This window comes from Leptothermofonsia sp. ETS-13, assembly GCF_049200465.1.
Classification (GTDB): Bacteria; Cyanobacteriota; Cyanobacteriia; order Leptolyngbyales; family Leptolyngbyaceae; genus Leptothermofonsia.
In genome coordinates this window covers 2,360,793-2,591,478 of record NZ_CP120836.1, presented here as the reverse complement: position 1 = coordinate 2,591,478, position 230,686 = coordinate 2,360,793, and the positions used below count along the sequence as shown (strand labels likewise).

Genomic DNA, 230,686 nt, shown 5'->3' with positions numbered 1-230,686 from the left:
TCCCCCTATCACCCCGTCACCTAATACACTGAGACTGGGGATCAACGGCCAGCATATGCCTGAATTGGTTCTTTAATAAATCGGATATACAGGTGCTTGAAGGTAGACCGAAAGATGCGAGGAAGCCCAAAATCGATAGGTACTAAGTTTGTGGGAAGCTGCCAGTCACTGATTTGCAATTCTGACGGGTGCAAATGGGGGAAGTGAATATGATTTAGTTCAGGACATAAGCCCATTCGCTGAGAGGCCATCACCGTAGGAACGATTGTGGGATCGACATTGAGGATGTCTAAAACGGCTCGATCCAGGGCAAAAACATTAGCAGAAGCAGCCAGCAAGCTAAGTTGACGGGGATAGCCACCACTCGGCCCATTTCCTTCGTGTCCCACAATGCCATCTAGAATCGTCAAGTCTGGATCAATGGCCCGTGCTGTTTCAACCAGCATGGTGCCAAAGCGATCGCGGTCTTTCCCTGCCTCTAGGTGCCACCAAGCTTTCATCTTACCGGGTACACAACCAAACAGATTTTTCACACCTAGAGTCATTGTTAGCTGCACGTGGGATTTCACCTTTGGCAGGTTAATCACCACATCAGCATCCATTGCTTCCTTCGACAACAGTAGATGGTTAAACTCGTCGCTAACCGTTTCATAGCGTTTGCCGTGAAACTCAACAATGGGTAGATTCAAAGCTTCTGTCAGGGGTAGATAGCCATTAGCCTTTGCCACTCCCCGGGCACTCCCAAACGCAGGACCGTCTCCCAGGAATGGTTTTCCTCCCGCTTCTTGCACCATCTGGGCGACGCAGTAAACAATTTCCGGCCGGGTTACGCATTCCTTTCCGGGACGTGCCCCCGTCAGCAGGTTAGGCTTCAGCAACACGCGATCGCCCGGTTTCACAAAGGCTACCATCCCTCCTAATGGCTCTAATAGAGTTTCCAGAGATTCGCGGAGGGAGGCGCGATCGTAGGATTGCGCACGGAGCAGGCTGACAGAGGGCTGGTTCATGAAAACTCCAGTTTCTTAGATTTCTTTTTAGATTTCCTTGAAGAGATTAGTTTAAGAGCGTAGATAGACTTTAGGGTAGTCCTGCAAGGAAAGGATGGAAAGAGTGGGAGGCTAAGAAATGCTCACCATCCCGTCATCTCATCATCCCCCGATGATTCTTCATTCCCTCCAAATAGAACTACCGACTTTAGATTAACGGATCTTTACTTTCTCTGGAAAGAAGGCATGAAGTGAAACTCGCTTTGATATAGCGATCCTTCTTGAAATTTGAACGGGGTGCAAGGGTGGAACCCCTGCGTGGGGGCGAAGCCCCCCTTGTTCACAAACTATGTTCACAAACTATTTGTGAACGCTATAGCAATCCTATTTGGATTGAAGGAGATCCGCAGGAACTCCTTCTCACAAAGCCTCTCCATCTCACAACTGATTTATGACTGCTATAGCGGTAGTCATTATAGTTAGGACGGGGTGCAGGGGTAGAACCCCTGGCTGGGGGCAAAACCCCCACTCCCTCTCTAATTCCAATGTCCTAACGCACCCGCGTAGAGCTATATAATTCGTGGCAAACCGCCGTTCGCTCCTACGTGCAATGTGATGGTTATTTAACCGGATTTGGGTATACATTTACTGTTTCAATTTTTATTGCCCACACAATAAACACAAAATCCCCAACTCCTTTCAACAGTCGGGGGACTTGTGCCAAAACCGCCTCAGACTTTGCGGCTCTAATCAGAACACTTCTGAATTAGTCCATTCTGTGACCAGGCGCTCCCATGGCATCTCGCTTTTAGTTTCTGGCAAAGCACCTTATCCCTACAGAAGGCGGCATGGGAATCATTGGGTATAATTGCCAGTGAGTCAATCCCACTAACCTGTCCTTTAGTTTGACAAATTCCTTTTGTGCCTTGCGGGTTTGAGGGTTTGTAGTCATACCCGGCATCTCCACAGGCCGCTTTTAATCTTTTACAGCCCTTTGCTGTAGTACGCCAACCTACACTGTAGTACACCAACCTACAGTTTTAGGTTTTGCCTGGTCTGGTTTTTGAGGTGTGCCAATAATCGTTGAAGGATTGGGATTGGTCGGCCCTGGGGAAGAGGGATTGGGGGAGGGCTTTGCACTCCCCACTCCTGCGCCGACGGTAAAGGCCAAACTGAGGCTAAGCAACCTGGCGATAGCTATAGTTGTTAGCTGAGTGAAGGGTGAGGGGATGGGCGGATGGGTGGAGGGGGGCTCATCCACTCATCCACGCTCCCACTCATCTATCCATCCACTCATCCACCTTGCTGAATCATGTCCAGTAGTACATTGGGAAAATCTGTAATGAGCCCGTCTACGTTCAGGTGAATGAACTGTTGCATGATGGCTGGCTCATTCACTGTCCAGGGAATGACCTTAAACCCTGCCGCCTGTACCTCTGAAACAGCTTGAAGAAAGGTAGGGGATTCGGGTAGGAGGGTTTCAAAATTGGGGGAGTAAATGTCTACAAACCCTGTTGACTGAAGTAGGGCTGCCATGTTTCCCCCACAGGATTCAAAATCTAACCCGGCCAGAAATGGGGAGGCCCCCTTAGCCCCCTTGAGGGTACTGGTTGTGTGACTGTGTACCACCAGTGCCGAGGTTTGAATGGCTGGCTGGAGCCGCCTGGCTTCTCGTAAAACCCGCCAGTCAAAGGACTGAATCGTTGCCCGTTCAACCAGATTATTTTGCACGATCAAATCCACTAATTTTTCAGCAAAAACTGCTGGACTGGCGGTTTCATTGGGCTTCAGGGGATTGACCTTGCTCTCAATGTTGTAGCGAATTTGGGAATTGCGGGCTTCTGCCAAATCGAAGACCTGCTGTAAGGTGGGAATTCTAGCACCGGGGACTGCCTGCTGGTGGGGAAACCGGACTGGATCAGGATTTAAGCTACCACAGTCAAACGCCTGAATTTCTGCCACGCTTAAATCTTTGATCAGCCGTTGTGGGGAAAGAGGAAGGCGATCGCCCTTTGAATCCAGGCACAGTAATGGATTAATGAACGAATCGTGACAAACGACCACTACCCCGTCTTTAGAGATGCCAGTGTCCATCTCCAGGGTGGTTACACCCAGGGCGATCGCGTATTCAAATGCTGCCAGCGTATTTTCCGGGCGCAAACCCCGCGCTCCCCGGTGTCCCTGAACATCAAACAAACAGTCATTCATCTCCCCGTGCCAACTCTTCCAGCAAACCACTTTCCTGAATCAGCCGTGGGTACACCAGCAAAAAGAAACCCATCCACATCAGGACAGGAATTGCCACCAGCACTGTCAACCAAATCATTTTCAGCAGTAGCCAGCACCCGCCAATCAGGGCACTACCTGTCAACACAATAGACCAGGGCTGGCACCACCAGGGCTTATACATCCAAATGCTAGAAGATTTTTGAATAGTCATGGAACTTGGCCTTGGAAGTAGAACGCGAAAGGAGGAGGGGCTAGGAAGAGGGAAGAAGCCAGAAGGCAGGAGCCAGGAGTCGGGGATTAGGAACTGGGGGCTAGGGATCAGGTATTGGAGCAATTCAGAAGAGGGTGTTCTAGAAACGGGGCCCTGACTCCTCGAAACCCTGATTCCCTCGACCCCCTTTCCAGGATTACCAAAAAAAAAATGACAAACTCGAACTCAAAACTGTCCTGACCCCACTACTTTCCTACTCTCTTACTCCCTCACTCCCTCACTCCCCCTCCACCCCTCCACCCTTTTTTAACAACTAACGATTAACTACTCCCAGATTTCTCCCTAAAACTTGCCCATCAAATCTATCCAGCCGTGAGTATTTTTGCCAAGTTGCCCCTACAATGGAGTGAAGTAAGTAGATATACACAAGCAAGGAATCGTATGGCTGGTGGCGATTTTCAGGCGCAGGGTCCACTTTCGGATCGGGAACTGCAAGTTATTGAACTGGTAGCCGCTGGCTTGACCAACCAGGAAATTGCCGAAAAGTTGGAAATTAGCAAGCGTACCGTTGATAACCATATCAGTAATATTCTGACTAAGACAGAGACTGAGAACCGGGTTGCCTTGGTGCGGTGGGCATTGCAGTGGGGTAAGGTCTGTCTGGATGATGTGAATTGCTGCCCCTTGCCCAATGTCAACGTTAACAAAGAGGCAACTTCGGGCTAGTGGTCTGTCAAGACTTATTTTGTGAGTTGAAAATTCACAAAATAACCACTCTTACTCAATCCTGAGGTACAAGATTAAAACTGACAAACTACTAAAAGACTGCGGCCCAAGTTTGGCAACCATTTTAAGAGTGTCAGAAGTGGCTGGGGGTTGCAGTTTTTTCTAGACTGCTTATTTACGATTCAGGCTGCTTTGGAGAACTCGGTGAAGTATCGAATTCGGTGGGCACATTTGCCTCTGGCGGTTTATCGTGAGGTGGCAGCTCACCTCTGCCAGGTTGATGGGGTCGAAATCGAGCTGCTTCCCCAGCAGTCTCGGCAGTTTGACTATGCTCTCAGTCAAATTGATAGTTTGCGGATTCATCTGCCTGATGATGCAGATACGTTCTGTCATGTACAGGTGCAGCAGATTTTAGCGTACTATAGCGATCGCTACGGTGCCTGGGAAACGGTTGAATAAAAAAGCATGGGTTCCATTCAAGCGCTACGGGGAACACGGGACATTCTGCCAGAAGAGATTGGTTACTGGCAGAAGGTAGAGTCGGTTGCCCACGATATTCTGAGCAGAGCCGCCTATCAGGAAATCCGCACACCCATTTTCGAACAAACGTCTTTGTTTGAGCGAGGGATTGGGGAAGCTACGGATGTGGTTGGGAAAGAGATGTATACCTTCAAAGACCGGGGAAATCGCTCTATCACCCTTCGTCCTGAAGGAACTGCGGGGGTTGTTCGGGCATTTATTGAGCATGGGTTGGCGGCCCAGGGTGGGGTGCAGCGACTCTGGTACGGCGGGCCCATGTTTCGCTACGAACGTCCCCAGGCAGGGCGGCAGCGACAGTTTCACCAGATTGGAGTTGAAGTATTGGGTAGCCCCTCTCCCAGGGCCGATACGGAGGTGATTGCGATCGCCACCCAAATTCTGCAAACTTTGGGACTGAAAAATCTGCACCTCAACCTCAACTCAATTGGTGACTCTGAAGATCGCCAGAACTACCGCGAAGCCCTGATTGCTTACCTCACCCCCTTCAAGAGTGAGCTTGACCCCGACTCCCAGGATCGCCTGACCCGGAATCCCCTCCGAATTTTGGACAGTAAGGACGAACGCACCCAGGAAATTTTGCAGGCAGCCCCCAGTATTCTGGACTACCTCAACCCAGATTCCAAAACCCGCTTTGAGCAGGTGCAGCAACAACTAACCAGTCTCGGAATTCCCTACGAAGTCAATCCTCGTCTGGTGCGGGGGTTGGATTACTATACTCACACTGTGTTCGAAATTCAGTCCGATGATTTGGGGGCTCAGGCAACCGTTTGTGCAGGTGGGCGCTATGACGGTTTGGTGGCCCAACTGGGTGGACCTGATACCCCGGCAGTGGGTTGGGCGATCGGCCTAGAACGTCTGATTCTACTTCTGCAACAGCTACAGCCTGTTACCCCTGAAAACATCGATTTTTACGTGGTTTCTAGAGGCGAGCCAGCAGAAGCTCAGGCCCTGGTGCTGGCTCAAACTCTGCGTCAACGAGGATTTAGTGTAGAGCTGGATTTAAGCGGCAGTGCCTTTGGCAAACAGTTCAAACGGGCTGATCGCAGCGGTGCAGCGGCCTGTTTCATCCTGGGTGATGCCGAAGCCGAAACCCAAACCGTTCAACTCAAGTGGCTGGCAACGGGCAAACAGGAAGCGATCGCCCAATCCTCCCTGATTTCCCTCACCGAATCACTCCGGCAGCAAATTGCAGACAGTAGAGCTGGAGTGACAGGGGGAAGTCGTTAGTAGTTGGTTGTTAGTGGTTAGAAGGGGGTGAGGGGTGGAAAAGGGGTGAAAGGGTGGAGGGGGAGTGAGGGAGTAGGGAAGTAATGGGGTCAGGACAGTTTTGAGTTCGGGTTTGTCAATTTTTTTGTGGTAATCCTGGAAAGGGGGTCGAGGGAATCAGGGTTTCGAGGAGTCAGAGCCCCGTTTCTAGAACACCTCCTCCCTAATCCCTGACTCCTGACTCCTGACTCCTGGCTTCTTTCTTCTTCCTTCTTTCTTCTTCCTTCTTTCTTCTCCCCTTCACCCCTCCATCCCCCTTTCCTCATTAACTTTTCTAACGGTTGAACATCTCTTGTTACGGAGCGTCCCTCCCTGGGCGTAGAATTAGTCTCAATTCTTCGCATACCCCTAGATAGATAAGGACAATTAAGCATGTCTGATCCTAGAAATGCAGAACTTATTCAACCCTTCAAGGGCGATCCCTTCAGCGGAAATCTGTCAACTCCCATTAGTGATTCTGCTTTTACTAGAACATTTATCGGAAACCTTCCAGCCTATCGGAAGGGGCTCTCTCCCATCCTGCGCGGACTAGAAATTGGTCTGGCACACGGTTATTTCATCATTGGCCCCTGGGTTAAGCTGGGTCCCCTGCGTGACTCAGACCACGCCGCATTAGGTGGCCTCATTTCAGGCATTGCTCTCATTTTGATCGCTACCGCATGCCTTTCTGCCTACGGGCTTGCCACCTTTGGTGAGGAAGGATCGAACGCAGCAACCGCTGTGCAATCTTCTGGTGGAGCCCCCGGTCGTTCCAATGAAGCCCTGCAAACCGCAGAAGGTTGGAGCCAATTCACGGGAGGATTCCTCATTGGTGCAATGGGTGGCGCGTTTACAGCTTACCTGCTGCTAGCCAACTTCGGCATTGTTGATTCTATTTTCCGGGGTCACTTTAACTAGGCATTGTCAACTTATAGCTATAGCCACCAGGCTGAGGATAGGGTGCAGAGGTGGAACCCCTGGCTGGGGGTGAAGCCTCCACGCCCCCTTTAGAGCCAATGTCCTAAGCAACCTGGCAACAGCTATACTTTGCTACACGCAAAAAAGGAGCCTGCTTCTAGGCTCCTTTTTAAGTTGTTAGTTGTTCATAAGGTGTCAGCGCCAGGTGAAAGAAGGGGATGGCTGGAGGAATGGGAAGGGGCGTCAACCCATTCCTCCATCACATCTCCCATTCATTCTTTTATCACTTAAGCTGGCTGGTATTGAGCATTCAGGAAGCGGTTGGCGAATTTCATGACATCGCCCAGGTCGGTGTCACCGTCGCGATCGCTATCCAGAAAAGCATTCAAGAGCGGATTTGCACCCTGTCCACCGGAGGTACTTTTCCCCATATTCAGGAAGTTCATCACAATGGGAAGCAAGGCAGGTAGCAGCCCCTGAAGCATTCCAGCACTCAGGCCAGTTTTCTGAGCCACTGTTTGAATAATCTGTTCCTGGAACTGAGGTGGAATTAAGGACACCAGCGATGAGGGATTAAAATTGCCGCCAGTTCCTGCAAAGTTGCCACCAGCGAGCTGACCTAGCATTCCTTCAAGCGACTGACTACCTGCCTGTTGGCGTAGTACAGGACTAAGAGCCCCTCCTAACGCTGATAACACCGTTTGCATCGTATTGTTATCAATTCCATGCTGGTTGGCAAGTTGTTGTACAGAGCCAGATAATGAACTGAGCTGGTCAATGCTGGCTTGTTGATTGGGATTGTTAATTGCACTGAGTACTTCGTAAAAGAGTCCCATGATTGTAATGTCTCCTAATATTTGCGGAATGAAAGTTGAACAGATTTGAGGCTGACCAACTGATAGCAGGTGTAGCTGATAGGGCCAGGACGTGAGAGTGGGGGCGCGGAAGGGTAGAGGAGCGGAGGAGCGGGAGTGATTAAAATATAGGATTACCCAACTTTAGAGGGAGGAACGGGTTTTTTCCGATGCCACCCGAACGGAGTTAGAACGAGCCAGCCGTAGCCAACGACCGTCAGCGGTGGTATAACCCAGCTCAACCAGGTAGTCGCGATCGCTAGATCGGATCGGCAAATGACGGTCATTATCCAGTTCATCACACTCAAACTCATACATAGCATGGGGTTCCTGATAGTCGCTGTTGATGTCTGTGACATCGTAAAGGCGCAACATCAGATTCTGGCCTCCCTGCCGTTGCAGATCTGTCTTGTGTTCATCGGATACTTCCCAATAGGCATAGGCATCAGCGGAATTGCGTGGGGTCAGAATAATCCGGCTATCATACCTGGTTTCGTGGACTGGCTCAGGAGTAGCAACGCGATCGCCCGCCACCATAGTGCGCCCGGCTGCTACAGTTGCCGCTGCTGCTCCCGCTGCGGTTACCCGTGACATTGCCGGAGTCATCCCTTTCACCACCGTCTCAGTTATGGGGGGAGTCGCCACGGGGCTGCATTGAGGCACCCGGACGTGCTCAGACCTGGCCAGGCTCACCCATTCATCCTTGGAATTGATAAAGCCCAGTTCAACCAGGTAATCCCGATTGTCCACCTCAATTGGTAGGTGCATATCCCGTTGCTGCTGATAATCGCACTCAAACCGCTGAACGCTGTGGGGTTGCTGGTAATCCAGGTTAATATCTGTCACGTCGTAAAGCCGCAGGGCCTGCTTCTTGCCATATTTCTGGTACTTCTTCTTATCATCCTCTGACAGTTCCCAATAGGCGTAAGCATCCCGGCAGTTGCGTGGGGTCAGAATAATCCGGCTGGGGCGCTCCGTGGGCGATCGCCGCGCTCCCCGGCCCAATGCCCACCACAACAGCAGAGGTAACCCCAGCAATGGCAGCAGCAGCCACCATAAAGGTGCCCAGGAAGGTTTAGCAGCGACGGGCGCAGGCAGAACCACGGCAGTTTCGGGGGCAGGGGCAACCCCAGTCGGCTCAGGAGCCGTTGCCGCTTCTTCAGAAGTCTTTGCCGCCTCGCTCCTGGCCTGCTCAACAACTCGCTGACTTTCAGGAGTCAGCGCATAACCCAGGAACGCCTGCACACCGGGGTTGGGACTGGGTCCCTTATAAACATAGGACAGGGGTTGGGAAAAGGGATAGCGGGGATCCGTAGGCAGGGTCTTGTGCATCTGGACAACCCGAACTTCGGGTTGGTCAATCACCTGATCGGCAATGGCATAACCAACGCCATCGGTACCCAGTTTCTCAATTACCGCCGAAGTCTTGTCTTCTGCCACTTGAACTGCATTGACACCCGTCTCAAAAGGAGCTTTTGGAAAAACGGGATAGTTGAGAAATGCCTGACGGGTATCACTGCTTTCGGGGCGATCAACAAGCCGAACGGGTCCCTTTGCCCCACCAACCTGTGACCAGTCTGTGATTTCACCCCGGAAAATTCTGGCAAATTGCTCAATCGTCAGGCTGCCATTAAATGGACTGTCAGGTCCAACAATAATCGCAATTTTGTTACGAGAAATGGGTACTGCAACCAGTCCCTCTGCCTTTTCTGCGGCAGTTAATGGACGCCCGATCGCCACCAGGTCAATTTTGCCCTCCCGTAGAGCTTGTAATGCCGCATCCGTTCCTTCACTGGCAATCCGAATATCAGTCCCTGGAAACTGTTTCTCAAAGCTCCGTTTCAACGCTTCATTAATAGTTTCCATACTGCTGGAACCGTCAATCGCAACCTTCGTTCCTTTGGCAACGGTCTCAGGCATTGGAAAAGAACTGGGAGCAGCCGTTTGAGCCAGAGCTGGTTGAGTAATCGAAGCTTCTAATAATTGTTGGAGTTGAAATTTGGGAGCAGCCGCCAAGGTAAGCAGAACGGCCAGAGGAATAACGGAAGTTTTTTTCTTCAAATTCACCATGTTTTTCTTCAAATTCACCATGATAGTTATGTCCCTGACTAATCATCAAATGAGCTTTATCAATGCGCTAATCGTAGAGCTAAAATCACCCATCCAAGAAATTAATCCGTTTTCTTTAACACCCGTTTAGAGAGATGTTTAGAATACTCGCTGGTTGGATTGAGTGGGCTATCACAGACCTTAACAGCCGCATTGCTCCTGTTCTTCAAAAGGTGGAGCCGGACAGCATTCGTTTAGACCATAAATGAAGAAAATAAGGAAACAATAAGAAGATGCTTGAAAAACTACTGCCTGTAACAGAATGCCTGGTTTCTTGCTCCCCAACCCCCCTTCAAAATTGTCCTGAATCGACAAAGCTGAAATAATCGAGATCAATCAACCATCACCAGGAATCAAGCCTTTGAAACTTTAGGAGAGCTTGCCTGTCACTGGATAACATGCAATATTGACTACGCAATGATGATTTTATAATCCCTAGCGGGGATGCAAAGTATGGTAGTGCTCAAATCATCATGATTTTTCAGTTTGAAATGATGGTGGCCAGCGCCGCTCATCATTACCTCTTGAGGTCTACCCAAAGTATAACTACCAGGTTTAACCCCGATAGCTTCTGTGTCTTAATAAGGGGAAGATGATGCGACCTGTAAAGGCTTTACTCACTGTGATCGCCCTGACAGCTACTTCAACCCTTCTACCCACCCCGCCTGCCCAGGCTGGTGCAACCCAGGCAATCATCAACGCCTGTTACAAACACACCCAAAATCAGGGATACATCATACAGCAACTGCTTTCTAGCTATGGCGGTGGAGCATATCAGACTTCGAAAGTGACCATGCGAGTAAAAAATCGCCGCAACGGATTACTCTACAACGCCACCTGTGAATATAACCGGGGCAGAATCAGACTTAGCCAGATAGTTCCCATCTCCAGCGGAGGCGGTACCAACCCTCGGCAATACTATGAGCGAGGATACCGACAGGGGCAGGCAGACGCCAAAGCAGGACGCAGATACGACCCCGTTGCCAGTTCCTACGAACTCCGTCCAGAACTTGCGCGCGAGTACACCCGCGGTTACGCAAATGGATACAGTTCGGTTGAATTTGGGGGGAAGACCCTTTTGCCACCGAAAAACGACGGTACTACAACGAAGGATACCGACAGGGGCAGGCCGATGCCAGAGCGGGACGCAGATATGACCCGATCGCAGGCTCCTACCAGCTACTCCCTGAATTCTCCCGCGAATACACCAGAGGCTATGGAGACGGGTACACCACGGCTGAAACCCCTAACACCAATGGCTCAGGCAGTTACTCAGGGGTACAACGGGATTGGTATAACCGGGGCTATGGAGCTGGACGGGCCGATGCCCTCAATAACCGTCCTTACGATTTGAATCAGGACATTTACGACAATGCCCTGCAAAACAACCCTCCCCTGCGCAGAGCCTACAGCGAGGGCTATCGGCAGGGATATTACTCTGTGACCCAATGAGAGAATGAGAGGTAATCTCCCCTACACACCTGTTCGCTTATCCAATCATCCACTTCCCCACTTTTGGGCTATCGGTAATTCGTAAATTGCAGCGCAACTGGAAAGTCTTCCTGTTTAATGCGTTGAATCACAGCCTGTAAATCATCTTTCGATTTGGCGCTGACTCGCACCGCATCTCCCTGAATTGATGCCTGGACTTTCTTAAACTCATCCCGCACGATTTTGGTAATCTGTTTCCCAATCTCCTGGCTAATTCCCTTCTTAAGAGCGATCTCCTGCCGCACCCGGTTGCCGCTGGCAGTCTCAACCTTACCGTAGTCAAAAATTTTCATTGACAGGTTCCGTTTGGCGGCTTTGGTTTGCAGAATCGTGTGGACAGCCTGTAGGGTAAACTCGCTATCCGTGTTGATCACAATGGCCTGGTCGCCTAATTCCAACGTGGTTTTGGTGTCTTTCAGGTCATACCGGGTTTGAATTTCTCGCTTTGCCTGATCAAGCGCATTGATCAGTTCTTGCCGATCAAAATCACTCACAACATCGAAGGAGAAGGTATCAGCCATAGGTCGAATCTCAATGCTCTAAACAAGGGGGCAAAGAAGCGAACGTGCCGCTAGAGTCAGCATAAAGGAACCCCTAATTAAGGATAGATGGAATTTGTAGAACATGAATCACTGGAGCGGATTACTCTCTATAGCTATAGTCACCAGGTTTAGGTAGTCACCAGGTTTAGGACGGAGTGCAGGGGTAAACCCCTGGCTGGGGGCGCAGCCCCCACACCCCCTTAAAACCAATGTTCTAAAATCTGGCGACAGTTATACCAGGAAATGGTATTGGATAAAGCATGGAAAACAATGGAATTTGACAATGGCCTCTATGCAATCCATTAATCAGCAATCTCATAGGGCAGTCTAGAATGGAGCTAAACGATAAATGTTAAGAACTATGTCTGCCAACGTCGAGATCTATACCTGGAGCATGTGTCCCTTTTGTATTCGTGCAAAAGCTCTGTTGGAGAAGAAAGGGGTCGAGTATACGGAATATTGTATTGATGGTGATGAGGCTGCACGGGCAAAAATGGCTAAACGAGCAAATGGACGTCGCTCCCTGCCACAAATTTTTATTGGCAATCAACACATTGGTGGATGCGATGAACTGTATGCTCTAAATGCACAGGGAAAGTTGGATGCGTTGCTGCAATGACTGAGGGTTTTTAAGTGAAATTTGCATTTATCATTGACCCGATCAAACGGTTGGACCCCGGTCACGATACCAGTGTTGCGCTGATGGAAGCGGCTCAAGAACTGGGGCACGAAGTTTGGATTACTCAGGCAAACCATTTGAGTGTAGCAGAGGGTAAAGCCTTTGCCCTACTGGAACGGGTTCAACTTTTTCCAGTGCAACTAATTGAGGGACGCTGGGTGGCAGCCAATCCCTGGTTTGTGCTAAAGGAGCGAATGCATCTGTCTTTAGCAGAGATGGATGCAGTTTTTATGCGCACCGATCCGCCCGTGACAGTCCCCTACCTCTACGCAACTTACATCCTAGACTACATCGATCCAACAAAAACGCTGGTGATCAACTCGCCGCGGGGAATCCGGGCCGCCAATGAGAAGATGTACGCACTTCAGTTTACAGAAGCCATTCCCGAAACCATTGTGAGCCAGAGCAAGCAAGTCATTCTGAAGTTTGTGGCAGAAAAGGGAATGGCGGTGCTGAAACCGCTGGGAGGTAAAGCGGGAGAGGGAATTTTGTTCCTGGAAAGGGGCGATCGCAACCTCAACTCGCTTATCGAAATCAGCACCCAGCAAGGGCAGGTACCTGTCATGGTACAGACCTATCTGCCAGCGGCAAAGGAGGGCGACAAGCGCATTATTTTGCTGGATGGCGAACCCATCGGTGCCGTTAACCGCATCCCAACGGGTAATGAGTTTCGCGGCAACATGGCCGTGGGGGGCAGAGTGGCCCAAACCGAAATCACTGAGCGGGAGCGGGAGATCTGTGCCCAACTGGCTCCAACTTTAAAGCGAGATGGCCTGGTATTCGTTGGCATTGATGTGATTGGTGGCTATCTGACGGAGGTAAACGTGACCAGCCCCACAGGCGTGCGCGAAATTGATCGCCTGGAAGGAACTCGCCTCGGTTGTCAGGTCATCGAGTGGATTGCTCGCAAAGGGGCGGGAAGGGGCGATCGCCCATCCTATGCCACCGCTCCATAGCAGGCGATCGCGGCCATATCTGGATTTTTTTGATTCACCAGCCACGCCCACATCTGGTCCCCCAGGCAAAAATGCCACCATTCCTGGGGATGCTGTTCAAATCCGGCCATCACCATAATCTTGCTCAACAATTGACGGTTCTGGTGGAATTGCTGCTCATCGGGCACTTCACTATTTGCAAAATGGTCGGGAAAGGAACGGGGAGACATTTCATCAATCGGTGAACCCATTGGAACTGGCTGCCCCGTTTCATCCACCAGAGTGACATCAATTGCAGAACCTGTACTGTGGGGTGGCGGCGTTGCCGGATCGGGACTGGGTACCGCCCAAAACTCATATACCTGCTCCAGAATTCCTTGCCGCTGTTCTTCCGTTAGGGTTTCCAGGAATAGTCCCTGTGCCTGCACCAGTTCTCGAAAGGTGTAGTCCACCATAAACTGCTGCACAGCGATCGGGCGATAGGCATCAAAAATCTGAATTCGCCACCCGGGTCGTTTTTCTTGTAACATTTCTTGAGCGGTCAGCAGACATTTAAGCACCCCTTCCCGCAGGTAAAAGGGTGACCTTTCCCCATAGGGAGCCCCCAATTTTTCATAGGGATGGGGCAGGACAAAGGGAAAGATTTCCGGCGGAATTGGCAACAGGGGCTCATTGCACTCCCGGATTGTAATCAGTTGGTAAGGTCTCATGAATCAGGCTTTGAGGGCGCTTGTACATAGTTCGTTGCGACTATCCAATCAGCCCTTTGGGAGGAGTGATTTCAATCCGTTTTTGGTCTAAATCTACAACCGGGACGATCGCCTTTACAAAGGGAATCAAAACAGTCGCTGGTTTCTTTGCAAAAGTTTCAGTCTGGGCACACCGCTCAACTTCCAGCAAATCATTTCCGGCTGAAATCACGTTGACAACGACGCCAATAAATGCGTGAGTGATCTGGTCAAATACATTCAAGCCAATCAGGTCAGAAACGTGGAATTCATCTTCTGCCAAAGGGGGGCGATCGCTGGCTGGAACCAGTAGCTTTGCCCCCTTTAGCGCTTCTGCCTGAGTTCTATCAACTACACCGGCCAGTTGAATTACATACAACCCCTTGCCATCCTGGTGCTTTCCTCGCACCAGCTCAACAGGCTGAGGTTCTTTATGCCCCGGCTTTAGCAACCAACGCATCCCTGGCTGCACAAACCGCTCTGGAAAGTCGGAATCTGGATAAACACGTAACTCACCTTTCAAGCCCTGGGGAGCAACGATTTTGCCGATTTCGATCAGGTCAGGAATGAAGGGTAAGGGGTGAGGGGTGGCAGAGGAGCCAGGGACTAGAGACTGGGGGCTGGGAAAGGTTTGAGGTTTGAGGTTTGAGGTCTGAGCTAGCTCTTGGCTCCTGGCTCCTGGTTCCTGCCTCCCGGTTTCCTCCACCCCTCCTTCTCGCCTATCTCCACGCATACTGTTTCCACCTCATATCTTACACCTCACCCCTGAATAAACTCTCTCCACCACTTGAGCCAGTCGTTTCATGCCGGTTTCTATTTCCTGATCGCTGGCAGTCAGGCTGATGCGGATACATTGACGAGTATGCTCCCAGTCTTCTCGGAGTCCAGGGAAGAAAGAACTGCCAGGGACGACAATCACGCCCACCTGCTTCAGTTCCTGATAAAGCTGCCAGTCGGTAATTGGCAGATCTTTTAGCCAGAGCCAGCTAAAGATGGCCCCTTCACCCCGATGCAAAAACCAGGGCAGACTGCTGGGCATCGACTGATCAAGGGTACTTTCAATAATGTTGATCTTTTTCTGGTAGAAAGGGCGAATGACATTAACGGCAATGTCTGCCAGGGCACCAGAACTGATGGCGCGGGCTGCGATCGCCTGCCCATAGCGGGGAGAATGGATACACATATTGGTCTGGAAACATTCCAGCACCTGAATTATCTGTTCGTCGCCAATTGCAATTCCAATTCGTTCACCCGGTAACCCTGCCTTTGACAGACTCATGCAATGAACAATGTTGTTGCCAAACAGAGGCAACATTTCGGTAAAGTTCAATGCCGGGAAGGGAGGAGCGTAGGCAGAGTCCACAAAAACCGGGACATCGAAAGGAGCCGCCAGCGCTGCAATTTTTTTGACTTCTTCATCGGTAAGCACGTTACCCGTTGGGTTACAGGGACGGGAAAACAGCACACAGCCCGTGTTCTCATCAATTTCTAAGAGGCTAAAGTCCGGGCGGTACTTGAAGCGGTGAGCCGGGGCATCAATATCTAACGCAGGCTTGTAGGCAATCAGAGCTTCCGGCGTCAAAGTGACACCGCCGTAACCTGTATAGTCCGGGCTGAGGGGCAAAACAATTTTCTTCAAATTGCCACTACTGGTAAATCCGCCAAAGGCATTGGCTGCATAGAAGTAAAGGCTCTGACTACCAGGTGTGATGAGAATGTTGCGATCGCTCAAATTCAACCCATAGCGCCGATTAAAGTCATTGATAACCGCTTCGATAAAGGGTTGATAGCCCTGGCTTGCCCCATAACGGCACACCACTTCACCATACTCTGCACTGGCCAGCAAATCCGCTGTGCAGTCGCGCCAAAGCTGCTCCACTTCTGGCAAAATTAGCGGATTGGCCGCACTCAAGTTAATGAGCTCCTGCCCTGCCCCGGCTCGCAACGTCTCCAGGATGTCTTTCATAATCGCCCGAACTCCCGTTAAGCGAGACATTTCGTGGCCATAGTGACTTAGGGCAGGTTCCATAATTCAAGCTGGGAGTGGATTCACTTAAAGAGTCTTCACAGAGGAAATTCGGCTGTTAATAGGCTGTGGCTTTTCCATCACTCCTAGAAAATTTAACAGCATGTTATCCAATGCTAACTGAAGAATGCTCCTCTGTACCAGTTGCGAAAGAGAGCAAAGGGAAAGAGCGGAGAGACGCCAGATGTTGTCAATTGTTGGAGAGAGATGAGGGGTGGATGGGTAGATGAGTGGATGAGTGACAGGGTGATGGGGTACACCATCACTCCATCCCCGGTACTCCATTCCTCCCCCACTCTCCCACTCATCCGCTCCTTTCGCCCTCTGGCTCCGGACTTGTGGTTCCGGACTTCTGACACCTCAACGTATAGTTACTATTAGTTACTATTAGTTGCTATCGTGGAGACTTCATTACAGCTACTTAAACACTCTCTAAAGAGCTTCAAACATTATTAAAGAAATCCTACCTCCTGTCCAAATGGGGGCAATCTAGAACCATTGTGTAGAATTAGACTGCTTTTTTCGAACCCATCCTGTACATCTTCGGGAAAAATGCAGTTCGTGGCTCTGGGAAAGCGTGAATCCCCTATATTGCTCTTTACTATTGCTCTTTACTCTCCGATGGAGCCAGAGCCCAATTCAGTTATTTCAGGTATTTCAGGAATCTTTTTGATATGGTGAATGCACTTGCTTCGACACCAGCTAACCACCTGCGGGCCCGACTGCCGCGATCGCTCAAGCGATTGGCTGATCTGGCCTATAACTACTGGTGGTGTTGGGCTTCTGGCCAAGTTTCTTTGTTTGAAACCATCAATCCCGACGAGTGGGAGCGCTGTGGACACAACCCGGTTATCCTGCTGGAAACCGTCAATTATGAGCGGTTGACCCAACTTTCCATCGATCCCTACTACCTCAAACGGCTTAACAACCTGGCCGAAGAATTTGATCGCTACATGGCAGCCAATGATACCTGGGCCAGTCGGGTTGCTCCCCAGATTTCCAGGGAACATCCGGTCGCCTATTTCTGTGCCGAGTTTGGCATCCATGAATCTTTGCCTGTCTACTCTGGTGGTTTAGGCATCCTGGCAGGGGATCATCTCAAATCTGCCTCCGATCTAGGAGTGCCGATGGTGGGAATTGGTTTGTTTTACCGACAGGGCTATTTCCACCAGCGGTTAAATCGGGCTGGCTGGCAGGAAGACTACTACATCGACAATCCCTTTGAGCGGATGCCGGTGGAACTGCTTAAAAATGCCCAGGGTGAACCGATTACCATTGAGCTTCAGGTGCGTACCCGGATGGTGAAGGTTCAGATCTGGCGTGTCCAGGTCGGGAGAGTAAATCTTTACCTGCTGGATACGGATCGAGAAGATAATGACCCCATTGATCGCTGGCTTACCGGACATCTATACGGTGGCAATCAGGAAACCCGCATTGCTCAAGAGGTAGTGTTGGGAATTGGAGGAGTGCGTGCCCTGCAAGCGCTTGGCATTGAGCCTGGAGTGTATCACCTGAACGAGGGCCATGCTGCTTTCTGTCTCCTGGAAGTTGCACGGCTGGAGATCCAGAAAACAGGTAAATCATTTTATGACATTGAGGCCACAGTGCGCGATCGCTGCGTCTTCACCACCCATACCCCCGTTCCTGCTGGGCATGATGTATTCTCCGCTGACTTGATGGACTCCTTTTTTGCCAACTACTGGGATCAGTTAGGGCTCTCACGCGAACAATTCCTGGCTCTGGGTGCCCGTCGCCTGGGTGATCCCTGGGAACCTTTTGGAATGACGGTCCTGGCATTACGTCTGACTCGTACTGCCAACGGCGTAAGTGAACTCCATGGGCACGTTTCCCGCGCCATGTGGACTGTGCTTTATCCTGACCGCAGCGAAGACAAAGTTCCCATTGGGTACATTACCAACGGTGTCCATGCCTCTACCTGGACCGCATCTCTAATGAGTGACCTGTACACTGAATATCTGGGAGTAGACTGGCATACGAAGGTTGTTGACCCAGAACTATGGGCAAAGGTCGATCAAATCCCGGATGAGGAAATCTGGTGGCGGCATATGGTACTGAAGGAGCGGCTTATTGCCTATGCTCGCCATAAAATTAAACAGGCACGGCACGGACGTGGCGAAGATTGGGAACTGATTCAGGCAGCAGATCGTATTCTTGATCCAGAGGTATTGACTATTGGCTTTGCTCGTCGTTTCAGCCCCTATAAGCGGGGCAACCTGCTGTTGAGGGATGCGGAACGGGCACTCAAAATCTTTGGCAATCCAGAACGGCCTGTGCAAATTATCTTTTCTGGGAAAGCCCATCCTGCCGATGAAGAGGGCAAGCGAATCATTCAGCGGTTGATGGAATGGTGCAAACAGCCCCAGATCTGGAACCGGGTGGCATTTATTGAAGACTATGACATGTACACTGCGCGTAAATTAATGCAGGGTGTAGACGTTTGGCTCAACAATCCCCGTCGTCCGCTAGAAGCATCGGGCACCAGTGGTCAGAAGGTCTGCTTCAATGGCGGTATCAACTGTAGTGTACTGGATGGCTGGTGGTGCGAAGGTTACAAGGCGGATGCTAGCGGCAAGGGGATCAATGGCTGGGCGATCGGTGAAAATGCCAACACCAGCGACCAGAATCTCCAGGATAAGATTGACTCCGATTCGCTCTACCAATTGCTGGAGGAAGAAATCGTTCCACTCTACTACAACCAGGATAGGGACGGTATTCCCCACGGCTGGGTCAAAATGATGAAAGAGTCAATTAAGTCTAATTCTCCGGCCTTCAACACCCACCGGATGATTGCTGATTATGTGACTCAAGTCTACGCTCCGGGAACACAGGTGAAAATGGGCTTGAGTTTAGCCAGCATACCGTCTTAAAGCAGCCTGTTGCCGTAGCTGGTCACTATAGATGGTGTAAAGGGGAAGGGTGGGTGATGAAGTAGGGATATAACCCTATCACTCCATCACTGTTAGTCCGTCAGGATAGATTTGAGGGATAGCTGAGATCTATAAAATCCATTTCCAGGATGTTTTGAGGTTTTCAACCTCTCAAAACAGTCTTGACAGACTACTATGACTATTTGGGAAATCGATTTCTACCGTCGCCCCCTTCAAGATGAGGGGGGAAATCCACTCTGGGAACTGTTGTTGTGTGACCCGGTGGGCGAATTTAAGTACACTGTTTTCTGCCCTCAGCCGCAGGCAACAGGGGATTGGTTGATTGCTGAGATGCAGAAGGTAGCTGATTTGGGTTATCCATTGCCCAATATTTTGCAGGTCTTTCGCCCGCAGACCTTTAACCTGTTGCAAACCGTTGGCGAAAAACTGGGAATGGTGGTTGAACCCACTCGCCACACTCCTGCCCTGAAGCATTGGCTAGAAGAGCGTGCCCGCCAGTACCCTACTCTGCCTAACTACACCGGACAACCCTATCAGCCATTACAACTGGACAAGCCTCCCCCTGTTCCCCTGGATAGAACGCTCTGGGGTGATCGCTGGGGGTTTACCAGCTTTCCCGCCGCTGATCTGGTAGATGCTTTTCGCGATCGCCCCATTCCCATTCTGGAAATGCCGGAAGACTGGTTTCCGCTAAAGCTGGGTATCGCTTCCACCCTCCCCGTTCCCGGAGTTGTGATCACGGGTGGACGCCGCTCTATGACGATTGCCCGCTGGCTACAGGAATCCCATCCCTACTCGTTAAACTATGTACCAGGTGCTCCCGATGGCCTGATCCTGGAAGCTGGATTGTGCGATCGCTGGATCGTTGCCACCTTTGCAGACCCCGATGTCAAAGCCGCCGCTCAACAATACGAACAACGAAAGCGCCAAAGCAAAGAACTCCACTTTTTTACTGGTGCAGCCCGACGACTCTGGTATCACCTACAGCGGCTTCTGGCTGTTAAGAGGTGAGGGGTGAGGGCTAGTGAAGTTGTTCGTTGTTGGTTGTTATTTCTGTCATCCTGCATTAACTATTGGCTGTTAGCTTTTATCGCTCTACGCAGGTGCGTTAGGACATTGGAATTAGAGAGGGAGTGGGGGCAAAGCCCCCAGCCAGGGGTGGAACCCCCTGCACCCCGTCCTAACCAGAATGACTATCGCTATATTTCAAATCAGGCAGAACGAAGAGGCTGCTGTCGTTTCTGACGCTGTTGAAGCTGGTGCATGTGATGGAATAGCTTCCAGCAATATTGTTCTGATAGGCCACAGGTTACCGCACCGCGCAGCACCACGTTTAAATACCAGTCGTTAGGAGCCAGTTCTTCCTCCAGCTTATTGACAACCACATAGGTGCGTACATTGCGGTAGATCCAGTTGTCCCGATGCACTTCAACGATTTCATGGCGATAGCCGCCATTCGGAACTTCTTCACGTTCATCCAGGCGATCGCTCAACCGCCAGGGTAACTGATACAAGACCCCTTCTACGTAGGAATGGGGGTCTTTGACTACATCCAAAACTCCGCAGTTGCGTCGCTGCGATCGTTGGTAGAACCCCAGCCGGTAACCTTTTAGCAGCGCAGGTCCAATCACGTAAGTATGGGTACTTTCCCCCAGGGTCCGCTTTAGGTCAACCGGGCACATGCAAGAGCCATAGGCAAAATAATAAAAAAACTCAGTCATGTTCGACTGGGGCATGGGTGTTGACAAAATTTGAGGGTCAGGAAATTCTACGGCAGAAAGGTGGGTTTTTCCAGAGAGAACAGTCATAGTAGGAGACAGGTAGCGGAGGAGGGAGACGATAGTGTAAATGGGTTGCCGCTGTCCTAACTATTAAAAATTCCTGTCATCTTCTAATCAGGATGGCAACAGCAAATTTCCTCTTAAAATACCGCATCCCGATAGATAAACCGGGGAATTGTGTACAAACTTCTATTTGTAGCGGTAGTCATTCTGGTTAGGACGGGGTGCAGGGTAGAACCCCTGGCTGGGGCCTTTGCCCCCACTCCCTCTCTAATTCCAATGTCCTAACGCACCTGCGAGAGCTATAGTTCATGCTTCATGTAAGCAGAGATGAACTATACAGCTCACCTTGCCAATTGATTGGAGGATTGCTCACACTCCCAATCTCAATCTTCCAGAAAACTGATGAAAAATTCTGCTACTGATTTATCTAAAATTTTGGAGATACACCAGAGCGATCGCCCGATTCCAATCGATAGGTTCTTCCCTGCGAATCCGCGCGGTAGACCCAGCGGCGGCGGCCATCCGACAACACCAACCGCCACCCTTCAACCATTGCCTGAGTGCAGAATTCATCTGATTTAGGCAACCCCAGGCAACCATTGGGCCAGGTTTTGCGAGTGGATTCAACAACCCCCAGCTTGCCCACCGGAACTCCTGTCCGTTTACTAAGATCCTGCCGCAATGTATTGGCAATGGCCGGGGGAAGCTGAGTAGAGCTCGTTCCAGCAATTTGGGCAAAATGAATCCCTGTCACTGCCATGGTTGGAATTGTCGATAGTTCAGAAGCATCGGCACTGGGAAGTAAGGTAAAGCTATAACCCAGCGACACAATTCCCATCAAAACCAGAACAGAGCAGTAGTGTCCCAGTTGTCCCTGGCTCAAAAGTGCTTTTGCTCTCCCAGATAAGGAAGCTGTCAGCTGTACCAGTTTTATTGTCATAAATAGCCCTTACAAAAAGGAAAAAAGAAAAAAGAAGCCGGAACCAGGAGCTAATTCAGAACTCAGAACTCAAAACTCTCCTAGCCCCCAATCTCTAGCTCCTGGCCCCTTTCCCACTCCTCACCCCTCTGTCACAACTAACAATCAACAACTAAGTAGGTAGTCATCATTTAATTTGTAAAGAGGGGGGTGGGGGCTGCGCCCCCAAGGCAAGGGGTTTCACCCCCTTCAACTCCCGAAATTAGCCTTACCCGAAATTAGCCTTAATTTAATTGCGCCCAGCTACTTAACAGCTAACAACTTCACTTCCTACTTAACAACTTCACTTCCTACTAGGGACTGTTTTGGAGGGAGAAAGTTGGTTGTTGAAGGGTAGCTGTTCCCAAAACTGGGCAAAGCTGGGTGGATGAATGACTCGCCAAACGGCCAGGGTTGCGATCGCCACAATGCCCAGGGTCAGCAAATTGAAAAAAATCTTGGCAACAGGTATCCGAAAAGGTTTCTGAGGAGAACGGCGCGCAGAGACTGGCCTGGACGAAGGAGTGGCCGTTCGACTGGGGGTGGTTGCTCTGGTTGATCTGCTTGAGGTTGCAGAAGCAGCAGCTCCAACCGGCGATCGCATGGCCTGTAGCTGATGCACAACCACGGGTGGCTTGCGTTCAGTCCGGCTCCACTGCACCAGCGCCATCAGCGGAATGGCACACAAATTATGAACATCCAGCGATCGCAACCGCTGCATCAAACCCAGATCATTCGCTACCAGAATTACCAGCGCATCCGAACGATTGCGAGCCAAACCATAGGCAGTTTGAGCTACCGTCAGGGCAAGCCGTGCCTTTTTGCTGAGGGCATGTCCTTCTGGTGGTTGAAGAGCCGGGTGAGACTCAACCAGACCCGTTGTTCGCCAACCACTCTCTGGGAAAAAACGGAAAAATTCCCTGGCAGTTTGTTCGTGGCTGGACTCCACAGCGCGATCGCACAGAAACCGCATCTCTTCCAGCACGGCTTCAGGCACAAAACAATTGCCAATGCGAGAAAATTCTTGCCATTCTCGTCTACTCCCAGCCATCAGCGCACTGACATCAAGCACTAGCAAAAAGGGAGGTAAAGCTGCCATAGGAATAAGGGATCGAAATGAACATAAATCTTCATGGAAGCACTCTCTGAATCCAACCAAAAGCCTGACTGTAAAGCTGAGTAACAAACGTTTCAAAAAAGATTTAGAAATGGCAATTTAGTCACTTAAAGCCTTACATTACAAATTTACAGCGAACCATTAGAGGCAGATTATGAGCAACATATCGAGATATCGGTTAGTTTGCACCCTAACCTTTGGTGATATCTATGGTCAAATCATTGTTTGGTTAATTGTCATTTTCTTAAGCCTGGCATCTTCAATGGCGTTGATGGGTGCCAGTCGTCCCATCTACGCCCTGGCAACAGTTGGGCTGATTCTGGTTTTAACATTACCGTTTTTATTATTTGCCTTTGTGACAACGTTGCTTAATCATATCGAGCTGGCAGCGGTCGATTCTGCTTCCAGTAAGTCTAACGCGTCCTCTTCATCTAACGTATCTTCCCAGCGCCCCGCTCAAGCCGCAGGTTAACAAAAACGAGACCACTGCAAGATAGAACCACTGTTAGGATGGGTTAGCGGTAGCATAACCTTGGCTAACCCTAAAGCTTTATGCCTCATCTTCTCATCTCATCATGATCGATCACGATGTCATCATTGTAGGTGGTGGACTTGCAGGATCTCGAGCGGCATTAGAGATTGCCCGAAGTGATCCCAAACTTACTATTGCCCTAGTTGCCAAAACTCACCCCATTCGTTCCCACTCAGTCGCTGCTCAGGGAGGTATTGCTGCAACCCTTAAGAATGTTGATGCCACAGATAGCTGGGAAGCCCATGCCTTCGACACTGTTAAAGGTTCTGACTATCTAGCAGACCAAGATGCGGTCGAAATTTTGACCCGGGAAGCCCCTGATGTAGTCATCGATCTGGAACACATGGGGGTACTGTTCTCCCGACTGCCGGATGGCCGCATTGCCCAGCGAGCATTTGGAGGGCACTCCCATAACCGTACCTGTTACGCTGCCGATAAAACTGGACACGCTATTCTGCACGAGTTAGTTGCTAACCTGAAACACTATGGGGTCACCATCTACGACGAATGGTACGTCCAGCGCTTGATCTTAGAAGAGGGTCAGGTGAAAGGGGTGGTGATGTATCGCATTCTGGATGGACAGTTGGCCGTGGCGCGAGCAAAAGCGGTTATGTTTGCCACTGGTGGTTATGGGCGTGTCTACAACACCACATCTAATGATTTTGCTTCGACCGGGGACGGGCTCTCAATGACAGTGCTCGCCGGGTTGCCGCTGGAGGATATGGAGTTTGTGCAGTTTCATCCGACCGGGCTTTATCCCGTAGGTGTACTGATCTCCGAAGCAGTTCGTGGGGAAGGTGCCTACCTGATTAACAGCGAAGGACGACGGTTTATGGAAGACTATGCTCCCAGCCGCATGGAGCTAGCTCCCCGTGATATCACCTCCCGTGCAATCACCTGTGAAATCCGCGCTGGGCGGGGGATTCATCCCGATGGCCATGCAGGAGGACCCTTTGTTCATTTAGACCTGCGCCATATGGGAAAGGAAAAGATTATGAGTCGGGTCCCCTTCTGCTGGGAAGAAGCCCATCGGCTGGTGGGAGTAGATGCCATCCATGAACCGATCCCAGTTCGCCCGACAGTGCATTATTCAATGGGAGGAATCCCAGTCAATCTGGATGGGCAGGTGCGGAGTAGTGCTGATGATCTGGTAGAAGGCTTTTTTGCGGCTGGAGAAGCGGCCTGTGTATCTGTTCATGGGGCCAATCGTCTGGGGAGCAACTCTCTACTGGAGTGTGTGGTGTACGGCAAACGCACGGGATCTGCGATCGCCCGCTACGTGCAAAACCGGAAACTACCGGCGATCTCTGAATCCCACTATCTCAATGAAACCCGCAAGCAAATTCAATCCCTGCTCGACCAGGATGGAACCCTTCGCATTGCCCAACTACGGCAAGCTTATCAGGACTGTATGACCGAATACTGTGGTGTCTTCCGCAGTGAGAGCGTCATGCGCGAAGGCATCACCCAACTCAAGGAACTTCAGCAGCAGTACAGCCAGATTCGCCTGGACGACAAAGGCTCCCTCTGGAACACCGAAATCATCGAAGCACTAGAACTCCGCAGTCTCATGATTGTTGGTGAAATCATTCTGACCTCAGCCCTCAATCGCCAGGAAAGCCGGGGTTCCCACGCCCGCGAAGACTTCCCCAACCGCGACGATGGGAATTTCCTCAAACACACCCTTGCCTACTACTCCCCCGCTGGGATTGATATTTGCTATAAACCTGTTACAATTACACGATTCCAACCCCAGGAGCGAAAATATTGAATGCAGGGAGGGGGCCTAGGGCGATACGGCGGTGGGAGTGTGGGAGCGCAACCACCCCATCACCCCTGCTCCACCGCCTCTTGCACACCCCCACTGCTGTTTTTTGAGCAAACCCGTAATTTAGGTAAACAAACGGGTAGAAACCTGGGCATTCTGAGTAGAATGACAGATACAACACTAAACCTTTCAATAGGTTTCTGTTTCTATCGTTCTCTGAAGTTTGACGACATTCCAGTCCTCGCTTAACCATGATGGATTAACTCCCAGTGCTAGCCGTTATTCAGGCTGACCATCAGTTGTCAATCGTTAACTTTGTTAATCTTGCCAATGCTTCCAATCGAAAGAACTGAAAGAAGATCTAACCGCGATTTACCGACAATCAACGAACGCATTCGATTTCCCAAAATTCGAGTTATTGACGCAGATGGTAGCCAGTTGGGGATTATGTCTCCCCGTGAAGCTGTACAGATTGCGGAAGAGCGAGAACTAGACCTTGTTCTGGTAAGTGATAAGGCAGACCCACCCGTCTGCCGGATTATGGATTACGGCAAATTCAAATTTGAACAGGAAAAAAAGGCTCGGGAAGCCAAGAAAAAGCAGCATACTGTTGACGTCAAAGAAGTCAAGATGCGCTATAAGATTGAGGATCATGACTATAATGTACGGATCAATCAGGCGAAGCGTTTTCTGAAAGACGGTGACAAGGTTAAGGCTACAATCATGTTCCGTGGACGAGAAATTCAGCACAGCGATATTGCCGAAGAACTGCTCAAGCGAATGGCAGAAGACCTTCAGGAAGTTGCTGAGGTACAGCAGGCTCCCAAGAAAGAAGGACGCAACATGATGATGCTGCTTGCCCCGAAAAAGTAGGGCAGTCGGTAATGGGCTTCGCGACAGGCAGACTCTGAATGGAACTTAAAAACCAGTGGTTTGTTAGCGGCAAATTGGGACAAAAGCTTCTGCGATGGGTCAACCTTCGCCCAGAAGAAAGCGAACGCACCTTTCTGATGTTTGCCTTCTATACCACTACCTCCATCGGGTTGGTTTGGCTAGAAGCCATTACAGTTGCCCTGTTTCTGGATGCCTATAGCGCAGAGGATGGGTTGCCGTGGGTTTATATCGCTAGTGCGGGTATTGGTTCAGGTTTGGGGTTCCTTTACTCCCAACTCCATCGAGTACTGCCTTTGAGGCGAGTCATCGTTTTCACAGCGCTGTTAATGGCAGCCCCATTGCTGCTATTTTGGGTGGGGCTGGGAAATGACGGAGCATTTTGGCTGGAAGATTGGAGAATTACTGTTATTGGGTTGACAACATTCCTGATGCGGCTATGGTTGGAGGCGATTTATGTCCTTAACGACCTGAACACCGCAATTACCGCCAACCAGTTATTTAATATTCGTGAGATTAAGCGCACTTTTCCTCTCATCAGCAGTGGAATTCTGCTAGCGGATGTGATTAGTGGGTTCTCGCTCAAACCACTGATTTCTCTGTTTGGGCTGAGACCGATTGTGCTCCTGGCGTTTGTGATGATGATGGTGGGAGCGATAATACTGTTTTATCTCAGCCGTGCTTATCAGCAAGCATTTCCTGATCTTTTGCGTCGTCGGGTTGAGGAGCGCCAGCCCGACTATATCAATCGACGTTTGCAGGGGCCACTCCAGAGCTATGTTGTGTTGCTTTTTACGTTTTTCATTCTGGCGCAAATTCTGTTTTTGTTGATCGATTTCCGGTTTTTGAGTGACTTACAGCAGGGACGCTCGGAGGAGGCGATCGCCGGTTTTCTGGGATTATTCAATGGCACTCTGGGCATTTTTGAACTGGCAATGCAGTGGTTAGCGTCCAGCCGGGTGATTGAGCGCGTTGGGGTGTTTACAGCCGCAATGATGCTGCCAGGTACGATCAGTATTTTGGGAGCACTCTCAATGGCGATCGTGGGTTTCTCCCTTCCCAATATCCTCTTTGTCAGTCTGGTATTACTTAAGTTTTTGGATGAGCTATTGCATTACACCCTCTTTGCCAGTGTCGGTCCAGTGCTGTTTCAACCCATTCCCGATGTGGTCAGAAGTGGAATTCAATCGACCGTCCGGGGTGTGGCCGAGCCGCTTTCTACCGGGGCGACTGGGCTGGTGTTGCTGGGGTTGGTGAGTTTGGGCAAATTGGGTTGGCTATTGCCTGCTATCTTTTTTCTGGCAATTGTCTGGGGAGCCACTGTCTGGCTGTTGCGGACCAAGTACGTCGGGTTACTGGTAATGAGTGCCGAACGGGGGCAACTGAGTGCCGATGTAGATCTGCGGGAATTGAAGCGGGCTGTTGTGGAAGCACTTGAGCAGCCTGGAACAGAAGCTCACAAAGGTTCTTGCATTGAGCTTTTAAGCCAGCTCGACCCTAAGAATGTAGGGGAAGTCCTGGCCCCGATGCTGGCGAAGCTTTCCCCTTCGCTTCAGCGCAAGAGTCTAGAGGAAATGCTAACCTTTCCAAACCCCGCCTATTTAGATGACGTTAGAAGTTTGATTGACCAGGCTCCAGCACCAGAGGTTCTGGCGGTTGCGTTACGCTATGTCTGGTTGACCGATGCGGAGCCGGATATTCGCCAACTGCGCCCTTACCTGCGACCAGAGGTAGACCCAATTGTGCGGGGAACGGCGGCTTCTCTCATGTTACGACGGGGCAATCCCACCCAGAAGGCAGAAGCCACAAATACTCTGCGACTGATGCTAACCCATAAGCAGGAACGAGAGCGAGTGATGGGGTGCCGCGCACTGGGAGAAGCCGTTTATTTGCAAGCTTTGCGACTTTATATTCCCAATCTATTGCAGGATGAATCATTACGGGTACGCTGTGCCTTGCTGGAGGCGATCGCCGCTACCCACTTAGAAGAGTTTTACCCCTCTTTGCTGCGGGGCCTGCACTACAAATCGACCCGGAATGCAGCGATGAAAGCCCTGGTGCGCCTGGAGAATGAGGCCATTCCCATGCTGGTAAACCTGGCTCAGGATGTGCACAAGCCTGACCTGGTACGGATGCATGCCTGGAAGGCGATCGGGCAGATTGGTACGATGGAAGCCCTGGCCGCCTTGATCTCCCATCTCACTACCGCCTGGGGTACCAGTCGTCGCAACATTCTGCGAATCTTGCTGGAAATGCCCAATGATATAGGAATTGAAAGCACCCTGGATCAGCTTGGCAGAAGCGGCGTTGAGCGCATGATCGACCAGGAAATCATGTTTATCGGTCAAATCTATGCTGCATTAGTAGATCTCTCACCTCAACGAATCACTGGATCGGAAGCAGAACTGATGCGCCGTGCTTTGCGGGATATGCAAGCGGATAGTGAAGAGCGTCTGTTCCTGTTGATGAAATTTCTTTACCCTATTAGTGCAATCAAGGCGGCTGCTTTTAATTTGCAATCAGATTCCCCCGGTAACCGGGCACGGGGTTTGGAAATTTTAGATAATACCCTCGATATTCCCAGCAAGCGGGCTCTGCTGAGTCTGCTGGATCGCCGTTCTGATTGGGAGAAACTCCAAAGCCTGTCGGAACTTATCTCCTATGAGCCAATGACACCCAGCGATCGCCTGCGGCGACTCCTTGACCTGCGCCATTTTCAATCAGATTGGGGATTAGCCTGTTGCTTCCACCTGGCCCGGCAAGCCCGCTGGAATCTGACAGCAGAGCATACCCTCGCCTGTCTGCGTCATCCCAGGGGGTTTGTTAGGGAAGCTGTGCTGGCCTACCTGAAAATGGCCTCTCCCCGCGCCCTGGCAAAGCTATTACCGATGTTGAAAAATGATCCCAACCCCTTAGTGGCGGATCAGGTACAGCAAATTATTAAAGAGTTTTCGTCAAATTCCTCAACGAATATTAATCACTCCCCAAAACCAGGCAATAATGTGATTAATTTTTCAAACATGCCTGGATTAGAACCGACTTAAAGGAATGAGGCCTGGGAACTCTGAAGATACAGTGCCATTTTCAACGCATAAACCATACTTTAGCCTCTAGCCCCTTAAAAATGTGGATGGCTCAATGGAAATGAAAAACGCTGTAATACTTCGAGTCGGCGGTGCATCGTTTAGCTAACCTGGGGGATTGCTCAGGATGTCCGAAGTCAACTTATGTTAACCAGCGTTGATCGATTGATATTTGTCCGGGGAGTTCCCATTTTCAAAGAGTTGCGGGACGACTTTCTGGTGCGATTGGCGTCAATTATGGATGAGCTTTCGTTCCCGGCAAATCACACGATTTTTACCGAAGGGCAGGAAGGGCGATCGCTCTATATCGTGGTTTCGGGCCGAGTCCGCGTCCACATCGGCAACCAGGAAATCGTTCAACTTGACCGGGGCACCTGCTTTGGCGAAATGTCTCTCTTTGATGCTGAACCCCGCTCTGCTTCTGTAACCACGATGGAACCCTGTGACTGTTTGATGCTGACTCAGCAACAGCTCTACGAGGCGATTGACGAAACCCCCGGTATTGCTGTTAACATCATTCGCCTCCTCTCCCGCCGTATCCGTGAACTGAACCAGAAGATGAACGCCATGCGGGCAGAAAACCAGGTTCAGCCGCTTCAACCGCCCACTCAGGCCCCACTCTATAGACCTGCTAAGTTGCGATGAGGAACTTTGATCACTCCCCATCGTCGTGTTGAATCTGGACTCAGGAAAGGTAAGTTGTCCAGTTATCCGGCTTGAAAACCTGAGAATACTGATTTTGTTTTGGTGACAGGCCTCGTCACTAAACTCTCAGGAGAGCCAGTTTTCCTGAAAGGTCAGCTCGATTGGTGTAGCTATAGCCACCAGGCTTAGGACGGGGTGCAGGGGTAGAACCTCTGGCTGGAGCCGCGCCCCAACCCCCCCTAAACTCAATGTCCTAACGCGTTTGCGTAGAGCTATAGCATTTGTAACAATGAAAGGAATAATATGAAAGCTTCTAAATCATTTGGACTATTGACTGTGGCTACAGCCCTGATGCTGGCTGCCTCTGCCATGCCAGCGATCGCTCAACAACGAGTTTGCGTTGAGTCAGAGCGAGACGACAGAATTGTGTGCGGCAGAAGGGTAAGCAGCGATCGGTACGATCGCTATGACCGCTATGATCCCTATGACCACTATGATCGTTATGACCAGGGGTTCTCCAACCGCTGTGGCAACCTAGATGAAAAATTTTACCTGACCGCCTATCCGGATGTTGCAGATGCCATTAGACGTGGGAAAATTCGTAGTGCCTGTGAACACTATCAAAAGTTTGGACGCTATGAAGGACGGTTCCCAGCGTTTAATGAAGCGAGTTACCTCTCAAAAAATCCTGATGTGGCAGATGCAGTCAGACGCCGCAAGATTCGTAGTGCCTATGAACACTGGCAAAAATTTGGACGCTATGAGAATCGTCAACTTTAGTTAGGCGTGTTCATTCGCTACAGAAACTGGGGCTGAAAAGTCATTCTTCTACCACTTATCATCCATCCCCCCTTATGCACACCTGGCACTGGCGTACCTGGAATGACCTGCCCTACCTGACCTGTAGGTTGCTGGAACCCTGGAAACATGGATTCTTTACACAGCATTTCTGGTCTCAACCACCCACCAGGTTGACGGAAATTTTGCACCCCACAGCTCAGGTTTACCGTGTGAAACAGGTACATGGTGATACGGTGTTGGTGCCTTCGGAGGTTGAGGCGATGGCAGCTTCAGCAGGGAATTTGTCCCCTACTGATGAGCTTCCTCCGGCAGATGGACTGGTGACGGACCAGGCGGGGCAGGCTGTGTGGGTCTGTAGTGCAGACTGTACCCCAGCACTGATTGGAGACGTGGTGACAGGGCATGTGGCAGCGGTTCATGCTGGGTGGCGGGGGACGGCGATGAAGATTGTGCCAGGGGCGATCGCCCGTCTTCAGTCTCAGGGCAGCCAGCTTCAGGATCTGCGGATTGCTTTGGGTCCGGCGATCGCAGGCGAGGTTTACCAGGTTTCGAAACAAGTGGCGGCTCAGGTTGGCGCAACTGTTGTGTCAACGAGTCCAGACGATGTGGATGAAACCCTGGTTGCCTTGCGCCAACTTTCTGATCCGCCTGTACTGGATGACCCTGAACCAGGACGGGTGCGATTGGATGTACGCCGGATTAATGTTCTGCAACTGGAGCAGTTAGGTGTTGATGCAGAGCAAATTGCGATCGCCCCCTTCTGTACCTACCAGAATCCGGACAATTTCTTTTCTTACCGCCGCAACCATCAAAAGAAGGCCCAATGGTCAGGAATTGTCAGCAAATAAAGTGATAGTCTTTTGCTCCCTCCTTCCCTCACACTCACCCCTCTCCTCTCCACTGGTCTGTCGAGACTGTTTTGAGGGTTTTTAACCCCTCAAAACACCCTGGAAATGGATTTTATAGTTGAGCTACTCCTCAAATCTATTCTGACGGACTATAGTTGTCGCCAGGTTGCTCAGGACATTGGTTTTAAGGGGGTGGGGGGCTTTGCCCCCAGCCAGGGGTTCCACCCCTGCAGCCCGTCCTAACCATAATGCCTACCGCTATACTACTTCAACAGACAGTACACGTCGCTGGCAGCCCGATGGATTAGGGAATGACGGTAGACAAGGGATTTCAAATCATCGGCATAGCCACCACCAATCACGCAAGCGACAGGAATCCCCTGAGAGAGGCAAGTGCTAAGAACTTGCATTTCACGGCGAAAGAGGCCGGTATCCGTGAGGGCAAGTTTGCCCAGGCGATCGCCAACATGGGGATCGACTCCAGCATCATAAAATACCAGGTCAGGTTGCACCTCCGATAACAGGTCAGGCAGGTAAGCAGCTAATGTTTGCAGATATTCCTCATCTTCCATTCCTTCTGGTAGGGCGACATCCAGATCACTCTTTTGCTTGGTACCAGGGAAGTTGCTCTCGCAGTGCATGGAGAAGGTAAATACGTGAGGGTCGTCCTGAAAAATGTGAGCGGTGCCATCACCCTGATGCACATCCAGATCCACAATCAGAATTTTTTGAACAAGTCCCTGACAAAGTAAAAGGCGGGATGCGATCGCCAGATCGTTAAAAATGCAAAATCCCGAGCCGTAATCTGGAAATGCATGGTGAGTTCCACCAGCGGTGTTGCAAGCCAGCCCACACTCCAATGCCAATTTTGCCGTGAGAATCGTCCCTCCCACCGCTACACAGGTACGATTCACCAGCGCTGGACTCCAGGGAAGCCCAATCCGCCGTTGCGCTTTAGAATCCAGCGTTCCTTCACAGTATGCCTTTACATACCCAGAAGTATGCACCAGCTCAATCCACTCCTGAGATGGACATTCTGGCCTGTGAAATTGACTGGGAACTGCCACCCCATCTGTCAGCAACATTTCGTAGAGCATCCGAAATTTTGGCATTGGAAAGCGATGCCCTTGAGGGAGGGGTGCAACATAGTCTGGGTGGTAAGCAAATGGCAGATCCATTAAATTGCTAAGATTGAATTGCCTACAGCTAAGTAGCGAGGTGCAATTAAATTAAGGGTAATTTCGGGGGTGGAGGGGGTGAAACCCTTTGCCTTGGGGGCGCAGCCCCCACTCCCTCCTTTACCCATTAATTATGACTACCTACTTACTTCTCTGGATAGAGTTTGGTAGCTCGTTTGTTTATCTACGCTGGTCAACGAAAACGGATCGGTTACAAAGATTGTTTGCGCCTTTGCCTCCCGATACTACCCTTGCTGGTTGTAAGCCAGTAAGATAAACCCGGATCAAAACCCGCATCAAAAGGTAAATTTTCTGGAAGCGGCGGGAAAAAGGAGTGCTCTACCAGTATTATTTTGCTCTCTCTGTTGATGAGTTTGGATTGGTTGCTCCGATCTGGTTGCTCAGATCCAAACAAACCTGCCCGCACGGTAGTTTGGTTCTTACGTCTCTAGAGATGGGCATTGGGAACTCCAGCGGGAGATATAACCCGGTTAGCTGAGGTTGCTTAAATGTTTGAAAAACTCCTACAGCATAGACTGGTGTTTTTGCTGGCTGCAACAATGTGGGGGGGAGGAGCGTTTTTGTTTCCGGGTGCAGTTAATGCCGAAACCCCTCTAACGCGGGCAGTTGTCCAATCCATACGCAACACAGTTCGGCTGTTACTGCGGAACCAGACCCCTCGCCCTGCTAGAGTTCAAGATGCATTGACTCCCGGTGATGCCTTGTCTACAGCCCGGTTGTCCCTGGCAGAGCTGCGATTTAATGATGGTTCTCTGGCAAGGGTAGGAGAGCAGGCATTGTTTCAGTTCTTACCCAATACCCGCACCTTTCGGTTGAATACGGGTACGGTACTGTTGCTAATTCCACCGGGTCGGGGGCGAACGCAGTTACAAACTCCCAATGCGATCGCTGGAATTCGTGGCTCTGCTCTATTCGTCCGCTATGTGCCTGAAACCGATACCACGCTGGTTGGGGCGCTGACTAATAGCGGAATTGAGGTCAACAATCGCGATTGCACCCAGGTTCAACCCCTGGCCGCGGGGCAAATGGTTATCATTATCCAAAATCGAATTGAGCGCGTTTATCATTTTGACCTCCGGACATTTTACGAAACCAGTGATTTAGTGAAGGGGTTGAACCTATCACGGCAGGAGCCGGTAGAGCCAACCGATCCGGCAGTCGCCCTGTTTCAAGAAGAAACGGTCGCCGCTGTTAACGCTCAGGAACCCATTTCAAACTCTAATGCACTTCAGAATCCTGCATTCTTGAGAGGAGCAGATGGAACCGCTGGTTCAGCTACAGAGACAACCTCTGTCCCATCCCTCACAAATTCGCCAGTGTCCTCACCACCCAACCCGGCAGACCTTACCGTCTTGCAGCCTGCGACAGTTTCTAGACCTTCAATCTTTCCACCATCTGTTGCAATTCCTCCTAGACAGACGAGCATAAGTCCAGGGCTTTCAGGCAACACCGCCGGACGGGAAGGTGACGGCCCACCGGGACTAACCGGAACAGTTCCGGGACTTTCGGGCAATGCCCCTAGACCGGGAGGTAACGGCCCACCAGGACTAACCGGAACAGCTCCGGGACTTTCGGGCAATGCCCCTGGACGGGAAGGTAACGGCCCACCAGGACTAACCAAAACTGCTCCTGGTCTTGCAGGTACAACGCCAGGAGGCAGGTAATATCAGCTCTCAGTTTTGGCCTCACCCATCCACTCCGTTACTCCATCACTCCCCCACCCTTTCCCCTTCTGGATCCTGACTTTTGCCCTCTAACTCCTGCTGGTCCATGTTGGATGGCAGCCATTCCCATTTACAAAAAGTTGCCGCCTGCCCACAGGGATGATTCTGCTCATCAATGACATTCCAGAGCACCACGTTCTGGATCAAAAACCGACGCCCCGTGCTGGAGATGCGAATGCCCTGGTAGTCGTCAATGTATCCGCTGGCTTTGGCCCGTGTGAGCAGGCGATCGCGATCCGGCTGGGCCATTGGTTCAGCCGTTAAGCGAGAAGGAGTTTGAGTAAACTGATCCCAGTCCATTTCCCAGAGCTGCAATGCTTTGCGATTGCCATAGTTAAGGATGGGGTCCGCCTCAGTCCCATGGGAAACCACGACAAATGGAGCTTCAAACAAGGCATGGGCTATTTCTTCGGGGGTATCTTCCAATGGCAGAAGCGATCGCCCTGTCCAACGAATAAAACTCTGTATCAGGCGTTGATTGTGCTCAATGATTGCTGGATGCTTCCAGGGAGAGAATTCCACCAAAACCGTTTCCGTTTCTATCGTTGCCTTAATAACATCTCAACAATGGACCTGATTTTATACCTCGGTTTTATCTTGATAGTAAAGTACACTCCACACTGGTTAAGAGGCATGATTTCACTCATATGCAAATTGCTATAGCAACAGCTTCGAGGATTCATCCAACATTTCACCCCCGAAAAGATGAACGATTTCAAGGAAAATATTATGATAAGAATGTTTAGATTTCTTCATAATTCCCGTGACAGTACTACTTACTCAACCTGCGTCCGTACTCGAAAAATTCACTTGGAGCTGGAAGGGCCACTCCATTCAATACACCGTCATTGGTACAGGAAAACCCTTGCTAATGGTGCATGGATTCGGTGCATCGTTGGGTCATTGGCGTAAGAATATTCCAGTTCTGGCAGCAGGAGGGTATCGAGTATTTGCGATCGACCTGCTGGGTTTTGGGGGTTCCGATAAACCAGCCATCGATTACACCCTCGACCTTTGGGAAGAACTATTGTTTGATTTCTGGAAAGCTCATATCAACGAGCCAACTGTCTTTGTGGGTAATTCAATTGGAGGCTTGCTATGTTTAATCATGCTGGCAAACCATCCAGAAACGGCTGAAGGTGGCGTGCTGCTTAACAGTGCCGGAGGAATGAGTCACCGTCCAAATGAATTGAATATACCCCTCCGGTTAATCATGGCAGCCTTTACCTATTTAGTGAAGTCACCTTGGTTCGGTCCACTTGTTTTCAACCAGATTCGTCAGAAGCATCGTATTCGCCGCACGCTTGCTCAGGTTTATCGCAACCAGGAAGCTATCACAGATGAACTGGTCGATATGCTCTATGCCCCTTCCTGTGATGAAGGCGCGCAAAAAGTGTTTGCATCTGTGCTCACAGCTCCCCCTGGTCCCAGCCCGGCAGAGCTACTACCTAAAGTAAAGGTTCCACTACTGGTCCTCTGGGGTGATGCTGACCCTTGGACACCTGTTGCTGGAGCAAAAATCTACGAACAGTTGGTGGAATCTCAGCCAGTTAAGGTAGTTGCCATACCAAATACAGGACATTGCCCCCATGACGATCGCCCAGAAATCGTCAATCCCCTTATTCTGGAGTGGCTGGAGGAGTTGTTTAACGCACCCACTACATCGCTCCTGCATTTCGATTGAAAATTACTCCAATCGTCTTCAGGATCAACTGCAAGTCATATATTAGACTCCAGTTTTCCTGGTATTTCAGATCCAGGCGCACAACATCCTCAAAGTTTTTGACAGACGATCGCCCATTGACCTGCCACTCTCCAGTCATGCCGGGTTTAATGTCCAGCCGTTGCCATTGGGGAATCTCATAGCGCTCCACCTCATCAGGTGTGGGGGGGCGAGTTCCCACGAGACTCATTTCACCCTTCAGCACATTCCAGAACTGGGGCAACTCATCCAGGCTAGTACGCCGGAGAAACCGTCCAACCCGGGTAATCCGGGGGTCATTCGCGTTCTTAAAAATCGCTCCACAGGCTTGATTTTCAACCAGATGCTTTAGTTTTTCTGCATCCGTCACCATCGAGCGAAACTTCCACATCCGAAATCGCCTGCCCATCCAGGAACAGCGCTCCTGCCAAAAAAAAATAGGTCCAGGGCTATCTAGCTTGATGGCAATGACGATTGGCACAAACAGAACTGCAGTAATCGTCAACCCAACCAATGCCCCTACAATATCAATCAAGCGCTTGGTCCGAGATTTCACGGAAGGATGGGTAACAAACGGTAATTCCTGTAAAGGAGGCGACTTGGACTGGCGCGATCGCTTCGGTTTTTGTCCTTTTTGTTCAATTTCAAATAGCCGTCCCAGATCTGCCAGCGACAGGATTGACATTGCCTGGGGAGAAACATTGCGCAGAACCAGCCTGACACCACGTTTTTGAGCAATCTTCCAGCAGCCAACTAACGCTCCAATACCGCTGCTGTCCATGAAGTTAGTCTTACTGAAGTCAAATACAAATGTGGTTAGGTCAGGGTTATCCTCACAGGTTTTTTGAAACTCTTGTTTGAAGCCAACTGCCTGAACTACGGTGAAGGAGGCAGGCAAAGGAATCAAGCACTCATGGGCTAGGAGTATTGCTTGATTACTCATTTCTTCAAATTTAGTCACAACACTCTAACCAGTTCGGTAAATGGACATTCTAAAACCATCAATCACACTGGTTGTCTGCCGTATACACCCGACTTACGTAGTGTAGGAGATAGAACCCAGCTTCCACAGCTACCTTTAGGTAACCAACCATTTATGTAAATAGCAAAGTTATTAATACGGCCTCAGTTAAATTACTGTGTCCATTTTGGATGATGCTCCCTAAAACTGAAATGCACTTTACAGAAGCATCGCAAATACCGAATCCACTTTACAGAAATCTAAAAAAAAAGAGCAGAGCCCTCGTAATATTACATAACGAATTGGGGGTGAGGTGGGAAAGTTCTGAGTTTTCTGGCTCCTGCCTCCTACCGTTCCCCTTTTTGAACCTTTTCTTACTTTTTCCTCTCTTACATACACAGAGAGGCATCAAAATGAATGGAGTGAATTTCTCAGGTGTTATCAGTGGCGATTGAATCGCAGGATCCCCCAGAGCAAAATCGGCAGATCCCTATCAAGGAATCGGATCATGACCTGGTTCAGCAGTGTCTCCGGGGAGACGCGCAGAGCTTTCGGTTGCTCTACCGTCGCCATCAAAAGTGGGTAAGGTCAATTCTCTATCAGCTTTGTGATGCCTCGGTGTTGGATGATGTGGTACAGGAAGTGTTCCTGCGCGCCTGGAAGGGTTTGCCTAAGTTCCGGCAGTCGGCCCAGTTTTCTACCTGGCTTTACCGAATTGCCTGGAATGTGGCATCTTATCACCGCCAGGCTCTAGCCCAGAATCGTACCCGGTTGCAGGTGATCATCCAACACACCACAACCCAACAGGATGCTCCGGATGTGATCCATCTGCACTATCAGGAGCTGGTGCAACGGGGATTAGCTCAACTCAGCTTTGACCACCGCACAATTCTGGTTTTGCATGATCTAGAGGAAATTCCGCAGAAGGAGGTTGCTGAAATCCTGGGAATACCGGTGGGAACCGTGAAATCTCGTCTGTTTCATGCCCGTGCTGCGATGCGCCAGTTTCTTCAGAAGGAAGGAGTTCAACTATGACTCAGCCCCCAACCCCATCTCCCAAGGATGACCGGGATCTGATCAACTTTTTGCAACAGCATCGCCCCCAACCGCCCGCTGCCCCGCCTGATTTAGAGGAGCGAATCCTGCATGCGATTGAGCATTCGGGGCACCGTCAGGTTCAGCGGCGGCGATGGTATCGATCGCCCTGGCTACCCACCGCGATCGCAGCCAGCCTCATTGCGGGGTTGCTTGGCGGCTATCGTACAATTGTTCCTTCCAGACCCAGTCCTGCCCAATTGGAAGCACTGGAAGCATTTATTGAAACCACCTGGGAAGCCTCAGTGAATGATGACACTGAAGACGAATGGCCCATTTTGAGAAGCCAGCAATCTCAGACTCACTTAGTTGCCAATTCCTCTGACTCTCCATCCCCCATTTTTGATTTCCCACTGCCTGATAGGAGGTAGACCCATGTTCCCCCGTCGGATTGCTGCGATCGCGGCTACTGTTGTCATTCTAGGAGGTGCGATCGCAATCTCCAGGCCAGGGGCCTTATTCTCTAACCAGATTGCGCAGGTTTCACGAGAATCCAAAGAACGGTCAAAAGGAAACTGGCTCAAAGACTTGAACCTCACACCAGCCCAGTTTCAAAAGATTGAAGCTATCCGCAGCCGCTACAAGAACGACTTTACTCAACAACGACAGGCAGTGCAGCAGGCTCAAAAAGAACTCCGAGCGATGCTAGCAGGAGATACTCCCGTGGATCAGATTCGGCAGAAATACAACGAAGTGAGAACGCTGAAACAGCGGTTTGCAGACACTCGTTTTAATAGCTTGCTAGAAACTCGAGAAGTGTTGAATTTCGAGCAACGAAAGAAGTTTGTTGAGCATATGAGGCAGAAGCGAGAAGGATTCCGGGAGCGGTTTAAAGACCGGATAGAATAGTCACAAGCCATTCCGTTCTCGACCATAGGCCTGCCACGCCAGATCTACCAGACCATTCACAATCGCGGCTGCTACCACAGCACTTCCCTTACGTCCCTCAATTCGAATGTGGGGCACCAGTGAATCGGCCAATCGTTCTTTGGCAACCTCCACATCAACAAAACCAGAAGGCGTTCCAATCACAAGAGCAGGTCGAATCTCCTCTGCCTCAATCAATTCCACCAGAGAGGTAAGGGCAGTCTGTGCTTGCCCAATTACGAAAATTCCCTCAGGGTAGCGCCGTGCCAGAGTTTCAATGCCCCAGGCTGCCCGCGTTTTCTCCTTTTGGGGACGGGTCAGCGCATCCATACTGCAATAAACTGGGTTTGCAAAAGTATTTTGAATATTGGTAGTAATTCCAACCTGAACCATTGGCACATCGACCACAATCGTACCGCGGGCTGCCAGGGCAGCTGCACCAGATTGAAGCGCCAATTCCGAGAAGCGAATCAGGGATTTGTACTCAAAGTCAGCTGTAGAGTAAATGACCCGACGAACAATTTCATATTCAGCCGGAGAAAAGACATGATCCCCAATCTCCCGATCAATAATCGCCAGACTTTGAGCATCCGATGCGTGCCATTCCATCTCACCTGACCCCTGGGCGTTGCTGATTCTAGGTAAGAACTAAGTAACTGGACAAAATTAAATTGAAGATAGATTCGGGAGTGGAGAGGATGGAATCCCCTGCTGGGGGCGCAGCCCCCATTCCTTCTTCTTACTACAATTAATCGGGTGGAGCTACTTAGAGGTTGTATGAATTGAAACTTTTATCCTATTCAACTACTACTTATAGCGCTCACAAATAGTTTATGAACCAGGGGAGCGAAGCCCCACATAGGGGTTCAACCCCTGCGCCCCGTTCAATTTTCAAGAAGAATCGCTATAGCACCACTAACTCCTGCCACCCACGAACAAAAGAATATGCGATCAATAATACCCTCAAGCTTCCGGGGCAGAAGGACGGTTCACAATGGGTGATAAATAGGCAACCAGTGCTCCAATGAAAAACCCAGCAAAGTTTCGGAATAAGGGTAGCCAGTCTGTTGTTCGAGAAACCACTGGACCAATACCGAATGCAATGAAGAGAATTCCCCACAGGGGCGAAAAAATTAAAGCCCATTGCCAGGCAATTACCTCTCCTGCCTTACGGGGATGGGCAGCAAAACCACAAACGACCCCTCCTACAATAGAGGTAATCAGAGTCAGAATCCACTGCTCCCTCGGCAATCCAGGAACCACCTGGCACCCCCCCTGACGTAGACAGGTTTGAATGGAGTTCAACGCTTCTAGAATGGACTGATCTTCCCCATGATCCCTGACAAAGAACTGATTGCCGAAGCGGGTTTGCAACTCAATCCAAAAGGTTCTGGGCAGCAGGGGATAGAGATCATTTCCAACGCTGAAATTAAGTAGATTTCCACCGCGGGGATCTGCGACCAGCAAAACACTGTGGTCATCCAGTCCCCAATAGTCCTTCACAGCCGCCCCAGGGGTTCGCTCAAACTGGGTCAAAACTCTCAGTTTCCACCCAGTTTCCTTCTCAAAATTCTCCAGGTTTTTTACCAGGTCTTCTTCCTGAGAACTGGTTAATGCCTTTGCCAGGTCAATCACGGGTGTTTGGGTTTTAGGAAGCAGGTCTGGGTTGTTATAAGCATAGGCGACAGAACCTGGAAATGGGATCAGCCAAACCAGTAATGGTAAAACCACAAGGACAAAGGAGGTGAGGATCCTGCGAACACAGAATCGACGGGAAAGGTGACTGGCGGAGAAAGTGAGAATAGACATACCGAATGCCAATGATACGAGCAGCTAAATGAGTATATGTAACTTATCTTTACACTTGTTAATTTTAATCTAATAGTAAAAACCTGAACTTGTAACCGTCAATACTTGCCTGAAATGCAACAGCGACCCATTTATTTAGACTGCCATGCCACAACCCCCATTGATGAGCGGGTACTGGAGGCAATGCTGCCCTATTTCACAGAGCGGTTTGGCAATGCGGCTAGTGTAGGCCATCTATATGGGTGGGAAGCAGAAGCAGCGGTGAAAAAATCCAGAGAAATGCTGGCGATCGCAATTCATGCTTCTCCTGAAGAAATCATTTTCACAAGCGGGGCCACAGAGGCGAATAATCTGGCAATTAAGGGGGTGGCCGAAGCTAATTTCCAGCGAGGACGCCACATCATTACGGTTGTAACGGAGCATAATGCTGTCCTAGATCCCTGCCGCTACTTGCAGTCCCTCGGTTTTGATGTGACGTTTCTGCCTGTTCAAACGGATGGGTTGATCAACCTGGCCGATTTGGAGCGGGCGTTTCGACCCGATACAATTCTGGTTTCGATCATGGCAGCCAACAACGAGATTGGTGTCCTACAGCCGTTATCAACAATTGGTGCAATGTGCCGGGAACGTCAGATTCTCTTTCATACAGATGCGGCGCAAGCGATCGGCAAAATTCCCCTAGACGTTGAGATGATGAAGGTCGATCTGATGTCCCTCACAACTCACAAAGTTTATGGCCCTAAGGGCATCGGGGCACTCTTTGTACGTCGTCGCAATCCCAGAGTTCACCTGGCTCCCCAACTTCATGGAGGCGGTCATGAGCGGGGGTTGCGATCTGGTACCCTGTATACTCCGCAAATTGTTGGCTTTGCAAAAGCAGTAGAACTGGCAATAGCGGAAATGTCCTCTGAAACTCAGCGTCTGATCTATCTGCGCGATCGCCTGTGGCAGAAACTAAGCCAACTGGAGGACATCGACCTCAATGGCCATCCGACGCAACGATTGCCAGGCAACCTCAATGTTAGTGTCTCAGGAGTGGATGGGCAGGCGCTTCATCTGGGCTTGCAGCCTGTCATGGCGGTTTCATCAGGAGCTGCCTGTACCTCTGCCCAAATAACCCCTTCCCATGTTCTTCGGGCATTGGGACGTTCTGAAGAACTCGCCTATGCCTCAATTCGATTCGGTATTGGGCGGTTTAATAGTGAGATGGAAATTGACCAGGCTGCCGCATGGGCGATCACAACGATTCAATCCCTCCGACAAATGACTAAATCTCATATCCACTAAAACCCTTAGTTTTTCCGTAAAATAACTGCTGCCAAGTTGCTCAGGACATTGGTTTTAAGGGGGTGGGGGGCTGTGCCCCCAGCCATGGATGGAACCCCTGCACGCCGTCCTAAGCTTGGTGGCTATCGCTACGGCAGTCCTAGGGCGTGTCATCAAATAGGTAAGCTGGGATAGCAGACATTTATCCTACAAGCTGAGCATGACCACTCGCCACTATGCTTTACGAGATGACCAATGGGAACGCATCAAAGATTTGTTAGCTGGCAGTGACCAGTGGGTTGGAGTCAAGGCGAAGGACAATCGGTTGTTTGTCGAAAAAATTCCGCAGGAATCCTTTCTCTTAAAGCCTCTCAATCTCACGACTGATTTAGGAATGCTATATTAAAGCGATTGGCTGAGCCGTAACCATTCTGTAATGCTGTCGGCAAGTGCGATCGCCAGGCGTTTCTGTTCACTAGGATTGACAATCCATTCGTACTCCACCGGGTTAATTATAAAACCCAATTCCACCAGAACCGTTGGAGCAACTGCCGGACGGGTTAAAGCCAGATTATTCCAGAAAACGCCGTAAGATGGGCGTTTGAGCGTTTTTACAAGATAGTTGTGCAGAAACACTGCCAGACTATGAGCCTGAGTTTGATACCAAAAGGTGGAGATTCCCTTCGTCCTGATGGCATCGCCGTTGTCCGGTAGGGCGTTGTAGTGCAGGCTGAGGGCAAGGGTGGGCTGGGTTTTATGAATTAATGCAATCCGGTCTTGCAGAGACACATCTTCATCCTTTTCCCGTGTCATCACAACTTTTGCTCCACGCTGGGTCAGTTGTTCCCGCAACAGCTTAGAAATGGTGAGTACCACAGTCTTCTCCTGCAAACCAGTAGGACCGACCGCACCAGAATCTTCAGGACCTCCATGACCGGGGTCGAGGAGGATAGTGATGTTGGCCAGGGAGATGGGGTGGGGGGAGAGCCCCATCTCCCTGGCCCCTGGCCCCTTCCGGCTCCTGACTCCTGGCTTCTGACTTCTGGTTCCTGCTGGAGGATGACGTAGGGACAGCACGAGACTGGTTCCTTCATAGCGGAGCTTGTAGCCCCATTGCTGGCTTGTTTTGAGTTTAAAAGTGTATTGAACCTGACCGGGAACAGTTTGTTGCCAGTCCAGCCGCTCGATTAAAGGATCGTCGTCGAGTTTGATGATGTCGGTTTGGGCGGTGGTGTTGTAGAGGGTGAGGGTAAAGGTGCGATCGCCCTGCTGGATACTAAGGGGCACCGGGACTTGCAGCGGGAATACCACTTCCGTCCAGCCATCGACCTGGTGGGCTTTGATACTGCGAATCAGGGATGTGGGAAGGGTGGTGCTTTTTTGAATCTGCACCTCCCTGCGGTTAATCCAGGCACCGTAGTCCAACCGCACCCATTCCCCCTCATAGCCAGTCACCAGTGCCTGAGTACCTTTGGGCAGAGGGGTTAAGCGCGAATAATCTGTGCTCGGTCCTGTACGGGCTGCACCATTGTCGGCAATCACTTCAGCCACTTCTAATTGAGTTGGTGACAGAATCCGAATACTGCCGGAACCCATCTGGCTAGTGGTTTGATCTGCCACCGTGAGCTGAAACTCTGGTTTGCCTAAATCACCCAGCAGCACAGTGCGGGTACAGCCCTTATAATGCCCAGCCGCCGTGCGGGATACAGGCTGATTTTTCTGCGTCAATACCGCTGCATTATCCGGCAATTCAACCTTCTGGGTAGGAGAGGACAGCGGAATTGTTTGCCCTGCCAGTTGCACAGCAACTTTGGCATTGGCAGGTGCGATCGCCCCAAAACAGAGCCACTCATCCGGCAATCGGGCAATATCCACCGCTGGCATGAGTGAATTTTTCGCAAAGGCAAACCCTGCCGGAATCTCCGGTTCGGTTGACAGGCGGTTCACGTTGACTATTAATTCCTGCTTGCCGTAGCGCAAAACAAACCGATTGACACCTACCTGCAATGGAAAACTTGGTGCAAAGTGACCCACAGGACTCCGGCTAATAGGCTTTCCATTGACCAGCACTGTTCCCTTTGCGGGTGCCGTTCCAATCAAAAAGATCTGGTTGGCGATCGTTTCATGGTTGTTGGGGGGATAGGCCAGGTAGAGAGACTTTTGTGCCTGAACGGGAGCAGCAATCAGGACGACGGAGACCAGCGACCCTAGAAGGGGGATAGGCGTGAGGGAGTGAGGAGTCGGGAGTAGGGAATGAGAAGACTTAAGATTGGGCATTTGGGGTCAATGGAGGGAGGGCCAGGGGTTGGGAGAAAGAAACAGGAAAGAAGCCAGGAACCAGGAGTCAGTAAACAACATTATGGCTTTTCAAGCCTAAACTGCTTGATCAACTCCTGCAAAGCTACGAGAAACCAGAAGACTTCTGGGGTGAAGGGGACATTGCTTTTCCGCCTGAGATTCGCAAAGCGATTTATACCACCAGCGCCATTGAGTCCATATCCTCACCCTCTCTCCTCACTTCTTCCGGCTCTGGCTGTGCCTCTTACATCTCTGCCCTCTCATCGGCTTCTACACCAGATAACACTTTTAGCCGGATGGTGCGATCGCCTCCACCTGCTAGAGGAGTTTCAATGGTTTCTCCTGAAAGATGGCCTAAACAACTGAGGAGAGTGCGAAGGTGGGGAGTACTGGCACCACTGTCCAGGTAGAGTCGCTCTGATAGGGCATTGAGGCGCTTCCAGGTGAGGTAGAGCTTTGTGGCAGTCTGTTCTAGCTGGGCGGATTGATTGATCAGTTCGGCGGTAGAACTGAGGCAGCCGATACGGAGAGCTTCTTCCAGTGCCAGTTCCAGGTTGAGAGATTCGTTATTGAGTGCCTGGACTTTATGGGCGGCTTCCAGATACTTTGCCAGGTAGCGAGCTTCGGCGGTGGCCTGTTTCAAGGTGTCCACATCAGGGCTTTCTGCGATCGCTCTCCGGATTGGCTCCTGATGCACCGCTGGCAATTTCTTCATTTCCCGCACCAGAGGGGCCAGATAACGGGTTGGAATGGTGTGATCGGCGGCTTTCTCCTTCACGGTGGTGGGGAGCAGGTCCGTGGTCATGGCGGTCCACTCATCTGAGAGTTGGCGAACTTCCCGGCGGGTAATGCGATCGCCCTTTCTGGCAGCATCGCTGACCAATTGTTGCACTTCCGGGTCAGATTTCGCCGTTTCGACAAAGGCCCGTTTGCTGAACTGGTTCACATCCTCTGGCTCCAGATAGCCCCCTTCCAACAGTTTATCGGCGCTGTTTGCCAGTTCAATCAAAGAATAGGCCTGGCTTTTGCTAATCTCTCGATCCTTCAACCAGTTCAAGAAGCCAGTACCGCGCCCATCGCCATAAAATTTTTCGCGATCGCGCACTGTGCGTAAAATGCGCCCCCGCCAGATATCGGTTTGCAAGTTGACGCGATCGCAAACCAGCCATGCCTGCTCTATCCGATTTTGAAACTCGGTTTCTGGGATTTTCTCGTCCTCTGGATTGGGCAGATGGAAGTTGAGCAGTCCGTTCTCGTCCTGACTTACTGTTCCACGCCGCATCTGGACGACATTAGAAATATCCTTTGCTTGCATTACCGTACCTGGACAGACAGCCGGATTATTATTGCACGACTGCTCGACGGTTTGGTAGCGAAGAAATCTTAAAAACCACAATATGTAGCGTTACTTCAATAAACATAACGCTTTAGGTATGGTGGGATAGTGAGAGATCAAGAGCCAGAAGAGTTTTGAGTTAAGGCGAAAGAGGAAAGGGTAGATATAGCGGTAGTCATTGTGGTTAGGACGGGGTGCAGGGGTTCCACCCCTGGCTGGGGGCGAAGCCCCCATTCCCTCTCTAATTCCAATGTCCTAACGCACCTGCGTAGAGCTATAAATGGATGAGTTGGGGAATGAGGGAGTCTATCACCCCATTCCCCTCTCCCCACGCCTCACTTCCTCAACAACTCAACCGATAACCAACAACTAACCAAATTGCTTATTGGATGCCGGGTCAAGGTTAAACAGCATCGCCAGTGTTTGCATTGCAACCCGGCGGGCTTCAATATCCTGCTGGGCACGGAGTTGCACCATCGGGTCATGCAAAATTTTGTTGACGATGCCGCGAGTCAGAGCCTCGATAACTTCCTGATGCTTCTCAGCAAATTCACTCCCCAAACGGGAAAGGGCTTTTTCCAGTTCCTGGGTACGGATGGTTTCCACTTTTTCGCGCAGGCTGCTGATGGTCGAAACGGTTTCCAGCGATCGCCACCACAAATCAAACGCCTCAACCTCCTCATCCAGCAGTGCCTCGGCTTCCATCGCCATCTGGCGGCGAGCTTCCTGGTTCTGAGCAACTACCGCTTTCAAATCATCCACGTTGAACACCTGCACGTGGGGCAGATCATTTACATCGGCATCCACATTCCGCGGCACCGAAATATCAAACAGCATCAGGTGCTGACCGGGAGCTAACACCATTTCTAGCTTGGAGCGATCAAGCAACGGTTCAGTGGAAGCGGTACTGGTGAATACCAGATCCGAGTTAGCAATTACCGTCATCATGTCTGAAAGGGAATGCAGATGCAGTTCTGCTTCAGGAAACTGGTTTGCCAGTTCTTTGGCTCGTTCCAGCGATCGATTCAGAATGGAGATGTTGACGGCTCCTTTAGAGATCAAATGTTGCACCAGCAGGCGCGACATCTTGCCTGCTCCCAAAATTGCGACCCGGTAAGCTGCTAAATTCTGCACCTTCATCTGAGCCAGTTCCACCGCAGCAGAACTAATGGATACGGCTCCTGTCCCAATACTGGTCTCCGTTCGCACCCGCTTACCGGCAGTAATGGCCTGTTTCAGGAGCTGGTTCAGGATGCGACTCACCCCCTGGTATTGCTGCCCCAGTTTGTGGCAGTGCTTCACCTGCGCCAGAATTTGCCCTTCCCCTAGGACCAGGCTGTCTAGCCCCGCAGCAACCCGCATCAGATGCATAACCGCATCCTGGTGCAACAAGGTAAACAGGTAGGGTCGCAGGCTATGGACAGGGAGCTTGCTGTGCTCCGACAAAAACTGGCACACTTCACGCATGCCGTGCTCTGTTTCAGTCGTCACCAAATAGATTTCCAACCGATTGCAGGTACTGAGAATCGCGACCTCTTCAATGTGGGGATAGCTGCACAACTGGGCGATCGCTTTCTCACACAGGTTTTCTGGAATGCTTAGCTTTTCTCGAACCTCGACTGGTGCGGTCTTGTGGCTCAACCCGACAACAGCAATATTCATATCTGGAATTGAGTGGGGGATTTCTTAAAGGGGGTAAATATAACCGTCAGCTACCAGCTTGAGCAAAAACCCGTGATTGTTGATAGCTGACAGTCAATGGAAAACGTTAGTGCAATTGGATGCTCTTGGGTTTGTTAGTCATGTGAATGGTGTCCACAAAACGGGCAGTTTTAGACTGGGTAGAAATTACCAGAGATTGGGTTCTGGCTCCCCCACTGAAAAAGCGGACTCCCTGAAGCAGGTTTCCAGAGGTGATACCCGTCGCAGCAAACAGAACCGTTTGACCGGATGCTAATTCGTGGGTGTCATAAACCTTATCGGGATCAGTAATCCCCATTTCCTTCAGACGAGCTAGGTTTTCTTCCTTGGTCTTGTTGGCCCATTCCTTTGTCTGCACAATTTCGGGGTCATAGATCAGTTGTCCCTGGAAATGACCACCCAGAGCTCGCATTGCTGCTGCCGTAATTACCCCTTCAGGAGCAGCGCCAATCCCCATCAGGGCATGAATATTGGTCCCTGCGAAGGCACAGCTTAGCGCCGCACCCACGTCTCCATCCGTAATCAGGGCAACTCTGGCACCGGCCTCACGGATTTCCTTGATCAACTCGTTGTGGCGATCGCGCTTCATCACCACCACTACCAGCTCCTCAATACCGCGATCTAAACACTCTGATAAAATTTTGAGGTTTTCAGTCGCTGACTTGTTGATATCAACCTTGCCCTTTGCTGCTGGTGGAGCCGCTAGCTTCTTCATGTAAAAGTCGGGAGCGTTAAACAGGCCACCTTTTTCCGAGATGGCTAGTACCGCCATAGAACCGGGCTGACCATAAGCTACCAGGTTGGTGCCTTCGCAGGGGTCGACCGCAATGTCAATTTCAACCAGCTCATCAGGATTGCAGTAATTCTTGGCATCTTCGCGCGTACAGATGCCCACTTCTTCACCGATGTATAGCATGGGGGCTTCGTCCCGCTCCCCTTCACCAATCACAATCCGACCGCGCATGTAAATTTTGTTCATACGCTCTCGCATTGCTTCCACGGCCACCTGGTCAGCCGTGTTTTTATCACCTTTGCCCATCCAGCGAGCGGAGGCGATCGCAGCTTGTTCAACCACTTCAATAATTTCTAAACCTAGCGTGTTCTCCACGAAGCAAATCCTCCCAACTGCTGATTTTGCGCGATTTCCAAATATTAACCTCAGTGTAAGTCTACCAAAAGGCAGAGTCGCCCTTGAAGGCGATCCCGCTTCTCTCTTGTGTAAAGTTTTGCTGAGGCCAGCCAAAACTCCCACTCATCTACTCATTCCCCTTCCAACTCCTGGCTCCTGGTTTCTGGCTTCTCCCTTCTGCCTGCCCCCAACCCCGTAAAGTGGTGTATGTCGATTCAATAAAAAGTCAATGCAGCAGCTTTTATGGATTGCGATCGTCTGGGTAGCCGGTAGCGCAGCTATTTTAGGCAGCCTGATGACGCTTGGTAGCCTGCTTTTATGGGTTGCACCAACCCAACCGACTAAAACAACAAGGAGAGCAAACGAAAAGGCACTAGTAACTACAATGACCCAGCCATTTCAGGATCGGTTGAAACTGCTGGCAGTTTCCGTTGCGATCGCCCTAGCCGGGCTTAGCCTACTGGCGATCGTCCCTTTCCCCTATTCCTGAATACCTTCACTGCTTCCCACAGGTGAACGAACCCTCGTCCCCTACAGAGATATAGCGATAGCCGCCAAGTTTAGGACGGAGTACAGGGGGTTCCACCCCTATCTGGGGGCGAGCCTCCACTCCCCCTATTAATGATGACTACCTACTTATATATTTATATGCAATATATACAATGGATTGATGGAACTACAATGGATTGATGGAACTGGTACTTGAACGCATACCATTTTGGCTCCCTTCTACTCCCTACTCCCCAACCCAATGGTTACTGGACTTATGCCATCGTTCACTGGCTATTTACTGACTATTTACTGACTATTTACTGACTATTTAGAAGAACTAATCAACTGAGTCAGGTCATAACTCAATCTAATCAAAAGAAGTGTTAACCGAACTTGAGGTTGTCTATTCTGATGGCTAAAGTCCGATGGCTAAAGAACTGCTTAGTGGAGAGATCGCTTCTTTCTTCAATGAATGCGATCGCTCTACTCTTAAAGTGGAACTCCTGCGACGACAACTAAGAATTACCTCCCCTGTCCCACTCCAACAGATACGGGCCCCATTTCCTGGCTGCTCAAACGAAATTGGAATCGTAACTAAGGAAATCCTGTAACCGCAGGAATCTATCACCATATTAAGGCCGCTGTGGGTAATTAATGGTGAGACTGGCTTTTGCAATTACTTCAACAGCTGTTTGCCCTCATTGGGAGGTTCTAAAATTGTGATAGTTCGCTAAGCGGAACCCATCTCATAATTTAAAGAGGCGCGAAGCCTGTAGATTTTGGGAAGCTGCCACCAGGGAATGTAGTGATATTTATGGTGCTCTTCGTGATAGCCAAAATGGTATAGCGGTAGTCATTGTGGTTAGGACGGGGTGCAGGGGTGGAACCCCTGGCTGGGGGGCAGCCCCCACTCCCTCTCTAATTCCAATGTCCTAACGCACCTGTGTAGAGCAATAACAATTCCCAAATGATCAAAATGATCAGAAGACAGGTAAGGGATTGGTTTTTGCGCAGTGAGAATTGGTACATCCACAGCGATCGCCTGGGACTCCATGTCGCCAGATATATGGCATCTTTCACTCCTGCCACCTGTGCTACCTGATACCAGACATTTGCTGCAGCAGGCTTTTAGGTCAATCTCTAATAAGCTACTTGATACTCTGGCTCGATCGCTATTTTCTGCTTGGTATAGATTTCCTTCAGGTGACGCTTGACGGTGTTAATTGTAATGTATAACTCCGTCGCGATCTGTTGATAGCTGAAACCAGCTCGCCGCAGCAACCAAACCTCTGCTTGCCTGGGAGTCAGGTTATAGAGAAGCACCTCAGCAAATGCCCGATTCTGTATTGACTGACAACGATCTTCCAGCAGGACTATCAGATATGGATGATTGGAATCTTCTAGCGTGAGCCACCGTACCCGGAGTCGATAAACCTTAGATTCGCTCAAGGTAATTTCAGACTCAATCACTACAGGCTGATCTACATACATACTGCGGCTCTCAATTAATGCCTGACAACTGCGCCAAATGACCTCAGGAACATTATCAACAACCGATCCTCCCCGGCTGAGTTGTTGGCAAATGCAATGGGCATAGTAGTTGTGATAAAGAACTTCACCTTGCTCAGAGAGAATCAGAATCCCATCTGTAATCCCTTCCAGCACCCCCTGGAGCAACAAGGGGGTTACCTGAGCAGTGGTTTCCTTTTGTTCGAGTTGAGTCAGCATATTTCTGGGGGCTAAACAATAAACACAAACAAGCTCAATCTTGATCGCCGGATTACCGATGCCTCAGCCACCAAGTTAATTTCAGTAGAAGGCCTTTGAGAAAGTACATCCAGAAAGACCTCACAAGTTCGTTAGTGCAGCAATTTGAAGTGCTTTCTGGATGTATTCAACCTGAGTTGAATTGATTCGATAGTATGAGAATGCAACAAACATTGCACTATCCCTCTCTGCAAAATTAATTTCCGACAACGGCTAGGGAAGATTGCGGTTTTGTGCAATGCGCTTTACCAATGTTGGTTCCATTAACATTACAGATTCGTACCTCCCCTTGATATTCAAGGTCATTTTCTGCAAAGTTGGAGGTATGTTTACGCAATCAATCTGTCTGCTTTATGCTCCTGGCAATAAGCCAACCCTTACCAGAACCTGCAAAACTCCAGATTTTAGTGGTTGATGACCACGAAGTCGTTTTAGGTGGAACCATCGACCTGTTAAAACGTCAATATCCCCAGGCAGAAATTTTGACAGCTCAAACCGTTGAAAGTGCTTTAAATCAGTTAAAAACACATACGCCCGATCTGGTCGTGCTCGATCTGTCTCTACCAGAAAAGCAGGGGGAAACTGCCCAGCCGGAATCAGGAGTTCAACTGCTGAAGACGTTGATGCAGAACTACCCCACACTTAATGTCACGGTTCAGAGTACTTACGTTAAAGCCCTGGTACGGATCAAACCTGAAATTGACCGGCATAATGGAGGTTTTACCGTTGCTGATAAGAGTCTTTCTAGTAAAGAGATGTTAACCCGTGTGGATTGGGCATTGAAGGGCATCACCCATACCAAAGATATCCGCCCAGGGCGGACTCTGGAAGTTAAGCCTGACTGGCTGACTGTACTTAAGCTTGCCTTTCACGAGGGCTTGCAGGACCGGGCGATCGCCAACCGAATGAGAGTCTCCGAAAGAACGGTGCGCCATTACTGGACGAAAATTCAGGACGTTCTGGATGTGTACCCAGAAGAAGACAAGCAAGATGGGAAAAACATCCGCATTCAAACTGAAATTCGTGCCAGGGAAGAAGGTCTCATTGACTGACATAGCCTGGGGTAGGCAACGGTGCAACGAAACATCTGGAGAAGCCTGAAAGAAGCCGTTTCCAATTGGCGAGTGTGGGTACTCCCAGGAACGATAGTGATAGGGTTGGTGGTGGCAGCTCGTTTACTGGGTTCCCTCGAAGGACTGGAACTGCTCGCCCTCGATACCTTTCTGCGCCTGCGTCCTGCCGAAACTGAAGATGATCGAATTGTTCTGGTCGGCATTGACGAAGCCGATATGGAGAAAACAGGCTATCCCATTCCAGAACGAGAACTCGTCGATCTATTAAACACCTTGCAGACCTATCGACCGGCTGTGATTGGTCTACACATTTTTCAAACTCAAATTGCCCAAGCAGACAAAACGGAACTCCACCGCTCTCTGCAACAGCATCAAAATCTGATTGTTGCAGAGAGAATCATCCCTGCCTCCGACCAGATTCCGCCGCCTCCCGGGTTCCCGGCTGGACAGGTTGGGTTTGTTGATGTACTTCCAGATGGAGACACCCACTTGAGACATCTGATTCTCGGTAGCTTCGATCCCATTGATATTAAAAATTTCAAGTTCTCGATGGTCATTCGTCTGGTGGAAAGGTACCTGGTGTCTCAGGACAGCTCTCTTATCCTTAAAAACGGAATACATGACCCCAACGCAATGCGATTTGGGAAGATAGAGCTTCCTCGCCTGGAGCCCAATTCAGGCGGATATGCAGGAGCAGAGGTGGGAGACGTTGAAATTTTGATTAACTTTCGAAGTGGCCGCAATCCTTTTCGTCTTCTTTCCCTGAATCAGATAAAAACAGGAAAGTTCCAACCGGAGTGGTTACGCGATCGCATCATCATTGTGGGTATTACTGATCCCAAAATTCGACCCAGCATCCCGACAGCCGCCAACGACGAAATCCATTCGCTCCACCTCCATGCCCACACTGCCAGCCAGATCATCAGTGCTGTACTGGATGGACGGCCACTGCTCAAAACCTGGACTGACTCCTGGGAATATCTATGGATTTTCATCTGGGGCTTTCTTGCCATCCTCCTGGGACGTAGCGATTTACTCCCCAGAACAAAGCTGATTAGCATTGGCATTGTTCTGGTGGTTCTGATTGGAATCAGCTACCTGCTCTTGCTTTGGGGCTGGTGGATTCCAATTGTTCCGGTGGCACTGGTCTGGCTCTTAAATGGGATAGGATACACCGCCTTCTACAAATACGACTGGGTTTTGAGATCTCGCTTACAAGATAAGCAACTCATGGTTGAGGAACGCCAACGTACCATTGAGCAAACCTTCAACGTTATCCATAACGGTCCATTGCAAACCTTAGCCAGTCTCCTCAGACGCACACAAGATAGCCCCCTACCGCAGGAGCAATTACTTTCAGCACTGGAGCGGCTCAATACTGAAATCCGGGGAATTAGCGAGCATTTGAAGCAAGAAATATTAACCCAAGAAGAAAGCCTCTATCTAAGCAGTGGAGCCAACATTGATTTGAAACTTCCCATTCATGAACTGTTCTATGAGGTTTACAGCCACACCTTAGAGCGACCAGAATTCTCCAGGTTCAAAGCTCTCAAGGTCGCCTGTCAATTTGAACCAATTCAGCAGACCCTCCTGAGCATTGAGCAAAAGCGAGATCTGTGCCGATTTCTTGAAGAAGCTTTGTGCAATGTTGGTAAGCACGCCGAAGGAGCCACTCATCTCAGTATCACAGGCATTCATCAAAAAGGTGGGTATACATTACAAGTCACCGATGATGGCATCGGTGTGCAATCCCCTATTGAGGGAGAAGGAACCAAATACGCGCGTAAGTTGGCATCTGCATTGAATGGCAAATTTAGGCGGGACTCTCTATTTCCCAAAGGAACACGCTGTGAACTGAGTTTCCCTCTTACTGAATCCCGTTTCTGGTAACTAGTGCATTTTCAGGAGACCTTTTTTGCTAGAACCTCTAGCAAAAAAGGTCTCCTGAAAATGCACTGAGCAACCTGGCGACAGCTATAGGATCGCTATAGACCCTAGCGCAAATCTAGCTAGTAACCAGCGGCATAACAACACATAGCTGTCATGAGGTCAGAGGCTTGCCCGTATAGTTCCACTTGAAAGGTTTGGCCATGGTGCGATTGAAGTAGTCGATGAAGTCAAGAATCTTGGCGCTGAGCTGAGCTTGACTAGTGAAACTGGCCCGTCGCAGCCACTTGCGCCTGAGAATGGAGAACCAGATTTGGATTGGGTTGAGCCAGGAGCAATGCTTTGGGGTGAAATGTATGACCAGGCGGTGCTGTGGATTGCTCAAGAAAGCAGCCCGGGTGGCCATCGATTTCAGGATGCCGGATTTGCCTTTGCACCCTAACGGCGGTGGTTCGGGTTCCAGGGCGACCGCCAGTGGCACCAGAGCTACCGATTGGTGGGTGTTGAGACAGTCCATGACCAGATGAATTTTAGGGGCATCGGTGACTTGGGCGAGTAGGGTGTCGAGATGAGCCGCTAAATCTTGCTCGGTTCGGGTGTCGCCCACAGTCGCCTGGTCAATGCGTCCAGTGGCGACATTCAAGGTGGCAATCAGGCTTTGGGGCCATGATGCTGGTACTCAAATTCCACCCGCACACAGCGTCCGGGTTTCATCTCAATATCCGGCATCACGCGCTCCAAGGCTTGGATGCCCGTCATTTCATCAAGACTGTAGGTCATCTCCCCACGTTCGGCCCGCGCAGCCGCTTGTTCGTAGACCTGGCAGATGTCTTGGACTTTGGTGGCAAAGTCCGGGTCGGGGGGGATGAAGCCAGTAGGGACTCTGGTGCGGTTTCAGTTCGGCTTCGGCTAACAAACGCCCGACAGGGCGACCACTGATCCGCGCCACAAGGCGCTTGTTTGACCAGTTCATCGGCTAACTCTGGAGGGGTCCAGTGACTGATGGGGCGTCCAGAGTGCTCGGGCGGAGCACATGCGAGGGCATAGAGTTGAGTGATTTGCTCCAAGGTAAACGTGGCGGGGGCACCGGGACGGGGGGCATCGGCTAAGCGCTCCGACACTGGCAACTCAGCCGAGCTCTCGAGCAATCTGACCTTGGCTGTCTCCCTGGCTGGCACGCAGAATGATCTGCGCTCGCAATGCCAGTTGTTGGGGCGTACTTGGTCGCTTCACCAACTGCTCTAGTTCACGACGCTCGGATTCACTCACAATCAGGGCGGGAAGGGCGGGACCAGGCATCAGACTCAATCCTCCAACACCGACTCCTTCAGGATATGCCCATTTCCGCCGCGCGGTACTAGCTACCAAACCTGCACCGCAGTATCCTAAGAAGCTCTACCGTGAAGCACAGACATAATTCATCGAAGCCTCTTCACCAGAATCGGAACGAGGGCTACCCAACGGTAGACTGTCGCCAAAATTGTACTCTTTGATCGTGTTAGAGTTTTCGTCCAGCGATTTGGCATAGCGGAGACGAAAGCGCTTTTGCTGGCAATCAACCGATAGATAAAAGGCCATGCTGTAAGCTAACTTTCCGTTTTCACGGTAGGGCGTGCCCCCGGTGGTATAAGACCAGAAGTAGCGAAACCGCCCGTGCCCCTGAATTGAGCCATTGTCCACGTACCAGGTTTTGTCGCTGCGATCGGTGAAAACAGCAACCCAACCTTTTTTATCGGGGGCGGCTTCAGCAAAGCCGACCACTCCTAAAAGAAAAATCGTCACTCCAGCAGTACAACCTAGTTTTTGTAAAATACTCAACATCACAAATCCCACCATCTAAAACTCATCCTGCCTCATGGGCTTGCAGTCTCCTGTTTTCCCAAGAGGCGACTGACAATTCACCTTTTCACGGGAAAACCAATTCGCTGAAACCAATTTGGTGAGTCAAGCCAACGCTTTCAATCAGGGCATTGCTGAAAAGCAGGATGATTTGAAAGGAAGTTTCCAGCATCCTGCACTCTTCTCACCTCAAGAATCAGCAGTGCTTCAATCAGAACTATGGATTATTCTTCCCAAAACCCTTCATCCAATCATACGGTGGAAAAATTGGACCCTCCGCAATCTCAAGATCACGCAATAATGCGACGCTGCATTGCGTTGGCACAGCGTGCTTTAGGCAAGACAGCTCCCAACCCGCTTGTGGGTGCTGTGATTGTGAAGAATGGCGAGATCGTTGGGGAGGGGTTTCATCCCGCTGCTGGACAACCCCATGCCGAAGTTTTTGCGCTCCGGCAGGCAGGAAAACGTGCTAGAGGGGCAACCATTTACATCAACCTGGAGCCTTGCAACCACTTTGGACGCACCCCACCCTGCTCAGAGGCGTTGATTGAAGCAGGCATCAAAAAAGCAGTCGTAGGCATGGTAGATCCCGATCCAAGGGTTTCCGGCAGTGGAATTGTACGGTTACAGCAGGCGGGCATCGAAGTGGTAGTCGGGGTAGAAGCGGCAGCCTGCGAGGAGCTAAATGAAGCCTTTATTTACCGGGTCACCCATCGCCGTCCGCTGGGAATTTTGAAATACGCCATGACCCTGGATGGCAAAATTGCAGCTACCACCGGGCATAGCGCCTGGGTGACCAGCCCCGCCGCACGTTCGGTGGTTCACCAGCTACGGGTCGCCTGTGATGCTGTGGTGGTGGGTGGCAATACCGTCCGGCAAGACAACCCTCTGTTGACTAGCCGCCAAGAATTGCATACTCCGCTGCGGGTGGTCATGAGCCGATCGCTCAACCTCCCTACTAACGCCCATCTTTGGGACACCACCCTTGCCCCTACCCTGGTGGTCACTGAACCCCGCTCTAACCCAGAGCTTCGCATTCTTTTAAGAGAAAGGGGAGTGGAAGTGATTGAACTCATTCCCCTGACCCCCTACGCACTCATGACCTATCTCTATGAACGAGGCTTTATGAGCGTGTTGTGGGAGTGTGGGGGAACCCTGGCGGCACAGGCGATCGCGGATGGCTCCATTCAAAAAGTCCTTGCATTCATCGCCCCTAAAATCATTGGTGGCAGCACCGCCCCTACCCCCATTGGCGACTTGGGACTGGTCACCATGACCGATGCCTTAATTCTGGAGCGAGTAAAATGGCACCCAGTAGGTTCAGATTTGCTGGTGGAGGGATATATCAGCAAGAAACCTAAAGATAGCAAATGAAGATTCCTCCCACCCTCAAAATATTCGCTCATCCTACGAATTTCTTGCTATATTCGCGCTATGCCAGAAGTTAGAAGTGGTTAGTTATGTGAGAGGCTACACGTCAGAGGCAAGAAGGTAAGGAGAAAGATGGGTGGATAGATTTTCAGTTCTAAGTAGCTCCCAATACTTCCCTAACCCCCAACCCTTAACTCTGACTCCTGGTTCCTGACCCCTGACCCTAACTTTAATTTCTTTCTTCTTCCTTCCTCTCTCCTCCCCCCTCCTATGCATGCTCGAAATCAAGCTTTTGAGTTTACTTGTTGGCAGTCTCGGTTTACAAACAATGTTTGCCAGTAGTTGGCTACGATGGCAACAGGTGGTGAGTGAGCGGCAGTACGAGGCGGAGGAAGAAACGTTGACCCCCTACGAATCCAGAGAAACTTATACTTCGGCTGATACCCAACCCAATGGTTACGGGGCACCGCCCAAAGATCCCCGTTTGGCGGGCTGGGAGTTTAAGATTGTGCGGGCGAATCGGGACTTGTTTCGAGATCCAGCCGTATTTAAGCAGTTGTGCGATGAAGAAGCTCATGCGGGCTGGATTTTGTTAGAAAAACTGGACGATCGCCGTGTCCGCTTCAAGCGCCCCATCGCCCTGCGTGAAATCATCAAACCAGAGTTTTTGCCCCACGATCCCTATCGCACCCACTTCGGTCCAGCATCAGATTGGACGAAAGTTTTGGCTGCGATCGCCTTTCTGATTGCGCTCATCTTGCCTGCCTACCTGGGGTTCGCTCTGGTTTCTGCCACCCTCTCAAACACCCGCTCTAAATCTGAAGCCCCCCCCCTCCCGCTTCGCCGTTACCAGTGCAACCCACTGCAGAACCTATCCAACCTGCAAGTGACTAAGTAGGTAGCCACAATTAGGTAGCCATAATTAGTAGCCACAATTAATTGTCAAGGAGGGAGTGGGGGCTGCGCCCCAAGCCAGGGGGTTTCACCCCCTCCACCCCCCCAAATTATCCTTAATTGAATTGCGCCTGGCTACTTACCGCCCATTCAACCTTTGAAATCTTATGCTTCTCTTAACGATATAGCAACCTGATTAGATGGCTGTGTCGGTAAAGATAGGGAAAGGAAATCGCTTGTTTGTAAGACGAATTTCTCTTTCCAGCAGATTGTTTTTTTGGCGATCTGACGGATGCTGAAACTACTGTCAAATTCGCAGTGAAGGAGTGTCTGGTATGCTTTGTGACGCCTGCCAGCGGAAGAAAAATTGTTTACCATCCTTGCTGGCAAAGAGCGATCAGCAATTACGGAATCTGCTTGAAGGTCTCAAACGATGCGATATGAGAATCATCAAATCACCTGGAAAATTCTGAAATTGCTGATGGCTTAACCTTAAACCTTTGTAGTAAATTTTTGCTCAAAAATTAGTGCATTCATCTGATAAGTCCTCTACCTGATCCAGGTAGAGGATTTTTTTAGGACAAAGGTAATTGTCTAGCGGTATCAAGAATCATGAAAGCCTTTCCAGATTTGCTTCATGAATCACTGTGGGTGGGCATGGTACCGTTGCCCACGCTCATTTTATCGTCAAATTTTCTAGTTAGGGTAAATTATTTTGTCCATCCAAACCCCAGAAGAGAACTCGTACGGAGACGCGTTGTGAGGATAGGAGCATGTGGGAATTATGGAAGCAGTAGTGACTAAGTGGAAAATAGCCCAAGCAGATGGATTAAACGATTTCAAGACGACAGGCAATGGTTTAGCAGTGTTCAAATATGTTTATAGCGTTCACAAATAGTTTGTGAATAAGGGGGGATGGGGGCTTCGCCCCTGCACCCCGTTCAAATCTCAAGAAGGATCGTTATATAGCGATCCTATTTGGATTGTGAGAAAGGATTCCGCAGGAATCCTTTCTCATAAAGCCTCTCGATCTCACAACTGATTTAGGACTGCTATAGAAGAATCGAAATGTTTAGAAGAATCGAAGGGACTTACAATTTTTTAGTGTTTGAATTATCGAATAATTCAAGAGTTGATGGACGTTTTTTACTACTTTTTCTGCTGAATCTATATTTTCTCCCCGTAATCATCTCTGGCTTTTTCATCCATTCTCCTGAACAATGGATAAATGCATGGTGGATCTATCCAGGAGTTGACAAAATGTATCCCCTGTTTGGGGATATGAGAGTTATTACTGCGGCCTATGAATGCATTCGGAAAGGATACAACATCTTTCAGGAGAATCCCTGCGACCCCTGGGGGCGTGCCATTAATTACCCTCCTATTTGGTATGCACCAGCAGCGATAGGAATCGATCAAAGTAATACAGCTATTCTTGGGATTACGATTGGTTTTTTATTCTTTGCTTTCACCTTTTTATTGATTAGAAAAATTAACTATTTTGAGGCAATTATTTACTCATTTATACTACTTTCTCCTTCTATTATGCTGGCTGTGGAACGAGGTAATAATGATCTGATCATCTACAGCCTTCTAGCAGTTTCATTACTACTGTTGAGCCATGAAAATATTCTCAGTAGGGGACTTTCATATAGTTTGATTGTGTTTGCTGCGACTTTAAAGTTATTTCCAATCTTTGCGATCGCAGCCCTCCTGAAGGAAAGACGAAGAGTTGTTTTGGCGATCGCTCCATTTACCCTTGGCGTATTTATCACCTACATATTCTTCACGCTGGACGACTTAAAATTTGTGAATAGTGTGACGCCCAGAGCTGCCTTAATGTCCTACGGAAACATGGTTTTTTTCGATCTGATATCCCTACACTTTGATCGGATAGGAATTGATCTTCCAAGAAATATTGGCTTTCTTTTCTTTTATACCAGCATCCTTTTCATTCTTGTGCTTTCCTGGGTTCTGGTTAAACGCCGCTATCGCTTCTATCAGAATGAGCAAGAGCAATTGGCAACACCTTATATTGATGAATTTAGGATTGGTGCTTGCATCTATCTGGGCACATTTATTCTCGGCAACAACTGGGATTATCGTCTCATCTTTTTGATATTTACTATCCCGCAAATCCTGGTTTGGATCAAAAGTCGCAGTTCACTTCAATCGATATCCACTATGGCTCTATCAGGAATCGTTCTAACGGTCTGGTTGAGCCGCTATTCCTATGAAATTTTTGGTTTAGATGAATTGATTAACTGGCTCCTGTTTTTTTATTTCACCTACACACTGGCCCAAACCTTGCCTGACTGGCTAAAAAACTGGTTAGCCGGGACTTGAATTATGCAAATGAGTAGATGAGTGAATGAGCACCCATTTACCCATCTACTCATCTACCCATTCATCTACCCATCTACCCGTCTACATCGCAACTGCGCAGTTATTTCTGTCAGCCTGCACTAAGATGCCAGAGCCACTTCAACCATTTGTTGTAGCTCCCCTTTCTGGTAAAGCTCAATCATAATGTCTGAGCCACCAATAAACTGACCGTTGATGTAAACCTGGGGAATTGTAGGCCAATTAGAGTACTCTTTAATTCCCTGACGGATGTCATAATCTTCCAGCACATCCACGGTTTCAAATGGCACACCGAGTGCATTCAGGATTTGCACCACATTATTAGAAAAACCGCACTGGGGCATCAACTTGTTGCCCTTCATAAAGACGATAATTTTGTTTTGTTTGACTAGATTGTCAATGCGCTGTTGAGTTTCGGAAGTCATAGTTCTAAAGCTATATAGGGGGAAAAGAGAACGGGACCAAACTGGAAAATGTCGAGGCGGCGGCGATCGCAGGCGGCTACTTTAAACTCTCTGACCCGTTGCCGCCCATGTCTGTGGAGTATAGGTCTTAAGCGCTAAGGCATGGATTGCCTCAGTAGACATGGCCTGTCGAACAGCCCCATAAACCATCTGGTGCTGCTGAACCAACCCCTTTCCCTCAAACTCTGAGGATATCACCGTTACCTGATAATGGTCTCCGCCGCCAGTCAAGTCTTGTACCTGAACCTGGGCATCGGGGATTTTGGCTTTAATCATCGCCTCAACCTGCTCCGGGCTAACCATTCATCCTCCTTAACGAATCATTTGCTAGCATTCAGTCTAACGTTCTATCCAGTGACCTGCGTTAACCATTACCCAATACCAGAACCACTGGGGACTGGTGATTGTCAAGCTACTGTTTAGTGCTGGGCTGTTCAGCTCGCGGGCGAGGATAGGGAGAATCCACAAACCCCAGTTCAAAAAGCTGTTGATAAGCCTTTTGTCCCAAATCACGGGTAGGCTGTTGGCTTCGGATAATTTGTACTAGCAGGGGAACTGCCAGTTCAGGCTGGTTTTGTGCCCGGTGTACCAGTGCCAGCCGGTAGGTTGCTTCGTCCCGTAATTGGGCTGCTTCCAGAGCTTTCTTCCGCTGGCTATCCGCAATCCGGTTATCGATGCCGGAGAAACTACCTGCCAGATCTTGATGGAAATTGGAGAGCTGGTTAAACACCTGGCGAGCTTCCTGCAACTTTTTAACGGCAACCGTATAGTTCTGAGCAGATACCGCTTTTTGAGCGTCTTCCATCAAGCGCTGCCCACCTGGCATACTGAGAAGGTTGTTCTCTTGATCGACGGGACGCAGAACGTTTGGATTACTCGGGTCGATCGGTTTTGCCTGATTGGGACTCGTTGGCAATTCCTGAGCAGTACTACTCAGTGGCTGAACCAGGGAGGATGCGGCCAGAATAGACGCAGTGATAAGGCCAGCCGTAGAAAGGAAACGAGTCTTTGCAAAGAATTCCATGTGGCAAAGGTGGATATTGGGAAAATGGGATAGGTAATGAGACTTACGTATCTTACCACTGACAGCCCCTTCTGTGTCTGGGTGGCGATGATCTAAGGCCAGGTACGGCGGTTGGGCAACTTTTGGGAACTTTTGAGGGATTGATTTATGACGGACCAAACTCCAGTAAGTCCTGTTCCGGGCAATCAGGGAGCAGCCATGCCTGAGTCAAGTGTGGGCAAGGTTTTGCAGCGGGGAGGAGAAGAGTTGCTTCTGGAAAAAGTGACAGACCGTTTTGCCATCCATGCTTCAGATAAGGCAAATCTGGCGCAACTGGTGCAGGGGCTTCCAGCGCAGGTGAAGCCGGAGCAGGTACCGGGGCAACTGGCTGAAATTATGGTTGATCCGCAACAGCGGGATGCGGTGATGCAGCAGATGCGGCAGGCTGAAACGGTTGACTATGTAACTCATATTTATCACTTAAAGGATGATCCCGGTTCTCTGGTGTATGTGACGAATCAAATTACAGTCCAGTTTGCGCCCCAGGTTGGCGCGGAAGCGATCGCCCAAATCATTGCCAGTGTTGGCCTCCGCCAGGTTAAACCTGTGGTCGGAATTCCCAATACCTTTGTGTTGGAGACAACGCCAGAAGCGACGGAGAATCCAGTGAAGATTGCGAATCGGTTGATGCAGCGATCAGATGTGCTGACCGCTGAACCGAATGTGGTTGTGCGAACCCAACATCTCTACCGTCCTAAAGACCCCCTTTATCCCAAACAATGGCATCTGAACCATAATGGGGGCCTCAACCTAACAGCAGGCTCCCATGTGTTTGCTGAGCAAGCTTGGGATATTACACGGGGCATTCGTTCAGTGGTGGTGGCGATCATGGATGACTCGGTTGATTTGAGACATCCTGAGTTTCAAGGAGTGGGCAAAATTGTTGCCCCCAGGGATTTGAAGCAAAATGATTTCTTGCCTTTGCCTGAAGAGGTAGAGGACAACCACGGCACCTCCTGTGCTGGGGTTGCGGTTGCCGAGGAAAATGGAGTGGGAACAGTTGGCATTGCACCCGGTTGTGCCCTGATGCCCATTCGTACAACAGGTTATCTGGATGATGAGGCGATCGAGGAACTGTTTGATTGGGCGATCTCCAGGGGAGCATCAGTCATCTCCTGTAGCTGGGGTCCGGCGGCGGTCTACTTTCCCCTTTCGTTGCGGCAGCGGGCTGCACTGACGCGGGCGGCGATCGAAGGGCGCAATGGGAAGGGATGTGTAATTGTATTTGCTGCCGGCAATGCCAACCGTCCTACCAATGGCATCGTAAATGAACGGGGCTGGCCCAACAATGTTTTGAGTGGCCCAACAGCCTGGTTGAATGGATTTACTGTTCATCCAGATGTCATCACTGTTTCGGCCTGTACCAGCCTGAGCAAAAAGGCGGCGTACAGCAATTGGGGCACTGAGGTTTCAGTCTGTGCACCCAGCAACAATGCTCCCCCAGGCATTGGGTTGCAAGAAACAGGATTTATCTACACTCCGCCAGAAGTGAGAGGGTCTTTCCCTGGACTAGGGATTGTCACCGCTGATCGCTCCGGTACCCCAGGTTATGACCCCAGCAGTTACACAACCGACTTCGGCGGTACATCTAGTGCCTGTCCGCTGGTGGCTGGAGTAGCCGCCCTAGTTTTGTCCGTCAACCCCGATCTCACCGCCTTCGAGGTCAAGCAAATCCTGCAACAAACGGCTGACAAAATTACGGATACGGACGCTGATCCTCAGTTTGGCTTTCGCAAGGGAACCTACGAAGCTGGGGGGCGGTGCGACTGGTTTGGTTATGGCAAAGTAAATGCATTTAAGGCAGTTCAGGCAGCAGTTCAGCAGCAAAAGCAGGCGATCGTGGCCGCTTCTCGCTATGTCCAGCAACAGAATACAACCAGCGCAGCAATTCCAGACAATAATGCCAATGGAGTCACAAGCCTGATTCGGTTTTCTGAACCGAGACTGGTACGCGATGTTCAAGTCAGGGTTGAGATTGAGCACAGTTTCCTGGGAGATCTGGAAATTGCCTTAACTGCCCCATCCGGTAACACCGTACTTCTGCAAGGGCGTACATTGGGGCGCAGGAGCAATCTTCAGACCATCTATACGCTACAAACCACACCGCTTCTACGCCGTTTTTTGAACCAGCCTGCTCAAGGAAGCTGGGAATTGCAGATTGTTGACCTGGCCGCAGGAGACACCGGCATGCTGAAAAGCTGGCAACTGACTCTGGGTATCTGATAGCGATCCTACTTGGATTGTGAGGAAGGATTCCGCAGGAATCCTTCCTCACAAAGCCTCTCAATCTTCTAATTCAGGACTGCTGTAGTTAGGGGAGACCATGAGGTAAATCTATCAACACTTTGAAGCCTCTCGTAGCAAGGGGATTGCCAAACACAATTTGCAGAGGTAGATGCTAAAGTATATGCCTCGATCAGGGCACAGTGGAGTTCATCCATTATTAGAGATGCCTCGTTAGAGATGCCTTGTTAGGGCTGTGTTGTTCAAGGATGTGTTGTCAAAGATAGAAAAAAGACGCCCAAATTGAGCGCCTTCTGGTTATCTAGGGGGTTAGGGAGAGTCTCAACCGAAACGAATAGTTGACAGTTAATGCTTAACAATCAGGTGTTCGTGTAGTTCTACGCCACGATAGCACCCTATCGCTTTCCCTGGAACTATAGAGATTTCAGGGGCTTTAGGTTCGTACTTGACTCCACGATACATCAGTTGCATAAGATCACAGTTGCATAAGATCACCCTCTAGGGGGTTATTTATCATTAGTTCAATTCATCCCTGAATGTTTCTAAGATACGGCTTGAACTATGGATACCACATCACCTTAAAGTCTCATCTGAATGGGTGAGTTTGTGTCATTTTTCTCCGAGCCTCATCCAACAGGATGACCCCTTGAGGGGGATGTCGGGTTGAATGCTTTGCCCTATCTTAAGAACATAAGAACATAGGTTTACTTTTATAGATAAAGGAGCGTTTTATGCTCGAAGTTGCTGCTTTTTTAACAGGTTATGCCTTAGTGTGCGCCGTATTTGTTTCACTTCTTAAACCCCTTCATCACAACCTTTAAATCTTCATTACAATGCTTAATGAGGAAGGTGTTTCTATGTTAGAAATTACAGCTTTCTTTACTGGCTATGCACTGATTTGTGCTTTATTTGTTTCTCTGATTGACTACCCAATTCATAAGCAAGTACGCTAGCCATCAGGTGATTCAAGAGGGAATGCATTATTCCTGGCTTGATAGGGTAGCGTATTGTGAAGTTTAATCGCCAAGAGTTTGCGCCAATTCAAGGTATCAAGCAGCGTTCGTGATCGCTCAAGACTTTCTACATTTTGATTGGGTTATCAGGGATTGGTCTGTCGTGGGTACTTGATGCAAATCCTGTTGTTGAAACTTTCTTCCTGCTCCTATTCGGCTTTTGGGTGGGAATGACGGCTGAGAAGTTGTTGAAGAGGCCCCCATGCTAGCTATAGATTGTTGTAGCAATGTTTTATGAAGCTGTACATTATTAACCCCCAGTTGTCGCTGTCCCCCCTTACCAAGGTGGACTACAGAGGGCTCTAATTCTACGCATCCTCATATTGAACTGGTATTAGCTAATTCTCTTAAGGATTCGAGTAAGCCAGAGGTAAGTTGCTGGGCATCAATCTTGGGGGCGCCCAGGTGATAGTTCGCAACCCGTAAAGGTGCCCCAATCTGGATCTTGACGCGACTTTTCCAGGGAACCATCGGGTGACTGTAATGCAGGTGGATTGGGATAATCTGGATCTCCAGACCTGGTTGAATGGTTTCTGCCTGGAGAGCCAGGCGTGCCAGACCTGGCTTTAGTGGTTGCACCTCATCTCCCCGAAAGATGTCGCCCTCCGGGAAAATAACGAGCATTTTGCCTGCTTTTAACAGCTCAACTCCGTGGCGGAGGCTGGCAACCCCTGGCCGTCTGGTATCTACTGGAAAGCCGCCCAAATGACGGATCAGCCAGCCCTGGCAGCCAACCACCTCATCGGCTGAAACCATAAAATGCAGATGCCGCCCTGTGATATCATGTCCAACTGCATAGGGAACCAAAAACGCATCCCAACGAGATCGATGAGTAGGAGCCAAAATGACCGGTCCAGATAGAGGGACATGCTCTCGCCCAGTGACTTCTATGCTCTTAAAATAGGCTGGAATCACTATGTATCGGCCCAATCGGTAGACGAGTGAGGCCAGCCATGGTAGAAATTGAGCCGGACGTAGGGATGCGGCTGTCGAAGACCTGGCTCGAACGGAAAACTTGGCTGCATTAACGATCAGGCTTTGCCAGTAAATACGACCAAGTTCAGATGGGTGTACCTGAGCCTGGGAAGAATTTGAGGACTGGCGATTAGAACGTGAAGACCGCTGGACAGTGGTTTCCAGCGGGGTCATAAAATCGAACGGACTCATAGCGCGAGCAGGGACTGGTAAGATGCGAAGACATTGCCTATCTCTACCCTAAATATCACCGGATTAAATCCCCCCTATGCTGAGGACACTTTCATTGGTGGCATGAGCCCCTTCCCAACTCACGATGCCGCCGTTGAGCAAACCAGGACTGTAGTTGCTCACGGCACAAGACTTCCAGAATACCACCAATTACCGCCAGCCGATGGTTAGAGCAGGAACTGTCCGGCAGATTAATCACAGTACGGACTGCCCCAGTTTTGGGGTCATCGGTTCCATAAACCAGCAAACCCAACCGGGCAAGAATGAGGGCTCCAGCGCACATGGGGCAGGGTTCTAGGGTGACGTAAAGGGTGCAGTCGTTAAGATGCCAGTTGTTCAGTACTTTACCCGCTGCTCTTAAAGCCAAAATTTCAGCATGGGCAGTAGGATCATGGTCCCGCTCGCGGCGATTTTCAGCTTCTGCGATCGCCTTTCCATCCGCCACCACGACGGCTCCCACCGGAACCTCCCCTGCCTCGCCTGCCGCCTGAGCAAGAGCGATCGCCCGCTCCATCCAGCGTCGATGAACCAAGTATTCAGGGTTTTCGGCAGGAGGGAAAAGGGACAAGGGGAGAGGGAGAGGAGAGGGGGAAAGAGGAAAGAAATTAAAGTTAGGAGTCAGGAGTTAGGAGTCAGGGGTTAGGGGTTAGGCAGGTATTGGGAGTTACTTAGAACTGAAAACCTGAGGGTGTTTTAGAAACGGAGCTCTGACTCCTCGAAACCCTGATTCCCTCGACCCCCTTTCCAGGATTACTACAAAAAAATTGACAAACCCGAAAACCCATCCACTCATCCACTCATCCCCCCATCCCCCATCCCCCATCCTGCAAAGCAGGCTGCGCCAACAATCCATCCAGTTTGCCTTCAGTATCCAGACGGTAGAGGTCTTCACAGCCGCCGATGTGTTGTTGATTAATGAAGATTTGAGGTACGGTACGACGTCCATTGGCGCGTGCTGCCATTCTGAACCGGGCAGCACCATTGCCGTCAATTTTGTACTCCGTAAATTTAACGCCCTTCCACCACAACAACATCTTGGCCCGAATGCAATAGGGGCAGGTCTGCCAGGTATAGATTTCAACCGTTGCTTTAACTTGTTCGGGACGGCGTCCTAGTAATGAGTTAAGGAAATGCATCACAAATCACTATGCTTTGAAGCTTAATTAGCAAAGTTCTTTTGTTAGTAAAAGCTATTGTACAGTTAGAGTACAAGTGCTTTGCTAGTATTTTCACAATGGTTTCAGCCATTTTTGGCTGTGAATGGGTTCATTCCCCATGGTCATTGTTATCTCTGGAAGCCAAGTCTGGTCTGGCTGCATCTAACGTCTGACTCCCTCATCGCTCTGGCCTACATCGCCATCTCGGCAACCCAGGCTTACCTGGTGTATGAAACTCGCCGGGAAATTCCCTTCCACTGGATGTTTCTCGCCTTCGGTATGTTCATCGTTGCCTGTAGTAGCACCCATGCTGTAGCCATATGGAAACTGTGGCACCCAACCTACTGGCTCTCCGTGGCACTGAAAGTAGTAACGGCGATCGCCTCTGTTTCGACAGCTATTGTTTTACCATCCCTAGTTCCCAAAGTGCTGGCTCTGGTGGAAACAGCAAAGCTATCTGAAAAACGACGGCTCCACCTGGAAATGGCCAATCGGGAACTTGAAACGCTCTATAGTCAGCTAAAAGAACTGGATTAGGTCAAAACTCAGTTCTTTGCGAATGTCAGCCATGAGCTGCGCGCCCCCCTAACCCTGATTCTGGGTCCAACCGAAAGCTTATTAAACAGTGAAAACCTGACTGAAGAGCAGCACTGTTGCTTAACAGTGATCAATCGAAATGCACGTCTGCGGCTGAAGCAAGTGAACGATTTGCTGGATGTCGCCAAACTAGAAGCGGGCAAAATGGAAATCAACTATGCCAATGTTGACCTGGCCCAACTGGTCTCTGTTACGGCTGCTAACTTTGATGGTCTGGCTCAGGAACGCCAAATCTCATTTACGCTGGAAACGCCAAAAACCCTCCCCGCTCAGTTAGACAGTTCCAAGCTACAACGGGTTCTTTTGAATCTCCTTTCCAACGCCTTTAAGTTCACACTAGAAGGGGGCACCATTCGTTGTCAAGTATCCACCCGTCCTGCAACCGAGGATTCATCTACTCACCCAACTGCCACCTCAGAAACAACGTTGCCAGAGCGGGCTGTGATTACAGTTGAGTTACGGACTCCCCTCAACGCAATTTTGGGCTGGTCAAAAAACCTGCGTTCTAAAAAATTTGATGAGGTAACCACCGGACGAGCTATGGAAACCATCGAGCGTAATGCCAGGTTGCAGGCCCGTCCGATTGAAGAACTCCTCGATATTTCACGCCTACTCCGGGGCGAGCTGTTGTTAGACAAGCGCGCCGTTGCTCTCCAACCCATTATTCAAACTGCCATTCAGGAATTACAACACGACGCGCAGATGCAAAAGCGATTCAAATCAGAACCCATCTGGATGAGGCAGATTGCCCTGTTTCTGGAGATTCTGTCCGGTTGCAACAAATTATTCAAAATGTGCTTTCAAATGCAATTAAGTTCACTCCACCAGAGGGACGAGTTGAGATCAGGCTTTTCTACAAGGGGAGTGAGGCCATTGTTGAAGTAAAAGACACTGGTGAAGGAATCAAGCCAGAGTTTTTGCCATTTGTGTTTGACTATTTTCGCCAGGCCGATAGCTCGACTACCCGAAAACACGGAGGATTGGGGCTGGGGTTAGCGATTGCACAGCAACTTGTGGATTTACACCAGGGGCGAATTCAGGTAAGAAGTGGCGGTGAGGGACAGGGAACCAGTTTAACGGTGACCCTGCCCCTGATGACAATCCTGTTTTTTGTTTAAAGGCCTTGCCAATCGTTATGACTATGGCGAAATTGATTATCAGGAAATTGATTATCAAAAAGTGTTAGAAGTTGGATTCCAGATGCATGTAACAAAGCCCATTGAACTTGACAGATTTGCAGCTACCATCGCCATTCTGCTTGGAGGTTAAATATCGTCGAAAGCTATCTGCGCATACTGCCATTCGTTGACTTTGACGCTGGAGGTTGTGCCTTCATTCGTTCAAAGCTGAGAGCCGTAACCCCACCCGTTACGAGCAGAATCCCCAGAATTTGAACAAACTGGAGTGGGCTCTGAATAAATAACCATGCAAGAAAGGCTGTGATCACAGGCCCACTGGAGGCAATGATTGAGGCACGGGCGGCTCCCATAAAGCGCACGCCAAAGTTATTGGTCAAATAGCCCACCAGAGTTAGCGCACCCAGGACAACTCCGCTGAGCACAAAGCCGGTAGGATTATCAACGCGCACTCCCAAATTAAGCGGCAGAAGCAAGATGACACTGGTTAGAACAAAGATAGTGAAAAACTGAATCAGGCTGACCGGAATTGGATGCAGTTTTTTGAACCCAAGCTGCATGAAGAGAAGGTAGAAAGCGAAGGCAACCCCCGCCAGAATTGCTGTTAGCACTCCCCCTCCCGTTACATTGCTGGTAGCAGCGAAGGTGGGAAGCGCTGTTAAAATCACCCCTAAAGAAATCGTAGCCATCACAATCCAGCGCAGCGAGGTAGGGCGATCGCCGAACAGAAACCACGCTAGCGGCACCGTTACAATCGGGTACATAAACAAAATCGTCACCGCTGGACCTGCTCCAATTTGCCCGATCGCAATGTAGATCAAAATTTGGGACAAAAACAGGAAAAAACCACTGCTGACCACGTTAAACAGGGGACGGCGGTCTTCGGCATCCAAGAACTTTCGCACGTCTCGCCATACTGGCGGGTGGAGAAACATCGCCACCGGAATCATTAACGGCAACACCACCAGCATCCGCAGCCACAGAATCAGCAGCGAGTTTCCCAGGCCGAGCTGAATGAATCCGCCGGTGGTAAACAATCCCAGAACCGTACTTTCCCTGCCGATGATCCGCACTACTACATTGTGAAACGATAGGGCGATCGTGGAAATCAGGACTAATGCCAGTCCCACCTGAAAGTGAGAAATGTCCTTTTTGGGTTTGGAAGATAGGGCAGCTGGAGTTGCCGGAAAACTCAACGTTGATGAGAGGGTTGGTGGGGAGGGGCGTTGAGCCGTAGAGGCATGAGAGGTATGGCTCATTGGAGTGGTGAGAGAGCCATTTCCCGGGGCTGCTGGATAGCGATTCTCTAACGAAGCTGAATAATGGTTTTCCAAATCTGTCGGATAACGACTTTCCGGTAAAGGATAGTGCCCTCCGGAAGGTGTTGGAAAATCATTCCCAGCCGTTTGGGAATAGTGGCTTTCGGTTTGAGGGGGGTAGGTGCGCTCTCCAGCATGAGGGGGAGAATAGGGAGGAGGGGCCGGGAGCTGCACTTTGCCCGATTCCGCTTGAAGTTGTTCCCTCAAGCGATTGATCAGAGCTTCTAAAATGGCTTCTCCCTGCTGCTCCAGAGTATGCATCCGGTTAATTTGTTGCGAAAGAGAACTCTGGTAGGTGTTTAACTCTCGCTGCAAGGTCTTAAACGTGTCACTAAAGGTTGCATCCAGTGATGAGAGCAATCGTTGAGCATTTTCACTGTGGCTATTGACCGCAGGCAGGGCAGACTGGTCAGCTGAGGCGATTACGGTTGATTGGTTCGCTTTCACCGCAATCTGATTCAGCCGCTCCGCGATTTGGGCTTGCAAATGGTGGGCTAAAATTTGTGCCAGTTGTTTAGCCCAGAGCTGCTGTTGGGCAATTTGCTGTTGAGAGAGGGATTCTAGCTGGCGAGACTGCAATGCCCGATGATAGGTTTGCAGTTTTTCAATATCAGACATCAGACGAGATTTTTCTGCCTGAAGTCGTGCCACTTCTTCCGATAGTTGAGTAATTAACCCACTGTGCAACCCCTGCAAATCTTGGGTGACCATTTGCAGAGCTTCTCTGACCTTCCGAGCATCGTCTGATCCCATCCCTGATTGTGCGCCCAGTTGCCCCATGAATGGTTTCCTCTAACCTACTCCTGGAGGAGTGTTGAAGTTTACTTATAGCTATCGCCAGGTTGTTTAGAACCTTGGTTTTAAGGGGGTGTGGGGGCTTCGCCCCCAGCCAAGGGTGGAACCCCTGCATCTGTCCTAAGCCTGGCGGCTATAGCTACCTGCGTCTAACGGTCAGTATTCCCGCGTGAGCGATCAAACTCGTTATTAAAACTCGTTATTAAAACACGAGTAGCTCGTTCCTAAGTTACTCCTCATTTGGAGAAACGGACGACCGATTGGAAAAAATTTAAATCTCACCCATTTTTCTTGCAGTCCGTTCCTTGCCATCTGTAACAGATAGGGGTTGTGAACGATTTCAAAATTGCCGAGAAGCTCACTAGAGGATTATCAGAAGCATATATCCAAACTGCGCGATCGCGCCTGAAATTCAAGAAACTTGGTTTTCTTACTTACAGATTAAAATTTCTCCAGGATTAAAAGAATGTTTAAAAAGGTAGGGTCTATGCTGCTGAGCACTCAGTGAACCATCCTGGCTTCCCTTACAAAGGGGAAGACAGGCTCCAAGTCATTTTATTAAGGCGGGGTGAGGTTTTCGGAGTTATTTAATTCTCATTCCTAAGCGACCACTTTGGCTTCGGCAGACCAGTAATGGCTACAACCGTAGCAAGTGACCCACTAGTTTTAAGGAGCTAGGGGTTAAAGAGTGGTTTATTCATTTGAAACTGGCTGTAAACCTGATTCCAGTTGCTTTTTCGCTTCTGCTAAAGCTTCGGGAAGTTTGCTGGTGTCACGTCCACCTGCCTGAGCCAGGTTGGGGCGTCCGCCACCGCCGCCACCACAGAGTTTGGCGATCGCCCCGATAAACTTACCCGCCTGCAAGCCTCTCTTGTTCACTTCAGGACTGAATGCGGCCACCAGACTAACTTTCCCTTCCTCCGGTACAGAACCTAGAACCACTGCACCACTCTTAAGCTTCTGTTGCAACTGTTCAGCGGCAGTCATGAGGGAGTTAGGATCAACCCCATCCAGATGGGCAACCAGAACCTGGAAATCGCCAATGGTTTTTGCCTTGGCCAGCAGTTCATTGGCCCTGACGAGGGCAAGCTGTCCTTTCAGGGTATCGAGTTGTTTCTGAGTCGTCTTCAACTCATTCTGCAAGGCGGTGATGCGGTCAGGAATCTCTTCAGGTTTGATTTTGAAGCGATCGCTCAAATCGCGTACAATCCCATCGCGCACGTTCAAATACTCCAGCACGGCAGGACCGGCCACCGCTTCAATTCGGCGGATGCCAGCAGCTACACCCGATTCAGAGACAATCTTGAACAAGCCAATTTCGGCGGTGTTGTTGACATGAGTCCCGCCGCACAGTTCCATGGAGACGCCGGGAACATCCAGAACGCGGACTTCACTGCCGTACTTCTCGCCAAACATGGCGATCGCACCCCGTGCCTTTGCCTCAGCCAGGGGCAGGACATAGGTTTGAGCGGTATGGGCTTCGGCAATCCAGGTGTTGACCTGATCCTCAATCTGCTGCAATTCTTCTGGGGTGAGCGGACGAGGACAGTGAAAGTCAAATCGGAGACGATCAAAGGCAACTAGCGACCCCGCCTGGGAAATGCCGTCATCCACAATTTTCTTCAAAGCCGATTGCAGCAGATGGGTAGCGGTGTGATGCGCCTGAGCCCGACGACGGCAGGCAAGATCGATTTGGGCAGTCACCGAATCAGAAGGATGGAGGATGCCCCGCTCAACCCGCCCGTAATGGACAAAAAATCTGGATTCCTTCTTGACATCCTCAACCCGAACCAGCACATCGTCACCGGAAAGGTAGCCGCGATCGCCAATCTGCCCTCCCGACTCAGCGTAGAAGGGGGTTTGATCCAGCACCACCTGAACTTCAGTTCCCGCTTCGGCTGACTGAACAGGTTTGCCATTCACCATCAGCACCTGCACCACAGCCGCCGCTGAGGGCTGGGTGTATCCCAAAAACTCCGTTTCTTCAATGTGGTCGGCCAGGGTATCGAGGGTGCCCTGAGCCGTGAGATCGATAGTTTCATGGGCCATTTGGGAGCGACGGCGTTGTTTTTCCATCTCCTCCTCAAATCCTTCCAGGTCGACCGTCAGCCCTTTTTCAGCCGCAATTTCCTGGGTCAGTTCCAGCGGAAAGCCGTAGGTGTCGTAGAGGATAAAGGCATTCACGCCAGGAATTTGCCCACCGGGACCCAACTTCTCAATCAAGCCTGTCAGTTCGCGTTCACCAAACTCCAGCGTTTTAAGGAAGCGGACTTCTTCTCGTTGCAGGGAGACTTTAATCGTGCGCTCCATCACTCGTACATTCGGGTATGCCGTTTCGGAGAGGGCGATCGCGGTCTCCGCCACCTGAGGCGTAAATTCCTTATTGATCCCAATCAACCGCCCGTAGCGAATGACCCGCCGGATCAGCCGCCGCAGCACGTAGCCCCGCCCTTCATTGGAGGCAACGATACCATCGGCCAGCATGTGAACTACCGCACGGGTATGGTCACCAATGATTTTGAGTGCCACTCTGGTTGGCTCATCGGCTTTGGCGTAGTTCACCCCGGCAATCTCTGCTGCCTTTTGGACAATTGGGAAAATCAGGTCAGTTTCGTAGTTGTTCGGCTTTTTCTGGAGGATTTGCGCCATCCGCTCCAGTCCCATGCCGGTATCAATGTTCTTGTTTTGCAAGGGGGTCAGCCTGCCTTCCGGATCCCGGTTGTACTGCATGAACACCAGGTTATAGAACTCCAGAAAGCGACTGTCGTCTTCTAAATCGATGAAATCATCCCCCAATTCGGGCTTGAAGTCGTAGTAAATCTCGGAGCAGGGACCGCAGGGACCCGTGGGACCCGAAACCCAGAAGTTGTCCTTTTCGCCCATGCGCTGGATGCGGTGAGCCGGAATGCCAATCTCGTCCCGCCAGATGGCAAAGGCTTCGTCGTCATCTTCAAAGACGCTGACCACCAACTGCTCTGGTGGAAAGCCATAAACCTTGGTGGAAAGTTCCCAGGCCCAGGCGATCGCCTGGGACTTGAAATAGTCGCCAAAGCTGAAATTGCCCAGCATCTCAAAGAAAGTGTGGTGCCGGGCGGTGCGTCCCACATTCTCAATGTCATTGGTGCGGATACACTTTTGCGATGTCGTAGCCCGGGTAAACTCCGCCGCTCGCTGTCCCAAAAAGATCGGCTTGAAGGGCAGCATTCCGGCGATCGTCAGCAGCACAGTGGGGTCTTCCGGTACGAGGGACGCGCTGGGAAGAACTTTGTGTCCTCTGGCTGCATAAAAATCGAGAAACGCCTGACGAATTTCAGCGCCGCTTTTGGGAGTAGACATGGAGCTTCTGTGAACCAAATTCAATAACGCAATAACCGCTGATCTTTATGATGCCTTATGTTCCGGTCAAGTCGTGTAGTCGTTTGCGAATCTGGTCAATTTCCGCCTGGAGGCGCAATCGCAACCCCTCCGCCATCTGGTAGCTGATGGCCCGCTGGGAACGCTGCCCCTTGCCACAACTCCCCCACCCGTGGCACCTGCCTGTTTCAGATTCCCCCTCACCTGTCGCTCCATTAGCGTCTTCTTCCCACGGTCGCCAGACAGGCTGAATAAAATATTGCAAACGAGTTCTGACTGCCCAGACTCCCAACGACGGAAACAGGAGAAAAGCCAGAATGAGAGGAGAAATGGGAAACATGGGCAGCTTGAGCCATTGCGCCAATCGCCTTACATTGAAGGTATAGGGATGGAGGTATTCGCTGCCGATACAGATGACTGGTACAATCGGAACCCGGTAACGCAAACTGAGGCGGACAAAGCTGGGGTCAAAAGAGGCTAACTGATACCGCTGTTGCCAACCTTTGGCCAATCCGCGCCAGCCTTCTGGGGCATAGAGTAAGACAACGTCCTTGACGATCGGTTCTGGCGTTGCTTCGAGGGTGCGATCGCCACAGACGGAGGCTAGCGCAGCTTCAAAACTCTGCCGTTCCGCCCGCACTCCGCCCAGGACCTGCGCCCAGCCTCGTGGTAACCACCACACCAACCAGGGATGGTCAAAAAAGATTGGATGCGCCAGGGGCTGAACAAATCGCTCCTGTACCTGGGATAGCAACAGACCCAACCCCATAAAATCCCAGGGGAAACACATTCCCGCATGGTTCATAGCAACAATCAACGGACCCGATACAAAAAGATTCTCGGTTTGGTACAGTACTCCCCGAAAGTAGTGCTTCAAAATTGGAGCCAGTATCTCCTGCTGAAACGCTTTTTGGTAAACCGGGTCAGGCTCAACCTGATTCGATGCCGGAGCCCGACACCCAAGCCTCAGCCAGCGAATGAACAGGGCAATATAGAATCCGCAGGGCAGCAAAAATAGCCCATACTCAAACCACTTCCAACCGTCTGGGTCAGTTTTGTAATGCTGCCAGTGGCGATTAAACAGGATTAACCAACCGGGGGGATACCACAGGCAAAACCAGTCGAACCAACTGAACCGGTAGGGGGACGTTGATACCGTTACACTCAAACCAAGTTCCGCTTGCGTTACTGCAAAATTAACCGGCTAAAGATTCTTCGCTGTCTGCATTCTGTCCAGAAGCAGGCAGTTCCAAACAGTAGCCTGCACCATACACTGTTTTAATGTAGCGAGGATGGCGGGGATCGGGTTCTAGTTTAGTCCTTAAGTGACGGACATGAACGCGAATGGTCTCAATATCATCATCGGGATCATACCCCCAAACCTCTTTTAGAATTTCGCTGGGAGAAACGGTTTGCCCGTGCCGTTGAAGCAGGCAGTGAAGCAGCTCAAACTCCAGATGGGTTAACTTGACCGTCTGATCAAACCAGATCGCTTCAAACCGCTCCGGTACAAGGGTGAGAGGGCCATAGCTCAAAATTTCGCTGTGCTTAGCAGCCTGAGGAATGCGATCAGTTCGACGCAGCAGAGCACGTACCCGTGCCAGCATTTCTTCAATTTCAAAGGGTTTGGTTAAGTAGTCATCAGCCCCTGCATTAAAGCCATCGACCTTGTTTTGAGTTTGCCCCAAAGCTGTCAGCATCAATACTGGAATGTCTGCGGTGCGCTCATCTCGCCTCAGGCGTTGACAAATGGTGAACCCATCTACCTTTGGCAGCATCAAATCCAGCATGATTAAATCGGGCTGTAGCTGGAGAGCCATTGCCTGACCTTTGACGCCATCACTAGCTTGATTGACATCGTAGCCAGCCATTTCTAGATTTACGGCGACCAGTTCCGAAATTGAGGGGTCATCGTCTATGACGAGTATCCGGGGCATCATTCAAAGGGATAACTTTTACAGCGGCTGGTCATTATAGCGATCCTGCTTGAAATTTGAACGGGGTGCAGGGTTTCCACTCCCCTTGTTCACAAGCTATTTGTGAACGCTATAGTAACCATTCAGAAGTTTTCTGTACAAATTATAAACACGAAATCTAAATCTTTCTAAAGAAGCTATACCTCAATGCAAAGAATCTTTTGGAAGGCAACAAGTCTTAACTAAATTTTATCCTAATTATCTGGTATTGCCGCGCGTTATAAGAAGGAAGTCATTGCTGTTATAGCGATCCTGCTTGAAGTTTGAACAGGGTGCAGGGGTTCTCCCCCTGTATAGAGGCTTTTCCCCCTTTGTTCATAAACTATTTGGTTCTCCTGGCTTGCCGGTGAAAGAGTAGCATAAGCCACTTCGTTATCCCGATAAAATCTCTGGAAAATTGATTTTGGTTTGGTAATAAGCATCACTTATAGCTCTACGCGGGTGCATTAGGACATTGGAATTAGAGAGGGAGTGGGGGCTTCGCCCCCAGCCAGGGGTTCCACCCCTGCACTTCGTCCTAACCACAATGACTACCGCTATATCACCAAACTATCAGGAGAGCCAATTATTTGTGAGCGCTATAGAAGAACTGGAGGCATGTGAAATCGTGATTGTTCTGGCTGCATTAGTCCTGGCTTTGATTGGAATCAGTATTCAACTAGCCAAATTGCACCAGGTTGCAAAGTCGGCTCCCAGGCTTCAAATTCTGGGTAAGTGCCTGGCCTTGGAGCCTCTCAGCTCTGATCAAGACGCTCAAGCCAGGGGAGCGAAGGTTGCTGTAATCATTCCTGCCTATAACGAGGCAGACAATATTGAGGGTTGTGTCACCTCGGTGCTGGAAAGTACGGAAGCGGCAACGGAATCGATCACCGTTTGGGTAGTGGATGATCAGTCCAGCGATCGCACCCTGGAAATTGCTCAGACGTTACAAACGACCCTGAACGATCCCCGCTTCAATATCCTGGTGGGGCAGCCTCGCCCCCAGGATGAGGGTTGGATAGGGAAAAACTGGGCCTGTTTTCAAGGAGCACAGCAAGCCAGGGGAGAGTTCCTGTTATTCCTGGATGCAGATGTGCGTTTGAAGCCGGGGGCGATCGCAACAGCGATCTACACCATGCAAACTGAAGCTATTGATTTACTGACGCTCTGTCCCCAGGTAGTCTGTGGTTGTTTGGGAGAGTGGTTGGTGCAACCGTTGATTCTGGCTCTGCTGGCAGTAGGGTTCGATTTTTCTGAGGTAAGCGATCCTACCAGCGAAGTTGCTTTTGCCAATGGTCAATTTATGCTGTTTCGGCGGAGTGCCTACGAAACATTGGGCGGGCATCGAGCAGTTGCCCGCCAGGTGGTAGAAGACGTAGAACTGGCGCGACGAGTCAAACAGAAAGGCTTGGCGCTGAAGTATGCAATAGGACACGACCTGGCATCGGTACGAATGTACCCCTCCTGGGCAGCGGTCTGGGAAGGCTGGACAAAAAACTGGTATCTCGGCTCTCGTCGCAATCTGCCAGTCACCTTATACACGGCTGGGATCGTTGTTTGGCTTTGTGCCCTGCCCTGGTTGGTTTTAGTTTTTCTCCTGGGCCAGGCCATCTTCATGGGGTTGAACTGGCTGGGCTGGCTGGCGGTTGGAGTTGCTTTTGCCACGATAGTGCTTCAGTATGAATTGCGGCAAACCATCAAAGAGATAACTGCCATTCCACCGCGATATTGGTGGCTAACTAGCCTAGGAGGCATCTTAGTGGCCGCGATCGCCCTTGGCTCCATCATCAAAACTGAAACCGGCTGGGGCTGGACGTGGCGTGGGCGATCGCTGAAAGGGAAATGAGATTCAGTTGTTAATTGTTAGTTGTTGGTTGTTTAGTTGGTAGAGAGAGGTGAGGTGTGGGTGATAGGGGGAATGGGGGATAGGATGAGGTTTCTTTACTCCCCCACTCCCCTACTCCATCATTCCCCCACTCCCTCACTCCATTACCCTCCCACTTCTCCACCCTCTCTCTCCCCCTCTCTCCCACCATGCATCTCGACACGGTTGTTCTAGTCCTGCTTCAGATTCTGATTGTCATCAGGTTATCCCGTCTGGTTGGGTTGGCTTTTCGCCAGATCCATCAGCCGTTGGTGATTGGCGAAATTGTAGCTGGAATCATGCTGGGGCCATCGCTGTTGAGGCTGGTTGCACCCAATCTGGGAAGGGCTTTGTTTCCGGCTCATGCAGTGCCGTATCTGGGGATTTTGTCCCAAATTGGGCTGATTTTTCGTGTTTCTGATCGGGCTGGAGCTAGACCCCCAGTACCTCAAGAGTTAGCTTGATATTGCCGTGCTGACTTCTCACGTCAGTATTCTGGTGCCTTTTTCCCTGGAGGCACTGCTGTCTTTGCTGCTCTACCTGTTGGTTTTCAATGCGGATGTTTCATTCACGGCATTTGCCCTGTTTTTAGGAGTGGCGATGTCAATTACAGCTTTTCCGGTACTCGCATGAATCATTACTAAGAACCATCTTTTCTATTACCTATTTTTTGCCTACAGCGGACTGCAGACTCAGATTGAATTACTCGACAGCCTCATCCTCTATTTGCTTTGTGGGCTGTTAGTGCTGATGGCGATCGCAGGCAAATTTGTGGAACCTATGTCACTGCTCGATTGTGCGGGGTTGACAAGCAGGAATTGATTGCCAACACGGCAAGCTGGAAAGGATTCTGGTTCCCTATATTCCCAATACCTACAATGACCTGGGACTGAAGATTGCCCTGAGGTTGCTGGTCAATAGTCAAGACTGCTCCCTCTTCTACCATCCTCTGCGTTAACCAGGAAGACCAGACAAACGAATTGATCTACAAACTCCGGACATTGCTGAATCGGCTTCCTGCGCCGATACGAAAACGCATTCATATTCCCCAGGTCACAGCAGAAAATCCAATAGAGGCAGATGTGGAAGTGTCTGGCAGGGTAGACCTGACCATTGCAGGAGCCAGCCGCGAATGGGGATTAGAACGTCAAACTCTGGATTATTACACTGATGAGTTGGCTGTTCGCTGCCAGTCATCGCTGCTGATTACCCGCCGTTACAGCCAGATGAGTAGCCACCTGGCATCGGTTCTCAAAGCCAGTGAACTGGAAGTTGCCGCAGAGCCACAAAAACCGGAGGTCAATGCATGAGCGGCCATTGTAGCTCGAAATCACTGGCATTCTATGGGTTAGCGATCGCCTCAGTTACGACCCTTTTTTACTTGACATCTGCTTACGGTGAAGCCAATCTGCAAGCCCCTCGCCGAATCGATGGTCGCTATCAAGTTTCGATGCAGAATCCGCCGGAGTGCCTTAAATCCGACTCCTTGCTCCTGATTGTGCAACAATCCGACATTTTTCTGACTGGGACTCTCCTGAGCGGTGATACTTCGCCGGGAAAAGTAGAGGGACGTCCCCTACTGACTGGCCGCTGGAATAACCAGCAACTTACTCTTCAGGGAACTGTTAACCCGTGCCCGGAACCCATCAACATTCAAGGACGCTTTGATGAAGCTCCCCAATCCGGTAAAACTGACCTGGCAAAATTAAGCGGTACCCTGGATTTCAATGTTGACCCTGGAGTAAGGCCAAGCGTACCCTTTATAGCTCTACGCGGGTGCGTTAGAACATTGGAATTAGAGAGGGAGTGGGGGCTTTGCCCCCAGCCGGGGGTTCCACCCCTGCACCCCGTCCTAACCATAATGACTACCGCTATACTGCCAGAAAAGAAGCAGTTCAAGAATCATCAGAAAATCCGGGGCTCTAACCATGCGCGACCTGGAAGAACTGTTCGCCAAACTTGCTGAATCCTCATTTCGGAGCAGTTTCCACCTACGGGAACCAGAGCGCAGCTATCTTCACCGCAAGGGGATGGATATCATTATTCAACACGCTACCGATTTTGTTGAAAAGCGCCTCGCACCTGCCTTACCAGCTAATGATGGTAAGCAAACTCCCTACCGCAACCATCCCGTCTTTGTGGCTCAACATGCCACAGGCACCTGCTGCCGAAGTTGCCTGGAGAAGTGGCATGGCATCCCCAAAGGAAATCCTCTGAATGAGGAAGAGAAGCGGTACATCGTATCTGTAATCGAGCGCTGGTTGGAGAAGGAAGCCCTTGATACCCTTCAGCGATCGCGCAACAATGGATGTAACGAACTTTAACGAATTCTCTTTAAGATGACGCTGGAGCAGCTTGTCGTTCCTTCGATTTCTCAGATTCCAACCAACTTTGAACAATCGGTTTCTGGTCAGCAGAAACAGGTTGACTACGATTTGGTGATTGTGGGTGGGGGATTGGTCGGAATAACCCTTGCCTGTGCGCTCAAGGACTCCGGTTTGCAGGTGGCGCTGGTGGAAGCGAGGCCAGAATCGGTAGCCGTTGCTAGAGGTCAAGCGTATCACATCAACTTGCTGTCAAGTCAGATCTTTCAGGACATCGGTGTTTGGGCGAAGATGTGCCCTGAAGTGAACCCGATTGAGCAAATTCATCTCTCTGATGGAACTTATCCTAGAGTGGTGAAATTTCTGCGGCATGACTTGAATCGGGAGGTGCTGGGTTATGTGGCGGAACACCGGGTGTTACTGGAGGCGTTACAGGGGTTTCTGCACCGATGCCCTAATGTGACCTATCTCTGTCCGGCGGAGCTAACAGGGATTGAGTACCAGGCGGATGTGGTGGAGCTATGGCTAACCCAGGCCGGGGAAAGTCGGCAAATTCGTTCTCGCTTATTGGTGGCAGCGGATGGGGTGCGATCTCTCATTCGACAACAGGCGGGCATTCGTACCCAGGGTTGGCAGTACTGGCAGTCCTGTGTGGTTGCCTTCATCCGACCCGAAAGGTCTCACCAGAACATCGCCTATGAGCGATTTCAACCCGATGGTCCGTTTGCCATTCTGCCCCTACCTGACAATCTCTGCCGCATCGTTTGGACAGCTCCCCAGTCTAAAGCAGAAGCCATCCTGGCCTTGGATGATAATCAGTTTCTGGCCAAGCTGAAGCAGCGATATGGAGATCAGATGGGTGAGCTATCGCTGGTGGGCGATCGCTTCCTGTTTCCGGTTCAGTTGATGCACAGTACTCGTTACGTTCAACCCCGTCTGGCTTTGATTGGCGATGCTGCCCACTGTTGCCATCCTGTGGGTGGACAAGGGGTGAATCTGGGGATTCGAGATGCCGCTGCCCTGGCAGAAATTCTGCAAACAGCTCACCAGCAAGGGAAGGATATCGGTAACCTAGCCGTACTGAAACAGTATGAGCGCTGGCGCAAACTGGAGAATTTGACGATTCTAGGCTTTACCGATCTCCTCAACCGCCTGTTTTCGAATCAACTGGTGCCGCTGGTCATTCTGCGCCGTTTGGGGCTGCTGGCAATGCAGGCAGTTCACCCGGTCAGAGCCACGGCCCTGCGTTTAATGACGGGGCTTCTGGGTCGGGCTCCAAAGCTGGCTCAAAGATGAGGAATGATAAGTCATTGTTAACTTATAAGGTCGATTTATAAGTAGGTAACCATAACTAATTTAAGGGGGAAAGTGGGGGCCGCACCTCCAGGTAAAGGGGCACCCTTTCCACCCTTAAAATCATCCTTAATTGCACCTGGCTAGTTATATAGCTCTACGCAGGTGCTTCAGGACATTGGAATTAAAGAGGGAGTGGGGGCTTTGCCCCCAGCCAGGGGTGGAACCCCTGCACCCCGTCCTAACCACAATGACTATCGCTATAACTGTTCATTATTCTTGAGTGGAGCCTGGTTGTGTTAAAGATTGAGCGGCTCAGAAAGACCTACGGCAATCAACCAGTTCTGCAAGAACTGAGTTTGGCGATCGCTCCTGGTGAAATCTATGGCTTGCTTGGACCCAACGGTTCTGGCAAAACAACTACTATCAACATTCTCTGCAACCTATTGCGGGCCGATAGCGGAATGGTTGAAATTAATGGTCAGCCTATCTCTGAGCAGACCAAACGCATCATTGGCGTTGCTCCCCAGGAAAACCTGCTATACCGGACACTCACCTGTGCAGAAAACCTCAACTTCTTTGCCAGCCTCTATGGGTTGAACAGTCTTCGAAAGCGGCAGCGAGTAGAGTTTTGCTTGGAAGCGGTGGGGTTGACTGCTGTAGCAAAACGTCCGGCGGAGGCATTGAGTGGCGGAATGCAACGACGGTTGAATTTAGCGATCGCCCTCATCCATCAACCTAAGCTTCTCATTCTGGACGAACCCACTACTGGCCTTGACCTCGAAGCCCGCTACGAACTGTGGGATTTAATCAAACAACAGCAACAGCAGGGCATTACGGTTCTACTAACCACTCACCTGTTAGAAGAAGCAGAGCGTTTGTGCGATCGTATCGGTATCCTCAAGCAGGGACGCCTCCTGGCAGAAGGCACCCTGGCAGAGCTTCGCCGACTCATCCCTGCTCAAGAAATTATTTTGGTCCAAACTTCAGAGGAGGACAGAGCGATCGCCCGCGCCCAAGAACTTGGCTTCACCCATCGTCACTATGGCAACGATCTCGCCTTCTGGCTGCCCCAGTCCCTCAATCTAAAACAAATTCTTGCTTACTTCGACGGCATTCCGATTGATTCTATCTCGCGCCAATCTGTTCGTTTGGAGCACATATATCTGGACCTAGTGAATAGTAAGGAGTCATCATGACAATCCAATGATTTTTAACTTGGACAAAATTTACTAACCCTATCTTTATAACAAGTAGGAATATAACTAATTTCAATCAAAGAAACTCATTGTCCATTTCAGGACAACCGCATCTTTGCTTACTTAGTTAATAGAGTTCTTCCGGCTTGCTGGTGAAAGAGTAGCTTAATATTACTCTTTACAAAGCCCCTGGAATATTGATTTTGTTTTGGTAACAAGCTTTGCCTATTACCAAATTCCCAGGAGAGACTAAATCCGTGTCCCTTAAGAGTCATTCCATGCACATAACGCAACACGCAAGCATCCTACCTGTTCCATCGGGGCCACTTCAGGTTTCCAGACTTCCTCAAGGAGTCGCAGGTTTAACCAGCGAAGGTTCCAGTCTGGTTGCCCCGGTGCGACTTTCCCTTATCGTCCCAACCTATAACGAGGGCGGCAACATTGAAAAAATTGTCAGCCTCTTAAGTCATCTCCTGGATCAGACAATTCCTGGGGACTATGAGTTAATCGTTGTAGATGATGACAGCCCGGACAAAACCTGGGAACTGGCACAGAATCTGACATCTCAGCATCCCAGACTGCGGGTGATGCGCCGCCAGCACGAACGGGGACTTTCTACGGCTGTAATTCGGGGTTGGCAGGCAGCTAGAGGTGAAATTCTGGGTGTTATTGATGGAGACTTGCAACATCCACCTGAGATTCTCCTCAAACTGTTGGAGGAAATTGAGCGGGGAGCCGACCTGGCAGTTGCCAGCCGACACGTTGAAGGAGGCGGGGTCAGTGATTGGAGTGCAGTGCGGCGCTTTCTGTCCCGTGGTGCCCAGTTGCTGGGGCTGATTATGTTGCCCAGAGTGGTGAGCCGGGTTTCGGACCCCATGAGTGGCTATTTCATGGTGCGGCGTAGCGCGATCGCCGGGTGCCTGCTGAATCCCCTGGGCTACAAGATTTTGATTGAAGTGCTGGGGCGGGGCAACATTGACCAGATTGCTGAGGTTGGCTATGTTTTTCAGGAACGGGAAGCAGGGGAAAGCAAAGTCACCTGGAAGCACTACACTGATTACCTGCATCATCTATTGCGGTTGCGGCTCTCTTCTGGTCGGATTGGGCGGCTGCGTCAACGGCTCCGTTTTCCCATTGGGCGCTTCCTCCGGTTTGGGGTGGTTGGTGCCAGTGGTTTAGTGGTAGACATGGGCATATTGTACCTGCTTTATGATCGGCTGGGGCTGGGGCTGACCCGGAGTGCCATTCTGGCAGCAGAACTTGCCATTATCAACAACTTCATCTGGAACGACCGCTGGACATTTAAGGATCTCGCTGCAAAACAACGGGGATGGCGCAGGCGAATCAAGCGACTGATGAAATTCAACATCATCTGTTTGATGGGTCTAATTTTGAAGGTGCTGTTGCTGAACCTTTTATTTAATGGGCTGCATCTCAATGCGTATCTGGCGAATTTTCTGGCGATCGCCGCAGTCACTCTATGGAATTTCTGGATCAATTTGAAGCTCAGCTGGCGCGTGACTGAAGTTAAGTGAATTTACTAATTCGTGCTTCAGTTCCAAATAGGATCTAGAAACTTCTTGTCTCCCGTGTTGATGCTCTTGGAGACCGCAAAATCATGACCAATAATCGCCTTCCACAGCAGGTCAAACAGCTTTTTATCGTTGGGCTTGCTATCTCTTCTATGCTATGTGTTGAATCGCAATCCTGGCGAGGAAAACCTGATTATGTTCCAGACTATTTTCAATATATTCGCATGGGCATAGAGTACTTATGCCTGAATATCATTTATGTCATCTGGCTCGTACTCAAGTTGAAAAAAACTCAAGAAACAGACAAATCTCCCTCTTTCTACAGTGTTCTAAAGTTTAGTACTCCGTTTCTTCTGATCGCTTTCATTGCATATCCAACGACGGCGGATATCTATACCTATCTCCACTCAGGATTAATGACTCTGAATGGTCTTAATCCATACCTTGTCCCTGCAGGAAAGTTTGATTCAATTATTTCTCCGTTTTTAGCCTGGTATCAAACTTCTACCTATGGTCCTGTTTCACAAGTACTTTTCGCCATTGCCGCCTGGTTTACACCTGTAAGTATTGTGCTGGGTGTATATGTCTTTAAACTTTTATGTTTATTATTTCATATAGGAAATTCTTATTTTATTGGGATTCAATTGAAAGGAAGCCGCTACCAAGCTGCGATCGCCGGAGGCTACTTACTTACTCCGATTCTACTATTTGAACACGTTGCCCAGGCGCATGTTGATGTTTTCCTATCAACAATTTTAATCATTCTAATTGCCTGTCTTAGACAGCAGCGATACATTTTGAGTGTTGTTTTCAGCTGGATTGGTTTTCTGTGCAAAACACTGCCAATCATTTGGTTACCATTGGTCCTTCTTTTAATTATCCGTAGGAGACGCTGGAAGATATTACTACTATCTGCCTGCTTTTCTCTCATTTTGATCGCAACCCTATCTTTCAGCATCCTTCCTGACTACAAAGCCTGGATTAGTCTCTTAAATTCGGGGGTTATATGGCAAACTGCTGGGTCATTTCATAACATACTAGAAGTAGTACTACATTACCTTCAGAGTTTTCTGCCAAAAGCAATATCAGGTGAGAAAAGTTATCGCCTGGTCATTCCTTTTAAGGGTCTTACCTACCTTGGCTACATTATTTTTTACATCTGGCTGCTATTGAGAGCCTATTTCAAAAAAAGTTATACTGAGAATCATCTAATTTTAGATATGGGATGGGCAACCTTAATTCTTTTTCTGTTTGCAACACCCTGGTATCAGCCCTGGTATGCTTCAATTCTGTTACCCCTTGTGGCTCTACTGATTACCACACCCTTTCATCGTCAATCTTTGCTATTTATCTTTGCCAGCTTAATCTTTTGCTTGTCCAGTACGTCCTACCATTTATTATCTGTACCTGGTGGGCAACCTGTTCTTTTTTGGAATTGTTAGTCTGATGACAGTTGTACCCCCCGTATGGATACTTCTGACCGGCTCAAAATTTCTTCCTGACTTGCAAAGTGTGGATGAGTGGAAGGATAGGGGTGTGATGGAGTAGGAGAGTAACAGAGTGATGGATGTAAAGAGCAATTGCCTGTCACCCCATTCCCCTGTCCCCCCTCTACCCCTCCACCCCTTTCTAACGACTAACAACCAACCACAAACAACTAATGATCCCTCACCCCTGTCCCCTGCTATATAACTGGTATAAGATAGACCTTGATGGAGAGGTGGCAGAGTGGTCGAATGCACTCGACTTGAAATCGAGCGTCCTGAAAGGGACCGGGGGTTCGAATCCCCCCCTCTCCGTTTTGTGCTAATAGTGTCCTTGTAGAGCTTTCAGCATGTGGAATGCAATTAGAAGCTGAGTCAGGGCCAGGGGATAGCTCTGTAGAGTTTCCCCCGGTGGTACCGACGACTTTGCCCAATTCTGGATTCATTTCCCGGTTGCAAACATTTAACAAATGAGGAATGTCGCCGCAGATGAAATGCTCCAGTTCAGCAACCTGTTCACTTGTTGCATGGCCATCAATTTCAAGGACATCGACTGGCTTACCCATGTCTCGATCTAGCCCCAGGCGAATGGCCGCATTGGAATATTGAGAGTCAGAGCTGACAACCTGAGTTAAATCAGGATGAGGAATATTGGGTCGAAGAATGAGGCGAACGTTTAGGTGACTGTTGAGGTCTGCCTGCTCACTGGGAGGGTAGAAGGTGACAACCAGATCGGCCCACTGGCGCTGGGGACGAATGTAATTCTCCGAGTCTGGTTCGCGTTTTTTAAGTTCTGCCATTACCTGTTCCTCGGTGTAGCCTCGCTTCTGGGTATCGCGTTTGATCTTCCATTTGGCTCTTAAAGATTCGGGTGGAGCCAGGTATACCTTTACGTCATAGCAATCGCGGGCAGCGCGGGTGGAATACCCTAATAGCCCTTCAACGATTACAAATTGGCTCGGTTTGATGTACTCTGGGGCTTCCAAAGTCCCATTGGTATGGCTGTAAATCGGTTTCAGGATGGGTTGCCCGGTTCGGAGCAATGATAGGTGCTGTTGCATGATGTCCAGATAGTTACAGTCTGGATGGAGAGCGGTGATCCCCAGCTCGGCACGCTGTTTGCGATCGTGGCGGTGGTAGTCGTCGGTGCAGATGACAGTGACATTTTCTGGTCCCAGGAATTGAGCAATCCCTTTGGTGAGGGTGGTTTTGCCAGCAGCACTGTCGCCAACGATACCAAGGATGATGGGACGGTGGGTCATGTTTCCTCCGGGCGAACAGGGACTTTATCTGTTAATAGACTCCGAATTGAAGTATTTTAGGAAGGAATAGGAAGGGAAAGCAAATCTTGATTGCAACTCGTTATCTGCCAATACCGTCAGGTAATGGGCAGGAATTAATCCATTTCGGCTTGATTCCACCTGCATAAAGGAAGCATTTTAGCTAAGGCTCTCAAGTATTATCAGTAATGCCAAGCGTTTGTAGGCTTTGTTGCGTTACTGCGCTACTGCTGTTCAGAATCGACACTTGCACCCTTCCAGCCTATGAAATTGTCTGTTTTTCACACGCCTGAACTTACTCCAGAAACAACTGTAGCCAATTGTGCGATCGCCGTTGATGTGCTTCGTGCTACCAGCACAATTGTCACGGCCCTTTCGGCAGGGGCTGAAGCGGTTCAAGTCTTTAGTGATCTCGATCAATTATTGAAAGTCAGCGAAAGCTGGTCGCCAGATAAGCGTATTCGGGCAGGGGAGCGGGGTGGTGCTAAGGTGAAAGGATTTGACTTTGGCAATTCTCCCTTAGACTGTACTCCTGAGCGTGTAAAAGGTCGTCGGCTGTTCATCAGTACGACCAATGGAACCCGTGCCCTGCAATGTGTTCAAGCAGCTCCAATGGTGTTGGCGGCTGCGCTAATTAACCGTCAAGCCGTCGTGGATTATTTACTTAAACATCAGCCAGAAACTGTGTGGATTGTGGCATCCGGCTGGGAAGGTAACTTTTCCTTAGAAGATACGGTTTGTGCTGGTGCGATCGCCCACCGCTTACAAACTGAACTCGGCTGTTCTCTGGAAAATCTGGCAGGCAATGATGAAGTGATTGGAGCAATTACGCTTTACCAGCAGTGGCAAAATCGCCTGCACGATTTACTACGATATGCCAGTCATGGCAAACGTCTCTTAAGTCTCGACTGTCACGAAGACCTGAAGTACTGCTCTCAGACGGATATTCTCGATGTTCTGCCGATCCAGCGAGAACCGGGTGTATTAATGAATAGCCAATCGCTAGTAACTGTCCGTTAAACAAGTGGGTGGCGATCGCGGAATGTCAGATTTCGTCACGGCTGACCCATTTGTGGAGGGTGATGGGTTTAAACAAGGCAAATTTATCCAAAAGTTGATAGGGGTCCTGATCCTCTAAAATCAGGCCCCGATGACGGGGGCGAACAAATTCCTCCTCAACTGCATGGTCAAATAATGCCAGCAAGGCATTGTAGTAACCATTGACATTGAGCAAGCCGCAGGGCTTTTGGTGTACTCCAAGCTGCGCCCAGGTCAACACTTCGCAAAATTCCTCATAGGTTCCGTAGCCGCCAGGCAGAGCAATAAATCCATCGGCTAACTCTGCCATCATCGCTTTGCGAGCGTGCATCGAATCAACTACATGTAGTTGTGATAGCCCTGGGTGGGCAATCTCCTTTGCTACCAGAAACTCAGGAATCACCCCGATCGCTTCCCCGCCCGCCGCCATCACTGCATCTGCGATCGCTCCCATTAACCCCACATTACCGCCGCCATAAACCAGCCCCAACCCTCGTTCTACTAAAGCCTTACCCAGTTGTTGGGCCGCTAGCTTATAAACGGGTTTTGCTCCCGGACTGGAACCACAGAAGACACAGAGATATTTCATAGGAAAGTGAGGGGAGTTTTGTTAGTTGTCAAAGGGTGATGAGGTAATAGGATTCTTTCCCATCATCCCATCCACTCTCCACTCCCTCCCAATCCAAAGCATGTGGCAGAATGAACTGGTTACTCCAGGAATTCCGGCTCCTCACGCGCTATGACGAAATTTGTATTTGTAACAGGTGGTGTCGTTTCTAGCATTGGCAAGGGCATTGTAGCAGCCAGTTTGGGACGGTTACTCAAATCGCGGGATTATTCGGTTTCAATTCTGAAGCTAGACCCTTATATCAACGTCGATCCGGGCACGATGAGCCCCTTTCAACATGGGGAAGTATTTGTCACTGAAGATGGAGCTGAAACCGATCTGGATTTAGGACACTATGAGCGGTTTACTGATACGTCGATGTCGCGGCTCAACAGTGTGACAACGGGCTCTATCTATCAGGCAGTGCTGAACAAGGAGCGTCGGGGAGATTATCAGGGTGGCACCGTACAGGTGATTCCCCACATTACCAATGAAATTAAAGAACGCATTTTGCGGGTAGCAAAAAATACGAATCCAGACGTGGTTATTACTGAAATTGGCGGTACGGTTGGGGATATTGAGTCATTGCCATTTCTGGAAGCCATTCGTCAGTTTCGCAAAGATGTGGGTGGGCGACGGAATGTGCTGTACATGCATGTGACGTTGATTCCTTTCATTTCATCGGCGGGTGAGATGAAGACTAAACCAACGCAGCACTCGGTGAAGGAGTTACGGTCAATCGGGATTCAGCCAGATATCCTGGTCTGTCGCTGCGATCGCCCCCTCCCTGACGGGTTGAAGGAAAAAATCTCCAACTTCTGTGATATCCCAGTCGAATGTGTGGTGACTTCTCAGGATGCTCGCAGTATTTATGAAGTGCCCCTTATCCTGGAGCGGGAAGGGTTAGCCAACCAGACCATCGATCTGCTGGGTCTGGAGCAGCGCACTCCTGATTTAACCCAATGGGCAACCTTAGTTGATCGCCTTTACTGCCCCAGTAAACAGGTGGAAATTGCCATTGTGGGCAAGTATGTCCGCCTTAGCGATGCCTATCTCTCAGTGGTGGAAGCTCTGCGCCATGCAGCGATCGCCCTCGATAGCGAACTCAAAATTCGTTGGATCAACTCTGAAGACATTCAGGAACAGGGTCCCCAGGCTTATTTAGAAGGAGTTAATGGGATTGTCGTTCCCGGTGGTTTTGGTATCCGGGGGGTAGATGGCAAAATTGCAGCTATCAACTACGCCCGCATCCACCAAATTCCATTCCTGGGGCTGTGCCTGGGGATGCAATGTTCAGTAATTGAGTGGGCCCGTCATGTTGCAGGACTAGAGAGTGCCAACAGCGCTGAATTTGATTTAGAGGCTCAAAACCTTGTCATCAATCTGTTACCCGAGCAGCAGGATGTGGTAGACCTGGGCGGCACCATGCGTCTAGGGCTCTATCCCTGTCGATTAGCACCCAATACCCTGGCATTTAGCCTGTACCAGGAAGAGGTAATTTACGAACGCCATCGCCACCGCTATGAGTTCAACAACGCCTACCGCAACCTGTTTATGGAAACAGGATATGTAATCAGTGGTTCTTCGCCCGACGGTCGGTTAGTGGAAATCATTGAGTTACCTAACCATCCTTTTTTTATCGCCACCCAGTTTCATCCAGAATTTCAATCCCGTCCCAGCAGCCCCCATCCCCTGTTTAAAGGTTTTGTCCAGGCTGCGCTAGGAATGTTCCTTTCTTTCCCTGTGGATGAGTCTAATCAAGGGATGGTTAGAACGATGGAACCAGGCATTGAAATGGGACCAGGTTATTCAGGGGCATACCCTACAAACGTTCCTTCGGTTGAAGTGTCATAACAGTGGAATAGGGTAGAAGGCAACATTGCCAGGGTGGCACATATGAGGATGTTCTGTGGCTTACTGGATCAAAATTACGTATGACCGCAATACTTATGTGATTGACCTGGATCGGGTGACTGCTTTTTGCTATTTGCCCACTGGGAGAATCTCATTTGCTCTGCTGGATGGCAATACAACGATCATCGTTAATCAGCAGAATGACCCAACGGGCTACCAAACCATTTTGGATTACGTCGAAAAGCGTACCGGGCAGACATTACCTTAGGGATCAGCGTACAAATAAAATCCCAAGTTGAACGGGGTGGATGGGTGGATGAAAGTGGGATGTTATTTCTCGGCGAGTCCCTTCGTGCTTAATGGCAGAAGTTTTATTTAATAGGGTGGGTACTGGTTGACCGAACAAATCTTTGAATCGTAGCGATTGTCTTGAAAGCCAATGGGCAGTAAGCAATTTCTTTAATCCTTCTTGCTCAGGACAAAATGAGGAGCTCTATAAATTCTTGTGAATCCAACTTCTGAACTTGAACGGAACCATGACATCCTGTAGAGCCTGAGGCTAAAGATTTGTTTCAGACTACTGACTAATTTAAGGGAGGAGCATCGTGGTGATTTGGGTGAATGAGCAGATTGACCCGTCAGGGATTCTCTATTCCTGTATTGCCTGTTGTGATGAAGAAATGGCACAGGAATGTCATCAATCGTTTCAAGAACGATTGACTGAACAGCAGAGGGCTGATGGCTGGGTTGCCCGGTTACGAACGGTAGAATCCTGGGATGAGGTTCCTGCTAACGCACTGAAGTTGGATTGATTCGATTGCACAACTCACCCCAGTAAAATTCATGGAAATCCCCTATCTAGACAATCATTCTGATTCAAACTCATAACGATGAAAAAATATAACAATTCCGCAATCCTTAAGAAGGATTTTGGTAAAGAAATTTTAAAGAATATGTATATAAATGTCTTAAGCCCTGCTGGAGTTGAAGTGAATGCTCATCCCGGACAAAGAATTAAATCCCTTTCATAGGAGGGATCTTAGGTGCTGAGATGGTTAGGTCTAAATCAAGCATGCTTTACAAACTGAAGTAATTTACCAAAATTAACTTTTGCTAAGGATTTTTCAAAAGTTTTGTAGGAAGTGATTTTCAAGAAATCAGAAATTTATCTTTAAAGGATTAAATGCAAATTATTGTAAACGTTGACTTGAACAAAATTAACAAAAATTGCTGGAAAAACAAAAATGAATGTAAATAATATGAGGTTTAGGTAGAAACCTACCAGATTCATTTTTTGGCTACGGATTTTCCTGTAGTTTCACGCACTCATCAAAAACTATGACTACAACCATTCAAAGACGCGAAAGCGGCAGCGCATGGGATCGGTTTTGCGAGTGGGTTACCAGCACTGATAACCGCGTTTACGTAGGTTGGTTCGGTGTCATCATGGTTCCCACCCTGCTGACTGCTACCATCTGCTTCATTATTGGCTTTATCGCTGCTCCTCCTGTGGACATCGATGGTATCCGTGAGCCTGTTTCTGGCTCTCTGTTGTATGGCAACAACATCATCTCTGGGGCGATCGTTCCTTCTTCTAATGCGATCGGTCTACACCTGTATCCCATCTGGGAGGCAGCCTCTCTGGATGAGTGGCTTTACAACGGTGGTCCTTACCAGCTGATTGTGCTGCACTTCCTGATTGGTATCTTCTGCTGGATGGGTCGTCAGTGGGAACTTAGCTACCGCCTCGGTATGCGCCCCTGGATCTGTGTTGCTTACAGCGCACCCGTATCTGCTGCAACCGCTGTATTCCTGATCTACCCCCTCGGACAAGGTTCTTTCTCCGATGGTATGCCTCTGGGTATTTCCGGCACCTTTAACTTCATGTTTGTGTTCCAAGCAGAGCACAACATTCTGATGCACCCCTTCCACATGCTGGGTGTTGCCGGTGTATTTGGCGGCTCTCTGTTCTGCGCAATGCACGGTTCTCTGGTGACCTCTTCTCTGGTTCGTGAGACCACTGAGACTGAGTCCCAGAACTACGGCTACAAGTTCGGTCAGGAAGAAGAAACCTATAACATCGTGGCTGCTCACGGCTACTTTGGTCGTCTCATTTTCCAATATGCCTCCTTCAACAACAGCCGTGCTCTGCACTTCTTCCTGGGTGCCTGGCCGGTTGTCTGCATCTGGTTTACAGCTCTGGGTGTCAGCACCATGGCGTTTAACCTGAATGGGTTCAACTTCAACCAGTCCGTGCTGGATTCTCAAGGCCGGGTTGTCAATACCTGGGCTGATGTGCTGAACCGCGCTAACCTGGGTATGGAAGTGATGCACGAGCGGAATGCTCATAACTTCCCGCTTGACCTGGCCAGTGGTGAGGCAACTCCCGTTGCACTGCAAGCTCCTGCAATCAACGGCTAAGCTGTATATCGTAATCGGCTGAATTTTGAAGGACGTCCTCTTCTTAGGAGGGCGTCTTTCTTTTAAGCAGGAGTTAGGCTATCGATGTCACGTGGCAATGTGGAGCTTAAGCGTGGGGCAGGCAATTACTGGCTAGTATCGGTGGGTGAACCGCTCTATAGTGGTGACTTACTTAGAGTGCGCCGAGGTTCAACCGCTGAAATTCAATGCAGCGCAGACAAAACAACCTGGACAGTGCCTGACAATGGATTGCCCTCGGGAGTGGCGAATGTTTGCCCATTCCTCGTAAACTCAACAAACAGACGAGGCAATCCTTTATTTGGCCGGTACGCCAGGTGATAGGGGAATTGTTATAGCAATCCTATCTGGATTGTGAGAGAGAATTTCTGCGGAATCTTTTCTCACAAAGCCTCTCAATTTCACGACTGATTTCGGACTGTTATAGTTGTTAGTCGTTATAGAGGTGTGAGGGGTGAGGAGTAGATAGGTTGCTTATTACTCATCCACTCATCCACCCCTCTACTCCATCACTCCGTTACTCCATCACTCCCCCCACCCTCTCACTCATCTGCCTTCCAACTCCTGATTCCTGGCTTCTGACCTGTGGCTTCTGACGCTCGGAGTTCTGTTCGTCAACCGTTAGGATGTAGGATGGAAGTCTGCGATCGCACTCACAACCACTATGGGTAATACCTTCGGTCATCTGTTTCGCGTTACCACTTTTGGCGAGTCTCACGGGGGAGGTGTGGGGGTTGTCATTGATGGTTGCCCCCCCCGACTAGAAATTAGCCCAGAAGATATCCAGTTTGAGCTGGATCGACGACGGCCAGGGCAGAGCAAAATTACCACTCCTCGAAAAGAAGAAGACCGCTGCGAGATACTTTCTGGGGTATTTGAAGGCAAAACGCTGGGCACTCCTATTTCCATCCTGGTGCGCAACAAGGACCAGCGATCGCAGGACTACGATGAAATGGCCCTCAAATATCGTCCCTCCCATGCAGATGCCACCTACGACGCCAAATACGGCATCCGCAACTGGCAGGGTGGAGGGCGTTCTTCTGCCCGGGAAACGATTGGGCGAGTTGCAGCGGGGGCGATCGCTAAAAAAATTTTGCACCAGGTAGCGGGGGTTGAAATCATTGGTTACGTCAAGCGCATTAAGGATATCGAAGGTGTAGTTAACTCTGAAACGGTCACTTTGGAGCAGGTGGAAAGCAATATCGTTCGTTGCCCCGATGGCGAGTGCGCCACTCAAATGATTGATTTGATCGAGCGGGCGCGAGATGAGGGTGACTCTCTGGGGGGGGTTGTGGAATGCGTTGCCCGCAACGTTCCCAAAGGTTTGGGAATGCCGGTATTTGACAAACTGGAGGCAGATCTGGCGAAAGGGGTGATGTCTCTCCCTGCAACTAAAGGTTTTGAGATTGGTTCTGGCTTTGCTGGTACCTTAATGACTGGCAGCGAACACAACGACGAGTTTTACACCGATGACCAGGGAAATATTCGCACAACCACCAACCGTTCCGGTGGCGTTCAGGGCGGTATCTCGAACGGTGAAAACATTATCATTCGTGTTGCTTTCAAGCCAACAGCCACCATTCGTAAAGAGCAGCGTACTGTTACCCGTGAAGGCGAAGAAGTGACTCTGGCAGCAAAAGGACGGCATGATCCCTGTGTCCTTCCTAGAGCTGTACCGATGGTAGAGGCCATGGTAGCGCTGGTACTGTGTGACCATCTGTTGCGTCAACACGGGCAGTGCCGCCTTCTATAGTTTCGGCTTAGAGTAGACAACATCCGAGTTTGGAATGTCTTGATGCCAGCTCCAGAAACAAATCTAGAGATCAATAAGGCTTACCACAAACCTTTATGAGACAGATTTCTATGCCTGGACGCAGGAGCAGATGGCTTTACTGCATCAGCACCAATGGAACCGACTGAACCTGCCCCATCTAATCGAGGAGCTTGAGTGTTTAGGGAAGCAGCAACGTCAGAAACTACGCAATCGCTTAAGTGTGCTGATTGGGCATCTACTGAGGTGGCACTACCAACCACAAAATCGCAGTCGTAGCTGGTTATCGACCATCCGAGTTCAACGGCTTGATCTTGCTGAACTACTTGAAGAGAACCTCAGCTTGAAGCCTTACTTAGATGAAGCCCTGCAAAAAGCATACTTGAAGGCCGTTGCCCTGGCCGTTGGTGAGACGGATTTGTCGGACAGTACCTTTTCACCGGAGTGCCCTTACAGTTTGGCGGAGATTCTGAGTGATCGCTTCTTTCCTGGAGAACCCAGCAAACTATAGTGTTTTGGCTCACTTTGCTACTTGTGCGTCAAAAATCAAAGTAAATATAAGGCAATGAGCCCTCAGGAGCCAGTAACCAGACAGCAAACAGGCAGGCGGGAACCAGCATCAGTTTGATGTGCCAGTTGAGCTGGAGCTTGAGTAACCGATTGAAGGTGTAGGCGATCGCCATCAAGGCCGCCAGAATTCCCAACATCAGAGCAATTTGCAGGGGTTCCAGGCCAAAAGTATCGAGATAAACTTTCTGGGCAAACTGAGCATCTGCCGGATGCCCCAACAACCGCTGCACCATCAGCCAGGCATCTTTGAGATCGGGGAGGCGGAAGAAAATCCAGGCGAAAAACACCATGATTTGGGTCAGCAGCCACGCGGTGACCACACCAATGGCACCCTGCCAGAAATGCCTTAAGCCTTCATAGTGGTCTGATAATGCATCCGTGAGGCGGTGGATGACCAGAGCAAGTCCATGCAAAATACCCCAAACAATAAATCCCCAGGCCGCTCCATGCCAGATGCCTGCAATCACCATCACAACCATAAGATTCAGGCAGGTGCGAACCAGCCCCTGACGAGAACCGCCGAGAGGAAAATAAAGATAGTTACGTAGCCAGTCTCCTAAAGTGATGTGCCAGCGCCGCCAGAAGTCAGCAATGCTGGTGGCAAAATAGGGGAAATCAAAGTTTTGAGGCAGGTTGAAACCCAATAACAAAGCGCTTCCCCGCGCCATATCTACGTAGCCGCTGAAATCCAAATAAAGCTGAAAGCCATAGGCAATAGTTGCCAGCCACAGGTCGCCGCTACCTGCCCGCTGCAAATTTTGAAAACTCAGATCGACCAGAACTCCTAAGTTATCGGCAATCAAGCCTTTTTTCACGGCTCCGCAGGCAATTAGCCATAGCCCTTCTGAGATGCGATCAAGGCCAGGAAAGCTCTGGTTTTGTGCCTGGGTTGCAAAAAGTTGGTAGCGGGTAATTGGCCCACTAATAAGTTTTGGAAAGAAAAGCTTGTAGGCCGAAAATTTGAGGAACTGCTGAGCTGCGGGGGCTCCCCGGTAGACATCAACCAGGTAAGCAATGCACTCAAAGCAGAAAAAACTCAATCCGAGCGGTGCAATCAAATTTTCCCTGGTCCATTCGGCCTGGGTTTGAAGAGGTGTTGACCCGACCACCGCCCCTATTGTCGATAGCACGAAGGGAATGTATTTGAACCCAAACAGCAACAGCACATTTAACACAATGCCAAACCAAAGGAGCTTCAGCCGCTGCCGGTTCCAATCTTGCTGGGCAAATTGCCAGTCCTTGATACGCCAGTCAGGCGGAGAGCCAATGACCTGCCCGATGCGGAAGGTGATCCACGCCGCCGCCAGCAAGAGCGGAATATATTGCGGTTGTAGGGAGGCGTAGAAAACAATGCTGGCGGCCAGAAGCGCCCACATTCGGAGCCACTGCTGCTGAACAGACCAGAAGATCCCAAGGATGCTGACCAAGAACAGGGCATAGGTGAAGGAGATGAAGGTCATGGCTTTGAACTACTAGTGTTCTGTCAGGAAAATTTTGGCGAGTGGAAGACCCTCAAAATTTAACCCAAATCAACCATTACGCTTAAGCATCTGTCAAATTTAATTTGACAGATGCTTAATTTGGGTGTGAAACAGGTACTGTATACTCGAAACTTTGTTTCATACTGCTTTTCAGCAACGCCAACTTGACAGACCAATACACAGATTGCTCTGGTGATTATAGTTAAGCTTCCGCAAAAACAATCATAGATTCAGCAATAATTTGCATCTGCTCAACGCATCTTCTTGTGCTATTATCAATGTCCGTGGACAAATGGGTCGGTGCCCGAGTGGTTAATGGGGGCGGACTGTAAATCCGCTGGCTATGCCTACGCTAGTTCGAATCTAGCCCGGCCCATCCACACCATCAGTGATGAGTTCAAAATTTTACGTTGTGAATCAGCCAGGTTCACCTCAAACTTTATGACTCAAAACTTTTAACTCGATCGCCCTTGTAGCTCAGTGGTAGAGCACACCCTTGGTAAGGGTGAGGTCACGAGTTCAATCCTCGTCAAGGGCTCTTGTATGCCACTCCAGGTCTCTGGTTCTGATAGCGTTGAATCCCATTTTGCTGTTGCTGCCGACAATAGCAGCCGACAATAGCAATTGAGGTAGTGCGCTTTATCCGGTAAGCATGGCACCGGAGGATGAGTGTGAGCAGGACATGTCTATGGAGATTAAGTGAGATGGTGATACTTTGGTGGTGCCATTGATCCAGCTTGAGGTTCCAGAGGCTGACGAGGAGACACAGCAAGCGATCGCTGCCAGAGCCTTTTCCTTTAACCGCGCGCTCAATTGTAGTGAGGTTTGTGAGGCGAGGCATGATGAGTACGGCAATGCCACACACTTCATATTCAGTGGCAAATTTCTGGTCAGTGTTGAAGCGCCGGATGGTGTCGTTGATCGCAGTCCACTGAACTTCAAGTGGGACAGAATTCAATTCTGTCAATTCGCAATCGACTTTGATAACTGCCCACTTGCCCGAACTATAAATAAAACTTCACCTTAAGCATTACAACTCTCTATTTATGAAGTAAAGACTTTTTTCAGAATTGGTTTTACAGTATCAAGTAAGGCGATAGAGATTTATTGATTAATTTTTTGATATCCATAGAACATTCTATATGATAAATCATGTAGAAGGTTCACGGAGCTTTTGTTACCAATTGAGGCGTTGAAACTGTGATGACCCAGTTGTTTGCACAAACATTCTGGCTAGTTCCCTGCTATCCCTTGATAGGGATGTTGTTCTCACTGCTGTGGTCACCGGGAGTGATCCGGCGCACGGGACCCCGACCCGCAGGTTACATCAACCTGCTAATGACCTTTATTGCACTGCTCCACGGCAGTATGGCATTTCCAGCCGTGTGGCAACAGCCAGCCTTGCATTTTGAGATTCCTTGGTTACAGGTTGCCGGGTTAGATTTGACAATTCCTGTCGAAGTTTCTTCAGTCACCGTTGGTGCAACGACTTTAGTAACAGGACTGAATCTTCTGGCTCAAATCTATGCAGTGGGATACCTGGAAATGGATTGGGGTTGGTCCCGTTTTTATGCGCTTTTAGCACTGTTTGAAGCGGGAATGTGCAGTCTGGTATTGTGCAACTCTCTCTTTTTCAGCTACATTCTGCTGGAAATTTTGACTCTGGGAACCTATCTACTGATCGGGTTCTGGTTTAATCAATCTCTAGTTGTCACTGGAGCGAGAGATGCCTTTTTGACCAAACGGATCGGTGACTTGCTGTTGCTAATGGGAGTATTGGCACTCTATCCCCTGGCGGGCACCTGGAATTTCGATGAACTGGCAGAGTGGGCAAGGACGGCTCATATTGAACCAACCACGGCAACCCTACTGGGACTGGCGTTGATTGCAGGTCCGATGGGCAAGTGCGCTCAGTTTCCGCTGCACCTGTGGTTGGACGAAGCGATGGAAGGCCCGGTTCCCAGCACTATTTTGCGGAATTCAGTGGTGGTCGCAACGGGAGCGTGGATTCTGATTAAGTTGGAACCAGTGCTGGCATTATCTCCCGTTGTGTTGACAACAATGATTGCGATTGGTTCTCTGACTGCTATCGGTGGCACCTTGATTGCGATCGCTCAAATTGATATCAAGCGAGCCCTGTCCTACACCACCAGTACTTACATGGGGCTGATCTTTATCGCCGTTGGAGCACAACAGATAGAAGCAGCTTTGTTGCTAATTCTGAGCCATGCGGTCGCCCAGGCATTGCTGGTGATGAGTACGGGGGCGATCGTCTGGACAAACATTACCCAGGATCTGACTCAGCTAGGAGGATTGTGGAGCCGCCGTCCCATTGCTGGTATTTGCTATCTGGTAGGTGCTGCTGGGCTGATTGGGCTGCCACCGTTGGGTGGATTCTGGGCACTTCTGAAACTGGCCGATGGTGCCTGGGAACGCTATCCCTGGATTGTAGGAATTCTGCTGATCGTGAATGGGTTGACGGCGTTCAGCATGATGCGTGAATTTGGTTTGATCTTTGCCGGACCTCGCAAACAAATGACTGATCGCTCAGCAGAAGCCTTCTGGTTGATTACATTACCAATGACAATTGCGATGGGATTTGTGTTGCACTTACCGCTCATCTTGCAAAGTCTAAATCTATTACCCAATTGGGCAGTACTCAATAAAGATATGGCACTGTTATTGCTCTGGTCGAGTATCACGGGATTGAGTATTGGTGCAGTGGTTTATATCGGGCAAAGTATTCCCAAACCCATTCGCCTTCCCTGGAAGCAACTGCAAGACCTCTTTGCCTATGACCTGTACACCCCTAAACTGTATCGCTCCAGCATTGTCTTTAGTGTTGATTGGGCATCCCGCATTACGGACTGGTTCGATCGCTACATCATTGATGGAGTTGTCAACCTGGTGGGGTTGGTTTCTCTCCTGGGTGGTGAAACTTTGAAATACGGTAACTCTGGACAGGGGCAATTTTATGTCCTGACTATCACTCTGGGATTAGCTGCGCTCTCGATCTTCATGAGCTGGTCGTTTATTGCTCAATTCTTGCCTTCCTGAACCAATACAGACGCTTATGTTGAGTACATTGATCTGGTTGCCAATTCTTGGTGCGATCGCGATTGGATTCCTGCCCTTGCCCATCGCCCGACTCAAGTGGGCCGCTCTTCTGTTCAGCGGCGCAACATTTGGATGGTCACTCTGGATCACCAGCCAGTTTGACTACAGTCTTGCATCGCTGCAACTTCAAGAATACCTTCCCTGGTTAGAAGCGCTGGGATTACACTATCAACTTGGGGTAGATGGGTTGTCATTGCCGTTGGTTGCTTTAAATAGCTTTCTCACCTGGATTGCTATCTACAGCAGCCAGGAACAGATCGAACGCCCACGATTGTTCTATGCCCTGATTCTACTGGCTGGAGGAGCTGTAACGGGTGCATTTCTGGCCCAAAACCTACTGCTGTTTTTCCTGTTCTACGAAGTCGAGCTGGTACCCTTCTATCTGCTGATCTCCATTTGGGGTGGGGAAAAACGTGGCTACGCAGCTATCAAATTTTTGCTCTATACCGCTCTGTCTGGAGCCCTGATTCTGGCAAGTTTCCTGGGTCTGGTCTGGCTCACCGGAGCTTCCACGTTTACCTATCAGTCTCTGCTGGGGCAAACCCTACCGTTGGGACTGCAAATTGTGTTGCTAGTTCTGTTGCTGGTTGGTTTTGGTATCAAAATCCCACTGGTACCCCTCCACACCTGGCTCCCAGATACCTATGTGGAAGCTTCGGCTCCCATTGCAATTCTGCTGGGTGGCGTACTGGCAAAACTGGGTACCTATGGTATTTTCCGGTTTGGTTTAGGACTGTTTCCAGAAGCCTGGGCGACTGTAGCTCCTGTGATGGCAATCTGGGCAACAATCAGTGTGCTTTATGGCGCGATCGTAGCCATTGCCCAGAAGGACATCAAACGGATGGTGGCCTATAGCTCGATTGGTCACATGGGATATATTGTCCTGGCCGGTTCTGCTTTCACCCAACTTAGCCTGGTGGGTGCTGTTTCTCAGATGGTGTCCCATGGCGTGATTCTGGCACTGCTATTCCATCTTGTTGGTGTGATTGAAGCCAAAGTGGGCACTCGCGATCTGGATGTCCTGAATGGTTTGATGAATCCAATTCGAGGTTTGCCATTGATCAGTGCGCTACTTGTTCTGGGCGGGATGGCCAGTGCTGGAATTCCTGGTCTGGTTGGATTTGTGGCTGAATTCCTTGTGTTCCAGGGTACCTACTCCATCTTTCCCGTGCAAACGCTGTTATGCGTCGTGGGAAGTGGATTGACGGCAGTGTACTTTGTGATTCTGCTCAACCGTACTTGCTTTGGCAAATTGGATAACGCGATCGCCTACTTCCCCAAAGTAGAGTGGCGGGAACGTGTTCCGGCATTGATGCTGGCGATCGTGATTTTCTTCCTGGGCATTCAGCCAACCTGGCTGGTGCGCTGGAGCGAATCCACCACCACCGCCATGGTTGCCGCCGTCGAGACTGTTCCAGTGGAACAAGTTGCAATTAAGCAATGATTTGAGTTGTTAGTTGTTAGTGAAGTAAGTAGCTCCACCCAATTAATTGTAAGAAGAAGGAATGGGGGGCTGCGCCCCCAGGCAGGGGATTTCACCCCTCCCCCCAATCTATCTTCAATTTAATTTTGTCCAGTTACTTACGAACTTAGTTCTGAACTGATTTCTCACTCCTGGCTCTTGCTGGCTCCTGGCTCCTGCCTTCTACTCAAAACTCAAAACTCTCCGAATTTTGCGAAGCTATGACTGCAACCCTGATTTCTCCTCCATCATCTGAACTGCCACCATCGGATCACGAATTTGCTGAGGTGATTCACCGCTTGGAGGCGGGTGGCTCAATGCTGCCGGATACTCCCGAAAATTTGATGCAGATCATTGGTATCTACAAAGCCTATGCAGTGCCAATGGATTTTTATTGGCGTGATTTGTTATACATTGCCGAACGAGTATTTTTGAATCCGCTGCCCGCGTTCAAGTATTTTCTGCCCCAGGAATACCTGGACTTGAAGAACCACTATGCCGGGGACGATGCAGACCTGAGGATCTGGCGGGGATACGCAACGGCTCATCATGAGCTATTGGAGTTCATGGAGAAAGGCGAACTGAAGCGGAAGTTGCCCAAGTTGTTCCATCACCTGTGGCACGATCGCGTCAACATGGAGTTTGCCGAAGCCTGTATGCAGGCAATGTTCTGGCATGGCAAAGATATGGGCTGGGGTAAATTTCACGATTATCTGGAGTCTGAGGAATACTGTGCCAATGCCGATCGCGCGATTCGAGCTTATTTCAAAGGCAATCCCATCATGCTGGGGTTGTACAAACTATTCCCAGATATGTTCCTGGAGCAGGTGCGGCAACTGTCCTACTACGCCAATCTAGGGTTGTTCTGGGAAGTGATGGCTCCGGTCTTTTTTGAAATTTCGGACCGCTACGACGAAGGCAGCATCACCACAGTTCCGGAAGCGATGAATTTTCTGGTGAATGGTATCTTTGCGATCGCTGGTCGTCCCATTTATCACCATGTTTATATCGATGGGGAATGCTATGAAATTATTCCCAAATCAAAGGGCTTTACCTGGCTCTATGAAGCTGCCCTTCCCTATGTAGAAGCCGTCTTTTACCGCACGGCTCCCTTCCGTGGTACCAAATCTTACAACGCCCAGGCTGGGCAGGTACCTCTGGATCAAAAAGACTTTCACTACGGCATTCTCTACGCTGATGTATTCCCCGTTGGCACTGCCGGAATTCCGCCCACACTGCTGATGCAGGATATGCTGCATTTTCTGCCCCCTTACCTGGTGGAGTACTACAAGCATCATTGTCGCGGAGAGGATGACATCCTGATTCAGTTGGGTATCAGTTTCCAGCGATCGATGTATAACGTCACCTCGGCGGTCATTCAGGCCCTCCGCACTGCACTCCTGTATCCGCTAGATGACCCCAACCCCCGCCACCTGATGGCCAACCGCAAGTTTTTTGAAGCTCAGCTTGATCGCTTCAAACGTTCAGAAGCCCGTCTCCGTGACATTCAACGGCAAGAATATCGTTAAAACTCATTCCCTGTCGTTCCATTTGGGTTAAATTCAATGGCTGATATTGTTGATATCGCAGTTAGTGCAGGAAGTTTTCAGACCCTGGTTACGGCTGTTCAGGTTGCTGGTCTGGTAGAAACCTTAAAAAGCCCTGGCCCTTTCACGGTCTTTGCTCCCAATGACGAGGCATTCGCTAAACTCCCTCCGGGAACCGTACAAACCCTGGTACAAAACATTCCTCAACTAACCCGGATTCTGACGTTTCATGTCGTTCCTGGAAAGTTGATGAAAGCCGATCTGGAAAAACTGGGAGTTGTCACTTCAGTCGAAGGTTCCCCCATTCCAATCAGCACCATTGATGGCTTTGAAGTGAAAAATGCCACGGTTCTTGCAGCCGATATTGAGGCAGACAATGGAGTCATTCACGTCCTTGATCGCGTCATTTTGATGGGCTAGGTTCATCAATTCAATTGAACACATAGCGCGGCAGATTAGGCTCTCCAGCCCCAAACTCCAGTGGGTCTTCACTCAAATCGTCCAACTCGCGGGTCATAGTAGCGGGTGTGGCGTTGAATCCTTCATAAGTAACAATGCTCAATAATCTGCCTGCACGAAAGGAGTAGAGAGTAGATGTCAGGGGTCAGGTTCCTGTTCCCTTGATCTTCCTTCAAGGCAGAAGGTTATAGCTCTACGCGGGAGCGTTAGGACATTGGAATTAGAGAGGAAGTGGGGGCTTCGCCCCCAGCCAGGGGTTCAACCCCTGCACCCCGTCCTAACCACAATGATTACCACTATAATAACTACATTTCACACGCTGGTAAAAAAGCTGCCTTCTCTGGGGCGAATCAAAATTGAACCCGTTTGGCCGTACCGGAAAGAAAGATTGGGTTGTAGGTCTGCAACTGTTGGGCCCCCGGAGCGACAAATTCCACTCGTTTATTAAGAATTGCTAGAGTCTGAATCGCAACTTCATTCATATCTGCGGCCAGTTGAACTTTTGGCAACAACAGGGTTACAGTTTCAAATCCCTGATCGGCATCCTTGTTTTGTAGCTGAACGGTGACCATCCGACCGAGCCCCGTTTCTTCTTGCAGGATTTCGTCACCACTAAAGGTTCTGGTTTGAACGCGATCGCTATAGCTAAATTGGGGTACTCCTGCAATGCTGCTGGCTGAAAAAGAGATTTGCGTATCATAACCTTGAAGCTCAAACAAATTGGGCTCTAGGCGGGTTGAAATCGGAGCCATTCTTTCAGTACTTTTCATCCTGATTTCTCCAAAATGATGGTTCCATTCTGGATAACTGCTTCCAGTGTTGGCAGTACCCAAACGGGTATTCCTGTAGCCGGTAAAACGACATCTTGTTCCCTGCAATGGAGTTTTGCAGCAACGTTAGACTAGGTGGCGGTATCTGATGGTTTGCTTATGGCTCTTTTTACGCTGCGATCGCTCCACAAAGACTTTGGCATCAAGGAAATTCTGCGGGATGCCAGCTTTAGCCTGGACGAAGGCGACAAGGTGGGGTTAATTGGCACCAATGGTTCCGGGAAGTCTACGCTGCTAAAAATGATTGCTGGACTGGAACCTATCGATAGCGGCGAAATCTGGATCAACTCTGGAGCCAAAATTGTTTACCTGCCCCAACAACCAGACCTGGATGAAAGCCACACAGTTTTAGAACAGGTATTTGCTGACAGTAGCAAACAGATGGCATTGGTGCGAGAGTACGAAGCCCTTTCCAATCAGTTGGCGCAGGGACAGGGTGACACCGATACCCTGATGGCAAGGCTTTCCAGTGTGTCTCAGCGCATTGAAGCGGCAGGCGCATGGGAGTTGGAAACCCAGGCCAAAGTGATTCTCAGTAAGCTCGGAATTCAGGACTTTGATGCCAGAATTGGTGACCTGTCCGGTGGCTATCGAAAGCGAATTGCCCTTGCTGCTGCACTGATTTCAGAACCGGATGTGTTGTTGATGGACGAGCCAACCAACCATCTGGATGCTTTGTCAGTCGAATGGTTACAGAGTTATTTGAATCGCTTCCGGGGAGCTTTGCTGCTGATTACGCACGATCGCTACTTTCTGGATCGCGTCACCAATCGCATCCTGGAAATCGATCGCGGCGACCTCTACACCTACTCTGGCAACTACGCCTATTACCTGGAGAAAAAAGCAGAAGCGGAAGAATCTGCCACCAGCACTCAGCGCAAACATGCTGGAGTATTACGGCGAGAGCTGGAATGGCTGAAACGTGGACCCAAAGCCCGCAGTACAAAACAAAAAGCCCGGATTGATCGCATCCGGGCCATGCAGGTCCAGGAATTCAAGCAAACCCAGGGCAAAGTTGAGATTGCCACCTCAGGTCGTCGCATTGGCAAAAAAGTAATTGAACTCACCAATATTTGTAAATCCTACGGCGATCGCACCCTGATCAAAAACTTCACCTACACCTTTAATCCAGAAGATCGGATTGGCATTATCGGCAGCAACGGGGTGGGGAAGTCTACCCTGATGGATATCATCACCGGACGAGTGCAACCCGATTCTGGTACCGTTGAAATCGGTTCCACCATTCACATCGGCTATTTCGACCAACATTCCGAAGATCTCATTCCCAATGCCAATCAACGAGTGATTGATTACCTGAAAGACGTGGCGGAACTGGTGAAAACAGCCGATGGTAGCGTCATCACCGCTTCCCAAATGTTGGAACGGTTTTTGTTTCCTCCCAACCAGCAATACGCTCCTATCCACAAACTTTCTGGGGGCGAAAAGCGGCGACTGTTTTTACTGCGTGTGCTGATGAGTGCTCCTAATGTGCTGATTCTGGATGAACCCACAAACGACCTGGATGTGCAAACCCTGGCTGTTTTAGAAGAATATCTGGAAGATTTCAACGGTTGTGTAATTGTGGTGTCGCACGATCGCTACTTCCTCGATCGCACTGTTGACACCATCTTTGCCTTTGAGTCCGGTGGTACTCTGCGGCAATATCCCGGTAATTACTCCGTTTACCTGGATTACAAACAGGAGGAAGAAGCGGGCGACCAAGAGCGCGATCGCCCAGACAAACGCATCTCTCCATCTGCAACGACCGATCCAAAGTCTCCGGTGACATCCTCCTCTTCAAATTCAAACCCAGTAGCAAAACCCCGCAAGCTCTCCTTCAAAGAAAAGCGAGAATACGAACAACTGGAAACTCAAATTCCCACGATGGAAGCCGAGAAAGAAGAGCTTGAAAAACGGCTTTACAACGATCCGCCCACTGACTTCGCTGAAATGCAAACACTGACTGCACGACTAGCAGAACTGAGTGAGGCGATCGACACTGCTACAGAACGATGGCTGGAACTGGCTGAGCGAGAGAGTTAGGAAAAGTTAGTGAGAATTGCCCACCCATGCCCCACCCATTCACCCATCCATTCCATCACCCCATCACCCCTCTCCCCTCACAGTATGTCCATTGACGCTCGCCAATATGCAACCGCGACCCAGCGTAACCGGGAACCAATTCTAGAAGTGCTGTTAAAGGTGTTGCCACCGACCGGCACCGTACTGGAAATTGCCAGCGGAACGGGGGAACATGCGGTCTTTTTTGCTCCCAGGCTTCATCCGCGCCGGTGGCTTCCGTCAGATCCAAACCCGGTAGCACGAGATAGCATTGCCGCCTGGCGAGAATACTACCCCGCGGAGAATCTGTATCCACCGATCGCCCTCAATGCCTGCGAATCAATCTGGTCAGTTGAACAGAATGAACTGCCAGACACATTACAGGGAACGGACTTTCAGCGGGATTCAATCGTGGCGATCGTCAATATCAACATGATTCACATCGCCCCCTGGAGGGCCTGTTCAGGACTGATAGCAGGAGCCAGTCGCATTCTTCCAGTCGGGGGTATTTTGTACCTTTATGGACCGTTCAAGCAAGGTGGAAAGCATACGGCCCCTAGTAATGAAGCCTTTGACCAGAGCCTGCGCATGCAAAACCCTGAATGGGGCGTACGAGATCTGGATGAGGTGGTTGCGATCGCCCAGACGCATAATCTTTCACTGGTCAGGACGGTTGCCATGCCTGCCAATAACCTGTCTGTTGTTTTCAAACTCTCAGCTCCCCGACTTTTGCATTAAATTCTTGGCCGAAAGGCTAAATCTGAAGAAGAAGTCAGGGAGCTTAAAGGGGAGCCACAAAACTAAGAATCCAATAGCGCAAAAGTCCTATACGGCTGACAAGCTCCACATCAGCGGTGGCTTTAGCAGAATCTGGTTGATTAATTGTTCAAATAAACGACGAACGACCGGATAGGTTGGCAGCATATTTCTGGTGATGTCTTCCTTGAGTGTCAAAGCAAAACCGCTTTCCTGAGCAAGCTTCTGATAGTCGGCCAGTGTAACACCTGTTGCACATCCGTATCTCCCAGGTTGATCTGCTCCAGAAGAACATCGAAATAGGGGAGGGGAATTTTGGCAGATCGCATCTTCGTTACTATCCTAAAAACAATTTGTAGGCTGGGTTCTGACTTTCATCCCAGTAACGGTAGCCCAGGTTATCCAGAAAAGCCTGCCACTCTTCCATTTCATGGGGGGGCACCTGCATGCCAACCACGATTCGTCCGTAGTCGGCTCCATTGTTGCGGTAGTGGAAAAGGCTGATATTCCAATCAGGACTCATACGGCTGACAAATTGCATGAGAGCCCCTGGACGTTCTGGAAACTCAAATCGGTAAAGTAGCTCATTATGGGCCAGGGGAGAACGCCCGCCTACCATGTGCCGCAGGTGCAGTTTCGTCAGTTCGTCATCGGTCAGGTCAAGGGTCTTAAAGCCACAGGATTCAAACGTTGCTGCCATTTTGGCTGCATCTGCTCGATTTTCAATTTGAACTCCCACAAAAATGTGGGCTTCTTTCTCATCAGCAATGCGGTAGTTAAATTCGGTGAGGCTGCGTTTGCCAATACATTCGCAGAATCGACGGAGAGTACCCGGTTCTTCGGGAATCGTGACGGCAAAAATGGCTTCGCGGCGTTCGCCTAGTTCTGCTCGCTCGGCGACAAAGCGGAGGCGATCGAAATTCATATTGGCCCCGCAGGCAACGGCAATCAGCGTTTCCCCTTCAATTTGCTCCCGCTCGACATAAGCTTTGGCTCCCGCGATTGCCAGTGCACCTGCCGGTTCCAGAATCGATCGCGTATCTTCAAACACATCCTTAATGGCGGCACAGGTGGCATCCGTATCCACGAGCAGAATGTCATCTACGTATTGCTGACAGAGCCAGAAGGTTTCTTCCCCCACCTCGCGCACTGCAACCCCATCGGCAAACAAGCCAACCTGGGGGAGCCGTACCCGTTTTCCGGCTTTCAGCGATCGATACATGGCATCTGCGTCCACCGGTTCCACACCAATGATTTTGATTTCTGGGCGAATGCGTTTGACGTAGGCTCCAATTCCAGAAATTAAGCCACCGCCGCCGATTGCCACAAAAATGGCATGGATGGGCTGCTGATACTGCCGCAAAATCTCCATCCCAATCGTTCCCTGCCCGGCAATGACATCGGGATCATCAAAGGGATGGATGAAGGTTAACCCTTTTTCAGCTTCTAGCTGACGGGCATAGGCATAGGCATCGTCGTAGGTATCTCCATACAACACTACCTCCCCTCCCCGTGCTTTCACCGCATCCACCTTGACCTGAGGCGTCGTCACAGGCATCACAATGATCGCCCGTGTACCAAGTTGATGAGCCCCCAGAGCAACTCCCTGGGCATGGTTTCCGGCAGAGGCCGCAATTACCCCCTGAGCTAGCTGGTCGGGTGGCAGCTTCGCCATTTTGTTGTAAGCGCCGCGCAGTTTGAAGGAGAAGACAGACTGCATATCTTCCCGCTTCAGCAGTAGCTTGTTGTTGAGTCGTGCAGATAGATTGGGAGCAAAGTCTAATGGCGTTTCCTGAGCCACATCGTAGACACGGGCCGTCAGGATGAGTTGCAGGTAGTCGCAAAACATGGTGTGGGAGGAGGTGAGTAAATGCCGGATGGAAGACAATTTTACGTTACTTTTGGGACACCATTGGGCAGGTACTCCCAGGGATTGTCTCCTGGTAAATTTCATCGAAGGTTTAAACTGGTGAGGTTGGGGTTCATTACTCAGTCTCCAAGAGCCGGATTGAACCTGATAAGCTGCTAGTGGTCTATCAAGAATTTTTTAAGGAATTTTATCCCTTAAAAAGTAACCTCTACAGTCAGATCGATCCATCCATTCCAAAGCTGAGAAGCTGCTAGTTAAAAGACCGGGGTTCATTGTTAATGCTTCTAAATCTCATGCGCAAAACCTACGACCTGCACGTTGTTGAGACCCGTCCTCTGCTGAGCCCAGCCTACATCCACAGCGAACTGCCCATTACGGAACAAGCCGCTGCTCTGGTTGGGGAAACACGCGATCGCATCCGTAACATTTTGCAAGGAAAGGACAACCGCCTGCTGGTGATTGTGGGTCCCTGCTCCATCCACGATGTGAATGCAGCCCATGAGTATGGAGAGAAGCTGGCTAAGCTACGCATTGATCTGGAAGATCAGCTTGAGATTGTCATGCGGGTCTATTTTGAGAAGCCACGGACAACCATTGGCTGGAAAGGGCTCATCAATGACCCCCACCTGGACGGCAGCTATGACATCAACACCGGATTGCGCCTCGCCCGCAAATTGCTGCTCGATCTAGCTCATCTCGGCTTACCCGCAGCCACCGAATTACTCGATCCTATCATTCCGCAATACATTGCTGATGTAATTTCCTGGACTGCGATTGGTGCCCGCACCACCGAAAGCCAGACCCATCGCGAAATGGCATCCGGGCTTTCCATGCCCGTTGGGTTCAAAAATGGAACGGATGGGGGGCTGGGCACAGCGATAAATGCGATGCTGGCCGCGAGTCGTCCCCATCATTTCTTAGGTATTAACGCTCATGGTCTGGCTAGCATCGTGACCACCACCGGAAATCCCGATGGTCACATTGTTCTGCGCGGCGGAAAGAGCGGTCCAAACTACGACGCTACCCATGTCGAGAAAGCTGCCAGAGAGTTAGGCAAACATGGGTTAAATCGGCGCATGATGATTGATTGCAGCCATGACAATGCCGGAAAAGACCACACCCGCCAGCCGATCGCCCTCCAGAGCATTGCAGAACAGATCAAATCGGGCTCCTCGTACATCATGGGCGTCATGATTGAGAGCCATCTGGTTGCGGGCAATCAACCCATTCCCAAGGATCTGTCTCAACTGGTCTACGGGCAAAGCATCACCGATGCCTGCGTTGACCTGCCAACGACGGCTGAGATGCTGCGTCATCTGGCAGAGGCCGTTAGCATCAGCCGCTTACAGACGGTTTAATGGCACAATTGAAGGCACAATATAGAAAAAAGGCCGTCGGTTAGCTTGAAGTCAGCATTTGCCTCTAGAGAACAATATGTCTCTCACCATTAAAGATCTGGAGAAAGTACAGCAGTGTCTTCCTGACTACCGCCTGGAATTGGTTCATGGGGAAATTATTGTCATGAGTCCATCAGGTTTAGAGTCAAATGAAGTAGCTGCTGAGATTATTCGGCAATTGGGTAATTGGGTACGTCCACGCCGTCTCGGTCGGGTAGCGGCTTCCAGTGCGGGCTACATTCTTCCCAATGTTAATGAGGATGTGCGTGCGCCTGATTTTTCATTTATTCGGGCGGAACGGTTGAGAAAGACAACTAGGAAATTTGCGCAATTGGTTCCTGACCTGATGTTCGAGGTTACTTCTGGAGGTGACTCTCTCGATGCTTTGAGAGCAAAAATTCAAGAATTTCTATCCCTTGGGACTCTGGTTGGTGTTTTAGTGGATCCCAGAACTCGGATTCTAGAGGTTTACCGCGCTGGCGCTGAAGCTGTGATTCTCAGAGATGGCGATGTGCTGACATTGCCTGATTTGCTTCCAGGTTGGGAGATGGAGGTTGAGAGTATTTGGGCACCAGAGTTTGACTGAAGGACTGAGACTAAGCGGATTTAGATTTAGTAGGCTTGAAGGAGAGCGATCGCCCTGCCCATCTAGGGTTATGAGCGATCGCACAGGGGGGCATTCAACGCCTCAAATTTTATGACTCAAGCGGCCATTGTTTTACTGATCATTGGACTGATTATCGCTAGGATTCTAGTTCAGTCTGTCTTCGTCAGGCGACGGCGCGATCGCATCAAACACCGTTCCTTTTTGCTGCTCCAGCCCTGCTGATAACAGCCTTTCTGTTGTGCCTTATTCGCCCGATTGGAGTCTGGCTCAGCACCATTGGGGCAACCCATCCATCCGGCAACCCGCTGGTTGTTTGGTTAGTTTGGTATTCGAGGTGTCTGCTCCCTATACTATCTGTCCTATGCTTTAGGTCTGCTTTAGGTCAGGGCTTAAAAATGAGTTAGGAGAACTGATTGCCTAGACAACCTTTATCGTTGTCGTTATTTCAGTCACTTTGTATGGAATCAGTGCAACACCATTGATGAAATTGTATGAGCAAAATGTTGAAGGTAATAATTCCCTGGAAAAGACGTCACATTAGAATCAGTTAAGGAGTCATAAAACGTTTTAATTTAGGAAAATGGATAGAGAGCAAAGTCGCAAGCTAGTGCTAGATTTTGGGTAAGTAGGTAGTCATCATTAATTTGTAAAGGGGGGAGTGGGGGCTGCGCCCTCAGGCAGGGGGTTTCACCCCCTCCACCCCAGAAACTATCTTTAATTTAATTTAATTTAATTTAATTGCACCTGGCTACTTATGACCTGATTTCCACTTAGAAATTACCAGTGGGTTCTCTAGCCGAATCATGAACCCAATTTCTGGTGACGATCAGCCAAACCCAATGAAATTGCTCGACATTGTAGCAGCCATGGAAGTGGAGAGTATTCGGGCTGATCCTGCCTTTACCAAACCTGACGAATCTCCTGCACTTATTGCACAACAGGTTGTGGAAGAAGGCTACGACATGGTTGTAGTTGGGGGTACAGTAAGCGAGGTTGCCAGGGGGCTAATCCATGCTTCTATCCCTTTGGGAATTTTACCCATTGAGACTTATATAGCGGTAGTCATCATGGTTAGGATGGGGGGCAAGGGGGGGAACCCCTGGCTGGGGGCTTCGCCCCCACTCCCTCTCTAATTCCAATGTCCTAACGCACCCGCGTAGAGCTATAATCCAAAGATGATGGCAGCTTGAACTACCCCAAGAACAATGCTGCGACGCGATCGCAAAATTCTCCAGTTTGGAAAAATCACATTCTCTCTCTCCTGAAAATCACATTCTCTCTCCTGAAAAGTTGACCTGAATTTACTCTTCACCAGGGTAGAGAATGCCATGGCGCAAATCGTCGCCCTATGGATAGAAAGGAAAGCCGCATCAATTAGAAAGTATCAATTAGAAAATAAACGCCAGCTTAAGCTGCCAACCCTGCTCCTGCCGGATGAGTTCAATTTGGCGAATAAATTCGCGAAAGTAGAAACGGCGCTCGGATTCAGAAAGATCAAGCCAGAACTGAGGAATGGAAACCGCCTGTGCGATCGCCTGCAAACTTACAGGTGGCAACTGGGAGAGGTTTCCTTGCAATTCAGCCATTTCGGTACGCAGTTTGTAAGCTCTCAGATCCGCTGTTTCCTGATCGAGAACTCCGCTGGAAACGAGGGAAGGCAGTTGCTCTAGAATGGCTTGTTTGGCAGCGATCGCCCCTCCAATCTCCTGTTTAATGGCATCCATATCGGGCATGGTGGCACTGGTGACGGCACGGGGCAGGTCTTCACAAATCCGCTCAATGGTTCGCTGCAAAACCTGCTCATAAGGAACCAATTTGCACCTGGGCTGTTTGGGGCAACCAACTGGGCGCAGGTAAAGATATTCCTGGTCTTTGCGGGGTGCGGAGACGCGAGTGACGGTCATGGGAGACTGACATTCACTACAGACAACCAGTCCTGCCAGCGATTGCGGCGCGCTGGCCGTTCGGGGGGGCAGGCGACGGTTTCGGCGCAGAAGGCGATCGACCTGGGCTGCTTCATCCCGTGAAATGATTGCCTCATGGGTATCGGCCACAACTTCGCCATCGCGATATTCCAGGTCGCCTCGATAAACCGGATTGATGAGCCAGCGATGCCCGGTTGAAACCGAAATTTTCTTGCCATATCGCTTCGCCAGGTAACGAACGGCTCCACTCAAGGAACCATACAGGAGAAACTGTTCAAAAAAATCTTTCACAACAGGAGCTGTGGCACGGTCGATTGTGTAACGGTTCTTTCCCCGTCGATACCCGTAGGGGGCTTTTCCAGGGGGAGGCAGGGCTTTGATGCGGTTGCGGGCGTGCCCCTGACGGATACGACGGCTGCGTTGCTCACGCTGGAGTTGTTGGAGGAGTTTGAGGAAATCAGCCTGGAGGGGGGTGGCTGGAGTGGGATGTGGAGTGTGGGGAGTGGGGTGTGGGGAGGATGCAATAGTGATGAGGCGAATGTTGAGGGATTCGAGTTCAGAAAGGCGATCGCCCACTTCCTGGACAGAGTTGCCCAATTCTTCCAAGGATCGCACCAGCAGAAAATCAACAGGGTCCGCCTGACAATCCTGTAAAAGCTGTCGCCATTGGGAACGCGGTTGGGCGATCGCATTCTTCGTTCCTTTTCGTTTACTCAACTCAACCGGGTTGCTGACCGCCATATCTTGATAAACCCGATCCACTTCCCAGCCCCATGCCTCTGGATCAGGTTTCGATTCGAGTAGTGGATCGCTATAGAGGTAGGCGACGATTCTCATAGAGAAGAGTGAGAGGGGCGATCACACTGCCTGTATTACGATAATAATTCCGATGGCAAACATACAGATAATTTGTGTGAAAAAGAACGCAAACCGGATTGCCGTAACGGTATTTGTCTGCTCAAAGGTGATGTGTACAATCGTTTGACAAATTCGAGCAATCAGAAGCACAACCGCTAGGATATCTAAATGACTACTTTGAATACCAGAAGCAATGATCACCACGACAATTGCTCCATAAACAGGCAAATTTTCTACACAGTTTGCGTGGGCCCGCATTGCCCGACGATACCAAGCTTCCCCGTGGACTATGTCAGCCAGAAACTCATTGATTTGCGCCTTTCCGGTCAAGATGCGACTCCAACGGTATATACCAACCGTCGCTAGCAGCGTTATCAGCGTCCAGCCAGCAAAACCAAGGAGCACCCAAACTGGAATAGTTACTGGATTTGACACATTTAGCGATCAGCCACAGGATTGCGAGAGGTTGGTGTTACCAGCGAGGTTCGCTTTACTCCATTGCAACTACCCCCGGCAGAATTATTGCATGGAAAATCAGCAAATTCACAAGAAGTTCCCGGCAAACATTTCAGGTAACTGACATCGCAGGAGTAATTGCCGTCTTTGAACAGGCGACTGACGGCAAACACTTTTTCGCACTTGAAGTGGAATGCCTCCTCTACCGTTTTCACATCAAAAATCCGACAGTGCTCTGGCTTGCGTGAGTGGTCTTTCTTCAATGCATCTGATGTGGTGACCGCACAAACAAGGACCCTGGCTCCCGGTTGAGCAGGTTCTGTTTTAGTGGAAACGGTGGTCGATTGGGGTGGATTTGGGCGGCGACTACTGGCTGGAGATTCACTGGTCGAGGTCTGCGACGGGTTAGTGTCACGGTTGGTTGGAAGGGGGCCTCCGAGCAGTTTAGAGTGGTAACCCTTCGGGTTGACTGCCATACAGCCTGTGGTTGTCAAGGCAATCAGAGATACGAACAAAGCCGATCGCTGCATCGCTTTCCTCCAGAAATTCGGTGTATCGGTTGTCGAATACGATTGTCAGGATGCCCATTACAGGGATGTTACACCCATGCCCTCTTTAAGGATGGGTGAATGGGTGGATGAGTAGCTCCGCCTACTTCGCATCCACACAAAAGTTTTGAAACAAGTTGCATCAAACTTCGCTTAATTCAATCACGTTACCATCCGGGTCTTGAGTGAACAGGGCTGCCCGACCAGAAGCGCTCATTTGAATTGGACAGTGGTGAGCCAGCAAATGTTCCTTTGCCGCCTCTAAATCTGGAACAGAAAATGCGATGTGCCGATTGCGTCCCCATTTTTCGGCATTTTGTAATCCTTCTAAGCCTGACTCAGCCAGCATCAGGTGAATCTGATAACCATCTACTTCATACCAGGCTCCTGGAAACTTCAGCACCCGTTCAACCCTGGGCAGTCCTAAGACGGTTCCATAAAAATGTTTAGCCTGCTCCAGATCAGAAACGAGAATAGCTGTATGGAGGCAACGAGTGATTTGCATAGTAGAGGCACGTTTATTATAAAGACTTGATCAGACATATTATCGTGTGAGGGGTGGAGGGGTGGATGAGATTACACCCTATCGTCCCATCACCCCATTCCCTCGATGGGGTTCCTAAGCCGGAGCTTAGTAACTAGGAGAACTTATCTACTCATCCACTCTATTACCCCATTACTCCATTCCTCATCCACCCCATCCCCATCCGCCCTTTAGCCTTACCTATGACGGCTCTCCATTTACTCTCAGACTTCATTTCTCCAGGTTGTCTGATCAGCAGTTCCTCGCCAACTTACTGGTATGAAGGGCGTTGTCCGCAAACGGGTGAGTGGTTGAGGTTGCCGCGCACCCCTATGGCGGAGGCGATCGCCCGTGGCCTGATGCAACACTTTGCGAACGATGCCAGGTATTCCCATGAAGGCAAAATGTATGGTGTGCTGCTGGTGGAAACCTCGACGGGTGAAAAGCGAGTATTAAAGGCGTTCTCTGGATTGTTAAATGGCAACAGTATCGTTGCCGGATGGGTACCACCGATTCCAGGGCGAGAACAGGTTGCACTGGAAGAAGCCCAGACGCTGAAGGTTTTAGAGGCCATCAAGCAAGAATTGATGGCACTGCAACAGATTCCAGAGCGATCGCGCTACCTTACCCTATTCCAACAGTTTGAAACCCAGCTTCAGCAGCTTGCAGCCCAGCATTCCCAACGCAAGCGGGAACGTCACCATCTCCGTCAAACTTTGCTGGAAACGTTAACAGGGGCAGCCCTTGATTGTGCTCTGGAACAACTTGATGAGCAAAGCCGCAGGGATGGAATTGAGCGACGCCAGCTCAAACGTCAAAGAAATGAGTCATTACAGCCTCTCAAATCCCTGATTGAACAGGCTGATAACCGAATTCGAGAACTAAAACGACAGCGCAAAGAAATCTCTCGCCAACTTCAAGCTCAGATGCACGCCCATTACTGGTTAACCAATTTCGCCGGTGTATCTTTATCCTTGCAACAGTTAATGCCAGACGGTTCTCTGCCAACAGGAACAGGAGATTGCTGCGCGCCCAAATTATTGCACTACGCGGCTCTGCATCACCTCAAACCCCTGGCAATGGCAGAGTTTTGGTGGGGACCCTCTGCTGGAGACAAAATTCAGGGGAGATTCTATGGAGCCTGTGTAGAACGTTGTCAGCCATTAATGGGATTTTTATTGTCCGGTCTGATCAGGAATGATTTCTTACCAACCAGAGATCTTTGTGGTGAACATCGCTCTGCATCTCATCCGCCCATCCACCCATCCACCCATCTACCTCTTTATTCACCTATTCACTTTCTCTATGCGGATGAATGGCTGATTGCAGTCAACAAACCCGCTGGATTGCTTGCGGTACCGGGGCGCTACTCCGATCGCCAGGACAGTGTACTCAGCCGTCTACGTCATCAGTTGCGAGATGGTATGGCACTCAATCCCATTCACCGTCTGGATCAGGATACCTCTGGCATTTTGCTGATTGCCCGTGATCAACAGACCCACAGCCAACTGAGCCAGCAGTTTCAGCAACGGCAGGTCGATAAATTTTACGAAGCTATACTGACCGGATCAGTCACAATGGAAGGCGGTGTGATTGACCTGCCCCTGTGGGGAGATCCGGGCGATCGCCCCTATCAGAAGGTTGATTGGCAACAAGGAAAACCCAGTTTGACTCAGTTTCGGGTAATTGGAAGAGCAGGCGATCACACACGGGTTGAGTTTGTTCCCCTGACTGGAAGAACTCACCAGTTGAGAGTTCATGCGGCGGATCGGCAGGGGTTGGGAGTCCCAATTGTGGGCGATCGCCTTTACGGAGGTGAAAATGCCCCTCGGCTCCATCTCCATGCGCGAGAACTCCACTTCAACCACCCCAAAACTGGACAACTCATTCAATTGAAAACAGAAACTCCCTTTTGAGGAAAACCCATGACATGGCTGGAATTAAGCATCAATACAACCCACGAAGCCGTTGATTGGGTCAGAACCTTACTGTCCTTAACGGATTACACCAGCGTTCTGGAAGTTACCGCTTACACTGGCGCTAACCCACCGGATCAACGTCAGGAGGATGAACAGTCTCAATGGGCATGCACGCTTAGCTTTTACCTCCCTCATAATGTTCAGGCGAATGCGCACCTGGAAACCATCGAGCGGTTGCTTTCACCCCTGCATCGCACAGGAATGATTTCGGAATTAAAAACTATCCCGATTATCGAAAAGGGATCAGTTGTAGAAGTATCTCAATCACTGGTGCATCGAGTGGGGCAACGATTTGTCATTCTGGATGCCGATGCAGATTATTCATCTAAGTTGTCGAATGAAATCCCGATTCGATTACAGAAAACACTTTCCTTCGGCAGTGGGTTACATCCGACAACCATGCTCAGCTTGCGGTTACTTGAGCGATATGTTAACCCTGCTATGCATACGCTGGATCTGGGATGCGGTTCTGGTATTTTGAGTGTGGCGATCGCAAAGCTGGGGGCGACTGTTTTAGCAATTGATAATGACCCGGTTGCAGTCCAGGCGACTCAGGATGCAGTTGTCCGAAACGGTGTAGAACAACAGGTCACTACTATGCAAGGTAGCCTGGGGCAAGGAAGCACGATGGGGCACTGGATGGGATTGGGAACAATTGAGCCGGTGCTCGCCATAGACTCATCTACCCCATTTGCTCTCATCGTTGCCAATATCTTGGGGCGAATGCATCTTGCACTCGTTCAGGATTATCGATCTGCTTTAGAGCAGACAATGAAAAATACTGGATTACTCATCACATCCGGCTTTACAACCGATTATGAAAATGAAATTAATCATGCCCTTACTGAAGCCGGGTTTGAAGCCATTGATTGTGAGCGAGTTAACGAATGGGCCGCACTGGTTCATCGTCTGAACGATTAGACGTTCCTGGTGCCAGAGATTTGTGCCTCATCAGGCCAAATCCCACAAGTGCAATCAACGCGATCGCCGCCATAACTGCGGTAATCCAGATGGTTGGTTCATCAAATTGACGAATTGCGATCGCAATATAGGCCCAGACAAATACCAGCGTCAATGCCATATCAGTCCGTTGAACGGCGATAATCGCGGCAATTACAGCACCAGCAATAATCATTCCTGCCGTCCAACCCTCCGGACTCATGCCCCAGCCATTCCAATTCGTGCGATAAAGGGCCGCCGCCACGTTTACAATGGTTGCCACTGAGATCCAGCCCAAGTAGACACTAAACGGGATATGGGCAAACCATTTGCGATCGCGGTTTACCTGTACCCGGCCAATATCCAGTTGCAAGTAAGCCCCAACCAGCGATAGCAGAATAACCAGCATTGCGATTACTGAAAGCCAAAACTGGCGCAGCGTAAACAGGTAAATCCAGGCAATCTGGGCAATCGAGGCGACAATCAAGAAAATATCTACCCTGCGCAGCGTTTCATCCCCTTCCCGAACCGGACGAAATTGATAAATGCTGTAAGCGATCAGTCCCAGGTAAATCAGCCCCCAAATTGCAAATGCATAGTTTGCAGGAATAATTTGCACCCCGTTGAGAATGGTATTTGACAGGTCACCCACGTTCACTCCACCGGGGGGAAAGAAATTGGACAGGGTGTTCAACATAATCGCAGCGATGACAGCAACGGGAGTTGCGATCGCCCAGAGCGTTCCAGAATTAGTCTTTTGTGTGGTCGCTTTCATTGCGGATTCAGCAAGACATTTACATTGATGCTGCCTTGCATTTTATAGAAAAAATACCCGCCTGGGGTTTGAGGCGATCGCTTAGCCAGTCTGCCGCTGGTTAGAAAGCTGTTGATAGGCGACCGTAAAGTCCTCTGTTGTAATGTGAATGGTGCTGGGGTCGCTACCTCCCTGACGCCGAAACCGACGAATGGCTTCCGTTGCCGCCTGGTTATTCAATAGAGCAAGATCTGCCCCATTCCAGCCCTCGGTTTAGGTCGCCCAGTGGGCCAAATCCACTCCTGCTAGCGGTCGGTCTTGATTATGCACTTGCAAAATTGCCAGACGACTGCTCTGGTCTGGTAAATCAATTTTCAATTGCAAATCCAGCCGCCCGGAGCGGAGTAAGGCCGGGTCCAGCGCCTCCGGACGATTGGTAGCTCCCACAAACAGCACATGGGGGCATTCCTGCAAGCCATCCAGTTCCGTCAGCAGTTGACCAACGACGCGATCGCTCACGCCCGAATCACCCTGAAAACTGCCCCGTGCTGGAGCCAACATATCAATTTCATCCACAAACACCACACAGGGAGTTGCCTGCCGTGCTTTGGTAAACAGCTCTCGCACGGCCTGCTCCGAAGCCCCCACCCACTTACTCAACAATTCGGGGCCATTAACGGCAATAAGGTTTGCCCGTGCTTGAGCCGCAACCGCCTTAGCCAGCAATGTTTTGCCCGTACCGGGAGGTCCCCACAGCAAAACACCCCGGGGCGCTTTTGCCTTCGTCCGATGGTACAGTTCAGGGTACAGCAACGCTCCCTCAACCGCCTCCTGAAGGGTTTGTTTGACCATTTCCAGTCCACCAATCTCATCCCAGGAAACGTTGGGAGACTCAATTTCAACGGAACGCAGCACCGCAGGTTTGATGTGTTTCATCGCTTGCAGAAAGTCTGCCTGAGTCACTGTCATGGTTTTGGGGATGGGACCCGTCAGGGACGGCACCAGCCGCCGCAAAGCCGTATACGCTGCTTTCTGACAGAGGGCTTTCAAATCGGCTCCAACCATACCAACGGATTGATCTGCAATTGCTTCCAAGTCTACGAAGGAGTCTAAGGGCATGGGTTTCGTCAGAATTTTGAGGATTTCCAGCCGTCCTTTGCGATCGGGAACGCGAAATGGGATTTCCCGATCGAACCTTCCTGGACGACGGAGGGCCGGATCCAGGTGATCGGGTCGGTTAGTGGCGGCCAACACAATTACGCCTTTCGTTCGGGCAAAGCCATCCATTAAGCCCAACAGTTGGGCAACCAGCCGCTTTTCAACCTCACCTTCTACCTTGGCGCGATCGGGAGCCAGGCTATCAATTTCATCAATGAACACAATACAGGGCGCAGATCGGGAAGCTTTCTGAAAAATACTGCGCAGGCGGGCCTCGGCTTCCCCGTAATATTTGCCCATCACTTCCGGACCTACAATGGCGATGTAGTTGACCTCTAACTCTTCGGCGAGGGCGCGGGCTGTCAGCGTTTTGCCCGTTCCTGGAGGACCCACCAGCAAAACTCCTGAAGGGGGCTCTAAGCCCAATTGCTTCAGTAAATCTGGCCGTTTGAGGGGTAACTCGACCAGTTCGCGCAGTTCTCTCACGATCTCAGATAAGCCGCCCACTCCCGCCAGAGACACTGGTGGAATACTATCCGCCGGTGGTGGAGTAATGATAACCTCCTGTGTGACCGAAGAAAATGCCTCTGGTGGTTAATCGGTGTAGACGCGGCTGCTATCAGCAGGGGCACTGTCCTGGGATGACTCGTTGCTGTAACGGCGACGGGTCTTGACCTGAATATCACCTGTGTCTTCTCTACCTTCAATGACTCTAATCATGTCTAGCAGGCCTTCTACACCCTGGTCCAAAAGGTCTTCAAATTCTTTCCAGAGGTCATCCATCGATTTACACCTGTGTAGCGGGCAGCGGCGATCGCCCAATGCCTTCAGTATAGACACCGCTCTTCACTGGCTACTGATCGCTGTATAGACCTCGTTACATCTTTTCACAGCTTCGGTCGTAACCAATCAAATACCTGCTCAGCCGATAGAGTCAAAGCAATCTCTTTCAGGACTATAGCCACCGGGTGCGGGTAGCTTAGCAAAGCTGGACGAATTCCCCTTCCTCCAAACGCATTTCTCGAATGAGTTGGGCATAGGTCTCAGAGGGGCGATCGCCCAGATGATCTTCAACTAAGCGCTCCGTTCCTTTCGTAAAGTCGATGCTGAGTAGTCCAAACCGGGGCGTATAAGAACCCCATTCATAGTTGTCAGTAAGCGACCAGTGCATGTATCCGATCAAAGGCACTCCTTCCTGACGCAGACGCCTTACCTGCGCCAAGTGTAACTTCAGAAACTCACTACGACGAAGCTGATCGCTACGCTGGGTGGCAATGCTGTTGTTGGGTTTACGCCGGAGAGCCATACCATTCTCCGCAATTATGACTGGACGGTTCCCCAAATCCTCTGAATAGTACTTGCAGAAGAAGTGTAACCCTTCTGGCAAACTGCGCCAGTCCCACCATTTACTAGTAATGCCACTCATCAGCCAGCCCCGGATGGTTTTACTTTTGAACTCAAAATCTGAGAAGGATGGCAGGCGGAACAAATGGGCAACAAACGGATCGTAGTAATCAATGGCGACGTAATCAAACACCGATGGGCGCGGTGACTTATTCAGTGCTTGCAAATAGGAATCAAAGTACTGAATGTCAAACATTCGGTATCCCAGAAAGTTGGTAATGAAATGAGTGAGCCGCCCGGCCTGGTAGGGTAAATCGTGCTGGAAGGGTAAACTGGTGCGTCGCAAGGTGGCTTCTAGCTGTTTCGCTTTGTCATGAATGAACTCTCGCACCTCTGCGGGCTTGATGCCCCGTTCCGATACGCTAAGTAGATCCCAAAGGGCTTTCTCGGACCAGTAGAGGTCACTGCAAAAGGTGTTGAGCGAAACCTGCGGTGGTTCCCATCCCTCTGTCTGGTAAAGGTCATGGATGCAGTTATAGGCTTTCACATGGGCGGTGAGCAGGTGATTATAGGCTCGCAGTATGGCACTGATGCCCCGTTCTGAATGCCCTCCAGGGAATTGACCACTCAGATAGGTACTGGTAACCAGCATATTGGGTTCATTGATGGTGATGAACCAGTGAATGGGTGGCAACTGGTCATGCTGGGTAAGCCGTCGGTTGATGTGAGTAACGGTTGTGCGGACGTACTCCACAAAATAATCCACTGTATCTTCCGATAACCAGGCATCCAGTCCCAACCAGGCGGGATGGGTGAAGTGGTGCAGGGTGACAATTGGCTCCAGGCCGTGACGACGACAGGCGGCGAGGCGATCGCTGTAGGCATTCAAAGCCCCATAGTCAAAAGGTGGCGGGGATGAGGGATAGGGATTTTCCGTTGGCTGAATTCGAGCCCATTCCAGCCCAAGGCGAAACGCATTCAACCCCATCTCCTGGCAGTGCTGGAAATCTTCAGAATAGCGATTCCAGAAGTCTACGGCAGCACCAGTCGGCATTACCCGACCTTTGCGCTCACATAATGACCAGTTATTTTGGGGTTGCCTATGTCCATTGAAGCCGCCCTCGCTTTGGTAGCCTGATGTTGCTACCCCCCAGAGAAAGGCATTGGTGGGGGAAAGAAACTCCAAGTTTGCTTGCATAGTCTCAGGTTGTCTTAACGGATGTGCGATCGCCCCCCTTCGGGGTTCGCAACTGATTTAAGATAATATCGGCAATTTTCAAAGCTGCGTGAGGTTGTCCAATCTTGGGTGCCTGCTGACGCATGAAAGCCAACTGGTCTGGTTGATTGAGGAGGTGAAGTACTGCCGGCGGCACCATGCTCGGCAGGCGTAGTTGAATGCCTGCTCCCATCGCTGAGACAACATCGGCGTTCCATTCTTCCTGGCCAGGAAACGGATCAATAATGACCATCGGCGTTCCCCGGGCCAGGACTTCGCTGGTAATCAGCCCACCTGCTTTCGTAATCACTAAATCGCTTGCCACAACCAGATCATCCACATAATCAATCATTCCCAATTTGCGCAGCTTCATCTGTGCCCCATCAGTTAGATCTTCCAATTTTTCTTGCAGGGCTTCATTGCGCCCCGATACAACGACCAGCACACCGGAGCTGGGGCTTTCCAGCAACTTAGATACCATCAGGCGAACTCGCTTCGTCTGTAACCCTCCCCCAAACAGAGTAACAACTGGTACATCCAGGGGCAAATTGTGCCGCAGCCTCATTTCTTTCTGAGACTTTGGCTGAGTAATTTCTAACTTGACTGGAATTCCTGTGACATGGATAAGGGACGGATCAACCCCTCTCTGAATCAGAACTTCGGCGGTTAGATCACTGGGTAGAAAGTATCCTTTCACCCCTGCATTGAGCCAGGTACTATGAGCCATTACATCTGTAACTACAACGTAATGGGGCTGCGGCAGTTCCCCTGCCCGGTCTAGCAGTTGCAGGAGTCGGCTCGGAATTTGCTGCACGCAGATAATTGCATCGGAGTGGCTATCCTTCACTAACCGCTCCAGATCTTTGAGGAAAGGACGCTCGATCTTGGCAAATAACAAATTATCACTCATCGACTCTTCCAGGTCCTCAACGTCGCTGCCTTCGTAGATAAAGCGATAGAGATGGGGAACTCTTTCGCTCAGGCGCTCGTAGATAGTGGTAATGGTTTCCCGGAGGAGTGGACTGGCATGGTCAAAGGCATCCTCAATCTGGACTTCTACGCCTGGGTGGCGGGTAAATGCTTCACGCAGTGCTTTTGCTGCGCTAATGTGACCAGATCCCAGCGAAGCATACAGGATTAGAATTCGTGTCATGAGGCATCCTGAATGGATGAGCGGTAATTGTTATCTCAGGTGAGAAGTGAGAGGCGACAGGAAGGAAAAAAGCCTGTTGCCCTAAAAACGATATCCACTGTAGTGTAAACAATTCAGATATTTAGATGACATCCCTGTTTTAGAAGAAATATTCTCCAGCAGGGTGAGGGCTATACGCTGGGCACAAAAAATTAAAGGAGAGCAACCATCGCGTCAACCCCGTAAAATATGGATTCTATTTCCTGAATCATTGCCAACTGACCATGCTCCGCCAATTTTTATTGATTACCGCTGCTGTACTCATTCCACCACTATTAGCCAGCGCAACCTACGACCCCAATCTTACTGAACCGCCGGCACCCGGTTGGGGTCCCTGGCAACCCAGCACCGATAGTGAAAAAACCGATTATTCGGCGGGATTTTCTAACATCGAGTTAGAAGCTTTCTTAGACTTTCAAACGGCCTGCGCTCAATCTATTGGCGTGCCCGTAGCTCAACTTTCCTACTGGTTTCGCCTCAGCCATCTGATCGACCAGATTGGGACGGGCCAGGTAGAGTACGGCTGTCTGGTAGGAGGAAACATCACCAACTCACTGATCATAACCGCTGTCAAACGCAGTCTGAAAAAGGTCACCTGCTTGCAGGTAAACACAATGGATGGCAAGGGGCTACCCGTATACCGTGAACCCAGGCGAACTGCTCAACCAATCAAACTTTTGCCCAACTACTCGAAGTTAAACCCTGGCAATTTTCCCGCACTGGTCATTATGGCGGACGAACAAAATTGGGTTGCCATTGCTTCACCTATCAAAGGCTGGGTAATTCAGGGACCACCTGGAAGCCGGGGCAATCTGTGCCTGTGCAATGCACCGATCAAAATTCGCAGAGTGGAGGCGGCTGCTCTGACTCGTTGACGGCTGGAAGTTACTGATGAAGCATCTGTGGATGAGGAGGCACTGCGATCGACTGGGGTGGATGGCATTATGCAACTGCCCGATCGCAAACTGCATTTGTTGGTTGGGTTGAATGCTGACCAGCATGCGGAGGAGATGAAAAAGCAGTTGGCGAAGGTGTGAGGGTAGGTGCCAGGTATAAAGCTACCATCTTTCATATCAATTCCCGTACATCGGTCACTCGACCTGTCACCGCGGCGGCCACCACCATTGCCGGACTCATCAACAGCGTGCGCCCGGAGGCCGAACCCTGACGCCCTTTGAAGTTGCGATTGGAAGAGGAAGCACTGATCTGGCGTCCCTGGAGTTTGTCGGGGTTCATGGCAAGACACATGGAACAGCCCGGTTCGCGCCACTCGAATCCAGCAGCTTGAAAGATTTCGTGCAGTCCTTCAGCTTCGGCTTCTTTTTTCACCCGCTCAGAGCCAGGAACCACAAAGGCTTTTACCCCTTTTGCCACATGCCGCCCCTTAGCAAACCTGGCGGCTTCTCGCAGGTCGGAAATTCTGCCATTGGTGCAGCTACCGATGAAGCAGACATCCACTTTGGTGCCTTGAAGGGGGGTGCCGGGTTGCACATCCATGTATTCATAGGCTTCTGCTGCGATCGCCCGCTCCTCTTCTGGCAAATCCTCTGGAGTGGGTACTTTCTCATCCACCCCAATCCCCTGACCCGGTGTAATGCCCCAAGTAACGGTAGGTGCAATTTCCGCGGCATCGAAGACCACCACATCGTCGTACTCGGCATTGGGAGCGCTGGCGATACTGTTCCACCAGTCCACGGCTTTATCCCAATTGGTTCCCTGTGGGGCAAACTCTCTTCCCTTAAGGTAATTGAATGTCACCGAATCTGGATTGATGTAACCACAGCGGGCACCGCCTTCAATGGACATATTACAAATGGTCATCCGCTCTTCCATATTCATCTGCTTGATCGCTGTTCCGGCATACTCGTAGGCATAACCCACCCCACCCTTTACGCCTAATTTGCGGATAATGTGCAAAATCACATCTTTGGCATAAACGCCGGGTTGCAGGGTGCCATTCACCTCAATCCGGCGAACTTTCAGTTTCGAGAGGGCCAGAGTCTGGGAAGCTAGTACATCTCGCACTTGGCTGGTGCCAATGCCAAAGGCGATCGCTCCAAAGGCTCCGTGGGTTGAGGTATGGCTATCGCCACAGGCGATCGTCATACCGGGTTGAGTCAAACCCAGTTCGGGCGCAATGACGTGAACAATTCCCTGACTGCCGGAACCAATGTTGTAAAAGGTGATGCCATGCTCTTTGCAGCTTTGTTCCAATGCCTGCATCATCTCTTCCGCCAGGTCATCCACAAAAGGACGGGCCTGGTTAGTCGTTGGCACAATGTGGTCAACAGTGGCGATGGTGCGCTCTGGAAACAGAACTTTCAGGTTGCGATCGCGCAGCATTGCAAATGCCTGGGGACTGGTGACTTCGTGGATCAGATGCAGACCAATAAAAAGCTGAGTTTGTCCAGAGGGTAAAACTCCTACGGTGTGTGCATCCCAAACTTTGTCAAACAATGTCCCCTTGCTCATAAGTTTCTAATTGTAAATAGATTCGGTCTTCAATTCTATCAACTCTTTGTGGGCCTAAGACGAGAGCCGTGAATCGTCTGGAGAGACGTTTCACAGAATATAGCGGTAGTCATTATGGTTAGGACGGGGTGCAGGGGTGGAACCCCTGGCTGGGGGCGAAGCCCCCACTCCCTCTCTAATTCCAACGTCCTAACGCACCCGCGTAGAGCTATATTACTGAATGTCCCTCCGGACAAAAAATGGAACGTCTCTACGGACGAACCTAATATCTTTGAACCAGGACGGAGGCTGCGCTACCAGATCCTTTCATTTCTCCATTGCCCAATCTCTTTGGATCGCTACACTGAGAGGGTAGGTAGTTAACCGCAGAACTCCTTCAGCCCTATGCCCAAGTTTCAAATTGAAGCCCCTTTTGAACCGACTGGCGATCAACCCCAGGCGATCGCAAAACTCGTCCAGTCAATCAATGCCGGGCACCGTTATCAGACGCTACTAGGAGCAACGGGGACGGGAAAAACCCACACCATTGCCCGCGTAATTGAGCAGGTCGGGAGACCCACCCTATTGCTGGCCCATAACAAAACCCTGGCAGCCCAACTGTGCAATGAGTTGCGCGAGTTTTTTCCCCACAATGCCGTTGAGTACTTCATCAGTTACTACGACTATTACCAGCCAGAAGCCTACATTCCCGTTACAGACACCTACATTGAAAAGACTGCATCGATTAACGATGAAATTGATATGCTACGGCACTCCGCCACTCGATCGCTATTTGAACGACGGGATGTGATCGTGGTCGCTTCCATCAGCTGCATTTACGGTTTGGGAATTCCCTCGGAATATCTGAAAGCATCCATTCCCCTGCGGGTGGGGGTGGAAATTAATCCACGCCAGATCATTCGCGATCTGGTGTCGGTTCAGTACACTCGCAACGACCTGGATCTGGGCCGGGGTCGCTTCCGGGTGAAGGGGGATGTGCTAGAGATTGGTCCCGCCTACGAAGACCGCATCATTCGCGTTGAGTTTTTTGGTGATGAGATCGATGCGATTCGTTATGTCGATCCGGTCACAGGTGGTACCTTGCAAAGCATTGAAGCAGTGAATATCTACCCTGCCCGCCACTTTGTCACCCCAGAGGAACGCTTGCAGGCAGCCTGTCAGGCGATTGAAGACGAATTACGAGTGCGGTTGGAAGAACTGGAAAAAGCAGGAAAACTGCTGGAAGCTCAACGGCTGGAACAGCGCACGCGCTATGACCTGGAAGTGCTGCGGGAAGTAGGCTTTTGCAATGGCGTGGAGAACTATTCCCGTCACCTGGCCGGGCGTGCAGCCGGAGAACCCCCCGAATGCTTGCTAGATTATTTTCCGAAAGATTGGTTGCTGGTGATTGATGAATCCCACGTGACGCTGCCCCAGTTGCAGGGCATGTACAACGGCGATCGCTCTCGTAAACTCACCCTGATTGAACACGGATTTCGCCTACCCAGCGCAGCCGATAACCGCCCGCTCAAGGCAGAAGAGTTCTGGGAAAAGGTGAATCAGTGCATCTTCGTCTCGGCCACCCCCGGAACCTGGGAGTTGGAAGTTTCGGGTGGCGAATTTGATACCCGTGGCGATGAGAAGAAACCGTTGAAGGTTTACAAGTCGGGAACGGGACGGGTGGTGGAGCAGGTCATTCGTCCGACTGGGGTGCTGGATCCCGAAATTTTTGTTCGTCCCACCCAGGGACAGGTGGACGACCTCTACGGCGAAATTCAAGAACGGGTGCAACGACAGGAACGGGTGCTGGTCACCACCCTTACCAAGCGGATGGCAGAAGATTTGACCGAGTATTTCCAGGAGCGGGGAATCCGGGTGCGTTACCTGCACTCCGAAATCAATTCCATCGAGCGGATTGAAATTCTGCAAGACCTGCGGGATGGCAACTTTGATGTGTTGATTGGGGTCAACTTGCTGCGGGAAGGATTGGATTTGCCGGAAGTGTCTCTGGTAGCAATTCTGGACGCTGACAAGGAAGGGTATTTGAGGGCAGAGCGATCGCTAATTCAAACCATTGGACGCGCCGCCCGCCACGTGCGGGGGCAGGCAATTCTCTATGCCGATAACCTCACCGACAGCATGGATCGCGCCATCACCGAAACCAACCGCCGCCGCGCTATTCAACAGGCTTACAATGAGCAGCACGGCATCACCCCCCAGCCGATTGTGAAAAAATCCAGCAACTCGATTCTGTCGTTTCTAGAAGTCTCCCGTCGCCTCAATGCCCAGGAACTAGAGCTTGCCTACGATCAGTCGGCAGACATGCCACTGGAAGACATTCCTGAACTGATCACCCAGCTAGAAGCCCAGATGAAAGAAGCCGCCAAGAAACTCGAGTTTGAAAAGGCAGCGGAGTTCCGAGATAAGATCAAGCATCTGCGCGATAAGCTTCTGGGACATCGGAACTAGGAGTCTGCCAGGCAAATTTTGAAAGGTTTTGCAACCCTTCAAAACCCCCTAAATTGGTTTTTTCCAGGTTTAGATAACCAGGTTTAGATAACCAGGCAAGCTCCTTTGGTGAACTTCCTCCACTCCCCCCATCCCCCATTACTCACTTGTATGGCGTTGCTGAATTTGGGTATGAAATAGGTGCTGTATGCTCGAAACTTCGTTTCGATTCATACTGCTTTTCAGCACACCCTTGTATCGCCTGGAAACATTTCTATTGATGTTGAGGGTGTATTCTATTGAGATCACCTGGAACAGCATCTCTATGAATCAAATCTGGATTATCCGGCATGGGCAAAGCCTTTCCAATGCTGGATTATCAACGACGGGACCGGATGATAATGTGTTGACGAAATTGGGAGTAGCGCAGGCCGTTTATGCAGCGATCGCAGTTAAACAACCACCCAATTTGGTAGTTACTTCTCCTTATATCCGCACCCAGCTCACGGCCAGACCCTTACTTGAGAAATACTCTTCCACACCCGTTGAAACCTGGTCAGTGCAGGAATTTACCTACTTAAGTCTGTCACTCCAACGCACCACCCGCGAAGAACGAATTCCCCTTAGCGTTGCTTACTGGCAGCGTTGCGATCCGCATTATGTGGATGGAGAGCAGGCAGAGTCCTTTGTCAGTTTGATGAATCGGGCGCAAGAAACCCTGCATCGGTTGCGGCAGGCGCAGGGGTTTGTGGTGGTGTTCAGCCACAGTACGTTTATGAAAGCCTTACTCTGGCAAATTTTAGCCACTCCCCATGCTTTCAATGCCTCTGCAATGCGCCATTTTCACTGGTTTCATATGGGGTTTCGGGTACCCAATGCAGCCATTTTGAAACTGGAATTTGGCAAACAGGCTTCAGTACGCTGGAGCAATCTTCAGACCAGCCACATTCCAGAACATTTGCAAACCCCGAAACCAGAGCGGGCGATCGAGATAGCACTGGCCGATCAACCTTCTTGATGAACCGCCTATAATACAATTGTTACGAAAAGTATCAGTTCAATCATGGGCGATCGCAAAACAAATTGTGCTCTATACCCAGGCTTAAAGCAGGCATCTTTTACCCCCATCACCTAACCCTCCTGCCACCTGCAATACGACCATCCCTTCTATTGGTCGCCCCTTGTCCCATTTCTGTCCAGCTTTTCACCCTGAATTCAATTCAGGTCATTCAGAAAACGTCCCCTTCAGACTTGTAGATACAATCTGCAAACTGTTGTCGCTGCAATTTGTCAAAAACTTGGAGGTTTAGGTACCAAGGTGGGTCATAATACAGTTTCAGGTTACAGCGATAGCCACTAGGCTCAGGACGAGGTGCACTGGTGGAACCCCTGTCTGGGGGCAAAGCCCCTCTCTCTCTAATTCCAATGTCCTAATGCACCCGTGTAGAGCTATACAAATGGGCGCGGATGTCTAGCCTTTATCCTTTGATGTTCGGCACGGCCTGTTGCTTTATTGAATTCAGTGCCATGATTGGCTCTCGCTTCGATCTGGAACGGTTTGGCATTTTTCCCCGCATGACTCCCCGCCAGGCCGATTTAATGATCACAGCGGGCACCATTACGATGAAATACGCCCCGGCTCTCATTCGCCTCTATGAGCAAATGCCAGAACCCAAATATGTCATGGCAATGGGTGCCTGCACGATTACAGGCGGCATGTTCAGTGTGGATTCTCCCAGCGCTGTTAGAGGCGTGGATAAGCTGATTCCGGTCGATGTTTATATTCCTGGATGCCCTCCCCGCCCGGAGGCCATCATGGATGCCCTCATCAAGTTACGTAAGAAGATTTCGAATGAGAGCATGCAAGAAATGCACATTAAGGAGCAGACTCATCGCTATTACAGTCGCTCCCATGACATGACCATTGCGAACCCCATCCATGATGGAGACTACCTGAGGAAATTAGAGCAACAAACTCCTCCACCAAAAGAGCAACAAACTCCTCCACCAAAAATGATGGGTTCATCGGAGGAACCGTTTCCTTTACTCCATCAGCGGTTTTCTGTGGTTCAACTCCAGGAGGAAGCTTAGGGGAATCATTTGACAGATAAGTAACTGGACAAAATTAAATTGAAGATAGATTCAGGGATGGAGGGGGTGGAACCCCCTGCCTGGGGGCGCAGCCCCCATTCCTTTTTCTGACAATTAATTGGGTGGAGCTACTTAGTTCACGCTGAATGGTTTGATTTGAGCTGAATGCTGAGGGTCTTTGACCAATCAAAGTTTTCCTGACGGAACACCAGCCCTGGGGGTTTATGCTAGCCTATACCTTTCGGGGGAAAAGGGTTTCAAACGTTGGTTGTGTTCCTGACTCTGGACTTGAGCTGGTCTTGGGGCTAAAATTTCTAATTTCTTGGTGTATCGTTGACGTTTTAGGCCATGGGCTGCGTTGGTTGGTAGCAGTTTTTGTTCCCAATCAAAAAATCCTAGCTTCCTTTTAGAATTCCAATTTGTTCTCTGGTTTGAGAAAAATTATGACATTTTCATCGGTTGCTGATTCTAGCTCTGTGTCCGCAGCTTCGTCGTTGCTTCTTCTTGCTCAACAGACTCGCGATAGTGCTCGATCGCTCGCCACCCTACCAACTGAACAGAAGAATCAGGCATTGGAGGCGGTCGCCGATGCTCTGGAAATGGCTGCTCCCGAAATCCTGACTGCCAATCAGGTAGATTGCCAGGCTGCCAAGGATGCGGGAATTTCTGCTGCTCTCTACGCCCGGCTGAAGCTGGATGAAAGTAAGTTGAAGGGGGCGATCGTAGGCGTGCGAGATGTGGCTAAACTGCCCGATCCGGTGGGTGAAGTCCAGATCCATCGGGAGCTAGATCAGGGATTGGTTCTCAAGCGGATCACCTGTCCTCTAGGCGTGCTGGGGGTCATCTTTGAAGCTCGTCCAGATGCCGTCGTGCAAATTTCTAGCCTGGCAATCAAGTCAGGAAATGGCGTGATTCTGAAGGGCGGCAAGGAAGCGATCCGCTCCTGCGAAGCTCTGGTCAAAGCGATTCGTCAGGGGCTTTCCCAGGCAGGAATTGATCCTGCGGTTGTGCAACTGCTGACAACACGGGAAGAAACCCTGGAATTACTCAAGCTGGATCAGTATGTTGACCTGATTATTCCCAGAGGCTCCAATGCTTTTGTCCGGTTTGTCCAGCAAAACACGCACATCCCAGTCCTGGGGCACGCGGATGGCGTCTGCCACCTGTATGTGGATAGGGCAGCCGATGTGCAAAAGGCCGTCATGATTGCGGTGGATGCCAAGACTCAGTATCCCGCTGCCTGTAATGCGATTGAAACGCTACTCGTTCACCGGGCGATCGCCTCTGAATTTTTGCTGGAAGCGGTAGTTGCCCTTCAGATGAGAAAGGTAGAACTCCGGGGAGACGATCGCACCCGCGAAATTTTAAATATTCCAGCTGCTACTGAAGCAGACTGGACAACGGAGTATAGCGATCTGGTTCTGTCTATCAAAGTGGTGGATTCTCTGGAACAGGCGATCGCCCACATCAATACCTACGGCTCCCGCCATACCGAGGCGATCGCTACTGAAGACCTCCAGACCGCAGCCACCTTCATGGCTCAGGTCGATGCTGCGGGGGTCTATCATAACTGTTCCACCCGCTTTGCCGACGGTTTCCGCTATGGGTTTGGCGCAGAAGTGGGAATTAGCACTCAAAAAATGCCGCCTAGAGGTCCGGTGGGTTTAGAAGGATTGGTGACCTACAAATATCACCTCACGGGTGACGGACATATTGCAGCAACCTACACCGGACCCAAAGCAAAACCCTTTACCCACCGGGATTTGTGAGACCGATCTGGAAAGTCACAACCAGCTTGCCGGGGCACGTCCAAATAACCAGGTGAGGGTAGCCAGGCGATCGCGCACATCTTTCACAAGCTCCTCCTCACGGTAACGCCATTCCCAATTGCCCTCGGCAATGCTGGGGCGGTTCATACGAGCTTCGCTACCAGCTCCCATAATGTCTTGCAGGGGAATGATGGCAACATTGGCGATGGAACTCATTGCCAGCCGGATCAGATCCCAGTGAATGCCATCCTGACTGATCCCACCCAGATAGTTCAGAACATTTCGGCGTTCGTAGTCATTCAGGTCGTTCTCAAACCAGCCGACGGTGGTGTTGTTATCGTGAGTTCCCGTGTAAACGACACAGTTGCGGCAGAAATTAAACGGCAAAAAGGGGTTGGCCGGGTCAGAGCCAAACGCAAAATGAAGCACCCGCATACCAGGGAATTCAAAGCGATCGCGCAGGGCTTCAACCTCTGGCGTAATTACTCCCAGATCTTCTGCCATGATGGGCAGTTCACCCAACTCGTCTCTCAACGCTTCAAAAAACGCATATCCGGGTGCTTTTACCCATCGGCCTTTGATGGCAGTCGTTTCGCCCTTGGGAATGGCCCAAAATCCCTCAAACCCGCGGAAGTGGTCAATCCGAATGTAATCAACATAATCTCGCAGTGCCCGAAACCGCTGAATCCACCACTCAAAATTGGTCTTCTTCAGCCGTCCCCAGTTGTAAATGGGATTGCCCCACAGTTGCCCCGTTGCACTGAAGTAGTCAGGTGGCACCCCTGCCATCATTGCCGGTTCTCCAGTTTTGACATCCAGCGAGAAGTTGGCTGGATGAGACCACACATCAGCGCTATCATGAGCCACATAAATCGGGATGTCGCCTACGATGTAGATGCTGCGAGAGTTCGCATATTCCTTCAACTCAGACCACTGGCGGGCAAACTCGTACTGTAAAAATTTTTGGAAGAAGATCTCTCCTGTTAGCCGCAGACGGCATTTCTCAATCTCATCATGCTTGCGGTAGGCCAGTTCTGGCGCCCAGGTATGCCAGCTTGCTCCATTCTGGTCTTTTTTGATCGCCATGAACAGGGCGTAATCATCCAACCAGTAAGCCTTGCCCTGGCAGAACTGGTTAAATTCATGCCTTTGCTCCTCGGTTGCCGTCGTTCTGAAATTCTCGCAGGCTTTCTTGAGGAGTGCCATTTTATACGGCTCAACCTGTTCGTAATCAACGCGATCAAGAGAATATTGGGGGACATCAGCAAAATCTTCCTGATGAAGGAGGCCGCGATCGCGCAACAATTCCGGGCTAATCAGTAAAGGATTACCTGCCAGCGCGGAATAACACATGTAAGGAGAATTCCCAAACCCTGTTGGTCCCAGAGGCAAGACTTGCCAGAGTTGTTGCCCGGTTTCGGCTAAAAAATCAATAAATCGGCGGGCTCCTGGTCCCAAATCGCCAATGCCAAATGGGCTGGGGAAAGAAGTGGGATGTAGCAACACACCGTTGACTCTACAATGGGACAGGATCGGTTTAGAAGGAAGGTTCATAGGTACGGGGTCAGAGCGATAGGGTCAAGGGTACAAGGGATAAGGATCAAAAAGTTATCAATGGGCCACTTTTCAATCATGGGTAAATCCTCTGCCAGTCTCTAAGGAATCAGGCGACAGGTCAAGTTACCTGGATAGAAATCAGAATTAATCCAAAGGCAACCCAGGAAGAGAAATATTCAGTGATCTTCGATACTTTGCCTCCATTGGGATCACCGCTGCCCCCTGCCCCTCTCCCCTTTCTCACAAAGCTTCTTAATCTCATGACTGATTTAGGACTGCTAAGTAACTGGACAAAATTAAATTGAAGACAGATTCGGGGGTGGAGGGGGCGGAAACCTCTGCCTGGGGGCGCAGCCCCCATTCCTTCTTTTGACAATTAATTGGGTGGAACTCCTTATATAGCGTTCACAAATAGTTTGTGAACAAGGGGGGAAGCTTCGCCCCCACCAGGGGTTCCCCCCTGCACCCCGTTCAAATTTCAAGAAGGATTGCTATAACCAACTTCTGTCTGACGATTCCCTCGACTCCCTTTTCAGAAGGGACGCACAAGTTTGACAAACTCTGTTAGAGTTACGCACAAACCGGGAATGCTAATCCCATAGTCAATGGATACAAAAAGCTGTACCTCTAGATCCCTAACTTTGGTTAGAGAAGTTGGGGATCTTCCTACTATTTCCTACATCCTGATTCCTCCCCTCTGTTAGGTTTGGGAGACTCTTGCGGACATTGTATGACCTATCGCAACCCTGTGCCGACGGTTGATATCATCATCGAACTCATCGATCGCCCTAACCGTCCCATTGTTTTAATTGAGCGACTCAACCCTCCCTATGGTTGGGCCATTCCTGGCGGTTTTGTAGACTATGGCGAAACGATTGAAACAACCGCCCGACGCGAAGCCCAGGAAGAAACGGGATTGAAGGTGAATTTAGTTGAACAATTTCATGTGTACTCCGACCCAAACCGGGATCCCCGCCAACACACCATTGGAATTGTATTTTTAGCCAATGCTCATGGAGAGCCTCAGGCAGGAGACGATGCCAGACATTTGGGAGTTTTTGAAGTGACGGCTATTCCTGCTAACCTCTGCTTTGATCACAATAAAATTCTGCAAGACTATCTAAACTATCGCTATTACAGACAACGACCGCGATTGTGAGATTCAGGTGTTGAGATTCTCCCGGTTTGCCGGTGAAAGAGTAAAGCGATAGCCACCAAGCTTAGGAGACAGGGTGCAGGGGTTCCACCCCTGGCTGGGGCGAAGCCCCCACTCCCTCTCTAATTCCAGTGTCCTAACGCTCCCGCGTAGAGCTATATAAAGCACTTCAAAACTCATACCCGAACAACTGCCATGACTCGCAAAATCATCCGTACTGACTCTGCTCCCGCTCCTGTTGGTCCTTACAATCAAGCGATCGCCGCCAGTGGACAAATGGTGTTTGTAGCGGGGCAAATTCCCCTCGATCCAGTAACGGGGCAAATTGTGGGCGAAGGAGATGTTGCCCAACAAACGGAACGGGCGATCGCAAACATGAAAGCGATTTTGGAGGCCGCAGGAGCAACCCTTCAAGACGTTGTGAAAACCACCGTTTTCCTGGCAAATATGAATGATTTTGCTGCCATGAATGGAGTTTATGCCCGCTATTTTGAAGAAGCGATCGCCCCCGCCCGCGCCTGTGTCGAAGTTTCCCGTTTGCCTAAGGATGTGCTAGTCGAAATTGAATGCATCGCTGTCATCTATAGCGATAGCCACCAGGCTTAGGACGGGGTGCAGGGGGGTGGAACCCCTGGCTGGGAGCGCAGCCCCCACATCCTCTTAAAACCAATGTCCTCAGCAACCTGGTGACAGCTATAGCAATCCTATCTAGATTGTGAAAGAGTTTTCCGCCAGGGAAAGCCTTTCGTCACTCTCCCTCTTCACGAGGGATGCACGGTTGCTATAGATTGACAATTCTTCTCAAAAAAATGTGATGATTCAGGCAGTTTGCTACACTATGACGTTTGCAGTAGCCTCTTCAACATTTGAAGAAGTGAAGATCTGAAGGATTCGCCACCTTTAAAACTTGACAGGAGTACGGGTTTGTCATAAGTTCCTTATTGATAAAGCATTTCAATAGCATATTCCGAAAACCTGAGGGTTGAGCAACAGGTCCTAACGGAGGATAACGGCAGGGTCAGGTTTTGCTGCACTCTTTTTAGCGCTGAGCAATCAAGGTTTTCTGTACGGCTGACTATGTAGGAAAAAGGTTGAAGGAAATGACAATTACGAGACGCGTTTTTATCGCCTCTGGGGCAGCAATGGCAGCAGTGGCGTTTGATCAGTTAAGAAAGCCTGGGGCAGGGTTTGCTCAGTCAAACCGGGTCGTTAATCTCTATTCAGCCCGGCACTACGACACCGACACTGCAATCTATGACAGCTTTACCAAAAAGACTGGGATTAAAGTCAACCTGGTAGAAGCAGATGCAGACAAGCTGATCGAGCGGATTAAGAGTGAAGGAAGTAACAGCCCGGCTGATGTATTGATTACGGTAGACGCAGGCCGTTTGTGGCGGGCCCAAGAAGCTGGTTTATTGCAGCCAATTTCGTCCAACGTTTTGAAGACAGCCATTCCGGCAAATCTGGCTGAGCCACAGGGATACTGGTATGGCTTTACGAAGAGGGCACGCATCATCGTCTATAACAAAGACAAGGTAAAACCTTCAGATCTCTCAACCTATGAAGATCTGGCAAATCCAAAATGGAAAGGACGTTTGATCTCTCGTACTTCTAGCCATGTGTATAACCAGTCACTGACGGGTTCAATTCTGGCTGTCCATGGTCCCCAAAAAACGGAAGAATGGGCAAGGGGGATAGTTGCCAACTTTGCTCGTCCACCCGAAGGAAACGACACGGCCCAAATCAAAGCAGTGGCATCAGGAGTGGCAGATGTCACATTTGTGAATCATTACTATGTGGTTCGACTGATGAAATCGGAAAAGCCCGAAGATAAGGAAGTGGCTTCTAAGATTGGGGTGTTTTTCCCAAATCAAAAGGATCGCGGGACTCACATCAACATTAGTGGTGGTGGAGTTGTCAAGACTTCCCCCAATCGGGAAGCTGCCATCCAGTTTCTGGATTATTTGGCGAGCCCCGAAGCACAGGAAATTTTTGCCCGTAGCAACAATGAGTATCCCGTATTAGCGAAAGTTGCGCTTGACCCGGTGCTGGCCAGCCTGGGCAAGTTTAAGGAAGACAAACTCAATGCCGCCGTTTATGGTAAGAACAACGGTGAAGCATTGAAAATTATGGACCGGGCTGGCTGGAAGTAAGGAGGAGAGACGAGTGGATGAGTGGGAGGGTGGGGGAGTAAGGGAGTAACGGAGTGATGGAGTGATGAAGTAGAAGAGTGCAAGAGTGGGGAGTAAGGGAGTAGTGGAATAGGGGAATACCCCACCACCCCATCACCCAACTGGCTCACTCTCAATGGGCTGCTCCCCCGGAGTCGATGCAACTTCAGGAGATGGTTCGGTGAAAACTCCTGGTTCAGGCATGGTATCGACTTCTGCAAAAGTAGATTCTGAACTGTTTGCTTCTGATTCGGCTGGGGTGGGTGCATCCTGCCCCAGGTCTGATTGCACGACAGGGACCAGGGCAGGTTCCGGCACCACCGTATTTCTGGTAAATCGTAGCTGGAACTCTGGGTGCGGTGGATTGCTGGTGGCTGGAGTTGTTGCAGCCATACTGTCTCCTAGGACAGGCAGTTGTTTGTGGGTGTCTTTCCTTTCCTTATAAATTTCTGCTAGGGCTTCTCGCATTTCCTGGAGCCAGCCTGCATTCTCGGTTTGTAAAACTGCCTCAGTACTGTTTACTAAGGTTTCAACATTTGCCCGTTTTTTTCTGGCTTCGGGGGAGAGAGCGTGCCACCAAATGCGAATATCGTAAAGGTCTGATGCTGCTAGATTACATGAAATCACATTCGATTCGACCCGCTTGAATTCCAGAAAGCTGGTGAGGGAGATCGCTAGTGCATTGCTAACCGCCAACCAAATGTTCAAATTAATCGCGGCTAGCAGGGCCCCAATTCCACCGAGCAGAATAATTAATAGTTGGAAACGGCGCAGGTCTTTACCCAATCGGGCTGCCTTTTTCTGGTAATAGTCGAATTGGTCTTCAATCCGCCATTGCAGATACTGCTCTGCGGTCATGTTGTCAAAACCATTGTCACCCTTGGGCGTGCTGTATTGAGGGGGCAATTCTCCTTTGTAGGGAAGCAGGTCTGTCTGATTCACGGTGGTTTCCATCAACCGCCTGCTGATGATCTTCATCTTCTTCGCTAGCCTCACATCCCGTGTCTCAGAGGAGGTGATATTAGAGGGATTGTATTCTTCGACCTGCATCCGGTAACGATAAATTTCCTTCTTAATCGCCTCCGCACTACTCCGCAACATGACCCAGCTAATGCCCATGTTGAACTTTTCGGAGAAAGCCACCAATACGGTGACAATGATGGGAACGGCGATGACAACAAAGTGGAAGGCATCCAGGAATTGCTGTTTGCTGAACCAGGTTCCCATCCAGGCGGGAAACCCGATGTTGTCCGGGGCCAGGTAGCGCTCAACGGTGGAGTAGAGAACTGCGAGAGTGGTGGCAGCAACTCCCAGACCCAGGATCCACTTACGCTGCTGGACGAATCGACGCTGGGTAATCAGGGCATTTTTGTCATATTTCGCAAAGCGGAACCAGGCATCTTCAAGAATCTGGCTGCTTGCTGGAGAAGGCTGGTTGGTAGCAGAGAGTTCGGTAGGCATTCAAGGCTCCCTGGAGTCAGAAACAGTCTTTAAGAAGCTTATCCCCTGAAAGAAGATTATGGTTTAGGTGCAAAGATTTCTTCAATCATCTTGGCGAGAGTATCGGCTCCAGTATCCAGATCGATCGCCCGTACCAGGCCAGAGGCAACAATGGCTTCAGCCCGTGAATCGGTAATGTTTCCCCGCAGAGCTGTTGCCAGCACATCCGCTGTGCGCCCACTACCGGCGACCACGATGAGCGATCGCTCGGATTGAATACTTTGAGAAGCGTCGATCCAGGAAACCTCTCCCCCATTGATAAGTACGGTCACAGAGTCGGCAGCATCGCTGAGGGTGGTGGCAAGATTGGCAATCCAGGCAGATTCATCTCCCCAGGTTGAACCTGGAATCAATACAAAATGGGTGTGGTTAGGTTCTAATGGAGCCGCATCGGGGCAAGGTGCGCTCTGGCCGGGTAAGATGGCAAGACCAATGGGGATAACCCCCACCAGTGGAAACGTGCCACTCTCTTCCATCCGGGCCTGTCCCATCAGGCGCATCACTCCGGCATCAGTTCCCCCGTCAATTACGGTCGCCTGCCATTTCTCTGCCAGGGGTGCCAGGACTTCTGTAAATAAGCGGCGCACACGATTGAAGTCCGCCTGACTGAGCTTACTAGCACCGCCAATTACAACCAGAACGGGATGACGCCGCTCCAACCCCATTTCGCGCACCAATACTTGCAGGTCAACCGATTGGTCAACTTGCACGACTTCAGCGGTTGCCCCTGTGGGGAAGGTAATGGTGAAGGGTTTTTCCATGAAGAGCATCTTACTGGCGGTATACGGCGGCATCAACAAAAATTTCACCGGGGGTAATCATTTGTCGCAGAGCTGGAAGCAGATAGTGGGCCAGAGTAAAGGCATCAACCCCTAAGATGGTGCGTTCCTGCGCTGCCTGTATACCTGCCTGGGAATGCCACCAGGCCGCTGCCTGAACCGTATCAATGATGGCGGCAGGGTCTGAAGTCGTTTGTGCCAACAGCCCGCCCAGCAACCCGGTCAGCACATCTCCACTACCACCCCGCGCTAGGGCTGGCGTGCTATTTGGATTGATTCGAACAACGCCGGTGGAGTCGGCGATAGCGATGCGTGCCCCCTTCAATAAGACTACCGCCCTGCTTTGCGCGGCGGCGGCTCTGGCGGCTGTAACCCGACAATCCATGGCAGCACCCAGTTCGGGAAAGAGTCGCCTGAATTCTCCCAGGTGGGGAGTGAGAACGGTGGGAGCTTGCCGTTTCTGTAGGGTTGAAACGGTTCCCTGGGTTGCCAGAATATTGAGACCGTCGGCATCCAGAACCAGGGGGCAATCGCTTGCCAAAATTTGCTGCACTACAGGGGTTGCTTCTGTTGTTAATCCAGGTCCGGCGGCGATCGCCTGATAAGTACTCAAGTCAATTCCGTCCGGCAGATGGGCGATCGCTCCCGCCTCTGTTTCTGGGCAATCCAGTACCAGCGCATCGGGGATTTGAGCCGTCAGAATTGGTTTAAGTGTGGCTGGAACCGCAATCGACAGCATTCCCACTCCACTGGCACGGGCTCCCAACCCCGTCAGCACAGCTCCACCTGCATAGCGACGAGAACCACAGACTAGCAGCAAATGCCCCACCTTGTACTTGTGGGTAGCGGGAGGGCGGTTCAGTGGCAGGTGGGCGATCGCCATTTCTGGGGTAATCCGCTGTAATTTGGGAGAGTCCCCCAGCACGGTCAAAATGTCTGCCAGGGGAAGATCAAAATCAATCAGCTCGGCTTCTCCTATGTATTCCAGGGCCGGGTCTTGCAACAACCCCAGTTTCCACAATCCCAGGCAAAGTGTATGCGTGGCCCGAATTGCTGTACCCAGTACGGCTCCCGTATCGGTATGTAAGCCAGAAGGCAGATCAATACTGACAATTGGTTGAGGCCATGCGTTGACCTGATTGACCAGGGATGCCAGATCATCAGTCAGCGATCGCTCCAGCCCGAACCCAAACAAGCCATCAATCAGCCCATCACAATGCTGGAGCGTTTCAACCCCTTCCACAAAAGGAATACCCAAACTGGCGCAAAACCGCTGGTGTTGTCCGGTTAACTCCTTCAGCTTAGAGAACGGACAGTAAGCCAGCACCTCACATCCACGGAAGTGAAGCTCCCGTGCAACCACCAGGGCATCGCCGCCATTATGTCCTGGTCCGACCAGTACTCCTACCCGTTTCCCCGCTGCATAGGAGCCAATAGCCTCCAGACGACGAGCAATCAGACCTGCTACTTTCTCCATCAGCGCAGCAATAGGCATCCCTGCGGCAAATACCCGTTCTTCAATTTGCCGCATCTCATCAGCCGTTACAACAAACTGCTGAATCTGTTGGTTTCGTCGCTTACTGAATCTCAAAGTAGCTCGCCATCATTTCTCTTAGCTCTAGTCGATTAAAACAAAAGTTTTGAAGGGGGTGAAGGAGGTGAAACTCCCTTCTGGGGGCGAAGCCCCCACTCCCCCACGTTGCAAAATTTAGTGTTTGCAACACTAGTGGTTTGTCAGTATTAATTTTGCGTCCTGGATTGAGTTAGTGTGGTTATTTGTGAGTTGAAAACTCACAAAATAAGTTGTGACAGACCACTCGCCTCTCCCTCTTTACCGACTGTAATACACCCTTGAATCCATGCCCCCACGCCGGAGGTACTGATCAACCTCCTTTGCCTCACGGTAATCCCTAAAGGGACCAATTTCCAGATGCCAGCCCAGGGGGGCATCTTTTATCTGAACTGATTCCCGTCGGATGCCAAGCCGCATTGCTTGCTGGGCCAAATTTTCCAGATTTTCCTGCCTGCCAGGAACAATCACCACGTAAGGGCTGCTTTGGCTGGAGGACGAAGCAGGAGGATAGGCCATACTGTTGTAACCCATTTCAGCGGTAATCCCCTGCATCCGTAGGGTTTCAACTTGCTGCCGGGCGATTGCTTCATCACTGTAGGTGCCAACCTGGATGACAGGTCGCCCCTGGTACTGTTCGACAAAGGCCCTCGGTTCAACGGTTTGCACCTGTTGCAGCAGATAGGGGCTATCTCCATTTACATAGACCACATACCGCGCTGCATTCATTCCTTGGGTACCAGCAGGTGCCTGGAAGATGGCTTCTCGCTGAAAAGGAGTCGGGGCTAGCGGTGGTTGGGAATCTGGAATGGGGGGAGGTGGCGGAACTGATATGGAAGGTTGATTCGGGATTCCCTGGGGGTGGCTGGGTAAGGCCCCTAGCACCAATACGACGATCGCCAGGCTGCTTCCCAGCCCAATGCGGGCGATCGAAAACCGACTGTTAAACCGTTGCGGCGAATGGTGGAAAAGTGTTCTGGGACGTGTAGCGGCGTAGTACTTCCAATTACTGGACATGCTGGAAAACCCCTCCCATTTTCATGTTGCTGAAAGCCATGTTACACGCGGAATTCCAGGTGGTTCGACAAATTTGATTATGGAAGGTTAATAATATTCATTTATAGCTGTAGCAGTCCTAAATCAGTCGTGAGATAGAGAGGCTTTGTGAGAAAGAATTCCACAGGAATTTTTTCTCACAATCCAAATACGATCGCTATATAGCTACCGGTTTACGACGGGGTGCAGGTGGAACTCTGGCTGAGGCGCAACCCCATTCCCCCTGATCACCGTTAATTATGGCTACCTGACTTGAAATAGAGCCCTTAATTCCCGTGACTCTCTTTTTTATTTCGTAGTGCCATAGGCAGTTCATTGTGTCTACTCATACCTGAAGAAAAACGGCACGAGCCATGAGCCTCGCACCGCTTTCTACTCAATCAGAATCTGAATTCTTTGGCTTTTATTATCCATTAAGGGAGTAAGCTGCACCCCGATACATGAGCCTTGCAATCGGATGAAAGATCGATTGCCTAGTCGTTTCTTCAGGATTCAGCGCATAGGTTGCACCGCGATACCTCAAGTTATAGGTTCGGTGAGCTTCGTGAGCGACTGTTTCAGCTGCAGCCTGGGTTTGAGCTCTATCAGGAGTGTAATCGTAGGTGACTCCACGGTAAATCAGTTTCATAGTTTTCGCCTCTTTTTGAATTTCGATTTTTGAATTTCGAATCGATATCGGATCGTCTAGAGAGTATCGTCTAGAGAAATGAGGCGCGTTCCTTCGGGATAGCTCCCTACTTCCGTCTTCTTCCAATTTTTCCAGGAAAAAGATGAACGATTTGTTTTCTTTCTGTATTATATTTTACAGAATAGAAAATAAGTCTGCAATTTAGCAGAAATTTACAGTTTTACTGAACAGCAAAATATCAGGAGAGAGCAATCGCCCTCCCCTGATTTAGGGCCGTTTCTCTGAGTAGATGTTGGTTTGCCAGCCGCAGTCTTAGTCGATAAAGCCCATCAGAGTAGCAGCATCGTCGATCTCATTGGAAGCGATAGGTCGATTGCCGGGCAGACGGGAAGCAGACAGAAGTTTGGGATCGCTAGCCATAATTGGGCGATCGCCGGGAAGGATGGCTCCTTCAACGACGCGGAAGTCGCTCTCGAAAATTGGGCGATCGCCAGGAAGCAATTCCGCAACCTTTAGATTGCTGGCGACGATCGGGCGGCCATTCAGGTAAGAAGCATAAACCTGCAAATGGCTAGCTGCAATGGGACGGACACCGGCAACCGTAATTGTATCAACCACTTCAACCTCACTGGGCATTACAGGACGATTCCAAACTGTCAGAGAGGGCTGGCGAAGCTGAATTGCCCCTTCTTTTTGACCCGCTTCTCCCTGAACTGGACGAGCTGTAATTTTAACCACGTTATCTGTAGCCATATTGTCTTCCTCGCTTTCCTCTGAACGATCCACCATTGTTGGAACTTCAGCGCTTTCTGCTTGTGCCTCAGTATTTGCGCCTGCTGCCTCTGGGGAAGGTTGAGAGCTGCTCTTACTCCTACTGCGACCGTTTGCTTTGGCTGTGCTGTTAGCAGTCATAGCAATTACCTTCAAATTTCAAATCTGGCTTCATATCTGGAGAGCAGAGGTGCCAGGGCTCACCTCTGCCTAATCTTTTAGATTCAAATTTGGATTCAAATCTTAAGCAAATATTATAATGCAAATGCCCCTTCCCAGAAAGCAAATTCGAAGAAAGGGCAGGTCACAGTGCTTGAAGCAAGGGGGTGCGATCGTATCTCTCCATCACTCCACTGGGGAAGGGCTAGTACAGTAAAACGAAAGTTTTATTGGAGGTGCAGGGGTGGAACCCCTGCATAGGGGCGAAGCCCCCAAACCCCCATTTCGCAAGATTCAGTATTTGCCACACTAGACTCTAGCGGCGACTTTTACTTCCTTCGCCGTCAGGCGCTCGTAAGTCGCCCGCATCTTCAACCCAGTCAACACCTGAAATAGCCCCGTTCCATTATTGGAGCCCGGATATTCCCGGTGTTGCAGCAATAGCTCAGTCAGTTCACCCATATACTTGGCGGAGGTTTTGCTCAGGTGCTGTTCGATGTAAATCACCTCTTCAAGCTTGTCAAACTGACCGTCTACTTCCAGTACTGAGACACTGTGACCATAGTAGGTGTCGGGTCCGTAGTGCATCTTAATGCCGGGATAGGAGCAGGTCAGTTTACGACCACAGGGAATCCAGTCAATGGTTGAACCTTCGTCAAATAGATAAGCTGGCTCAAAGCCTTCTACTTCATCGCGCTGAATCATCTGCACCCGCAGTACTTTGCGCTCAGTGTCGTCCTTAATCAATTGGGTTGGGAGGACTTGAAGCACAACATCCGCAAATTCTTTCTGGGGATCAATATAGGCTTTAAAGTCTGGTTTCCGAGAATTAATGGCAGCTAACACATCTTCATAGGTATGGCCCCGCTCAGCCATGTCACGCTGGATCTTCCAGGCAATTTTGACCTCATCGCTGATGTCAAGGTAAACGCTGAAATCCAGCAAGCTGCGGACCCGCTCATCATACAGGGGATGTAAGCCCTCAATGACAACAATGTGGTTAGGTTCAACCAATTCAGGCGGGTCGATTTTACCAGTCTCGTGGTTATAGATGGGCTTGTTAATGGTTTCGCCACTCTTCAATGCTTTGATCTGCTCATACATCAGATCAAAGTTGTTGGCTTTGGGGTTTAAGGCGGTGACACCCTGCTCTTTGCGCTGTTTGCGATCCAGGCTGTGGTAATCATCCAGGCAAATAACAGTAACAAGTTCTTCCCCAAAGAGATCTGAAATTCGACGCAAAAAAGTGGATTTGCCGCACCCGGAGTCTCCGGCGACGCCAATCAGAACCACGCGGTCTGGCTTACTGGTCATAGGTTTCCTCTAAACAAAAAAAGATAACGGCTAACTGTGTCTGAAAGTAAGCTAAATCTGCGGTCTACGGGCTATCTCGTCGGTTCAAGAGGCAGTGCCCTTGGTCAGGACTCCACACATCTCCCAAGACTGTAAGCTCCCACGCAGCAAACTCAAGAGCGGAGTCAACCAAAGCAGGAACAGATAATTACTTTTATGTTCTACCAGATTGAATTCTGGAGACAACTCTAACCATGCCAATGTAGTTTACTGCAAGAAATCTGCCCTTTGTTGCTCAGGAAGAACCCCGGTTGTTCCGGTAAGTATTTACTACTACCATTGACGAGATCTTACCAAAAACGGGATCATCCTTACAAGGCTTGATTTGGAATTGCCAACGGGAGTGATTCAGAATTCTTGTGCGCGATCGCCCCCGGAAACAGCCTAAAATTGTCACAATCCTGACATTTCGTGGATGTCTTGTCCAGCTTCTTTTGTAAGCTGTAGTTCAGGGGCGATAGACTCTCCTGAGAGCTTGGTGATTGGCCTCGCTTATCACCAAAACGAAATCAGTATCCCAAAGATTTTGTTTGGACTGAAAAAGTAGCGTAAGTTATCTTTCACCAGCAAACCGGGAGAACCGGGCGATGTAAATCTAGGTTAGGTTCGGAGACTTTGAGCACATGTATAGTTCAAGCGCATCGGGTGGTGCCGCCAACACACTTTCAGGTAATCGCGTGTACCTCTACGAAGTAGTCGGTCTGCGTCAGAGTTTGGAAACTGACAAAACCAGCTATCCTATTCGTTCAAGTGGCAGCGTCTTCATCACAGTGCCTTACAACCGCATGAACGAGTTTATGCGGCGAATCACTCGGCTAGGTGGAAGGATTGTCAATATTCAGCCTTTGAATTCTGAAATGAATGGGAACGTTATCCCGGAACAGAAAGCTGGGGGGGGTAGATTAGAGACTGGACAGGGTAATCCAGCACAAGAAGAGAAGAGACCCATGACTCAAGCAAAGGCAAAGACTGATGTTCCGGTGAACATTTACCGTCCTAACAATCCTTTTATTGGCCGAGTCATTTCGAATGAGCCGCTGGTCAAACCAGGCGGTATTGGTATCTGTCAACATGTCAAGTTCGACATTTCGGGTGGAGATCTGCGTTACCTGGAAGGTCAAAGTATTGGAATTATTCCTCCCGGTGTAGACAAAAATGGTAAACCTGAGAAGCTACGCCTCTATTCGATCGGCTCAACCCGTCATGGAGATGACCTGGACGATAAAACGGTGTCGCTCTGTGTGCGCCAGTTGGAGTATAAGCATCCGGAAACGGGCGAAACAGTTTATGGGGTCTGCTCTACCTATATTTGCAACCTGAAACCCGGCGATGAGGTCAAGATTACGGGACCAACGGGTAAGGAAATGTTGTTGCCGGATGATGAGGACGCTAACATCATCATGCTGGCGACGGGTACCGGGATTGCTCCCTTCCGGGCCTACCTGTGGCGGATGTTTAAGGATGGTGAACGGGCGTTGAACCCGGAGTACCAGTTCAGGGGGCTGGCATGGTTAATCTTTGGGGTGGCAACAACGCCCAATATCCTCTATAAGGAAGAGTTGGAAGAGCTGCAGGCGAAGTATCCTAACAACTTCCGCCTGACTTATGCCATTAGCCGCGAGCAAAAGAATGCGGAGGGTGGCAAGATGTATATTCAACATCGAGTGGCAGAACATGCTGCTGAACTCTGGCAACTGCTCCAGAATGAGAAGACCCACACCTATATTTGCGGTCTGAAGGGAATGGAGGATGGTATCGACGAAGCCTTTACTAAGGAGGCTCAAAAGTTTGGCGTGGATTGGAAAGAGTTCCAACGGGAAATGAAGAAAGCTGGTCGCTGGCACGTGGAAACCTACTAGCGTTGCAAACACTAGTCGCCTTTGGCGTAATTAATGTAACTCCTGACCATTGATGGATGAGTGAATGGGTGGATGGGTAGATGGTTGTCTTTATCACTCCATCACTTCTTCGCCCTCACTCTTCACTTTCTCTAGCTCCTATCTCCTGCGATACCTGCCACTAGCTGCTCTCCCTGCCAGTCCAGGGTATCTCCTACCTTTTCGCCTGTGTGGTAAGCTGCCAGCAGGACTTCGCTGGTTTTGCCCCAGGCGATCGCCCCCGTCTGGTCAATGCCAATCGCGCCCAGGTCTCGTCTATTCTGGTGGGCCTCCTCAAAGGAGCGTTGAAACGCCAATTGAAGGGGCAACCCATCGGCGACTCGAATCACGATCCGGGGTGCCAGACACTCATCAATGATATCTTCCCCAATTCCAGTGCAGCTTACCGCTGCCTGCGGCATGGCGTAGTTTCCGGCGGGCATAGCCGAGTCGCTGACCCGCCCGATGCGCTCAAATCCCTTGCCGCCGGTTGAGGTGCCAACAGCAATTTGCCCTTTACTATCCAGGACGACGACACCAATAGTGCCGTGTCCAGCATTGTCTCCTACCAGTTCGCGCTCGGCCACCACTCCGGCCATCTCTTTGGTGAAGTTGCCAGCCCGTTCCAGCATCCATTCTCGTAAACGAATTTCGGTGAGGGGGTCGTAGGTGGGAATTTGCAACTCGCGCAGGAGTTCGGCGGCTCCGTGGTCAGACAGGATGCGATCGTCGGAGTCTTGAAGGGTCAGTGCCAGCTCAATTGGGTTTCTCACCCGCGATACGTTGATGACCCCACTAAATCGCTGAGCAGTGCCATCCATTAATGAGGCACTCATACGGATCTGCCCATCCGATTGAAGCACAGAACCTGTACCGGCATTAAAGCGCGGATCGTCTTCCAAAAGCTGGCAACCACGCACTACCGCTTCTCTGGCAGTTGCCCCGGCCAGCAGCAGGGCATAGACCTCTTCAATCACGGCGTAAAGGGACTTCCGCACTGCATCGACGCCGCCCTTCCCTTTGAGAGAACTGCCTGCTCCACCGTGAATAATGAGTTTAGGTTGCACCGGGTCACTTGGCATTATTGGGAACCTCTTTTTGTTTGCGATCGCCGACGACGGCAGCGCTCAGAGCAATATTTCACGTCATCCCAGCAATTTTCCCACTTTTTGCGCCAGGCAAAGGGGCGATCGCAAACCAGACAAATTTTGGTTGGCAGGTCGGATTTTGATCGAGCACGCCCCATAACATCTAGCAGTCCTAAATCTAGCAGTCCTAAATCAGTTGTGAGACGGAGAGGGATTGTAAGAAGAAGTTCCTGCTGAACTCTGCCTCACGATCCAAATAGGATCGCTGTATAAGTCAACTCCCTAGACATCATAAAACTTAACAAGGGCAAAATGTTGGAAGCCACGTTAGCAAATATCCGGATAGTGTTGGTGGAGCCAGCAGGGGCTTTAAATGTTGGGTCAATTGCCCGGGTGATGAAGAACATGGGGCTTTGCCAGTTGGTGCTGGTGAACCCTCACTGTGACTACCTGGGGGACGAAGCGCGGCAAATGGCGGTTCATGCTCAGGATGTTCTGGAGGCGGCGAAGGTGGTAAGGACGTTGCCAGAGGGGTTGACGCAATGTCAGGGGGCGATCGCAACCACAGCCCGGACTCGCACCCTGCCCGCTCCCTTGGAGCACCCCAGGGTCGCTCTGCCCTGGTTAGTGGACATTGCCCGGCAGAGCGAAGCTGCTCTCATCTTTGGCCCAGAGGATAGGGGCTTAAACAATGCTGAACTGAATTATGCCCAGCGCTTCCTTTCCATTCCTTCCAATCCTGCCTATCCTTCGCTCAACCTGGCCCAGGCGACAGCAATTTGCTGCTATGAGCTTTATCAACTGGTTGAAAGCAAAGATCCCTCACTCCCAGAGGGTTCCGATTTCACTCCTGCCACTCCTGCCACTTTTGAAGCTCTGGAAGCGTATTATCAGCAACTAGAGACACTGTTGCTCAAGGTTGGATATCTCTACCCTCACACAGCGGACAGCCGCATGAAGAAGTTTCGACGATTGTTTAGCCGGGCACTGCCATCTACTACAGAAGTGGCCATGCTGAGGGGCATTTTGAGCCAGGTGGAGTGGGCATTGCAACACTCAAGCAAGTTTTTGGGAGAGGATTAGCTGTCAGGTATTGGTTGTTCGTGGAGAGTGGGGATAGACATCCACCCCTCACACCCCGTCCTCAGCCTGGTGGCTATAGCTATAACAACTATCCATACTGCCGATACCACTCGATGGTGTTCCTTAGCCCTTCTCTAAGTTCGGTCTGAGCTACGAAACCAAATCCCTGCTTTGCTCGCTCAGTGTCGAGGCAACGACGAGGCTGTCCATTCGGCTTGTCCACTTCCCAGACAATCTCTCCTTCAAACTCCATCAGCTCGCAAATCAAGTGCACCAAGTCTCGAATCGAAATCTCATACCCGGTTCCCAGATTCACTGGCTCTGCACTGCTGTATGATTGCGCACCCATCACAATCCCTCGCGCCGCATCATCGACATATAGAAACTCGCGGCTCGGACTACCATCCCCCCATACTGGAATTTGCCGTTCTCCCCTTTGCTGGGCTTCGTAGACCTTGCGAATTAAGGCCGGAATTACATGAGAACTGCGGGGGTCGAAGTTGTCTTCCGGGCCATACAGGTTCACCGGCAATAAATAAATGCCATCAAACCCATACTGCTGCCGATAGGACTGGAGTTGCACCAGTAGGGCTTTCTTGGCGATGCCGTAGGGCGCATTAGTTTCTTCGGGATAACCGTTCCACAGGTCTTCTTCTTTGAACGGAACGGGCGTGAATTTGGGATAGGCGCAGATGGTGCCGACGCAGACGAATTTTTGCACGCCCGCTTCATAGGCGGCATGGATCAGTTGAGCGCCCATCATCAGGTTGTCGTAGAACAGTTCGGCGGGTTTTTCGCGGTTGAGGCCAATGCCGCCGACATGGGCAGCGAGGTGGATGACAAGGTCTTGCTGGTCAACAGCGCGCTGGCAGTTTGCCATCACACGCAAGTCGCACTGGTGCGATCGCGGCACTGTAATTTTTTCCAGGTCTGCTCCAGCCAGGCACAGTTGCTTGACCACCTGTTTCCCCAGAAACCCCGAACCACCCGTTACTAGAATACGCTTGCCCTTCAGATCAAATTTGGTTGAAGTCATTATTGAGACACCTTGATTGCGCGGTACGAGAGTTCTGAATCAGTTCTACGCCCCAGTCAAATGCAAACCGGAATCATACCGTTTTGATGCCTGGAGTGGATGCCCCTTAAGGAAGAGGTTCAGATCCACCCATCCACTCCCCTCTAACAACTTAAGAACTACAACTCCCCCTTGTGTTAAGAACTACAACTCCCCCTTGTGGCTACTGCTAGCGAGCAAACATCGCTTTCATACGGGAACCGAGAGGGGCTCGAATTCTCTGGGAGTAAAAGGAGGCAGATTGCTTGCCCTGGGCACATTCCTGGGCGAAGGTAATCAGGTGATGACTCACTAAACCAATGTGAATCAGGTTCTCGATCTTGCCTGCTTTGAGCTTGGGGCCTGCCATCTTCCAGAAGGTCTTGCGGTAGTTGCTGAAAATCCCAATTCGGATAATCAGGTTGCCCAGAATCCACAACCCCTTGCGAATATTTTTCTTCGATACTCGCGCCGGGCTCAGGGGTGGCTTGATCCGGTTGGGATAGGTGTGTTGCATGTTGTAGGCAAACCGCTCATAGAGAAATTCTGGTTCGTAGGCCGTGGTGATGACTTTCCGCCACATTTCCACTACCTGCTCATAGGGAAGCAGAAATTCAACGTTGGAGTCCCGGCTTTCGTTAAAGTTGAGTCGCCCTTCAGCTTCCAGTCTGCGCCAGAGGGGAGTTTTGGGCAGTGCGTGGAGCAGGTTGATGGTGAGCATGGGGATCTGGGAAAGGCGAATGAACTCCAGGATGCGATCGCCCGTATCCGGGGTATCGGTGTCCAGCCCCATGATGATGCCAGATACCACTTCCATGCCATAGCTGTTGAGAGTCTTAATTGCATCCAGAATGGACATGCCACCCATGAGATTCTGCTGTTTGGAAATGGATTTGAGGGCATCTTTGTCGGGCGTTTCGATACCGCAGAAAACTGTGCAGAAGTAAGCTTCCCGCATCATTTCCAGCAGTTCTTTGTTCTGTGCCAGGTTGAGGGTGGCTTCGCAGGCAAATTGAACGGGATAACCGTTCCGCTTTTGCCAGTCAATCAAATACGGCAGGAGTTTCAGGGCGGCGCGGCGATCGCCCACAAAGTTGTCATCCACAAAATACACTGCACGCAAGTTTCCCGAAGCCAGCATGGCATCCAGTTCAGCGATGATTTGCTCCGGTTCCTTTAAGCGGGGGTTGCGGCCATAGAGTTCAGGAATATCACAGAACTCGCAGCGATAGGGGCATCCACTGGAATACTGCACGTTGCCAATGAAATACTTATCCAGGTCAATCAGGTGGTACGCCGGAATTGGAAACTCATTTAGCGGTAACCGCTCCTGCGTCTCAAAGCGAATTTGCTGGGCAGGACGTTCCGAGTGCAGGTCGATGTACTCAATCATTCGATCCATCGCGTCGCCCAGTTCACCAATATGAAGCAGGTCAAAATCCGGGTAGTATTCAGGACAACCAGAAACCGAAGGCCCTCCAAGCGCTGTCAGTTTCCCATAGCGGTGTGCCATTTCGTTGATGCGGTTGATTTGGGGACGCTGGATGTGCATTCCGCTGACAATCACAGCGTCAGCCCAGCGGTATTCAGCCGGTTTCGCAGGGCGAATGTTTTCATCCACAAACCGCACTTCCCACTCCTGTGGCAAGTAGGCCGCTGCCACTAGAATTCCCTGAGGGGGCATAAATGCTTTTACTCGACCCAGGAGCGGATAGGCGTTATTAAAAGTACCAAAGGAAGGACTGTATTTTGGAAATACGCAAAGAATTCGGCGATGATTAACCGGAATGTAACGGGGTTTTCCAGGGGCACTTTCGGGGATGGGTTTTTCAAAATCCTTTAAAGTCGCCGTCATTCAAACGCTTCCTCACTCTCAGCACAAGACTTCATGAGTAATCCTATTTGCTACAGGGCTTACGCAAACCTCGGAAGTTTTAACCTAAAACTACACCTCATGACCCGCATTGGTGGTTAAACCTCCGAGGTTTTGGCAAAAGAAAATTGATTCTAAATAAAAGAAAATTGATTCTAAATAAAATTGATTCTAAATGATTCTAAATAAATTCTAAATAAATATAGCAGTCATAAATCAGTTGTGAGATGGAAAGGCCTGGTGAGAAGAGTTCCATGAAAACTCCTTTTCACAATCCAAACTTTTCACAATCCAAATAGGATCGCTATAGTTCTCGACATAATTGCCAGAAAACACCTGATGTCACTCTAAGCAAGTTTGCCAGTCAATGGCAAGATGTTTCAGTCAAGACGGAAGTTGTTTCAATAACATCTAAGTAGCCAGGCGCAATTAAATTAAGGATAATTTTGGGGGTGGAGGGGAGTTCACCCCCCTGCCTGGGGCGCAGCCCCACTTCCCCCCTTTACAATTAATTATGGCTACCTACTTATGCTTTGAATCTTATTGCCTATGATCAGGGCATAGATTCAGGTTGATTCCATGCAGTTTATTGATCAGGCAGAAATCCAGGTACAGGGTGGCAAAGGTGGGGATGGACTGGTTGCCTTTCGGCGGGAGAAGTACGTCCCTGCAGGGGGGCCGTCGGGGGGTAATGGTGGTAAAGGCGGTTCGGTCATTTTGAAGGCGGCAGAAAATTTGCAAACGCTGCTTGATTTTCGCTACAACCACCTGTTTAGGGCTGAGGATGGGCAGCGGGGGGGGCCAAATAATCGGACAGGGGCATCGGGGCGCGATCGCATCATTGAAGTTCCCTGTGGGACTGTGGTTTATGATGCCGAAACCGATGACCTGATTGGCGATCTGGTTAAACCCGGACAAATACTCTGTGTTGCCCACGGGGGCAAGGGAGGTTTGGGTAACCAACATTTCTTGAGTAATCACAATCGTGCCCCTGAGAAAGCCTTACCAGGGTTGCCGGGAGAGCAGCGATCGCTTCGTTTAGAACTGAAACTCCTGGCCGAGGTTGGTATCATTGGGCTACCCAATGCAGGCAAATCCACTTTGATTGCCGCCCTTTCTGCTGCCCGGCCCAAAATAGCCGACTATCCTTTTACAACCCTGGTGCCCAATCTGGGAGTTGTTCGCAAACCCTCAGGAGATGGCACGGTTTTTGCCGACATTCCAGGGCTGATTGAAGGTGCCCATTTGGGTTTAGGACTGGGGCATGAATTTTTGCGCCATATCGAGCGTACCCGGTTGCTGCTTCATCTCGTTGACATCACCAGCGAAGACCCGATTGCCGACTACCATACCATTCAGGAAGAGCTGCGAGCTTATGGACGAGGATTAGCAGAGCGCCCCCAGATCCTTGCATTGAATAAGATTGACGCTCTGGCACAGGATGCGGCAACGGTGGAGGCGATCGCTACTCAACTTGAACACCTCAGTGGTACAGCCGTCTTTACCATCTCTGCTGTAACCCGTGATGGCCTGGAAACTCTGATGCAGCGGGTCTGGCAAATACTGGATGAGATGGCAACTTTAAGTAGCAGTGTCACCTAGCAACTGACATCTGCTACGGGCTCTTTTAAAGCGTTGTTGCTTCCGCACCATCGGTCGTATTGGATTCTTCCCCAGAGCCTTCTGAAGGAGTTTCAGGGGATAGTGGAGTTTCACTGCTGGCACCAAGTGATGGCTGAGTGGATGGCGTGGTAGGCGAAGTCATCACTTTAGGAGTTTCGGCGGGGCGGCTGAAGTAAAGATAAGCCAGGCGAGAAAGTTGGTTAACGTAGTCATACGCCCGGTCATCGTTGTGTGAACGCTTGATCATGACTGTAATCACATAGCGTTTTCCATTGGGTAGATCGACTAAGCCAGTATCTCCAATTAGACTGCCAATGTCACCCGTTTTGTGAGCAATGATGGCTCCATTTCCCAACCCCTGGCGCAACTGGCTATGATTTTCGGTGCGCCGCATGATATCTAGCAGGCGATCGCGCGATCGCATCGTCACCAATTCGCCCTGGCTAATCCGCGCTAATAGCAACGCCAACTCCTTCGGGGTTGTGGTATTGGTTCCTTCCAGGTCGGGGAGGAGGTTATTAATAATCGTTGTGCTCAACCCCCATGACTTAAACCGCTGATTGAGGAGACGGATCCCACCCAGTCGGGCAATCAGCATGTTGGTGGCTGTATTGTCGCTGATGGTAATCATCCGAGTTGCCACATCCAGAGCAGTATACTTCGTCCCTGGCGCGTCATACTGCATATCACCTGATCCACCCCCAATCAGTTCCTTTCGCAGAACCAGTTGTTCATCCAGGCGAATCTTACCCTCATCCACATCCTGGAAAAATGCAATCAGAATGGGCACTTTAATAGTGCTGGCAGAAGAAAAGGAGGCTGTTCCATTTAGATCTACGTACGCATTAGTATCCAGATCCATCACAAACACCCCTGGCGTCATTTGGGGAGTTTTCGTAATCAGAGCCTGCATAGCTAATTTAAGCGTCGTCATCTCCTGCCCAACTTTTGCCAGTTGGGACGAGGACGCCCCCTCGCTGCCACTGGACGTAACTCCCGCCTGCTTTACTGGCTGTTGGGAAGTCAGTGAACGGTTTGCCGGATCCGAAATCGATAAAATCGTTCCTGATAGCACCCCTATTCCAATGCTCAAGATTAGCAGACGGGTGGCATACAACACGGCTGAAAAACCACGGGAGCGATGTCTGGGAGAAGTGGCACTGCGTCTGCGCGATCGCCCCGCCGTCTGACTTCTCGGACCATCACCTCCATTGCCAGACACCACCATTCCTGGCCTGAAAGCAGCCACCATTGCCCCCTCCAACTGCTGCTGGCTGTCTCTCCTCAAGCCCAATTTGGATTGATCCGGCGATCGATTCTGAGCGGATGAAGGAAGCACCGTCAGGGGACGTGAATAAGTTTCCGCAGCAGGAGAACGAAGCCTGCGAGATCGATACCCATTTTCTTGCCCGTTTCTGCCTGGTGGTTCCGGTTTGCTCACTTTATGAGTAAATGCGTCACAAGTAGATGCGTTAGCGCCCGAGCGATCGCGGGCTGGAAACTGGAAAATATCTGTCTGACGTAAATAGTTGGAGTGGTTACGCGATCGCCCCCCAAAAGTCTGACGATCTTCATCGTAGGATGGGGCATCCGTCCGCCTGTTTGTCCATTCAGGCCTTCGATCTTGATCAATCCGAAGGGATTGGAACCTATCACGCGAGAGATCAAGGTCATCCCGAACGTTATTCGTCCGGTTCGCTCCACCCGCCGAGCCACCCGTTCTGCGTGAAGAGCGCTGAGAACGCCGCCCAAACAATCGCTGCCACAGGCTAAAAGAGCCAGGCTCCTGAGATTTACCTTTACCAGACACACGCGAATCTGCCATCTTACCCTGTTCGCTCCGTCCCTGCGATCGCCCTGAAATTGCTAATAGATGGCACCCTCTGCCGAGATCTCCTCGACCAGAATGGCCATTGTACCGTCAATCATAAAAAATGTACCTGACTCTGGCATTAATGGCACTCCAACCTGGTGATTCATCAAAGGAACTTTGCCTGGTTATCTAAACCCGGAAAAACTAATTTAGGGGGTTTTTAAGGGTTAGAAACCCTTAAAAATTTGCCTAGCAGACTACTACCTGGCAGACTACTAGTGGTTTGTCAGTATTAATTTTGCATCCTGAATTGAGTCAGAGTGGTTATTTCGTGAGTTGACAACTCACAAAATGTTGACAACTCACAAATTGACAACTCACAAAATATAGCTGTCGCCAGGTTGCTTAGGACATTGGTTTTAAGGGGTTGGGGGTGGGGCGCACCCCCCAGCCAGGGGTGGAACCCCTGCACCCCGCCCTAAGCCTGGTGGCTGTAGCTATAAGTCTTGACAGACCATTAGAGCTAACGGAGACCTACCAGAAAAAAAGCCCACTTACCGAGAGCAATTTGTACTCAACAAATCAAATGTGTACTTAACAAATCAAAAAGTCAGGCAACTCACCAACTCTGATATCAGGACTACAAGCTTATCAGAACCACTAAAATTGTAGGCTAATTTCCCCTTAAGCATTTTTTGGAAAAGGGGCAGGAGGCAAGAGACGGAAGGCAAAAGGAATGGAAGGGGGGATGAGTGAATGGGTGATGGAGTAGGGAGTGATAGCGTGGAAGGGGGGATGAGTGCCCATCACCCCTCTCTAACAGCTAACAACTACTCCCTCACCCCTGGCTTTTGAAAAGCTAGCGGCTGAGGCTCAATACGCTGCCTAATGCTCGCATCATATTCTGGGGTTCCATGGCATCGGCTGCAGCGGTAGGCTCATAGCCACAGTGAACCATGCAATCCTGACATTTAGGATTGCCACTGCCGCGCCCATACTGGCTCCAATCGGTTTCTTCCAAAAGTTCCCGATAGGTTTTGTAGTGACCTTCATTCAGAAGGTAGCAGGGCTTCTGCCACCCCAATACGCTGTAGCTGGGCATGCCCCAGGGGGTACACTCGTAATCTTTCTCCCCAGTCAGAAAGTCCAGAAATAGAGGGTTATGGTTAAAGTTCCAGTTTTTCTTTCCGGCTTTGTAGGGAGCCATAATCTCCCGAAACAGGGCACGGGTTTGTTCGCGCTTGAGGAAATGATCCTGATCGGGTGCCCATTCGTAGCTGTAGCCAGGGGAAATCATCATGCCATCGACTCCCAACTCGGTCAGGAAATCGAAAAACGCCTGTATTTCCTTGGGATCAGTGCCTTCAAAAACTGTGGTGTTGGTAGTGACACGAAAGCCTCTGGCCTTGGCGGCCTTAATAGCCTTAACTGCTATATCAAACACACCCTTGCGGTCTACGCATTTGTCGTGGTGTTCTCGCAGTCCATCCAGGTGAACGCTGAAGGCAAAGTAAGGGGAAGGCTCAAACTTGTCGAGGCTCTTTTCTAACAGGATGCCATTGGTACAGAGGTAAACGAACTTGCGGCGTTCAACCAGTCCCCGAACGATTTTGTCAATCTGGGGATGGAGCAGGGGTTCTCCACCAGGGATTGCGACAACGGGCGCTCCACATTCTTCGGCTGCGGCAAAGCATTCCTCTGGGGTCAGGTTTTGTTTCAAAATCTCAACCGGGTGCTGAATTTTACCGCAACCGGAACAGGCCAGGTTACAACGAAACAGGGGCTCTAGCATCAGGGTGAGGGCATATTTTTTACGCCCTTTCAGGCGCTGACTAACAATGTACTTACCAACCTCGATCGCCTGCTGAATGTGAACTGCCATGTCCGTTTAACTCCTCAACTGAAAACCACTGGATAGGAAAGCTTCTAGCCCTTAATCTCTATAAAGATACGTAACCATATTTTACAAACCAGTTTACGGCATCGTGTAGGGCTGTGTTGATAGGGGTTTGAGGTAGCCCCAATTCTCTGACGGCTTTTGAAGCGTCGTAGAACATTTTTTGTGTTGCCATTCGAACACCATCTACAGGAACCGTAGGGGTTTTTCCGAATTTTGCGAGAATCTCTTCATCAATGACAGCAACGGTGAGGGGAATCCAGGCCGGGATCGCTCGTTGGGGGGCAGGAAGGGCGGTAATTTCTGCCAGTTGATCCAGCAGTTGCTTGAGGGTAAGGTTTTGATGACCCAGAATGTAGCGATCGCCCGCCCTTCCTTTCTGTAATGCCAGTAAATGCCCTCTTGCCACATCCTCCACATGGACGAAGTTCAACCCGGTGTCTATGTAGGCTGGCATCTGACGCCGGAGAAAACGCAAAATGATGTCCCCTGTAGGGGTCGGTTTGATGTCCCAGGGACCCATTGGGCTGGTGGGATTGACAATCACAACATCCTGCCCTGTCTGAACTGCTTTCACCGCTTCCTGTTCTGCCCAGTACTTAGACTTTTTGTAGTGCCCGATGAGCTTCTCAACTGGGCTTTGATAGGTTTCATCAGCGATCCCGCCCTCCTTCACCCCGATCGCCGCGACTGAACTGGTATACACCGTCCGCTCAATTCCCGCTTTCTGTGCGGCTGCCAGGACATTTCGGGTGCCCAACACATTGCTTTGATACAAAACAGTCCGGTCTTTTTGCCAGAGAGAATAGTGGGCAGCCACATGGAATAAACAGTGGCAACCAACCATCTGCCGCCACAAATCGGGATCGTTTAAATCCCCTTCGACCAGTTCTACGTCCAGGTCTTGCAGATTATTGAGTAGGCTACCAGCACGAACCAGGGCCCGCACAGAATAGCTTTCCCGGAGGAGCAACCGAACCAAATTAGCACCGACAAACCCTGTTCCACCCGTGACAAATGCTTTTTTCACACCACGTTGCTTTTTGAACTTCTTTCATTTGCAATCCTACCGTTTTGACTATGATTGCTGATAGGAAAGGCCATTCTTCTCCTCTAAGAGCGTAGTCTTTAAGGTATTGAGCAAGCTAGACTGGGATATGCAATCGCTAAATTCCTTAGTAGGATTGCTCGGTGTGGGGAGTGAAATATGAGAATAGGGTCTGAAGAACACAAGCAGCTATTTTGCCAGTGGTTCATGGAGAGCCATCGTCTTTACGAAGCAGAACAATTACCCTGGCCTCAACTGGATAGTACAACTCTAGAGCGCTTGCAGGGGATTCCCTTTTGGGATGAAGCGTTGCAAACAGAAAAGAAAGCAGGCAAAATGCTTGAGATCTATGCGGTGACGGTGCAAGACCCATTGATCCGAGAAGCGATCGCCCTCCAGGGTCAGGAAGAAGCTCGTCATGGTCGGGTGATTGAGTATTTAATTGACCGCTACAACGTTAATCTTCCCCAAAAGCCCGAACGTCAAATTCCTGACAATCTGGAACCTGCCTTCATCAAATTCGGCTACGGCGAATGTTTCGACTCTTTTTTTGCCTTCGGCTTGTTTGAAATTGCCCGTCAGGCAGAGCTAATGCCTGAAGCCTTCTTTACCATCTTTGACCCTATCCTGGACGAAGAAGCCCGCCACATGGTGTTTTTTATCAATTGGATTGCCTACAAGCAGGTTCAGGAAGGAAGAGGTTGGTTGCGTCCCTTCAACTCCCTGTGGCAGTATACGGGTGCCCTCCAGCGCCGACTTGACAACCTGAGCGGCATCACTCAGAAGAAGAAAAGCAGTAACAAGCAGAAGAAGAAAAGCAGTAACAAGAAAGGCTTTACTGCAACTGGAGTGAAAGCCTTTACTCTCAATCTGACCCTTGATCAATTTCTGGAAGTTTGCCTTCAGGAAAACGCTAAACGGATGAGCCGGTACGACGAGCGGTTGTTGCGTCCAGACTTTCTGCCCATGCTGACGAATGTTGCCCAGCGATTGCTTAAACTGCTGCCTAAGCGTAGACCCAATCCTATGGCTAATGCTGCCTGAACAGATTGATTGAGAAGGGAAGAGGGAAGAGGAAAGAAGGTAAAAGCTATCAGAGTGGATAAAGCTATCAGATTGGATGAGGGAAAGGTTGGGGGAGTGATGGGGGGATGGGGTAGATCAGTGATGGGGAGATAGAGTAGTAGAGTAGTGGAATAACATAGAGTAGAAGGGTTATAGAGTGGAGCAGGGAGCAGTGGATGTAACAAGTAATCACCCTACTTGCGATCGCTCCTGCAATCAAGCTCAGAATTTGCTATTCTTATCTAGCGTTATTGATTTGCTGGTGTAGCTCAGCTGGTAGAGCAGCTGATTTGTAATCAGCCGGTCGCAGGTTCGAATCCTGTCACCAGCTTTCAAAAAATACAGAGTGGTTGGGCCTAAATAGGACTGCAACCGTCCATAGCCAATTAGTTAACCGTATCCCTCTTCATCCATAAAAGAACTGTACTAAAGAACTGTACTGAGCAACAGCATGACCTGAATTTCTCCGCTTTATGGGCAGTGAGAAGCCGACGGAAACTGAAGCTCTCGCACCTAATAGATCACTTCAACTTCACCTAATAGATCACTTCAACTTCATAGATTACTTCAACTTCAGATTGGGTCGTGGCATAGAATTGCCAGTACTGTTCCGCGATCGCCGTTGGATCATATACCTGTCGCCAGCCTGCTCAGAACATCTGGATTTAAGGGGGCTTCGCCCCTGCATCCCGTCCTAACCATAATGACTACCGCTATAACAACAATTTGGGGTGGGCGGATTCTGCAATTTACGGGTTAAGTAGTTGGGCGCAATTAAATTTTAAATTAAGGATAATTTCGGGGGTATAGGGGGCTACCGTATATACACAAATCGCTTGACCTCTCCCCAAAACCCTCTCCGACACGGAGAGGAACCTGAATCAGAGCTCTCTTCCCTTGGAGAGAAGGAGTTGGGGGTCAGGGCTGAGAGGCTTCCAGCGGAAACAAATTGCTGATCTATACACAGTAGTTGGAGAGGGTGCCCCCCCTATCTAGGGGCGCAGTTCCAACTCCCTCCCTGACAATTAATTGTGGCTACCTATGATTGTGGCTAACTACTTAGGTTGACTTAAAAAATATACAAGAGAGAATCGGATTGTATCGACCAAAACCACTTAAAATCCTCCTCTTAAAGCAACGTTAATGTACACACCCTGGACCTCAATTTCTGCACTGTTAGCATTTAACACAGTAGGTTCATAATGAGGATTGGCCGGTTGCAGGGTGATTTGTCGCCCGTTGCGATAGTAATGCTTCAGTGTGGTTGCACCGTTGACCCGTGCTGCCACGATCGCACCATTGCGAATTGCACGCGGGTCGCTCTCCCGCCTTAAAACAACAATATCGCCATCGGCAATGAGTGCTCCCACCATGCTGTCTCCTCGAACTCGTAGGGCAAAATGTTGAGTCAGTTCATACTGAGAGAGACGGGCAAATTTGGGTAGAAAGGAAAGGTCGAGGTACTCGATTTCGGTGTCAGGGAAGACCTCAACCAGACTGTGCGCCGCAATACTACCCAGAACTGGAATCTCTCGACTGGACTTGAGGATTTTGATGGAGCGCGGCTTCCGGGGAATGTGACTGATAAAACCTTTGTTGGCTAATGCCTCGATATGGGATTGAATCGAAGCGGGCGAACGATACTGCAATCCCTTCTGAATGTCTCGATGGGTCGGCGCAATTCGATGTTGGGCGATGTAGTCTTCAATCCAGGAAAAGACCTGCTGCTGGGCAGGTGTGAGCAGGGAGTACATAGTTGGGGTGAAATCGCTATAGCAGGGGATAGGGATCAGGAGTCAGACGTTAGGGGCTAAGGGGGCGTTCGAATTCAGTTGATTCATAACAATCCACGATAACGAATAAATACCAGAATCACCGCCCACGACCCCAGCGCAACTTTGACAGCAACCAGAATATTGAGAATAGGAACCACTCCACCGCTTAACAGGGTCCCCAATTCGCCATGAGGGAGTTCAATGCCAACCAGCGTCAGCACGGCCAGGGCAATAAAAACCAGCACCGAAATCTTTTCCCAGGTAGCCGCATGCCAGCGCTGATAGATCGATTCCATCCATTCAGAAGCGGAGGTAATGGCTATCAGACCGATCGCCGTTCCGCCTGCGACTCCAGCCGCAAACCCACCCCCTGGACTGAGGTGTCCCCGAATTGCCAGTTCAATGCCAACGATCGCGGCGATGGTCGCTCCCAGGCGTGCCAGTACAATCGAAGGCTGGTCAGTGAACTGGTAGATGGTGCGGAAGGGTTGCTCATTTGCCAGCAGAAAATGGGCCCCCATAATGGCGATCGTAAACACAATGACCTCAAACACCGTGTCATATAGACGATTTCTAAAAATGATGCCTGATACTGCATTGGGCACTCCACTCTCCTGTACAACCGTGTTGACAATCGCCAGATCGAGAGTGTCTGCGGTCGGGTTTGGCAGAATCAGAAATTTAATCAACAGGACGATTCCAGCAGCGATATAGAGCCATTTCATGAGCGCTTCTCCCCCGAATCTGGCAGAGTGACGTAGATGAGGCGACTGGTGGATGATGGCAGTTCGGTTTGTAGGATGTTATAGAGGCGACGGATGCGAGTAGTGGTTTGATAGCAGGGTGGCCTCTCCTGACTGACTTCGGCATCTGGCTCTGGCTGGAGCGATCGCGAACTACAGGTGACGTGAACTTCCTTCTCCGTCAATCCTTGATTTAAGGACGGCAAATCTGGATAAAGAATGAGTTCCAGCCGCAGATGATACCGACTGGCAATGGTTCGGAAGTGAGTAATCAGTTGGGTAAAGGATGGCCGATCGGTTGGGACTGCGTCCGAATCACTTTCTGTCTCCAGCCAATCATCTTTTAACACCCCCAGACGCATGACGAGTGATGAACGCACCGCCACCGCATAAAGTGTAATCGCCAGCATAGTTCCCACCAGTGCCTCAGTTAATGCGACATCGGCAGCTCCTAAAACGGCATATACCAGGGCGGCAACGGCTCCTAAAATACCCCGAATCACCAGAGCATTGTAGGGATTTGCCTGGATGGTGAGCATGAAAGCCGCCAGTGGCAGCAGGGCAACGATAATGTACACGTAGCTATCGTTCATCCTTCTCTCCGCTACTGGAGCAATAGGCCAGCACATATCCCAGCACTGTATTCCAGATTGCCAGGGAAATGAGCGCCAGCACGAGCAACGACCATTCACTGGGAATCTTCAGGAGCAGGCCGAAGATAATACTCATGGAGCCAAGGGTATCGGCAACCGAAAGACTGTGCAGCTTGAATAAAACCGATCGCTGCCCCAACAGAGGAAAGGTGCCCCAGAACCAGAAAACAATTCCCAGGCCAATACAGCAGTAACTGAGGAAATCAATCATCGTTCATTCATCCGTTTGATCAGGTGTGCCAGCAACATTAACCCTGCATTGCCCACACTCAGGATGATCACCCCAACGACCCCAATCATCCAGTCATCGCGCAGAACAGAAATGACCAGAATCATCACCGATGTTTTGGTCGCTGCACTGGCAAAGGCTAGCATTTTTTGCCAGATGTCATCATCCCGCCAGGCTTCATAAATGGGGATGAGCAAAACCAGAATCATCGCAATCAGCATTAGATTCATCATTTTCGCTGCCGCCTCACCCAATGAACTTCGTACCAGCCCGCTTCGTGATATCTGGTGACAATCGTTTTGGGAGTAAAGGTGATCAGAAAGATATCCAGAAAAATCAATCCGGGCGATCGCCCCGGTTTCACTCGTTTCAGCGTCACATCTTCCTGGGTATGAGGTCGAACAATCAGTTCAAATGCTTCCAGATAGGCTTGTGGAATCGCCACGAGGATCTTCCAGAACACCCCTAACCAATCCCTGAGCGCACCGGGATTGCTATAACGAGGCGGCAGCAGCAGTGCGACACACACGCCAATGATGAGATTGGCCAGACTCAAATTTGCCGTCAGCAAAAACCAGATCGTCAGTCGCAGTAGCAAGTTGAGGTATCCGATCATGCCAGCACCATCCAAAACAGCAGGATCAACATCAAACTCATCATGCCGATCAGGTGATCAAACTGCTCCAGCAACCGTGGCAGCTTGAAAATTGTGTGGCGAAAGATCAAAAAATACGCCAGCCAACCCAGGAAAATTGTAGCCAGAGGTTTGATAATGTTGGCAACTGTATACGCCTCGTAATAGGCTATATTAGCCAGGATCAGCCCACCAATTAGCAGGATCATGGCCGCCCAAAAGTTGAACGGGACACTGGCCTGTTCATCGTTTTCATGGGGTAGAAAGATGAATTTGGCAAAGGAAATTGCCGTCCCAAATGCAGCCAGATTCATACCAATCACCTGCCAGGGCAACAGGCTTTTCATGGTCAACACCTTTGCCCCAAAGCCAGACAATAGGGGAAAGCCTGAAATTGAGAAGCTGGCAATCACCAGAGCAATCCAAATTGGCGTATGGATAGGCTGATATTGCAGTTCCTTGAGGTTGCGGCTGGGAAGAATCCCAGCAATCAGAAACAGAGCTGATTTGACTAAACCGTGGGTCAGAGCATAAAAGCCACCTACTTCTGGTGCCGCAAGAATAAACCCCAATTGCGAAACAGTTGAGAATGCCAGCATCTGCTTGGTGTCCTTTTCGAAAACGGCATAGCCCACTCCCAGCAGAGCCGTTCCCACTCCGAAGATGCGGATAATGGGATCGACCTCTGATACCAGCAGGGCACATCGCACCAGTGGTAAAATTCCCGCCTTCACTACTGCACCCGACAGCATGGCCGAAACAGGTGTTTCGGACTCGGAATGGGTCAACGGTAGCCAAAGGCCCGATACAAAGATGCCGCCTTTGACCAGCAGTCCGAGAAAGATCAGCCCAAGGGCTTCTGGAGGTGCCTCTCGTAGGCCAGTAAAGGCAAAGGAATGGCTCGCCTGATAAACTAGCACGGCACCCACCAGAAAAAACAGCATGGCGACGTTGCTGGTAAAGAGATAGCGTAGCCCTACCCAGATGGAGCGATCGGTTCGCGGATAGGCAATCAGCAAAAAGGCCGCAATGCTAAGTACCTCCAGCGCCACGTACAGGCTGATGAAATCGGCACAGGCAAAAGCCGCATTGACGCTGCCATGCAGAATCATAATCTGCATATAGAAAAAAGCAGTTTTATCACTGTTCCAGCAATAGAGCAGAACGGCAGCGGTTACCAGCGCATTGGTCAGGATGAAGAAGCCACTGAGGAAATCGACCTGTAAGGTAACGCCGAAGCTATCGATCAATTGCAGGGTGAGTGATGGCTGGGTAAAGAGCAAGAGTGCATAAACGACAGAGGCGATCGCGACTCCCAGCGCAAGATAGCGAACCAACCGGGGGAACATATAGCCAATGAACCCCACAAAAAATGGTAGAGCGATCCAGAGAATGGTCAGGGTACTCATGATGGGTGGTTCTGCTCAATCTCATTGACTTCCAGAGTTGGATTATCACGTGCCAACTTCATGGCACCAACCAGCATGAGTGCCTGAATTGAAAATCCAATCACAATTGCCGTCAAGATCACCGCCTGGGGTACCGGGTCAGCGTAATCCCCCTTGCTGGTCGTCGAAAAAATAGGTGTAAACAAACCATCTCGCGATGCAATCAGCACATAACAGGCAATCACCCCCGTACTCATGACATCCATTGAGATAATCTTCATCACCAGATTTTTCTTAAAGATGATGCCAAAGAATCCGCACAGAATCGTTGCAAACACGCAGGCTTCTAGCATGGGGATGGAGGGAAGAGGTGGATGGATAGATGAGGGGAGTTAGTTGTTAGTTGTTATAGCCGTCGCCAGGTTGCTTAGGACATTGGCTTTAAGGGGGTGTGGGGCTGCGCCCCCAGCCACGGGTGGAACCCTTGCACCCCGTCCTAAGCCTGGTGGCTATCGCTATAAGTAGGTAGTCATAATTAATTGGTAAAGGGGTAGTCATAATTAATTGGTAAAGGGGGGAAGTGGGGGCTGCGCCCCCAGGCAGGGGGGTAATCCCCTCCACCCCCGAAATTATCCTTAATTTAATTGCGCCTAGCTACTTAGTTATTAGTTGAGTGAGGAATGAGGAATGAGGAGTGAGGGAGTGATAGGGTAACGGGGTGAGAGGGTGAGGTTTCTTTACTCCATGATTCTGTCACTCCATCACTCATCCACCCCTCCACTCCTTTTTCGTAGCCCCGTCCCTAACCCCTATTCCCTCACATCTCTATCACGCTTCGCTCACCACGGCCACTGGTTCCAGAGGGGGTTCTCCAGGCGCGGGTGGTTCTTCTGGGGACTGTCCAAAGGCCAATCGGAGGAAGGGAGGCGCGAGAAATGTTGTCAGAATCACCATGATGATGATGGCTGCTTCTAGCGGTTTACTTAGTACCCCACTGGCCGAACCAATGCCTGCAAACACCAGCCCGACCTCACCTCGTGGAATCATCCCGACTCCGATCGCCAGGCGATTAATTCCTGGTTGGCCAAACACCGCCCAACCGGTGACAACTTTGCCCAGGATGGCGACAGCGATCAAAAACACCGCAATCACTAAGCCCGCCCGGTTTTCAGGGAGCGCAGGATTCAGGACTCCCAAATCGGCTCTGGCCCCCACGGTGACAAAGAAAATGGGCACCAGCAAATCAGCGATCGGTTTCACCAGCTCATCTAACTCACTCCGGGCATCGGTTTCATCCAGTACCAGACCGGCGGCGAAGGCACCTAAAATCGCTTCCAGATGAATCGCATTGCCCAGAAAGGCCATGAAAAAGGCAAAAATAAAGGCCGGAATCACAATATTGCCACGGGTTTTGAGCTTATCCACGATCGCCACAAACGTTTTGTTGAAGAGTCCACCCAACAAAATTGAACCGATCAAAAACGCTGTTGCACTGACAATCAGGTAAATTACATTCGAAACATCGATTTCACCCGTTTTCGCTAAACTGGCCACTACCGCCAGAACAATAATGCCCAGCACATCGTCAATCACTGCGGCTCCAACAATAATCTGGCCTTCCTTTGACTTGAGCCGTCCTAATTCAGACAACACCTTGGAAGTAATTCCGATGCTGGTCGCTGTCAGGGCAGCCCCAGCAAAAATGGCTGGAATAGCCGGAACATTGAACACCATCATCAAACCAACGGTACCAGCCGCAAAGGGAACGGCGACGCCAACACAGGCCACAACCGTTGCCTGATAGCCCACCTCCTTCAACTGGCGCAGATCCGATTCCAGCCCAATTTCAAACAGCAGAATGATCACGCCTAATTCTGCCAGCACCGAGAGGATTTCACTCTGAGACTGAAACACACTGCTCAATGCAGCTGGAGTCACCCCATTGATCCATTGCAGAATGATCATAATCACCGAATCTGTGGCTTGCATTCCGCTTTCAGGAAAAACCACCAGGTGCAGAGCAGACACTCCAATCACGACGCCCGCCACTAATTCTCCCAAAACGGGTGGAAAATCCAGGCGTTTGGAAAGTTCCCCACCCAGTTTACTGGCAAGGTAGATGATTACTAAACTCAGCAGCACACCTGTCAACACAATTGGAGCATTTTCGGCCTCAGCCGTTGCCAGCAGGGGAGGTGGTAGAAACGCAAGTGGAGGAATGTGATAAATCTCAGGTATGAAAAACATGGGTCAAGGTTCCTTTCAGGACAATTGTGATAATCAAGCAACAACTTCTTTGCGATACACATGGTCAACCGCCTGGCGCAGGGCTTCAGTGCGATTGTCCAAAACATGCTCCGGTGAAATAAGATCAAACAATCCCAGCCGTTCAAGCCGCTTCTGGATTTTGCTACTGGCTCCGACAATGTAAACCTGAAGTCCTTTGTCATGAGCATCCCGGATCGCATTTTCAATGGCCAACGATGCGGTTACCCCCATCAGAGGCACATCGCTCAGATCCATGACCAGCACATCCGCATCTTTCATGGCGTTGTGTTCCCGTGCGATCGCCTTCGATAGGCCAAAAATCATTGGTCCGCTCAGGTAGAACAGCAGCACCCGACCAGATCCCTTATCCAAAAGCTGCTTCTCTTCATCGCTCAATCGGGCATCGTCATCGGTGTCAGAAATCAGCTTGACTTCCTCGGATTGCATGCTGCTCAACCGTTCAATGGTGAGAATGTTGGCAATAAACACCCCAACACCCACTGCCACAATCAGATCGACAAATACCGTCAGAAACAATACCCCGTACATGATCAGGGAGCCCTTGAGGGAGACCTTGTGCGATCGCTTCAGGAAACTCCAGTCCAAAATATCAATCCCCACCTTAAGGGCAATTCCAGCCAGCACCGCCATTGGAATTGGTTGGGTATAGCGGGCTGCACCCAGCACCACTACCAGCAAAAGCAATGCACGGACAATTCCCGAAACCGCTGACGTTGCTCCCGTCTGGATATTCACCACCGTGCCCATCGTGGCACCCGCACCCGGCAACCCACCGCAGATTCCCGAAACAATATTGCCAATTCCCTGCCCGATCAGTTCCTTATCCGACTTATGTTCTGTGCGGGTCAGGCTATCCGCAATCACTGCCGTCAGCAGGGTATCAATACAACCCAGCATCCCCAACATCACACCATCAACAAACATGGTGGTTAACTGGTCTGCTGTGAATACGGGGAATCGAAAATTTGGTAGCCCGACTGGAATTTCACCCAGATCCCCAATCCGACGAATATCAACATCCCCGAATACTGTCAGGGAAATAATCGTACCGACAATAAGGGCAACCAACTGAGGTGGTAACAGGCGCTTCAGTTTTTTGGGCATCAAGAAAATGATGGCCAGGGTCACGCCTCCCAAAATCATCTCTGGAGGCTTAGCAGTTGCTAAAAGTTCAGGAATGGCTGCCACGGTGCCCAATACCCCACCCTTTGGAGCGGCATGTCCCAAAAAAGGCGCAATTTGCAGAATAATTAAAATCACACCAATCCCCGACATGAAGCCAGAAATGACGCTATAGGGCATCAGCGTAATGTATTTACCCAGCTTAAAAATGCCAAAGATGATTTGAAACAACCCTGCCAGCATGACGACGGTAAAGGCCATTGCCAGACCATTTTCGGGATTGCTGGCTGTTAGACTGGCGACGATCGCCGTCATCACCACTGTCATCGGACCAGTAGGTTCAGAAATCAGCGTCGGTGTGCCACCAAACAGGGCTGCAAAAAAGCCAACGCAAACAGCTCCATACAGTCCTGCGATGGGGCCTGCGCCAGAAGCCGCCCCGAAAGCAAGCGCCAGGGGTAAGGAAACAATCGCCGCAGTGACTCCGCCAAAGATATCACCACGTAAATTATCAAACCGGATTTGATTAGTAATAGCCATTAAGGTGAATGAGATAGAGTATCAGAATGGGAAATCGTGAAACAACAGACGATTCAGAATGAGCAAAACCAGGATCTACTGCATCGATAGTCGTTATCACAGGATGTGAGGGCTGTGCCACCGCCAGGGGTGGAATCCCTGCACCCCGTTCAACGCAGCGAAAGATCGCCGTATATGCCATTGCAGCAGGAGCGAACTGTCTGCCCTGCAGGTTTTGTCGGATTTATAAACAACTCTGCTAAGGCATTAGAAACAGCAGGGGCTTAAAAGCCATGCTGTAGTTCCTTCAATAGACGAAACGAAAAAGCTGAAATAGGTATTAATTCTTAAATTACTATAAAGTCGTAGCCTGGCTCTAAAAGTGCGTTAATTCATCCATTGAAAATTCTTTGCTTTTCGATAGAAGTCCTTCAGGCACTATAGCGTTCACAAATAGTTTGTGAAAAAGGAGGGTGGCGGGGGTGGCCACCCCCGCCTGGGAGTGCAGCCTCCATTTCTTCTTCTTCCAATTAAAATTAATTGGATGTAGCTACTCAGGTACTGGTTTTAACTCAGTTTGTGTTTTCATTTAGCCTAACCCCTCAATCTCCTTCTCTGGCAGGGAAAGGGAAGAATTGAAAGCTTTCCTCGACACGGGGCTACGGTGTATATCCTTCTGGCTTCGTTTGAGACTGGCTCCAGGGACTCTCCCCCGGTCCCTTGCTGTTTGGGGGAGTTAGGCCCTCAAACCCACATCCCCTTAAAGCCAATGTCCTAAGCAACTTGGCGACAGCTATAAAAGCTGTCGCAACACGTAAGGGAGAATGCCTCCATGCAAGAAGTAGTCCACTTCGGTTGGGGTATCAATCCGGAGAGTGAGCGGAATGGTTTGGGTTTCGCCATTAGTGCGGTGAATTACCAGTGTCAATTCCTGCTGGGGGATAAGGCTCCGCTCCAGTCCAATCAGGTCGAATTGCTCGGTACCATTAAGGTTGAGGGATTGGACTGAATGACCTGCCTGAAACTGACAGGGAAGCACACCCATGCCAACCAGGTTGGAGCGGTGAATTCGTTCAAAGCTCTGGGCAATGACCGCTCGAATCCCTAACAGTTTTGTTCCCTTCGCAGCCCAGTCACGACTGCTACCGGTACCGTACTCCTGACCTGCAAAGATGAAGAGTGGGGTGTCTTCTGCCTGATAACGCATGGCGGCATCGTAGATGGTCATTTGTTCTCCACTGGGTTGATGAATTGTGATGCCGCCCTCAACACCAGGCACCATCAGGTTTTTGATCCGCACATTGGCAAAAGTGCCGCGCACCATGACCTGGTGGTTGCCTCGACGGGAACCGTAGGAGTTGAAATCAACAGGGTCTACTCCCTGTTCCTGCAAATACAGGCCAGCCGGGGAGTTTGGCTTGATAGCCCCCGCCGGGCTGATGTGGTCGGTGGTGACTGAGTCGCCAAAGAGGGCGATCGCCCGTGCTCCTCGAATGTCACTGGCTGTTCCTGGTTCCATCCCAAAATCTTTAAAGTAGGGAGGTTCTTGAATGTAGGTTGAGCTGAGATCCCACTTATAGACTAGGCCCGTACTGCTGGGGATTTGTGCCCAAAGGGGATTTTGTTCAGCAAAGTCGCGGTACAGCCGTTGGAAAGTGGCGGGGTCGAAGGCTATGGGGAGGAGTTGGCTAATTTCTTCTGAAGTAGGCCACAGATCGCGCAGGTACACCGGGTTGCCATCCCGGTCTTGCCCCAATGGCTCCTGAGTCAAATCAATATCGACTCGGCCCGCCAGAGCAAAGGCAATCACCAGCGGTGGACTCATGAGAAAGTTAGCTTTCACACTTTGATGAACCCGTGCCTCAAAGTTTCGGTTACCGCTCAATACACTGGCAACCACCAGATCATGACTGGTAATTGCTGCTTCTAAATGGGATTCCAGAGGGCCACTGTTGCCAATGCAGGTGGTACAACCGTAGCCAACTGTTTGAAAGCCCAGTTGATCCAGATAGGCTTGTAGCCCGGTGCGGGTGAGATAGTCTGTCACTACGCGGGAGCCGGGAGCGAGAGAGGTTTTGACATAGGCTGGAACGGTGATTCCCCGCTCTACTGCTTTTTTGGCCAGCAGCCCGGCAGCCAGCATTACCGTAGGGTTGGAGGTATTGGTACAGGAGGTAATTGCCGCAATCACGATATCCCCATGATGGAGCGTGACGGGCACTGAGGGATAGGCGGGGGAAACGTCTGCCAGGAGGTCGGGGGTGGGTCGGTTTTGGATCATTTCAACTTCGGTTAATACGGCAGTGTCGCGATCGCTCCGTAAGGCTTCACCCACAGGCACCCGCTCTGGTTCCTGCGCACCTCCCCCGGAAACGGGCTGAGCGGATGGTGCGCCGATCGCAACCTGGACCTGCTGCTGCAATTCCGTAGCAGACTTGTTGTAGCCGTTTTCTTGAATGGGCTTTTGCAACAACTGTTGAAAGGTTGACTTGACTTCAGACAGAGTAATCCGATCCTGGGGCCGTTTGGGACCCGCCACACTGGAGGCAACCGTAGCCAGATCCAGTTCTAATTCCTGGCTATATTGAATTTCACCCGGTCGTGGCATACCAAACAATTTTTGAGCCTGAAAGTAGGCGCGGAAGGTATCCACCTGTGCCTGGCTGCGTCCAGTGGCGGCCAGGTAACGGCAGGATTCTTCATCAATTGGGAAAAAGCCCATCGTTGCCCCATATTCGGGGGCCATATTGCTGATGGTGGCGCGATCAGGAACGGAAAGGCTGGCAGCCCCTGCTCCATAAAACTCGACAAACTTGCCAACCACCTTTGCCTGCCGCAGCATTTCGGTTAAATGTAACACCAGATCAGTAGCTGTGACACCGGGTTGCAATGCGCCTTTGAGATGTACCCCCACCACGTCTGGAGTGAGGAAATAGACGGGTTGTCCCAGCATTCCAGCTTCGGCTTCAATGCCGCCCACCCCCCAGCCGACAATGCCCAGGCCATTAATCATCGTAGTGTGGGAGTCCGTTCCTACCATAGAATCGGGGTAATAGATGCCATTAGACTCCAGAACGCCCCGTGCCAGATATTCCAGGTTGACCTGATGCACAATGCCAATTCCGGGGGGCACAATCGCAAACCCACTAAATGCCTGCATTCCCCATTTAAGGAATTGATAGCGCGCGCCATTCCGTTGAAACTCCATCTGCATATTCAATTGCAGAGCATTGCCCAAGGCACTAAAGTCCACTTGAACTGAGTGATCAACCACCAGATCGACAGGCACCAGTGGTTCAATTGTGGCTGGATTGGCACCCATCCGGGCCGCCGCTGATCGCATGGCTGCCAGATCCACCAGCACAGGTACTCCCGTAAAGTCTTGCAACAGAATCCGGGCAACCACAAAAGGAATTTCTGCGGTCCGTTCTGCCTGAGGTTGCCAGTTCGCAAGGGCACAAATATCGGCTTCTGTAATGCGCTGGTTATCGTAGTTGCGTAACACTGCTTCCAGCACAATCCGCAAACTGACGGGCAGTTGAGAGATGGGGGCAATACCTGCCTTTTCCAGGTGGGGCAGGGAATAGAAATGGGCTTTTCGCCCAGATCGGGTTGTAAACTCTTGCAGCGTGTCGAACAGGGAATGGGGAAATGCGGTCATTGTTTGGGTTCCTTTATAGCAGGTGTCGGGGGTGAGGAATTGGAGGTGAGGACCTGGGAGTTGGAGGTGAGGACCTGGGAGTTGGAGGTGAGGACCTGGGAGTTGGAGAACTGCTTCTGTCCTCCACTGGAAGACAGAAGCAGCCAAACAGCTTTACTGTCAAACTAGTAGATCAAAACAGAAGTTTAAGGGGGTGGAGGGGGTGAAACCCCCTTCTGAGGCGAAGCCTCCAAACTCCTATGTTGCAAAGTTGGCGTTGCTGAAAAGCAGTATGAATCGAAACAAAGTTTCAAGCATACGGCACCTATTTCATATCCAAATTCAGCAACGCCGTCCTGGACTAAGAACTCAATTATCCTTTTTCTAGAAATCCTTGTGCTTTTACCTATTGAATGACTACACTTTTGAGCGACTACACTTTTGAATTTGAATGATTACATTTTAGATTATCATCCGAGCAGGGAAAACCAGGACTCAAAGCCTTTGACGGTTGCTTAATTTAGGATAATTAATCCTAAAAATATCCCCTAAGGAACTACGTTAAATTATCCTGGGCAGTTTCAACCAAAAATGATGAATCCCGAGCAGTTTCAACCAAAAATAATGAGACGGGGAGCATATCACTTTCCGGGTAGAAAAACAAAATAAAAGAACTCTCAATAAAAGAACTTTCACTCTTTGGGTGATGCGTCATGACTCCCAAAGAACAACAAGCGATTGCCTTATCACGTTCGAGAATTCGCGAAGCTGTTGTACAAAGATGCCGATGCCAGTCGAATGACCAGCTTAGGGGAAATTGAAGCCAAGGTGCGGGAGCAGGTACAGAAGCACGTGACCCCAGAGATGGGTATTTTTTTTAAATTCAAACCGTTACAGGTACCACTGCAGGCTACGAGCGACACATCAAAAGCATCCTCGGAGACCAGAGACTGACCAGTGAACAGGCGAAACAATTAGGAGTAAGCAAATAAAGCCAACTGAGTCCCTATCTGGAGATGTGTTGTCTGAGAGTCAGTGCGAATGCGTTCTATGCCCATGCCAGTGAAGATGTGGCGCTATTGTACAGGAGTGCGAGTGAGTGCGACCACCCAACAACAATTGGTGCAACGTCTATCATTTGCAGAACCAGTCGTATAGCTCTACGCAGGTGCGTTAGGACATTGGAATTAGAGAGGGAGTGGGGGCGAAACCCCCAGCCAGGGGTTCCACCCCTGCACGCCGTCCTAACTATAATGACTACCGCTATATTCCTGTCATCTTGCCACTGCTCACCAAGGCGATGCGAAAGACGCTGGGGCAGTGTTGTCTGACCGTCCGCCCTCGCTGCAAACCTTGGTGCTTTATGGTCAGCGCTTTGGGGGCATTGAACCCCATTTCAAGGATTACAAGTCTGCTGCCTTTGAGGTTTTGCACTCCGGTTTGCGCAATGCTCAGGCACTGACTTGTTTATTGATGCTGCTCGACTGTGCCACCTTAATTGCAGTGATGTTAGGAATGCTGCTGCTGCAAGCAGGACAATATACTGTCATTGATTGGCATGGAGAGCGCGGTTTGAGTTTTCTGCAATTGGGTCTGCGACAGTTGGCAGGGCTTTGCTATCAGCGCTTACCCTTGCCGTCGCTGGTGGCGTTGACCCAAACAAACCCACCTCCAGCTTGTGCTTCTCAAAAGAAACGAACCGCCTTTGATAGCCGGATCGAATTCTCTAAAGTCATTGCATTCTCATATTGAGACAATCCTGAGTTTTCTGCACTACTAAGGTGTTTTTCCGTGTGAAGATGGTATTGAATATCAGCGATATCAACCATAATAACAACCATAATAATATATAAATAATAAATAATATATAAATAGTATATGCAAGTTTTACCTAATTAGTATTGGAAGAATTATTCGCATTTGAAAAGAATCAATATTAAAATAATTTATTAATCTTCGAGCTGAATTTCAACAAGTTTAATGCGTGAAGATAACCCTGATTTGATCACAATTTTTGATTTAGACACGCCAAATGATTTTGCCAGCAACTGAATCAGTTCTTCGTTTGCTTTACCATCAATTGGAGAGGACTTAAGATAAGCGATTAAGCTACCATCTGATTCAGTAATAAGTTGTTGTTTTTTTGAATTGGGCTTAGATTTAACTAGCTTCTTCATCAGTTGTGAATCCTCAATAATTATAATAACTGTCTTTGTATCCAATTTATATTTGCTTCGAGTGTTGTTGCATACATAAAAGAGGGGTTGCGGATGAGAAAGACAGGGTAAGTTTCAGAATCTATGTAAGCCGTGAGGGTGAGATAGTAAAGAATAATCACATCCATCCAAATCCTTCTCGCTGTCTGGAGGATAGCATGAAGATTCTTGCCATTGACTTGGGTAAATTCAATTCCGTTGCCTGCTTATTCGATACCGCAACCAATCAAAGTGAGTTCGAGACGATCGCCACGAGGCATTGGGCATTCGAGCAGCTACTTGCCAAAACTCAACCAGAGCAAGTGGTTATTGAAACCAGTTCCCTTAGTGGCTGGGTTCATGATTTGTGCGAAAGACTCCAATTACAAGGTGTTGGTTGCCAACGCCAACCAAGAGGCATGACAGTGGAAAAATGTTTATATCCGCAACCATGGTCGAAAGAAATGGAAACGAGACTGCAATTATCATCGTTGTTCCCTGGCTGAAATCACGATGTTTCGATTCACAGCGATCTTTGGCGGCAAGGTTTGCTTGCGTAAATTTGAGAACTAGACTGTGGAATGACTGCTCCAATCTGCCGCCCTGAATTGGATGATCTAGATCGCTAAACCTGATTCTGTTGGGGCCACAGATTAGCCATTCATTTCCTCATACCTTTGGTATGACTTTTTTTGATTCAGGCAACAACGCCGGAGTATTTCTATTAATTCCAATTGCGGGAGTGTTGATTAGCCTGTTTGATGTGGATCAAATGCGTGGTGAAAGCGTTAATGAAAGTTAAGCTGGAACAGCCAATGCCGCGTGTTTGCCACAAAAAAACCTTCTGGATTTTCAGGCAGTCTTCGCAAAATCCAGAAGGCTATTCGGGATAACCCCACATCGCTATGACAAAAACTTCAGGCAGCGGCTTTGGTCAAAGCGGGATGCTCTTCAAAAATCTCGAATACTCGGTCGAGTTGAGTCAGTTCAAGAATCATGCGTACTTGTTGGGGAACGGAGCAAAGCCCAAGGCTTTTGTTCAGACGTTGAGCGGTACTTTGAGCCGATATTAATGCCATTAGACCTGCGCTGTCAATTGACTCGACCTGCCCCATATCGACCAGCAAACTATCATTCTGATCCGATAGCACTGCTGCGTTTAATTGATGTTGAAACTTGATGGCATTCGCCGCGCTGAGAGAACCAGGGGATTGAATGACTGTGGCTTGAGGACGGACGAGTACGCTCTTCATAACTAAACCTAAATGAGTAGCAACGACTAATCGTTTCAATGTCCCTTACGATAACCGTGGATTCTCGGTCGTGCCCACCCAAAGAATAAACAGTTTGTGGAATCTTTATCTGTTGACGAGATTTATTTAAAGTTTTAGTCAGTACTTTTACGTAATTGTGTCGAAATATACAAAATCCAATGAATCATATCCAATGAAATGAATCATATCCAATGAACCGTAAGACGACACGACGAATCTTTCTGGCGACGGGGGCCGCTATGACTGGCAGTATAGTAGGTGGTCATGTACTGCGGCAATCAGTCAAGGCTTCAAATCCTTCTCATTCCCCTCCTGCACTTATGACAGAGCGTGTTTTGGGAAAGACAGGTGTGCGGGTTCCTCTATTGGGTTTGGGGGGAGCTGGTCAAACGCCGCTCTCCTGGGATGGGTCGGAGCAGGCCGCGATCGCTATCATCGAACGGGCTTTGCAACTGGGTATTCGTTACTTCGACACAGCTGCCAGTTATGGACCCAGCGAAGATTATCTGGGTAAGGTGCTTCCATTTCATCGGCGGCAAATTTTTCTAGCCAGCAAAACGGGAGCCCGCGATCGGGATGGAGCCTGGCGGGATCTGGAGCGATCGCTACAACGCTTGAAGACTGACTACCTTGACCTGTGGCAGCTTCACCATGTTTCTTTCAACGAGGAACTTGACAGGATTTTGGGCAAGCAGGGCGCGATTCAAGCGCTGGAAGAGGCAAGACAGCAGAAAATCATTCGATTTTCTGGTATTACAGGACACCATGAACCCGCGGTAATTGCTGAAGGATTGCGCCGTTTTCCCTTTGATACTACCTTAATTTCTCTTAACGCTGCCGACGTTCACCATCCCCGTCCCTTCGCTTCCACTGTCCTGCCCGTTGCCCAACAAAAGAATGTGGGGGTGATCGCCATGAAAGTTCCTGCCTATGGACGCTTGTTCAGTTCGGGTGCTCTGACGGGAATGCACCAGGCTATGGGCTACGTTCTTTCATTACCTGGAGTGCATTGCTGTGTCATTGCGGCTGAAACCGTTGCCCAGCTTGAACACAATGTTGACGTGGCAAGAGCCTTTCAGCCAATACCGGCCAGCAAAATGGCAGCCATTGAAAAACAGACAGCCGCTGCCTGGCAGGAAAACACCTTCTTCCGGGACTGGACGTAACTATTACCCTTGAGTGTTGAGTTTTCACCTCACTCCTCACCATAAATGGGGGCAGAGGGACTTGAACCCTCACGACCTTGCGGTCAACGGATTTTAAGTCCGTAGCGTCTACCATTCCGCCATGCCCCCGCAATCATCTATCACCAAATATCTATCACCAAATTTCCGCTATTCCAGATAACGTCTCTAGAAGTACGGTTCTCAATTGTAAATGAGATAGATCCATTCGTTTATTCCAGCATCAATGGGGAATCGATGCAACATTGCAAAAGTTTCAATCGTTCGCTGGCCATAAAAGCGGTATTTTATAGGGTGGGCAAACGATAGAATATCAGGAAGTTGCTGTATCAGGTCTATGGACATCGCGATCGCCTTACTTTATCTTGCTTTGGCTGGAGCATTTCTACTCGTGATCCCTGCAATGCTCTACTTTTACTTGCGGGCACGCTGGTATGTTGCCAGTTCTTTTGAGCGCGGTTTTATGTATTTTCTGGTGTTTATGTTTTTCCCAGGGCTGTTGTTGCTTGCTCCATTCTTAAATTTTCGCCCAAAGCCCAGGCAAATTGAAAGCTAAAAAACTGGTCATAAAAGAAGTAGAGATGTTGTTACGCCTCTCTACTCTGTTTTTTGAAGGGATATGCGACGGATTGATGTAATTGGCATCGGGCTTGGCATTTTTGCGGTAGGTGGGCTTTCTTACCTATTTTTTAAGTCCATTGGGTTAGACAGCGTTTCAGCGGGTATCTGGGCACAAACTCTATTGATTGGTGCGCTGCTGGGCTGGTTGCTGACCTATGCCTTTCGAGCCATCACCCAGACCATGACCTATAACCAGCAACTGAAAGATTACCGAGACGCTGTTCTGCAAAAGCGCCTGGAAGAACTAACACCAGAGGAACTGGCAAAGCTTCAGGAGGAGATTGAACGGGAGAAGGGAAGGGGGAATTAGGGAGAAGAAGGAAGAAAAAAGAAGGAAGAAAAAATTAGCCTGTTCGCCCTCTGGGGAGACTGCAGCGGACACTGCTCTTCTTTTGGCTGAGTAGCGACATTGGATCTCGCTGAAGCGCTGTATGGAAAGGTTGTATCCCTGTTGCGCTTCAGCGGTTTGTGGGTGGAAACGGATAAGTTTGGGGCAATGATGCAGGTTGCGATCGCGAATCCTAAACGTCGGTTTCGCTAATTTCCCGCACCACGTAATCGAACGGTTCATCGACAAAGGAGGTGTCTTGAACCCCTGCTGCCGCTAACTTTTCTTTGACTATATTCTTCATCAACTGGATGCTGCGGGCCGTAGGGCCGAGGGGAATTCCCAGGGAGTTGAAGGTGTCCTTCAAGCCTGCCAGCAACCGCTCATCCAGGACGCTGTTATCACCTGAGACCAGAGCGTAGCTGCAATAGCGCAGGAAATAACCCATATCGCGCAGATACATTGCATGGCGACGAGTAGTGTAGGCATTTCCACCGGGTTTAAGCAGTTCAGGTTGCTCTTCAAAGAGCTGACTCGCTGCTTTTTTGACAATTTCAGCCGCGTTAGAGCTAATCATTGATGCAGCCTGTACCCTTAAAACCCCGGTTTCTAGAAAATCTTTTAGTGGGTTGATGGTATCTCGATCCAGGAAACGACCAGCCAGATCACAATTGTTAATGACGCTTGTTAGTTTGTCTTGCATAGGATTCCTCTAAACAGGATGTTGTTCATCAATGGTCGATCTGTGCGCCACTTGAATCAGACATCAAGCGATTCAGGGCTATGCTCTAACTGCTCTAACTGTAATGAGATGAGGAATCGAAATGGGATGAATTTATATTTTTTAGTGCGTAGCAATTCTTAACAAAAAAATGCTTTATTGGGAGACGTTTGGTAAAGGAAACTTAACAAACTTGTCAATCCTATCTAAGGATCATGGATTTAATAACACCGCATTCTTTGAGTGAACTGACCTCTCCCCCTTCCCTTCTCCAGCTCGGAGAGGGGTGCCAAAGGCGGGGTGAGGTTTTCGGAGTTATTTAACTCTCATTCCTAAGTAGCTGGGCGCAACTAAATTAAGGATGATTTCGGGGGTGGAGGGGGCGAAACCCCCTGCCTGGTGGCACAGACCCCACTCCCCCTTTTACCAATTAATTTATGACTACCTCTTATGACAGGTAGGCTTATCAGTCGCCTCACACCCCTCTCATTTTTCGGGGTGCTACGAGTAGCATCGAGGATTGGTATTAGACTCAAAACTCTCCAACCCATCTGATTCCTCGCTTAATGAACAACTTCCTGATTCGTGTAGTGATTGCTATAGAATTTAGAGCGGGTCACAAGTAAAGAGTTTAAGATCCCCGAAATCCTTAAAGGATTCCGGGGATCTTGATGAAGGTTCTACGCTTAAATTCAGTGCTATAACAATCCTGTCTGGACTGTGAAAGGACTTTCTCACCGGGGAGAGCTTTTCACAACTCTCCATTTTCATACCTTTTTCATAAAGGATTCACGACTGCTATATTCGTCTGAAAGTTTGCTGTCTTAAGTAGTTCTATATTTATTCTTCTCAAATGATTTCTGTTTCTCAGCGTTTTGAAGCCCTGCGTGAGCGTGCTCAGTGTGCACTGATTCCGTTTATTACCGCAGGAGACCCGGATCTGGAGACAACGGCAGAAGCGCTGAGAGTACTGGATCGCAGTGGAGCAGATCTGATTGAGTTAGGGGTTCCTTACTCAGATCCTCTGGCCGATGGGCCGGTGATTCAGGCAGCCGCAACACGGGCGTTGCAGCGGGGAGTCCGGTTAGCGAATGCGCTGGAGGTTGTGCGGCAGGTGAGCCCGGAGTTGCGATCGCCCATTATCCTGTTCACCTACTACAATCCGATTCTGAATCGGGGAATTGATTCGTTCCTGCGGCAAATTTCTGAGGCTGGTGTGAAGGGCCTGGTGGTGCCTGATTTGCCTCTGGAAGAAGCGGAAAGTTTGCTGCATCCGGCGTCCCATTACGGAATTGAAGTGACACTGCTGATTGCGCCCACCAGTCCGGCGGAACGGATTGCGGCGATCGCTCAACAATCTCAAGGGTTTATTTACCTGGTCAGCACGACCGGGGTAACAGGAATGCGGGCCCAGGTGCAGGCGCGGGTCAAGGATTTGCTGATAGAGCTTCAGACGGTAACCGATAAGCCGATTGGGGTCGGTTTTGGCATTTCCCAACCAGAGCATGCCCGTCAGGTGATGGATTGGGGGGCGGATGCTGCCATTGTGGGTAGTGCGTTTGTAAAGCGATTGGCAGATGGAACCCCTGCTCAAGGGCTGGGGGCGATCGCTGATTTTTGTCGAAGTTTAAAGGCGGCGATTCTACCTACTTGAAACTTATGTCAAGAGGGCTGAAACCCCTTCTAAAACCGGGTACAACCCCTCTTTTTTGTAAACTGGCACTGGCGTTAGAACGCTGGGAGTGCATTTATTGGGCTTCCTGTCAAGACTTTACACATTTGCCAGTCTATATCAGGATTCTGTAAAACTACTTAGAGAGTTTTTGAATATGAGGGCGAAAAGCCCCATCAGTGTAATCACGGAAGTGATGCTGTAAACTTTCTTTTGTAGAAAAAACGACATAAACTCGACTCGGCTGAGGTGCATTTTATGCGACGTAAGAAACCGTTCTTTTTCTTCTGCCTTTTAGAGTAATGAGCCTTCTGAAAAGACCGCTGGTGTGGGGACGTGTTCGATTTTTATTGGTGGGATTGCTGTTGGGATGGCCGAGTGTTCAAGGTCTGCCTATCCTTGCTCAGCAAATCATCACTATCCCCAACACTGCTACTGCAAACTTACAGGGACCCTCTGGGAATCCGGTCAACGTTCAATCCAACCAGACCACGATTACCGCGACCATTGGACGGGCAGGTCTGGAAATTATCAAAACGGCAGACCGTGCCTCGGCGGAGCCTGGAGATACGGTTGTCTATCGCTTGCTAGTCAGAAACACAGGGGACGTTACGCTGAATACCCTGCAAGTAACCGATACCCTGCCCTTTGGCGTGAGGTTTCTGTCTGATTCCCCACGGGCATCGCTGACGAACCAGAATCGAACCGTGTCAGTTTCGCTTTCCTCCACCACTGTGAATGGGCGCAACGTGGTTTTTGGCTTTTCCAGGCTTGAACCCAGGCAGGTTTTAACGATTGTGTATGGCGTGGTGTTGACCCCGGATGCGATTCGGGGGAATGGTCGCAACATTGCGGTTGCAACGGGTTTAACTCCAGCGGGAACTCAGGTGAGTAGCGCTAGTGCCAGCTACCTGGTTCAGATCCGTCCTGGAATTTTGTCAGACTGCGGCACCATTCTGGGGCGCGTGTTTGTGGATAGGAACTTTGATGGGGAACAGCAGCCTGGTGAGCCTGGTGTTCCTAACGCGGTGATTTACATGGATGACGGCAACCGGATTACGACGGATGCCAATGGGTTGTTTTCGCTGTCTTACGTGGTAGCTGGTTACCGGACTGGAACGCTGGATTTGACAAGTTTACCGGGCTATACCCTGGCTCCCAACCTGTACCGAATTGAGGGCAATAGCCAGTCCCGGTTCGTGAAACTGGCTCCTGGTGGACTGGCCAAGATGAATTTTGCAGTAACTCCGACTTTTAAGGAGGGTCAGCGGTAGTATGCAGTACTTGTGTTCTACGATTCGGCTGGCATTACTGTCATCGATGTTTGGAGCGATCGCGCTTTCCGCTGCGGCTAGCGCTCAAACCAATCTCCCGACTTCGACCAGTGAACCGATTCAGTTTGCCCAACCTGCCTCCACTGAAGTGAAAATCCTGGCTCCCCAGGCAACCTCAACCGGAGAGCAGACAACGAATCTGATGGTGCAGTATGCCTCTGGGGCAACGGTGCAGGTAACGGTGAATGGTAATCCACTTGGGGCTCAGATTCCCACCCAGGTTCAGCCTGACAGTGCTGGAGGCGTCGTTAACCAGGTCTGGTACGGCATTCTGCTCAAGCTGGGGGAGAACATTCTGACGGTGCAGGCTGCGGGTGGAAGTCCCGTGAGTGTAAAGGTGACGGTGCGGGAGACTGCGTACAAGCTCCAGTTTTTGCCGACTTCTGCCCCCCGCATTCCAGCAGATGGACGTTCTACAGTCACTGTCGAAGGTCAGATTGTTGATGAAGCAGGCAACCCCGTCACCCAGGATGCGGTGGTGACGTTAACCGCGAGTGCGGGGACGTTTACTGGAGCCGATCAGGACCGCGATCGCCCTGGGTTTCAAGTGCTTGCCAACGGGGGCAAGTTCACGGCTCAGTTGCAATCTTCCCTGGCTCCCCAGAAAGTTCGCATCCGAGCCGCCGCGGAATTGCGGGAACTGCGGGAAGTGAAGCCGGGGGAAACCCTCAAGCCTCTACCTCCAATTCAAGTCAGCAATGACGGCCCTTCCAGTTCCCCCAGCCTGGTTACGCCATCTCCGCTGACTCCCATTACTCTGCCCGTTACGAACCAGCTAGCAGCCTACACCCAGGTGGAGTTCATCACCAACCTGCGCCCCTTCCTAGTGTCGGGTGCTGTTACCTTCCGGCTTGGGGCAGGGGGTACCGACTTCTACGGCAGTTTCCGGGACTTCCTCAATCCGGATCGCATCGATCAGGATGTTCGGTTCGATGCCTCAATCAATGCCTTTGCCACCGGGCGGATTGGAGAATGGCTGGTAACGGCTGCCTTCAACAATCAGCGTCCCCTCAACGAAATCTGTGACGGCACGACCCGCCTGTTTCGCGACCCCCAGTTCTGCGATCAGGTCTATCCTGTCTACGGTGACAGTTCCACCACGGATTACCTGACGCCCTCCATCGATAGCGTCTACGTTCGGTTTGAGCGGAACTCACCTATTGTGGGAGCCGGAACAGACTACTTCATGTGGGGCGACTACAGCACCCCAGAGTTTGCAACCGCATCCCAGTTATTTACAGCAACCACCCGCCAGATCCATGGCTTCAAAGGGAACTACAACCTCGGCAACTTGCAGATCACTGCTATGTATGGCGACAATCTGCAAGGCTTCCAGCGGGACACGATCGCCCCCAACGGTACCAGCGGTTACTACTTCCTCTCCCGGCGACTGGTAGTGGGGGGTAGCGAGACGGTCTACGTTGAAACCCAGGAAATCGGTCGCCCCGGCACGGTGGTCGAGCGCAAGCAACTGTTTCGGGGACCGGACTACGAGATTGACTATGATCGCGGTTCGCTCCTGTTTCGTCGCCCCATCCAGCAGGTTGAATTTGACCCGTTTGGCCGCAGCCTGGTACGACAGGTCGTCGTTACCTATCAATACGATGGCACCAATACGGGGGATACCCACCTGTTCGCTGGCCGGTTGCAGTACAACTTCTCCCGCGAGTTTGGGCGGGAAAGCTGGGCAGCATTCAGCTACCTGCGGGAAGACGAGGGCGATCGCGACTACGAACTGTACGGCGTCGATGCCTTCATTCCCTTTGGCAAAGATGGACGGCTGATTGCCGAAATTGCGCGATCGACCAACGACTCCATCTTTTTCGGCAATGTGGGCGGCAATGCCTACCGCTTCGAAGTCAGCGGCACCCTGTTTGAAGGCGTGATTGGACGGGCCTACTACCGCTCCGTTGACGAAGACTTTACCAACAATGCCACCTTCAGCTTCTTTCCAGGGCAGACCCGTTACGGAGCCGAACTTGCCGCTAAAGTCGGTCCCACGACCAAACTCCAGTTCCAGATTGACCACGAATCCAATTACGGCATTGCACCCAGTACTTTAAACGCCTTCACCACCCTGTTTGACCCCTTACCCGAAGCCATTCCCGGTGAGCGGGTAGACAATAGCCTCACCTCCATCCGGGCGGGCGTGCTGCAAAAACTGGGAGCCGCCAACCTCAGCCTGGAATGGGTCAACCGCTCCCGTGCCGATAGCGTTGCCGGACGACTCACCGAGGACAGTAACCAGATTGTTTCCCGACTCACCTACCCTCTGACGGATACCCTGGTTTTCCGTGCCCAGAATGAACAGAACATTGGCAGTAGTGGCGACCCGCTCTATCCTAGCCGTACCACCGTGGGACTGGATTGGGCCGCCTACCCTGGTCTTACCCTGCGACTGGCGCAGCAGTTCATCTCCACCACCTCCATTTACCGGGCCAACTCCATTACCAGCCTGGATGCCATCTTCGACCAGAAGCTGACGGAAGACACCACCCTCACCGGGCGCTACTCCATCCTCAATGGGGTTGGGGGTTGGGGCAGCCAGGCCGCCTTTGGCTTGAATCACCGCATCACCCTGGCTCCGGGACTGCGAGTGGTGCTTGGCTACGAACGCATCTATGGTGATATTTTTGCCTACACGGGAACTGGGCAGCAGTTTGCTCAGGCTTATGCGGTGGGGCAAAGCGCCTCTGCCCTCGGCATTACCGAAGGAGACGCTTACAGCATCGGCATCGACTACACCGACAATCCCAACTTCAAAGCCAGCGGTCGGTTTGAATACCGGACAACAGATTTGGGCAACAACCTGGTGATTTCCGTCGCGGGAGCAGGCAAACTCTCGCCTTCCCTCACCGCCCTGGCCCGTTACCAGCAGGCCAACTTCGCCAATCAGACATTGCAAGCCGTTTCCGGAGACAGCATCAACCTGAAGTTCGGACTGGCCTACCGCAACCCCTTCGACGACAAGTTCAATGCCCTGCTGCGCTACGAATTTCGCCAGAACCCCTCCTTTACCCCCGACTCCATCCTGTTTGGCACAGGAACCGGGTCCAATGCCCACATCGTAGCTCTGGAAGCCATTTACACCCCCAACTGGCGGTGGGAGTTCTATGGCAAGTTTGGGCTTCGCAGCAGTCGCTCCTATCTGGCGCGGGATCTGGTTGGCACGAATGCGATTACGCTAGGTCAATTCCGTGCTCTCTACCGCCTGGGTTACCGCTGGGATATTGGTGGCGAAGTGCGGTACATCAGCCAGTCCCTCACGGGCTACAACGAAGTGGGTTTTGCTGTAGAAGCGGGCTACTACGTCACCCCTAACATCCGTATGGCAGCGGGCTATAGCTTTGGTCGAGCGAATGACCGGGACCTGGGCGATCGCTCCAAAGGTGGTCCCTACGTCCTCTTCACCCTGAAGCTCAACGAACTGTTTGAAGGCTTCGGCTTACAACGAGCCTTCCCCGAAAACGCCCAACCCAAGATCGCCCCACCCCAGCAACAGGAATCCCTGGTACAACCCGTTGCGACCCAGCCCGGTTCAACGGTGTCTCCCCCTGAAACTGGGCCCGCATCGAGAGGGCAGGGACAATGAAACATCTGAGGAGTGAACAGCAACCAAAAACAATGGCTGAAGAACAAACGATCTACCAGAAGTTAAAGGCACCGATCTCGAAACTCACAGAAACCCAAAGATCCAGCAACCAGCAGAAAAGGGATTTAAACCCCATCATTCAACTCGTACAGAAAAGTCCTTTCGACCAAATCGCCTCCACCCCCTGGCCATCTTTTCCTGGGGCTACCATTCAACTCCCACAGATAACTCCTTTCGGGGGGTCTGGGGGAGTTAGGCCCCCAGATCCGCGGGGGCACGGGGGGAAGACCCCCGAACCCGCTGCAAAGCAGCCCCAGGACTGTCACTTTCACCCATCCCAATGGCTGATTTCTGCCTTAACCGGAATATCCATCGTCTCTGCTGCTCCTGCACTCGCCCAACCTCAACCCCTGCGGGCGATCGTCAACAGCAACCAGGACGGCCCTGCCCAGGCCGATGACATCCTCACCCTGCGGGAAGCCATTCTGCTGATGAACGGAACTTTACCACTCACTAACCTGTCCGCCGCAGAACAGGCCCAGGTGAGCCAGCTCCCCACAGATAGTTCCTCTCGCATTGACTTTAATTTGCCCGCTGGAGAAACCACCATTCGCCTGCTAGAGGTCTTGCCTGCCATTACCCGCCCCCAACTGGTCATTGATGGCACCACCCAACCTGGCTATAATAGTAAACCCGTCATCAACGAGCGCCCAATCCCAATGCCGATTGTGGCCATCACCCCCGCCCCAGGCAAAGAAGTCTTTCGAGGTTTAACCATCACGGCTGACTTCGTCACCATTCGCGGGTTTAGCCTGTACGGGTTTACCTCCAGCCAGGGAGAATATTTTTCTGGCTTTGCCTCTGGCTACGGCTCCACCCAAAGCACTCCCCCCGCCGATATTTTCATCAGCCATCGCTTTCCCCCTCCCGACACTCGCAAACAGCAACCCCCAGCCAACTTTTCGCCCTACTATTCTGATGACCTGCCACCCAGACAAGTGGTAATTGAAAACAACTGGCTGGGAATGGCACCTATGCAGGCAACGGGCGACGGGCAACAGGCGATAGATACCCTTCCAACTCCTCCGAATTCTCGCTCCGCTTTTGGCGTTTCCGTTTTTAACGGCACAGGTACCACGATTCAGCGCAATTGGATTGCTTACCACGACGGGAGTGCGATCATTACCTCCGTCAATGCTTCGGAACTAAATATTGCCGAGAACGTGATTACCGGAAATGGGATTGCTGGAATGCCTGATGCCATCCGGTTAGAGGGTAACGTCAACCAGGCCCAAATCGCAGGCAATCTGATTTGCGCCAACGATGGGAGTGGAGTTTACCTGTTCAAACCAGAGGGGGCTGTTCGGATTCGCGAGAACCAGATCATCTACAACGGCAGACGACTGCGCCGCGCCGCCATCTACCTGATGGGGAACGACCACGAAGTTAAAGGGAATGAAATTCGCTACCAGACGGGACCGGGGGTTGCCGTTGCGGCTTACCCAGAGAGCGATCGCAACCAGATTCAAACCAACCGCTTCTCTAGCCTGGAAGGACTTAGCATTGACCTGGTTACCCGTCAGGGAGCTACCGCCGGAACGGATGTGCATGACTACCAGATAGGCGATGGTCCCAACCCCCCCCGCAACTCGTTCAACCGGCATAAAGATACGGGTAACGCGGCCATTCATGCACCCCAGTTTGCCAGCCAGGAATTTGTGGCACTGGGAAACTCACCCGTACAGATCTATGGCACCGCCGACCCCGGTTCCCAGATTGAACTCTACCGGGTAGCCGGAAATGGTAGCCGTTACGGACCGCTGAATGAACCCGTTGCAACCGCTATGGCCGATGAGAAGGGGCATTTTAGCGCCAGCCTGGATGGCCTGCGGATTGGTGAGAAGATTAGCGCGATCGCCACCCATCCCCGCTATGGCACCTCCGAACCCGCCCGCAACGCCACCATCCGTTCCGTTGAAGCACCCACCTCCCAACCCCCCATCCCCCAATCCCCTTCCTCCATCCCTCGCTGTACCACCCCCGTTGTCCAGGAACCTCCTGCTGTAATTCCTCCCACACCTGTCACCATTCAAATTCCCAACGTCATCCATTTCGCCCTCGATAAATCCAACATCAGCCCAGCTACCGCCAGAGTATTGGATCGGATCGCTCAAGTTTTGCTAGAGAACCCCTCAATGCTGGTCGAGATTGTGGGGCACACCGATCCCCGCGCCACCGATGCTTACAACCTGGCTCTGGGGCAGCGACGAGCTCTTGCCGCCCGAAACTACCTGCTCAAACGGGGCATTGCCCCCGAACGGATGACCATTCGCTCAGAAGGAGAGCGGCAATTGGTTTCAACCGGACGAACCCGGCTCGACTTCGCCCGCGATCGCCGCGTCGAATTCTTCTACAAAGACGCCAGAGAAATCGAAGTCATTATCCAGGAAGAGGATTTACAGATTGAACCCTGAAAACACACTGGGCGAATGATCTACCCCTCCACTCCATCACTCTGCTACTCCATCACCCCATTACTCATCCCCATTACTCATCCCCTGCTCCCCCTGGCTTCTTTTTTCCTTCTTCTTTCTTCTTTCTTCTTCCCAGCCCCCTGCCCCAGTGTGAGAAGATCTGATGAACCGTTCTCTAAAGACTTTGGTGACCCTGACCTGCTCCAGCATCCTGCTGGGTTCGCAGACAATCCTGTTTCAGCAGCCTGCCAGGGCTCAAACCTTTCTTGGATTTGTAGGTTGTCCAGCAGGTACCCGCGAAGGTCCCATTAATCTCGTCAGTAACGGAAACTTTAACATCTCTCCGGGAGTGGTCAATGGTCCGCTGCTCCCTGGCAACCCCGCAGGCTTTACCAGTACACTGCCCTATCGAGGGGACGGTGTTTACCCGGACGACACCCCTCCACTGCCTATTGCACTGGGGGGGCTTTCCATTCAGACAGGAACCATTAACTATCTGGGCGGTGTGGTGGTTGGCCAACCCTTCCCTGGCGACCCTGCTAACGGCGTCCTGCCCTCAAATACCTATCTCTATTCCAATCCAAATGCTTCAGCGGCAACTCCGCTTGTACCAGGTTCAGCATTTCCTCCCATCTCTCCCACCAGCCCAATTATCTGGAGTCAGACGCTGACAGGTCTGGCCCCCAACGCCACTTATAACTTCACAGCCTATTTCTACAACCTACTCACCGATTTGGCACCCCCTGGAGCTGCACCCCCTGTGATTCGCCTGCTGGCAGGTCCCCCGGGTGGACCCGATACAGCCTTTGTCCCCTCCTTGAGCGGACAGCCCGTCACCACTCGGCAGCAGTGGTTGCGAGTACAGGGTCTGTTCAGTCCCAACGGCCTGCCATCACTGGAACTCCGGATCGTAGACGAAGCGAATACCATCGTTGGTGATGACTTTGGTATGACTGCTGTTGGATTTAGAGAATGTATCCCCATTATTGGGGTGGCAAAAAGTGCGGGTACTCCTGTCCAAAATGCAAACGGTACCTTCACCATTCCCTATACGGTCACGGTTCAGAACTTTGCGCCCAATAATCCCACCTTTACAGTCAACAATTTGCAACTGACGGAAGACCTGCGCCAAACCTTTGCCAATGCCACCATCAATTCAGTGACAAACATCCAAAGTCCGACTTTAACGGTCAATCCAGCCTTTAATGGCACCACCGATTTCAATCTTCTGGCTCCTGGGGTGAATACACTGGCAGGGCAAACCACCACCACCGTAACCTTCAGCGTCACAATTACCCCCGGCGCCGGACCGAGCGGATCGGGTCCGTTCAACAACCAGGTCACCGTTACAGGGGGCAGTCAGGGGGGAACTCCGCTCACCGATCTGTCCGTCGATGGCACAAACCCCGACCCAAATGGAGATGGCAACCCCGATGAAGGTTCACCCACCACAGTTACGTTAGTTCCGGGGGCAAGCACTCCCCGACTGGGTGTTGCCAAAAGTGCGGGCACACCTGTTCAAAACGCCAATGGCACCTTTACCATTCCCTATACGGTTATTGTTCAAAACCTTTCACCCAACGATCCGGCGTTGACGGTAAACAATTTGCAAATTATGGAGGATCTGCGCCCTACCTTTGCCAATGCCACCATCAATTCGGTAACTAATCTTCAAAGTCCAACGCTGGTCGTGAATTCAGCGTTTAATGGCACCACTGATTTCAATCTTCTCGGTCCTGGCAACTCTCTGCCTGGGCAAACCTCAGCGTTGGTAACGTTTAGTGTCAACATTACACCGGGAAGTGGACCAAGTGGTTCCGATCCGTTTGCCAACCAGGTCACAGCCAATGGGGTTAGTCCAACGGGTACACCCGTCACAGATCAGTCTGTGGATGGAACGAATGTTGACCCGAATGGGGATGGGATTCCGAATGAAGGTTCACCGACTCAGGTTGTGCTACCTGGCACGGGAATTCCAACCGGCAATCAGCGACTTCGTCTGGTGAAGCGGATTACGGGCGCGACCAGAAATGGGGTACCGATTCCTGGCATTAATTTCAACACGTTTGTCAATGATCCGGGGAGTGCAGATGATGATGCTCCGGGTTGGGCGCAGTTTCTACCTTTAGGGCTGGTCAATATTGGAGCTAATAGTCCACTGCGGAGTGGAGATGAAGTGACTTACACGGTTTACCTCCTATCAGATGGGGACAGTCCAGCAACGGCTGTGACGATTTGCGACCCTGTGCCAGCGACGACAACATTTGTTGCGGATAGTAACCAGATTCAGCGTCCTGCGGCTTCGGTGTCTCCGGGTGGGGCGTTCTTCCCGCCGCTGGCACCGCTGCCAACCGGCAATCCCTGCCCCAGCCAAACGAATGTGAATGGGTCAGTGATTTATGACGTGGGTGATGTGCCGAATACAGCAGGAAATAATTTTGGGTTTGTGCGGTTCCGGGTGAGGATTGATTAGGTGTGGTGCCAGCGGGTGGTGCCGTCTTTCTGGTCAATGAGGGTAATGCCGTAGGACTGGAGTTCGTTGCGGATGCGATCGCTCTCCGCCCAATTTTTCGCTTTTCGCGCTTCCTGCCGCTGTTGAATCAGAGCTTCGATTTCAGCATCCGTTAACCCAACGGTTCCGGTGCCACTTACGCCTGTGGAAAGAGTTGCATCACCAGCACCTGGTTTAACTTCCAGCCCCAGCACTTGAGCCAGACTTGCCAGGGTTTGCCAATAGCGCTGTAACTCCTCAACTGGCATTTGGGTTTGTCCTTCGTGTATCAACAGATTTCCTTCCCGCCGCAGGTCTTTTGCCAGTTCAAATAGAACGGAAAGGGCGATCGGTGTGTTGAAATCATCATCCATCGCTTCGTTGAAGCGGCTGACGGCATCCTGATCAAGCTCCGGAGGCAGAGTAGACCATCCGGGTAATTTAGAAAAGTCGGAACTGAATTTGAGCGCTTCTTTCAAAGTATTCCAGCCACTCTCAGCGGCCTCCAGACCCTCGGCGGTAAAGTCAATCGGTTTCCGGTAGTGGGCCTGCAACACAAACAGCCGAAACGCCATTGGATCATATTCCTTCAGCAAGTCGCGGGTAAGGCGGATGTTGCCCAGGGATTTGGACATTTTCTCGCCATCCATATTGACGAAGCCGTTGTGCATCCAGAATCGTGCCAGTGGCTTTTGGGTGACAGCTTCGCTCTGAGCAATTTCGTTTTCGTGGTGGGGAAAGGTCAAATCCATGCCACCCGCATGGATATCGATGGATTCGCCCAATTCCTGCCGAACCATAGCTGAGCATTCAATATGCCAGCCCGGACGTCCCGCTCCCCAGGGAGACTCCCAGGCAGGTTCTCCGGGTTTCGCTGCTTTCCAGAGAGCAAAGTCGAATGGATCTTTCTTCTTGTCGCTTTCTTCTTCAATATCCACCCGTCCGCTGGCACCCGCCTGCATTTCTTCCAGGCGGCGACCGGAGAGTTTTCCATATTCTGGGAATTGGCGCACCGCATAGTAAACATCGCCATCGGAGGCATAGGCGTAATTAAGCTGCTCCAATTCATGGATCAGCCGTTGAATGCCATCAATGGTATGGGTTGCTCTGGGGTAGGAGTCGGCACGGAGAATGTTGAGGCGATCGGCATCTTCGAAATAGGCTGCAATGTACTTCTCGGCAACCTCCTTCATGGATGAATTTTCGGCGATCGCCCGCTTCAGAATCTTGTCATCAATATCGGTAAAATTCTGCACATAGCGGACCTGGTACCCCCCGCCACATCAGGTACCGCCGCACCACATCAAAAATCACAAACACCCTGGCGTTGCCAACATGAAAGTAGTTGTAAGCCGTAATGCCACACACATACATCCGCACCTTCCCCGGTTCGATGGTTTCAAACGGTTCCTTGCGGCGAGTCAGAGTGTTGTAGATCTCTAGAGGCATAGGGGTGGATGGGTATGGAGTAAGGGAGTGGATAGGTGGAAGGGTTGGGGGTGAGGGAATGGAGGGGTGAAGGGGTGGGGGGATTAGAAGGGTGATGGGGTGAGGGAGTGGAGGGGTGGGGAAGTGGAGGAGTACTGGATGTAAAGAGCAATCACCGGGATTGTCAATTTTTTTGTGGCAATCCTAGAAAGGGGGTCGAGGGAATCAGGATCTCGAGGATTCAGAACCCCGTTTCTAAAACACCCTCTTTCTGAGACATCCCCTTTCAAGAAGTCAGAACCTTTCAAGAAGTCAGAACCCGTTTCTAGAACACCCCCCTGATCTCAATCCTCAATCCCCAATCCCTGACTCCTGACTTCCTTCTTCCCCTCCCCCCTCTCTAACAACTAATAACCAACAACCGACTGTCACCCATCACCCCATCACTCTCCTACATTCTGGCTCCTGCCTCCTGACACTCAATTCCAATAACCAGTGATAACGTAAAGATATGGAGATGCATATTCAGCATTCCACTGTATAGTATTCACTACCCATCTGTTCCACCCATTTTCTGACGTTTCGGAAAACCGCTCTATGCAATCAGCAGTGTCTCCCGCTTCAGCAATGGAAGCCCCCAAACACGGCTTACCTGTCACTATCATTACAGGCTTTTTGGGCAGTGGTAAGACGACTTTACTCAATTACATTTTGACAAATCAGCAAGGGCTGAAGACGGCTGTTTTAGTTAACGAATTTGGTGAAATTGGTATTGATAATGAGCTGATTGTCACCACCGATACAGACAATAGCATGGTTGAGTTGAGCAATGGCTGTATTTGCTGCACGATTAACAATGATCTGGTAGAAGCGGTTTATAAGGTTCTGGAACGGCAGGATGCGATCGACTACCTGGTGGTTGAAACAACGGGGCTGGCCGATCCATTACCCGTAGCCCTGACTTTCCTGGGCACTGAGTTGCGGGATATGACCCGGCTGGACTCCATCATTACCGTGGTCGATGCCGAAAACTTCAGTCTAGATCTGTTCAACAGCGAGGCGGCCTATAGTCAAATTGTCTATGGGGATATCATCCTGCTGAACAAAGCCGATCTGGTAGATGAGGCTGATCTGGATGCCCTCGAAATCCGAATCCGGGACATTAAGCAGGGAGCTCGAATTCTTCGTACTGTAAAGGGACAGGCTCCTTTAGGAATGTTGCTCAGTGTTGGGCTGTTTGAGTCTGACAAGTATTTTGAGCCGGAAACGGAGTCGCACGGTCATACCCATGATCATGAGCACGAGCATCATAACCATGATCACGGCCATCATGACCACTCCGGTTGCGATCACGACCATGGCCATTGTGTTCATGATCATCATCATCACCACTCCAACCATCTGGAGAATGATGGTTTTACGTCTGTTTCGATTCAGAGTGACAAGCCCTTCGATATCAAGAAGTTCCAGTATTTTCTAGATAACCAGTTGCCTGACAATGTCTTCCGGGCGAAAGGAATTCTCTGGTTCAACGAAAGCCCGAAACGGCATATCTTTCACCTCAGCGGCAAGCGCTTTTCTCTCGAAGACGATGAGTGGAAGGGCGAACCGAAAAACCAACTTGTATTGATTGGTCAGAATCTGAATCATGAGATGCTGCGATCGCAAATTGAACACTGCTTTACCCTACCGACCACTAGCCGAGGCAAAGGTTTTGGGAAGTAATTTTTGGGTGAACTGCGTTGGACTCTAGCCGCGAGGTACTGGTTTGCCAACATGTTAATTGTCTGGGCAACGGCTCTGCTGAGGTGTTAAAAGCCTTTCAGTCAAACCCCGTCCCTGGCATTACTGTGAATGCAAGCGAGTGCCAGGGGCAATGCAACATGGGCCCCACCGTCAGGGTACTGCCTGACGAAACCTGGTACTGCCGGGTGAAGTCAGAAGATGTTTCCGCGATCGTTGAACAGCATCTCAAACAAGGAAGACCCGTTGAACGGTTGCTCCATCCCCGAATGCATGCAAAGTTTTAGCCAGTTGTTATAGCCGTTGCTAGGTTGCTTAGGACATTGGCTTAAGGTGGGTGGCTATAGCTATATAGCGGTAGTCATTATGGTTAGGACGGGGTGCAGGGGTTCCACTCCTGGCTGGGGGCGAAGCCCCCACTCCCTCTCTAATTCCAATGTCCTAACGCACCCGCGTAGAGCTATACCACCTCGTTTCAGTCATCTTCGAGATCCAGAATTTGTTGATCAATGGCTTGCAGGCGCGATCGCACCACCTCCTCAGATAGAATCCGTTTTCTCAGCGCATCATTGAGGGCACTTTTTTCGGCCAGTAACAGGCGTCGCCGGATCGCGTCTAATTGAGATAACCCCTTGATCGCTGCGGTCAACTTATCAGGACGGCGATTGTAGAAGTCTCGCAGAGAGCGTTCTGCGGCAGCAATCCGCACCTGATAGCTGGCCCGCATTTCTTCATAAACGGATTTGGGCAACACTCCCGATTTCAGCAGGTTATCCAGTTCATCCTGGGCGGCTTTTGCAGTCATCAGTTGTGACTGAAGCGATTCGATCCACTGCTGGGCTTCTGAGGTGTGAGCAATCTGAAGACGACGAACCAGCCAGGGCAAACTAACCCCCTGCCCAACCAGGGAAAGCAGTACCGTTCCAAACACCAGAGCAATTAATCCTTCCCGTTCAGGGAGAGTCGTAGGTAGGCTGAGGGCTAGCGCCATTGACAGCGAACCTTTGATATTGCCCAGAAACAGTACATGCTGCCAGCGTAGTGGAATGAGACGATCAAACAGACTGGCCCCGGCCAACAGGGGATAGACTGCCAGAAATCGCCCTACCTGATAAGCCAGAATCGCCAGCAGCACGGCGGGTAGCGTTTTACCCAGGGTTGCCAAATCAATTTCTAGCCCAATCAGTAGAAAAATGAAGGTGTTCACTCCAAAGCCAGCATACTCCCAGAAACTGAGAACCGTAATGCGGCTGGACGCAGAAACGTTGTGAGCCTGCTCGGTGTTTCCCATTACCAGACCAGCGATGACTACCGCAACCACACCGGACACTCCCACTAGCTGGCTGATCTGGAAGGCTCCTAGAGCGATCGCCACAGTCAACAAAATGCTGCTGAGGGCATCATCGGAGCGGACATATAGCCCAACCCCCAGATAACCCACCACCATTCCCACTAACCCTCCTCCCAGAATCACCACCAGCAATTCCCGAATGCCGTCGGCAACCGTGATCGAGCCTGCCACATTTACCTTCAGAATCAGGCTGAACAGCACCAGTGCCATACCATCGTTAAACAGGCTCTCCCCTTCCACAATCGTGATCAGCCGAGAAGGAACTGTCACTTCTTTGAAAACGGCAATAACCGAGACTGTGTCCGTAATTGCCAGAATGACTCCCGCCAGCAGGGCCGGAATCCAGGCCAGCCCCAGAGCAAACTTGAGGACGCAGGCTGTGACACCGGAAGCAATGACCACTCCCGGTCCAGCAAGTAGGGCGATAGGCTTAATGGTGGTGCGAAGACGACTGACATCGGTATTGATCGCAGCCTCAAACAGCAGAATGGGGAGAAAAAGATTAAAAATTAGCGAAGAATCCAACCCAATGCGGCGGGGTAAAAGCTCGGCAATAGCCAGCCCTGCCACCACCAAACCCGTGACATAGGGAATTCGCAGCCGACGGGAAACCAACGCTACACCCGTTGCTACCAGCAGCAGAATGATGAGGATTCTGACCAGTTGAGCAATGTTTCCCTGATCACTGCTGACCGCTGCGATTAACCATGTCATAGGAACCTGACCTGCCTCTCAACTGAACCTTGCATGTCGATAAGCTATAGTACAGATTCGTTGACATAGCCATCGCCATCAGGCTTAGGACGGGGTGCAGGGGTGGAACCTCTGGCTGGAGGCGAAGCCTCCACACCCGCTTAGATCCAGTGTCCTAAGCAAGTTGGTGACAGCTATAAGACCTTGGACTATAGACTTTGGGCAATCAATTGAAAGACCGTTCACAGTTTACCGTTTAACGCTTAAGATCCGTTCCAGTTTTTATAAGGAGCCTCCGTGAGCCCAGAAACCCTACTCCAAACCTCCCCTGCTGTAGCAGAGCTGCCGCTCAATTCTTCCGATGCCTTCGATCCGGCAGTTGACTTTGATCCCTATGTGATGGCAACCTATGGGCGCTATCCCATTGCCCTGGAACGAGGAAAAGGCTGCCGCGTTTGGGATACGCAAGGTCGAGAGTATTTAGATTTTGTAGCAGGAATTGCGACCTGCACTCTGGGCCATGCCCATCCTGCCATGGTGGAGACGGTCACCCAACAAATCCAAACGCTCCATCATGTTTCCAATCTCTACTATGTCCCGGCTCAGGGAGAACTGGCTAAGTGGCTGGTTGAACATTCCTCTGCCGATCGCGCCTTTTTCTGCAACTCCGGGGCAGAGGCCAACGAGGGAGCCATCAAGCTGGCACGGAAGTATGCCCACACCGTTTTGAACATTGAAAATCCGGTTATCATTACCGCCCACGCCAGCTTCCATGGCCGGACTCTGGCAACCATCACCGCCACTGGACAGCCGAAGTACCAGAAAGGCTTTAGCCCTCTGGTGCCCGGTTTCTTCTACGCCCCCTACAATGACATTGATGCACTGGAACGGGCCCTGGAGGAACTGGACAGGGGCGATCGCCAGGTTGCAGCCATTCTGCTGGAAGCCCTCCAGGGTGAAGGGGGCGTGCGTCCGGGCAATCGCGCCTACTTCCAGCGCATTCGCCAGATTTGTGACGAAAAAGGCATTCTGCTGATTTGTGACGAAGTGCAGGTTGGCATGGGTCGTTCTGGAAAGCTCTGGGGTTACGAAAACCTGGGAATTGAGCCTGATATCTTTACCTTAGCCAAAGGGTTAGGGGGTGGCATTCCCATTGGTGCCATGCTGTGCAAGTCGCACTGTGATGTTTTCCAACCCGGCGACCACGCCAGCACCTTTGGCGGTAATCCGTTTGCCTGTGCCGTTGCCCTCTCTGTTTGCCAGACCATTGAGCGGGAAAACCTCCTGACCAATGTGCAGGAACGGGGTGAGCAATTGCGGGCAGGTCTGCGGGCGATCGCAGAAAAGCATCCCGACACAGTGGCAGAAGTCAGAGGTTGGGGCTTGATCAACGGCCTGGTTCTGGCGGAAGAAACCCCTCTTACCTCAGCCGACGTGGTGAAATCGGCGATCGCAGAAGGATTGCTTCTGGTTCCTGCGGGACCTAAAGTGGTACGCTTCGTGCCCCCGCTAATTGTGAGCGCAGAGGAAATCAATCAGGCCCTGGAAGTTATTGGGAAAGCATTCTCCCTCCTGGGTTGACCAGCTTTTTCTACCTTTCCGCCTCTTTCTCTAGGAAAATCGTCACCGGACCATCGTTGGCGATCGCAACCTGCATCATTGCCCCAAACTTTCCTGTTTCCACCCGTAAGCCGCTGGAGCGCAACAGAGAGACAAACCTTTCATACAGCGCTTCAGCGGAATTCGGTATTGCTGCCCGGTCAAAAGAAGGACGGCGTCCCTTGCGGCAGTCACCATAGAGGGTGAACTGGCTGATGACCAGCAATTCTCCCCCAATCTCCTGAACCGAGCGATCGAACCGGCCCCCTTCCCCATCGGGAAACAGCCTCAACTCCAGACATTTCCGTGCCATCCACTCCAGTTCAACCTCCGTATCTGTGTCAGCAATCCCTACCAGCAAATTAAGTCCCCGTCCTATCTTGCCAATCACTTCTCCCTCAACCGTGACCTGTGAAGAACTGACTCGTTGAATGACAATGCGCATAGAGGAAGGAAGGGGATTGGGGGTAAGAAGAAGAAAGAGGAAAGAAGGAAGAAAGAAGGAGCGGAGGAGTGGAAGTAATTGAGTAATGGAGTGATGGAGTAATGGAGTGATGGGGTGGGGAATTTTGAGTTTTGAGTTTTCAACTCACACCTCACACCTCTCTAACAACCAACAACTACTGATCAGGCTTAAGCAGAAATGGAGACGGCCTTGGAGTTGGTCTGGGTTGCAAAACGCCACCCGGTTTGTATTCAGCACCATTGGGCATTCTGGCTCCGTCAAACTTTGCTCCGGTAATGACGGCTCCAAACATCCTGGCTTTAACCAGGTTTGCCTTTTCAAAATTGGTGCCAGTCAAATTTGCGCCGCGCAGGTCTGCCCCTTCTAAACTGGCTTCTCTCAAATCTGCTCCTGACAGGTCTGCATTGGTTAAATCGGCACCGTAAAGATTTGCCTTGTAAAGCTTGGCACCTTGCAGGTTGGCGTTCTGAAACTTTACAAGCGCCAGGTTCGCTCGCTCCATCACTGCATCCGTCAAGTTGGCAGAATTTAGATTCGATCCCTGCAACGCGGCGGCTGTGAGATTGGCCCCTTTCAGATCAGCCAAACCCAACTCGTAGCTGTAAAGGCTGGCTTCTGACAAATCACAGCCTGGACAAACTCCGGAGTCAAGCAGCCGCTTCACATGGTCAGGATTAGCCGATAAAGCAGCGGTTGCCAATGCAAGCAGGGCTGTCAGGGGAATTAGTGCTAAAGAAAATTGTTTCATCGCTCACCATCGTGCTTGAGTTGATTATCGCTGATGAGTGTCAGAGGAACCGATCAAGTTTGAGTCGAGTGAGGAGGTTTGATTGGGGACAACGTCTGGGGAGATCAAAGCGGGGTTGGGATTAACTGAGTTTCGTTTTACTGGGTACCGAGCGAACTGAACCACAGTTAATAGCTTCAATTAGCTGGTCGATCGCGGCCATTTCTTCCTCACCAAATTCTCTCTGCCGCAACAGTTTTTGCATTTGCCGCTCCAGGTTCATAGGTAATTCACCCGTTTCAAGCACCCTTTGAACAATTTCAACAAGCTGCATAAACAATCAGGTATCAGGTCTATAAAAGCGTTGAGAGTTCATCGACAACTCGCACACGCCCTTTACGTAACGCATGGAGCAATCGGTCGATACAATTTCGCTCCTCTTCACTCAACGTTTCTGAAAGCATGGCGGCCATCAGCCCGTAACGGTCAGCCAGGGTAATTTTGCCGGCGACGCTTGCTTGGGCAAATAACTCAGAAATTGCAGAGGGAAGAAGGTTTACGGGAGGCATCGTTAATTGTGGAACTCGATAGTTCTACTATCAACGGATTCAACGATTACTCCAGTGACAAAGGGGTAGTCAGAAGCGTGATTTTTTGAGGGGAGGTGAGTGACTTACTGAAGGGCGATAAGTGACTGGTCAAGAAGGGTTGGGGTGATAGCAGTCACATTGGCGATTCAGGACTACTATCTTCCTGAGCCTACAACGGGGGGTTGTCAAATTTTTTGTGGCAATGCTGGAAAGGGGGTCGAGGGAATCAGGGTTTCAAGGAGCCAGAGCCCTGTTTCTAGAACACCCCCTACAACGGAGGGCCTGGTCTCTGTATAACTGGTTAAACAATTTTGATGACCGATGGCTAACGTTGAGCGTCTCACCCTCTCACATCCTGCCCTTTTCTAGCGCTACCCCAAAAAAATATGGAGGGCTTCTAAAAAAATATGGAGGGCTTCTAAATGTTGAAGCCCTCCATATTTACCAATCTGACTTGCGGAGTAGTTAGCGCATTTCTGTCAGCCTATACTAAGCAACCCAACTAAGCAACCCACTTTTGCGCAACGATTTCAGCCAGGTCTACTACACGTTGGCTGTAGCCCCACTCATTGTCATACCAGGCAACGACCTTCACCATATCGCCACCCATTACCATAGTCAGAGCTGCATCCACAATGGAAGACTCGTCAGTTCCAGCATGATCTGTGGAAACCAGCGGCAGATCACAATATTTCAGAATGCCTTTCATTTCACCCTCTGAAGCATTCTTCAACACTTCATTTACCTGGTCGGCAATGGTGCTTTTTTCGACCTGAACTACCAGATCCACAATGGAAACGTTGGGAGTCGGAACCCGCAGGGCAATTCCATTCAACTTACCTGCCAATTCGGGTAGTACTAGTGCTACAGCTTTAGCAGCACCGGTTGAGGTTGGTACAATGTTCATCGCAGCGGCACGGGCACGACGCAGGTCACGATGGCTGGCATCCAACAAGCGCTGGTCGCCTGTATAGCTGTGAGTTGTCGTCATTGTGCCCTTGATAATACCGAAGTTCTCATGTAGCACTTTGGCGATCGGAGCGAGGCAATTGGTTGTACAGCTTGCGTTGCTAATGATGTTGTGTTTGTAATGGTCATATTGATGATGGTTCACACCTACGACAAACGTGCCGTCATCCCCTTTACCAGGCGCTGTAATCAAAACCTTCTTGGCACCTGCGGTAATATGCTTGGAAGCACCTTCTTTACTGACGAATACGCCCGTTGATTCAATGACCAGGTCAATTTCCCATTCCTTCCAGGGCAAATTCTCAGGATTACGATCAGATGTACACTTGATAGTGTGACCGTTGACAGTAATCGTATTTTCGTCAGCGCTGACATCACCCTCAAACTTGCCAATCATTGAGTCGTATTTCAATAGATGGGCGTTTGTTTTGGGGTCAGAGGTGTCATTGATAGCGACCACTTGAAACTGGCTATTTTCTCTAGTCAGCCAGCAACGCATGAAGTTACGTCCAATACGTCCAAAGCCATTAATTGCTACTCTAATCACTGCGTCTTGCCCTCTGTCTGCTAAATACTTACCCGATAGTCAAACCAATCATAAGACTCTGTGGATCCCAGTGCAATAACTTCTCTGTTGAGCGCGGTAAGTCAAATCGGCTCTACGAGAACGTTTCAGCCCCAGCGAGGAATTGCACTCCAGCCGCAGAATTTAGTTTTTCCCTGGCTTCCAATCTGTTAAAGTCTTTGACTAGGTATTTTAACTTATTTCACGTACAGTTTATGCTCCTCAATATAAATTCTTACCGGATCTGGCACCAAATATCGGATGGAACGGCCTTCCAGCCGATATTGACGAATCAGGCTGGATGAGATGTTGATCGCGGGCATTTGCAGTAATTGCCAGCGAAGCGCAGAACCCAGTTGCGCCATAACCTTTCTTCCGAGTTCTTCTGCCTCTGCTGAGGTTCGACCTGCGCTCCATCGAGAGGCAACCAGCCAGGTACATTGCTCAATCAACAGGTGGCTTTTGTACCACTTTGTTAGGGTCTGAAAGGTATCACTGCCCAGGATCCAAAACCATTGAGTCGAAGGATAAAGAGCCTGCAAATGCTGAAGTGTCCCAATCGCGTAGGAAACTCCCTTCTGCTCCATGTCAATACTGGACAAACTGAAAGCGGGATGATCGGCGATCGCGCGCTGTACCATTTCCAGCCGCTGGTCAAATGCGGGTAACGCCTGCGGCTTATGGGGAGGACGGAACGTTGGCACCCAGATAATCTGATCTAGTGCCGCCTGATCCAAAGCTGTCTCAGCAACTAAAAGATGTCCCCAGTGGATGGGGTTAAAGGTGCCACCAAAGATCGCAACCTTCCGCATTAAAAACTCTCACCCGTGGCTGTCCTAGTTACCCCCTGCGGCTGAAAGGGTGGATTGACTCATTGCAGGCTTTTTTCAGTTCTTCCAAATCTGAAAACCTTAAGTGTGAAGTCTAACCTAGTCTAGATTCGTAGAAACAAACTTTTGTGTAGTCTACAGTTACCTATCGGGAAATGTGAGTATAAGGTCTGAATTCAACTATTCATGGAAGACTCTTTTTGATCCACCTCTTACTGATTCCTTAGATTCGTCTAATAAATTTCGGATGTAATGACTGCGAAAGAACCATCAAATTCACTGAAATCCAGCAGAAATGTTGAAAGGAGTGATATAACTTTCACGGAAACTAAAATCTTTGCCATAAGTAGCACTCTTAGCGTGGTTGGGCAAATTATTAGAAGCCTGTATCCCCATAAAGGTAATCCTTGATATGATAGCGCGAGATATTGCTGTGGTGTGGTGTGTAAGGAGCTAGAATGCTGAACTCTGTCGATTTCACCGGCAGACCGTTCCACTTTATTGGTGTTGGTGGAATTGGAATGTCAGCCCTGGCTTACGTTTTAGCTAAGCGTAAGCTACCTGTGTCTGGGTCAGATCTGCGATTGAGTCATATCACTCAACGATTACAGGAAGAGGGCGTCCATATTTTCTGGAATCAGGATCCAAGCAATTTAGAGTTTTTCAAACCCGATTCCAGTCCTGCCAACGAGGTCCTGTCGGCTGCCACAGTTGGGGCGCCCCCCTTGTCAGAGCCAGAAGTTTCAAGGCTGAATCGGTTACTTAGTGATGGAGGCTGGACATCGACTCTACCCCAGGTTATTTGTTCTACAGCAATTCACCCTGCCAATGCTGAGTATCAGGCGGCTCGCGAACTGGGTTGCCCAATCTTTCATCGCTCAGATGTTTTAGCAGGGCTAATTCAGGAATATCGAAGTATTGCTGTTGCAGGTACCCACGGAAAAACTACAACCAGCAGCCTGATTGGCTATTTACTGCTTCAAGCAGAGCTAGACCCCACGATTGTTGTCGGGGGCGAGGTGAATGCCTGGGGAGGAAATGCCCGTTGGGGTTGGGGTGATTTCCTGGTTGCTGAAGCGGACGAATCGGATGGTTCACTCGTAAAACTGGCGGCTGAAGTGGGTGTGGTGACGAATATTGAGCTGGACCATCCCGACCACTATCACGACCTGGATGAGGTAGTGGATACCTTCAAAACCTTTGCGCAGCGCTGCCAAACTCTAATTGGTTGTATCGACTGTCCGACAGTTCGGGATGCGCTGAATCCAGCCATCACCTATAGCCTGGATATTCATTCAGGGGCTGACTATACCGTTGATTGCATTACCTACCGCCCCGATGGAACTACAGCCAGAGTGTGGGAGCGTGGGGTTATTCTGGGTCGTCTGGATGTGCGCTTACTGGGGCGGCACAATCTAAGTAATGCGCTGGCAGCTGTTGCGGTTGGCCGTCTTTTAAAGTTGGACTTTGCAACAATCGCCCGCGCGATCGCCACCTTTGAAGGGGCCCGCCGTCGATTTGAGCATCGGGGGGAGTATAATGGCATTCTGTTTATAGACGACTACGCCCACCACCCCAGTGAAATTCGCGCAACGCTAGCCGCTGCCCGGCTGCAAGCGAAAGCATGGCGGAATCCACTGCGGCGGCGAGTGGTTGCCGTCTTCCAGCCTCATCGCTACAGCCGTACAGAAGCATTTCTGTCGGAATTTGCCACTTCATTTGATGATGCCGATGTGGTTGTTCTGACAGACATTTACAGTGCAGGCGAAACTAATCCTGGCACAGTCAATGGCCAGCAAGTTGCCGATTTGTTTGCGACTCACCATCCCAGGGTTTATTACCAGCCCTCTCTTAAATCCGTTAGCCAAGAGCTGACTGAAATTTTAATGCCGGGAGATATTGCTCTCTTTTTGGGAGCCGGAAACCTGAACCAACTCATTCCTGAGTTAATGGCGTTTTACCAGTGCCTTGAACAGGGTGCATCGCAAGGCTTGTGTAACCAGGCCTGAGGCGGTTTGCGACTTGAGATGATAGAGAACTACCAGCAGCGTTTGGTCTGGGGCATCAAAGCAATATGACACCATGACTCTCTCATACGATCCTCCTAAAATATCTGTTTCTGGGGTAGGCCGGTTGAGCCTTGAACCGTTCAAATATACTCAGCGAGAGGTTCAATCGATTCGATTGCCTGGCACTGATTGTTTGATCCGATCCCTGGTGCCCCTGGCAACTCTGACATCTTTCCGAGTGGGTGGGCCCGCCGAGTGGTATGTGGCTCCTCGAACTTTGGATGAACTACAAGCCAGCTTTGAATGGGCCCAAACTGAGGGTTTGCCGGTGACCATGCTAGGGGCGGGTTCTAACCTGCTGATTAGCGATCGCGGCTTACCCGGTCTGGTCATTGGTACCCGTCGCCTGCGTCAATCCCACTTCGACCCAGAAACTGGGCAGGTAACGGTTGGTGCGGGCGAACCCCTGCCTCGCCTGGCATGGCAAGCGGCTGAGCGTGGCTGGCAGGGGCTGGAATGGTCAGTGGGCATTCCGGGGACTGTTGGTGGGGCCGTTGTGATGAATGCCGGTGCTCACGGAGGCTGCATGGCTGAATATTTAGTGAGTGCCCAGGTCCTTTTACCCGATGGCACCATCAAAAACCTCACTCCCCAGGAGTTGCAGTACCGTTACCGCACATCTATCCTGCAGGGAAAAACTTGGCTTGTGACCCAGGCCACTTTTCAACTCCAACCCGGTGCTGATCCTGCTGTTGTTACCGCAGAAACCACCAACCATCTCAATCACCGTCGGGCAACCCAACCCTACCATCTTCCCAGTTGTGGCAGCGTCTTCCGCAACCCAAATGAATATAAAGCGGGCTGGTTGATTGAGCAAACTGGACTCAAAGGGTATCAAATTGGTGGTGCTCAGGTAGCAGAGCGCCATGCTAATTTCATCCTCAACTGTGGTGGTGCCACGGCCAGTGATATTTTTCAACTCATCCACTACGTTCAGCGATCAGTAGAGCAGCGATGGTCTCTTCTTTTGGAGCCCGAAGTCAAGATCTTAGGGGACTTTCAGGTCGCATAAAGAACAGAAGTTAAAAGCTCTTCAATTTTGGGAAAAATGACCTTGCTGGAAGCAGCAGTGTCATAATTAACAAAGTTGACTGTTTAAACCAACTCATTCAGTTGACTGCTTAAACCAACTCATCATCCGTATACGCTATGTCACAAGGACAGGGATTTGGCTTCGGTCTGGGCAAAATGAAGGAGCTGACAGAAGCCTTTAAGAAAGCTCAGCAGGTTCAGGAAGGGGCTAAACGGCTTCAGGAAGAATTGGAACAAATGGAAATTGAAGGCGAGTCCGGTGGTGGGCTGGTCAAAGTTGTTCTTAGCGGCAACCAGGAACCCCTACGGGTAACGATCTCGCCAGATGTGCTGGGAGAAGGTGCGGATGTTTTGTCTGACCTGGTTACTGCCGCTATGAAGGACGCTTACAACAAGTCTACTGCTACCATGCGGGAGAAGATGGAAGAACTGACTGGCGGACTGAACCTGCCAGGACTGTAGAGTAGTCATCTCAGCAATGCCTTATAAGCTACTATTTGTCTGCCTTGGTAATATCTGTCGCTCACCCTCCGCAGAAAATATCATGAACTATCTGATTGCGCGGGAAGGTCTAGAGGGGCAGGTTGTTTGCGACTCTGCGGGAACTTCCAGCTATCACATTGGCAGTCCACCCGATCGCCGTATGACAGCGGCAGCCAGGCAACGGGGAATTATTCTGCGGGGGAGTGCTCGTCAATTTACCAGGGCAGACTTTGAGGCATTTGATTTGATTCTGGCGATGGATCGGGATAATTTTGCCGATATTTGCTACCTGGACCCGGAAGGGAAGTACAAAGACAAGATCCGCCTGATGTGCGATTTTTGTACTCATCACAGCCTAAAGGAAGTTCCCGATCCCTACTACGGGGGGCCAGAAGGCTTTAACCAGGTTATTGACTTACTACTCGATGCCTGTGAAGGGCTTCTGAGCTATGTCAAGAAGGAATTATCTGTAGGCACTTAGAAGAAAGAGGAAAGAAGAAAGAGGAAAGAGAGGGGCAGGAGTCGGAAGCCAGAAGGGGAAAGGAATGGGTGAGTGGGAAAGTAGGGGAATGATAGAGTGGAGACTATCCCCCCTCCCTCCTCCCCCTATTGCCTGTTGTCTTCATCCAGGCTCAAAGTTCTTTGATCTCTGCCGGAACTCTGCGGCCTGTTTTGGGTTGGGAATCTGGGTTGCAAGGACTTCGATAAAAGTCTCACGATCAAGTTGGGGATTGTTGGTCAGCACTCTTTTCATCAATAAATTGGCGATTGGTCCAATACAGTGAGTCAGTTCCTGCTGGCAACAATTAATAAATGGGGCATCCAGCGCAAAATGGGACGGGGTGACGACTTCATTAGCAGAGGGTTGATTTCCCGGTTTTAGGGTTTGGTCTCCAGAACCATCACCTTGCGAGTTTGAAATTGAGAGTAACTGGCTGTCTAAAACTAACTCATGGGGAATCTCGATCCGGCGTTTGAAGGCGATCGCCTGCGCTGGGTCAGACAAATGGGAGGTCAGGGTTTCTACAAATCCGGTGGGCGTAATGTAAGGGTACTGAGCCAGGATTTCATCAATCAGAACATTGGCGATAGGGCCAATACAACGAGCTAGTTCCTGGCGGCATTTCTCCACGAATGCTGAAGTGTTTGAGAACTGCCCCGATGGAGAAGAAGGCAATGAAATACCTGCCGCTCCCACTACCTGCTTGGCTGACTGTCCTTCAAACGGCACAATAGCAGGGGTGACTTTGATGGGTAAGAGGGGGGTGGAACCTTTGTTAGAAATGGATAACTTCTGCATGGCGTCCAAAACTTCCCCCGCTGTCTGGTAACGTTCCTTGGGTTGAGGTTTTACCAGGTTGTCAAGCACCTGATCGAGGGGAGTTTTGAGTGTGACAAAAGATGACCACTTCCATTGCAACGATTCGGCATCAATCAGGGAGTTGGGATTTCTGCCCGTCAGCAGCACAATTGCTGTCACACCCAACGCATACAGGTCACTACAGGGGTAGCACCGCCCCATGCGAAGTTGCTCTGGAGGGGAGTAACCAAACTTCCCAACCATTGAAGTTCGCCTGGAAAATTCGGTTGTTTCGGCATCGGGTGACCAGGTGATGCAGTCCTTCACCAGCCCAAAGTCGATTAATACGGGCAACCCGCGATCGCGGGAAAACATCACATTATCTGGGGAAATGTCCCGATGAATCAGGTTAAGGCTGTGCAGATAATCTAAAACTGGCAACAGATTTTGCAGCCATTTAATGACTTCCATCTCCGAAAACAGTTGCCCCCGCTGCTGGCGCTGGCGTAAAAGCTGGGCATAGGTCACGCCATTGATATACTCCTGCACAATGAACAGCCGCTGCGACTGAGTGAAACCCGCTAAAAACTTTGGAATCTGAGGATGCTCAATCTGGTAAAGAGTTTTCGCCTCTTTCTTAAAGAGATCCACAGCCTTCTGAAGAGTGTGCCCAGACTGGTTAGTGGAGACAAATTCCTTGAGTACACACAGTTCATCAAACCGCTGGGTATCCACTGCCAGATAGGACCGCCCAAAGCCCCCTTGCCCCAGCAGCCGTTGCACTCGATAGCGACCACCGACGAGAGTCCCTGCCAGAATTTCTCGCTGACCTGGTTGAGAAGGTGCTGATTGGAGGCGTTCAGATAGTTTAGGCTGCTGTCTCTGCTCCATAAGGGGGCTTCCGGAGGAATAGAAGACACTCCGCGCTGCTCAAAAACTTCATCACCTGGAGACCAAAATCCGGAGAAGAATCATAAACCATCTTCGACACCTCCAATCCTCCAATATTGTTGGCCTAAAGCCAGAGGTGTCGGCAAATCCCTAAGGAATGAGAGTTAAATAACTCCGAAAACCTCACCCCGCCTTTGGCAACCCTCTCCGAGTCGGCGAGGGGAAGGGGGAGAGGTCAGTTCACTCAAAGAATGCGGTGTTATTAAATCCATGATCCTAAGTAAGTAGTTAGTGGACGATGGCATCAGTCCAGCAACTATTGGGTTGGGGAATGGGGAGTAGGAAGGAGCCAGAATGGTATCCCTATTCCCACTGTGCTGTACCGGGCGCAATTAAATTAAGGATAGTTTTTCCTGTTACTCTTCCACTCGGTAACCTAGCTCTGCCAACTGCGTGCGAGACTGCCGCCATTTGGGTTGCACTTTGACAAATAGTTCCAGATATACGTTTCCCATCACCAGCTTTTGAATTTGCTGACGGGCAGCGGTGCCAATTTCCTTCAGCATCGATCCCTTCTTGCCAATCACAATGCCTTTCTGCGAATTTCGCTCCACATAAATTGTGGCCAGAATTCGCGTGATGGTTGGTTCCTCCTCAACCCTGTCAATGGTAACCGCCACGGAGTGGGGCACCTCTTCGCGGGTATGCAACAAAATCTGTTCTCGAATCAGTTCGCCCATAATGAATCGTTCAGGCTGGTCAGTGACCAGATCGGGCGGGTAATAGTAGGGACCGGGTTCCAGATGCTGAATCAGGAGTTGCAGTAGCGATTCCACCCCTTCCCCCGTGAGTGCAGAAAACTTGGTGACAGACCAGTGATGTTCTTCTGCCAGGGTTCGATAGGTTTGGTCAAGTGGATGGGAAGAAATTTTGAGTTCTGATGCAGGTGACAGGCCACAGATGTTTCTCCTGGCTCCTGACTTTTGACCCCTGACTTCTGACTCCTGGCTCCTACCCCCTGCCTCCTGTTGATCCGCCTTATTAATTCCTAGAATCACTGGTACCTCAGCTTCTTTGAGCAAATCGGCAATGTAGCGATCGCCTCCGCCTGCTTCAGTTGAACCATCCACCACAAACAGCAGCACATCTACTGATCGAATGGCGATCTGAGCGTTTTTTACCAGGACTTCACCCAAAGAGTGGTGGGGCTTGTGGATTCCTGGAGTGTCTACAAAAATGATCTGCGCAGTTGGAGTGGTCAAAATCCCCCGCAACCGGTTGCGGGTAGTTTGGGCAACAGGGGAAGTGATAGCAATTTTCTGCCCAACCAATTGGTTCATCAGGGTTGACTTGCCAACATTGGGACGCCCGACAATACCGACAAAGCCAGAACGAAACCCTTCTGGAGCAGGAGGAATGATCCCAAAGTCAATTGGCAAGTCAATTGGCGGTAAGAGATGATCTTCAACGTCGCTCATGTAAATCTACATCGATATCCTTCAACCCTGCTTAAGCTGTTCTGGTTACCAGAGCAGATAAAGTCAAAACAGCTATCCAATCACTCTAGCTTACAGAGGAACGGGCAGCGGCGAGGGTAGTTGATATAGCTGTCGCCGGGTTGCTTAGGACATTGGTTTTAAGGGGGGGCGCAGCCCCCAGCTAGGGGTGGAACCCCTGCACCCCATTCTAAGTCTGGTGGCGATCGCTATAGTTTCAGATCTGTGGATAGAGCTCGACAGAGATGTTCCATGAAATGTCTCTCAAACGAAAACTACAGATGGGAAATACGAGCGTCAAGGGTGACGGAACACTAATCATTGGGCAGGCAAGGCTATGGACGAAATTAAGCGAATTGGTATTCTAACTAGCGGTGGGGATTGTGCTGGTTTGAACGCGGCTATTCGGGCAGTGGTTCACCGGGCTGTGAATACCTATGATTGGGAGGTTTTGGGTATTTGTCAGGCTACGCATGGGTTGATGATGCGCCCTCCTCAAGCCATCAACCTGACGCCTGATAAGGTGAACACCTATCTGACAGCAGGGGGCACATTTTTAGGAACGACAAATAAGGGGGATCCGTTTGCGTTTCCCATGCCCGATGGCAGCTTGCGCGATCGCTCTCAGGAAATCATCGAAGGCTACCACTCGCTTGGACTGGATGCCCTGATTGGGATTGGAGGAGATGGTAGTTTGGCCATTCTCCAGCGTTTGGCAGGTCAAGGTGGTTTGAAACTGGTTGGCATTCCCAAAACGATTGATAACGATGTGGGCGTAACCGAAATGTCAATTGGTTTTGATACTGCGGTGGGAATTGCAACAGAAGCCCTGGACCGTTTGCATTTTACGGCTGCCAGCCATAGCCGGGTGATGATTCTGGAAGTGATGGGGCGGGATGCCGGGCATATCGCTATTACGGCTGGAATTGCTGGGGGTGCAGATGTCATCCTGATTCCAGAAATTCCCTACTCCATTGAAGGAATCTGCCGCACGATTAAGCAACACCAGGAGCAGGGCAAAAATTATTGTCTGGTTGTCGTAGCAGAAGCTGTGCGGACTGAGGCTGGCGCAACCGTTTCCAGCTCTAAGGGGTTGGAACAGTGCCGCCTGGGAGGCATTGGTCAGTACCTTGCCGAACAAATTTGTGGACGGATTGGGGCAGAAACCCGGGTGACGGTTTTAGGGCATACCCAGCGGGGCGGCACACCATCCTACCTCGATCGCCTGCTTGGTTCTACCTTTGGCGTTGCCGCCGTTGACTTGATCGCAGAAGGCAAGTTTGACCATGTGGTTACCTGGCAAAATCGTCGGGTGGTTAGTGTTCCCATCAGCGAGGCGATCGCCGGGTATGCTGCCGTCAACCCCAACGGTGTCTTAGTCAAAACTGCCCGCGGCCTGGGAATTTATTTGGGAGACTGAAGGAGTAAGCTATCTTATGACTTTACTCCTTACCAATGACGATGGCATTGAAGCTCCGGGCATTCGAGCGTTATTGGAAGCGGTCAGGCAATTTGATGCCAAACCATTGATTGCGGCTCCTTTGGAGCACCAGTCGGGCTGTGGACATCAGGTAACAACGACTGTCCCAATCTACGTGCAGAAACGCTCTGAGGTGGAATATGCCATTGCCGGTACCCCCGTGGATTGTGTGCGAATTGCCCTCAGTCATCTTTGCCCGGAAGTAAACTGGGTGCTTTCTGGTATTAATGCGGGGGGAAATTTGGGGTCAGATGTCTACATTTCCGGGACGGTAGCTGCCGTCAGGGAGGCAGCTTTGCATCGGATTCCAGCGATCGCTATCTCCCATTACAAGCGCAGGGGACAGGAAATTGACTGGAACTTGGCGGCTTACCTGACGATGAACGTTTTGGAGAAGCTAGTATCTCGCCCGCTTGAGCCAGGAACCTTCTGGAACGTTAACCTGCCCCACCTGGAACCTGACTCACCCCTGCCCGAAATTGTTTTCTGCAAACCCTGCACCCAACCCCTACCCGCCGATTATCGAGTTGAAGGGGACTACTTTCACTACGCTGGCGAATATCAGAAACGCCGCCGCGATCCGGGTGGAGATGTGGAAGTCTGCTTTTCTGGTCGAATTGCCGTAACCCAGATTTGTATTTGAACAGAAGGTTTAAGAAGGGGTTCTGTAATCTCCCTATTTCCGCTAAGTTCCTGAATCACAGCTGAAAGATACCTTAAATTCTATAGAAACCGGGTTTCCCAGCACGGACTGAGTCAATCCCTGATATTTCAGATATTTCAGCAAAAGAAACCCGATTTCTTGATGGGGTTTAGGAGGCGATCGCCTCTACCCGGCGTCCCCGGCTAGAAGCTTTAACCAATGGCTCTTCCGACATTTGCATCAAGAACACCAGTAACGAATTGCTTTGCAGTTCGCGCCGTAGCATTCTGACTAACTCCCGCTCAATTTGAGCTTGAAGTCCAACGCGATCAATTTCAATCTTGCCGCCCTCACACAGCGGACGGGCAAATTCGGCCCAGCGATCGCGAACGACAAACTCAATCATGTCCTGCACACGGGTCTTCAGTTCGGTGCAGGAAATGGAGGTCACAACTCCGCGCAAATGGACTTCAGGTGGTGCAATCAACTGACCTTCCCAATCGAGCGTAGCGGCCACAGTAACGATGCCATCTTCTGCCAGTCTCTGCCGTTCTTTCAGTACGTTGTCGTTGACTACACCAGAGCGAGAAGCATCCACTAATTCCAGCCCCGCTGGCACTTTACCTGCGATTCGGATAGAATTTTCGCTTAGCTCCACAACGTCACCATTGTCAATAATTACCATATTTTCTGCTGGAATACCCATACTTTGGGCTGTTTGGGCGTGCCTTACCAGCATCCGGTGTTCCCCATGAACCGGCAAGAAAAATTTGGGACGGGTGAGCCCGATCATCAGTTTCTGATCCTCCTGGCAACCGTGGCCAGAGACGTGGATACCCTGCTCCCGGCCATAGATGACCTTTGCGCCCTTCATCATTAGTTTGTCAATCATGTTGACGACGGCGATCGTGTTTCCAGGAATGGGGTTCGCCGACAGAACAACAGTATCACCCGGCTGAATCTTAATTTTAGGATGGGAACCATTGGCAATTCGGGTCATCGCCGACATTGGTTCGCCCTGGGAGCCAGTTGTCAAAATTAACACATTCTCATCAGGAACTTTCTGAACCACGTGCAACGGTTGGAGCAGATCATCTTCACACTTGATGTAGCCCAGATTGCGGGCGTGGGCAATCACGTTCAGCATGGAACGCCCGACAACTGTAACCACTCGCCCATGCTTCTTCGCCAGGTCTAGAATCATGTTGATTCGGTGTACCGAAGAGGCAAAGGTGGTTACCAGAAGCCGACCCTGTGCCTGACCAAAGACCCGGTCAAGGTTGGGATACACCGATCGCTCCGAGGGTGTAAATCCAGGCACTTCTGAGTTAGTGGAGTCGCTAATCAGGCAGTGAACTCCTTTCTCGCCGTACTCCGCCAGTCTTTGAAAGTCAAAAAACTCCCCATCCACAGGCGTATGATCAATCTTGAAGTCCCCCGTATGAACTACTACTCCAACTGGAGTGCGAATAGCAACTGTAAAACTATCGGCGATCGAGTGAGTATTGCGAATGAACTCGACAAAAAAGGAGTTACCAATCCGTACAATTTCACGGGGGCCAACAGTTCGCAGTTCTGTCCGCTTTGAGACACCCGCTTCTTCCAACTTGTCCGACAGCAGTGCTATCGCCAGGCGCGGACCGTAGATCACCGGAATTTCAAACTGTTTCAGGTGAAAAGGAATGCCACCAATATGGTCTTCGTGACCGTGGGTTACAATCATGCCTTTGATTTTGTGGCGATTCTCCCGCAGATAGGTCGTGTCAGGCAAGACGATATTCACCCCGTGCATCCCATCGGTGGGAAACGCCAAGCCTGCATCCAGCAGCACAATTTCGTCATTAATCTCAAAAACGCAGGTATTTTTACCAATTTCGTGGAGTCCCCACAGGGGAATGATTTTGAGCACAGAAGAGGAATTGGTTTGGGTCATTGGTATCCTTAATCGAACGAACAGAAGAGTGAATGCACTTAGAAACCTTCAATCCCAATGATTGGGATGGGCGTTGGTAAAACTTAGAAACTTATTCAGTTGTCAGAAAGCTTGAAAATAGGTGGCTTTAAAGCAGTGACAGATCCACCATGACAGACTTTAACTTTGTGCCCAAATCAGTGGGAATGTCAACCAGGGGAAGACGGGGATTGCCAACTTGCCAACCTTGAAGTTTTAGTGCCGACTTCACTGGGATTGGATTCGTCGTCAAAAACAATGCCTTGAATAAGGGGAACAGTTGGAGATGCATTTGAATCGCGGTTTGAACCTGCCCTGCTGCAAAAGCCTGAATCATTTGCTGGAGCTGGGGCCCAACCAGGTGGCTAGCAACACTTACAACTCCCGTTGCACCTACTGCCAGTAAGGGCATAGTCAGAGAGTCATCCCCAGAGTAAATAGAAAACTCGGTAGGAGTTACACGGCGGATCTCGCTAGCGTGGTCAAGGTCGCCACTTGCTTCCTTGATAGATACAATATTCGAAATTTCAGCGAGACGACTAATGGTTTCAACTTGCAGGTTTTGTCCAGTACGCCCTGGTATGTTATACAGCATAATCGGCAGGTCGGGAGCAGACTCGGCAATCGCCTTAAAGTGTTGGTAAAGCCCTTCCTGCGGCGGCTTATTGTAGTACGGAACGACCTGTAGAGAGCCATCTAATCCTAGTTTAGCGGCTTTTTGGGTTGCTGCGATCGCCTCTCGCGTTGAGTTAGAACCTGTTCCGGCAATAACCTTAGCTTTCCCCGCCACAGCCCCCTGCACAACACGGAATAGCTCGTATTCTTCATCCCAGGTTAGAGCTGGTGATTCACCAGTTGTGCCACAAACAACCAGCCCATCGGAGCCGTTATCAGCTAGGTGAGCTGCCAACTTTTCTGCCGTGTCATAATTCACACTGCCATCCGAATCGAATGGCGTGATCATAGCAGTTATAACTCTTCCGAAATCTACCACACGTCTATCGCTGATGGATTGCTAGCAGTTCGTGATTTTCTGGTTATGGTCATGGAGTCCATTATGGGTCACTAGTCATTTGTCATTTGTTCTTCGCTGTTTGTCAATAGCCTTTGACCGTTGACTTCGCAATAATGATTCAGTTCGCCATTGCCACAGCGGGTTTTACCCAATTCTTTTCTATCAATAGTTCGGCAATCTGCACCGCATTTAAGGCCGCACCCTTGCGAATCTGATCACCGGACAGCCACAGCTCAAGCCCGCATGGGTGAGAAATGTCCTGCCGGATGCGCCCCACCAGTACATCATCCTGGCCGCTAGCATCAATGGGCATGGGGAAGTAATTAGCCTGCCAGTCTTCGACAACCTTAACCCCTGGGGCTTGTCTCAAAATTTCCCTGGCTTTAACAGGGCTAAACGGTTGGTCAAACTCCAGATTAATCGCTTCTGAGTGTGCCCGTAGTACGGGAACCCGTACACAGGTTGCAGTGACCCGCAAATCTGGTGAACCAAGAATTTTACGGCTTTCATTCACCATTTTCATTTCTTCTTCACAGTACCCCTGCTCGTTCAACTTCGAGTTATGAGGAAATAGGTTGAACGCCAATGGATAGGGGAAGATGTTCGTTATTGGTTCCTGACCATTTAAGATGGCTTGCGCCTGAACTTTAACCTCTTCCATTGCCTTTGCCCCGGCCCCACTGGCAGACTGGTAGGTTGCTGCCACAATTCGTCGGATGGGCTGCACCTGATGCAACGGGTAGATGGCAACTGCCATCAAGATCGTAGTGCAGTTAGGGTTAGCGATGATGCCTCGATGGGAAGCTGCCGCATGAGGATTTACTTCCGGCACTACCAGAGGGACAGTGGGATCCATGCGGAAGGCGCTGGAATTATCAATCACAACTGCCCCAGCCGCGACGGCTTGGGGTACCCATTCTTTTGAAGTATAGCCACCCGCAGAGGCCAGCACAATATCCACTTCGTCAAAAGTTTTTTTATCCACTGCTTCCACAGGCAGTGCCTCTCCCTTAAACGGGAGGGTGTGTCCTACTGATCGCGCCGACGCCAGTAGTTTCAAGCTAGCCAGAGGAAAGCTTCTTTCCTCTAGCAAGGTCAACAATTCCGTACCAACTGCACCTGTCGCCCCTAAAATGGCGACTCGATAGGACTCAGCCAAATCGATTAATCCTTAACAATTAAAGTGAGTCTCCCAATTTTAGCGGATTTTTGGAGTGGGAAATGGATGGATGGGTGATGGTGGGGTGAAGGTCAGTTGGTAGTTGCTGGTTGTTCGTTGTTAGTTCTTAGAGAGGGGTGAGGAGTTTTGAGGTCCGAGTTATCTCAATACCTGTTCCCTAGCTCCCAGCCCCTGACTACTGGATTCTTTGCTCTTTCATCTTTGTCTCTTCCCGTTCAAATCTTTAAGATTCCCCTCCTCTACTCAGTTACCCCTCATCAGAATCAGTTACCATAACTTATTGCGGTTTGCGGTGGCGCGATCCAAAGGCGATCGCATTGTGTTACATGACTAATAGAGTGGCCCAATTAGCGGGAATTTTGAACTCCAGATGCTCCGACCTCAAACCAATCCGACCTCAAACCAATCCGACCTCAAACCAATCCAACCTCACACAAGAAATTGTCTGAACAGTAACTACACGATGAAAGTAACCCAGGAAAAACTTCCCGCCAGCCAGATTGGCTTAGAAATAGAGATCACGCCCGAAATGACCAAGCAGGCGTATGAGCAGGTGATCCAGAAATTTACTCGCTCGGCAAATATTCCTGGGTTCCGGAAGGGTAAAGTGCCCCGGCAGGTGCTGGTACAGCGGCTCGGCTCTCTACAGTTAAAAGCGGCTGCGCTGGAAGAATTGATTGACGATAGTTTTAAGCAAGCTCTTGAGCAGGAAAAGATTGACGCCCTGGGAAATTTTCAACTGCGCTCCTCCTTTGAAGAGTTAGTGACCCAGTACGAGCCGGGATCTCCCCTTACCTTTTCGGCATCGGTGGATGTACAGCCAGAAGTGAAGCTCAACCAGTATCGAGATCTTACAGTTCAGGCAGAGGAAATCAAACCCGATCCCGAACGGGTGGATCGAGTTCTACAACAGTATCGGGAACAAACAGCCACCCTCGTTCCGGTTGAAGGTCGCCCGGCCCAATTGAAAGATGTGACTGTCGTGGATTTCAAGGGGGTTCTGGTCAGTGACGAGCCGGATGCCGAACCAGAGGAATTTCCAGGCGGTCAGGCAGACGACTTTCAGGTAGAGCTGGATGAGGAGAAATTTATTCCCGGTTTTGTCAATGGCATTGTGGGCATGTCAGTTGGCGAAACGAAGGAAGTTCCAGTTGAATTTCCGGAGGACTATGCCCAGCCCAATCTGACAGGACGGAGGGCAGTTTTCACTATTACCCTGAAGGAACTTAAAGAGAAGGAATTGCCTGACCTGGATGATGACTTCGCTCAAGAAGTGAGCGAGTACGAAACCCTGGCAGAATTGCGGGAATCGCTAGAGAAGCGCTATCAGGAAGAAGCTGACAACAAGACAGCTGCTAACAAAGAGCAGGCAATTTTGAACGAACTGATCAAGCACCTTGAGGTTGACCTTCCGGAGACGCTGGTTGACCGGGAACTAAATTTCATGATTAATCAGACAGCCGTTCAACTCCAGAAACAGGGGCTAGACATCCGCCAGTTCTTTAATCAAGATACGATTCCGATGCTAAAGGAGCGATCGCGCCCCGAAGCGATTAACCGCATCAAACGCACGCTGGCTTTAGGTGAGGTTGCCAAACGGGAAGCGATTGAGGTTGAGCCCGAAGCAGTGACTCGCAGGGTTGAGGAAATTCTGGAGGAGTTGGGTGAGGAAAGTCTAGACATTGATCGCGATCGCTTGCAAGAAGTCGTTTCCGAAGATTTGTTGCGTGAAAAAATTGTTAACTGGCTGATCGAACACTCCACTATTGAACTGGTCCCTGAAGGCACCCTGGCCAAAGCCGAGGAAACTGAATCCGAAGCCACAGACCTGGAAGTTACAGCACCCCCAGAAGAGGCAGTAGACGTTTCTGCCGAAACGTTAGAGTCAGCGAAACTTGAGGAGCCCACCGCAGCTCCAGTTGATGCAGTTCCAGTCGATGCAGCTCCAGCCAAACCCAAAAAGACTTCTAAGAAAACCAGTAAGACAGCCGAAGATGTTTCTGCGTCAGAAGAAGAGTCAACTCTCAAAAAGGAACCCGATTCCAAAGAGGAAGCACCCGCCAAGCGTAAATCTTCCAAAGCAAAATCAAAAACATCTGATGGTGAATAAATTCTGAGATCTTTTACGAGAAAGTATTGCACCTTGAAATACCCAAGCTAAAATAGCCAGAGCATTTAACCGTAGGGTTTCCCAAGTCTTAGGATAATTGAGGCATAATCTTGGATAGACACCTATACGTCTGTCGGTAAAAACGGTAAAAAGTCGCTGTTAACGGTTGCTCTTTTTGTCAGTGATTCCTAAAATTTAACGGATTCGACTATGGTTATATCTCGCTCAAACCACTATTCCATTAACAGCCTCAACTCCCTGGACATTTATTCCCTGGGTTCTACTAGTATCGTCCCTATGGTGGTTGAGCAGTCCGGCCGGGGCGAACGTGCTTTCGATATTTATTCTCGCCTGCTGCGGGAACGCATTGTTTTCCTCGGCACACCTATTGACGACAATGTTGCCGATTCTGTCGTTGCCCAACTGCTTTTCCTGGATGCCGAAGATCCGGAGAAAGATATTCAGCTTTACATAAACTCCCCCGGTGGTTCTGTCACCGCTGGTATGGCGATTTATGACACCATGCAGCAGGTTCGCCCTGATGTGGTAACGATTTGTTATGGGTTGGCAGCCAGCATGGGGGCGTTTTTGCTGGCTGCTGGTGCGCCTGGAAAGCGTATGTCTCTGCCCAATTCTCGCATTATGATTCATCAACCCTTAGGGGGAGCCCAGGGTCAGGCAGTTGATATTGAGATTCAGGCCAGGGAAATCTTATACCATAAGCGTAAGCTCAATGAGCTACTCTCTTTCCATACCGGGCAACCTCTGGAGAAAATAGAGATTGATACTGATCGCGACTTTTTCATGTCCGCCACCGATGCTAAGGAATATGGTCTGATTGATCAGGTGATTTCCAGGCAAAATCTCCCGAAAGCGGGAGAGACTATCGCTGCAGTTAAATAAGAGGCAGATATGTCCAAGTATGACTCCCATCTCAAATGTTCTTTCTGTGGCAAGTCTCAGGAGCAGGTTCGAAAATTAATTGCCGGACCGGGAGTCTACATTTGCGACGAGTGTGTGGATTTATGTAACGAGATTTTGGATGAGGAGCTGTTTGACTCTAGTGCAGCAGCTCCTCAACCTGCTCCCCGGCGTGAACAATCTCCCGAAAAGCGCAAAACACGGGCTGCTAACCTTTCCCTTAACCAGATTCCTAAGCCCAGAGAAATTAAGAAATATTTAGATGAACATGTCATTGGGCAGGATGAAGCAAAAAAAATCCTTTCGGTAGCAGTTTATAACCACTACAAACGCCTCAGTTTCGTCCAGGCTAAGGGAAATGGCAAGGTTACTCCGGATGATTCCGTCGAACTACAAAAGTCGAATATTCTTTTGATTGGCCCTACGGGGTGTGGCAAAACACTCCTTGCTCAGACTCTGGCAGAGATTCTGGATGTCCCGTTTGCGGTTGCAGATGCCACTACGTTGACTGAAGCGGGGTATGTGGGTGAAGATGTGGAAAACATTCTACTGCGCCTCCTGCAAGTGGCCGATCTGGATGTGGAGGAAGCTCAACGAGGCATTATCTATATCGATGAAATTGATAAGATTGCCCGTAAGAGTGAAAATCCTTCAATTACGCGAGATGTGTCTGGGGAAGGGGTGCAGCAGGCTCTGCTGAAGATGCTGGAAGGAACGATCGCCAATGTTCCTCCTCAGGGCGGACGGAAACATCCTTACCAGGATTGTATCCAGATTGACACCAGCAATATTTTGTTTATCTGCGGGGGCGCATTCGTTGGTCTCGACAAGGCGATCGAACAGCGGATTGGTAAGAAATCAATTGGTTTTATTCAACCGGGAGAAAATCAACCGAAGGAGAAGCGAGCCGCGGATATTTTGAAGTATCTGGAACCTGATGATCTGGTGAAATTTGGCATGATTCCAGAGTTCATTGGGCGGGTGCCGGTGATGGCGGTTGTGGATCCACTGGATGAAGACGCACTCACTGAGATTTTGACCGAACCCAAGAATGCGCTGGTGAAGCAGTACCAGAAACTGCTGAAGATGGACAATGTGATTCTGGAGTTCAAGCAAGATGCGGTGCGGGCGATCGCCCAGGAAGCCTACCGCCGCAAGACTGGAGCCCGCGCCCTCCGCAGCATTGTGGAAGAGCTGATGCTGGACGTAATGTACGAGTTACCCTCCCGGAAAGATGTCACCCGTTGTGTCATTACCCGCGAAATGGTTGAAAAGCGCTCAACCGCTGAATTGTTACTTCACCCTTCTTCCATTCCCAAGCCTGAATCGGCTTAATTGGGAGCGATGGATTGTGAGTTTTGAGTTTTGAATTCGGATGTTCACTCAAAATTTGAGGCTTTCAGCTCAAACCGTTTTTCGAAATGCCATACCTTCAGATTCGCGGTTACACCCATTACTACGAATGGATTACCGAGTCAGGAAGTCCAGAGCCCTCGGGTAAACCGGTTATGGTGTTTGTGCATGGATGGGGTGGCTCTGCCCGTTACTGGGAAAGCACTGCCCGTGCGATTTCAGATGTATTTGACTGTTTGCTCTATGACATGCGTGGATTTGGGCGATCCAGCACAGCTCCAGTGGAGAGATTTGACTGCCCCGGCTATGAATTGGACACGTATGCTGAAGATCTGGCTATCCTGCTGGATGCGCTAGAAATTAAACAGATTTATCTGAATGCTCATTCCGCTGGAGCGTCGATCGCAGTCTATTTCTTAAACCTCTATCCGGAGCGAGTGCAGCGGGCAATCCTGACCTGCAATGGCATTTTTGAATACGATGAAAAAGCCTTTAACGCCTTCCACAAATTTGGCAGCTATGTTGTGAAATTTCGCCCACGCTGGCTTTATGGTTTGCCTCTGATGGATCGGCTATTCATGAAGCGGTTTCTTTATCGATCGCTACCTGGCACCATCAGTCGTGCCTTTTTAGATGACTTTTTGATGGCAAACTACGAGGCTGCCCTGGGAACGATCTTTACCTGTGTCAGCAAAAAGGCTGCGGAAGCCATGCCCCAGGAGTTTGCCCGGTTGCAGGTGCCAACACTGATGGTTTCAGGTGAACGGGACATCATTATTCCCGCTCAGATGGGACGGCAGGCCGCGGCACTTAGTGATCAGATTGAATTTGTAGAAATTCCCGATACCGCTCACTTCCCCATGCTGGAAGACCCCGAAACCTATCTCCAAATCATCCGAGATTTTTTAGGAATTGAGCAGAAGCAGCGATCGCCCGCCAGCAGTTACAGTCGTTAAGCAAATCAGAATTCCCGAACCGAAGCCATTTGGTTGCTCCCCCTCTCATTCCTTCCTTCTGATACCTAATATAGTTCTGCATATAGTTCTGCGCAGGTGCGTTAGAACATTGGAATTAGAAAGGGAGTGGGGGCTTCGCCTCCAGCCAGGGGTTCCACCCTGCACCCCGTCCTAACCATAATGACTACCGCTATACCTGACACTAGCGATACCTCTTTCCTCACCCAAAAAAGGCTGGGATGGTAAAACTCCGTAGCTACCGAAAATTTTCAACGTCTCTGTATTGCGAGCCAGCTCCTCTAAAGCAGCCTGAACCGCTGGGTTCCGTGCATCGGCTTCTAGATCAACGAAAAACAGATAGTCTCCCAGCGATCGCTTGGTTGGGCGAGACTCGATCTTACTCAGATTAATGCCCCGATTGGCAAAGACCTGGAGGGGCTTTACCAATGCTCCTGGGGTATCGTGAACAGTAAATGCCAGGGAAGTACAGTGTCCCCCCGGTGAGGGTTGCAAGCTCAGTATCCAGAAGCGGGTGCAGTTGTCCGGGTAGTCATTGATGGGGCTGGCGAGAATTGGGATGTTATAAATTTGGGCAGCCCGGTGGGAGGAGATCGCACCAACCGTGGGATTATCTTCCAGATGTTGCAGTGCGTCAGTAGTTGAGGGGGTTGGAATCAATTGAGCCGTTGGCAAAAATGTCTCTAGCCAACCCTGACACTGGGCCAGGGCTTGAGGATGGGAATAAACCATGCGGATGGTTTCCGTAGTCTTTGCCTCAGAAAGCAGAGCATGGACAATTGGCAACACCAGTGCCCACTGAATTTGTAGGGTACCCAATTGCCACAATGTATCTAAAGTAATGGTGACACTGCCTTCAACAGAATTCTCAACAGGAACTACTGCCTGATTGACCTGCCCCTGGCCAACCGCCTTCAATGTTTGAGCAATGCTGGGATAGGGACACAATACTGGTTCCTGTCCAGTTTTTTGCGCCAGCCAGTTGGCGTAAAGGATTGCAGCCACTTCCGCATTGGTCCCCGAAGGTCCCAGATGGGCAATTGATAGAGCCATAACGTTACTTCACGACTTTTCGGTGAGATGGAAAAACCTCTTGCACTACTCTTTCATTGCCTGGGTGGGAGGTCAAATGTAAAGGTTCTATGAACCTCAATGCTTAATTTCTCGTAACACATGAGTTAAGGTACCTGAACTCTGTAAGAATGGACTGTCATGGCATCTCGGTATTTATACTGCCAAAGATGCTGATCCATTTCTTTATATTTGTTTAGAATTGTTTACAGCAGGTTCAATCTAACCCGTTGGTTCTTCCCAAATGGATACTCGCTTTATAGCTTCCCAAACGGTTGAGATGGTGGTTTCTGAACAACCCATCCCGATTCAGCATTATCTGCGTCAGCCTCAACGGCTTGTGAACGCTTTAGCGGCTTCCAGCCAAATTGAGCAACTAGGTGACGAATTATTTCGGCTCAAAATGCGTCCGTTAAGTTTTATGATGCTGAGTCTTCAGCCAACTGTGGATATGCGGGTCTGGACAGAACCTGATGGAACCGTTCATCTTCATTCGGTTGCCTGCGAAATTCGCGGGGTCGAGTATATCAATCAGCGGTTTTCCCTGAATTTAGTGGGTAAGTTGCAGCCCCAGCAGGTTAATGGGACTACTCTCCTGTGGGGAAAGGCCGATCTGGAAGTGCGGGTGGAAATGCCTCCACCCCTGATGTTCACTCCCAGAGCTTTGCTGGAAACCACTGGAAACGGGTTGCTGAAGAGTGTGCTACTGACTGTTAAGCAACGCCTGATGCATCACCTCCTGGCAGATTATTACAAATGGGCTGCGTCGGAAAGTGAAATTGAAACGCCAATTCAATCGCCACTGTTGTCACCGAATACTCCGATCGCTTGATTGGGTCTTTCCTCTTTGACCCGACAGGGATTGAAGGACATTCGATGCAGGCGGGAAGCTCCAAACTCCTGGATGGCACGGCGATGGGAAGGAGTGCCGTAGCCTTTATTAGTAGCCAGATTGTACTGGGGGTATTTAGGGGCAAGGCGGGTGATCAGCTCATCTCGCCAGACTTTGGCAATGATGCTTGCGGCGGCAATGGGAAGCGATCGCTGGTCCCCTTTGATAATGGTTTGTTGGGGAAAAAACAGTCCCGGAACTTTCTGATTTCCGTCGATTAAACACAGGTCTGGTGGTAATTTCAGTTTCATCACCGCTCGCTTCATGGCCAGCAGTGACGCCTGCAAGATATTGAGTCGGTCAATTTCATAAACGGAGGCATAGCCAACCTGGCAGTCGAGGGCAGTCGCGCGAATGTGAATAGCGAGCCTCTGTCGCTGTTCTGCTGTTAACAGTTTGCTATCGGTCACTCCTGCCGCAGAAAGCTCTGCCAGGGCAACATCGGGCAAAATTACAGCCGCGGCAACGACCGGACCAAATAGAGCTCCTCGACCAACTTCATCGACCCCCGCGATCGCGCCCTGCGGCACCTGGGGTAAACCCACATGGCCTAAGCCAGGAAGTGTTAGCTGATCAACTGAAACGCTTTGCTTTCTTGCCATACATTCTGGCTACTCCGCAGCGGCGGCTGACGACCGGCGACGGCGACGGCGAACGACTGCGCCTGCTTCTGACCCCGCAGGTTCAGATTCGCCGGTTGATTCCTGAGCAGGGCTTTCTTCCTCTTCAGTGAGCAGTTCTGTAGAAGGGGCTGCAGTCGCCCTCTCTTCTGTCGGTTCAGTTCGGGTTGAAGCCAAAATAGGTTTTGCTGGGGCGCTACTTCGAGAAGACACAGCAACGGACTCTGGCTCAACCGGAGGGGGTTCTTGTCCGGGTAGTACGACTGAGATGATGGCTGATTTGGGGTTCTTCACCTCCTGGTTGGCCAGTGCCAGGGGAGAAATTCCCATCCAGGCATATACGTCTTGCTCTTCAGGCGTCATTTCAACCGCGATAATTTCCGGTGGTTCAGTGGATTTATTGGGTTCCCGTCGGCGACCGCGTCGTTCTTCCCCGTACCCTGTTTCGGGGGGTTCCTGCCCCGCTGCTACCTCTGGGGCAAGCGATGGCAGTTCGTGGCCACTATCTCTCCCTCGTCCACGCCCTCCCCGCCGACCGCGATCGCTTTTCCCGGGAAAGGAAGGTTCCTCTAGCGGAGCATAGGGGTCGGTATCCGTTCCTGGTTCAACTCTGGCAATAGATCCAGCATAGCCCGGACGGGGTGGACGGTCATCATCCCGACGGCGGCGACGGCGGCGATTATTTCCGCCCACTTCCTGGTAATTGGGATGGGTCAGCCCCAGTTCCTGTAAGTCATTGCCCTCTTCCAGATCATCGCTGCGGTCTTCCCAGAACAGATCAGGTACACCCGGAATATCGGGTAAGCCATTGTCTCGTCCGCGCCCGCGCCCGCGCACATCGGCCGTGCGAGCTTCTCTTAAAGCCGTAGCAACCGGACGCTCTACTGGTTCGCCTTCTTCTGACTCTGATTCGCCAGGGAGGTGCACCAGATGTCCCAATCCACCACAGGCTGGGCAGGGACGACCAAAGATTTCGTAAATATTCTTGCCCTGGCGTTTCCGGGTGAGTTCTACCAGACCCAGTTCAGAAAGTTGGGCAATTTGGGGACGGGCTTTATCTGCTCGCAGGGCTTTGTTGAAGTGTTCTAACACCTGTAACTGGTCACGGCGAGAGTCCATGTCAATGAAGTCTACGACGATCACCCCGGCAATGTTGCGTAAACGTAGCTGACGGGCAATTTCAGTAGCAGCTTCGCAGTTTGTCCACAGTACGGTTTCGCGGGCTGTGGCAGAGCGGGTAAAGGAGCCAGAGTTCACGTCGATAACTGTCAGGGCTTCTGTTCGCTCAATCACAATGTAACCACCGGAGGGCAGGTCAACCCTGGGTTTGAGGGCTTCCCGAATCGCTGCGTTGACGCGGAAGTATTCTAGAACAGGGATGCGATCGCGGTGGTGGTCAATCAGCAAACCTGGTGGCATTTTGCCTCCCGCCCAGTTCATCAGATGTTGCTTGACGCGCTTCAACCCCGTGTGGGAATCCACAACAATCCGGTTAACATCTGCGCTATAAACATCCCGCAACACCTTCTGGATAAAATCATCATCGCGGTTTAAGAGGGCTGGAGCACGGGTCGTCATTGCTTCCTGCAAGATGTTCTCCCATTGCCGTTGAAGTGTTTCCAGATCTTCTATAATCGCTTCCTCTGGCATTCCTTCCGCTTCAGTGCGGACAACAATTCCCATGCCCGCTGGTTTGATTAAAATGGCCAGTGCCCGCAGGCGGTTGCGCTCGTTCTCGTTCCGAATTCGGCGGGAAAGGTTAACGCCCTTACCATAGGGCATCAGGACCAGATAGCGACCAGGTAATGAAATATTGCCCGTCAACCGGGGACCTTTGTTCCCGGTTGGCTCTTTCATGATTTGAACCAGTACCTTCTGTTGAGGTTCCAATAGTTCGGTAATGGATCCAGCGGTGCGGCGTTTGCGCAGAGGACCTAAATCAGTGACGTGGATAAAGCCGTTTCGTTCACTATCTCCAATGTTGACAAAAGCGGCATCGATTCCGGGCAGGACGTTTTCAACAATTCCAAGATAAATATCGCTGACTTGATGGCTACCGGTGGCAACAATGAGTTCTTGAATCTGATCTTCTGAAAAGACAGCAGCAATTCGGTGCTGCTCGGCGATAATAATTTGCTTCGGCATTCAGTTAATTTTCCTCAAAATTTCTGGTTCGGTGAGGATAGCGCAAGCTTGTATCCACTCACCTTGTTTCGGCTAAAGAACCCAAGCGCAGTATAAGAATTCCAGACTACGCAAAGGCAATGATCGAAGCTGTTATACTCTGAGATGAAGCATCTATTCACCTCAGAGCCCTTGGATATGGCGACTGACCACTGAATCAAATCAACCCTACCAGCGAGATGCCCATCCCTTGAGGGGGACACCAGATTTTGTAATGAATGTACGAAAGCTCTGGTGAAATAAGCTGTACTCAAGCACGAACACAGGCTTGCTAGCAGCGGAACCCCTAAGAGTCTATTATCCGCAACAGCTTCTATTGTGATGCATTATAGCGTGGGTAGATTTGTTCGCCACTAAAATTCAAGATTCAATAATTAGCCGATCGCGCCTTACCTTGCCAAGCTGAAAGGCCCGGTTAGCGACCTTCTCCAGCATGTAGACTACCTGATCGGGGCGAAGCAGGGTGCCATCGTTGCGGCAACTGCCGATGTAGTGGAGAGGGATAGAGGGGGCGGATAAGTAGATGGGTAATTTTTCCCACTCTTCTTGCTCCTCTATTTCTTCTTTCACTTTCTGACTCCCGATTTTTGACTCCTGGCTTCTTGATCCTGTTTCAAGCCAGAGTTCGTAGAGGCGATCGCGCAAATTCACCATTTGCTTTTTGCCGGATTTAGTGGTTTGCTCCTGCCAGATGTCATTTCTGGCCTTGACGGCTTCAACCCACTGCTGCCATTGCTCCAGAGTTGGTTCGCCCAAGTCGCTATCTCCATCGGGCTGGAGGGCACTGACCGTAATCGTATATTCGGCTTTTTCCAGGATTTGGGTTGCCGAAGGAGAATTGAGCGGAACTTCTTCGACCCGATAAATGGGAATATCGACTGGAAGCTGAGCCGCAAGTTTTACTTGAAATTCGGCGGCTTCCATTGGCTGTGTCAACTCAAAGTCGATGATTTCGCCACGACTGGTGACTCCCAGAGGTAGGGCATTAGCCGGACTAATGCGGGGACCGGGATGAAAACCTCCTGTAAAGGCAATGGGAATGGCAGCACGACGTACAGCCCGATCAAGTAGGCGAATGAGATCCAAGTGGCTGAGGAGGGCCATTTCACCCTGTTTACCCATCCACACGCGCAGACGCTGAGCTTTTTGCTGATTGGGGACGAAGTGTCCCTCAAATGGGGGAATAGGCAGCGGTGGAACCACCACATTATGCCCAAAGTCCATTCCACATACGCCGCAGTGGGAGCACCCGTTGAAGGAACAGTCGGGTACAACCGCTGCCTCCAGTGCTCGCTGCAGATCCTCCTTCAGCCACCGCTTGTCAATCCCTGTATCAATGTGATCCCAGGGAAGGGGGGAATCGTAGGAGGGGAAGGGGGGAGATGAGTGAATGTGTGGAGTGGAGGAGTGTTGAGTGTTGAGTGTTAAGTGTTGCGCTCTGAGTTGTCCCAATACCAGATCCCCAGTCCCCAGTCCCCAGTCCCCAGTCTCTGCCTCCTGGCTCCTGGCTCTTGGCTCCTGACTCCTGGCTCCTGAATCGCCAAACACATTCCATTCGCCATTTTCGACCTGACGGTATTTCCAGGTGAGTCCAGTTTCGCTGATTGCTTGTGTCCAGGCGTTAAAGGCGCGATCGAGGCTTTCCCACCAGGCATCCATTCCGGCTCCCAGTTCCCAGGCGCGGCGGATGACGGCGGAGAGGCGGCGATCGCCCCTGCCGACAAAGTCTTCCATGGCGGAAATGCGGACATCGGTAAAGTTGACCTTCAGCCCCCGGATGTGGCGGAACTCTTCTTTGAGAAGGGCTTGCTTGCGCTCAAATTCAGCGGTGGACACGGAATGCCACTGGAAAGGAGTGTGGGGTTTGGGGGTGAAGTTAGAAATGGTCAGGTTGAAGCTGAGGCGTTTTCGGCCTTTACCGCTGCACTCTCGCTGAAGCCAGCGAACAGTTTCGGCAATTCCCAGCACATCCATATCCGTTTCACCGGGGAGCCCAATCATAAAGTAAAGCTTAATTTTGTCCCACCCCTGCTCGAAGGCAGTTTTGACACCGCGCAGGAGTTCGTCGTTGGTCAAGCCTTTGTTGATGATATCCCGCATTCGCTGGGTACCCGCTTCGGGGGCGAAGGTAATCCCTGTTTGGCGGGTGCCGCCGATGATGTGGGCAATATTTTCATCAAAGCGATCGACCCGCTGGCTGGGAAGAGACAGGGAGATATTTTCATCCTTCAGACGGTTCTTGATTTCCACTCCGACGGCAGGCAATGCCAGATAATCAGAGCAACTGAGGGACAGCAGAGAAAATTCGTTGTACCCCGTGGCACGCATCCCCTTCTCAATTGCGTCTACCACGGCAGCGGGTTCAACGTCGCGGGCGGGACGGGTCAGTATCCCAGGTTGGCAAAAGCGGCAGCCACGGGTGCAACCCCGCCGAATTTCTACCGTAAGGCGATCGTGTACTGTTTGAACGTAGGGTACCAGACCGATTGAGTAGGCAGGCATAGGCGTGGCAACCCGGCGCAAAATCCGCTCAGGCACATCGGGGCGATTGGGGTGAACCGATCCATCCGCCGCCATGTCATAAAACTGAGGCACATAGACCCCTGGTATCTGGGCCAGATCGAGCAGCAGTTCTTCTCGGCTCAACCCTGCCTGCTTCCCTTCTTCAATCACCAACCCAATTTCGGGCAACAGTTCTTCCCCATCTCCCAGAGCAATAAAGTCAAAGAAATCGGCATAGGGTTCGGGATTGGAAGTAGCGGTTTGCCCTCCGGCGAAGATGAGGGGGTAGGGAGGGGTGATGGAGTGAGGAGGTGAGGGGGGAGATGGGTGGATAGGTGGAGGAGTGGAGGAGTGTTGAGTGTTGAGTGTTGAGTGTTGCGCTCTGACTTGTCCCAATACCAGATCCCCAGTCCCCAGTCCCCAGTTCCCAATCTCTGGCTCCTGGCTTCTGGCTCCTGGCTCCTGGCTCCTGCCTCCCGACTCCTGCCTTCTCTTTTCCGCCTCCCTCCGCTCTTGCCAGGTTAGGGGAATTCCTGCCAGATCCAGCATTTCTAAAATGTTGGTGGCTCCCAATTCGTAGCTGAGGCTAAAGCCGAGGATGTCGTAGTCGGTGAGGGGACGGCGGGACTCGACTGCAAACAGGGGAGTCTGGGTAGAACGCAGTTTGGCGGCCAGATCGGGGGTGGGTAGGTAGGCGCGATCGCACAGTTGCCGGGGTTGGGCGTTCAGAATGTTGTAAAGAATGATGTGGCCCAGATTAGAGGCTCCCACCTCATATACTTCAGGATAGGTGAGGACCCAACGCACTGTTGCACTATTCCACGGTTTATGAATCGCACCCAACTCATTACCCAGGTAACGAGCTGGTCGCAAGATTTCAGTGGTTAGCAACTCTTCAACGGCGATCGCCACGGCAAAGTCCTCTTGTCTGTGCAGAACGAACCTGATTGCACTGCTCAGTATAGCGAAGTTAATGAGAAGGGGAAGGAAGGCCCCCTCTGTCACTTTCTCGTCACATTTGCTTTTGAAGGTGAAGGGAAGGCGGATATCCTTCCTGACATTCTGTACTGGCAATCCCAACCAACGCTCTGGGGCTTAGAGGATTTGACGATGTGAATTACTGTGGGTCCACCTATTTTGACGATCAATCACGATAACACCTTTATGCTGACCGACCTGAACAGGCGAATCAATCCCGAAGGGCACCTGGACATTTTTTCTGATGACACCCGGTTTCTGAGCTACTATGCCTATTACCTTGACGGGCATGTGTTGAAACGATTGACTTCGACGACCACGACCTATTACGCTGTACGGGTTTATCTCACAAATCCAAATTTCGTCTCCAGGGATGGATTCATCCAGGAAGGGACGCTTGCTCTGGTAATCAGCCGGGCGGTAGAGCAGGGAATTCACGAGGACCTCGACCTTACCAACTATGGGTTGCAGACGGCCCGGTTCAATTTGGGAATTGCATTGCGATCGGATTTTGCCAACATTTTTTCAGGTGGAGTCCCGTCAATTTGTGCGTCGAGGCCGGATTGAAACCCGTTGGGATGAAGCAAATCAGGAGCTATCTACAAAGTATTGCAATGGTGAGTTCTACCGCTGTCTCACCTATCGTCTCAGCTATTGTTCATCCTCGCCTCACTATGCCAATGGGTGCATTACGTTTGAGATTGAACTGGCAACAAACCTGGCATACCTGTGCTGATTACATCCTGGCGGATAACGAGCATATCCGTGAACAGTTAGAGGTAGACCTAACAAGGTAATGATGAGCAGCGCTAGCCGCCATCATTAACAATTCAAAAATCATTACGATTTGAGCACTATCCAGTTAGATTTTTGCTATCAGGCGGCGGTAGATACTCGTTCAATCAATACCGAAATTGAACGGCTTCACTGCCAGTAGTTGGCCGATGCCACAGAAGTCGATTCAACCAATGAAGATGTCAAGTGACTATACCGTCAATCGCTGGAAGGCATTACTGAAAAGCGTATGAATCGAAACGAAGTTTCGAACATACAGCACCTATTCATACCCAAATTCAGCAACGCCCGCTGGAAGATATTTGGTGCGCTTCGATTGTTTGACTACGATAGTGGGTCAGACCATCGACTGCCTGCGGCGGGCGTACCCAAGTTTGTCATCCTGTTTGGGTGTGACAGTTTGATTGTCAGCTTGCTTTGCTTTCTCCAAAACTTCGCCTGGACGGTATCAAATCTAACGACATATTTTTTTATAATCGTTTACATAAAGCTACATTCTTTGGCGAGCAGGACTATCTATGATTGGATTCATCAAGGGATTGTTTGGTGCAGGGAAGCCCACAGAGCAGTCTTCACAATTTCCAGTAGCAACTCCTCAATCTTCTCAGAATTCTCAGCCGTACTTTCTGGAAGCGGATGACGCTCGTACCCTGGGTAATGT

General features: G+C 50.4%; 208 protein-coding genes, 5 tRNA genes, 6 pseudogenes and 1 riboswitch (1 of these 220 running past the window's edge). Of the genes and pseudogenes, 111 read left to right on the top strand and 108 right to left on the bottom strand.

All coding sequences use genetic code 11. The annotated features are described in order from the left end of the window. Positions 1-41: 41 nt before the first annotated feature. From P4D80_RS11700 to P4D80_RS11685, 4 genes are all read right to left on the bottom strand, one after another. Complete coding sequence (locus tag P4D80_RS11700) at positions 42-1,007, bottom strand: DUF362 domain-containing protein (protein ID WP_421659320.1); 966 nt, start codon at positions 1,005-1,007, stop codon at positions 42-44. Between the two features lie 991 nt (positions 1,008-1,998). Then, positions 1,999-2,247 carry a hypothetical protein gene (locus tag P4D80_RS11695; protein WP_421659319.1) on the bottom strand — a complete coding sequence of 83 codons (249 nt, stop codon included), beginning with the start codon at positions 2,245-2,247 and terminating at the stop codon, positions 1,999-2,001. Positions 2,248-2,279: 32 nt separating this feature from the next. Beyond that, a complete protein-coding gene (locus tag P4D80_RS11690) occupies positions 2,280-3,194 on the bottom strand; it encodes a glycerophosphodiester phosphodiesterase (protein WP_421659318.1) in 915 nt (304 codons plus the stop codon). Further along, complete coding sequence (locus P4D80_RS11685) at positions 3,187-3,426, bottom strand: DUF6737 family protein (protein ID WP_421659317.1); 240 nt, start codon at positions 3,424-3,426, stop codon at positions 3,187-3,189. The genes P4D80_RS11690 and P4D80_RS11685 overlap by 8 nt, the downstream gene beginning before the upstream one ends. A gap of 441 nt (positions 3,427-3,867) precedes the next feature. On the opposite strand from P4D80_RS11685, the gene P4D80_RS11680 reads away from it, so the two are divergent. The 4 genes from P4D80_RS11680 to P4D80_RS11665 all read left to right on the top strand — a co-directional run bounded on the left by P4D80_RS11680 (position 3,868) and on the right by P4D80_RS11665 (position 6,855). Beyond that, entirely contained in the window at positions 3,868-4,152 is a 285-nt protein-coding gene (locus tag P4D80_RS11680; protein ID WP_421659316.1) for a helix-turn-helix domain-containing protein, read from the top strand. 150 nt (positions 4,153-4,302) lie between these two features. Next, positions 4,303-4,611: a hypothetical protein gene (locus P4D80_RS11675; RefSeq protein WP_421659315.1), complete on the top strand. Its 309-nt coding sequence runs from the start codon at positions 4,303-4,305 to the stop codon at positions 4,609-4,611. Between the two features lie 6 nt (positions 4,612-4,617). Next, a complete protein-coding gene (gene hisS, locus P4D80_RS11670; RefSeq protein ID WP_421659314.1) occupies positions 4,618-5,919 on the top strand; it encodes a histidine--tRNA ligase in 1,302 nt (433 codons plus the stop codon). Positions 5,920-6,330: 411 nt separating this feature from the next. Continuing rightward, positions 6,331-6,855 (top strand): photosystem I reaction center protein subunit XI, encoded by a 525-nt coding sequence (locus P4D80_RS11665; protein WP_421659313.1) that lies wholly within the window; start codon positions 6,331-6,333, stop codon positions 6,853-6,855. A gap of 287 nt (positions 6,856-7,142) precedes the next feature. Here P4D80_RS11665 and P4D80_RS11660 read toward each other — a convergent pair whose 3' ends face one another. Beyond that, positions 7,143-7,691 carry a DUF937 domain-containing protein gene (locus P4D80_RS11660; protein ID WP_421659312.1) on the bottom strand — a complete coding sequence of 183 codons (549 nt, stop codon included), beginning with the start codon at positions 7,689-7,691 and terminating at the stop codon, positions 7,143-7,145. A gap of 162 nt (positions 7,692-7,853) precedes the next feature. Then, a complete protein-coding gene (locus P4D80_RS11655; RefSeq protein WP_421659311.1) occupies positions 7,854-9,800 on the bottom strand; it encodes a DUF4912 domain-containing protein in 1,947 nt (648 codons plus the stop codon). Positions 9,801-10,410: 610 nt separating this feature from the next. On the opposite strand from P4D80_RS11655, the gene P4D80_RS11650 reads away from it, so the two are divergent. Then, entirely contained in the window at positions 10,411-11,172 is a 762-nt protein-coding gene (locus P4D80_RS11650; protein ID WP_421659310.1) for a hypothetical protein, read from the top strand. Between the two features lie 166 nt (positions 11,173-11,338). On the opposite strand, the gene P4D80_RS11645 is transcribed toward P4D80_RS11650, so the two are convergent. After that, complete coding sequence (locus tag P4D80_RS11645; protein WP_421659309.1) at positions 11,339-11,830, bottom strand: YajQ family cyclic di-GMP-binding protein; 492 nt, start codon at positions 11,828-11,830, stop codon at positions 11,339-11,341. A 382-nt stretch (positions 11,831-12,212) separates the two neighbouring features. On the opposite strand from P4D80_RS11645, the gene grxC (P4D80_RS11640) reads away from it, so the two are divergent. Both grxC (P4D80_RS11640) and gshB read left to right on the top strand, forming a co-directional pair. Then, on the top strand, positions 12,213-12,470 hold the full coding sequence (gene grxC, locus P4D80_RS11640) for a glutaredoxin 3 (protein WP_421659308.1): 258 nt from the start codon (positions 12,213-12,215) through the stop codon (positions 12,468-12,470). Positions 12,471-12,484: 14 nt separating this feature from the next. Next, entirely contained in the window at positions 12,485-13,486 is a 1,002-nt protein-coding gene (gene gshB, locus P4D80_RS11635; protein ID WP_421659307.1) for a glutathione synthase, read from the top strand. Here gshB and P4D80_RS11630 read toward each other — a convergent pair. From P4D80_RS11630 to P4D80_RS11615, 4 genes are all read right to left on the bottom strand, one after another. Further along, positions 13,468-14,175, bottom strand: a complete 708-nt coding sequence (locus P4D80_RS11630; protein WP_421659306.1) for a M15 family metallopeptidase — start codon at positions 14,173-14,175, stop codon at positions 13,468-13,470. The two genes, gshB and P4D80_RS11630, sit on opposite strands and share 19 nt — an antisense overlap. 40 nt (positions 14,176-14,215) lie before the next feature. Then, the gene (gene rimM, locus P4D80_RS11625; protein WP_421659305.1) at positions 14,216-14,926 is read right to left on the bottom strand and encodes a ribosome maturation factor RimM; all 711 of its coding nucleotides are present in this window, start codon (positions 14,924-14,926) and stop codon (positions 14,216-14,218) included. A 12-nt stretch (positions 14,927-14,938) separates the two neighbouring features. Beyond that, on the bottom strand, positions 14,939-16,222 hold the full coding sequence (locus P4D80_RS11620; RefSeq protein WP_421659304.1) for a valine--pyruvate transaminase: 1,284 nt from the start codon (positions 16,220-16,222) through the stop codon (positions 14,939-14,941). A gap of 113 nt (positions 16,223-16,335) precedes the next feature. Further along, positions 16,336-16,578, bottom strand: coding sequence for a hypothetical protein (locus tag P4D80_RS11615; protein WP_421659303.1), 243 nt, complete (start codon positions 16,576-16,578; stop codon positions 16,336-16,338). 315 nt (positions 16,579-16,893) lie between these two features. Between P4D80_RS11615 and glgP the strand changes: the two genes are divergently transcribed. Together glgP and P4D80_RS11605 are read left to right on the top strand one after the other, a co-directional pair. Then, positions 16,894-19,107, top strand: a complete 2,214-nt coding sequence (glgP, locus tag P4D80_RS11610) for an alpha-glucan family phosphorylase (protein WP_421659302.1) — start codon at positions 16,894-16,896, stop codon at positions 19,105-19,107. Positions 19,108-19,302: 195 nt separating this feature from the next. Next, positions 19,303-20,139: a Tab2/Atab2 family RNA-binding protein gene (locus tag P4D80_RS11605; RefSeq protein WP_421659301.1), complete on the top strand. Its 837-nt coding sequence runs from the start codon at positions 19,303-19,305 to the stop codon at positions 20,137-20,139. Between the two features lie 200 nt (positions 20,140-20,339). On the opposite strand, the gene P4D80_RS11600 is transcribed toward P4D80_RS11605, so the two are convergent. The 3 genes from P4D80_RS11600 to P4D80_RS11590 form a co-directional block, all read right to left on the bottom strand. Continuing rightward, on the bottom strand, positions 20,340-20,936 hold the full coding sequence (locus P4D80_RS11600; protein WP_421659300.1) for a gamma-glutamylcyclotransferase: 597 nt from the start codon (positions 20,934-20,936) through the stop codon (positions 20,340-20,342). Positions 20,937-21,339: 403 nt separating this feature from the next. Next, positions 21,340-21,852 carry a hypothetical protein gene (locus tag P4D80_RS11595; protein WP_421659299.1) on the bottom strand — a complete coding sequence of 171 codons (513 nt, stop codon included), beginning with the start codon at positions 21,850-21,852 and terminating at the stop codon, positions 21,340-21,342. A 322-nt stretch (positions 21,853-22,174) separates the two neighbouring features. Further along, entirely contained in the window at positions 22,175-22,969 is a 795-nt protein-coding gene (locus P4D80_RS11590; RefSeq protein WP_421659298.1) for a PIN domain-containing protein, read from the bottom strand. Positions 22,970-23,141: 172 nt separating this feature from the next. Between P4D80_RS11590 and P4D80_RS11585 the strand changes: the two genes are divergently transcribed. The 7 genes from P4D80_RS11585 to pgeF all read left to right on the top strand — a co-directional run bounded on the left by P4D80_RS11585 (position 23,142) and on the right by pgeF (position 31,555). Beyond that, on the top strand, positions 23,142-23,459 hold the full coding sequence (locus P4D80_RS11585; RefSeq protein WP_421659297.1) for a hypothetical protein: 318 nt from the start codon (positions 23,142-23,144) through the stop codon (positions 23,457-23,459). 103 nt (positions 23,460-23,562) lie between these two features. Then, the gene (locus P4D80_RS11580) at positions 23,563-25,290 is read left to right on the top strand and encodes a succinate dehydrogenase/fumarate reductase flavoprotein subunit (protein WP_421659296.1); all 1,728 of its coding nucleotides are present in this window, start codon (positions 23,563-23,565) and stop codon (positions 25,288-25,290) included. A 327-nt stretch (positions 25,291-25,617) separates the two neighbouring features. Then, positions 25,618-26,160, top strand: a complete 543-nt coding sequence (infC, locus tag P4D80_RS11575; RefSeq protein WP_421659295.1) for a translation initiation factor IF-3 — start codon at positions 25,618-25,620, stop codon at positions 26,158-26,160. 38 nt (positions 26,161-26,198) lie between these two features. After that, complete coding sequence (locus P4D80_RS11570) at positions 26,199-29,222, top strand: HEAT repeat domain-containing protein (RefSeq protein ID WP_421659294.1); 3,024 nt, start codon at positions 26,199-26,201, stop codon at positions 29,220-29,222. A 183-nt stretch (positions 29,223-29,405) separates the two neighbouring features. Beyond that, positions 29,406-29,906, top strand: coding sequence for a Crp/Fnr family transcriptional regulator (locus tag P4D80_RS11565; RefSeq protein WP_421659293.1), 501 nt, complete (start codon positions 29,406-29,408; stop codon positions 29,904-29,906). A 303-nt stretch (positions 29,907-30,209) separates the two neighbouring features. Beyond that, a complete protein-coding gene (locus P4D80_RS11560) occupies positions 30,210-30,686 on the top strand; it encodes a hypothetical protein (RefSeq protein ID WP_421659292.1) in 477 nt (158 codons plus the stop codon). Between the two features lie 74 nt (positions 30,687-30,760). Then, the gene (gene pgeF, locus P4D80_RS11555; protein WP_421659291.1) at positions 30,761-31,555 is read left to right on the top strand and encodes a peptidoglycan editing factor PgeF; all 795 of its coding nucleotides are present in this window, start codon (positions 30,761-30,763) and stop codon (positions 31,553-31,555) included. A 263-nt stretch (positions 31,556-31,818) separates the two neighbouring features. Here pgeF and P4D80_RS11550 read toward each other — a convergent pair whose 3' ends face one another. Beyond that, entirely contained in the window at positions 31,819-32,667 is an 849-nt protein-coding gene (locus P4D80_RS11550; protein ID WP_421659290.1) for a histone deacetylase, read from the bottom strand. Between the two features lie 575 nt (positions 32,668-33,242). On the opposite strand from P4D80_RS11550, the gene P4D80_RS11545 reads away from it, so the two are divergent. Next, positions 33,243-34,418, top strand: a complete 1,176-nt coding sequence (locus P4D80_RS11545) for a FecR domain-containing protein (protein ID WP_421659289.1) — start codon at positions 33,243-33,245, stop codon at positions 34,416-34,418. A gap of 45 nt (positions 34,419-34,463) precedes the next feature. Here the strand turns inward: P4D80_RS11545 and P4D80_RS11540 are convergent, their stop codons facing one another. Beyond that, on the bottom strand, positions 34,464-35,000 hold the full coding sequence (locus P4D80_RS11540; protein ID WP_421659525.1) for an MEKHLA domain-containing protein: 537 nt from the start codon (positions 34,998-35,000) through the stop codon (positions 34,464-34,466). A gap of 241 nt (positions 35,001-35,241) precedes the next feature. On the opposite strand from P4D80_RS11540, the gene P4D80_RS11535 reads away from it, so the two are divergent. Then, entirely contained in the window at positions 35,242-36,162 is a 921-nt protein-coding gene (locus P4D80_RS11535) for an alpha/beta fold hydrolase (protein WP_421659288.1), read from the top strand. On the opposite strand, the gene P4D80_RS11530 is transcribed toward P4D80_RS11535, so the two are convergent. Beyond that, positions 36,137-37,078, bottom strand: a complete 942-nt coding sequence (locus tag P4D80_RS11530) for a sugar transferase (protein WP_421659287.1) — start codon at positions 37,076-37,078, stop codon at positions 36,137-36,139. The genes P4D80_RS11535 and P4D80_RS11530 overlap by 26 nt on opposite strands. Positions 37,079-37,585: 507 nt before the next feature. On the opposite strand from P4D80_RS11530, the gene P4D80_RS11525 reads away from it, so the two are divergent. Genes P4D80_RS11525 through P4D80_RS11515 form a run of 3 tightly spaced genes read left to right on the top strand, consistent with a single transcriptional unit; the run spans position 37,586 to position 39,085 of the window. Continuing rightward, the gene (locus P4D80_RS11525) at positions 37,586-38,176 is read left to right on the top strand and encodes a sigma-70 family RNA polymerase sigma factor (RefSeq protein WP_421659286.1); all 591 of its coding nucleotides are present in this window, start codon (positions 37,586-37,588) and stop codon (positions 38,174-38,176) included. Further along, the gene (locus P4D80_RS11520) at positions 38,173-38,607 is read left to right on the top strand and encodes a hypothetical protein (RefSeq protein WP_421659285.1); all 435 of its coding nucleotides are present in this window, start codon (positions 38,173-38,175) and stop codon (positions 38,605-38,607) included. The genes P4D80_RS11525 and P4D80_RS11520 overlap by 4 nt, the downstream gene beginning before the upstream one ends. Positions 38,608-38,611: 4 nt before the next feature. Continuing rightward, entirely contained in the window at positions 38,612-39,085 is a 474-nt protein-coding gene (locus tag P4D80_RS11515) for a Spy/CpxP family protein refolding chaperone (protein ID WP_421659284.1), read from the top strand. Here the strand turns inward: P4D80_RS11515 and P4D80_RS11510 are convergent, their stop codons facing one another. Continuing rightward, positions 39,086-39,712, bottom strand: a complete 627-nt coding sequence (locus P4D80_RS11510) for a precorrin-8X methylmutase (protein WP_421659283.1) — start codon at positions 39,710-39,712, stop codon at positions 39,086-39,088. It abuts the gene before it with no gap. Between the two features lie 354 nt (positions 39,713-40,066). Then, a complete protein-coding gene (locus tag P4D80_RS11505; RefSeq protein WP_421659282.1) occupies positions 40,067-40,912 on the bottom strand; it encodes a TPM domain-containing protein in 846 nt (281 codons plus the stop codon). A gap of 114 nt (positions 40,913-41,026) precedes the next feature. Here P4D80_RS11505 and P4D80_RS11500 point away from each other — a divergent pair, with 114 nt between their 5' ends. Continuing rightward, positions 41,027-42,199 (top strand): cysteine desulfurase family protein, encoded by a 1,173-nt coding sequence (locus tag P4D80_RS11500; protein WP_421659281.1) that lies wholly within the window; start codon positions 41,027-41,029, stop codon positions 42,197-42,199. Between the two features lie 199 nt (positions 42,200-42,398). Continuing rightward, positions 42,399-42,521 (top strand): annotated as a pseudogene (locus P4D80_RS11495) (IS5/IS1182 family transposase); the annotation flags it as partial. Between the two features lie 59 nt (positions 42,522-42,580). Here the strand turns inward: P4D80_RS11495 and P4D80_RS11490 are convergent. From P4D80_RS11490 to glpX, 4 genes are all read right to left on the bottom strand, one after another. Beyond that, entirely contained in the window at positions 42,581-44,455 is a 1,875-nt protein-coding gene (locus P4D80_RS11490; protein WP_421659280.1) for an N-acetylmuramoyl-L-alanine amidase, read from the bottom strand. A 265-nt stretch (positions 44,456-44,720) separates the two neighbouring features. Further along, positions 44,721-45,791: a hypothetical protein gene (locus P4D80_RS11485; protein ID WP_421659279.1), complete on the bottom strand. Its 1,071-nt coding sequence runs from the start codon at positions 45,789-45,791 to the stop codon at positions 44,721-44,723. Between the two features lie 390 nt (positions 45,792-46,181). Next, on the bottom strand, positions 46,182-47,474 hold the full coding sequence (locus P4D80_RS11480) for a glutamyl-tRNA reductase (RefSeq protein WP_421659278.1): 1,293 nt from the start codon (positions 47,472-47,474) through the stop codon (positions 46,182-46,184). A gap of 106 nt (positions 47,475-47,580) precedes the next feature. Further along, a complete protein-coding gene (gene glpX, locus P4D80_RS11475; RefSeq protein WP_421659277.1) occupies positions 47,581-48,621 on the bottom strand; it encodes a class II fructose-bisphosphatase in 1,041 nt (346 codons plus the stop codon). A 250-nt stretch (positions 48,622-48,871) separates the two neighbouring features. Here glpX and P4D80_RS11470 point away from each other — a divergent pair, with 250 nt between their 5' ends. The 3 genes from P4D80_RS11470 (at position 48,872) to P4D80_RS11460 (ending at position 50,236) form a co-directional block, all read left to right on the top strand. Beyond that, positions 48,872-49,132, top strand: coding sequence for a hypothetical protein (locus P4D80_RS11470; protein WP_421659276.1), 261 nt, complete (start codon positions 48,872-48,874; stop codon positions 49,130-49,132). Positions 49,133-49,559: 427 nt separating this feature from the next. After that, the gene (locus P4D80_RS11465) at positions 49,560-49,745 is read left to right on the top strand and encodes a hypothetical protein (protein WP_421659275.1); all 186 of its coding nucleotides are present in this window, start codon (positions 49,560-49,562) and stop codon (positions 49,743-49,745) included. 356 nt (positions 49,746-50,101) lie between these two features. Further along, positions 50,102-50,236 carry a hypothetical protein gene (locus P4D80_RS11460; RefSeq protein ID WP_421659274.1) on the top strand — a complete coding sequence of 45 codons (135 nt, stop codon included), beginning with the start codon at positions 50,102-50,104 and terminating at the stop codon, positions 50,234-50,236. A 38-nt stretch (positions 50,237-50,274) separates the two neighbouring features. Here P4D80_RS11460 and P4D80_RS11455 read toward each other — a convergent pair whose 3' ends face one another. After that, on the bottom strand, positions 50,275-50,862 hold the full coding sequence (locus tag P4D80_RS11455; protein WP_421659273.1) for a LuxR C-terminal-related transcriptional regulator: 588 nt from the start codon (positions 50,860-50,862) through the stop codon (positions 50,275-50,277). A gap of 392 nt (positions 50,863-51,254) precedes the next feature. Between P4D80_RS11455 and P4D80_RS11450 the strand changes: the two genes are divergently transcribed. Together P4D80_RS11450 and P4D80_RS11445 are read left to right on the top strand one after the other, a co-directional pair. After that, on the top strand, positions 51,255-51,953 hold the full coding sequence (locus tag P4D80_RS11450; protein ID WP_421659272.1) for a response regulator: 699 nt from the start codon (positions 51,255-51,257) through the stop codon (positions 51,951-51,953). 21 nt (positions 51,954-51,974) lie between these two features. Then, entirely contained in the window at positions 51,975-53,864 is a 1,890-nt protein-coding gene (locus P4D80_RS11445) for a CHASE2 domain-containing protein (RefSeq protein ID WP_421659271.1), read from the top strand. Between the two features lie 151 nt (positions 53,865-54,015). Here P4D80_RS11445 and P4D80_RS11440 read toward each other — a convergent pair whose 3' ends face one another. The 5 genes from P4D80_RS11440 to P4D80_RS11420 form a co-directional block, all read right to left on the bottom strand. Next, positions 54,016-54,504 carry a transposase gene (locus P4D80_RS11440; RefSeq protein WP_421659270.1) on the bottom strand — a complete coding sequence of 163 codons (489 nt, stop codon included), beginning with the start codon at positions 54,502-54,504 and terminating at the stop codon, positions 54,016-54,018. Positions 54,505-54,512: 8 nt separating this feature from the next. Beyond that, the gene (locus P4D80_RS11435; RefSeq protein ID WP_421659269.1) at positions 54,513-54,641 is read right to left on the bottom strand and encodes a hypothetical protein; all 129 of its coding nucleotides are present in this window, start codon (positions 54,639-54,641) and stop codon (positions 54,513-54,515) included. After that, entirely contained in the window at positions 54,638-54,982 is a 345-nt protein-coding gene (locus P4D80_RS11430; RefSeq protein ID WP_421659268.1) for a helix-turn-helix domain-containing protein, read from the bottom strand. The genes P4D80_RS11435 and P4D80_RS11430 overlap by 4 nt, the downstream gene beginning before the upstream one ends. Before the next feature lie 7 nt (positions 54,983-54,989). Further along, complete coding sequence (locus P4D80_RS11425; RefSeq protein WP_421658391.1) at positions 54,990-55,160, bottom strand: hypothetical protein; 171 nt, start codon at positions 55,158-55,160, stop codon at positions 54,990-54,992. Positions 55,161-55,256: 96 nt separating this feature from the next. After that, positions 55,257-55,697 carry a surface-adhesin E family protein gene (locus P4D80_RS11420; RefSeq protein ID WP_421659267.1) on the bottom strand — a complete coding sequence of 147 codons (441 nt, stop codon included), beginning with the start codon at positions 55,695-55,697 and terminating at the stop codon, positions 55,257-55,259. Between the two features lie 222 nt (positions 55,698-55,919). On the opposite strand from P4D80_RS11420, the gene ribD reads away from it, so the two are divergent. The 3 genes from ribD (at position 55,920) to P4D80_RS11405 (ending at position 60,311) form a co-directional block, all read left to right on the top strand. Further along, positions 55,920-57,074: a bifunctional diaminohydroxyphosphoribosylaminopyrimidine deaminase/5-amino-6-(5-phosphoribosylamino)uracil reductase RibD gene (gene ribD / locus P4D80_RS11415; RefSeq protein ID WP_421659266.1), complete on the top strand. Its 1,155-nt coding sequence runs from the start codon at positions 55,920-55,922 to the stop codon at positions 57,072-57,074. A 289-nt stretch (positions 57,075-57,363) separates the two neighbouring features. Then, complete coding sequence (locus tag P4D80_RS11410) at positions 57,364-57,969, top strand: hypothetical protein (protein ID WP_421659265.1); 606 nt, start codon at positions 57,364-57,366, stop codon at positions 57,967-57,969. A gap of 1,100 nt (positions 57,970-59,069) precedes the next feature. Continuing rightward, complete coding sequence (locus P4D80_RS11405; protein WP_421659264.1) at positions 59,070-60,311, top strand: glycosyltransferase 87 family protein; 1,242 nt, start codon at positions 59,070-59,072, stop codon at positions 60,309-60,311. A 119-nt stretch (positions 60,312-60,430) separates the two neighbouring features. Here P4D80_RS11405 and grxD read toward each other — a convergent pair whose 3' ends face one another. The 3 genes from grxD to P4D80_RS11390 form a co-directional block, all read right to left on the bottom strand. Next, the gene (grxD, locus tag P4D80_RS11400) at positions 60,431-60,754 is read right to left on the bottom strand and encodes a Grx4 family monothiol glutaredoxin (protein WP_421659263.1); all 324 of its coding nucleotides are present in this window, start codon (positions 60,752-60,754) and stop codon (positions 60,431-60,433) included. Positions 60,755-60,835: 81 nt separating this feature from the next. Next, positions 60,836-61,096 (bottom strand): BolA family protein, encoded by a 261-nt coding sequence (locus tag P4D80_RS11395; protein WP_421659262.1) that lies wholly within the window; start codon positions 61,094-61,096, stop codon positions 60,836-60,838. A 109-nt stretch (positions 61,097-61,205) separates the two neighbouring features. Beyond that, positions 61,206-61,817: a hypothetical protein gene (locus tag P4D80_RS11390; protein ID WP_421659261.1), complete on the bottom strand. Its 612-nt coding sequence runs from the start codon at positions 61,815-61,817 to the stop codon at positions 61,206-61,208. Between the two features lie 147 nt (positions 61,818-61,964). Between P4D80_RS11390 and P4D80_RS11385 the strand changes: the two genes are divergently transcribed. Next, on the top strand, positions 61,965-64,079 hold the full coding sequence (locus P4D80_RS11385; protein ID WP_421659260.1) for a S8 family serine peptidase: 2,115 nt from the start codon (positions 61,965-61,967) through the stop codon (positions 64,077-64,079). 366 nt (positions 64,080-64,445) lie between these two features. Here the strand turns inward: P4D80_RS11385 and P4D80_RS11380 are convergent, their stop codons facing one another. The 4 genes from P4D80_RS11380 to grxC (P4D80_RS11365) all read right to left on the bottom strand — a co-directional run bounded on the left by P4D80_RS11380 (position 64,446) and on the right by grxC (P4D80_RS11365) (position 67,455). Continuing rightward, on the bottom strand, positions 64,446-64,562 hold the full coding sequence (locus P4D80_RS11380) for a DUF4278 domain-containing protein (protein ID WP_421659524.1): 117 nt from the start codon (positions 64,560-64,562) through the stop codon (positions 64,446-64,448). Positions 64,563-65,431: 869 nt separating this feature from the next. Then, positions 65,432-66,280: a lysophospholipid acyltransferase family protein gene (locus tag P4D80_RS11375; protein ID WP_421659259.1), complete on the bottom strand. Its 849-nt coding sequence runs from the start codon at positions 66,278-66,280 to the stop codon at positions 65,432-65,434. Between the two features lie 91 nt (positions 66,281-66,371). After that, positions 66,372-66,887, bottom strand: coding sequence for a tRNA adenosine(34) deaminase TadA (tadA, locus tag P4D80_RS11370; RefSeq protein ID WP_421659258.1), 516 nt, complete (start codon positions 66,885-66,887; stop codon positions 66,372-66,374). Between the two features lie 229 nt (positions 66,888-67,116). Then, positions 67,117-67,455, bottom strand: coding sequence for a glutaredoxin 3 (gene grxC / locus P4D80_RS11365; RefSeq protein WP_421659257.1), 339 nt, complete (start codon positions 67,453-67,455; stop codon positions 67,117-67,119). 81 nt (positions 67,456-67,536) lie between these two features. Between grxC (P4D80_RS11365) and P4D80_RS11360 the strand changes: the two genes are divergently transcribed. The 4 genes and pseudogenes from P4D80_RS11360 (at position 67,537) to P4D80_RS11345 (ending at position 69,191) form a co-directional block, all read left to right on the top strand. After that, a complete protein-coding gene (locus tag P4D80_RS11360; RefSeq protein ID WP_421659256.1) occupies positions 67,537-68,013 on the top strand; it encodes a hypothetical protein in 477 nt (158 codons plus the stop codon). 15 nt (positions 68,014-68,028) lie between these two features. Then, positions 68,029-68,202 (top strand): annotated as a pseudogene (locus tag P4D80_RS11355) (histidine kinase dimerization/phospho-acceptor domain-containing protein); the annotation flags it as partial. Between the two features lie 15 nt (positions 68,203-68,217). Continuing rightward, on the top strand, positions 68,218-68,958 hold the full coding sequence (locus P4D80_RS11350; RefSeq protein WP_421659523.1) for a histidine kinase dimerization/phospho-acceptor domain-containing protein: 741 nt from the start codon (positions 68,218-68,220) through the stop codon (positions 68,956-68,958). Continuing rightward, on the top strand, positions 68,868-69,191 hold the full coding sequence (locus P4D80_RS11345) for a sensor histidine kinase (RefSeq protein WP_421659255.1): 324 nt from the start codon (positions 68,868-68,870) through the stop codon (positions 69,189-69,191). The genes P4D80_RS11350 and P4D80_RS11345 overlap by 91 nt, the downstream gene beginning before the upstream one ends. Positions 69,192-69,355: 164 nt before the next feature. Here P4D80_RS11345 and P4D80_RS11340 read toward each other — a convergent pair whose 3' ends face one another. The 4 genes from P4D80_RS11340 to P4D80_RS11325 all read right to left on the bottom strand — a co-directional run bounded on the left by P4D80_RS11340 (position 69,356) and on the right by P4D80_RS11325 (position 76,614). Beyond that, complete coding sequence (locus P4D80_RS11340) at positions 69,356-71,239, bottom strand: EamA family transporter (protein WP_421659254.1); 1,884 nt, start codon at positions 71,237-71,239, stop codon at positions 69,356-69,358. 777 nt (positions 71,240-72,016) lie between these two features. Continuing rightward, positions 72,017-74,659, bottom strand: a complete 2,643-nt coding sequence (gene alaS, locus P4D80_RS11335; protein WP_421659253.1) for an alanine--tRNA ligase — start codon at positions 74,657-74,659, stop codon at positions 72,017-72,019. A 55-nt stretch (positions 74,660-74,714) separates the two neighbouring features. Then, on the bottom strand, positions 74,715-75,845 hold the full coding sequence (locus tag P4D80_RS11330) for a 1-acyl-sn-glycerol-3-phosphate acyltransferase (RefSeq protein ID WP_421659252.1): 1,131 nt from the start codon (positions 75,843-75,845) through the stop codon (positions 74,715-74,717). A gap of 28 nt (positions 75,846-75,873) precedes the next feature. Beyond that, on the bottom strand, positions 75,874-76,614 hold the full coding sequence (locus P4D80_RS11325) for a response regulator transcription factor (protein WP_421659522.1): 741 nt from the start codon (positions 76,612-76,614) through the stop codon (positions 75,874-75,876). Between the two features lie 565 nt (positions 76,615-77,179). On the opposite strand from P4D80_RS11325, the gene P4D80_RS11320 reads away from it, so the two are divergent. The 11 genes from P4D80_RS11320 to P4D80_RS11270 all read left to right on the top strand — a co-directional run bounded on the left by P4D80_RS11320 (position 77,180) and on the right by P4D80_RS11270 (position 86,643). Continuing rightward, the gene (locus P4D80_RS11320) at positions 77,180-78,478 is read left to right on the top strand and encodes a glycosyltransferase (RefSeq protein ID WP_421659251.1); all 1,299 of its coding nucleotides are present in this window, start codon (positions 77,180-77,182) and stop codon (positions 78,476-78,478) included. Positions 78,479-78,666: 188 nt separating this feature from the next. Further along, positions 78,667-78,960 carry a hypothetical protein gene (locus P4D80_RS11315; protein ID WP_421659250.1) on the top strand — a complete coding sequence of 98 codons (294 nt, stop codon included), beginning with the start codon at positions 78,667-78,669 and terminating at the stop codon, positions 78,958-78,960. A 7-nt stretch (positions 78,961-78,967) separates the two neighbouring features. After that, positions 78,968-79,129: a hypothetical protein gene (locus tag P4D80_RS11310; protein ID WP_421659249.1), complete on the top strand. Its 162-nt coding sequence runs from the start codon at positions 78,968-78,970 to the stop codon at positions 79,127-79,129. A 347-nt stretch (positions 79,130-79,476) separates the two neighbouring features. Continuing rightward, positions 79,477-79,806 (top strand): hypothetical protein, encoded by a 330-nt coding sequence (locus tag P4D80_RS11305; RefSeq protein ID WP_421659248.1) that lies wholly within the window; start codon positions 79,477-79,479, stop codon positions 79,804-79,806. Further along, complete coding sequence (locus P4D80_RS11300) at positions 79,803-80,462, top strand: hypothetical protein (protein WP_421659247.1); 660 nt, start codon at positions 79,803-79,805, stop codon at positions 80,460-80,462. Before P4D80_RS11305 ends, P4D80_RS11300 begins: the two co-directional genes overlap by 4 nt. After that, complete coding sequence (locus P4D80_RS11295; protein WP_421659246.1) at positions 80,425-80,820, top strand: DUF4186 domain-containing protein; 396 nt, start codon at positions 80,425-80,427, stop codon at positions 80,818-80,820. Before P4D80_RS11300 ends, P4D80_RS11295 begins: the two co-directional genes overlap by 38 nt. A 15-nt stretch (positions 80,821-80,835) precedes the next feature. Beyond that, on the top strand, positions 80,836-82,116 hold the full coding sequence (locus P4D80_RS11290) for an FAD-dependent hydroxylase (RefSeq protein ID WP_421659245.1): 1,281 nt from the start codon (positions 80,836-80,838) through the stop codon (positions 82,114-82,116). Between the two features lie 293 nt (positions 82,117-82,409). Beyond that, on the top strand, positions 82,410-83,312 hold the full coding sequence (locus P4D80_RS11285) for an ABC transporter ATP-binding protein (RefSeq protein ID WP_421659244.1): 903 nt from the start codon (positions 82,410-82,412) through the stop codon (positions 83,310-83,312). 278 nt (positions 83,313-83,590) lie between these two features. Continuing rightward, positions 83,591-84,847, top strand: a complete 1,257-nt coding sequence (locus tag P4D80_RS11280) for a glycosyltransferase (protein WP_421659243.1) — start codon at positions 83,591-83,593, stop codon at positions 84,845-84,847. Between the two features lie 83 nt (positions 84,848-84,930). Next, positions 84,931-86,286 carry a hypothetical protein gene (locus tag P4D80_RS11275; RefSeq protein WP_421659242.1) on the top strand — a complete coding sequence of 452 codons (1,356 nt, stop codon included), beginning with the start codon at positions 84,931-84,933 and terminating at the stop codon, positions 86,284-86,286. A 272-nt stretch (positions 86,287-86,558) separates the two neighbouring features. Beyond that, positions 86,559-86,643: transfer RNA gene (locus tag P4D80_RS11270), tRNA-Ser, on the top strand. 146 nt (positions 86,644-86,789) lie between these two features. On the opposite strand, the pseudogene P4D80_RS11265 reads toward P4D80_RS11270, so the two are convergent. Further along, positions 86,790-87,590 (bottom strand): annotated as a pseudogene (locus P4D80_RS11265) (phosphoribulokinase); the annotation flags it as partial. Positions 87,591-87,872: 282 nt separating this feature from the next. Here P4D80_RS11265 and P4D80_RS11260 point away from each other — a divergent pair. Then, positions 87,873-88,628 carry a 2-phosphosulfolactate phosphatase family protein gene (locus P4D80_RS11260; protein WP_421659241.1) on the top strand — a complete coding sequence of 252 codons (756 nt, stop codon included), beginning with the start codon at positions 87,873-87,875 and terminating at the stop codon, positions 88,626-88,628. Positions 88,629-88,653: 25 nt separating this feature from the next. Here P4D80_RS11260 and P4D80_RS11255 read toward each other — a convergent pair whose 3' ends face one another. Beyond that, entirely contained in the window at positions 88,654-89,235 is a 582-nt protein-coding gene (locus P4D80_RS11255) for a TIGR00730 family Rossman fold protein (protein ID WP_421659240.1), read from the bottom strand. A gap of 150 nt (positions 89,236-89,385) precedes the next feature. Here P4D80_RS11255 and P4D80_RS11250 point away from each other — a divergent pair, with 150 nt between their 5' ends. The 6 genes from P4D80_RS11250 (at position 89,386) to P4D80_RS11225 (ending at position 95,828) form a co-directional block, all read left to right on the top strand. Continuing rightward, a complete protein-coding gene (locus P4D80_RS11250) occupies positions 89,386-91,107 on the top strand; it encodes a CTP synthase (protein ID WP_421659239.1) in 1,722 nt (573 codons plus the stop codon). Positions 91,108-91,162: 55 nt separating this feature from the next. Further along, entirely contained in the window at positions 91,163-91,375 is a 213-nt protein-coding gene (locus P4D80_RS11245) for a hypothetical protein (RefSeq protein WP_421659238.1), read from the top strand. A gap of 337 nt (positions 91,376-91,712) precedes the next feature. Then, the gene (locus P4D80_RS11240) at positions 91,713-91,919 is read left to right on the top strand and encodes a glycogen debranching protein (RefSeq protein ID WP_421659237.1); all 207 of its coding nucleotides are present in this window, start codon (positions 91,713-91,715) and stop codon (positions 91,917-91,919) included. Positions 91,920-92,445: 526 nt separating this feature from the next. Continuing rightward, positions 92,446-93,528: a photosystem II q(b) protein gene (gene psbA, locus P4D80_RS11235; protein WP_421659236.1), complete on the top strand. Its 1,083-nt coding sequence runs from the start codon at positions 92,446-92,448 to the stop codon at positions 93,526-93,528. 682 nt (positions 93,529-94,210) lie between these two features. Next, entirely contained in the window at positions 94,211-95,299 is a 1,089-nt protein-coding gene (aroC, locus tag P4D80_RS11230; RefSeq protein ID WP_421659235.1) for a chorismate synthase, read from the top strand. Between the two features lie 73 nt (positions 95,300-95,372). After that, positions 95,373-95,828 carry a DUF29 domain-containing protein gene (locus tag P4D80_RS11225; RefSeq protein ID WP_421659521.1) on the top strand — a complete coding sequence of 152 codons (456 nt, stop codon included), beginning with the start codon at positions 95,373-95,375 and terminating at the stop codon, positions 95,826-95,828. A gap of 28 nt (positions 95,829-95,856) precedes the next feature. Here the strand turns inward: P4D80_RS11225 and P4D80_RS11220 are convergent, their stop codons facing one another. After that, complete coding sequence (locus tag P4D80_RS11220; protein WP_421659234.1) at positions 95,857-97,347, bottom strand: MBOAT family O-acyltransferase; 1,491 nt, start codon at positions 97,345-97,347, stop codon at positions 95,857-95,859. Positions 97,348-97,662: 315 nt separating this feature from the next. Here P4D80_RS11220 and P4D80_RS11215 point away from each other — a divergent pair. Then, positions 97,663-97,744 (top strand) — tRNA-Tyr (locus P4D80_RS11215). Between the two features lie 90 nt (positions 97,745-97,834). Continuing rightward, positions 97,835-97,906 (top strand) — tRNA-Thr (locus P4D80_RS11210). Here the strand turns inward: P4D80_RS11210 and P4D80_RS11205 are convergent. Then, on the bottom strand, positions 97,898-98,326 hold the full coding sequence (locus tag P4D80_RS11205; protein ID WP_421659233.1) for a hypothetical protein: 429 nt from the start codon (positions 98,324-98,326) through the stop codon (positions 97,898-97,900). The genes P4D80_RS11210 and P4D80_RS11205 overlap by 9 nt on opposite strands. A 245-nt stretch (positions 98,327-98,571) precedes the next feature. On the opposite strand from P4D80_RS11205, the gene P4D80_RS11200 reads away from it, so the two are divergent. The 4 genes from P4D80_RS11200 to P4D80_RS11185 all read left to right on the top strand — a co-directional run bounded on the left by P4D80_RS11200 (position 98,572) and on the right by P4D80_RS11185 (position 103,914). After that, a complete protein-coding gene (locus tag P4D80_RS11200; RefSeq protein WP_421659232.1) occupies positions 98,572-100,425 on the top strand; it encodes an NAD(P)H-quinone oxidoreductase subunit F in 1,854 nt (617 codons plus the stop codon). Positions 100,426-100,441: 16 nt separating this feature from the next. Further along, positions 100,442-101,929, top strand: a complete 1,488-nt coding sequence (locus P4D80_RS11195; protein ID WP_421659231.1) for an NADH-quinone oxidoreductase subunit M — start codon at positions 100,442-100,444, stop codon at positions 101,927-101,929. Positions 101,930-102,168: 239 nt separating this feature from the next. Beyond that, entirely contained in the window at positions 102,169-103,476 is a 1,308-nt protein-coding gene (locus tag P4D80_RS11190; RefSeq protein WP_421659229.1) for a CO2 hydration protein, read from the top strand. Positions 103,477-103,512: 36 nt separating this feature from the next. After that, positions 103,513-103,914: a fasciclin domain-containing protein gene (locus P4D80_RS11185; protein ID WP_421659227.1), complete on the top strand. Its 402-nt coding sequence runs from the start codon at positions 103,513-103,515 to the stop codon at positions 103,912-103,914. Positions 103,915-103,924: 10 nt separating this feature from the next. On the opposite strand, the gene P4D80_RS11180 is transcribed toward P4D80_RS11185, so the two are convergent. Further along, positions 103,925-104,056, bottom strand: coding sequence for a hypothetical protein (locus P4D80_RS11180; RefSeq protein ID WP_421659226.1), 132 nt, complete (start codon positions 104,054-104,056; stop codon positions 103,925-103,927). A 247-nt stretch (positions 104,057-104,303) separates the two neighbouring features. Then, a complete protein-coding gene (locus tag P4D80_RS11175; RefSeq protein ID WP_421659224.1) occupies positions 104,304-104,723 on the bottom strand; it encodes a hypothetical protein in 420 nt (139 codons plus the stop codon). A 159-nt stretch (positions 104,724-104,882) separates the two neighbouring features. Between P4D80_RS11175 and P4D80_RS11170 the strand changes: the two genes are divergently transcribed. Then, the gene (locus tag P4D80_RS11170) at positions 104,883-106,826 is read left to right on the top strand and encodes an ABC-F family ATP-binding cassette domain-containing protein (RefSeq protein WP_421659223.1); all 1,944 of its coding nucleotides are present in this window, start codon (positions 104,883-104,885) and stop codon (positions 106,824-106,826) included. An 84-nt stretch (positions 106,827-106,910) separates the two neighbouring features. Next, positions 106,911-107,582 carry a DUF938 domain-containing protein gene (locus P4D80_RS11165; protein ID WP_421659222.1) on the top strand — a complete coding sequence of 224 codons (672 nt, stop codon included), beginning with the start codon at positions 106,911-106,913 and terminating at the stop codon, positions 107,580-107,582. Between the two features lie 87 nt (positions 107,583-107,669). On the opposite strand, the gene P4D80_RS11160 is transcribed toward P4D80_RS11165, so the two are convergent. The 3 genes from P4D80_RS11160 to ilvA are packed head-to-tail and all read right to left on the bottom strand — an operon-like array spanning position 107,670 to position 109,479. Further along, on the bottom strand, positions 107,670-107,798 hold the full coding sequence (locus P4D80_RS11160; protein ID WP_421659220.1) for a hypothetical protein: 129 nt from the start codon (positions 107,796-107,798) through the stop codon (positions 107,670-107,672). Then, a complete protein-coding gene (locus P4D80_RS11155; protein WP_421659219.1) occupies positions 107,795-107,929 on the bottom strand; it encodes a hypothetical protein in 135 nt (44 codons plus the stop codon). Before P4D80_RS11155 ends, P4D80_RS11160 begins: the two co-directional genes overlap by 4 nt. A gap of 8 nt (positions 107,930-107,937) precedes the next feature. Then, positions 107,938-109,479, bottom strand: a complete 1,542-nt coding sequence (ilvA, locus tag P4D80_RS11150; RefSeq protein ID WP_421659520.1) for a threonine ammonia-lyase, biosynthetic — start codon at positions 109,477-109,479, stop codon at positions 107,938-107,940. 269 nt (positions 109,480-109,748) lie between these two features. Between ilvA and P4D80_RS11145 the strand changes: the two genes are divergently transcribed. The 4 genes from P4D80_RS11145 to P4D80_RS11130 all read left to right on the top strand — a co-directional run bounded on the left by P4D80_RS11145 (position 109,749) and on the right by P4D80_RS11130 (position 112,607). Next, positions 109,749-110,828, top strand: a complete 1,080-nt coding sequence (locus P4D80_RS11145; protein WP_421659218.1) for a 3-deoxy-7-phosphoheptulonate synthase — start codon at positions 109,749-109,751, stop codon at positions 110,826-110,828. A gap of 76 nt (positions 110,829-110,904) precedes the next feature. Then, positions 110,905-111,453: a Uma2 family endonuclease gene (locus tag P4D80_RS11140; RefSeq protein WP_421659217.1), complete on the top strand. Its 549-nt coding sequence runs from the start codon at positions 110,905-110,907 to the stop codon at positions 111,451-111,453. 111 nt (positions 111,454-111,564) lie between these two features. Next, positions 111,565-111,696, top strand: coding sequence for a hypothetical protein (locus P4D80_RS11135; protein ID WP_421659216.1), 132 nt, complete (start codon positions 111,565-111,567; stop codon positions 111,694-111,696). Positions 111,697-112,277: 581 nt separating this feature from the next. After that, the gene (locus P4D80_RS11130) at positions 112,278-112,607 is read left to right on the top strand and encodes a diacylglycerol kinase family protein (RefSeq protein ID WP_421659215.1); all 330 of its coding nucleotides are present in this window, start codon (positions 112,278-112,280) and stop codon (positions 112,605-112,607) included. Positions 112,608-112,862: 255 nt separating this feature from the next. On the opposite strand, the gene P4D80_RS11125 is transcribed toward P4D80_RS11130, so the two are convergent. The 4 genes from P4D80_RS11125 to P4D80_RS11110 form a co-directional block, all read right to left on the bottom strand. Further along, positions 112,863-114,236: a recombinase family protein gene (locus P4D80_RS11125; protein WP_421659214.1), complete on the bottom strand. Its 1,374-nt coding sequence runs from the start codon at positions 114,234-114,236 to the stop codon at positions 112,863-112,865. Positions 114,237-114,257: 21 nt separating this feature from the next. Then, positions 114,258-114,692: an MAPEG family protein gene (locus P4D80_RS11120; RefSeq protein ID WP_421659213.1), complete on the bottom strand. Its 435-nt coding sequence runs from the start codon at positions 114,690-114,692 to the stop codon at positions 114,258-114,260. 2 nt (positions 114,693-114,694) lie between these two features. Continuing rightward, on the bottom strand, positions 114,695-115,243 hold the full coding sequence (locus P4D80_RS11115) for a hypothetical protein (protein ID WP_421659212.1): 549 nt from the start codon (positions 115,241-115,243) through the stop codon (positions 114,695-114,697). Positions 115,244-115,403: 160 nt separating this feature from the next. After that, positions 115,404-115,766, bottom strand: a complete 363-nt coding sequence (locus tag P4D80_RS11110; RefSeq protein WP_421659211.1) for a VOC family protein — start codon at positions 115,764-115,766, stop codon at positions 115,404-115,406. A gap of 221 nt (positions 115,767-115,987) precedes the next feature. Between P4D80_RS11110 and P4D80_RS11105 the strand changes: the two genes are divergently transcribed. Together P4D80_RS11105 and P4D80_RS11100 are read left to right on the top strand one after the other, a co-directional pair. Beyond that, the gene (locus P4D80_RS11105; protein WP_421659210.1) at positions 115,988-117,700 is read left to right on the top strand and encodes a pseudouridine synthase; all 1,713 of its coding nucleotides are present in this window, start codon (positions 115,988-115,990) and stop codon (positions 117,698-117,700) included. 9 nt (positions 117,701-117,709) lie between these two features. Next, a complete protein-coding gene (locus P4D80_RS11100; protein WP_421659209.1) occupies positions 117,710-118,684 on the top strand; it encodes a 50S ribosomal protein L11 methyltransferase in 975 nt (324 codons plus the stop codon). On the opposite strand, the gene P4D80_RS11095 is transcribed toward P4D80_RS11100, so the two are convergent. The 6 genes from P4D80_RS11095 to P4D80_RS11070 form a co-directional block, all read right to left on the bottom strand. After that, positions 118,644-119,477 carry a TspO/MBR family protein gene (locus P4D80_RS11095; RefSeq protein WP_421659208.1) on the bottom strand — a complete coding sequence of 278 codons (834 nt, stop codon included), beginning with the start codon at positions 119,475-119,477 and terminating at the stop codon, positions 118,644-118,646. The genes P4D80_RS11100 and P4D80_RS11095 overlap by 41 nt on opposite strands. A gap of 81 nt (positions 119,478-119,558) precedes the next feature. Continuing rightward, entirely contained in the window at positions 119,559-119,696 is a 138-nt protein-coding gene (locus tag P4D80_RS11090) for a hypothetical protein (RefSeq protein ID WP_421659207.1), read from the bottom strand. A gap of 33 nt (positions 119,697-119,729) precedes the next feature. Next, positions 119,730-121,136: an AAA family ATPase gene (locus tag P4D80_RS11085; protein WP_421659206.1), complete on the bottom strand. Its 1,407-nt coding sequence runs from the start codon at positions 121,134-121,136 to the stop codon at positions 119,730-119,732. A 72-nt stretch (positions 121,137-121,208) separates the two neighbouring features. Continuing rightward, the gene (locus P4D80_RS11080; protein ID WP_421659205.1) at positions 121,209-121,454 is read right to left on the bottom strand and encodes a hypothetical protein; all 246 of its coding nucleotides are present in this window, start codon (positions 121,452-121,454) and stop codon (positions 121,209-121,211) included. Between the two features lie 139 nt (positions 121,455-121,593). Next, on the bottom strand, positions 121,594-123,156 hold the full coding sequence (locus tag P4D80_RS11075; protein WP_421659204.1) for a glycoside hydrolase family 1 protein: 1,563 nt from the start codon (positions 123,154-123,156) through the stop codon (positions 121,594-121,596). 4 nt (positions 123,157-123,160) lie between these two features. Beyond that, a complete protein-coding gene (locus P4D80_RS11070; RefSeq protein ID WP_421659203.1) occupies positions 123,161-124,327 on the bottom strand; it encodes an MGDG synthase family glycosyltransferase in 1,167 nt (388 codons plus the stop codon). Between the two features lie 263 nt (positions 124,328-124,590). On the opposite strand from P4D80_RS11070, the gene P4D80_RS11065 reads away from it, so the two are divergent. Next, positions 124,591-125,241: a hypothetical protein gene (locus P4D80_RS11065; RefSeq protein WP_421659202.1), complete on the top strand. Its 651-nt coding sequence runs from the start codon at positions 124,591-124,593 to the stop codon at positions 125,239-125,241. A gap of 27 nt (positions 125,242-125,268) precedes the next feature. Next, positions 125,269-125,403, top strand: a complete 135-nt coding sequence (locus P4D80_RS11060) for a hypothetical protein (protein WP_421659201.1) — start codon at positions 125,269-125,271, stop codon at positions 125,401-125,403. 31 nt (positions 125,404-125,434) lie between these two features. Here the strand turns inward: P4D80_RS11060 and leuC are convergent, their stop codons facing one another. Further along, positions 125,435-126,838: a 3-isopropylmalate dehydratase large subunit gene (leuC, locus tag P4D80_RS11055; RefSeq protein WP_421659199.1), complete on the bottom strand. Its 1,404-nt coding sequence runs from the start codon at positions 126,836-126,838 to the stop codon at positions 125,435-125,437. A 384-nt stretch (positions 126,839-127,222) separates the two neighbouring features. Here leuC and uvrB point away from each other — a divergent pair, with 384 nt between their 5' ends. From uvrB to P4D80_RS11035, 4 genes and pseudogenes are all read left to right on the top strand, one after another. After that, on the top strand, positions 127,223-129,286 hold the full coding sequence (uvrB, locus tag P4D80_RS11050) for an excinuclease ABC subunit UvrB (RefSeq protein WP_421659198.1): 2,064 nt from the start codon (positions 127,223-127,225) through the stop codon (positions 129,284-129,286). Between the two features lie 304 nt (positions 129,287-129,590). Then, positions 129,591-130,283 (top strand): histidine phosphatase family protein, encoded by a 693-nt coding sequence (locus tag P4D80_RS11045; RefSeq protein WP_421659197.1) that lies wholly within the window; start codon positions 129,591-129,593, stop codon positions 130,281-130,283. 428 nt (positions 130,284-130,711) lie between these two features. Next, positions 130,712-131,356: pseudogene (gene nuoB / locus P4D80_RS11040) on the top strand (NADH-quinone oxidoreductase subunit NuoB); the annotation flags it as partial. Positions 131,357-131,799: 443 nt separating this feature from the next. Then, the gene (locus P4D80_RS11035; protein WP_421659196.1) at positions 131,800-133,125 is read left to right on the top strand and encodes a glutamate-5-semialdehyde dehydrogenase; all 1,326 of its coding nucleotides are present in this window, start codon (positions 131,800-131,802) and stop codon (positions 133,123-133,125) included. Positions 133,126-133,140: 15 nt separating this feature from the next. On the opposite strand, the gene malQ is transcribed toward P4D80_RS11035, so the two are convergent. After that, positions 133,141-134,679 (bottom strand): 4-alpha-glucanotransferase, encoded by a 1,539-nt coding sequence (gene malQ / locus P4D80_RS11030; protein WP_421659195.1) that lies wholly within the window; start codon positions 134,677-134,679, stop codon positions 133,141-133,143. Positions 134,680-135,412: 733 nt separating this feature from the next. Here malQ and P4D80_RS11025 point away from each other — a divergent pair. The 3 genes from P4D80_RS11025 (at position 135,413) to P4D80_RS11015 (ending at position 137,991) form a co-directional block, all read left to right on the top strand. After that, a complete protein-coding gene (locus P4D80_RS11025) occupies positions 135,413-135,841 on the top strand; it encodes an NUDIX domain-containing protein (RefSeq protein ID WP_421659194.1) in 429 nt (142 codons plus the stop codon). 192 nt (positions 135,842-136,033) lie between these two features. Continuing rightward, entirely contained in the window at positions 136,034-136,444 is a 411-nt protein-coding gene (locus P4D80_RS11020) for a RidA family protein (RefSeq protein WP_421659193.1), read from the top strand. A 494-nt stretch (positions 136,445-136,938) separates the two neighbouring features. Next, positions 136,939-137,991 carry a Fe(3+) ABC transporter substrate-binding protein gene (locus P4D80_RS11015; RefSeq protein ID WP_421659192.1) on the top strand — a complete coding sequence of 351 codons (1,053 nt, stop codon included), beginning with the start codon at positions 136,939-136,941 and terminating at the stop codon, positions 137,989-137,991. Positions 137,992-138,123: 132 nt separating this feature from the next. Here P4D80_RS11015 and P4D80_RS11010 read toward each other — a convergent pair whose 3' ends face one another. The 7 genes from P4D80_RS11010 to P4D80_RS10980 form a co-directional block, all read right to left on the bottom strand. Next, positions 138,124-139,470 (bottom strand): DUF4231 domain-containing protein, encoded by a 1,347-nt coding sequence (locus P4D80_RS11010; RefSeq protein WP_421659191.1) that lies wholly within the window; start codon positions 139,468-139,470, stop codon positions 138,124-138,126. A 56-nt stretch (positions 139,471-139,526) separates the two neighbouring features. After that, entirely contained in the window at positions 139,527-140,270 is a 744-nt protein-coding gene (locus P4D80_RS11005; RefSeq protein WP_421659189.1) for a hypothetical protein, read from the bottom strand. Positions 140,271-140,280: 10 nt separating this feature from the next. Continuing rightward, positions 140,281-141,879 (bottom strand): NAD(P)H-hydrate dehydratase, encoded by a 1,599-nt coding sequence (locus P4D80_RS11000; protein WP_421659188.1) that lies wholly within the window; start codon positions 141,877-141,879, stop codon positions 140,281-140,283. A gap of 240 nt (positions 141,880-142,119) precedes the next feature. Then, positions 142,120-142,875 carry a hypothetical protein gene (locus P4D80_RS10995; RefSeq protein ID WP_421659187.1) on the bottom strand — a complete coding sequence of 252 codons (756 nt, stop codon included), beginning with the start codon at positions 142,873-142,875 and terminating at the stop codon, positions 142,120-142,122. 445 nt (positions 142,876-143,320) lie between these two features. After that, positions 143,321-143,542, bottom strand: coding sequence for a DUF4278 domain-containing protein (locus P4D80_RS10990; protein WP_421659186.1), 222 nt, complete (start codon positions 143,540-143,542; stop codon positions 143,321-143,323). A gap of 82 nt (positions 143,543-143,624) precedes the next feature. Then, positions 143,625-143,693, bottom strand: a riboswitch (Glutamine riboswitch). Between the two features lie 161 nt (positions 143,694-143,854). After that, a complete protein-coding gene (locus tag P4D80_RS10985; protein ID WP_421659185.1) occupies positions 143,855-144,454 on the bottom strand; it encodes a hypothetical protein in 600 nt (199 codons plus the stop codon). Between the two features lie 327 nt (positions 144,455-144,781). Further along, positions 144,782-145,786, bottom strand: a complete 1,005-nt coding sequence (locus P4D80_RS10980) for a phosphoribulokinase (RefSeq protein ID WP_421659184.1) — start codon at positions 145,784-145,786, stop codon at positions 144,782-144,784. Between the two features lie 662 nt (positions 145,787-146,448). On the opposite strand from P4D80_RS10980, the gene petH reads away from it, so the two are divergent. Continuing rightward, a complete protein-coding gene (gene petH, locus P4D80_RS10975; protein ID WP_421659182.1) occupies positions 146,449-147,684 on the top strand; it encodes a ferredoxin--NADP reductase in 1,236 nt (411 codons plus the stop codon). Between the two features lie 131 nt (positions 147,685-147,815). On the opposite strand, the gene P4D80_RS10970 is transcribed toward petH, so the two are convergent. Both P4D80_RS10970 and P4D80_RS10965 read right to left on the bottom strand, forming a co-directional pair. Next, positions 147,816-148,784 carry an isoaspartyl peptidase/L-asparaginase gene (locus tag P4D80_RS10970; RefSeq protein ID WP_421659181.1) on the bottom strand — a complete coding sequence of 323 codons (969 nt, stop codon included), beginning with the start codon at positions 148,782-148,784 and terminating at the stop codon, positions 147,816-147,818. Next, positions 148,784-148,948, bottom strand: a complete 165-nt coding sequence (locus P4D80_RS10965; RefSeq protein WP_421659180.1) for a DUF2256 domain-containing protein — start codon at positions 148,946-148,948, stop codon at positions 148,784-148,786. The genes P4D80_RS10970 and P4D80_RS10965 overlap by 1 nt, the downstream gene beginning before the upstream one ends. Before the next feature lie 154 nt (positions 148,949-149,102). Here P4D80_RS10965 and P4D80_RS10960 point away from each other — a divergent pair, with 154 nt between their 5' ends. After that, entirely contained in the window at positions 149,103-149,873 is a 771-nt protein-coding gene (locus P4D80_RS10960; protein ID WP_421659179.1) for an RNA methyltransferase, read from the top strand. Positions 149,874-149,961: 88 nt separating this feature from the next. On the opposite strand, the gene P4D80_RS10955 is transcribed toward P4D80_RS10960, so the two are convergent. Both P4D80_RS10955 and P4D80_RS10950 read right to left on the bottom strand, forming a co-directional pair. Further along, positions 149,962-150,909, bottom strand: a complete 948-nt coding sequence (locus tag P4D80_RS10955) for a GDP-L-fucose synthase family protein (RefSeq protein WP_421659178.1) — start codon at positions 150,907-150,909, stop codon at positions 149,962-149,964. A 208-nt stretch (positions 150,910-151,117) separates the two neighbouring features. After that, a complete protein-coding gene (locus P4D80_RS10950; RefSeq protein ID WP_421659177.1) occupies positions 151,118-152,782 on the bottom strand; it encodes a B12-binding domain-containing radical SAM protein in 1,665 nt (554 codons plus the stop codon). A gap of 597 nt (positions 152,783-153,379) precedes the next feature. Between P4D80_RS10950 and obgE the strand changes: the two genes are divergently transcribed. Continuing rightward, positions 153,380-154,402 (top strand): GTPase ObgE, encoded by a 1,023-nt coding sequence (obgE, locus tag P4D80_RS10945; RefSeq protein WP_421659176.1) that lies wholly within the window; start codon positions 153,380-153,382, stop codon positions 154,400-154,402. A 25-nt stretch (positions 154,403-154,427) separates the two neighbouring features. Here obgE and P4D80_RS10940 read toward each other — a convergent pair whose 3' ends face one another. The 3 genes from P4D80_RS10940 to hpnA form a co-directional block, all read right to left on the bottom strand. Continuing rightward, the gene (locus P4D80_RS10940) at positions 154,428-156,248 is read right to left on the bottom strand and encodes a serine hydrolase (RefSeq protein WP_421659175.1); all 1,821 of its coding nucleotides are present in this window, start codon (positions 156,246-156,248) and stop codon (positions 154,428-154,430) included. Between the two features lie 847 nt (positions 156,249-157,095). Beyond that, positions 157,096-158,118: an adenosyl-hopene transferase HpnH gene (hpnH, locus tag P4D80_RS10935; RefSeq protein ID WP_421659174.1), complete on the bottom strand. Its 1,023-nt coding sequence runs from the start codon at positions 158,116-158,118 to the stop codon at positions 157,096-157,098. Positions 158,119-158,176: 58 nt separating this feature from the next. Further along, a complete protein-coding gene (gene hpnA, locus P4D80_RS10930; RefSeq protein WP_421659173.1) occupies positions 158,177-159,163 on the bottom strand; it encodes a hopanoid-associated sugar epimerase in 987 nt (328 codons plus the stop codon). 177 nt (positions 159,164-159,340) lie between these two features. Here hpnA and P4D80_RS10925 point away from each other — a divergent pair, with 177 nt between their 5' ends. Both P4D80_RS10925 and P4D80_RS10920 read left to right on the top strand, forming a co-directional pair. Next, on the top strand, positions 159,341-160,225 hold the full coding sequence (locus P4D80_RS10925) for a ferritin-like domain-containing protein (RefSeq protein WP_421659172.1): 885 nt from the start codon (positions 159,341-159,343) through the stop codon (positions 160,223-160,225). A 279-nt stretch (positions 160,226-160,504) separates the two neighbouring features. Continuing rightward, positions 160,505-160,577: transfer RNA gene (locus P4D80_RS10920), tRNA-Thr, on the top strand. 784 nt (positions 160,578-161,361) lie between these two features. On the opposite strand, the gene lexA is transcribed toward P4D80_RS10920, so the two are convergent. From lexA to P4D80_RS10865, 11 genes are all read right to left on the bottom strand, one after another. After that, complete coding sequence (lexA, locus tag P4D80_RS10915; protein ID WP_421659171.1) at positions 161,362-162,000, bottom strand: transcriptional repressor LexA; 639 nt, start codon at positions 161,998-162,000, stop codon at positions 161,362-161,364. 83 nt (positions 162,001-162,083) lie between these two features. Continuing rightward, complete coding sequence (locus P4D80_RS10910; protein WP_421659170.1) at positions 162,084-162,746, bottom strand: Na(+)/H(+) antiporter subunit B; 663 nt, start codon at positions 162,744-162,746, stop codon at positions 162,084-162,086. Next, positions 162,743-163,357, bottom strand: coding sequence for a DUF4040 domain-containing protein (locus tag P4D80_RS10905; RefSeq protein ID WP_421659169.1), 615 nt, complete (start codon positions 163,355-163,357; stop codon positions 162,743-162,745). Before P4D80_RS10905 ends, P4D80_RS10910 begins: the two co-directional genes overlap by 4 nt. Beyond that, positions 163,347-163,628: a monovalent cation/H(+) antiporter subunit G gene (locus P4D80_RS10900; RefSeq protein WP_421659168.1), complete on the bottom strand. Its 282-nt coding sequence runs from the start codon at positions 163,626-163,628 to the stop codon at positions 163,347-163,349. Before P4D80_RS10900 ends, P4D80_RS10905 begins: the two co-directional genes overlap by 11 nt. Next, positions 163,625-163,876: a hypothetical protein gene (locus tag P4D80_RS10895; RefSeq protein ID WP_421659519.1), complete on the bottom strand. Its 252-nt coding sequence runs from the start codon at positions 163,874-163,876 to the stop codon at positions 163,625-163,627. Before P4D80_RS10895 ends, P4D80_RS10900 begins: the two co-directional genes overlap by 4 nt. Next, complete coding sequence (locus P4D80_RS10890; protein WP_421659167.1) at positions 163,876-164,262, bottom strand: cation:proton antiporter; 387 nt, start codon at positions 164,260-164,262, stop codon at positions 163,876-163,878. Before P4D80_RS10890 ends, P4D80_RS10895 begins: the two co-directional genes overlap by 1 nt. Beyond that, a complete protein-coding gene (locus P4D80_RS10885; RefSeq protein WP_421659166.1) occupies positions 164,259-165,689 on the bottom strand; it encodes a cation:proton antiporter in 1,431 nt (476 codons plus the stop codon). Before P4D80_RS10885 ends, P4D80_RS10890 begins: the two co-directional genes overlap by 4 nt. Continuing rightward, positions 165,686-166,021 (bottom strand): cation:proton antiporter subunit C, encoded by a 336-nt coding sequence (locus P4D80_RS10880; protein WP_421659165.1) that lies wholly within the window; start codon positions 166,019-166,021, stop codon positions 165,686-165,688. The genes P4D80_RS10885 and P4D80_RS10880 overlap by 4 nt, the downstream gene beginning before the upstream one ends. Positions 166,022-166,496: 475 nt before the next feature. After that, positions 166,497-167,915, bottom strand: a complete 1,419-nt coding sequence (locus tag P4D80_RS10875) for a cation:proton antiporter (protein ID WP_421659163.1) — start codon at positions 167,913-167,915, stop codon at positions 166,497-166,499. A gap of 33 nt (positions 167,916-167,948) precedes the next feature. Beyond that, the gene (locus tag P4D80_RS10870; RefSeq protein WP_421659162.1) at positions 167,949-169,619 is read right to left on the bottom strand and encodes a SulP family inorganic anion transporter; all 1,671 of its coding nucleotides are present in this window, start codon (positions 169,617-169,619) and stop codon (positions 167,949-167,951) included. A 772-nt stretch (positions 169,620-170,391) separates the two neighbouring features. Further along, the gene (locus tag P4D80_RS10865; protein ID WP_421659161.1) at positions 170,392-173,259 is read right to left on the bottom strand and encodes an aconitate hydratase; all 2,868 of its coding nucleotides are present in this window, start codon (positions 173,257-173,259) and stop codon (positions 170,392-170,394) included. A gap of 1,251 nt (positions 173,260-174,510) precedes the next feature. Between P4D80_RS10865 and P4D80_RS10860 the strand changes: the two are divergent. Continuing rightward, a pseudogene (locus P4D80_RS10860) lies at positions 174,511-174,990 on the top strand (IS4 family transposase); the annotation flags it as partial. 197 nt (positions 174,991-175,187) lie between these two features. Here P4D80_RS10860 and P4D80_RS10855 read toward each other — a convergent pair. Then, positions 175,188-175,415, bottom strand: a complete 228-nt coding sequence (locus tag P4D80_RS10855; RefSeq protein ID WP_421659160.1) for a DUF167 domain-containing protein — start codon at positions 175,413-175,415, stop codon at positions 175,188-175,190. Between the two features lie 459 nt (positions 175,416-175,874). Here P4D80_RS10855 and P4D80_RS10850 point away from each other — a divergent pair. After that, positions 175,875-176,003: pseudogene (locus tag P4D80_RS10850) on the top strand (IS5/IS1182 family transposase); the annotation flags it as partial. A gap of 347 nt (positions 176,004-176,350) precedes the next feature. Here P4D80_RS10850 and P4D80_RS10845 read toward each other — a convergent pair. Further along, entirely contained in the window at positions 176,351-176,686 is a 336-nt protein-coding gene (locus P4D80_RS10845) for an STAS domain-containing protein (protein ID WP_421659159.1), read from the bottom strand. 212 nt (positions 176,687-176,898) lie between these two features. Here P4D80_RS10845 and P4D80_RS10840 point away from each other — a divergent pair, with 212 nt between their 5' ends. Then, the gene (locus P4D80_RS10840) at positions 176,899-177,873 is read left to right on the top strand and encodes an aldo/keto reductase (RefSeq protein ID WP_421659158.1); all 975 of its coding nucleotides are present in this window, start codon (positions 176,899-176,901) and stop codon (positions 177,871-177,873) included. Positions 177,874-177,919: 46 nt separating this feature from the next. Here P4D80_RS10840 and P4D80_RS10835 read toward each other — a convergent pair. Continuing rightward, a tRNA-Leu gene (locus tag P4D80_RS10835) sits at positions 177,920-178,002 on the bottom strand. A gap of 226 nt (positions 178,003-178,228) precedes the next feature. Here P4D80_RS10835 and ndhL point away from each other — a divergent pair. The 3 genes from ndhL to P4D80_RS10820 all read left to right on the top strand — a co-directional run bounded on the left by ndhL (position 178,229) and on the right by P4D80_RS10820 (position 179,053). Then, on the top strand, positions 178,229-178,447 hold the full coding sequence (gene ndhL, locus P4D80_RS10830; protein ID WP_421659157.1) for an NAD(P)H-quinone oxidoreductase subunit L: 219 nt from the start codon (positions 178,229-178,231) through the stop codon (positions 178,445-178,447). Between the two features lie 63 nt (positions 178,448-178,510). Further along, positions 178,511-178,822, top strand: coding sequence for a DUF3007 family protein (locus P4D80_RS10825; protein WP_421659156.1), 312 nt, complete (start codon positions 178,511-178,513; stop codon positions 178,820-178,822). Positions 178,823-178,921: 99 nt separating this feature from the next. Continuing rightward, on the top strand, positions 178,922-179,053 hold the full coding sequence (locus P4D80_RS10820) for a hypothetical protein (protein WP_421659154.1): 132 nt from the start codon (positions 178,922-178,924) through the stop codon (positions 179,051-179,053). On the opposite strand, the gene P4D80_RS10815 is transcribed toward P4D80_RS10820, so the two are convergent. Further along, the gene (locus P4D80_RS10815) at positions 179,034-179,543 is read right to left on the bottom strand and encodes an allophycocyanin subunit beta (RefSeq protein ID WP_421659153.1); all 510 of its coding nucleotides are present in this window, start codon (positions 179,541-179,543) and stop codon (positions 179,034-179,036) included. The two genes, P4D80_RS10820 and P4D80_RS10815, sit on opposite strands and share 20 nt — an antisense overlap. An 871-nt stretch (positions 179,544-180,414) precedes the next feature. On the opposite strand from P4D80_RS10815, the gene trpA reads away from it, so the two are divergent. The 5 genes from trpA to P4D80_RS10790 all read left to right on the top strand — a co-directional run bounded on the left by trpA (position 180,415) and on the right by P4D80_RS10790 (position 191,106). Then, positions 180,415-181,215: a tryptophan synthase subunit alpha gene (gene trpA / locus P4D80_RS10810; RefSeq protein ID WP_421659152.1), complete on the top strand. Its 801-nt coding sequence runs from the start codon at positions 180,415-180,417 to the stop codon at positions 181,213-181,215. 320 nt (positions 181,216-181,535) lie between these two features. Beyond that, positions 181,536-182,507, top strand: a complete 972-nt coding sequence (locus P4D80_RS10805) for a DUF7507 domain-containing protein (RefSeq protein WP_421659151.1) — start codon at positions 181,536-181,538, stop codon at positions 182,505-182,507. A 1-nt stretch (position 182,508) separates the two neighbouring features. Then, complete coding sequence (locus P4D80_RS10800; protein ID WP_421659150.1) at positions 182,509-186,159, top strand: Ig-like domain-containing protein; 3,651 nt, start codon at positions 182,509-182,511, stop codon at positions 186,157-186,159. After that, positions 186,156-188,633, top strand: coding sequence for an OmpA family protein (locus P4D80_RS10795; protein ID WP_421659149.1), 2,478 nt, complete (start codon positions 186,156-186,158; stop codon positions 188,631-188,633). Before P4D80_RS10800 ends, P4D80_RS10795 begins: the two co-directional genes overlap by 4 nt. Before the next feature lie 163 nt (positions 188,634-188,796). Next, a complete protein-coding gene (locus P4D80_RS10790; RefSeq protein WP_421659148.1) occupies positions 188,797-191,106 on the top strand; it encodes a hypothetical protein in 2,310 nt (769 codons plus the stop codon). Here P4D80_RS10790 and cysS read toward each other — a convergent pair. Then, a complete protein-coding gene (gene cysS / locus P4D80_RS10785) occupies positions 191,103-192,380 on the bottom strand; it encodes a cysteine--tRNA ligase (RefSeq protein ID WP_421659147.1) in 1,278 nt (425 codons plus the stop codon). The two genes, P4D80_RS10790 and cysS, sit on opposite strands and share 4 nt — an antisense overlap. Next, positions 192,358-192,573, bottom strand: coding sequence for a hypothetical protein (locus tag P4D80_RS10780; RefSeq protein ID WP_421659146.1), 216 nt, complete (start codon positions 192,571-192,573; stop codon positions 192,358-192,360). The genes cysS and P4D80_RS10780 overlap by 23 nt, the downstream gene beginning before the upstream one ends. A 576-nt stretch (positions 192,574-193,149) precedes the next feature. Here P4D80_RS10780 and P4D80_RS10775 point away from each other — a divergent pair. Then, positions 193,150-194,277 (top strand): CobW family GTP-binding protein, encoded by a 1,128-nt coding sequence (locus tag P4D80_RS10775; protein ID WP_421659145.1) that lies wholly within the window; start codon positions 193,150-193,152, stop codon positions 194,275-194,277. A 17-nt stretch (positions 194,278-194,294) separates the two neighbouring features. After that, entirely contained in the window at positions 194,295-194,582 is a 288-nt protein-coding gene (locus tag P4D80_RS10770) for a (2Fe-2S) ferredoxin domain-containing protein (RefSeq protein WP_421659144.1), read from the top strand. A gap of 188 nt (positions 194,583-194,770) precedes the next feature. On the opposite strand, the gene P4D80_RS10765 is transcribed toward P4D80_RS10770, so the two are convergent. Beyond that, positions 194,771-196,360 carry a cation:proton antiporter gene (locus P4D80_RS10765; RefSeq protein WP_421659143.1) on the bottom strand — a complete coding sequence of 530 codons (1,590 nt, stop codon included), beginning with the start codon at positions 196,358-196,360 and terminating at the stop codon, positions 194,771-194,773. Between the two features lie 276 nt (positions 196,361-196,636). Between P4D80_RS10765 and P4D80_RS10760 the strand changes: the two genes are divergently transcribed. Next, on the top strand, positions 196,637-197,920 hold the full coding sequence (locus tag P4D80_RS10760; RefSeq protein WP_421659142.1) for an aspartate aminotransferase family protein: 1,284 nt from the start codon (positions 196,637-196,639) through the stop codon (positions 197,918-197,920). Between the two features lie 10 nt (positions 197,921-197,930). Here P4D80_RS10760 and dtd read toward each other — a convergent pair whose 3' ends face one another. From dtd to nadD, 6 genes are all read right to left on the bottom strand, one after another. Continuing rightward, positions 197,931-198,383 (bottom strand): D-aminoacyl-tRNA deacylase, encoded by a 453-nt coding sequence (dtd, locus tag P4D80_RS10755; RefSeq protein WP_421659141.1) that lies wholly within the window; start codon positions 198,381-198,383, stop codon positions 197,931-197,933. Between the two features lie 175 nt (positions 198,384-198,558). Next, on the bottom strand, positions 198,559-199,152 hold the full coding sequence (locus P4D80_RS10750) for a pentapeptide repeat-containing protein (protein WP_421659140.1): 594 nt from the start codon (positions 199,150-199,152) through the stop codon (positions 198,559-198,561). A gap of 121 nt (positions 199,153-199,273) precedes the next feature. Further along, positions 199,274-199,465, bottom strand: coding sequence for a hypothetical protein (locus P4D80_RS10745; RefSeq protein ID WP_421659139.1), 192 nt, complete (start codon positions 199,463-199,465; stop codon positions 199,274-199,276). A gap of 19 nt (positions 199,466-199,484) precedes the next feature. Continuing rightward, positions 199,485-199,700 (bottom strand): hypothetical protein, encoded by a 216-nt coding sequence (locus P4D80_RS10740; RefSeq protein ID WP_421659138.1) that lies wholly within the window; start codon positions 199,698-199,700, stop codon positions 199,485-199,487. Positions 199,701-200,223: 523 nt separating this feature from the next. Further along, positions 200,224-201,237, bottom strand: coding sequence for a type I glyceraldehyde-3-phosphate dehydrogenase (locus P4D80_RS10735; RefSeq protein ID WP_421659137.1), 1,014 nt, complete (start codon positions 201,235-201,237; stop codon positions 200,224-200,226). A gap of 215 nt (positions 201,238-201,452) precedes the next feature. After that, complete coding sequence (gene nadD / locus P4D80_RS10730) at positions 201,453-202,067, bottom strand: nicotinate (nicotinamide) nucleotide adenylyltransferase (RefSeq protein WP_421659136.1); 615 nt, start codon at positions 202,065-202,067, stop codon at positions 201,453-201,455. 476 nt (positions 202,068-202,543) lie between these two features. Between nadD and murC the strand changes: the two genes are divergently transcribed. From murC to P4D80_RS10710, 4 genes are all read left to right on the top strand, one after another. Then, on the top strand, positions 202,544-204,094 hold the full coding sequence (murC, locus tag P4D80_RS10725) for a UDP-N-acetylmuramate--L-alanine ligase (RefSeq protein WP_421659135.1): 1,551 nt from the start codon (positions 202,544-202,546) through the stop codon (positions 204,092-204,094). A 73-nt stretch (positions 204,095-204,167) separates the two neighbouring features. Further along, positions 204,168-205,166 (top strand): UDP-N-acetylmuramate dehydrogenase, encoded by a 999-nt coding sequence (murB, locus tag P4D80_RS10720; protein WP_421659133.1) that lies wholly within the window; start codon positions 204,168-204,170, stop codon positions 205,164-205,166. Between the two features lie 137 nt (positions 205,167-205,303). Further along, positions 205,304-205,648 (top strand): YbaB/EbfC family nucleoid-associated protein, encoded by a 345-nt coding sequence (locus P4D80_RS10715; RefSeq protein WP_421659132.1) that lies wholly within the window; start codon positions 205,304-205,306, stop codon positions 205,646-205,648. A 16-nt stretch (positions 205,649-205,664) separates the two neighbouring features. Continuing rightward, positions 205,665-206,150: a low molecular weight protein-tyrosine-phosphatase gene (locus P4D80_RS10710; RefSeq protein WP_421659131.1), complete on the top strand. Its 486-nt coding sequence runs from the start codon at positions 205,665-205,667 to the stop codon at positions 206,148-206,150. 141 nt (positions 206,151-206,291) lie between these two features. On the opposite strand, the gene P4D80_RS10705 is transcribed toward P4D80_RS10710, so the two are convergent. Together P4D80_RS10705 and era are read right to left on the bottom strand one after the other, a co-directional pair. Next, the gene (locus P4D80_RS10705; RefSeq protein ID WP_421659130.1) at positions 206,292-207,860 is read right to left on the bottom strand and encodes a protein kinase domain-containing protein; all 1,569 of its coding nucleotides are present in this window, start codon (positions 207,858-207,860) and stop codon (positions 206,292-206,294) included. 416 nt (positions 207,861-208,276) lie between these two features. Next, positions 208,277-209,338 (bottom strand): GTPase Era, encoded by a 1,062-nt coding sequence (gene era / locus P4D80_RS10700; RefSeq protein ID WP_421659129.1) that lies wholly within the window; start codon positions 209,336-209,338, stop codon positions 208,277-208,279. Positions 209,339-209,693: 355 nt separating this feature from the next. Between era and P4D80_RS10695 the strand changes: the two genes are divergently transcribed. Both P4D80_RS10695 and surE read left to right on the top strand, forming a co-directional pair. Beyond that, entirely contained in the window at positions 209,694-210,776 is a 1,083-nt protein-coding gene (locus tag P4D80_RS10695) for an ATP-dependent 6-phosphofructokinase (RefSeq protein ID WP_421659128.1), read from the top strand. Positions 210,777-210,792: 16 nt separating this feature from the next. After that, positions 210,793-211,479 carry a 5'/3'-nucleotidase SurE gene (gene surE / locus P4D80_RS10690; RefSeq protein WP_421659127.1) on the top strand — a complete coding sequence of 229 codons (687 nt, stop codon included), beginning with the start codon at positions 210,793-210,795 and terminating at the stop codon, positions 211,477-211,479. A 169-nt stretch (positions 211,480-211,648) separates the two neighbouring features. Here the strand turns inward: surE and P4D80_RS10685 are convergent, their stop codons facing one another. The 3 genes from P4D80_RS10685 to P4D80_RS10675 all read right to left on the bottom strand — a co-directional run bounded on the left by P4D80_RS10685 (position 211,649) and on the right by P4D80_RS10675 (position 215,604). Beyond that, positions 211,649-213,412: a ribonuclease J gene (locus P4D80_RS10685; protein ID WP_421659126.1), complete on the bottom strand. Its 1,764-nt coding sequence runs from the start codon at positions 213,410-213,412 to the stop codon at positions 211,649-211,651. Positions 213,413-213,539: 127 nt separating this feature from the next. Further along, complete coding sequence (gene dapA / locus P4D80_RS10680; protein WP_421659125.1) at positions 213,540-214,424, bottom strand: 4-hydroxy-tetrahydrodipicolinate synthase; 885 nt, start codon at positions 214,422-214,424, stop codon at positions 213,540-213,542. A 139-nt stretch (positions 214,425-214,563) separates the two neighbouring features. Then, complete coding sequence (locus tag P4D80_RS10675; protein ID WP_421659124.1) at positions 214,564-215,604, bottom strand: aspartate-semialdehyde dehydrogenase; 1,041 nt, start codon at positions 215,602-215,604, stop codon at positions 214,564-214,566. A 484-nt stretch (positions 215,605-216,088) separates the two neighbouring features. Here P4D80_RS10675 and tig point away from each other — a divergent pair, with 484 nt between their 5' ends. From tig to P4D80_RS10655, 4 genes are all read left to right on the top strand, one after another. Next, the gene (gene tig / locus P4D80_RS10670; protein WP_421659123.1) at positions 216,089-217,735 is read left to right on the top strand and encodes a trigger factor; all 1,647 of its coding nucleotides are present in this window, start codon (positions 216,089-216,091) and stop codon (positions 217,733-217,735) included. 288 nt (positions 217,736-218,023) lie between these two features. Then, positions 218,024-218,638 (top strand): ATP-dependent Clp endopeptidase proteolytic subunit ClpP, encoded by a 615-nt coding sequence (gene clpP, locus P4D80_RS10665; RefSeq protein WP_421659518.1) that lies wholly within the window; start codon positions 218,024-218,026, stop codon positions 218,636-218,638. A gap of 9 nt (positions 218,639-218,647) precedes the next feature. Continuing rightward, the gene (gene clpX / locus P4D80_RS10660) at positions 218,648-219,991 is read left to right on the top strand and encodes an ATP-dependent protease ATP-binding subunit ClpX (RefSeq protein ID WP_421659122.1); all 1,344 of its coding nucleotides are present in this window, start codon (positions 218,648-218,650) and stop codon (positions 219,989-219,991) included. Between the two features lie 86 nt (positions 219,992-220,077). Beyond that, positions 220,078-220,965, top strand: a complete 888-nt coding sequence (locus P4D80_RS10655) for an alpha/beta fold hydrolase (RefSeq protein ID WP_421659121.1) — start codon at positions 220,078-220,080, stop codon at positions 220,963-220,965. 171 nt (positions 220,966-221,136) lie between these two features. Here P4D80_RS10655 and pheA read toward each other — a convergent pair whose 3' ends face one another. After that, the gene (pheA, locus tag P4D80_RS10650) at positions 221,137-222,036 is read right to left on the bottom strand and encodes a prephenate dehydratase (protein ID WP_421659120.1); all 900 of its coding nucleotides are present in this window, start codon (positions 222,034-222,036) and stop codon (positions 221,137-221,139) included. A gap of 262 nt (positions 222,037-222,298) precedes the next feature. Here pheA and P4D80_RS10645 point away from each other — a divergent pair, with 262 nt between their 5' ends. Continuing rightward, entirely contained in the window at positions 222,299-222,886 is a 588-nt protein-coding gene (locus tag P4D80_RS10645) for a DUF1997 domain-containing protein (protein WP_421659119.1), read from the top strand. Here the strand turns inward: P4D80_RS10645 and P4D80_RS10640 are convergent. The 3 genes from P4D80_RS10640 to P4D80_RS10630 form a co-directional block, all read right to left on the bottom strand. Continuing rightward, a complete protein-coding gene (locus P4D80_RS10640; RefSeq protein ID WP_421659118.1) occupies positions 222,847-223,548 on the bottom strand; it encodes a ribonuclease HII in 702 nt (233 codons plus the stop codon). The two genes, P4D80_RS10645 and P4D80_RS10640, sit on opposite strands and share 40 nt — an antisense overlap. A gap of 9 nt (positions 223,549-223,557) precedes the next feature. Continuing rightward, positions 223,558-225,711, bottom strand: a complete 2,154-nt coding sequence (locus P4D80_RS10635; protein WP_421659117.1) for an Rne/Rng family ribonuclease — start codon at positions 225,709-225,711, stop codon at positions 223,558-223,560. 399 nt (positions 225,712-226,110) lie between these two features. Further along, positions 226,111-229,164 carry a TIGR03936 family radical SAM-associated protein gene (locus tag P4D80_RS10630; RefSeq protein ID WP_421659116.1) on the bottom strand — a complete coding sequence of 1,018 codons (3,054 nt, stop codon included), beginning with the start codon at positions 229,162-229,164 and terminating at the stop codon, positions 226,111-226,113. A gap of 18 nt (positions 229,165-229,182) precedes the next feature. Here P4D80_RS10630 and P4D80_RS10625 point away from each other — a divergent pair, with 18 nt between their 5' ends. From P4D80_RS10625 to P4D80_RS10610, 4 genes are all read left to right on the top strand, one after another. Further along, positions 229,183-229,368, top strand: coding sequence for a hypothetical protein (locus P4D80_RS10625; protein WP_421659115.1), 186 nt, complete (start codon positions 229,183-229,185; stop codon positions 229,366-229,368). Positions 229,369-229,374: 6 nt separating this feature from the next. Continuing rightward, positions 229,375-229,797, top strand: coding sequence for a glycogen debranching N-terminal domain-containing protein (locus P4D80_RS10620; protein WP_421659114.1), 423 nt, complete (start codon positions 229,375-229,377; stop codon positions 229,795-229,797). After that, positions 229,794-230,027: a hypothetical protein gene (locus tag P4D80_RS10615; protein WP_421659113.1), complete on the top strand. Its 234-nt coding sequence runs from the start codon at positions 229,794-229,796 to the stop codon at positions 230,025-230,027. Before P4D80_RS10620 ends, P4D80_RS10615 begins: the two co-directional genes overlap by 4 nt. 516 nt (positions 230,028-230,543) lie before the next feature. Further along, on the top strand, positions 230,544-230,686 hold the 5' portion of the coding sequence (locus tag P4D80_RS10610) for a hypothetical protein (RefSeq protein WP_421659112.1). It continues 250 nt past the right edge of the window; 143 of the gene's 393 nt are visible here — the first part of the coding sequence; its start codon is at positions 230,544-230,546; its stop codon lies beyond the right edge, outside the window.

Coding starts and splice junctions, on each gene's coding strand:
- P4D80_RS11620 (WP_421659304.1), bottom strand. CDS start 16,222: ATGGAACCTGCCCTAAGTCACTATGGCCACGAAATGTCTCGCTTAACG.
- P4D80_RS11395 (WP_421659262.1), bottom strand. CDS start 61,096: ATGGTTAGCCCGGAGCAGGTTGAGGCGATGATTAAAGCCAAAATCCCC.
- P4D80_RS11480 (WP_421659278.1), bottom strand. CDS start 47,474: ATGAATATTGCTGTTGTCGGGTTGAGCCACAAGACCGCACCAGTCGAG.
- P4D80_RS11095 (WP_421659208.1), bottom strand. CDS start 119,477: ATGAAAGCGACCACACAAAAGACTAATTCTGGAACGCTCTGGGCGATC.
- P4D80_RS10645 (WP_421659119.1), top strand. CDS start 222,299: ATGGATACTCGCTTTATAGCTTCCCAAACGGTTGAGATGGTGGTTTCT.
- murB (WP_421659133.1), top strand. CDS start 204,168: ATGACTCTCTCATACGATCCTCCTAAAATATCTGTTTCTGGGGTAGGC.
- P4D80_RS10995 (WP_421659187.1), bottom strand. CDS start 142,875: ATGTCCAGTAATTGGAAGTACTACGCCGCTACACGTCCCAGAACACTT.
- P4D80_RS11195 (WP_421659231.1), top strand. CDS start 100,442: ATGTTGAGTACATTGATCTGGTTGCCAATTCTTGGTGCGATCGCGATT.
- surE (WP_421659127.1), top strand. CDS start 210,793: ATGACTTTACTCCTTACCAATGACGATGGCATTGAAGCTCCGGGCATT.
- P4D80_RS11455 (WP_421659273.1), bottom strand. CDS start 50,862: ATGCTGACTCAACTCGAACAAAAGGAAACCACTGCTCAGGTAACCCCC.
- P4D80_RS11145 (WP_421659218.1), top strand. CDS start 109,749: ATGCTTCTAAATCTCATGCGCAAAACCTACGACCTGCACGTTGTTGAG.
- P4D80_RS11110 (WP_421659211.1), bottom strand. CDS start 115,766: ATGCAAATCACTCGTTGCCTCCATACAGCTATTCTCGTTTCTGATCTG.
- tig (WP_421659123.1), top strand. CDS start 216,089: ATGAAAGTAACCCAGGAAAAACTTCCCGCCAGCCAGATTGGCTTAGAA.
- P4D80_RS11280 (WP_421659243.1), top strand. CDS start 83,591: ATGCACATAACGCAACACGCAAGCATCCTACCTGTTCCATCGGGGCCA.
- P4D80_RS11165 (WP_421659222.1), top strand. CDS start 106,911: ATGTCCATTGACGCTCGCCAATATGCAACCGCGACCCAGCGTAACCGG.
- P4D80_RS10805 (WP_421659151.1), top strand. CDS start 181,536: ATGAGCCTTCTGAAAAGACCGCTGGTGTGGGGACGTGTTCGATTTTTA.
- P4D80_RS10890 (WP_421659167.1), bottom strand. CDS start 164,262: ATGATCGGATACCTCAACTTGCTACTGCGACTGACGATCTGGTTTTTG.
- P4D80_RS10880 (WP_421659165.1), bottom strand. CDS start 166,021: ATGCTAGAAGCCTGCGTGTTTGCAACGATTCTGTGCGGATTCTTTGGC.
- grxD (WP_421659263.1), bottom strand. CDS start 60,754: ATGACTTCCGAAACTCAACAGCGCATTGACAATCTAGTCAAACAAAAC.
- ribD (WP_421659266.1), top strand. CDS start 55,920: ATGGATTATTCTTCCCAAAACCCTTCATCCAATCATACGGTGGAAAAA.
- P4D80_RS11465 (WP_421659275.1), top strand. CDS start 49,560: ATGGCTAAAGAACTGCTTAGTGGAGAGATCGCTTCTTTCTTCAATGAA.
- P4D80_RS11010 (WP_421659191.1), bottom strand. CDS start 139,470: ATGCCTACCGAACTCTCTGCTACCAACCAGCCTTCTCCAGCAAGCAGC.
- clpX (WP_421659122.1), top strand. CDS start 218,648: ATGTCCAAGTATGACTCCCATCTCAAATGTTCTTTCTGTGGCAAGTCT.
- P4D80_RS11560 (WP_421659292.1), top strand. CDS start 30,210: ATGAAAGCTTCTAAATCATTTGGACTATTGACTGTGGCTACAGCCCTG.
- P4D80_RS11105 (WP_421659210.1), top strand. CDS start 115,988: ATGACGGCTCTCCATTTACTCTCAGACTTCATTTCTCCAGGTTGTCTG.
- P4D80_RS10950 (WP_421659177.1), bottom strand. CDS start 152,782: ATGACGGCGACTTTAAAGGATTTTGAAAAACCCATCCCCGAAAGTGCC.
- P4D80_RS10925 (WP_421659172.1), top strand. CDS start 159,341: ATGAGAATAGGGTCTGAAGAACACAAGCAGCTATTTTGCCAGTGGTTC.
- nadD (WP_421659136.1), bottom strand. CDS start 202,067: ATGCGGAAGGTTGCGATCTTTGGTGGCACCTTTAACCCCATCCACTGG.
- P4D80_RS10705 (WP_421659130.1), bottom strand. CDS start 207,860: ATGGAGCAGAGACAGCAGCCTAAACTATCTGAACGCCTCCAATCAGCA.
- P4D80_RS11600 (WP_421659300.1), bottom strand. CDS start 20,936: ATGACTGTTCTCTCTGGAAAAACCCACCTTTCTGCCGTAGAATTTCCT.
- P4D80_RS10895 (WP_421659519.1), bottom strand. CDS start 163,876: ATGAATCTAATGCTGATTGCGATGATTCTGGTTTTGCTCATCCCCATT.
- P4D80_RS10865 (WP_421659161.1), bottom strand. CDS start 173,259: ATGACCGCATTTCCCCATTCCCTGTTCGACACGCTGCAAGAGTTTACA.
- P4D80_RS11260 (WP_421659241.1), top strand. CDS start 87,873: ATGAAATTGTCTGTTTTTCACACGCCTGAACTTACTCCAGAAACAACT.
- trpA (WP_421659152.1), top strand. CDS start 180,415: ATGATTTCTGTTTCTCAGCGTTTTGAAGCCCTGCGTGAGCGTGCTCAG.
- P4D80_RS11700 (WP_421659320.1), bottom strand. CDS start 1,007: ATGAACCAGCCCTCTGTCAGCCTGCTCCGTGCGCAATCCTACGATCGC.
- P4D80_RS11170 (WP_421659223.1), top strand. CDS start 104,883: ATGGCTCTTTTTACGCTGCGATCGCTCCACAAAGACTTTGGCATCAAG.
- P4D80_RS11075 (WP_421659204.1), bottom strand. CDS start 123,156: ATGCAAGCAAACTTGGAGTTTCTTTCCCCCACCAATGCCTTTCTCTGG.
- P4D80_RS11115 (WP_421659212.1), bottom strand. CDS start 115,243: ATGCAGCGATCGGCTTTGTTCGTATCTCTGATTGCCTTGACAACCACA.
- P4D80_RS10990 (WP_421659186.1), bottom strand. CDS start 143,542: ATGAAACTGATTTACCGTGGAGTCACCTACGATTACACTCCTGATAGA.
- P4D80_RS10710 (WP_421659131.1), top strand. CDS start 205,665: ATGCCTTATAAGCTACTATTTGTCTGCCTTGGTAATATCTGTCGCTCA.
- P4D80_RS11500 (WP_421659281.1), top strand. CDS start 41,027: ATGCAACAGCGACCCATTTATTTAGACTGCCATGCCACAACCCCCATT.
- P4D80_RS11065 (WP_421659202.1), top strand. CDS start 124,591: ATGCTCCGCCAATTTTTATTGATTACCGCTGCTGTACTCATTCCACCA.
- P4D80_RS11200 (WP_421659232.1), top strand. CDS start 98,572: ATGACCCAGTTGTTTGCACAAACATTCTGGCTAGTTCCCTGCTATCCC.
- P4D80_RS11515 (WP_421659284.1), top strand. CDS start 38,612: ATGTTCCCCCGTCGGATTGCTGCGATCGCGGCTACTGTTGTCATTCTA.
- P4D80_RS10685 (WP_421659126.1), bottom strand. CDS start 213,412: ATGACCCAAACCAATTCCTCTTCTGTGCTCAAAATCATTCCCCTGTGG.
- P4D80_RS10960 (WP_421659179.1), top strand. CDS start 149,103: ATGTTGGAAGCCACGTTAGCAAATATCCGGATAGTGTTGGTGGAGCCA.
- P4D80_RS10640 (WP_421659118.1), bottom strand. CDS start 223,548: ATGGCAAGAAAGCAAAGCGTTTCAGTTGATCAGCTAACACTTCCTGGC.
- P4D80_RS11460 (WP_421659274.1), top strand. CDS start 50,102: ATGATCAAAATGATCAGAAGACAGGTAAGGGATTGGTTTTTGCGCAGT.
- P4D80_RS11020 (WP_421659193.1), top strand. CDS start 136,034: ATGACTCGCAAAATCATCCGTACTGACTCTGCTCCCGCTCCTGTTGGT.
- P4D80_RS10715 (WP_421659132.1), top strand. CDS start 205,304: ATGTCACAAGGACAGGGATTTGGCTTCGGTCTGGGCAAAATGAAGGAG.
- P4D80_RS10750 (WP_421659140.1), bottom strand. CDS start 199,152: ATGAAACAATTTTCTTTAGCACTAATTCCCCTGACAGCCCTGCTTGCA.
- aroC (WP_421659235.1), top strand. CDS start 94,211: ATGGGTAATACCTTCGGTCATCTGTTTCGCGTTACCACTTTTGGCGAG.
- rimM (WP_421659305.1), bottom strand. CDS start 14,926: ATGCGTGGAGATAGGCGAGAAGGAGGGGTGGAGGAAACCGGGAGGCAG.
- P4D80_RS11665 (WP_421659313.1), top strand. CDS start 6,331: ATGTCTGATCCTAGAAATGCAGAACTTATTCAACCCTTCAAGGGCGAT.
- obgE (WP_421659176.1), top strand. CDS start 153,380: ATGCAGTTTATTGATCAGGCAGAAATCCAGGTACAGGGTGGCAAAGGT.
- ndhL (WP_421659157.1), top strand. CDS start 178,229: ATGGACATCGCGATCGCCTTACTTTATCTTGCTTTGGCTGGAGCATTT.
- P4D80_RS10815 (WP_421659153.1), bottom strand. CDS start 179,543: ATGCAAGACAAACTAACAAGCGTCATTAACAATTGTGATCTGGCTGGT.
- P4D80_RS10800 (WP_421659150.1), top strand. CDS start 182,509: ATGCAGTACTTGTGTTCTACGATTCGGCTGGCATTACTGTCATCGATG.
- P4D80_RS11450 (WP_421659272.1), top strand. CDS start 51,255: ATGCTCCTGGCAATAAGCCAACCCTTACCAGAACCTGCAAAACTCCAG.
- P4D80_RS11390 (WP_421659261.1), bottom strand. CDS start 61,817: ATGGAATTCTTTGCAAAGACTCGTTTCCTTTCTACGGCTGGCCTTATC.
- P4D80_RS11315 (WP_421659250.1), top strand. CDS start 78,667: ATGCATCTCGACACGGTTGTTCTAGTCCTGCTTCAGATTCTGATTGTC.
- P4D80_RS10900 (WP_421659168.1), bottom strand. CDS start 163,628: ATGATTGATTTCCTCAGTTACTGCTGTATTGGCCTGGGAATTGTTTTC.
- petH (WP_421659182.1), top strand. CDS start 146,449: ATGTATAGTTCAAGCGCATCGGGTGGTGCCGCCAACACACTTTCAGGT.
- P4D80_RS11375 (WP_421659259.1), bottom strand. CDS start 66,280: ATGAGTCCGTTCGATTTTATGACCCCGCTGGAAACCACTGTCCAGCGG.
- P4D80_RS11570 (WP_421659294.1), top strand. CDS start 26,199: ATGGAACTTAAAAACCAGTGGTTTGTTAGCGGCAAATTGGGACAAAAG.
- era (WP_421659129.1), bottom strand. CDS start 209,338: ATGAGCGACGTTGAAGATCATCTCTTACCGCCAATTGACTTGCCAATT.
- P4D80_RS11220 (WP_421659234.1), bottom strand. CDS start 97,347: ATGACCTTCATCTCCTTCACCTATGCCCTGTTCTTGGTCAGCATCCTT.
- alaS (WP_421659253.1), bottom strand. CDS start 74,659: ATGTCTACTCCCAAAAGCGGCGCTGAAATTCGTCAGGCGTTTCTCGAT.
- P4D80_RS11140 (WP_421659217.1), top strand. CDS start 110,905: ATGTCTCTCACCATTAAAGATCTGGAGAAAGTACAGCAGTGTCTTCCT.
- P4D80_RS11255 (WP_421659240.1), bottom strand. CDS start 89,235: ATGAAATATCTCTGTGTCTTCTGTGGTTCCAGTCCGGGAGCAAAACCC.
- P4D80_RS11380 (WP_421659524.1), bottom strand. CDS start 64,562: ATGTATCGTGGAGTCAAGTACGAACCTAAAGCCCCTGAAATCTCTATA.
- P4D80_RS10840 (WP_421659158.1), top strand. CDS start 176,899: ATGAACCGTAAGACGACACGACGAATCTTTCTGGCGACGGGGGCCGCT.
- P4D80_RS11290 (WP_421659245.1), top strand. CDS start 80,836: ATGACGCTGGAGCAGCTTGTCGTTCCTTCGATTTCTCAGATTCCAACC.
- P4D80_RS10780 (WP_421659146.1), bottom strand. CDS start 192,573: ATGCCTCTAGAGATCTACAACACTCTGACTCGCCGCAAGGAACCGTTT.
- P4D80_RS11645 (WP_421659309.1), bottom strand. CDS start 11,830: ATGGCTGATACCTTCTCCTTCGATGTTGTGAGTGATTTTGATCGGCAA.
- malQ (WP_421659195.1), bottom strand. CDS start 134,679: ATGAACCTTCCTTCTAAACCGATCCTGTCCCATTGTAGAGTCAACGGT.
- P4D80_RS11385 (WP_421659260.1), top strand. CDS start 61,965: ATGACGGACCAAACTCCAGTAAGTCCTGTTCCGGGCAATCAGGGAGCA.
- P4D80_RS10905 (WP_421659169.1), bottom strand. CDS start 163,357: ATGAACGATAGCTACGTGTACATTATCGTTGCCCTGCTGCCACTGGCG.
- P4D80_RS11295 (WP_421659246.1), top strand. CDS start 80,425: ATGCGCGACCTGGAAGAACTGTTCGCCAAACTTGCTGAATCCTCATTT.
- P4D80_RS11185 (WP_421659227.1), top strand. CDS start 103,513: ATGGCTGATATTGTTGATATCGCAGTTAGTGCAGGAAGTTTTCAGACC.
- dtd (WP_421659141.1), bottom strand. CDS start 198,383: ATGCGCATTGTCATTCAACGAGTCAGTTCTTCACAGGTCACGGTTGAG.
- P4D80_RS11595 (WP_421659299.1), bottom strand. CDS start 21,852: ATGACAATAAAACTGGTACAGCTGACAGCTTCCTTATCTGGGAGAGCA.
- P4D80_RS10855 (WP_421659160.1), bottom strand. CDS start 175,415: ATGAAGAAGCTAGTTAAATCTAAGCCCAATTCAAAAAAACAACAACTT.
- P4D80_RS11045 (WP_421659197.1), top strand. CDS start 129,591: ATGAATCAAATCTGGATTATCCGGCATGGGCAAAGCCTTTCCAATGCT.
- P4D80_RS10870 (WP_421659162.1), bottom strand. CDS start 169,619: ATGGCTATTACTAATCAAATCCGGTTTGATAATTTACGTGGTGATATC.
- infC (WP_421659295.1), top strand. CDS start 25,618: ATGCTTCCAATCGAAAGAACTGAAAGAAGATCTAACCGCGATTTACCG.
- P4D80_RS10970 (WP_421659181.1), bottom strand. CDS start 148,784: ATGCCAAGTGACCCGGTGCAACCTAAACTCATTATTCACGGTGGAGCA.
- P4D80_RS11435 (WP_421659269.1), bottom strand. CDS start 54,641: ATGACCTACAGTCTTGATGAAATGACGGGCATCCAAGCCTTGGAGCGC.
- P4D80_RS11015 (WP_421659192.1), top strand. CDS start 136,939: ATGACAATTACGAGACGCGTTTTTATCGCCTCTGGGGCAGCAATGGCA.
- grxC (WP_421659308.1), top strand. CDS start 12,213: ATGTCTGCCAACGTCGAGATCTATACCTGGAGCATGTGTCCCTTTTGT.
- P4D80_RS11690 (WP_421659318.1), bottom strand. CDS start 3,194: ATGAATGACTGTTTGTTTGATGTTCAGGGACACCGGGGAGCGCGGGGT.
- P4D80_RS11660 (WP_421659312.1), bottom strand. CDS start 7,691: ATGGGACTCTTTTACGAAGTACTCAGTGCAATTAACAATCCCAATCAA.
- P4D80_RS11100 (WP_421659209.1), top strand. CDS start 117,710: ATGACATGGCTGGAATTAAGCATCAATACAACCCACGAAGCCGTTGAT.
- P4D80_RS10635 (WP_421659117.1), bottom strand. CDS start 225,711: ATGCCGAAGCAAATTATTATCGCCGAGCAGCACCGAATTGCTGCTGTC.
- P4D80_RS11350 (WP_421659523.1), top strand. CDS start 68,218: ATGGAAATCAACTATGCCAATGTTGACCTGGCCCAACTGGTCTCTGTT.
- P4D80_RS11005 (WP_421659189.1), bottom strand. CDS start 140,270: ATGGAAAAACCCTTCACCATTACCTTCCCCACAGGGGCAACCGCTGAA.
- lexA (WP_421659171.1), bottom strand. CDS start 162,000: ATGTACTCCCTGCTCACACCTGCCCAGCAGCAGGTCTTTTCCTGGATT.
- P4D80_RS11565 (WP_421659293.1), top strand. CDS start 29,406: ATGTTAACCAGCGTTGATCGATTGATATTTGTCCGGGGAGTTCCCATT.
- psbA (WP_421659236.1), top strand. CDS start 92,446: ATGACTACAACCATTCAAAGACGCGAAAGCGGCAGCGCATGGGATCGG.
- P4D80_RS10745 (WP_421659139.1), bottom strand. CDS start 199,465: ATGCAGCTTGTTGAAATTGTTCAAAGGGTGCTTGAAACGGGTGAATTA.
- hisS (WP_421659314.1), top strand. CDS start 4,618: ATGGGTTCCATTCAAGCGCTACGGGGAACACGGGACATTCTGCCAGAA.
- P4D80_RS11550 (WP_421659290.1), bottom strand. CDS start 32,667: ATGCCAAAATTTCGGATGCTCTACGAAATGTTGCTGACAGATGGGGTG.
- P4D80_RS11135 (WP_421659216.1), top strand. CDS start 111,565: ATGACTCAAGCGGCCATTGTTTTACTGATCATTGGACTGATTATCGCT.
- P4D80_RS11545 (WP_421659289.1), top strand. CDS start 33,243: ATGTTTGAAAAACTCCTACAGCATAGACTGGTGTTTTTGCTGGCTGCA.
- P4D80_RS10765 (WP_421659143.1), bottom strand. CDS start 196,360: ATGACATGGTTAATCGCAGCGGTCAGCAGTGATCAGGGAAACATTGCT.
- P4D80_RS11580 (WP_421659296.1), top strand. CDS start 23,563: ATGATCGATCACGATGTCATCATTGTAGGTGGTGGACTTGCAGGATCT.
- P4D80_RS10795 (WP_421659149.1), top strand. CDS start 186,156: ATGAAACATCTGAGGAGTGAACAGCAACCAAAAACAATGGCTGAAGAA.
- P4D80_RS10910 (WP_421659170.1), bottom strand. CDS start 162,746: ATGAAATGGCTCTATATCGCTGCTGGAATCGTCCTGTTGATTAAATTT.
- P4D80_RS11250 (WP_421659239.1), top strand. CDS start 89,386: ATGACGAAATTTGTATTTGTAACAGGTGGTGTCGTTTCTAGCATTGGC.
- P4D80_RS11130 (WP_421659215.1), top strand. CDS start 112,278: ATGAACCCAATTTCTGGTGACGATCAGCCAAACCCAATGAAATTGCTC.
- P4D80_RS11655 (WP_421659311.1), bottom strand. CDS start 9,800: ATGGTGAATTTGAAGAAAAACATGGTGAATTTGAAGAAAAAAACTTCC.
- P4D80_RS11505 (WP_421659282.1), bottom strand. CDS start 40,912: ATGTCTATTCTCACTTTCTCCGCCAGTCACCTTTCCCGTCGATTCTGT.
- P4D80_RS11340 (WP_421659254.1), bottom strand. CDS start 71,239: ATGGTCACCCAAGATTTGCAGGGGTTGCACAGTGGGTTAATTACTCAA.
- P4D80_RS11425 (WP_421658391.1), bottom strand. CDS start 55,160: ATGCCTGGTCCCGCCCTTCCCGCCCTGATTGTGAGTGAATCCGAGCGT.
- P4D80_RS10825 (WP_421659156.1), top strand. CDS start 178,511: ATGCGACGGATTGATGTAATTGGCATCGGGCTTGGCATTTTTGCGGTA.
- P4D80_RS11485 (WP_421659279.1), bottom strand. CDS start 45,791: ATGCAAGCAAAGGATATTTCTAATGTCGTCCAGATGCGGCGTGGAACA.
- P4D80_RS11325 (WP_421659522.1), bottom strand. CDS start 76,614: ATGCCCCGGATACTCGTCATAGACGATGACCCCTCAATTTCGGAACTG.
- P4D80_RS11300 (WP_421659247.1), top strand. CDS start 79,803: ATGAGCGGCCATTGTAGCTCGAAATCACTGGCATTCTATGGGTTAGCG.
- P4D80_RS10740 (WP_421659138.1), bottom strand. CDS start 199,700: ATGCCTCCCGTAAACCTTCTTCCCTCTGCAATTTCTGAGTTATTTGCC.
- P4D80_RS10695 (WP_421659128.1), top strand. CDS start 209,694: ATGGACGAAATTAAGCGAATTGGTATTCTAACTAGCGGTGGGGATTGT.
- P4D80_RS11605 (WP_421659301.1), top strand. CDS start 19,303: ATGACTATTTGGGAAATCGATTTCTACCGTCGCCCCCTTCAAGATGAG.
- hpnH (WP_421659174.1), bottom strand. CDS start 158,118: ATGGCAGTTCACATTCAGCAGGCGATCGAGGTTGGTAAGTACATTGTT.
- P4D80_RS11590 (WP_421659298.1), bottom strand. CDS start 22,969: ATGGCAGCTTTACCTCCCTTTTTGCTAGTGCTTGATGTCAGTGCGCTG.
- P4D80_RS11630 (WP_421659306.1), bottom strand. CDS start 14,175: ATGAGACCTTACCAACTGATTACAATCCGGGAGTGCAATGAGCCCCTG.
- P4D80_RS11420 (WP_421659267.1), bottom strand. CDS start 55,697: ATGGTGGGATTTGTGATGTTGAGTATTTTACAAAAACTAGGTTGTACT.
- P4D80_RS11175 (WP_421659224.1), bottom strand. CDS start 104,723: ATGAAAAGTACTGAAAGAATGGCTCCGATTTCAACCCGCCTAGAGCCC.
- leuC (WP_421659199.1), bottom strand. CDS start 126,838: ATGAGCAAGGGGACATTGTTTGACAAAGTTTGGGATGCACACACCGTA.
- P4D80_RS11155 (WP_421659219.1), bottom strand. CDS start 107,929: ATGCGATCTGCCAAAATTCCCCTCCCCTATTTCGATGTTCTTCTGGAG.
- P4D80_RS11490 (WP_421659280.1), bottom strand. CDS start 44,455: ATGCCCAATCTTAAGTCTTCTCATTCCCTACTCCCGACTCCTCACTCC.
- P4D80_RS10980 (WP_421659184.1), bottom strand. CDS start 145,786: ATGACCAGTAAGCCAGACCGCGTGGTTCTGATTGGCGTCGCCGGAGAC.
- P4D80_RS11190 (WP_421659229.1), top strand. CDS start 102,169: ATGACTGCAACCCTGATTTCTCCTCCATCATCTGAACTGCCACCATCG.
- pgeF (WP_421659291.1), top strand. CDS start 30,761: ATGCACACCTGGCACTGGCGTACCTGGAATGACCTGCCCTACCTGACC.
- grxC (WP_421659257.1), bottom strand. CDS start 67,455: ATGCATTTCCTTAACTCATTACTAGGACGCCGTCCCGAACAAGTTAAA.
- pheA (WP_421659120.1), bottom strand. CDS start 222,036: ATGGCTCTATCAATTGCCCATCTGGGACCTTCGGGGACCAATGCGGAA.
- P4D80_RS11680 (WP_421659316.1), top strand. CDS start 3,868: ATGGCTGGTGGCGATTTTCAGGCGCAGGGTCCACTTTCGGATCGGGAA.
- P4D80_RS10775 (WP_421659145.1), top strand. CDS start 193,150: ATGCAATCAGCAGTGTCTCCCGCTTCAGCAATGGAAGCCCCCAAACAC.
- P4D80_RS11470 (WP_421659276.1), top strand. CDS start 48,872: ATGCAGCAGCTTTTATGGATTGCGATCGTCTGGGTAGCCGGTAGCGCA.
- P4D80_RS10845 (WP_421659159.1), bottom strand. CDS start 176,686: ATGAAGAGCGTACTCGTCCGTCCTCAAGCCACAGTCATTCAATCCCCT.
- P4D80_RS10965 (WP_421659180.1), bottom strand. CDS start 148,948: ATGGGGCGTGCTCGATCAAAATCCGACCTGCCAACCAAAATTTGTCTG.
- P4D80_RS10655 (WP_421659121.1), top strand. CDS start 220,078: ATGCCATACCTTCAGATTCGCGGTTACACCCATTACTACGAATGGATT.
- P4D80_RS11070 (WP_421659203.1), bottom strand. CDS start 124,327: ATGACACGAATTCTAATCCTGTATGCTTCGCTGGGATCTGGTCACATT.
- P4D80_RS11510 (WP_421659283.1), bottom strand. CDS start 39,712: ATGGAATGGCACGCATCGGATGCTCAAAGTCTGGCGATTATTGATCGG.
- P4D80_RS10875 (WP_421659163.1), bottom strand. CDS start 167,915: ATGTTTTTCATACCTGAGATTTATCACATTCCTCCACTTGCGTTTCTA.
- P4D80_RS11585 (WP_421659297.1), top strand. CDS start 23,142: ATGAGCAACATATCGAGATATCGGTTAGTTTGCACCCTAACCTTTGGT.
- P4D80_RS10955 (WP_421659178.1), bottom strand. CDS start 150,909: ATGACTTCAACCAAATTTGATCTGAAGGGCAAGCGTATTCTAGTAACG.
- P4D80_RS11650 (WP_421659310.1), top strand. CDS start 10,411: ATGATGCGACCTGTAAAGGCTTTACTCACTGTGATCGCCCTGACAGCT.
- P4D80_RS10985 (WP_421659185.1), bottom strand. CDS start 144,454: ATGACTGCTAACAGCACAGCCAAAGCAAACGGTCGCAGTAGGAGTAAG.
- P4D80_RS11025 (WP_421659194.1), top strand. CDS start 135,413: ATGACCTATCGCAACCCTGTGCCGACGGTTGATATCATCATCGAACTC.
- uvrB (WP_421659198.1), top strand. CDS start 127,223: ATGCCCAAGTTTCAAATTGAAGCCCCTTTTGAACCGACTGGCGATCAA.
- P4D80_RS11275 (WP_421659242.1), top strand. CDS start 84,931: ATGACCAATAATCGCCTTCCACAGCAGGTCAAACAGCTTTTTATCGTT.
- P4D80_RS11520 (WP_421659285.1), top strand. CDS start 38,173: ATGACTCAGCCCCCAACCCCATCTCCCAAGGATGACCGGGATCTGATC.
- P4D80_RS11125 (WP_421659214.1), bottom strand. CDS start 114,236: ATGAGAATCGTCGCCTACCTCTATAGCGATCCACTACTCGAATCGAAA.
- murC (WP_421659135.1), top strand. CDS start 202,544: ATGCTGAACTCTGTCGATTTCACCGGCAGACCGTTCCACTTTATTGGT.
- P4D80_RS10790 (WP_421659148.1), top strand. CDS start 188,797: ATGAACCGTTCTCTAAAGACTTTGGTGACCCTGACCTGCTCCAGCATC.
- P4D80_RS10940 (WP_421659175.1), bottom strand. CDS start 156,248: ATGGCAGATTCGCGTGTGTCTGGTAAAGGTAAATCTCAGGAGCCTGGC.
- P4D80_RS11320 (WP_421659251.1), top strand. CDS start 77,180: ATGACTACCGCTATATCACCAAACTATCAGGAGAGCCAATTATTTGTG.
- glgP (WP_421659302.1), top strand. CDS start 16,894: ATGGTGAATGCACTTGCTTCGACACCAGCTAACCACCTGCGGGCCCGA.
- P4D80_RS10885 (WP_421659166.1), bottom strand. CDS start 165,689: ATGAGTACCCTGACCATTCTCTGGATCGCTCTACCATTTTTTGTGGGG.
- P4D80_RS11035 (WP_421659196.1), top strand. CDS start 131,800: ATGACATTTTCATCGGTTGCTGATTCTAGCTCTGTGTCCGCAGCTTCG.
- P4D80_RS11685 (WP_421659317.1), bottom strand. CDS start 3,426: ATGACTATTCAAAAATCTTCTAGCATTTGGATGTATAAGCCCTGGTGG.